Source organism: Rhodanobacter ginsengiterrae (genome assembly GCF_050026815.1).
GTDB classification, from domain to species: domain Bacteria; phylum Pseudomonadota; class Gammaproteobacteria; order Xanthomonadales; family Rhodanobacteraceae; genus Rhodanobacter; species Rhodanobacter ginsengiterrae.
The window spans coordinates 114661-338395 of the sequence record NZ_JALBWO010000057.1 but is presented as its reverse complement, the minus strand read 5'-3'; the positions used below and the strand labels follow the sequence as shown (position 1 = coordinate 338395).

At 65.7% G+C, this 223735-nt stretch carries 207 protein-coding genes, 1 tRNA gene, 1 other RNA gene and 2 pseudogenes (2 of these 211 running past the window's edge); 126 read left to right on the top strand and 85 right to left on the bottom strand.

Annotation, left to right across the window (positions count from 1 at the left end; genetic code table 11):
• Positions 1–590: the 5' end (the start) of an ATP-dependent DNA helicase DinG gene (gene dinG / locus ACQGNJ_RS16555; protein WP_426690347.1), read on the bottom strand. 1528 nt of this gene lie to the left of the window's left edge; only the first 590 of its 2118 coding nucleotides appear in the window; the start codon lies at positions 588–590; the stop codon falls past the left edge of the window.
• Positions 591–806: 216 nt separating this feature from the next.
• On the opposite strand from dinG, the gene ACQGNJ_RS16550 reads away from it, so the two are divergent.
• Positions 807–3758 carry a bifunctional diguanylate cyclase/phosphodiesterase gene (locus ACQGNJ_RS16550; protein ID WP_426690346.1) on the top strand — a complete coding sequence of 984 codons (2952 nt, stop codon included), beginning with the start codon at positions 807–809 and terminating at the stop codon, positions 3756–3758.
• A 2-nt stretch (positions 3759–3760) separates the two neighbouring features.
• Here ACQGNJ_RS16550 and ACQGNJ_RS16545 read toward each other — a convergent pair whose 3' ends face one another.
• The 4 genes from ACQGNJ_RS16545 to ACQGNJ_RS16530 all read right to left on the bottom strand — a co-directional run bounded on the left by ACQGNJ_RS16545 (position 3761) and on the right by ACQGNJ_RS16530 (position 8135).
• Positions 3761–4420 (bottom strand): DsbA family oxidoreductase, encoded by a 660-nt coding sequence (locus tag ACQGNJ_RS16545; protein ID WP_426690345.1) that lies wholly within the window; start codon positions 4418–4420, stop codon positions 3761–3763.
• Between the two features lie 92 nt (positions 4421–4512).
• Positions 4513–6159, bottom strand: a complete 1647-nt coding sequence (locus ACQGNJ_RS16540; RefSeq protein ID WP_426690344.1) for an NAD(P)/FAD-dependent oxidoreductase — start codon at positions 6157–6159, stop codon at positions 4513–4515.
• Between the two features lie 102 nt (positions 6160–6261).
• On the bottom strand, positions 6262–6768 hold the full coding sequence (locus tag ACQGNJ_RS16535) for a DUF1993 domain-containing protein (RefSeq protein WP_426690343.1): 507 nt from the start codon (positions 6766–6768) through the stop codon (positions 6262–6264).
• On the bottom strand, positions 6765–8135 hold the full coding sequence (locus ACQGNJ_RS16530; protein ID WP_426690342.1) for a TCR/Tet family MFS transporter: 1371 nt from the start codon (positions 8133–8135) through the stop codon (positions 6765–6767). Before ACQGNJ_RS16530 ends, ACQGNJ_RS16535 begins: the two co-directional genes overlap by 4 nt.
• A gap of 128 nt (positions 8136–8263) precedes the next feature.
• On the opposite strand from ACQGNJ_RS16530, the gene ACQGNJ_RS16525 reads away from it, so the two are divergent.
• Positions 8264–9976, top strand: a complete 1713-nt coding sequence (locus ACQGNJ_RS16525; protein WP_426690341.1) for a dipeptidyl-peptidase 3 family protein — start codon at positions 8264–8266, stop codon at positions 9974–9976.
• 5 nt (positions 9977–9981) lie between these two features.
• Here the strand turns inward: ACQGNJ_RS16525 and ACQGNJ_RS16520 are convergent, their stop codons facing one another.
• Together ACQGNJ_RS16520 and hemH are read right to left on the bottom strand one after the other, a co-directional pair.
• Positions 9982–10833 (bottom strand): alpha/beta fold hydrolase, encoded by an 852-nt coding sequence (locus ACQGNJ_RS16520; protein ID WP_426690340.1) that lies wholly within the window; start codon positions 10831–10833, stop codon positions 9982–9984.
• Positions 10817–11953 (bottom strand): ferrochelatase, encoded by a 1137-nt coding sequence (gene hemH, locus ACQGNJ_RS16515; RefSeq protein ID WP_426690339.1) that lies wholly within the window; start codon positions 11951–11953, stop codon positions 10817–10819. The genes ACQGNJ_RS16520 and hemH overlap by 17 nt, the downstream gene beginning before the upstream one ends.
• 128 nt (positions 11954–12081) lie before the next feature.
• Here hemH and ACQGNJ_RS16510 point away from each other — a divergent pair, with 128 nt between their 5' ends.
• The 4 genes from ACQGNJ_RS16510 to tatC all read left to right on the top strand — a co-directional run bounded on the left by ACQGNJ_RS16510 (position 12082) and on the right by tatC (position 14280).
• Positions 12082–12771 (top strand): lipid-binding SYLF domain-containing protein, encoded by a 690-nt coding sequence (locus ACQGNJ_RS16510; RefSeq protein WP_426690338.1) that lies wholly within the window; start codon positions 12082–12084, stop codon positions 12769–12771.
• A 63-nt stretch (positions 12772–12834) separates the two neighbouring features.
• Entirely contained in the window at positions 12835–13074 is a 240-nt protein-coding gene (gene tatA / locus ACQGNJ_RS16505) for a twin-arginine translocase TatA/TatE family subunit (RefSeq protein ID WP_426690337.1), read from the top strand.
• A 17-nt stretch (positions 13075–13091) separates the two neighbouring features.
• On the top strand, positions 13092–13535 hold the full coding sequence (gene tatB, locus ACQGNJ_RS16500; protein WP_426690336.1) for a Sec-independent protein translocase protein TatB: 444 nt from the start codon (positions 13092–13094) through the stop codon (positions 13533–13535).
• The gene (gene tatC, locus ACQGNJ_RS16495) at positions 13522–14280 is read left to right on the top strand and encodes a twin-arginine translocase subunit TatC (protein ID WP_426690335.1); all 759 of its coding nucleotides are present in this window, start codon (positions 13522–13524) and stop codon (positions 14278–14280) included. The genes tatB and tatC overlap by 14 nt, the downstream gene beginning before the upstream one ends.
• A 30-nt stretch (positions 14281–14310) precedes the next feature.
• Here tatC and ACQGNJ_RS16490 read toward each other — a convergent pair whose 3' ends face one another.
• Together ACQGNJ_RS16490 and ACQGNJ_RS16485 are read right to left on the bottom strand one after the other, a co-directional pair.
• Positions 14311–16485: a primosomal protein N' gene (locus tag ACQGNJ_RS16490; protein ID WP_426690334.1), complete on the bottom strand. Its 2175-nt coding sequence runs from the start codon at positions 16483–16485 to the stop codon at positions 14311–14313.
• Between the two features lie 401 nt (positions 16486–16886).
• The gene (locus ACQGNJ_RS16485) at positions 16887–18095 is read right to left on the bottom strand and encodes a DUF3667 domain-containing protein (protein ID WP_426690333.1); all 1209 of its coding nucleotides are present in this window, start codon (positions 18093–18095) and stop codon (positions 16887–16889) included.
• A gap of 106 nt (positions 18096–18201) precedes the next feature.
• Between ACQGNJ_RS16485 and ACQGNJ_RS16480 the strand changes: the two genes are divergently transcribed.
• Complete coding sequence (locus ACQGNJ_RS16480; protein ID WP_426690332.1) at positions 18202–19587, top strand: MATE family efflux transporter; 1386 nt, start codon at positions 18202–18204, stop codon at positions 19585–19587.
• A gap of 51 nt (positions 19588–19638) precedes the next feature.
• A complete protein-coding gene (gene sppA, locus ACQGNJ_RS16475) occupies positions 19639–21501 on the top strand; it encodes a signal peptide peptidase SppA (protein WP_426690331.1) in 1863 nt (620 codons plus the stop codon).
• A gap of 16 nt (positions 21502–21517) precedes the next feature.
• Here the strand turns inward: sppA and ACQGNJ_RS16470 are convergent, their stop codons facing one another.
• The gene (locus ACQGNJ_RS16470; protein WP_426690330.1) at positions 21518–21721 is read right to left on the bottom strand and encodes a hypothetical protein; all 204 of its coding nucleotides are present in this window, start codon (positions 21719–21721) and stop codon (positions 21518–21520) included.
• Positions 21722–21830: 109 nt separating this feature from the next.
• On the opposite strand from ACQGNJ_RS16470, the gene ACQGNJ_RS16465 reads away from it, so the two are divergent.
• A complete protein-coding gene (locus ACQGNJ_RS16465) occupies positions 21831–22613 on the top strand; it encodes an SDR family oxidoreductase (protein WP_426690329.1) in 783 nt (260 codons plus the stop codon).
• Between the two features lie 9 nt (positions 22614–22622).
• Here the strand turns inward: ACQGNJ_RS16465 and ACQGNJ_RS16460 are convergent.
• A pseudogene (locus tag ACQGNJ_RS16460) lies at positions 22623–23552 on the bottom strand (DegV family protein); the annotation flags it as partial.
• Between the two features lie 193 nt (positions 23553–23745).
• Between ACQGNJ_RS16460 and ACQGNJ_RS16455 the strand changes: the two are divergent.
• A complete protein-coding gene (locus ACQGNJ_RS16455) occupies positions 23746–24537 on the top strand; it encodes an AMP nucleosidase (protein WP_426690328.1) in 792 nt (263 codons plus the stop codon).
• 79 nt (positions 24538–24616) lie between these two features.
• Here the strand turns inward: ACQGNJ_RS16455 and grxD are convergent.
• Positions 24617–25219: pseudogene (grxD, locus tag ACQGNJ_RS16450) on the bottom strand (Grx4 family monothiol glutaredoxin); the annotation flags it as partial.
• Between the two features lie 115 nt (positions 25220–25334).
• Here grxD and ACQGNJ_RS16445 point away from each other — a divergent pair.
• Together ACQGNJ_RS16445 and ACQGNJ_RS16440 are read left to right on the top strand one after the other, a co-directional pair.
• Positions 25335–26018: a TetR/AcrR family transcriptional regulator gene (locus ACQGNJ_RS16445; RefSeq protein ID WP_426690327.1), complete on the top strand. Its 684-nt coding sequence runs from the start codon at positions 25335–25337 to the stop codon at positions 26016–26018.
• Positions 26015–26800 (top strand): SDR family NAD(P)-dependent oxidoreductase, encoded by a 786-nt coding sequence (locus tag ACQGNJ_RS16440; protein WP_426690326.1) that lies wholly within the window; start codon positions 26015–26017, stop codon positions 26798–26800. The genes ACQGNJ_RS16445 and ACQGNJ_RS16440 overlap by 4 nt, the downstream gene beginning before the upstream one ends.
• 15 nt (positions 26801–26815) lie before the next feature.
• Here the strand turns inward: ACQGNJ_RS16440 and ACQGNJ_RS16435 are convergent, their stop codons facing one another.
• Both ACQGNJ_RS16435 and ACQGNJ_RS16430 read right to left on the bottom strand, forming a co-directional pair.
• The gene (locus tag ACQGNJ_RS16435; protein WP_426690325.1) at positions 26816–27406 is read right to left on the bottom strand and encodes an SGNH/GDSL hydrolase family protein; all 591 of its coding nucleotides are present in this window, start codon (positions 27404–27406) and stop codon (positions 26816–26818) included.
• Between the two features lie 8 nt (positions 27407–27414).
• The gene (locus ACQGNJ_RS16430) at positions 27415–28656 is read right to left on the bottom strand and encodes an aminotransferase class I/II-fold pyridoxal phosphate-dependent enzyme (RefSeq protein WP_426690324.1); all 1242 of its coding nucleotides are present in this window, start codon (positions 28654–28656) and stop codon (positions 27415–27417) included.
• 171 nt (positions 28657–28827) lie between these two features.
• Between ACQGNJ_RS16430 and rsgA the strand changes: the two genes are divergently transcribed.
• The 5 genes from rsgA (at position 28828) to aceE (ending at position 37008) form a co-directional block, all read left to right on the top strand.
• A complete protein-coding gene (gene rsgA / locus ACQGNJ_RS16425) occupies positions 28828–29883 on the top strand; it encodes a ribosome small subunit-dependent GTPase A (RefSeq protein ID WP_426690323.1) in 1056 nt (351 codons plus the stop codon).
• Positions 29884–29955: 72 nt separating this feature from the next.
• On the top strand, positions 29956–30444 hold the full coding sequence (locus ACQGNJ_RS16420) for a hypothetical protein (protein WP_426690322.1): 489 nt from the start codon (positions 29956–29958) through the stop codon (positions 30442–30444).
• Positions 30441–31730 carry a peptidase MATCAP family protein gene (locus tag ACQGNJ_RS16415; protein WP_426690321.1) on the top strand — a complete coding sequence of 430 codons (1290 nt, stop codon included), beginning with the start codon at positions 30441–30443 and terminating at the stop codon, positions 31728–31730. Before ACQGNJ_RS16420 ends, ACQGNJ_RS16415 begins: the two co-directional genes overlap by 4 nt.
• Before the next feature lie 103 nt (positions 31731–31833).
• Positions 31834–34125 (top strand): NADP-dependent malic enzyme, encoded by a 2292-nt coding sequence (locus tag ACQGNJ_RS16410; RefSeq protein ID WP_426690320.1) that lies wholly within the window; start codon positions 31834–31836, stop codon positions 34123–34125.
• A gap of 183 nt (positions 34126–34308) precedes the next feature.
• Entirely contained in the window at positions 34309–37008 is a 2700-nt protein-coding gene (gene aceE, locus ACQGNJ_RS16405) for a pyruvate dehydrogenase (acetyl-transferring), homodimeric type (RefSeq protein ID WP_426690319.1), read from the top strand.
• A gap of 70 nt (positions 37009–37078) precedes the next feature.
• On the opposite strand, the gene ACQGNJ_RS16400 is transcribed toward aceE, so the two are convergent.
• The 4 genes from ACQGNJ_RS16400 to ACQGNJ_RS16385 form a co-directional block, all read right to left on the bottom strand.
• Positions 37079–37411, bottom strand: coding sequence for a hypothetical protein (locus ACQGNJ_RS16400; protein ID WP_426690318.1), 333 nt, complete (start codon positions 37409–37411; stop codon positions 37079–37081).
• 88 nt (positions 37412–37499) lie between these two features.
• On the bottom strand, positions 37500–38168 hold the full coding sequence (locus tag ACQGNJ_RS16395) for a glutathione S-transferase family protein (RefSeq protein ID WP_426690317.1): 669 nt from the start codon (positions 38166–38168) through the stop codon (positions 37500–37502).
• A gap of 69 nt (positions 38169–38237) precedes the next feature.
• Complete coding sequence (locus ACQGNJ_RS16390) at positions 38238–39155, bottom strand: arginine deiminase-related protein (protein ID WP_426690316.1); 918 nt, start codon at positions 39153–39155, stop codon at positions 38238–38240.
• A gap of 18 nt (positions 39156–39173) precedes the next feature.
• Positions 39174–40439 (bottom strand): MFS transporter, encoded by a 1266-nt coding sequence (locus tag ACQGNJ_RS16385; protein WP_426690315.1) that lies wholly within the window; start codon positions 40437–40439, stop codon positions 39174–39176.
• 156 nt (positions 40440–40595) lie between these two features.
• Here ACQGNJ_RS16385 and ACQGNJ_RS16380 point away from each other — a divergent pair, with 156 nt between their 5' ends.
• Positions 40596–40880: a DUF3247 family protein gene (locus tag ACQGNJ_RS16380; RefSeq protein ID WP_426690314.1), complete on the top strand. Its 285-nt coding sequence runs from the start codon at positions 40596–40598 to the stop codon at positions 40878–40880.
• A 44-nt stretch (positions 40881–40924) separates the two neighbouring features.
• On the opposite strand, the gene ACQGNJ_RS16375 is transcribed toward ACQGNJ_RS16380, so the two are convergent.
• Positions 40925–42760 carry an FAD-binding oxidoreductase gene (locus ACQGNJ_RS16375; RefSeq protein ID WP_426690313.1) on the bottom strand — a complete coding sequence of 612 codons (1836 nt, stop codon included), beginning with the start codon at positions 42758–42760 and terminating at the stop codon, positions 40925–40927.
• 180 nt (positions 42761–42940) lie between these two features.
• On the opposite strand from ACQGNJ_RS16375, the gene ACQGNJ_RS16370 reads away from it, so the two are divergent.
• The 3 genes from ACQGNJ_RS16370 (at position 42941) to ACQGNJ_RS16360 (ending at position 45158) form a co-directional block, all read left to right on the top strand.
• On the top strand, positions 42941–43849 hold the full coding sequence (locus ACQGNJ_RS16370; protein WP_426690312.1) for a LytTR family DNA-binding domain-containing protein: 909 nt from the start codon (positions 42941–42943) through the stop codon (positions 43847–43849).
• A 28-nt stretch (positions 43850–43877) separates the two neighbouring features.
• Positions 43878–44621, top strand: coding sequence for a hypothetical protein (locus tag ACQGNJ_RS16365; protein ID WP_426690311.1), 744 nt, complete (start codon positions 43878–43880; stop codon positions 44619–44621).
• An 81-nt stretch (positions 44622–44702) separates the two neighbouring features.
• Entirely contained in the window at positions 44703–45158 is a 456-nt protein-coding gene (locus ACQGNJ_RS16360) for a DUF6491 family protein (RefSeq protein WP_426690310.1), read from the top strand.
• A 57-nt stretch (positions 45159–45215) separates the two neighbouring features.
• Here the strand turns inward: ACQGNJ_RS16360 and ACQGNJ_RS16355 are convergent, their stop codons facing one another.
• Positions 45216–45632, bottom strand: coding sequence for a universal stress protein (locus ACQGNJ_RS16355; protein ID WP_426690309.1), 417 nt, complete (start codon positions 45630–45632; stop codon positions 45216–45218).
• A gap of 250 nt (positions 45633–45882) precedes the next feature.
• On the opposite strand from ACQGNJ_RS16355, the gene ACQGNJ_RS16350 reads away from it, so the two are divergent.
• The 8 genes from ACQGNJ_RS16350 (at position 45883) to ACQGNJ_RS16315 (ending at position 51106) form a co-directional block, all read left to right on the top strand.
• Positions 45883–46341 carry a hypothetical protein gene (locus tag ACQGNJ_RS16350; RefSeq protein WP_426690308.1) on the top strand — a complete coding sequence of 153 codons (459 nt, stop codon included), beginning with the start codon at positions 45883–45885 and terminating at the stop codon, positions 46339–46341.
• Positions 46342–46543: 202 nt separating this feature from the next.
• The gene (locus tag ACQGNJ_RS16345; RefSeq protein WP_426690307.1) at positions 46544–47017 is read left to right on the top strand and encodes a hypothetical protein; all 474 of its coding nucleotides are present in this window, start codon (positions 46544–46546) and stop codon (positions 47015–47017) included.
• A 52-nt stretch (positions 47018–47069) separates the two neighbouring features.
• Positions 47070–47924, top strand: coding sequence for an energy transducer TonB (locus tag ACQGNJ_RS16340; RefSeq protein WP_426690306.1), 855 nt, complete (start codon positions 47070–47072; stop codon positions 47922–47924).
• 126 nt (positions 47925–48050) lie between these two features.
• Positions 48051–48803 carry a DUF2884 family protein gene (locus ACQGNJ_RS16335; RefSeq protein ID WP_426690305.1) on the top strand — a complete coding sequence of 251 codons (753 nt, stop codon included), beginning with the start codon at positions 48051–48053 and terminating at the stop codon, positions 48801–48803.
• 92 nt (positions 48804–48895) lie between these two features.
• Positions 48896–49471 (top strand): DUF924 family protein, encoded by a 576-nt coding sequence (locus ACQGNJ_RS16330; RefSeq protein ID WP_426690304.1) that lies wholly within the window; start codon positions 48896–48898, stop codon positions 49469–49471.
• A gap of 28 nt (positions 49472–49499) precedes the next feature.
• Complete coding sequence (locus ACQGNJ_RS16325) at positions 49500–49772, top strand: DUF2845 domain-containing protein (RefSeq protein WP_426690303.1); 273 nt, start codon at positions 49500–49502, stop codon at positions 49770–49772.
• Positions 49773–49832: 60 nt separating this feature from the next.
• Complete coding sequence (locus ACQGNJ_RS16320) at positions 49833–50141, top strand: DUF2845 domain-containing protein (RefSeq protein ID WP_426690302.1); 309 nt, start codon at positions 49833–49835, stop codon at positions 50139–50141.
• A 113-nt stretch (positions 50142–50254) separates the two neighbouring features.
• Positions 50255–51106, top strand: a complete 852-nt coding sequence (locus tag ACQGNJ_RS16315) for a mechanosensitive ion channel family protein (RefSeq protein ID WP_426690301.1) — start codon at positions 50255–50257, stop codon at positions 51104–51106.
• Between the two features lie 32 nt (positions 51107–51138).
• On the opposite strand, the gene ACQGNJ_RS16310 is transcribed toward ACQGNJ_RS16315, so the two are convergent.
• A complete protein-coding gene (locus ACQGNJ_RS16310; RefSeq protein WP_426690300.1) occupies positions 51139–54726 on the bottom strand; it encodes an ABC transporter permease/M1 family aminopeptidase in 3588 nt (1195 codons plus the stop codon).
• Between the two features lie 33 nt (positions 54727–54759).
• Entirely contained in the window at positions 54760–55644 is an 885-nt protein-coding gene (locus ACQGNJ_RS16305) for an ABC transporter ATP-binding protein (RefSeq protein ID WP_426690299.1), read from the bottom strand.
• Between the two features lie 178 nt (positions 55645–55822).
• Here ACQGNJ_RS16305 and aceF point away from each other — a divergent pair, with 178 nt between their 5' ends.
• From aceF to ACQGNJ_RS16280, 5 genes are all read left to right on the top strand, one after another.
• Positions 55823–57232, top strand: a complete 1410-nt coding sequence (gene aceF / locus ACQGNJ_RS16300) for a dihydrolipoyllysine-residue acetyltransferase (protein WP_426690298.1) — start codon at positions 55823–55825, stop codon at positions 57230–57232.
• A gap of 44 nt (positions 57233–57276) precedes the next feature.
• Entirely contained in the window at positions 57277–58323 is a 1047-nt protein-coding gene (locus ACQGNJ_RS16295; protein WP_426690297.1) for a mechanosensitive ion channel family protein, read from the top strand.
• 28 nt (positions 58324–58351) lie between these two features.
• On the top strand, positions 58352–60163 hold the full coding sequence (gene lpdA, locus ACQGNJ_RS16290; protein WP_426690296.1) for a dihydrolipoyl dehydrogenase: 1812 nt from the start codon (positions 58352–58354) through the stop codon (positions 60161–60163).
• A gap of 27 nt (positions 60164–60190) precedes the next feature.
• The gene (locus tag ACQGNJ_RS16285; protein WP_426690295.1) at positions 60191–60907 is read left to right on the top strand and encodes a DUF6624 domain-containing protein; all 717 of its coding nucleotides are present in this window, start codon (positions 60191–60193) and stop codon (positions 60905–60907) included.
• A gap of 243 nt (positions 60908–61150) precedes the next feature.
• Complete coding sequence (locus ACQGNJ_RS16280; protein WP_426690294.1) at positions 61151–61498, top strand: glycine zipper 2TM domain-containing protein; 348 nt, start codon at positions 61151–61153, stop codon at positions 61496–61498.
• Between the two features lie 34 nt (positions 61499–61532).
• Here ACQGNJ_RS16280 and ACQGNJ_RS16275 read toward each other — a convergent pair whose 3' ends face one another.
• Positions 61533–62126 carry an NADPH-dependent FMN reductase gene (locus tag ACQGNJ_RS16275; protein WP_426690293.1) on the bottom strand — a complete coding sequence of 198 codons (594 nt, stop codon included), beginning with the start codon at positions 62124–62126 and terminating at the stop codon, positions 61533–61535.
• A gap of 84 nt (positions 62127–62210) precedes the next feature.
• Here ACQGNJ_RS16275 and dapB point away from each other — a divergent pair, with 84 nt between their 5' ends.
• Positions 62211–63011 carry a 4-hydroxy-tetrahydrodipicolinate reductase gene (dapB, locus tag ACQGNJ_RS16270; RefSeq protein ID WP_426690292.1) on the top strand — a complete coding sequence of 267 codons (801 nt, stop codon included), beginning with the start codon at positions 62211–62213 and terminating at the stop codon, positions 63009–63011.
• 13 nt (positions 63012–63024) lie between these two features.
• Here the strand turns inward: dapB and ACQGNJ_RS16265 are convergent, their stop codons facing one another.
• Both ACQGNJ_RS16265 and ACQGNJ_RS16260 read right to left on the bottom strand, forming a co-directional pair.
• The gene (locus ACQGNJ_RS16265) at positions 63025–63483 is read right to left on the bottom strand and encodes a hypothetical protein (protein WP_426690291.1); all 459 of its coding nucleotides are present in this window, start codon (positions 63481–63483) and stop codon (positions 63025–63027) included.
• Complete coding sequence (locus tag ACQGNJ_RS16260; protein WP_426690290.1) at positions 63480–64061, bottom strand: RNA polymerase sigma factor; 582 nt, start codon at positions 64059–64061, stop codon at positions 63480–63482. The genes ACQGNJ_RS16265 and ACQGNJ_RS16260 overlap by 4 nt, the downstream gene beginning before the upstream one ends.
• Positions 64062–64178: 117 nt before the next feature.
• On the opposite strand from ACQGNJ_RS16260, the gene ACQGNJ_RS16255 reads away from it, so the two are divergent.
• The 4 genes from ACQGNJ_RS16255 to ACQGNJ_RS16240 all read left to right on the top strand — a co-directional run bounded on the left by ACQGNJ_RS16255 (position 64179) and on the right by ACQGNJ_RS16240 (position 67561).
• Positions 64179–64505 carry a DUF6249 domain-containing protein gene (locus ACQGNJ_RS16255; protein ID WP_426690289.1) on the top strand — a complete coding sequence of 109 codons (327 nt, stop codon included), beginning with the start codon at positions 64179–64181 and terminating at the stop codon, positions 64503–64505.
• A gap of 60 nt (positions 64506–64565) precedes the next feature.
• Positions 64566–65192 (top strand): trimeric intracellular cation channel family protein, encoded by a 627-nt coding sequence (locus ACQGNJ_RS16250; RefSeq protein WP_426690288.1) that lies wholly within the window; start codon positions 64566–64568, stop codon positions 65190–65192.
• A 105-nt stretch (positions 65193–65297) separates the two neighbouring features.
• Entirely contained in the window at positions 65298–66248 is a 951-nt protein-coding gene (locus ACQGNJ_RS16245; protein WP_426690287.1) for an ABC transporter ATP-binding protein, read from the top strand.
• The gene (locus tag ACQGNJ_RS16240; protein ID WP_426690286.1) at positions 66245–67561 is read left to right on the top strand and encodes an ABC transporter permease; all 1317 of its coding nucleotides are present in this window, start codon (positions 66245–66247) and stop codon (positions 67559–67561) included. The genes ACQGNJ_RS16245 and ACQGNJ_RS16240 overlap by 4 nt, the downstream gene beginning before the upstream one ends.
• A gap of 91 nt (positions 67562–67652) precedes the next feature.
• On the opposite strand, the gene dinB is transcribed toward ACQGNJ_RS16240, so the two are convergent.
• The 6 genes from dinB to ACQGNJ_RS16210 form a co-directional block, all read right to left on the bottom strand.
• Positions 67653–68738 carry a DNA polymerase IV gene (gene dinB / locus ACQGNJ_RS16235; RefSeq protein WP_426690285.1) on the bottom strand — a complete coding sequence of 362 codons (1086 nt, stop codon included), beginning with the start codon at positions 68736–68738 and terminating at the stop codon, positions 67653–67655.
• A gap of 81 nt (positions 68739–68819) precedes the next feature.
• The gene (locus ACQGNJ_RS16230; protein ID WP_426690284.1) at positions 68820–69746 is read right to left on the bottom strand and encodes an ATP-grasp domain-containing protein; all 927 of its coding nucleotides are present in this window, start codon (positions 69744–69746) and stop codon (positions 68820–68822) included.
• Positions 69747–69917: 171 nt separating this feature from the next.
• Positions 69918–70265 (bottom strand): hypothetical protein, encoded by a 348-nt coding sequence (locus tag ACQGNJ_RS16225; RefSeq protein WP_426690283.1) that lies wholly within the window; start codon positions 70263–70265, stop codon positions 69918–69920.
• A complete protein-coding gene (locus ACQGNJ_RS16220) occupies positions 70258–70755 on the bottom strand; it encodes an RNA polymerase sigma factor (RefSeq protein WP_426690282.1) in 498 nt (165 codons plus the stop codon). Before ACQGNJ_RS16220 ends, ACQGNJ_RS16225 begins: the two co-directional genes overlap by 8 nt.
• Before the next feature lie 9 nt (positions 70756–70764).
• Positions 70765–71529 carry a hypothetical protein gene (locus tag ACQGNJ_RS16215; RefSeq protein ID WP_426690281.1) on the bottom strand — a complete coding sequence of 255 codons (765 nt, stop codon included), beginning with the start codon at positions 71527–71529 and terminating at the stop codon, positions 70765–70767.
• Between the two features lie 121 nt (positions 71530–71650).
• Positions 71651–71974 carry a hypothetical protein gene (locus ACQGNJ_RS16210; protein ID WP_426690280.1) on the bottom strand — a complete coding sequence of 108 codons (324 nt, stop codon included), beginning with the start codon at positions 71972–71974 and terminating at the stop codon, positions 71651–71653.
• 109 nt (positions 71975–72083) lie between these two features.
• Between ACQGNJ_RS16210 and ACQGNJ_RS16205 the strand changes: the two genes are divergently transcribed.
• The 7 genes from ACQGNJ_RS16205 to ACQGNJ_RS16175 all read left to right on the top strand — a co-directional run bounded on the left by ACQGNJ_RS16205 (position 72084) and on the right by ACQGNJ_RS16175 (position 82174).
• Positions 72084–73421: an APC family permease gene (locus ACQGNJ_RS16205; protein ID WP_426690279.1), complete on the top strand. Its 1338-nt coding sequence runs from the start codon at positions 72084–72086 to the stop codon at positions 73419–73421.
• 34 nt (positions 73422–73455) lie between these two features.
• Positions 73456–75582, top strand: coding sequence for a beta-agarase (locus ACQGNJ_RS16200; protein ID WP_426690278.1), 2127 nt, complete (start codon positions 73456–73458; stop codon positions 75580–75582).
• Between the two features lie 312 nt (positions 75583–75894).
• Complete coding sequence (lexA, locus tag ACQGNJ_RS16195; protein WP_426690672.1) at positions 75895–76515, top strand: transcriptional repressor LexA; 621 nt, start codon at positions 75895–75897, stop codon at positions 76513–76515.
• Positions 76515–77138, top strand: coding sequence for a translesion DNA synthesis-associated protein ImuA (imuA, locus tag ACQGNJ_RS16190; protein WP_426690277.1), 624 nt, complete (start codon positions 76515–76517; stop codon positions 77136–77138). Before lexA ends, imuA begins: the two co-directional genes overlap by 1 nt.
• Positions 77139–77150: 12 nt before the next feature.
• Positions 77151–78551: a Y-family DNA polymerase gene (locus ACQGNJ_RS16185; protein ID WP_426690276.1), complete on the top strand. Its 1401-nt coding sequence runs from the start codon at positions 77151–77153 to the stop codon at positions 78549–78551.
• A complete protein-coding gene (locus tag ACQGNJ_RS16180) occupies positions 78548–81625 on the top strand; it encodes an error-prone DNA polymerase (protein ID WP_426690275.1) in 3078 nt (1025 codons plus the stop codon). The genes ACQGNJ_RS16185 and ACQGNJ_RS16180 overlap by 4 nt, the downstream gene beginning before the upstream one ends.
• Before the next feature lie 120 nt (positions 81626–81745).
• Positions 81746–82174 carry a hypothetical protein gene (locus ACQGNJ_RS16175; RefSeq protein ID WP_426690274.1) on the top strand — a complete coding sequence of 143 codons (429 nt, stop codon included), beginning with the start codon at positions 81746–81748 and terminating at the stop codon, positions 82172–82174.
• A gap of 44 nt (positions 82175–82218) precedes the next feature.
• On the opposite strand, the gene ACQGNJ_RS16170 is transcribed toward ACQGNJ_RS16175, so the two are convergent.
• From ACQGNJ_RS16170 to ACQGNJ_RS16160, 3 genes are read right to left on the bottom strand one after another with little or no spacing between them, the layout of a single operon-like run.
• Positions 82219–82626, bottom strand: coding sequence for a hypothetical protein (locus ACQGNJ_RS16170; RefSeq protein ID WP_426690273.1), 408 nt, complete (start codon positions 82624–82626; stop codon positions 82219–82221).
• The gene (locus ACQGNJ_RS16165) at positions 82623–83093 is read right to left on the bottom strand and encodes an Mpo1 family 2-hydroxy fatty acid dioxygenase (RefSeq protein ID WP_426690272.1); all 471 of its coding nucleotides are present in this window, start codon (positions 83091–83093) and stop codon (positions 82623–82625) included. Before ACQGNJ_RS16165 ends, ACQGNJ_RS16170 begins: the two co-directional genes overlap by 4 nt.
• Before the next feature lie 21 nt (positions 83094–83114).
• Positions 83115–84011, bottom strand: coding sequence for a phosphoribosylaminoimidazolesuccinocarboxamide synthase (locus ACQGNJ_RS16160; protein ID WP_426690271.1), 897 nt, complete (start codon positions 84009–84011; stop codon positions 83115–83117).
• A 125-nt stretch (positions 84012–84136) separates the two neighbouring features.
• Here ACQGNJ_RS16160 and ACQGNJ_RS16155 point away from each other — a divergent pair, with 125 nt between their 5' ends.
• The 3 genes from ACQGNJ_RS16155 to rpe all read left to right on the top strand — a co-directional run bounded on the left by ACQGNJ_RS16155 (position 84137) and on the right by rpe (position 86124).
• Entirely contained in the window at positions 84137–84445 is a 309-nt protein-coding gene (locus ACQGNJ_RS16155) for a c-type cytochrome (protein ID WP_426690270.1), read from the top strand.
• Positions 84442–85245: a co-chaperone DjlA gene (gene djlA, locus ACQGNJ_RS16150; RefSeq protein WP_426690269.1), complete on the top strand. Its 804-nt coding sequence runs from the start codon at positions 84442–84444 to the stop codon at positions 85243–85245. The genes ACQGNJ_RS16155 and djlA overlap by 4 nt, the downstream gene beginning before the upstream one ends.
• A gap of 198 nt (positions 85246–85443) precedes the next feature.
• Positions 85444–86124, top strand: a complete 681-nt coding sequence (gene rpe / locus ACQGNJ_RS16145; protein WP_426690268.1) for a ribulose-phosphate 3-epimerase — start codon at positions 85444–85446, stop codon at positions 86122–86124.
• 146 nt (positions 86125–86270) lie between these two features.
• On the opposite strand, the gene ACQGNJ_RS16140 is transcribed toward rpe, so the two are convergent.
• Both ACQGNJ_RS16140 and ACQGNJ_RS16135 read right to left on the bottom strand, forming a co-directional pair.
• Positions 86271–86942, bottom strand: coding sequence for a class GN sortase (locus ACQGNJ_RS16140; RefSeq protein ID WP_426690267.1), 672 nt, complete (start codon positions 86940–86942; stop codon positions 86271–86273).
• A complete protein-coding gene (locus ACQGNJ_RS16135; protein ID WP_426690266.1) occupies positions 86909–88864 on the bottom strand; it encodes a marine proteobacterial sortase target protein in 1956 nt (651 codons plus the stop codon). The genes ACQGNJ_RS16140 and ACQGNJ_RS16135 overlap by 34 nt, the downstream gene beginning before the upstream one ends.
• 685 nt (positions 88865–89549) lie before the next feature.
• Here ACQGNJ_RS16135 and pdsR point away from each other — a divergent pair.
• From pdsR to ACQGNJ_RS16100, 7 genes are all read left to right on the top strand, one after another.
• Positions 89550–90239 (top strand): proteobacterial dedicated sortase system response regulator, encoded by a 690-nt coding sequence (gene pdsR, locus ACQGNJ_RS16130; protein ID WP_426690265.1) that lies wholly within the window; start codon positions 89550–89552, stop codon positions 90237–90239.
• The gene (locus ACQGNJ_RS16125; RefSeq protein ID WP_426690264.1) at positions 90236–90814 is read left to right on the top strand and encodes a hypothetical protein; all 579 of its coding nucleotides are present in this window, start codon (positions 90236–90238) and stop codon (positions 90812–90814) included. Before pdsR ends, ACQGNJ_RS16125 begins: the two co-directional genes overlap by 4 nt.
• 12 nt (positions 90815–90826) lie before the next feature.
• Entirely contained in the window at positions 90827–92851 is a 2025-nt protein-coding gene (locus ACQGNJ_RS16120) for an ATP-binding protein (protein WP_426690263.1), read from the top strand.
• A gap of 75 nt (positions 92852–92926) precedes the next feature.
• The gene (gene trpE, locus ACQGNJ_RS16115) at positions 92927–94402 is read left to right on the top strand and encodes an anthranilate synthase component I (protein WP_426690262.1); all 1476 of its coding nucleotides are present in this window, start codon (positions 92927–92929) and stop codon (positions 94400–94402) included.
• Between the two features lie 163 nt (positions 94403–94565).
• On the top strand, positions 94566–96182 hold the full coding sequence (locus ACQGNJ_RS16110) for an efflux transporter outer membrane subunit (protein WP_426690261.1): 1617 nt from the start codon (positions 94566–94568) through the stop codon (positions 96180–96182).
• A 25-nt stretch (positions 96183–96207) separates the two neighbouring features.
• Positions 96208–97347 carry an efflux RND transporter periplasmic adaptor subunit gene (locus ACQGNJ_RS16105; protein ID WP_426690260.1) on the top strand — a complete coding sequence of 380 codons (1140 nt, stop codon included), beginning with the start codon at positions 96208–96210 and terminating at the stop codon, positions 97345–97347.
• On the top strand, positions 97344–100463 hold the full coding sequence (locus ACQGNJ_RS16100; protein WP_426690259.1) for an efflux RND transporter permease subunit: 3120 nt from the start codon (positions 97344–97346) through the stop codon (positions 100461–100463). The genes ACQGNJ_RS16105 and ACQGNJ_RS16100 overlap by 4 nt, the downstream gene beginning before the upstream one ends.
• 31 nt (positions 100464–100494) lie before the next feature.
• Here ACQGNJ_RS16100 and ACQGNJ_RS16095 read toward each other — a convergent pair whose 3' ends face one another.
• The 9 genes from ACQGNJ_RS16095 to ACQGNJ_RS16055 form a co-directional block, all read right to left on the bottom strand.
• The gene (locus tag ACQGNJ_RS16095) at positions 100495–100803 is read right to left on the bottom strand and encodes a hypothetical protein (RefSeq protein ID WP_426690258.1); all 309 of its coding nucleotides are present in this window, start codon (positions 100801–100803) and stop codon (positions 100495–100497) included.
• Positions 100804–100924: 121 nt separating this feature from the next.
• Positions 100925–101701: an N-acetylmuramoyl-L-alanine amidase gene (locus tag ACQGNJ_RS16090; protein WP_426690257.1), complete on the bottom strand. Its 777-nt coding sequence runs from the start codon at positions 101699–101701 to the stop codon at positions 100925–100927.
• 21 nt (positions 101702–101722) lie between these two features.
• Complete coding sequence (locus ACQGNJ_RS16085; RefSeq protein ID WP_426690256.1) at positions 101723–102775, bottom strand: serine hydrolase domain-containing protein; 1053 nt, start codon at positions 102773–102775, stop codon at positions 101723–101725.
• A gap of 100 nt (positions 102776–102875) precedes the next feature.
• Entirely contained in the window at positions 102876–103619 is a 744-nt protein-coding gene (locus tag ACQGNJ_RS16080; protein WP_426690255.1) for a M15 family metallopeptidase, read from the bottom strand.
• Positions 103616–105130 carry a serine hydrolase gene (locus tag ACQGNJ_RS16075; protein ID WP_426690254.1) on the bottom strand — a complete coding sequence of 505 codons (1515 nt, stop codon included), beginning with the start codon at positions 105128–105130 and terminating at the stop codon, positions 103616–103618. The genes ACQGNJ_RS16080 and ACQGNJ_RS16075 overlap by 4 nt, the downstream gene beginning before the upstream one ends.
• Positions 105131–105329: 199 nt before the next feature.
• Complete coding sequence (locus ACQGNJ_RS16070) at positions 105330–106556, bottom strand: dipeptidase (protein WP_426690253.1); 1227 nt, start codon at positions 106554–106556, stop codon at positions 105330–105332.
• Positions 106553–107854, bottom strand: a complete 1302-nt coding sequence (gene lysA, locus ACQGNJ_RS16065) for a diaminopimelate decarboxylase (RefSeq protein WP_426690252.1) — start codon at positions 107852–107854, stop codon at positions 106553–106555. The genes ACQGNJ_RS16070 and lysA overlap by 4 nt, the downstream gene beginning before the upstream one ends.
• A gap of 79 nt (positions 107855–107933) precedes the next feature.
• Entirely contained in the window at positions 107934–110933 is a 3000-nt protein-coding gene (locus ACQGNJ_RS16060; protein WP_426690251.1) for a TonB-dependent receptor, read from the bottom strand.
• Between the two features lie 53 nt (positions 110934–110986).
• Positions 110987–112513 (bottom strand): transglutaminase-like domain-containing protein, encoded by a 1527-nt coding sequence (locus tag ACQGNJ_RS16055; protein ID WP_426690250.1) that lies wholly within the window; start codon positions 112511–112513, stop codon positions 110987–110989.
• Between the two features lie 161 nt (positions 112514–112674).
• Here ACQGNJ_RS16055 and ACQGNJ_RS16050 point away from each other — a divergent pair, with 161 nt between their 5' ends.
• Genes ACQGNJ_RS16050 through ACQGNJ_RS16020 form a run of 7 tightly spaced genes read left to right on the top strand, consistent with a single transcriptional unit; the run spans position 112675 to position 120460 of the window.
• Entirely contained in the window at positions 112675–113832 is a 1158-nt protein-coding gene (locus ACQGNJ_RS16050) for a DUF819 family protein (protein WP_426690249.1), read from the top strand.
• Between the two features lie 26 nt (positions 113833–113858).
• The gene (locus tag ACQGNJ_RS16045) at positions 113859–115262 is read left to right on the top strand and encodes a C40 family peptidase (RefSeq protein ID WP_426690248.1); all 1404 of its coding nucleotides are present in this window, start codon (positions 113859–113861) and stop codon (positions 115260–115262) included.
• A gap of 51 nt (positions 115263–115313) precedes the next feature.
• Complete coding sequence (locus tag ACQGNJ_RS16040) at positions 115314–116411, top strand: dipeptide epimerase (RefSeq protein WP_426690247.1); 1098 nt, start codon at positions 115314–115316, stop codon at positions 116409–116411.
• Positions 116411–117265, top strand: a complete 855-nt coding sequence (locus tag ACQGNJ_RS16035; protein WP_426690246.1) for a MurR/RpiR family transcriptional regulator — start codon at positions 116411–116413, stop codon at positions 117263–117265. Before ACQGNJ_RS16040 ends, ACQGNJ_RS16035 begins: the two co-directional genes overlap by 1 nt.
• A 47-nt stretch (positions 117266–117312) precedes the next feature.
• Positions 117313–118092, top strand: a complete 780-nt coding sequence (locus ACQGNJ_RS16030) for a L,D-transpeptidase family protein (protein WP_426690245.1) — start codon at positions 117313–117315, stop codon at positions 118090–118092.
• Positions 118089–119339, top strand: coding sequence for a dicarboxylate/amino acid:cation symporter (locus ACQGNJ_RS16025; RefSeq protein ID WP_426690244.1), 1251 nt, complete (start codon positions 118089–118091; stop codon positions 119337–119339). The genes ACQGNJ_RS16030 and ACQGNJ_RS16025 overlap by 4 nt, the downstream gene beginning before the upstream one ends.
• Positions 119336–120460: an NAD(P)/FAD-dependent oxidoreductase gene (locus ACQGNJ_RS16020; RefSeq protein ID WP_426690243.1), complete on the top strand. Its 1125-nt coding sequence runs from the start codon at positions 119336–119338 to the stop codon at positions 120458–120460. Before ACQGNJ_RS16025 ends, ACQGNJ_RS16020 begins: the two co-directional genes overlap by 4 nt.
• A gap of 96 nt (positions 120461–120556) precedes the next feature.
• On the opposite strand, the gene arsH is transcribed toward ACQGNJ_RS16020, so the two are convergent.
• Positions 120557–121303: an arsenical resistance protein ArsH gene (gene arsH, locus ACQGNJ_RS16015; protein WP_426690242.1), complete on the bottom strand. Its 747-nt coding sequence runs from the start codon at positions 121301–121303 to the stop codon at positions 120557–120559.
• 73 nt (positions 121304–121376) lie between these two features.
• On the opposite strand from arsH, the gene ACQGNJ_RS16010 reads away from it, so the two are divergent.
• From ACQGNJ_RS16010 to ACQGNJ_RS15980, 7 genes are all read left to right on the top strand, one after another.
• A complete protein-coding gene (locus ACQGNJ_RS16010) occupies positions 121377–121886 on the top strand; it encodes an arsenate reductase ArsC (protein ID WP_426690671.1) in 510 nt (169 codons plus the stop codon).
• Positions 121883–122962: an ACR3 family arsenite efflux transporter gene (gene arsB / locus ACQGNJ_RS16005; RefSeq protein ID WP_426690241.1), complete on the top strand. Its 1080-nt coding sequence runs from the start codon at positions 121883–121885 to the stop codon at positions 122960–122962. The genes ACQGNJ_RS16010 and arsB overlap by 4 nt, the downstream gene beginning before the upstream one ends.
• Before the next feature lie 189 nt (positions 122963–123151).
• The gene (locus tag ACQGNJ_RS16000) at positions 123152–123520 is read left to right on the top strand and encodes an ArsR/SmtB family transcription factor (RefSeq protein ID WP_426690670.1); all 369 of its coding nucleotides are present in this window, start codon (positions 123152–123154) and stop codon (positions 123518–123520) included.
• 257 nt (positions 123521–123777) lie between these two features.
• On the top strand, positions 123778–124374 hold the full coding sequence (locus tag ACQGNJ_RS15995) for an anthranilate synthase component II (protein WP_426690240.1): 597 nt from the start codon (positions 123778–123780) through the stop codon (positions 124372–124374).
• Entirely contained in the window at positions 124371–125441 is a 1071-nt protein-coding gene (trpD, locus tag ACQGNJ_RS15990; protein ID WP_426690239.1) for an anthranilate phosphoribosyltransferase, read from the top strand. Before ACQGNJ_RS15995 ends, trpD begins: the two co-directional genes overlap by 4 nt.
• Positions 125442–125507: 66 nt before the next feature.
• On the top strand, positions 125508–126302 hold the full coding sequence (gene trpC, locus ACQGNJ_RS15985) for an indole-3-glycerol phosphate synthase TrpC (RefSeq protein ID WP_426690238.1): 795 nt from the start codon (positions 125508–125510) through the stop codon (positions 126300–126302).
• A 5-nt stretch (positions 126303–126307) separates the two neighbouring features.
• Positions 126308–127000: an HAD family hydrolase gene (locus ACQGNJ_RS15980; RefSeq protein ID WP_426690237.1), complete on the top strand. Its 693-nt coding sequence runs from the start codon at positions 126308–126310 to the stop codon at positions 126998–127000.
• A 234-nt stretch (positions 127001–127234) separates the two neighbouring features.
• Here the strand turns inward: ACQGNJ_RS15980 and crp are convergent, their stop codons facing one another.
• On the bottom strand, positions 127235–127936 hold the full coding sequence (gene crp, locus ACQGNJ_RS15975) for a cAMP-activated global transcriptional regulator CRP (RefSeq protein WP_007807303.1): 702 nt from the start codon (positions 127934–127936) through the stop codon (positions 127235–127237).
• A 286-nt stretch (positions 127937–128222) separates the two neighbouring features.
• Between crp and speD the strand changes: the two genes are divergently transcribed.
• Positions 128223–129008: an adenosylmethionine decarboxylase gene (gene speD / locus ACQGNJ_RS15970; protein WP_426690236.1), complete on the top strand. Its 786-nt coding sequence runs from the start codon at positions 128223–128225 to the stop codon at positions 129006–129008.
• Positions 129009–129085: 77 nt separating this feature from the next.
• On the opposite strand, the gene coq7 is transcribed toward speD, so the two are convergent.
• On the bottom strand, positions 129086–129727 hold the full coding sequence (coq7, locus tag ACQGNJ_RS15965; protein ID WP_426690235.1) for a 2-polyprenyl-3-methyl-6-methoxy-1,4-benzoquinone monooxygenase: 642 nt from the start codon (positions 129725–129727) through the stop codon (positions 129086–129088).
• 292 nt (positions 129728–130019) lie between these two features.
• Between coq7 and rplM the strand changes: the two genes are divergently transcribed.
• The 4 genes from rplM (at position 130020) to ACQGNJ_RS15945 (ending at position 133019) form a co-directional block, all read left to right on the top strand.
• Entirely contained in the window at positions 130020–130448 is a 429-nt protein-coding gene (gene rplM, locus ACQGNJ_RS15960; RefSeq protein WP_426690234.1) for a 50S ribosomal protein L13, read from the top strand.
• 10 nt (positions 130449–130458) lie between these two features.
• Positions 130459–130851 (top strand): 30S ribosomal protein S9, encoded by a 393-nt coding sequence (gene rpsI / locus ACQGNJ_RS15955; RefSeq protein WP_426690233.1) that lies wholly within the window; start codon positions 130459–130461, stop codon positions 130849–130851.
• A 12-nt stretch (positions 130852–130863) separates the two neighbouring features.
• Positions 130864–130937: transfer RNA gene (locus ACQGNJ_RS15950), tRNA-Gln, on the top strand.
• A 183-nt stretch (positions 130938–131120) separates the two neighbouring features.
• Positions 131121–133019 (top strand): chloride channel protein, encoded by a 1899-nt coding sequence (locus ACQGNJ_RS15945; protein ID WP_426690232.1) that lies wholly within the window; start codon positions 131121–131123, stop codon positions 133017–133019.
• Positions 133020–133087: 68 nt separating this feature from the next.
• On the opposite strand, the gene rpiA is transcribed toward ACQGNJ_RS15945, so the two are convergent.
• The 6 genes from rpiA to ACQGNJ_RS15915 form a co-directional block, all read right to left on the bottom strand.
• Positions 133088–133729, bottom strand: coding sequence for a ribose-5-phosphate isomerase RpiA (gene rpiA / locus ACQGNJ_RS15940; protein WP_426690231.1), 642 nt, complete (start codon positions 133727–133729; stop codon positions 133088–133090).
• Positions 133730–133757: 28 nt separating this feature from the next.
• Positions 133758–134195 carry an EVE domain-containing protein gene (locus ACQGNJ_RS15935; protein WP_426690669.1) on the bottom strand — a complete coding sequence of 146 codons (438 nt, stop codon included), beginning with the start codon at positions 134193–134195 and terminating at the stop codon, positions 133758–133760.
• Positions 134196–134206: 11 nt separating this feature from the next.
• Positions 134207–134815: a 5-formyltetrahydrofolate cyclo-ligase gene (locus ACQGNJ_RS15930; protein WP_426690230.1), complete on the bottom strand. Its 609-nt coding sequence runs from the start codon at positions 134813–134815 to the stop codon at positions 134207–134209.
• A 65-nt stretch (positions 134816–134880) separates the two neighbouring features.
• Positions 134881–135067, bottom strand: a non-coding RNA gene (ssrS, locus tag ACQGNJ_RS15925) — 6S RNA.
• 67 nt (positions 135068–135134) lie between these two features.
• Positions 135135–135449 (bottom strand): cell division protein ZapA, encoded by a 315-nt coding sequence (locus tag ACQGNJ_RS15920; protein WP_426690229.1) that lies wholly within the window; start codon positions 135447–135449, stop codon positions 135135–135137.
• Positions 135449–135688, bottom strand: a complete 240-nt coding sequence (locus tag ACQGNJ_RS15915; RefSeq protein ID WP_426690228.1) for a TIGR02449 family protein — start codon at positions 135686–135688, stop codon at positions 135449–135451. The genes ACQGNJ_RS15920 and ACQGNJ_RS15915 overlap by 1 nt, the downstream gene beginning before the upstream one ends.
• A gap of 110 nt (positions 135689–135798) precedes the next feature.
• Between ACQGNJ_RS15915 and ACQGNJ_RS15910 the strand changes: the two genes are divergently transcribed.
• The gene (locus ACQGNJ_RS15910) at positions 135799–136362 is read left to right on the top strand and encodes a UPF0149 family protein (RefSeq protein WP_426690227.1); all 564 of its coding nucleotides are present in this window, start codon (positions 135799–135801) and stop codon (positions 136360–136362) included.
• Positions 136320–137699 carry an aminopeptidase P N-terminal domain-containing protein gene (locus ACQGNJ_RS15905; RefSeq protein WP_426690226.1) on the top strand — a complete coding sequence of 460 codons (1380 nt, stop codon included), beginning with the start codon at positions 136320–136322 and terminating at the stop codon, positions 137697–137699. The genes ACQGNJ_RS15910 and ACQGNJ_RS15905 overlap by 43 nt, the downstream gene beginning before the upstream one ends.
• Here the strand turns inward: ACQGNJ_RS15905 and cydX are convergent.
• The 10 genes from cydX to rph all read right to left on the bottom strand — a co-directional run bounded on the left by cydX (position 137696) and on the right by rph (position 147803).
• Entirely contained in the window at positions 137696–137836 is a 141-nt protein-coding gene (gene cydX / locus ACQGNJ_RS15900) for a cytochrome bd-I oxidase subunit CydX (RefSeq protein WP_426690225.1), read from the bottom strand. The two genes, ACQGNJ_RS15905 and cydX, sit on opposite strands and share 4 nt — an antisense overlap.
• 15 nt (positions 137837–137851) lie before the next feature.
• Positions 137852–138982, bottom strand: coding sequence for a cytochrome d ubiquinol oxidase subunit II (gene cydB / locus ACQGNJ_RS15895; protein ID WP_426690224.1), 1131 nt, complete (start codon positions 138980–138982; stop codon positions 137852–137854).
• The gene (locus ACQGNJ_RS15890; RefSeq protein WP_426690223.1) at positions 138975–140531 is read right to left on the bottom strand and encodes a cytochrome ubiquinol oxidase subunit I; all 1557 of its coding nucleotides are present in this window, start codon (positions 140529–140531) and stop codon (positions 138975–138977) included. Before ACQGNJ_RS15890 ends, cydB begins: the two co-directional genes overlap by 8 nt.
• Entirely contained in the window at positions 140528–140758 is a 231-nt protein-coding gene (gene cydP, locus ACQGNJ_RS15885) for a cytochrome oxidase putative small subunit CydP (protein ID WP_426690222.1), read from the bottom strand. The genes ACQGNJ_RS15890 and cydP overlap by 4 nt, the downstream gene beginning before the upstream one ends.
• Positions 140759–141019: 261 nt before the next feature.
• On the bottom strand, positions 141020–142333 hold the full coding sequence (gene pepQ / locus ACQGNJ_RS15880; protein WP_426690221.1) for a Xaa-Pro dipeptidase: 1314 nt from the start codon (positions 142331–142333) through the stop codon (positions 141020–141022).
• A 151-nt stretch (positions 142334–142484) separates the two neighbouring features.
• Positions 142485–142832 carry a PilZ domain-containing protein gene (locus tag ACQGNJ_RS15875; protein ID WP_426690220.1) on the bottom strand — a complete coding sequence of 116 codons (348 nt, stop codon included), beginning with the start codon at positions 142830–142832 and terminating at the stop codon, positions 142485–142487.
• Positions 142829–145225, bottom strand: coding sequence for a DUF1631 family protein (locus ACQGNJ_RS15870; protein WP_426690219.1), 2397 nt, complete (start codon positions 145223–145225; stop codon positions 142829–142831). The genes ACQGNJ_RS15875 and ACQGNJ_RS15870 overlap by 4 nt, the downstream gene beginning before the upstream one ends.
• A 78-nt stretch (positions 145226–145303) precedes the next feature.
• Positions 145304–146470: a radical SAM family heme chaperone HemW gene (gene hemW / locus ACQGNJ_RS15865; RefSeq protein ID WP_426690218.1), complete on the bottom strand. Its 1167-nt coding sequence runs from the start codon at positions 146468–146470 to the stop codon at positions 145304–145306.
• Positions 146467–147066, bottom strand: a complete 600-nt coding sequence (gene rdgB / locus ACQGNJ_RS15860; RefSeq protein ID WP_426690217.1) for an RdgB/HAM1 family non-canonical purine NTP pyrophosphatase — start codon at positions 147064–147066, stop codon at positions 146467–146469. The genes hemW and rdgB overlap by 4 nt, the downstream gene beginning before the upstream one ends.
• Positions 147067–147071: 5 nt before the next feature.
• Positions 147072–147803 carry a ribonuclease PH gene (gene rph, locus ACQGNJ_RS15855; protein WP_426690216.1) on the bottom strand — a complete coding sequence of 244 codons (732 nt, stop codon included), beginning with the start codon at positions 147801–147803 and terminating at the stop codon, positions 147072–147074.
• A gap of 92 nt (positions 147804–147895) precedes the next feature.
• Between rph and ACQGNJ_RS15850 the strand changes: the two genes are divergently transcribed.
• From ACQGNJ_RS15850 to ACQGNJ_RS15820, 7 genes are all read left to right on the top strand, one after another.
• The gene (locus tag ACQGNJ_RS15850; RefSeq protein ID WP_426690215.1) at positions 147896–148759 is read left to right on the top strand and encodes a YicC/YloC family endoribonuclease; all 864 of its coding nucleotides are present in this window, start codon (positions 147896–147898) and stop codon (positions 148757–148759) included.
• Complete coding sequence (gmk, locus tag ACQGNJ_RS15845; protein ID WP_426690214.1) at positions 148756–149385, top strand: guanylate kinase; 630 nt, start codon at positions 148756–148758, stop codon at positions 149383–149385. The genes ACQGNJ_RS15850 and gmk overlap by 4 nt, the downstream gene beginning before the upstream one ends.
• A 72-nt stretch (positions 149386–149457) precedes the next feature.
• Positions 149458–150294: an ABC transporter ATP-binding protein gene (locus tag ACQGNJ_RS15840; RefSeq protein WP_426690213.1), complete on the top strand. Its 837-nt coding sequence runs from the start codon at positions 149458–149460 to the stop codon at positions 150292–150294.
• Positions 150291–151067: a lipid asymmetry maintenance ABC transporter permease subunit MlaE gene (gene mlaE / locus ACQGNJ_RS15835; protein WP_426690212.1), complete on the top strand. Its 777-nt coding sequence runs from the start codon at positions 150291–150293 to the stop codon at positions 151065–151067. Before ACQGNJ_RS15840 ends, mlaE begins: the two co-directional genes overlap by 4 nt.
• 67 nt (positions 151068–151134) lie before the next feature.
• A complete protein-coding gene (gene mlaD / locus ACQGNJ_RS15830) occupies positions 151135–151986 on the top strand; it encodes an outer membrane lipid asymmetry maintenance protein MlaD (RefSeq protein ID WP_426690211.1) in 852 nt (283 codons plus the stop codon).
• Positions 151987–152036: 50 nt separating this feature from the next.
• Complete coding sequence (locus tag ACQGNJ_RS15825) at positions 152037–152714, top strand: MlaC/ttg2D family ABC transporter substrate-binding protein (protein WP_426690210.1); 678 nt, start codon at positions 152037–152039, stop codon at positions 152712–152714.
• Positions 152711–153019, top strand: a complete 309-nt coding sequence (locus tag ACQGNJ_RS15820; RefSeq protein ID WP_426690209.1) for an STAS domain-containing protein — start codon at positions 152711–152713, stop codon at positions 153017–153019. Before ACQGNJ_RS15825 ends, ACQGNJ_RS15820 begins: the two co-directional genes overlap by 4 nt.
• A 109-nt stretch (positions 153020–153128) precedes the next feature.
• On the opposite strand, the gene ACQGNJ_RS15815 is transcribed toward ACQGNJ_RS15820, so the two are convergent.
• A complete protein-coding gene (locus ACQGNJ_RS15815; protein WP_426690208.1) occupies positions 153129–153959 on the bottom strand; it encodes an MlaA family lipoprotein in 831 nt (276 codons plus the stop codon).
• 199 nt (positions 153960–154158) lie between these two features.
• Between ACQGNJ_RS15815 and rpoZ the strand changes: the two genes are divergently transcribed.
• The 7 genes from rpoZ (at position 154159) to ACQGNJ_RS15780 (ending at position 162395) form a co-directional block, all read left to right on the top strand.
• Positions 154159–154449, top strand: a complete 291-nt coding sequence (rpoZ, locus tag ACQGNJ_RS15810; RefSeq protein WP_007509529.1) for a DNA-directed RNA polymerase subunit omega — start codon at positions 154159–154161, stop codon at positions 154447–154449.
• Positions 154450–154590: 141 nt separating this feature from the next.
• Positions 154591–156756: a RelA/SpoT family protein gene (locus ACQGNJ_RS15805; RefSeq protein WP_426690207.1), complete on the top strand. Its 2166-nt coding sequence runs from the start codon at positions 154591–154593 to the stop codon at positions 156754–156756.
• Between the two features lie 83 nt (positions 156757–156839).
• On the top strand, positions 156840–157223 hold the full coding sequence (locus tag ACQGNJ_RS15800; protein ID WP_426690206.1) for a Rid family detoxifying hydrolase: 384 nt from the start codon (positions 156840–156842) through the stop codon (positions 157221–157223).
• 101 nt (positions 157224–157324) lie between these two features.
• Positions 157325–159433 (top strand): ATP-dependent DNA helicase RecG, encoded by a 2109-nt coding sequence (gene recG, locus ACQGNJ_RS15795; protein ID WP_426690668.1) that lies wholly within the window; start codon positions 157325–157327, stop codon positions 159431–159433.
• A gap of 108 nt (positions 159434–159541) precedes the next feature.
• On the top strand, positions 159542–160477 hold the full coding sequence (locus ACQGNJ_RS15790; RefSeq protein WP_426690205.1) for a nucleoside hydrolase: 936 nt from the start codon (positions 159542–159544) through the stop codon (positions 160475–160477).
• Between the two features lie 82 nt (positions 160478–160559).
• The gene (locus ACQGNJ_RS15785; RefSeq protein WP_426690204.1) at positions 160560–160814 is read left to right on the top strand and encodes a type B 50S ribosomal protein L31; all 255 of its coding nucleotides are present in this window, start codon (positions 160560–160562) and stop codon (positions 160812–160814) included.
• A 285-nt stretch (positions 160815–161099) separates the two neighbouring features.
• Positions 161100–162395 (top strand): citrate synthase, encoded by a 1296-nt coding sequence (locus ACQGNJ_RS15780; protein WP_426690203.1) that lies wholly within the window; start codon positions 161100–161102, stop codon positions 162393–162395.
• Between the two features lie 65 nt (positions 162396–162460).
• Here the strand turns inward: ACQGNJ_RS15780 and ACQGNJ_RS15775 are convergent, their stop codons facing one another.
• Together ACQGNJ_RS15775 and ACQGNJ_RS15770 are read right to left on the bottom strand one after the other, a co-directional pair.
• Positions 162461–163129 (bottom strand): hypothetical protein, encoded by a 669-nt coding sequence (locus tag ACQGNJ_RS15775; RefSeq protein WP_426690202.1) that lies wholly within the window; start codon positions 163127–163129, stop codon positions 162461–162463.
• A gap of 61 nt (positions 163130–163190) precedes the next feature.
• Positions 163191–165725: a penicillin-binding protein 1A gene (locus ACQGNJ_RS15770; RefSeq protein ID WP_426690201.1), complete on the bottom strand. Its 2535-nt coding sequence runs from the start codon at positions 165723–165725 to the stop codon at positions 163191–163193.
• A 272-nt stretch (positions 165726–165997) separates the two neighbouring features.
• On the opposite strand from ACQGNJ_RS15770, the gene ACQGNJ_RS15765 reads away from it, so the two are divergent.
• The 11 genes from ACQGNJ_RS15765 (at position 165998) to ACQGNJ_RS15715 (ending at position 178351) form a co-directional block, all read left to right on the top strand.
• The gene (locus tag ACQGNJ_RS15765) at positions 165998–167056 is read left to right on the top strand and encodes a pilus assembly protein PilM (RefSeq protein ID WP_350016646.1); all 1059 of its coding nucleotides are present in this window, start codon (positions 165998–166000) and stop codon (positions 167054–167056) included.
• Positions 167056–167778: a PilN domain-containing protein gene (locus ACQGNJ_RS15760; protein WP_426690200.1), complete on the top strand. Its 723-nt coding sequence runs from the start codon at positions 167056–167058 to the stop codon at positions 167776–167778. Before ACQGNJ_RS15765 ends, ACQGNJ_RS15760 begins: the two co-directional genes overlap by 1 nt.
• Positions 167779–167780: 2 nt before the next feature.
• A complete protein-coding gene (locus ACQGNJ_RS15755) occupies positions 167781–168446 on the top strand; it encodes a type IV pilus inner membrane component PilO (RefSeq protein WP_426690199.1) in 666 nt (221 codons plus the stop codon).
• On the top strand, positions 168443–168985 hold the full coding sequence (locus ACQGNJ_RS15750) for a pilus assembly protein PilP (RefSeq protein WP_426690198.1): 543 nt from the start codon (positions 168443–168445) through the stop codon (positions 168983–168985). The genes ACQGNJ_RS15755 and ACQGNJ_RS15750 overlap by 4 nt, the downstream gene beginning before the upstream one ends.
• Positions 168986–169040: 55 nt before the next feature.
• Entirely contained in the window at positions 169041–171197 is a 2157-nt protein-coding gene (locus tag ACQGNJ_RS15745; protein ID WP_426690197.1) for a type IV pilus secretin PilQ, read from the top strand.
• Positions 171198–171376: 179 nt separating this feature from the next.
• The gene (locus tag ACQGNJ_RS15740) at positions 171377–172372 is read left to right on the top strand and encodes an AAA family ATPase (RefSeq protein WP_426690196.1); all 996 of its coding nucleotides are present in this window, start codon (positions 171377–171379) and stop codon (positions 172370–172372) included.
• A complete protein-coding gene (locus ACQGNJ_RS15735; RefSeq protein WP_426690195.1) occupies positions 172369–173304 on the top strand; it encodes a DUF58 domain-containing protein in 936 nt (311 codons plus the stop codon). The genes ACQGNJ_RS15740 and ACQGNJ_RS15735 overlap by 4 nt, the downstream gene beginning before the upstream one ends.
• Complete coding sequence (locus ACQGNJ_RS15730) at positions 173301–173807, top strand: DUF4381 domain-containing protein (RefSeq protein WP_426690194.1); 507 nt, start codon at positions 173301–173303, stop codon at positions 173805–173807. The genes ACQGNJ_RS15735 and ACQGNJ_RS15730 overlap by 4 nt, the downstream gene beginning before the upstream one ends.
• On the top strand, positions 173800–174786 hold the full coding sequence (locus tag ACQGNJ_RS15725) for a VWA domain-containing protein (protein WP_426690193.1): 987 nt from the start codon (positions 173800–173802) through the stop codon (positions 174784–174786). The genes ACQGNJ_RS15730 and ACQGNJ_RS15725 overlap by 8 nt, the downstream gene beginning before the upstream one ends.
• Positions 174783–176669: a VWA domain-containing protein gene (locus tag ACQGNJ_RS15720; protein ID WP_426690192.1), complete on the top strand. Its 1887-nt coding sequence runs from the start codon at positions 174783–174785 to the stop codon at positions 176667–176669. The genes ACQGNJ_RS15725 and ACQGNJ_RS15720 overlap by 4 nt, the downstream gene beginning before the upstream one ends.
• Positions 176666–178351, top strand: a complete 1686-nt coding sequence (locus tag ACQGNJ_RS15715; protein WP_426690191.1) for a BatD family protein — start codon at positions 176666–176668, stop codon at positions 178349–178351. The genes ACQGNJ_RS15720 and ACQGNJ_RS15715 overlap by 4 nt, the downstream gene beginning before the upstream one ends.
• An 87-nt stretch (positions 178352–178438) precedes the next feature.
• Here ACQGNJ_RS15715 and ACQGNJ_RS15710 read toward each other — a convergent pair whose 3' ends face one another.
• Positions 178439–178954 (bottom strand): O-acetyl-ADP-ribose deacetylase, encoded by a 516-nt coding sequence (locus ACQGNJ_RS15710; protein ID WP_426690190.1) that lies wholly within the window; start codon positions 178952–178954, stop codon positions 178439–178441.
• A 71-nt stretch (positions 178955–179025) separates the two neighbouring features.
• Here ACQGNJ_RS15710 and ACQGNJ_RS15705 point away from each other — a divergent pair, with 71 nt between their 5' ends.
• From ACQGNJ_RS15705 to ACQGNJ_RS15690, 4 genes are all read left to right on the top strand, one after another.
• Positions 179026–179481, top strand: coding sequence for a MarR family winged helix-turn-helix transcriptional regulator (locus ACQGNJ_RS15705; protein ID WP_426690189.1), 456 nt, complete (start codon positions 179026–179028; stop codon positions 179479–179481).
• 222 nt (positions 179482–179703) lie between these two features.
• Positions 179704–180813, top strand: coding sequence for an efflux RND transporter periplasmic adaptor subunit (locus tag ACQGNJ_RS15700; RefSeq protein WP_426690188.1), 1110 nt, complete (start codon positions 179704–179706; stop codon positions 180811–180813).
• 4 nt (positions 180814–180817) lie between these two features.
• The gene (locus ACQGNJ_RS15695) at positions 180818–183910 is read left to right on the top strand and encodes an efflux RND transporter permease subunit (protein ID WP_426690187.1); all 3093 of its coding nucleotides are present in this window, start codon (positions 180818–180820) and stop codon (positions 183908–183910) included.
• Positions 183911–183969: 59 nt separating this feature from the next.
• Positions 183970–184362 (top strand): hypothetical protein, encoded by a 393-nt coding sequence (locus ACQGNJ_RS15690; RefSeq protein ID WP_426690186.1) that lies wholly within the window; start codon positions 183970–183972, stop codon positions 184360–184362.
• A 294-nt stretch (positions 184363–184656) separates the two neighbouring features.
• Here ACQGNJ_RS15690 and ACQGNJ_RS15685 read toward each other — a convergent pair whose 3' ends face one another.
• From ACQGNJ_RS15685 to ACQGNJ_RS15675, 3 genes are all read right to left on the bottom strand, one after another.
• A complete protein-coding gene (locus ACQGNJ_RS15685) occupies positions 184657–186090 on the bottom strand; it encodes a M20/M25/M40 family metallo-hydrolase (RefSeq protein ID WP_426690185.1) in 1434 nt (477 codons plus the stop codon).
• 170 nt (positions 186091–186260) lie between these two features.
• Positions 186261–186671: a large-conductance mechanosensitive channel protein MscL gene (mscL, locus tag ACQGNJ_RS15680; protein ID WP_426690184.1), complete on the bottom strand. Its 411-nt coding sequence runs from the start codon at positions 186669–186671 to the stop codon at positions 186261–186263.
• A 75-nt stretch (positions 186672–186746) separates the two neighbouring features.
• Positions 186747–187433 (bottom strand): fumarylacetoacetate hydrolase family protein, encoded by a 687-nt coding sequence (locus tag ACQGNJ_RS15675; RefSeq protein WP_426690183.1) that lies wholly within the window; start codon positions 187431–187433, stop codon positions 186747–186749.
• A 388-nt stretch (positions 187434–187821) separates the two neighbouring features.
• Here ACQGNJ_RS15675 and ACQGNJ_RS15670 point away from each other — a divergent pair, with 388 nt between their 5' ends.
• From ACQGNJ_RS15670 to ACQGNJ_RS15655, 4 genes are read left to right on the top strand one after another with little or no spacing between them, the layout of a single operon-like run.
• Entirely contained in the window at positions 187822–189054 is a 1233-nt protein-coding gene (locus tag ACQGNJ_RS15670; protein WP_426690182.1) for an efflux RND transporter periplasmic adaptor subunit, read from the top strand.
• A 45-nt stretch (positions 189055–189099) separates the two neighbouring features.
• A complete protein-coding gene (locus ACQGNJ_RS15665; RefSeq protein WP_426690181.1) occupies positions 189100–189786 on the top strand; it encodes an ABC transporter ATP-binding protein in 687 nt (228 codons plus the stop codon).
• Between the two features lie 10 nt (positions 189787–189796).
• Positions 189797–190963, top strand: coding sequence for an ABC transporter permease (locus ACQGNJ_RS15660; protein WP_426690180.1), 1167 nt, complete (start codon positions 189797–189799; stop codon positions 190961–190963).
• Between the two features lie 11 nt (positions 190964–190974).
• Complete coding sequence (locus tag ACQGNJ_RS15655; RefSeq protein WP_426690179.1) at positions 190975–192249, top strand: ABC transporter permease; 1275 nt, start codon at positions 190975–190977, stop codon at positions 192247–192249.
• 336 nt (positions 192250–192585) lie between these two features.
• On the opposite strand, the gene yedA is transcribed toward ACQGNJ_RS15655, so the two are convergent.
• Positions 192586–193551 (bottom strand): drug/metabolite exporter YedA, encoded by a 966-nt coding sequence (gene yedA, locus ACQGNJ_RS15650; RefSeq protein WP_426690178.1) that lies wholly within the window; start codon positions 193549–193551, stop codon positions 192586–192588.
• 123 nt (positions 193552–193674) lie between these two features.
• Positions 193675–193950: a hypothetical protein gene (locus tag ACQGNJ_RS15645; protein ID WP_426690177.1), complete on the bottom strand. Its 276-nt coding sequence runs from the start codon at positions 193948–193950 to the stop codon at positions 193675–193677.
• Positions 193951–194027: 77 nt separating this feature from the next.
• On the opposite strand from ACQGNJ_RS15645, the gene ACQGNJ_RS15640 reads away from it, so the two are divergent.
• On the top strand, positions 194028–194384 hold the full coding sequence (locus ACQGNJ_RS15640; protein WP_426690176.1) for a Rieske (2Fe-2S) protein: 357 nt from the start codon (positions 194028–194030) through the stop codon (positions 194382–194384).
• Positions 194385–194593: 209 nt separating this feature from the next.
• On the opposite strand, the gene ACQGNJ_RS15635 is transcribed toward ACQGNJ_RS15640, so the two are convergent.
• The 6 genes from ACQGNJ_RS15635 to ACQGNJ_RS15610 form a co-directional block, all read right to left on the bottom strand.
• Positions 194594–196714, bottom strand: a complete 2121-nt coding sequence (locus tag ACQGNJ_RS15635) for a YjbH domain-containing protein (RefSeq protein ID WP_426690175.1) — start codon at positions 196712–196714, stop codon at positions 194594–194596.
• 334 nt (positions 196715–197048) lie between these two features.
• Complete coding sequence (locus tag ACQGNJ_RS15630; protein ID WP_426690174.1) at positions 197049–197822, bottom strand: capsule biosynthesis GfcC family protein; 774 nt, start codon at positions 197820–197822, stop codon at positions 197049–197051.
• Entirely contained in the window at positions 197819–198550 is a 732-nt protein-coding gene (locus tag ACQGNJ_RS15625) for a YjbF family lipoprotein (protein WP_426690173.1), read from the bottom strand. Before ACQGNJ_RS15625 ends, ACQGNJ_RS15630 begins: the two co-directional genes overlap by 4 nt.
• Positions 198551–198686: 136 nt before the next feature.
• Positions 198687–199706 carry a polysaccharide biosynthesis/export family protein gene (locus ACQGNJ_RS15620; RefSeq protein WP_426690172.1) on the bottom strand — a complete coding sequence of 340 codons (1020 nt, stop codon included), beginning with the start codon at positions 199704–199706 and terminating at the stop codon, positions 198687–198689.
• A 172-nt stretch (positions 199707–199878) separates the two neighbouring features.
• The gene (locus ACQGNJ_RS15615) at positions 199879–200151 is read right to left on the bottom strand and encodes a hypothetical protein (protein ID WP_426690171.1); all 273 of its coding nucleotides are present in this window, start codon (positions 200149–200151) and stop codon (positions 199879–199881) included.
• A gap of 569 nt (positions 200152–200720) precedes the next feature.
• A complete protein-coding gene (locus tag ACQGNJ_RS15610; RefSeq protein WP_426690170.1) occupies positions 200721–201005 on the bottom strand; it encodes a hypothetical protein in 285 nt (94 codons plus the stop codon).
• Between the two features lie 271 nt (positions 201006–201276).
• Between ACQGNJ_RS15610 and ACQGNJ_RS15605 the strand changes: the two genes are divergently transcribed.
• From ACQGNJ_RS15605 to ACQGNJ_RS15535, 15 genes are all read left to right on the top strand, one after another.
• Positions 201277–201711: a low molecular weight protein-tyrosine-phosphatase gene (locus tag ACQGNJ_RS15605; protein ID WP_426690667.1), complete on the top strand. Its 435-nt coding sequence runs from the start codon at positions 201277–201279 to the stop codon at positions 201709–201711.
• Positions 201712–201744: 33 nt separating this feature from the next.
• The gene (locus tag ACQGNJ_RS15600) at positions 201745–203946 is read left to right on the top strand and encodes a polysaccharide biosynthesis tyrosine autokinase (protein ID WP_426690169.1); all 2202 of its coding nucleotides are present in this window, start codon (positions 201745–201747) and stop codon (positions 203944–203946) included.
• Between the two features lie 200 nt (positions 203947–204146).
• On the top strand, positions 204147–205424 hold the full coding sequence (gene tviB / locus ACQGNJ_RS15595) for a Vi polysaccharide biosynthesis UDP-N-acetylglucosamine C-6 dehydrogenase TviB (RefSeq protein WP_426690168.1): 1278 nt from the start codon (positions 204147–204149) through the stop codon (positions 205422–205424).
• Positions 205425–205441: 17 nt separating this feature from the next.
• Positions 205442–206473 carry an NAD-dependent epimerase gene (locus ACQGNJ_RS15590; protein WP_426690167.1) on the top strand — a complete coding sequence of 344 codons (1032 nt, stop codon included), beginning with the start codon at positions 205442–205444 and terminating at the stop codon, positions 206471–206473.
• On the top strand, positions 206473–207417 hold the full coding sequence (locus ACQGNJ_RS15585) for a polysaccharide deacetylase family protein (protein WP_426690166.1): 945 nt from the start codon (positions 206473–206475) through the stop codon (positions 207415–207417). The genes ACQGNJ_RS15590 and ACQGNJ_RS15585 overlap by 1 nt, the downstream gene beginning before the upstream one ends.
• Positions 207395–208477: a GNAT family N-acetyltransferase gene (locus tag ACQGNJ_RS15580; RefSeq protein ID WP_426690165.1), complete on the top strand. Its 1083-nt coding sequence runs from the start codon at positions 207395–207397 to the stop codon at positions 208475–208477. Before ACQGNJ_RS15585 ends, ACQGNJ_RS15580 begins: the two co-directional genes overlap by 23 nt.
• A 1-nt stretch (position 208478) precedes the next feature.
• Positions 208479–209030: an acyltransferase gene (locus tag ACQGNJ_RS15575; RefSeq protein ID WP_426690164.1), complete on the top strand. Its 552-nt coding sequence runs from the start codon at positions 208479–208481 to the stop codon at positions 209028–209030.
• Entirely contained in the window at positions 209023–210222 is a 1200-nt protein-coding gene (locus ACQGNJ_RS15570) for a hypothetical protein (RefSeq protein ID WP_426690163.1), read from the top strand. The genes ACQGNJ_RS15575 and ACQGNJ_RS15570 overlap by 8 nt, the downstream gene beginning before the upstream one ends.
• 55 nt (positions 210223–210277) lie before the next feature.
• The gene (locus ACQGNJ_RS15565; protein ID WP_426690162.1) at positions 210278–211450 is read left to right on the top strand and encodes a hypothetical protein; all 1173 of its coding nucleotides are present in this window, start codon (positions 210278–210280) and stop codon (positions 211448–211450) included.
• A 215-nt stretch (positions 211451–211665) separates the two neighbouring features.
• Positions 211666–212694: a right-handed parallel beta-helix repeat-containing protein gene (locus ACQGNJ_RS15560; RefSeq protein WP_426690161.1), complete on the top strand. Its 1029-nt coding sequence runs from the start codon at positions 211666–211668 to the stop codon at positions 212692–212694.
• 210 nt (positions 212695–212904) lie between these two features.
• Positions 212905–214041: a glycosyltransferase family 4 protein gene (locus ACQGNJ_RS15555; protein WP_426690160.1), complete on the top strand. Its 1137-nt coding sequence runs from the start codon at positions 212905–212907 to the stop codon at positions 214039–214041.
• Positions 214042–214106: 65 nt separating this feature from the next.
• Positions 214107–215210 carry a LegC family aminotransferase gene (locus tag ACQGNJ_RS15550; RefSeq protein ID WP_426690159.1) on the top strand — a complete coding sequence of 368 codons (1104 nt, stop codon included), beginning with the start codon at positions 214107–214109 and terminating at the stop codon, positions 215208–215210.
• Between the two features lie 21 nt (positions 215211–215231).
• A complete protein-coding gene (locus ACQGNJ_RS15545) occupies positions 215232–216419 on the top strand; it encodes a UDP-N-acetylglucosamine 4,6-dehydratase (RefSeq protein ID WP_426690158.1) in 1188 nt (395 codons plus the stop codon).
• Between the two features lie 3 nt (positions 216420–216422).
• Complete coding sequence (locus ACQGNJ_RS15540; protein WP_426690157.1) at positions 216423–217088, top strand: sugar transferase; 666 nt, start codon at positions 216423–216425, stop codon at positions 217086–217088.
• A gap of 6 nt (positions 217089–217094) precedes the next feature.
• Entirely contained in the window at positions 217095–217697 is a 603-nt protein-coding gene (locus ACQGNJ_RS15535) for a GNAT family N-acetyltransferase (protein ID WP_426690156.1), read from the top strand.
• Here ACQGNJ_RS15535 and ACQGNJ_RS15530 read toward each other — a convergent pair.
• The 6 genes from ACQGNJ_RS15530 to ACQGNJ_RS15505 all read right to left on the bottom strand — a co-directional run.
• Positions 217673–218428, bottom strand: a complete 756-nt coding sequence (locus ACQGNJ_RS15530) for a YdcF family protein (RefSeq protein ID WP_426690155.1) — start codon at positions 218426–218428, stop codon at positions 217673–217675. The genes ACQGNJ_RS15535 and ACQGNJ_RS15530 overlap by 25 nt on opposite strands.
• Complete coding sequence (locus ACQGNJ_RS15525) at positions 218425–219546, bottom strand: undecaprenyl/decaprenyl-phosphate alpha-N-acetylglucosaminyl 1-phosphate transferase (protein WP_426690154.1); 1122 nt, start codon at positions 219544–219546, stop codon at positions 218425–218427. The genes ACQGNJ_RS15530 and ACQGNJ_RS15525 overlap by 4 nt, the downstream gene beginning before the upstream one ends.
• Before the next feature lie 1028 nt (positions 219547–220574).
• Positions 220575–221033, bottom strand: coding sequence for a DUF2442 domain-containing protein (locus ACQGNJ_RS15520; RefSeq protein WP_426690153.1), 459 nt, complete (start codon positions 221031–221033; stop codon positions 220575–220577).
• Between the two features lie 31 nt (positions 221034–221064).
• On the bottom strand, positions 221065–221457 hold the full coding sequence (locus ACQGNJ_RS15515; protein WP_426690152.1) for a hypothetical protein: 393 nt from the start codon (positions 221455–221457) through the stop codon (positions 221065–221067).
• Positions 221458–221902: 445 nt separating this feature from the next.
• On the bottom strand, positions 221903–223252 hold the full coding sequence (locus tag ACQGNJ_RS15510; protein WP_426690151.1) for a phosphohexomutase domain-containing protein: 1350 nt from the start codon (positions 223250–223252) through the stop codon (positions 221903–221905).
• Positions 223253–223459: 207 nt separating this feature from the next.
• Positions 223460–223735 carry the 3' portion of an SLC13 family permease gene (locus tag ACQGNJ_RS15505; protein ID WP_426690150.1) on the bottom strand. The gene runs 1566 nt beyond the window's last position, so 276 of the gene's 1842 nt are visible here — the last part of the coding sequence; its start codon lies off the right edge, out of view; its stop codon occupies positions 223460–223462.

Sequence of the window (223735 nt, the reverse complement as noted above, 5' to 3'; positions counted from 1 at the left end):
CAGCCGCCGGCGCTGGTGGTGATCATCGGCCGTAGCAGGTCGCTGACCGGTTCCGGCGCGGTGTCCATGTCGCCGTTCCATTCGTGGTGGTCGAACGCCACGCGCAGTTTCGCCAGCGCTTGCTTGTCGCGCGGTTGTGGCGGCTTGGCCCACAGCATGAGGTCCGACTCGAAGCCGGCCAGGCCCATCTGCGCATCCTGGATGCTGTTGGCCGCCATCAGCAGGTTGCGCGGGCACAGGTAGCGGCCGCGGCCCTTGGCCAGCGCCACCTTCGCCTCGATCCCGTTGAGTTGCAGGTAGAGCGGGATATCGCGTTGTACCAGCTGTTCCTGCAGCGCCACCGTGGCGGTGGCGATCAGCAGCTTCTTCTTCTGGAAACGCGCCACCTCGACGCCGGCGATCAGGTAGGCCATCGACTTGCCGGTGCCGGTTGGCGCCTCGATCACCGCCACGCCGCCGGTCTGACCGAATGCCTTGGCCACCTCGGCGATCATGCGCCCCTGCGAGGCGCGCGCACGGAAGCCCGGCAGGCCGTCCTTCAGTCGCGCATAGGCGGCGCGGATGGCGTCTTTGGTGGTGTCGGCGAGCATGGGCGAATCAGCAACCTGTGGCGCGGCCGCGGCCGGCCGCGAAGAGGATCGTCGGCAGGCACGGGTGACCGAATGCAAAGCCGCAGTCTATCGGTATTGCGTGTTCTGCCCCATGCAGGCAGGCTCGACCGGGCCGGACGAGGCCTTGCCGAGCCGGCATGAAGGGGTATCCTGACCAACCGGCGTTGGCAGGCTCGGAGCAGGGAGTCTTCATCGATGAAGCAGGCGGGTGCCGTGGGCTCGACGCCGTACGAGGGATCGCAGCAGGTGGGCTGGCTGGCCCGGCTGGTGATGGCGCACACCCCGGAAGAAGTCCTCACGACCCTGGCCGGGCTGCTCGGCAGTGATTCGCGTTGCGCTGCGGCCGAAATCCTCTGCGGAACGCATGATGAGCAGACCGCGCAGCGGCTGACCCAGGGGCTGGTGATGCCGGCCGACGCCGCCTGGCTGGCATCCGCGCGCGCGAAGTCCGGGCCGGTCTGGCATGCGGACGGACAACGAGTGGCCTGGCGCCTGTGCGAAGCCCCCGAGCCGGCCGTGCTGGTGATGCAGGTGGATCGCGCCAGCGCGCCGGACCTGTTCGCCGAGTGGGAGGTGCCGCTGCAGCTGGCCGGCCAGCTGTTGCAACGCTCACTGGAGTGGGTCGAGCTGCGTGACTCGCATCAACAGCTGGAGCGTTCGGAGAATCTCCAGCGCGCGCTGTTTGCGATTTCCGATCTGGCCGGCTCCGAGCGCGACATGCCGGACATGCTGCGCGGCATTCACGCCATCGTCAGCACGCTGATGTACGCGGAAAACCTGTTCATCGTGACGCGGTCCTCCGACGAGGACACGATCCGCTTTCTCTACTACGTCGATGTCGAGGACTCGACGGTTCCCGGCAACGGCGAAGACATGCCGCTCAGTGCGATCGAGCACACCCTGACCTGGTACGTGATGAGCGACGGCAACGCACGCATGGGCAACGCCGAGGAACTGCGCAGCCAGGCGCCGGGGCCGGTCACCTTGATCGGGCCGGACAGTCACGACTGGCTGGGTGTTCCGATGTTGCGCGAGGGTCATGTCGGCGGCGTGCTGGTGGTGCAGAGCTACCAGCAGAACATCGGTTTCAGCGATGAGGATCTGGCCCTGCTGCAGTTTGTCGGCAGCCACATCCTCACCGCGCTCGAGCGCAAGCAGGGCAAGGATGAGCTGGAGCGCCAGGTGCAGCTGCGCACCATGCAGCTGGCCGAGGCCAATCGTGGCCTGCAGCTGGAAGTCGTCGAGCGTCAGCGCGCCGAGCAGCTGCAGGCGGCGTTGTTCCGGATTGCCGAGATGGCCACCGCCGATATCGACCAGGACGCCTTCTACCGGCGTGTCCACGGCGTGGTCGGCGAACTGTTGAACGCCGAGAACTTCTTCATCGCCCTGCTTTCCGACGATCGCCGCAAGCTGACCTTTCCCTATTCCGTCGACGCCGTGCTGGCACCGCCGGCGGAGCGTCCGCTGGGCCGCGGCCTGAGTGAGTACGTGCTGCGTCACGGCACCGAGCTGCGCCTGGACAATGCGCAGATCGAGGAGCTCGAGCGGCGCGGCGAGATCGCGCCCGGTCGCATGGGCTCGCCGGCGATGTGCTGGCTGGGCGTGCCGCTGATCGTCGGCGATGAAGTGATCGGCCTGGTCACCGTGCAGAGCTACCGGCCCGAGGTGGTGTACGGCCCGGCCGACCAGGAGTTGCTCAGCTTTGCCGCGTCGCAGATCGCCAACAGCCTGACCCGGCGCCGCTCGGCCGAGACGCTGCGGCGTGCCTACGGTGAACTCGAGCAGCGGGTGGAAGAACGCACGCTGGCGCTGCGCAAGGAAATCATCGAGCGCGAGCGCATGCAGGATCAGCTACGCCATCAGGTCATGCACGATTCGCTGACGGGGTTGCCGAACCGCAGCTACCTGCGCGACCGCATCGACCGCGTGCTGGCCACGATGCGGCACAACGCGGACCAGCGCTGTGCGCTGCTGTACCTGGATGTGGATCGCTTCAAGATCATCAACGACAGCCTCGGCCACCTGGCCGGCGACGAGGTACTGAAGGAAGTGGCCAATCGCCTGGCCGCCTGCGTGCGTCATCCCGATCTGGTGGCGCGCCTGGCCGGCGACGAATTCGCGATCCTGCTGGAACAGGAAGAACTGCCGCCGGCAGCCGCCACTGTGGCGCAGCGAATCCTGGATGCACTGGGTCCGCCGATGCTGATCGCCGGCAAGGAGTTGCAAGTGACCGCCAGCGTCGGCATCGCGATGGGCGACGACCACTATGCGGCCGCCGACGAGATGCTGCGCGATGCCGACATCGCGCTTTATCGGGCCAAGGAACTCGGCCGCAAGCGCTACGCGATGTTCGACGAGACGCTGGCAAAGAATGTGGTCGACGTGCTGGCGCTGGAAGGCGAGCTGCGCCAGGCGCTGCAGCGCGATCAATTCGAGCCCTATTTCCAGCCGATCTGCGCCCTCGACGGCAGCGACCGCGTGCTCGGTTACGAGGCGCTGATCCGCTGGAACCACCCGCGACGCGGCGTGCTGGTCCCCGGCGATTTCCTGAAGATCGCCGAGGACAGCGGACTGGTCGAGGCGATCGACTGGCGCATGTTCGAGCTGAGCTGCCAGCGACTGCTTCGCCACGGCAGCGACGACACATTCATGACCATCAACGTCTCGGCGCTGCATCTGCGCCATGCGGATTTCGACCACCGCCTGGTGCAGCTGCTGGAGAAGACCGGGCTGTCCCCGTCGCGGCTGGTGGTGGAGGTCACCGAAGGTGCCTTGCTGGACAATCCCGATCATGTGCGCGGCATGCTGGACCGACTGCGCCTGATCGGCGTCGGCGCGGCGCTGGATGATTTCGGCACGGGGTATTCGTCACTGAGCTACCTGCACTCGCTGCCGCTGCGCATCCTGAAGATCGATCGCGCCTTCGTGAGCGAGCTGGACAAGGGGGCGAACACGTCGGGTACCACCGTGGTCGCGGCGATCCTGGCGCTGGCGCGCGCGCTGAACATCCAGATGATCGCCGAGGGCATCGAGACGCCGATCCAGCGCGGTGCGCTGATCGCGATGGGTTGCGAGATGGGCCAGGGCTATTTGCTCGGACGTCCCGCGCCGATGGTGACACCGCCATTGCGCGGCGTCACCGGCTGAAGTCAGGCCGCGTCGCCCGCCGCAATCTGGCGCAAGGCCTGCTCAAAAGCTTCCGGCGGCTGGCCACCCGAAATCAGGTGCTGGCCGTTGATGATGGTGGCCGGCACCGAATGGATGCCACGGCTCTGGAAGAACGCCTCCTGCACGCGTACCTCGTCGGCGAATTCGTCGCCAGCCAGAATCGCGCGGGCGCGATCCACATCCAGCCCGACTTCGCCGGCCAGCCGCAGCAAGGTGTCGTGCGCACTGACGTCCTCGCCATCAGTGAAGTAGGCGCGCAGAAGCATCTGCTTCAGTGCCAGCTGACGACCTTCGAGTTCAGCCCAATGCAGCAATCGGTGCGCGTCGAAGGTGTTGTAGACGCGGCTGCGCCGATCCATGTTGAAGGTGAAACCCAGTGCCGCGCCGCGTTCGCGGATCGCCGCACGATTGGCGTCGATCTGTTCGGCGCTGCTGCCGTACTTGCGCACCAGGTGTTCGGTGGAATCCTCGCCCGCGGGCGGCATCTGCGGATTCAGCTCGAATGGCTGGAAATGGATTTCGGCGCTGACCTCGCCCTCCAGCTTCGCCAGCGCCTGCTGCAGCGAGGCCAGGCCGATCGCGCACCACGGACAGGAGACGTCGGAGACGAAATCGATGCGCAGCGGGACAGGCGTGGTCATGGCAATACCTCGATCGGAAGCGTGGCAGGCGGAAAGCCCGATGCCTCCGAGATGAGGTCGCAGCGGCAGGCAATCAATCGCCGCCCAACAGCTCAGGGCCCGGCGATATCCCGCGCCACCGCCTCGGCCACCTTGATGCCGTCCACCGCCGCCGAAAGGATGCCGCCGGCGTAGCCGGCGCCTTCCCCGGCGGGGTACAGGCCGCGGGTGTTGAGGCTTTGCAGGCTGTCGTCGCGCTTGATCCGCACCGGCGAAGAGGTGCGGGTTTCGACGCCGGTGAGGATGGCGTCGTGCATCGCGTAGCCGCGGATCTGCCGCTCGAATGCGGGCAGCGCTTCGCGGATCGCGGCGATGGCGTACTCGGGCAGCGCGCTGTCGAGGCTGCCCAGGCTGACGCCGGGTTGGTAGGACGGCTGCACGTCGCCGAACTGGCGTGAGGCACGGCCGGCGAGGAAGTCGCCGACCAGTTGCGCCGGAGCGCTGTAGTTCTCGCCGCCCAATGCATAGGCATGGCTTTCCAGCGTGCGTTGCAGGGCGATGCCGGCAAGCGGGCTGCCGCTGGCGTCAAACGCGGCAAAGTCAGACGGTTCGATGCCGACCACCACCGCCGCGTTCGCATTGCGTTCGTTGCGCGAGTACTGGCTCATGCCGTTGGTGACCACGCGGCCCGGTTCACTGGCGGCAGCCACCACGGTTCCGCCGGGACACATGCAGAAGCTGTACACCGAGCGGCCGCTGCCGGCGTGACTGCCCTTGCAGTGATGCACCAGCTTGTAGTCGGCTGCGCCGAGGATCGGGTGGCCAGCCTGAGGGCCGAAGCGGGCCAGGTCGATCACCGACTGCGGATGCTCGATGCGGAAGCCGATCGAGAAGGGTTTCGCTTCCAGGTAGACGCCGCGCGCGTGCAGCATCTCGAACGTGTCGCGCGCACTGTGGCCCAGGGCCAGCACCACGTGATCGGCGCGCAGCTGCTCGCCGCTGGCCAGGGTGACGCCGCGCACGTGCCGCACGCCGGCTGCGTCGGTGTCGATCAGCAGGTCGTCGACGCGCTGGCTGAAACGGATCTCGCCGCCCAGCGACTCGATCGTCTCGCGCATTTTCTCCACCATCGTCACCAGCCGGAAGGTGCCGATGTGCGGCTTGCTGACGTAGAGGATTTCCTCCGGCGCGCCGGCCTTGACGAACTCGGTCAGCACCTTGCGGCCATGGTGCTGCGGGTCGCGGATCTGGCTGTACAGCTTGCCGTCGGAAAAGGTGCCGGCGCCGCCCTCGCCGAACTGCACGTTCGACTCCGGATGCAGGTTGCGCTTGCGCCACAGGTCCCAGGTGTCACGGGTGCGCTCGCGCACGGCCTTGCCGCGATCGAGGATGATCGGGCGGAAACCCATCTGCGCCAGGATCAGTCCCGCGAACAAGCCGCAGGGGCCGAAGCCGATCACCAGCGGGCGGTGCTCGAGCTGCGGCGGCGCCTTGGCCACGAAGTGGTAATCGGTGTCCGGTGTTGGTTGCACGTGCGGGTCGTCGGCGAAACGCTGCAGCAGCTCGGCTTCGCGCGGCGTGTCGATGTCCAGCGCATAGACCAGCAGGATCGCGCCCCGCTTGCGCGCGTCGTGGCCGCGCCGCGCCACGGTAAAGCCGTGGACGTCGCTTGCTTCGACGTGCAGCCGCTGGCGGATGGCCGCGCCCAGTGCGGCCTCGTCGTGATCGAGGGGCAGCTTGAGGTCGGTCAGTCGCAGCATGGTCCAGCTATCCGGAGGGGCGTGAGATGCATGCGGCGATTTTCGCAGATATCGCGCCGTCGCGAGGGTCGCGACGGCGCATGCCACTCAGGCCTGCCCGATTCAGGCCTGGCCGATGAAATCCATCTTGCCGATGTCGGTGCCCGCCTCGCGCAGGATGTTGTAGGCGGTGGTGCAGTGGAAGAACAGGTTGGGAATCAGGAAGCCCAGCAGGTAGGCCTGGCCTTCGAAATTCATTTCGCCGTTGCGCATCTTCAGCTGGATCGCGCGGGTCTCGCTGCCGTCGATCTGCGCGGCCGTGAAGCTCTTGATGTAATCGGTGGCGCGGGCGATGCGGTCGTAGGCCTGCTCCAGCGTGGTCTCATTGTCCTCGAAGCTCTGCGGCTCCATGCCGGCCAGGCGGGCGGTACCGCGGGTGGCCATGTCGCAGGCGATCTGGATCTGCTTGATCAGCGGCAGCATGTCGGGAATCAGCCGCGTCTGCAGCAGCACTTCGTCGCTGACGTTCTTCGCTTTGGCGTGCGCCGCGCCCTTCTCCAGCACGTGGGTGAGGTTGCCCAGTGCACGGACGAAAACGGGAACAGAGGCCTGGTACATGGAAAGTGTCATGGGTGATCTTCCTGGTCGTGGATGGCTTGGGGAGGGTGGGACGGTGCAGAGGGATGGATCGCGACGAACGGCGGCATCTCAACCGGCGGCATCGCGGGCAGCGGTTCTTCGATCTGCGCGCTGGCGCCGGGCGGTGACAGCCGCCGTGTCGCACGCGCGGCCATCACCAGGCCGATCAGCATCAGCGTGGCCGAAAGCAGGAAGGCTACACCCGGCAAGTGGATCGCCGAACCCGGCGCGATCGACAGCGCGAAAATCTGCGCGAACAGGTATGGCCCGAAAATGCCGGCGAAACTGCCCAGGCTGCCGATCGCACCCTGCAGGCGGCCCTGCTCGGACGGATCGACCTGTTGCGTCATCAGCGACTGGATCGGCGGCATCGCCAGTCCCCACAAGGCCAGCAGCGGAACGCCAAACAGGAAGGCCCAGCCGACATCGGCCAGCCCCATCACCAGGAATGCACCCACGCCGAACAGCATGCCGGCCAGCAGTACGCGTCGCTCGCCGAAGCGCGGCGCCAGCTTGCCGGTGAGCACCGCCTGCACGAAGCCGTCGCACGCGCCCACCAGCATCAGCACGTAGCCGACCGCCTGCGGCCCCCAGCTGTAGCGATAGTCCGCATAGAGCACGAACACTGTCTGCAATACGTAATGCGCCAGGTAGACCAGGAACAGCACCAGCGCCAACTGGAACACCTGGGGCTGGCGACGCAGCAGTTTCAGCGAGCCGAACGGGTGCGCGCTGTGCAACTCGATGCGCGCGGTGCGACGTTCCTTCGGCAGCGATTCGGGCAGGATGAAGCAGCCATACAGGAAGTTGCACAGCGCCAGCGCGGCGGCCACCCAGAATGGCAGCCGCAACGCGATCCCGCCGAGGAAACCGCCCAGCCCGGGGCCGATGATGAAGCCCAGCCCGAACGCGCTGCCGAGAACGCCGAACGCGGCGGCGCGTTTCTCCGCGGGGATGATGTCGGCGACATAGGCATTGGCGGTGCTGAAGCTGGCTGCGGTCATGCCCAGCAGCACCCGCGCCACGAACAGCAGCCACAGCGTGGGTGCCAGCGCCAGGATCACGAAATCCACCGCCAGCCCGAGGTTGGAAATCAGGATCACCGGTCGCCTTCCATAGCGATCGGAGAGCGCGCCCTGCACCGGCGCGAACACGAACTGCACGATCGCGAAAACGGTGCTGAAGATGCCCACCCACCAGGCCGCCTTCGCGATGCCGCCACCGGCCAGTTGCTCGATCAGATGCGGCAGCACCGGAATGATGATGCCGAACGCCAGCATGTCCAGCAGCACGGTGACGTAGATGAAGGCCAGCGCGGCACGATGGCGCGGAGCGGCGGGAATCGGCGGCTGGTCCATGGGCGTGGCGAAGCAGAGGGACTGCGACGATAACCGAAGCACGGGCCGTGCGGCATGTGCAGCTGGTCAGGTATCACCGCGCTGCCGCCGCGATACCATGGCACCTCTCCTTCGCCCAGGACACGATCATGCTTCGACGTCTGCTTCCCGTCTGTCTGATGCTGGCGCTCGCCGCCTGTTCTTCCCGGCAGGACGCCGCAGCGCCCGCGCCGGTGTCCAAGGAAGAACTGGCGCCGGCGCCGGCGGCCAGCGCCGCCATGCCGGGCGCCGGCGAAACGGCCGCTGCGGTGCAAAAGCATCTGGCCGACTACGCCACGGTGAAACTCACCGCCGACCTGTCGAAGTTCGATGCGAAGCAGCAGCAGATGATTGCGCTGCTGGTCGAGGCGGCCGACAGCATGAACGCGCTGTACTGGCAGCAGGGCTGGGGCGACAAGGATGCATTGCTGCAGAAGATCAGCGACCCGGCCACGCGCGAATTTGCCGAGATCAACTACGGTCCGTGGGACCGGCTGGACAACGATCGGCCGTTTGTCGCCGGTATCGGTGCGCGCCCGGCCGGTGCGCAGTTCTATCCGGCCGACATGAGCAAGGCCGAGTTCGAGCAATCCCCGCTGAAGGACAAGTCCGGGCTGTACACCTTGGTGCGCCGCGATGCGCAAGGCCAGCTGATCACCGTGCCGTATCACCAGGCGTACAAGCCCGAACTGGAAAAGACCGCCGGCCTGCTGCGCGAGGCGGCGAAACTGGCCAGCGATGCCGGCTTCCGCAACTACCTCACGATGCGTGCCGAAGCGCTGCTCAGCGACGACTACCAGCCCAGTGACTTCGCCTGGATGGCGATGAAGACCAATCCGGTCGACATCGTGATCGGGCCGATCGAGACCTATGAAGACCAGCTGTTCGGCTACAAGGCCAGCTATGAATCCTATGTGCTGATCAAGGACCAGGCATGGAGCGCGAAGCTGGCGCGTTTCGCCCAATACCTGCCCGAACTGCAACGCGGCCTGCCGGTGGCGGACAAGTACAAGACCGAGAAGCCCGGTTCCGACGCCGACCTCAATGCCTACTTCGCGATCTACTACGGTGGCGACGCCAACGTGGGCGCCAAGACCATCGCCATCAACCTGCCCAACGACGAGCAGGTGCAGCTGAAGAAAGGCACCCGCCGGTTGCAGCTGGAAAACGTGATGCAGGCGAAGTTCGACAAGATCATGCTGCCGATCGCCCATGAGCTGATCGCCGACGACCAGCAGAAGAACCTCACCTTCGACGCGTTCTTCCAGAACACCATGTTCCACGAAGTGGCGCACGGGCTGGGCATCAAGGAAACCCTCGACGGCAAGGGCACCGTGCGCAAGGCGCTGAAGGACCAGGCCTCCAGCTTCGAGGAAGGCAAGGCCGACATCCTCGGCCTGTACATGGTGACCAAGCTGGCCGACAAGGGCGAGCTGGACAAGTCGAAGCTGATGGACAACTACGTCACCTTCCTTGCCGGCATCCTGCGCTCGGTGCGCTTCGGCGCCAGCGACGCGCATGCCAAGGCGAACATGGTGCGCTTCAACTTCTTCAAGCAGCAGGGCGCGTTCAATCGCGATGAAACCACCGGTCGCTACCGCGTCGATTTCGACAAGATGACCGCGGCGATGAACGCGCTGTCGGCGAAACTGCTGACCATCCAGGGCGATGGCGACTACGCCGCGGCGAAGCAGCTTACGGACCAGATGGGCACCGTCGATGCCGAACTGGCCGGCGACCTCAAGCGGCTGGACCAGGCGCACATCCCGGTCGACATCCGCTTCGAACAGGGGCTGGACGTGTTGGGCCTGAAGAAGCCCTGATTGGCCTACGCTGACGGGGCGCGACTGATCCAGTCGGCGACCGCTTGCGGATGCTCCAGATGCAGGTGGTGGCCGCCGTCCATGTGCTCGACGCTGATCTGCGCCACGCAGTCGGCGCGCGCCTGCATCGGGCCGCCGGGCAGATAGGACGTCGCCGGTTGCGCCAGCAGCAGTGAGGTGGGCGCGCTGATGCCGCGCAGCAGCGCGTGCACCTGCGACTCGGCCAGCCGCGTCGGGCTCGGCCGAGTCAGCGTCGGATCACTGCGCCAGCTCCAGCCGTGCTCGACTTCGACCAGGCCGCGCTCGACGATCGGGCGCGCCAGTTCGGCGGCCAGGCCGCTGACCATGCTGCGCGCCTGGATCGCCTGTTCGATGCTGGAGAACACGCGCAGGCGCTTGCTGTTGCCGTTGCGCGGCGCCACCGCTTCGCGGAAGCGTTGCAGCGTGTGGCTGCCGTCATCGCCCAGCGGTCCCAGCCCCTCGATCAGCAGCAGTTGCCCGATGCGCCCGGGATCCGCGGCCGCGACCAGTGATGCAATGCCGGCGCCCAGCGAATGTCCCAGCAGGGTGTACCGCGCAAGAGCGAGCATGTCGGCCGCGACGATCACATCGCGCACATAGTCAAGGTAGTGATAGCTGTTGCCTGGTGCCAGATGGTCGGAGTGGCCATGACCGGGCAGCTCCAGCGCGATGACGTGATGACGGCTGGCCAGCAGCGGCGCAAGACGGGCGAAGCTGCCGGCATTGTCCAGCCAGCCATGCAGGGCCAGCAGCGGTGGCAGCGAGGCAGCGCCCCAGCGCTGGGCGCGCAGCGAACGCTGCGGCAGCGTGATGGTGAATTCAGTCGGCGTCGGCACGCAGGTTCCTGGCGCGCTGTCCGGCCTGGATGCGTCGCCGGCGGGCGGCTTCGGCATCGTAGTCGGCGGCGAACTCCGGCCAGCCCTGGGTGTGCTGCAGCACCAGCGAGGCGAGGCTGCGCACCTGGCCGGGGCTGTCGTTGAGCGCGGGGATGTAACGCAGGTTTTCGCCACCGGCGCCAATGAAGAAATCACGATTCTGCATGGCGATCTCTTCCAGTGTTTCCAGGCAATCCACCGCGAAGCCGGGGCAGACCACGTCGAGCTGGCGCACGCCTTCGGCGGCAAGCTTGCGCACGGTGGCATCGGTATACGGATGCAGCCAGCGTTCACGCCCCACCCGCGACTGGAAGCTGAGCACCAGTTGCTGCTCGTCCAGCTGCAGGCGTTCGCGCAACAGCCGCGCGGTGGCGTGGCACTGGCAGAAATACGGATCGCCTTCGTGCAGGTAGCGCTCGGGAATGCCGTGGAACGACAGCAGCAGCTTGTCGCCGCGACCGTTCGTTGCCCACCAGCTTTCGATGCCTTGTGCCAGCGCCTCGATGTGCGCCGGGTGGTCGTGGTAGTCGTTGACGATGCGCAGCTCCGGCGGCCAGCGCAGCTGCTTGAGGGTGTCGGCGACGGCGTCCAGCACCGAACCGGTCGAGGTGGCCGAATACTGCGGATACAACGGCAGCACCAGCAACCGGCGTACGCCTTCGCGCTGCAGTTGTTCGATCGTCGGCTTCACCGAGGGTTCGCCGTAGCGCATCGCCAGCGCCACCTTGACCGGCGCCTGCGGCCGTTGCCGCGCGAGCTCCGCCTGCAGGCCGGCGGCCAGTGCCTCACTGCCGAAGCGCAGCGGTGAGCCGCGCTCTTCCCAGATCTTGCCGTAGGCGTGCGCCGAACGCTTCGGCCGCACGCGCAGGATCACCCCATGCAGGATCAGCCACCACAGCCAGCGCGGGTACTCGATCACCCGCGGGTCGGCGAGAAACTCGGCCAGGTACGGGCGCACCGCCTGTGCCGTCGGCGCCGTCGGCGTGCCCAGGTTGACCAGCAGTACGCCAGCCTGAACGGCGGCCATGCCGGGGTCGTGGGAATAGCCGGCAAGGCCGGTATAGTTGTTGCTGAATGGCATGGCGGTGGTCGTGCGAAGTCGATCAGTGAGTCTGCCACAAGCCTGGCGCATCGCGTTGCACCAGGCCCGGATCCCAACTTTCCCCCGTGTCCGGTCCGGACGCACCCCAGCATCGAGTGGAGCTGCCCATGTTGAAGACCCCCTTGCAACGAATGCTGCTGATCGGCCTGGCGCTCCTGCTGCCGGCCATGACCGTGCACGCCGAGGACCCGCCGCTGGTGCGCGCCAGCAATGCCGTGCGGGTACTGAACGACATCATGCAGGCGCCGGACAAGGCGATTCCGCAGGATTTGCTGCGCGACGCCCGCGCCATCGCGGTGATCCCCGACATGATCAAGGCCGGTTTCATCTTCGGCGGCCGCCGCGGCGAAGGACTGATTTCGGTGAAGGGCGCCGATGGCACCTGGTCCAATCCCAGCTTCATCACCATGACCGGCGGCAGCATCGGTTTCCAGGCCGGCGTGTCCTCCACCGACGTGATCCTGGTGTTCCGCACCCAGCGCGGCGTGGATTCGATCGTCAACGGCAAGTTCACCCTCGGCGCCGATGCTTCGGCCGCCGCCGGTCCGGTCGGGCGCACCGCCACCGCGGCCACCGACGCGCAACTGAAAGCGGAGATTTACTCGTACTCGCGCACGCGCGGACTGTTCGCCGGTGTCGCGCTGGACGGTTCGGCGCTGCGCATCGACTATGATGCGAATGCGGCGGTGTACGGCGCAGGCATCACCCCGCGTCGCATCTTCGAAGGCGGCGTCAGCAACGTGCCGACGCCGGTGGTGGACTTCCGCGACCGCCTCGAAGAGTACACTTCACGCTGATGCGGAAGTGCCGGCAGCGCGAGGCTGCCGGTACTCCGGTTCGATCCGTTCCTGAGGTAACACATGAGCATCTGGCATCTGATCATCCTGCTGGTCGTGGTTGTAGTGATCTTTGGCACCGGCAAACTGCGCAACATCGGCTCGGACCTGGGCAGTGCCATGCGTGATTTCAAGAAAGGCCTCAGTGGCGACGACGACGAAGCCAGGCGCAAGGAAGACGCCGAGCGCCTGCGCGCCGATCCACCCGCACCGCCCGCTGACCACGCCACGCAGAGTCAGCGCGACTCCAGCGATCCGAAGTAAGCAGGCAGGTCGCGGCGATGATCGAGATCAGCTTCGGCAAGCTGGTGCTGCTCGCGCTCATCGCGCTGATCGTGCTCGGCCCGGAAAAGCTGCCGGGCGCCGCGCGCACCGCCGGCGCCCTGGTCCGCCGCATGCGCAGCGGCTGGGACAACGTGCGCGCCGAAGTGGAGCGCGAGTTGCAGATCGAGGAAATCAAGCGCACTGCCCGTGAAGCGGCGGCCCGTGCCGAGGCGGCGCAGGCGGAACTGGACGTGGCGGTGCACAAGGTGCGCAACTTCGGCAGCGAGCTGCCGCATGGCGAGGCAACGCGGGTGGATGCGGAAGATCCCGCCGTGATGCGGCCCCTCGCCGATGCCCGTACCAGCGACCGCGAGGTTCCTGCAGCGGCCGAAGACAGTCGCACCGGCGATCTGTTTGCTCCGGCGAAGACCCCTGCGGAGCCGCCGCATGGCAACGCCTGAACCCGAGATCGATCTGCAGCAGGGCCTGTTTTCGCACTTGCTGGAGCTGCGCGCGCGCCTGCTCAAGGCCTGCGCCACGGTGCTGCTGGTGCTGCTGGCGCTGGTGCCGTTCGCCAACCGGCTGTACACCGAGCTGGCGGCCCCGCTGGTGGCGCGCCTGCCACAGGGCGCGCACCTGATCGCCACCGAGGTGGCCAGTCCGTTCGTGACGCCGCTGAAGCTGGCGTTTTACGCGGCACTGTTCATCAGCATGCCGATGATCCTGTACCAGCTGTGGGCCTTCGTCAGCCCCGGCCTGTACAAGCACGAGAAGCGGCTGGCCCGTCCCTTGCTCGCGGCGGCGCTGGTGCTGTTCTACGTCGGCTGCGCGTTCGCCTACTTCCTGGTGCTGCCGGCGGCGTTCCGCTTCCTCACCGCGGTGACCCCGCAGGGCGTGGAGATGATGACCGACATCACCCACTACCTCGATTTCGTGATGCTGATGTTCTTCGCGTTCGGGCTGTGCTTCGAGGTGCCGGTGGCGGTGGTGGTGCTTGCCGCGGTGGGCATCGTCGACGTGGCCAAGCTGCGCAGCGGCCGTCGTTACGCGATCGTGGGTGCGTTCGCGGTCGCCGCCTTCATCACCCCGCCGGACATCACCTCGATGATCATGCTGGCGGTGCCGATGTGCCTGCTCTACGAGCTGGGCGTGCTGGCGGTGCGCTGGCTGGTGAAGCCGGTGCCGCCAAGGTCGGCCGAAGGCTGAGTGGCGCGCCGGCCGGTCGATGGAGACCGGTCAATACAGATCGATCGGGTCCACGTCCAGCGACCAGCGTACCTTGCGCCCGGCCGGCAGCGCGGTCAGCGCCAGCTGCCATGAGCGCAGCATGCCGTGCAGCAGGCGTCGGCTGCCCGCTTCCAGCAGCAGCTGGGCGCGATGGCGGCCGGCGCGCAGCGGCATCGGCGCGGGCATCGGACCGGCGATCTGCAGCGCGTCATCGTCGGGCAGCGCCGCGCGCGCGGCGGCGAGAAATGCATCCACGTGCTCGCGCTGAACCGCTTCGGCGCGCAGCAAGACCTGGTGGCTGTACGGCGGCAACTGGATCAGCCGGCGTTCGGCCAGCAGATCGTGCGCCGCTGCCGCGTAGCCCTTGGCCAGCAGGTTGCGCAGCAGCGGGTGTTCCGGCTGGTGCGTCTGCAGCACCACGCGGCCGGGCTTGCGCGCGCGACCGGCGCGGCCGGCCACCTGCACCACCAGTTGCGCCAGCCGTTCGCCGGCACGGAAGTCGATGCTGTGCAGGCCTTCGTCGACACCGACGATGGCGACCAGGGTGAGGTTGGGCAGGTCATGCCCCTTGGCCAGCATCTGGGTGCCGACCAGGATCGCCGGCTGGTCGTCCTGCAGCGTGGCCAGCAATTGTTCGAAGGCGTCGCGCCGCCGGGTAGTCTCGCGGTCCACGCGCAATACCGGGACCTGCGGAAACAGCGTGACCAGTGCTTCCTCCAGCCGCTCGGTGCCCTGGCCTTGCGGTTTCAGCTCGCTGGCAGCGCAGGTGGGACAGGTTTGCGGCGGGCGCTGGCGATAGTCGCAGTGATGGCAGATCAGCTGGCGTCGCCCGGCATGCAGGGTCAGCGGCCGGTCGCAGCGGGGACAATCGGCGTGCCAGCCGCAGGCGTGGCACAGCAGTACCGGCGCATAGCCACGGCGGTTGCGGAACACCAGCGCCTGTTCGCCGCGCGCCACCGTATCGGCCACCGCGGACAGCAGCGCAGGCGACATGCCGTGTTCCAGCCGTTGCGCGCGCATGTCGATGATCTGGATCTGCGGAGCGCGCACGGCGCCCGGCCGTGCACGCAGGTGCAGGGTGCGGTAACGACCGGCTTCGGCATTGGCCAGCGATTCCAGCGACGGCGTGCCCGAACCCAGCAGCACCGGCACACCGAGCGCGCGGGCGCGCACCACCGCGAGGTCGCGGGCGTGGTAGCGGAAGCCATCCTGCTGCTTGTAGGCGCTGTCATGCTCTTCGTCGACGATGATCAGGCCGGCCTGCGGCAGCGGGGTGAAGATCGCCGAACGGGTGCCCAGGATCACCCGCGCCGTGCCTGCGCGCGCGCGCAGCCAGGCGCGTGCGCGGTCGCCTTCGGACAGGTTCGAGTGCAGCACCTCGACGATCACGCCCAGTCGTTCGCGAAGCCGTCGCACGGTCTGCGGTGCCAGTCCGATCTCCGGCACCAGCAGCAGCGCCTGCCGGCCCTGCGCCAGCACCTGCTCGATCAGGGCGAGGTAGACCTCGGTCTTGCCGCTGCCGGTGACGCCGTCGAGCAGGTAGGGCTGGTAGCTGCCCAGGCTGGCACCGACGGTGGTTACCGCCTGCCGCTGTTCATCGTTCAGTTGCGGTGCCAACGACGGCGGCAGGCGATGATCGAGCGGCGGCCGTTCGCTGCGCTCGATCAACTCGGCAGCGGCCAGTCGGCGCGCCGCCTCGCGCCAGCCGGGCAGGCGCTCGGTCAGTTCCTGCGCGCTCAATGCGCCGCCCGCCAGCAGCGCCAGCAAGGCCTTGCTGCCGCCGCGCCGGCTGCCGGCATCGTGGGCGCTGTGTCCGGCCACGGTGAGCGACCAGTACTCGTCGCCGATCGCCGGCAGCGGCCTGGCCTCGCGCAGGGCCAAAGGCAGCGCGTTCGCATAGGCCTCGCCCGGCGCGCCGAGCCAGTAGTCGGCGGCCCAGGCCAGGGTCTGCATCAGCTCGGCGTCGAGCAGCGCCTCATCGTCCAGCAGGCGCGTGACCTGCTTCAGCCGGCTGCCATCGACGGCTGCCGTCGCCTCGATCGCCACCACCACGCCAACCCGCTTGCCGCGACCGAACGGCACCAGCACCCGACTGCCCACGCATGCTTCGCCGCCAGCGGGCGGCAGATAGTCAAACAGGGTGGGCAAGGGCACCGGCAGGGCGATGCGCAGGACGGCGGGCATGGGCGATCTCATGGGCGGGCCAGTGTAACCGCCGGGGTCGGTTCAACTCGTCGTGTGCCGCTTGCAATTGCGCGAGGGCCGCAGGCGCCGAGTTGGGCGAACTTGCTCCCCGACTATCGAGGAGTCTGGGGTAAGTGACTGCCCCCGGGAGGGTTTTGAGCTTATCCACAGCGTCTGTGGATAAGTCTGTGGATGCAACGGGGAAGGGGCGCCTCAAAGGGCGTGGTGGCGCCTTTCATGACGGCTTGACGACGTTTTGGCCACGCAAAAAACATTTTGAAAATCAATCATGTGGAAATGCAGTTCGGGCAGGGTTCACATAATTGGCAGAGTTGGCCGGCGCGCCTTGACAGGCCCGTGACGCTGTGCAAAACCCCCGGCGGAGCGGCCGGAAAACGGCCTCAGTGGGCCATCCCGAGCATGGCGGCGATCATCAGCGCCAGCAGCAGCAGCCAGAAGTAGCACCAGCCGATAAACCAGAATTTCAGCAGGGTCATCGGCCAGCCCTGGTGGTAGATCCGCTTCTGCATGATCAACAGGTAGACCGGTATCCACAGTGCCAGCGCCCATTCCAGCCAGTGCAGCGGATGAGTGATCCAGGCGGCGTGTGGCGCCAGCCAGCTGGACAGGGCGCCAAGCGACACCCCCAGCAACAGGCTGAGGAACATGCAGGCGTGGCTGTGCAGCGCCACGATCAGGTGTTCCATGTACAGCCGCCGGCGGAAGACATAGAACAGCTTGAGCAGCAGGGCGAACAGCGGAATCATCACGAACATGGTCGGCGGCAGCACGCCGAAGAAGTTCGCCAGCATCCGGTCGGTCGCTTCCTGGCGGCTTGCGCCGGGGGACTTCAGCGCGCGGATGTTGGCCTTGAGATGGTCGACGCCAACGGAAAGCCGATGATTGACGAATCCAGGCAGCCACGCGATGTCGATGTGCGAGGGCCGGGTCAGCCAGCTGTCCTTGATCTTCGTGTGAAGGTGCGGCGTCTGATCGTCCAGCGCGGGCGGCGTCACAGACGGCGTGCTCACTGCCGGCTTGGGAGGCACCTGGGTTGCCGACGTCTTTTCCAGGGTCTGCAGCCGTTGCGTGGCTTGTTGTCGCAAGGCGCTTTCGGCCTTGTCCAGGTTGGGTGCGGCAAGGCTGCTCATGGCTCCCATCGCCACGCGCGCCCGCCGCAGCTCGGTCAACTGCTGTTGCAGGGCCAGTTCCACCTCGGCCGGGGTGGTCGCTGCATCGAACGCATTGTCCGTCGTGTTGACCTCGGTGTTCGGACCGAGCTCGATGTGGCTGCTCTCGATGCGCAGGTGGCAGACGAAGAACACCAGCAGGCACAGCACGAACATCAGCCGGAACGGGGCGATGTAGCGCACCCGCCGGCCGCTGAAATATTCCAGCGTGAGGAAGCCGGGCTTGAGCAGCAGCGGCGGCAGCGTGTGCACGATGCGGCCGTCGATGTGCAGCACGGTTTCGACGGTCTCCTCGAACATGTGGTGCATCGGCTGCAGCACGCTGTGGATCGACTGGCCGCATTCGTGGCAGAACTCGCCCTGCATCGCGGCGCCGCAATTGGCGCAATGCAATCCCTCGTGGCTGGTCAGCTGCTTCATCGCGGTTCCCGTCCGGTGCAGCGGGCGATCTTCGCACAGCGCCGCCTGCGGCGGGGCGTGACGAATGGCTCAGGTAGAATGTGCCGCCCTGGAGTCTGCTGTGTCGATGAAGTCCTTCCGTCCCGAGCGCACCCGCCTGCTGCACGAGGTGAGCGCCACCGTGCGCCTCGCGCTGCCGCTGATTGCCGCCCAGCTGGCGGCGATCGGCAGCAACGTGATCGACACGGTGCTGGCCGGCCACGTCGGTGAACACGTGCTGGGCGCGGTGGCGGTGGGCGCGAACATCTGGTCGCTGGCGATCGTCAGCGGCATCGGCATGATGATGGCGGTGCCACCTTCGGTGGCCCAGCTCGATGGCGCCGGGCGCCGGCCCGAGGTCGGCGCGGTGTTCCACCAGGCCTTGTGGATGGCGCTGGGCATGGGCGTGCTGCTGTGGTTCGCGGTGCGCCACGCGGCGCCGCTGATCGACTTCATCGGGGTGGCGCCGAGCCTGCGCCACGACGTGCAACGCTTTCTGCTGGCGATCAGCTGGGGCGCGCCGGCGTTGACCTGCTACTTCGCGCTGCGCGGCCTGTCCGAAGGCCTGTCGCTGACCCGGCCGTCGATGTACTTCAGCCTGGGCGGGTTGGTGCTGCTGATCCCGCTGGGTTACGTGCTGATGTTCGGCAAGCTGGGTATTCCGCCGCAGGGCGCGCACGGTTGCGGCGTGGCCACCGCGATCGTGCTGTGGCTGGAGATGCTGGCGTTCGGCATCTATGTGATCTTCCGGCGCAATTACCGCGGGCTGGGACTGTTCGACCGTTTCGAATGGCCGGACCTGCGCCGGATCGGCCACCTCCTGCACATCGGCCTGCCGATGACGGTGACCCTGCTGGCCGAGGCCGGACTGTTCGTGGCCACCGCGCTGATCATCGCCACGCTGGGCGAGTCGGTGATTGCCAGCCACCAGATCGCGATCAACATCGCCTCGTTCTTCTTCATGATCCCGCTGGGGCTGGCGATGGCCATCACCGTACGCGTTGGCAACGCGGTGGGCCGTCGCGACGAGCAGGGCGTGCGTTATGCGGGTTTCTGCGGGATCGGCCTCACCCTGGCGACGCAGCTGCTTTCGGCCGGACTGATGCTGGGCCTGCCGCATTTCATCGCCACGCTGTACACGCACGATCCGAAGGTGATCGCGCTGGCCGCGCAGCTGATCGTGCTGGCCGGGCTGTTCCAGTTTTCCGACGGCATCCAGGTGGCGGCCAACGGCGCGCTGCGCGGCCTCAAGGACACCCGCGTGCCGATGGCGATCACCCTGTTCGCCTACTGGGTGGTCGGCATGCCGGTCGGCTGGTGGCTGGCATTCCACCACGGCATGGGCGCGCGCGGCATGTGGATCGGCCTCATCGCCGGCCTGTCGGTGGCCGCGGTGATGCTGTTCACCCGCTTCTGGCGCAGTGCCTGGAAGCAGCGCTGGCGTCGCTCGCTGCCGGCCACGGCGACCGCCTGACGATATCCGCCCCACCCGCCACGCTTGCCTTCAACACCGGATACCCATCGCATGACCTCACCGCCACCGCCACCGCTCCGCCGCAATGGCTTCTGGGCCTTTCTCTGCACCGTGGGGCGCGTCATCAACGGCTTCCGGCTGGTGATCATCAACCTGGTGTTCTTCGGCCTGCTGTTCATCCTGCTGCTGGTGCTGGGCGCGGACGTGGACCGCACGGTGCAAGCCGACAGCGTGCTGGTGATCAAGCCGCAAGGTCAGCTGGTCGAGCAATCCAGCATCGATCCGCTGCAGCGCGCACTGGCCGGGCTGTCCGGCGAAGAGCCGAAACAGGTGCAATTGCGTGACCTGGTCGGTGCGATCGATGCGGCGGCGAAGGACAAGCGGATCAGCCGCATCCTGCTGCTGCCGGACCAGCTGCAGGGTGGTTTCGCTGCCTTGCACGAGGTGGGCGCGGCACTGGACCGCTTCCGTGCGGCGGGCAAGCCGGTGATCGCCTGGGGCGTGAACCTCGATCAGGGGCAGTTCTACCTGGCCGCGCACGCCGACCGCCTGCTGATCGATCCGCAGGGCGGGGTGATGATCACCGGGCTGGCCAACTACCGGCTGTTCTACAAGGACCTGCTGGACAAGCTCGGTGTGGACGTCCATCTGTTCCGCGTCGGCGAGTTCAAGAGCGCGGCCGAGCCATACATCCTCAACCACGCCTCGGCCGAGGCGAAGCAGGCCGACAGCTACTGGATGAGCGGCCTGTGGGATGGCTATCTGGCCGAGGTGGCGCAGCTGCGCAAGCTGGACCCGGCAACGCTGCGCGACGACATCGACAACCTGCCCGAACATATCGCCAGCACCGCTGGCAACCTCGCCGAGCTGGCGCTGAACCAGCATCTGGTCGACGGGCTGGCCACCCGCGCCCAGCTGATCGCGATGATGCGCAAGGAAGGCGTACCGGCCGACCGCAAGGGCGACAGTTTCCGCCAGGTCGCATTCGGTCGCTATGCGACGGCCGTGTCGGCCACCGGCGATCTGCTGGCGCCGGGCGTGGCGATCGTGGTGGCCGAGGGCGAGATCGCCGGCGGCAAGCGCGGGCCCGGCTCGATTGGTGGCGATTCGACGGCAGCCCTGGTGCGCAGCGCGCGCGAGGATCGCAAGACCAAGGCGTTGGTGCTGCGGGTCAACTCGCCCGGCGGCGAAGTGTATGCCGCCGAACAGATCCGCCGCGAGATCGAGCTGACCCGCGCGGCCGGCATTCCGGTGGTGGTTTCCATGGGCGACGTGGCGGCCAGTGGCGGCTACTGGATCTCGATGAATGCCAACCGCATCTTCGCCGAGCCGAACACGATTACCGGCTCGATCGGCATCTTCGGCCTGTACTACACCGTGCCTGGCACGCTGGCGAAGCTGGGTGTGCAGAGCGATGGCGTCGGCACTGGGCCGATGGCCGGCGCGTTCGACATTACCCGTCCGCTCGATCCGAAGGTCGGCACGGTGATCCAGGCGATCATCGACAAGGGTTATCGCGATTTCGTCGGCAACGTGGCCAAGGCGCGCGGCAAGAGTTACCAGGCGATCGACGCGATCGCGCAAGGAAGGGTGTGGACCGGCGAGCAGGCGCTGCAGCGCGGGCTGGTCGACCAGCTCGGCGGGCTCGATGCGGCGGTCGCCGATGCAGCCAGTCTGGCCCACCTGGGCAAGGGCTATCCGGTACGCTACGTGGAACCGCCGCAGGGTGGCTTCGAGCGCTTCCTGATCGGCCTCAACCAGAGCGCCGGCGTGCACGTGCTGCAATCGTTCGGCGTGCGCCTGCCGAGCTGGGTCGCGCAACTGCCGGCGAAGGCCCCCGAGCTGCAGTTGTTGCGCAACGCCCGCGCCGGAACCCCGAACATCTACGCGGACTGCCTGTGCCGTCCGCGGTGAGGTGAGGTGCCGGGCGCTATTGCCCGGCGGCCTCGATCTGCCTGTCCTGGTCGGCCGATTTCTTCTCGACCGACTTGCTCACGTCCTTGGCGCGCTGCTCGTCGGCGCGCATCGCGTCGAACGGCGTGCTGACGGCGGCCGGTTTCGCCTGCGGTTCCGGTGGTTTTCGCGAACACGCGCCGAGGGCGGCAAGACAGAGCAGGAGCGGCAGCAGCTTCATGGTGATTCCCGTGCGGGTATGCAATGGATGCGCTGCAGTGTCCCGCCAGCCATGGCCTGCAGGCAAGGAACGCGTTGGCAGCGTGCCAGTGACGCTTTAAGCTGGCTGCATGAACAGCCGTCTCGATGCCTGGCATCTGCAAGGCCACAACGCCCTGATCACTGGTGCCAGCAAGGGCATCGGCCACGCCACCGCGCGCGAGCTGGCCGGCCTGGGCGCCAACCTGCTGCTGGTGGCGCGCGACGCGGATCATCTGGAGCAGGTCAGGGTCGAACTGGCCGATGACTTCCCCGCCAGCGAGGTGATGGCGTTCGCCGCGGACGTCAGCGAGGCGGAAGATCGACTGGCCGTGTTCGACTGGATCGCCGACCTGGGCACGCCGCTGTCGCTGCTGGTCAACAACGCCGGCGGCAACCAGCCGGGTGCCACGCTGGACTATCGCGAGGACGACTACCGCGCAATCTTCGAGCAGAACCTGTTCAGCGCGTTCGAGATGTGCCGGCTGGCGCATCCGCAGCTGGTCCAGCATGCCCATGCGGCGATCGTCAACGTCGGTTCGGTGTCCGGGGTGACCCATGTGCGCACCGGGTCGCCGTATGGCATGAGCAAGGCCGCGCTGCACCAGCTCACCCGCAATCTGGCCGCGGAATGGGCGGTGGATGGCATCCGGGTCAACGCGGTGGCGCCTTGGTACATCCGCACCCAGCGCTCCGAGCCGGCGCTGGCCGATGCCGACTATCTCGATGAAGTGCTCGATCGCACGCCGCTGGACCGCATCGGGGAGCCCGAGGAAGTGGCCGCGGCGATCGCCTTCCTGTGCCTGCCCGCGGCCAGCTACATCACCGGCCAGGTGCTGGCGGTGGATGGCGGCTTTCTCAACTACGGTTTCTGAATCGGCGACGTGATCCTCGGCAGCGAAGCCGACGGTCACCGCGCCTTCGCCCACGTTGACCATGCCGGTGATGCTCATCGGCGCTTCCATCAGCTCCACGCCGCATTCCTCGCACGCCTGTTGCAACTCCCGGTAGCCGGGCAGGTGTTCCAGCACGGCGAGGTCGCCGCCATAACTGGCGCACACCAGGGGAACCAGCAGGCCGGCGCGGACGCGTTTGGCCGCATAGTCGAACAGCGCTTCGGCGCCCTGCTCGAAGCCGCGCACCTTGCCGACCGGGCCGGTTTCGCCCTGGAAGCAGCGCAGGATCGGCTTGATGTCCAGCGCCGAGCCGAGCATCGCGCTGACCAGGCCGACGCTGCGGTCATTCTTCTTCTTGGCACGTGCGCGCAGGTAATACAGGTCGCGCGGCAGCATGTAGCCGTAGCTGTGGTTGGCGATGTAGGTGAGCCGTTCGCGAATGGCTGCCGGTGTTTCATCCGCCGCAATCAGGCGGCTGGCCTCGTAGATCGCCGGCGCGGCGCCGGCGAAGATGTTGCGGGTATCGACCACGCGCATCATGAACGGGCCGGGCACGCCGGCCTGCTCACGCACCTGGCGATAATTCTTGAGGATGCCGAAGCTGGCCTTGTTGACGTGCTCGTTGATCGGGCTGCGGGTGGCGGTGATGGTCAGGCAGAACACGCAGTCCTGCTCCAGCACCAGCTTCTCCAGGAACAGCTTCTGGACCTCTTCCACCGGGCACGGCTCGGTTTCGGCCGAGTGACTGCGGTTGCCCAGCCGACGGTCAATGAACCGCTGGATCTCCTCGGGCCGGCGATCGTCCATGAAGACTTCGCGATCGACCTTGATCGTGATCGGCATCACCGCGACGTTGTGCTTCTGAAGGAACTCCTGCGAAAGATCGCAGGCCGCATCGATTGCCAAACCCATCCGCATCAGGTCATCCCCCTGCTCGTTGAGGCAGCCGAAACATAACATGGTCGCCGTGTTTGTGGCGTCGGTCGCGACTTCGGGCAAACGGCACGGCAAATTGGCTGGTCCGCTGCTGATCCCACCCCTAAGATGACGCCACCTATCTGGCATCTCGCCGGCGTGGCGTCGCCGGTAACCTGATTCGGGCAAGACCTAGATGAAAAGCAAACAGGAAATCGTCTCCAACTGGCTGCCGCGGTATACCGGCACCCCGCTTGAGCAATTCGGCGAACATATCCTGCTGACCAACTTCGGCCATTACGTGGAGCTGTTCGCCCAGTGGCACGGGGTGTCGGTGCAGGGGCGTGACCGGCCGATGCCCAACGCCACCGCCGACGGCATCACCCTGATCAACTTCGGCATGGGCAGCCCCAACGCGGCCACCGTGATGGACCTGCTCAGCGCGATCGCGCCGCAGGCAGCGCTGTTCCTGGGCAAGTGCGGCGGGGTCAAGAAGAAGAACCAGCTGGGCGACCTGGTGCTGCCGATCGCGGCGATCCGCGGCGAAGGCACCAGCAACGACTACCTGCCGCCGGAAGTGCCGGCGCTGCCGGCGTTCCAGTTGCAGCGCGCGGTGTCCACCATGATCCGCGACCTCGGCCACGATTACTGGACCGGCACGGTCTACACCACCAACCGGCGCGTATGGGAACACGACGACACGTTCAAGGAGTACCTGCGGCGCACCCGCTGCATGGCAGTGGACATGGAGACCGCGACGATTTTCGCCGCCGGCTTCGCCAACCGCATTCCCTGCGGCGCCCTGCTGCTGGTGTCCGATCAGCCGATGATTCCCGAAGGCGTGAAAACCGAGGCAAGCGACCGCAGCATCACGGCGAAGTTCGTCGAGGCGCACATCAAGGTCGGCATCGAGGCGCTCAAGCTGGTGCGTCGCAATGGCCGCAGCGTGAAGCACCTGCGTTTCGAGGAAGAGATCGAGACCGACTGATCGGCAGCTCGGCAAAGGCCTGGTGGCGAGGCCTTTGCCGATACGGGCCGGTCGGCGCGCGCCGCGCTCAGGTCGCCGGCGCGTCGGGGAATTTCAGGCTGAGGCCTTCGCCCTGCACGGTGGACACCCAGTCGATCACGATGCCCCTGGCGCGTTGGGCGCTGGCCGGATCGAAATGCACTTCCAGCCCGTTGGCGACCGCCACGATGTCATGCTCGCTGGCCGGTGCCAGCTGGAAGCCGGCGCTGTGGTCGGGGCCGATCTCCAGGTGCAGCGACACGCCCTGCGCGTTCGCGGTGCCCTGGCGAATCGCCTCGGCGGCAGCGTCGGTGATGGTGATTTCCGGCGGCGTACGATCCGGCGCGGTGGCGCCGAACAGCTGGTGCAGTTCGCCGCTGCCGTACATCTGGCGAATGATGTCGGCGCCGCCGACCAGTTCGCCTTCCACGTACAACTGCGGAATCGTCGGCCAGTCGCCGTAGGCCTTGATGCCCTCGCGGATCTCGGCATCTTCCAGCACGTTCACCGTGTGATATTCCGGCAGCAGCTCGTTCAGCGTGTTGGTGGCGGCGGCAGAAAAGCCGCACATCGGCTGCTGCCGATTGCCCTTCATGAACAACACCACGCGGTGGTCCTTGAGCAGGGTTTCGATACGTTCGCGGGTGCCGGGATCGAGCGACATGGCGTGATTCCTGAAGATCGGGTGGGAGACCATGCATGATACCGCGCCTGCGTCGCAGGCTGACTTGACCCGGATCAGGCTTGTGTAATGACCTTCGGTCATTTATAACTGACCCATGGTCATCAAAATTCCCCCGAGCATCGGCCCGCGCCGTCGAGCGGTCAGTGCCGACCTGAAAGACCGGCGCCGCTGCGACATCCTTGCTGCGGCGCTGCGGCTGCTGTCGGAGCGGCCATACGCGACCATCACGATGAGCGACGTGGCCAGCGCCGCCGGCGTGGCCAAGGGCACCAGCTATCTGTATTTCCCCACCAGGGAAGCGCTGTTCCTGCAGCTGCTGGTCGAGCACTACCTGAGCTGGTTCGACGCCTTCGATGCGCAGCTGCAGACGCCGGCCGCCAGCCTGGATCAGTGGATCGACTGGTTGTTGCGCGATCTGGCCGGGCGTCCGTTGCTGCTGCAATTGATGGGGGTGCTGCACGCGGTGCTGGAGCACAATGTGCCGGTGGCCGAGGTGCTGGCCTTCAAGCGCCAGCTGGCGCAGCGGATGAGCCGCAGCGGCGTCGCCCTGGAGCAGGCATGGCAACTGCCGTCCGGCTCCGGCCAGCGCTTGCTGCTGTGGTGCCAGGCCATCATTCCCGGTCTGGCGCAAATGGCCGCGCCCCCGGCGCCGCTGCGAGCCGCCTTGCAGGCGGCGCCGGAGCTGTCCGGTTTCGTGATCGACTTTTCCACCGAATTGCGGCGGCTGCTGCAGGCCCTGATCCGTGGCCTGCATACCCGCCCGGAGCAATCTGCATGACGACGACAGCTGTCCGCCGCACCGCCCTGGTGACCGGCGCTTCCAGTGGGCTGGGCGTGGCCTTCGCACACGAACTGGCCCGGCGCGGCTGGAACCTGGTGCTGGTCGCGCGCAGCGAAGCACCGATGCAACTGCTCGCGCGCGAGCTGCGCGCCGGCGGTGCCGAGGTCCGCGTATGCCCGGTGGATCTGGCCACCGCCGACGCACGCATCGCGCTTGCGGCGATGCTGGCCAGCGACGGCGTGGCGATCGATGCGCTGGTCAACAACGCCGGCTTCGGCGTGTTCGGTGCGTTTGCCGATGCCGACTGGGCACGCCTGGAAAACATGTTGATGGTGGACGTGGTGGCGCTGACCCATCTCACCCGCCTGTTCCTGCCCGGCATGCGCGAGCGTGCTTTTGGACGCGTACTGCAGGTGGCCTCCACCGCTGCGTTCCAGCCCACGCCCGGCTACGCCGCCTACGCGGCGGCGAAGAGCTACGTGCTGGAGTTCTCCCATGCGCTGGACGTGGAACTGCACGGCAGTGGCGTGCATTGCACCGTGGTCTCGCCGGGCGTCACCGCAACCCGTTTTCTGGAAGTCTCTGGCCAGCGCGCCACCTGGTATCAGCGGCTGACCCGAATGCAGGCACCGGCGGTAGCCAGGCGCGGCATCGATGCCATGCTGGCCGGCCGCGCCGGGGTGATCGCCGGCGGGGTCAACGCCTTGATGGCGCACTCGATCCGCCTGATCCCGCGCAGCCTTGCGTCACGCGTGGCCGGCTGGCTGATGCGCAACTGAGCCGTTGCGCGCGAATCAGTCCGGTTCGCGCAAGGCCTGCGCGGCCGCCGGAGCAATCGCCTCCAGCCACAGGCGATGCTGCGCGGCGGCGGGATGCAGTCCGTCGGCGGCGAGCAGTTGCGGATGCGCGCGCGAGATGCCGGTGATGTCGACAAAACGGGCGCCTGCATGTTCGCTCGCATTGCGGGCGATCGCGTTGTAGGCATCCAGCTCCTGCGCAATCGTCGAACCATCGCGACCCTGTTCGCCAGCGAAGCGGGTGACGCCCCAATCGGGAATCGAGACCACGATGACGCGCCCGGCATGCTTCCCGGCCAGGGCGATCGCGCGCGCCAGCAGGCCGGTGAATTGCACCCGGTACTCCGCCGCCGCGCGCCCGCGATACTGGTTGTTCACGCCGATCTGCAGGCTGACCAGGGCATAGGGCGGGCTCAGCGTCGCCGCGTCCATGCCCAGTGACAGCTCATCGGTGGTCCAGCCGGTGACGGCGATGATCTGTGGTTCTTCGATATCCAGCTGCCTCGCCAGCAATGCCGGCCAGCGCTCGTCCGCGGCCACGGCCTCGCCGATCGTGTAGGAGTCGCCCAGCGCGAGATAGCCTGGCATCGTGGTCTCTAGGCCACCGCGACCGCGGGCGATTGCTCGCGCGCCATGCCTGCCAGCACCCGTTCAATGCGCACGAACACCTCGTGCAGTTGGGCCGGCGGTGGCAGCAGGGTCAGTCGGAAATGGCGGCTGCGCGGCACGTTGAAGCTGCTGCCGGGAACCACCAGCACGGATTCCTCTTCCAGCAGGCGCAGCGCGAACGCCTCGTCGTCAAAGCCCGGAATGCGGTCGGCGCGCACCTGCGGGAACGCATAGAGCGCACCGTCGGGCGTGACCAGTTCCAGGAATTCGCTGGCGGCAACGCCGTCGAGCACGGCGCGTCGAGCTTCATGCAGCCGCCCGCCGGGCGCGGTCAGGGCGCCGATCGTGGGTGCATCCTGCAGGGCCGGCAACACCGCCCACTGCGCCGTGACGTTGGCGCACAGGCGCAACGCGGCCAGCAACTGCAGCGCGTCGCGGTAGGCGGCACTGTGCGCCGGATCGCCGGAAAGGCTCATCCAGCCGACCCGGTAGCCGCAGGCGCGATGCACCTTGGACAGGCCGCCGAAACTGAGGCAGGACAGCTCGCCGGCCACCTCGGCCAGCGGCTGGAAACGGGCGCCGTCGTAGAGGATCTCGTCGTAGATCTCGTCCGCCAGCAGCAGCAGCCGATGCCGCGCCGCGATCGTCACCAGCCGCTCCAGCATCGCGCGCGGGTAGGTCACGCCGGTGGGGTTGTTCGGGTTGATCAGCACCAGCGCGCGGGTGCGCGGGGTGATCAGCGCCTCGATCTCGTCCGGGTCGGGCAGGTGGCCGTTGCGGGCCAGACAGCGGTAATAGCGGGGCTGGCCGCCATTGAGAATGGTGGCGGCGCTCCACAGCGGATAGTCCGGACTGGGCAGCAGCACCTCGTCGCCATCCTGCAGCAGCGCGCGCAGGGACAGGTCGATCAGCTCGCTGACACCATTGCCGATGAAGATGCGCTCGGCGTCCACGCCGCGCGCGCCACGAGCACGTTGCTGCGCGGCGATCGCCTCGCGGGCCAGCTCCAGTCCCTGCTCGTGGCCATAGGCCTGGCTGTCGTGCAGGTGACTGGCGATCGCCTCGCGCAGATGCGCCGGCGCCTCGAAACCGTAGCGACCGGGATTGCCGATATTGAGCTTGATGATGTCCAGCCCGGCCGCTTCCAGCTCGCGTGCGCGCCGGGTCAGCGCGCCGCGGATTTCGTAGCGCACGTCCGCCAGGTGCGCACTGGGTGTGATCGAGACCAACGCCGGTATCCTTAAGTCGCAGGGTGATGACAGGCGGTCGCGCCGCCGATGCCTCGATGCTAGCAGTGTGATGCAGTGCAGCGCGAGCCTCGCACGGGGCGGATTTCTGTTCATCGTCGGCTGGTCCCCGGGCAAGGCATAATCCCCCCGTACCCGCCGACCGAAAATTCCATGAGCGATGCCGAAACGATCGAATGCCTGCGCCGTATCGGCTGGCGTGGTGATGCGCTGCCGTCCAGTGGCTTGCGCCTGGCCCGGGTGGTTGCCCAGCATCGGGCTGGCTACGAGCTGCACGACGGCGGGACCCTGTTCGGCGCGCAGCCCGACGGGCACTACCTGAAGCGCGGCATCGACGCGACCGAGCGTCCGGTGGTCGGTGATTTCGTCGAGGTCGCCGACGGCAAACCGCCGCACATCGTCAAGGTGTTGCCGCGACGTACCACCTTGTCGCGTGCCGCCGCCGGCGAGCGCTACGAGCGCCAGTTGATCGCCACCAACATCGACTACGTGCTGGTGCTGACCGGCCTGGACGGCGACTTCAACCCGGCGCGGATCGAACGCTACCTGTCGCTGACCGAGGATTCCGGCGCCCAGCCGGTGGTGCTGCTCAGCAAGCTGGACACCCGCGACGATGCGGCGGCGCAGATCGCGGCACTGCGTGAACGACTGCCGGCCAGCGTCCCGATCCATCCGTTGAACGGCAAGGATCCGGCCAGCGTGGCGTTGCTGGCGCAGTACCTGCAACCGGGCGACAGCGCGGTACTGGTTGGTTCCTCCGGGGCCGGCAAGTCCACCCTGACCAACACCCTGCTCGGTACCGCCACGATGGCCACCGCCGAGGTGCGCAGCCACGACAGCCGCGGTCGCCACACCACCACCCATCGCGCCCTGCTGCAGTTGCCCAGCGGCGGCTGCATGATCGACACCCCGGGCATGCGCGAACTCAAGCTCACCGGCGAGGAAAACCTCGACCTGTTCGCCGACATCGAGGTGCTGGCCGAGCAATGCCGCTTCGCCGACTGCAGCCACGGCAGCGAGCCGGGCTGCGCGGTGCAGGTGGCGCTGGACAACGGCGAGCTGGCGCCAGGGCGCTGGCGCAACTACCTCAAGCTGCACGATGAGCGCGAGGAGCAGGCGGCCACGCTGGAAGCGCGCCTGCGCCGACAGCGCGGCGGGCGGCCGATCGAGCGGCCGCACGGTCATCGCGGGCAGCGCGAGCGCGACTGAAGAAGCGCCGGCCAGGGCCGCTGGCGGCACCGAAGAACACTTACTATCGCCTTCATTGACGCAGGGGGGCGCATGCAACGACTGTCATCCGGCAGCACCTGGTTCCACAGGCGGGTATTCCCGCTGGTGTGGTTCGGATTCATCGCGGTGTTTTTCGCGCTTTCACTATGGGCGCGAATCCATCCCGGGCGTATCGATGGCCTGCCGCCGGACCTGGTGTTCCTGGTGATGCCGGCGCTGATGGTCGTGATCGGATACTTCGTTTTTCGGCGACTCGTCTTCAACCTGATGGACGAGGCATGGCTGGACGGCGACTGCCTGGTGGTGGCGAATCGGGCCCAGAAGCGGCGGGTACCGCTGACTGGCGTGATGAACGTCAACGCCACCACCACGACCAATCCGCGGCGAATCACCGTGATGCTGCGCACCGCGAGCCCGCTCGGAACCGAGTTCAGCTTCATGCCCGCCAGTCCGCGCGGCTTGTTCAGCCTGTTCAAGCCCGATCCCGTCGCCACCGAATTGATCAAGCGTGTGGATGCGCTCAGGCAGGTGGCCCGATGAGCACGTCGGCTGCCACCGTGATGCCCGGGCTGGAGCGCTACGCGGCACTCGACCAGCGCCTGCTGGCGGCGGTGCGCGGGATCCGCATCCTGCCCACGGTGGCGTGGTCGGCATCGCTGGAAAGCCGGATGATCGACGCCTACAGCAAGGGCAACTTCATCCTGCCGGAGGTGACCTACGCGCGGCCGGACCTGGCCGCGGTGCGCGCCGAGCTGGCGACGATCGAAGCGGCGGCGGGCGGCACCGATCCGCACGACATCGATCCACTGGGCGACTACCTGCGGCGCACCGCGGAGTCCTGGCGGATCGCCGCCGAGATGCTGGAGTCGGTCGGCAGCGCCGGCGTCACCGCGCCGTCGATCGCCTTGTATGGACGTCCGGACGATCTGATCCCGGGTTGCCAGCGCAGCAACCTGGATGCCGCGCGCTACTTCGTCGCGCTGTCCGACGAACTGGGTGCGGACCTGCTGGCCGACGAGAGCAGCGTGAACATGCCGGCGGACACGCTGCGCGCCGACCTCACCAGCACCCTCGATGCGTTCTTCGGCGTCGGCACGATCAGTGTGGAGGTGGATCCCGAACTGACCGCCAAGGCGGCTGCCGGCGCGACCCGCATCCGCCTGCGCGGCGGCGACTGCTTCAGTGAGTACGACCGCCACCAGTTGCTGGCGCACGAGGCCTTCGTGCATTCGCTGACGGCGTTGAATGGTCGCCGGCAGCCGCTGCTGGCCTCGCTGGCACGCACCTCGCCGCGGGTCACGGCGACCCAGGAAGGTCTGGCGGTATTTGCCGAGCTGATGTCCGGCGCCATCGACATCACCCGGCTGAAGCGGATCAGCCTGCGCATCCTGGCGATCGACATGGCGCTCAATGGTGCCGACTTCGTCGAGGTCTACAAGTATTTCAGCCTGTGCGGGCAGAACACCGCCGACAGCTTCCATTCGGCGCAGCGGGTGTTTCGCGGCGTGCCGCCCGGCGGTGGCGCGGCCTTCGCCAAGGACAACGTCTACCTGTCCGGCCTGCTCACCGTGCACACCTTCTTTCGCTGGGCACTGCGGCAACGACGGATGGATCTGCTGCGCCACCTGTTTGCGGGCAAGCTGACCCTGCACGACGTGATCGCGCTGCAACCGCATTTCGAATCCGGCGCGATCCTGCCGCCGCGCTGGTTGCCGCCGTGGATGCAGCATGTGCACGGACTGGCCGGCAAGCTGGCGTTCTCGGTCTTCATCAACGGCATCCAGTTGAGCCAGGTGCAGGGCGACGACTGGCTGGCCGGCGTCTGAACCCGCGCCTCGCTCCGGGCGGGGCCAGGCCGCGCCAGTGCTAAGATCACGGGACGTTGACTGCTGACGCGGCCCGCGCTCCTCCCATGACAAAACGCATCCCATGAGCCTCCCTGAAGAACTGCGCCTTGCTGCACTCGAATATCACCGGTTGCCGCGTCCCGGCAAGATCAAGGTCACGCCGACCACCCCGCTGCTGACCCAGCGCGACCTGTCGCTGGCGTATTCGCCCGGCGTGGCGGCGGCCTGCGATGCGATCGTGGAAGACCCGACTTCGGCGGCCGAATACACCGCGCGCTCGAACCTGGTGGCGGTGATCACCAACGGCACCGCGGTGCTCGGTCTGGGCAACATCGGGCCGCTGGCGAGCAAGCCGGTGATGGAAGGCAAGGGCGTGCTGTTCCAGAAGTTCGCCGGCATCGACGTGTTCGACATCGAGATCGACGAGAACGACCCGGACAAGCTGGTCGACATCATCGCCAGCCTGGAGCCCACCTTCGGCGGCATCAACCTGGAGGACATCAAGGCGCCGGAGTGTTTCATCGTCGAGCGCAAGCTGCGCGAGCGGATGAAGATCCCGGTGTTCCATGACGATCAGCACGGCACCTCGATCATTGTCGGCGCGGCGTTGATCAATGCGCTGGTGGTGGTCGGCAAGAAGATCGAGGACATCCGCGTGGCGACCACCGGCGCCGGTGCCGCGGGCATTTCCTGCCTCGACATGCTGGTGGCGCTGGGCGTGAAGCCGGAGCACATCCTCGCGTTCGACCGCAACGGCGTGATCCACAACGAACGCGACGATCTGGATCCGGACAAGCAGCGCTACGCGCGCGACACCAGGGCGCGCACGCTGGCCGAGATCGTCGAGGGCGCGGACGTGTTCCTCGGCCTGTCCGCCGGCGGCATCCTGAAACCCGAAATGGTCGCCACCATGGCCGCGCGGCCGATCATCTTCGCGCTGGCCAACCCCAATCCGGAGATCACCCCGGAAGAGGCCAAGGCGGTGCGGCCGGACTGCATCATGGCCACCGGCCGCTCGGACTATCCGAACCAGGTCAACAACGCGCTGTGCTTCCCGTACCTGTTCCGCGGCGCGCTGGACGTGGGCGCCACGGTGATCAACGAGCCGATGAAGATCGCCTGCGTCAAGGCGATCGCCGCACTGGCGCGGCGCGAGTCGTCCGACGTCAGCGCGCGCGCCTATGGCGGCAAGCCGCCCAGCTTCGGTGCGGACTACCTGATTCCGCAGCCGTTCGATCCGCGCCTGCTGTTGCAGTTGCCGCCGGCGGTGGCGCGGGCGGCGATGGAGTCCGGGGTGGCGACGCGGCCGATGGCCGACTTCGCCGAGTACAACGATCGCCTGACCAGTTTCGTGTTCCGCACCGGCCTGCTGATGAAGCCGGTGTTCGAACGGGCCAAGTCCGCGCCGTGTCGGCTGGTCTACGCCGAGGGCGAGGAAGAGACCGTGCTGCGCGCGGTGCAGGCGGTGGTCGACGAGGGCCTGGGCAAGCCGATCCTGATCGGCCGTCCGGAGGTGATCGAGAAGCGCATCAAACGCGCCGGCCTGCGCATCAAGCCGGGCGTCGACATCGAGATCTGCAACATCAACAGCGACCCGCGTTTCGATGCCTACTGGCAGCACTATCACCGCTTGATGGAGCGCCGCGGGGTGACCCCGTCGATGGCCAAGGCGGTAATCCGCTCGCGGCCCACCGCCATCGCCGCGCTGATGGTCGAGCGCGGCGAAGCCGACGCGATGATCTGCGGCCTGGTCGGCCAGTACCAGAGCAAGCTGCGCTACATCCGCGACATCATCGGCCTGGACGAAGGCGTGGTCGAGCCGTCGGCGATGGCCGCGGTGTCCACCGACAAGGGCACGTTCTTCTACCTCGACACCCATGTGCAGGACGATCCCTGCCCGGAACAGGTCGCCGAGGCGACGCTGCAGGCGGCGATCCGCCTGAAGCTGTTCGGCATCCAGCCGAAGATCGCGCTGCTCTCCGGCGGCAACTTCGGCAGCCGCGACACCTGTGGCTCGAAGAAGATGCGCAAGGCGCTGGAACTGATCCGCGCACGCGCACCGCGACTGGAAGTGGAGGGCGAGATGCAGGCCGACGTGGCGCTGACGCCGGCGTTGCGCGAGAAGCTGTTCCCGAACTCGCGGCTGGAAGGCAAGGCCAATGTGTTCGTGTTCCCGAACCTGGACGCCGCCAACATCGCCTACAACATGACCCGCATGCTCAGCGACGGCGTGGTGATCGGGCCGATCCTGATGGGCGTGGCCAAGCCGGCGCACATCCTGATGCCGCAATCCACCGTGCGCCGCGTGGTCAACATGAGCGCGGTGGCCTGCGTCGAGGCGCAGATCCGCGCGGCCAGCCGCCAGCAGGGTTGAACGCCGGCGCCGCCGGATGGGCGGCGCCGGCAGCGGCTTTTGCCGTGCGCCCGCGCATGGCATCCGGATTGGCCAGCCCCCGGCCCAGCGGCTAGACTTGGACGTTGATTCCCGCCGCAGTCCCCCGGCGGCGGGCATTCCCCCTCAAGCATGAGCGCTGCAACGGCGCCGCGGAGAATCTTCATGGATCAGCTCGACGATATCCTCAACCAGGACATCGACCCCACCGAAACCCGCGAGTGGATCGATTCGCTCGACGCGGTGATCCATCACGACGGTACCGAGCGCGCACACTTCCTGCTGGAGAAGATGGTCGACACCACCCGTCGCTCGGGTGGCTACCTGCCGTTCAATCCCACCACCGAATACGTCAACACGATTCCACCCAGCCAGGAAGCGAAGAGCCCGGGCGACGCCGCGATGGAGTGGCGGATCCGCTCGCTGATCCGCTGGAACGCGATGGCGATGGTCGTTCGTGCCAACCGCAAGCCGGGCGAACTGGGTGGCCACATCGCCAGCTTTGCCTCCAGCGCCACGCTTTACGACGTGGGCTTCAACCATTTCTGGCGCGCGCCTAGCGCCGACCATCCGGGCGACCTGGTGTTCCACCAGGGTCACTCCAGCCCGGGCATCTATGCCCGTTCGTTCCTCGAAGGCCGCCTGGGCGAGGATCAGCTCGACCTGTTCCGCATGGAGGTGGCAGGCAAGGGCCGCGCGTTGTCCTCGTATCCGCATCCGTGGCTGATGCCGGACTACTGGCAGGTGCCCACGGTGTCGATGGGCCTGGGTCCGATCCAGGCGATCTACCAGGCACAGTTCTTCAAATACCTCGAGAACCGCGGGCTGGTTCCGAAGAGCGACCGCAAGATCTGGTGCTTCCTGGGCGACGGCGAAACGGACGAGCCGGAATCGCTGGGTGCGATCTCGCTGGCCGGCCGCGAGGGGCTGGACAACCTGATCTTCGTGATCAACTGCAACCTGCAACGGCTGGACGGCCCGGTGCGCGGCAACGGCAAGATCATCCAGGAGCTGGAAGGCGTGTTCCGCGGCGGCGGCTGGAATGCGATCAAGCTGGTCTGGGGCAGCTACTGGGATCCGCTGCTGGCCCGCGACGACAAGGGTGTGCTGCGCAAGCTGATGATGGAAACCGTCGACGGCGAATACCAGGCCTGCAAGGCGTTCGGCGGCGCGTATACGCGCGAGCATTTCTTCGGCAAGTATCCGGAGACGCGCGAGATGGTCGCCAACCTCAGCGACGACGACATCTGGCGACTGAACCGCGGCGGCCACGATCCGCACAAGGTCTATGCCGCCTATCATGCGGCGTCGCACACCAAGGGCATGCCCACGGTGATCCTGGCCAAGACGGTCAAGGGTTACGGCATGGGCCTGGGCACCGGCGAATCGCAGAACCCCACCCACCAGCAGAAGAAGCTGGACGACGAGTCGGTGCGCCATTTCCGCGACCGTTTCCAGATTCCGATCGCCGACGACAAGCTGCATGACGACGTGCCGTACTACCACCCGGGCAAGGACTCACCGGAAGTGCAGTACATGCTGGAACGCCGCAAGGCACTTGGCGGCTTCCTGCCGCAGCGCCGACGCAAGGCCGAGGCCAAGCTGAAGGCGCCGGAACTGTCGGCGTTCGAGCAGATCACCAAGGGCACCGGCGAGCGCGAAATTTCCACCACCATGGCGCTGGTGCGCGGCATCAACCTGCTGTTGCGCGACAAGCAGCTCGGTGAGCGGGTGGTGCCGATCGTGGCCGACGAGGCCCGCACCTTCGGCATGGAAGGCATGTTCCGGCAGATCGGCATCTACGCGCCGTTCGGCCAGAAGTACAAGCCGCAGGACTCCGACCAGCTGCTGTACTACCGCGAAGACCAGAAGGGCCAGGTGCTGCAGCAAGGCATCAGCGAGGCCGGCGGCATGGCCTCGTGGATGGCCGCGGCGACCAGCTACAGCATCAGCAACCAGGCGATGCTGCCGTTCTTCATCTACTACTCGATGTTCGGTTTCCAGCGCATCGGCGACCTGTGCTGGGCGGCCGGCGACATGCGCGCGCGCGGCTTCCTGGTCGGCGGCACCGCCGGCCGCACCACGTTGAACGGCGAGGGCCTGCAGCACGAGGACGGCCATTCGCACCTGCTGGCCGGCGCGATTCCGAACGTCAAGGCGTACGACCCGACGTTCTCCTACGAGGTGGCGGTGATCCTGCAGGACGGCGTGCGCAGCATGCTGCAGGAGCAGGAAGACCACTACTACTACATCACCGTGATGAACGAGAACTACAGCCATCCCGACCTGCCCAAGGGCAGCGAGGAAGGCATCATCAAGGGTATGTATCTGTTCAAGGATGGCGGCAAGCCGAAGAAGGGCGAGCCGCGCGTGCAGCTGCTGGGTTCGGGCACGATCCTGCGCGAAGTGATCGCCGCGGCCGAACTGCTGGAGAAGGACTTCGGCGTGAAGTCCGACATCTGGTCCTGCCCCAGCTTCGTCGAACTGCGCCGCGATGGTTTCGACGCCGAGCGCTGGAACCGCCTGCATCCCGAAGCCGAGCAGCGCGTGCCGTATGTCACCAGCCTGCTCGACGGACGTGCCGGTCCGGCGATCGCCGCCACCGACTACGTGCGCGAATATGCCGACCAGATCCGTGCCTTCATGCCCGACGGCATGCGCTACACCGTGCTGGGCACCGATGGCTTCGGTCGCTCCGACACGCGTGCGCACCTGCGTGACTTCTTCGAGGTCGATCGCTACTGGATCGCGCATGCGGCGCTGGCCGCGCTGGCGAAGGACGGCAAGATGAACGCGAAGGATGTCAGTCGCGCGATCAAGGAATACAGGCTCGACCCGGACAGGCCGAATCCGCTCACGGTCTGAGCGTTCTGCACGTTCCCATGAAAAACCCGCCGATCGGCGGGTTTTTCATGGGCAGCGATGCGGCGACCGCTCAATCTTCGTCGTCGCTGCGGAATGCGCGGCGCAACAACAGGAAGGCGCCGATGGTGCCGGCCACGATCGCGACCGCCGCCACCGGGTGGCGATTCACGTTGCGACGCAGACGTCGATACTGGTAATTCGCCTCGTCGGCAAAATCTTCCGCGGCGTTGGTCAGCTGGCGACTGTAGTCGCGGCGCTTGTCGAAGCGCTCACGCAGCGTCCGGCGCCCGCGTTCAAGCAAGTCTTGCGCGCTGCTGGTGGCGCCGTCGGCGTAAGAGCGTGCCCGCTCGCCGGCCCGCTCGGCGGTGTCGTGGAGCTGGCGGCCGATATCGTGTTTGCGCATGGTCATCTCCTTGGGACGTCTGAGCGCTCAGGCTGGCAGCGATGCCGTGAGTGAGGCGTAAACGGAGTGGCCTGCCACCGGTTTGCGTTCAGCCAAGCCGGTATTCGCCGCCCTTTGCCAGCGCCTGCTGGTAAGCGGGGCGGGCGTGGATGCGCTGCAGGAAGTCGCTCAGATTCGGGTGGCCGGCATCGAGGCCGCCGCGCGCCGCAAAAGCTTCCAGCGGAAAGCTCAACTGGATGTCGGCGGCACCGAAGGTGTCATCGACGAACCACTCGCTGCCGGCCAGCTCCCCTTCCAGATAGTCCAGGTGCAGGCGCAGCTGCGGGTCGACGAACGTGCGCAGCACCTTGTGCGCGATGCTCCTGGCAACCGGTTTGACGAAGAACGGCGCCGGGGCGGTCTCCACCCGGCGGAACACCAGCTTCATCAGCAGCGGGGGCATCGCCGAGCCCTCGGCGTAATGCAGCCAGTAACTGCAGCGCAGTCGTGCCGGCGTGCCAGGCGGTGGAATCAGCCTGCCCGCGCCGTAGCGATCGGCGAGGTATTCGATGATGGCGCCCGACTCGGCCAGCACCAGCTCGCCATCGCTGATCACCGGCGACTTGCCCAGCGGATGCACGGCCTTCAACTCCGGCGGCGCCAGCATGGTCTTCGGATCGCGCTGGTAGCGCTTGATCTGGTACGGCACGCCGAGCTCTTCGAGCAGCCACAGGATGCGTTGCGAGCGCGAGTTGTTGAGGTGATGGACGGTGATCATGGGGCGCTCCGCGGTGCAGGATGGAACGGCAACATCGGTCACCGCAGGATTGTTTACGCAAATCGGGCTTCAGTAGATCTCGCCGACGCAGCAGCGCAGGCTGCCGCCGGCCTTCTCGATCTCGCTGAGGTCGACCGAGCCCAGGGCGAAGCCGTAGCCACGCAGCGCGTCGATCTGTCCGCCCAGCAGCGAGTTCGCCGCGCACTCACTCATCCATACACGTTCGTCGGACAAGCTGATCGCGTTGCCGGCGAAGGCCTGCTTCTGCGCCGGGCTGATCCGGATCGCGCGACCGCCGTAGGCCCGGGCGATCGCCTGTGCAGCGGCCGGGTCGCGGAAGCCGTCGGCGGCGATGATCACCGCGCGGCTGGCCAGCAGGGTCAGCACCACGTTGGTGTGGTATTCGCCCTCGGCCAGTTCGAAGCAGAACATCAGGCGCAGGTCGAAGGCCTGCAACATCGCTTCGGCGCCCGCCATGTCGCAGCGTTCGCCGAGGCCGCAATAACCGACCCCGTGCACACGGTCGATGATCAGCGAGCCGGTCAGCTCGGCGACCAGGTCGTCGCGGCCGGACAGATCGATCTCGTCGTAGCCCAGCACCTGGCCGAAAAACCTGCGAATGTCGGTGCGCGCCGCCTCGCGCTGGCGCACCGGATGGCGCATCCGCCCCACGATCAGCCGGCCCGGCGCGGTGGCGAACACATTGTTGGGAAATACCGCGTCGGGCGTGGCCGGATCGCCGGGGAAGGTGATTACCGGCACATCCGCCCGCAGCGCCTGCGCCAATGCGCTGTGCTGGGCCAGCGCCCGCAGCGGATCGACGGCCAGGTTCAGATCCATGTAGCGGTTGTCGCGCGCCGATTCGGCAGCCAGGCTGAACTCGGCCGGTGCCACCAGGTACGCGGCGCGTGCGGTGGCCGCGGCGTCCGGCAGCGGCGCCAGGGTAGCGAAGGCTGCGAGGAATTCGGCGGGCGAGGTGGTGATCACGAAATGGCTCCTGCAGTCCTAAAGCATATCCGCCGCCGGTTGATCTGGCGCCGCGGTTTCCATCTGCAGCTGCTGGCGTCGTCGCAGGCTCGGGAACATGCCCATCCACAAGCCGACTACCACCAGCGTGCCGATGCCGCCGATCAGCGTCGCGCCGACCGCGCCCAGCCACGCGGCCAGCATGCCCGACTCGAACTCGCCGAGCTGGTTGGAGGTATTGATGAAGATCGCGTTGACTGCGCTGACCCGGCCGCGCATGTCGTCGGGCGTATCCAGTTGCACCAGTGAGCCGCGGATCACCATGCTGACCATGTCGAACGCACCCAGGGCGAACAGCGCGGCCAGCGACAGCCACAAGGCGGTCGACAGCGCGAACACCAGGGTCGCCACACCGAAACCGGCCACCGCGGCAAACATGATCATGCCGACGCGCCGCTGCATCGCGTGCCGCGCCAGCCACACCGACATCAGCAACGCGCCCACCGCCGGCGCCGCACGCAGCAGGCCCAGGCCCCATGGGCCGGTGTGCAGGATGTCCTTGGCGAAGATCGGCAGCAAGGCGGTGGCGCCGCCCAGCAGCACCGCGAACAGGTCCAGCGAGATCACGCCCAGCACGTCGGGGCGGCGCCGGATGAAATGCACGCCGGCGAACACCGTTTGCAGGGTGGCCGGCTCGCGCTTCGGCGGCGCCTGGGCGTAGCGCAGCCGTGCCATCAGCGTGATCGAGATCAGGTACAGCACCGCGCAGGTGGCATACACCACGCCCGGGCCGGCGACATACAGCAAGCCGCCCACGGCCGGACCCATGATCATCGCCGCCTGGCCGGCCGAACCGTTCACTGCCATGGCGCGCGGCAACACTTCGGCGGGCACCAGGGCCGGCAACATCGACTGCAACGCGGGAAATTCAAACGCCTTGGCGATGCCGATCACGAACACCAGCAACAGGATGCCCACCTCGTGGATGTCATGGGCGAGACTCAGCCCGGCCAGCACGGCAATCGCGATCCACTCCACCAGCTGGCCGAGCAACACGATGCGGCGGCGCTCGAACTGGTCGGCCACGTGTCCGGCGGGCAGGGCCAGCAGCACCGACGGCACGAACTGCACCAGGCCGATCAGGCCAAGATCGAACGCTCTGCCGGTGAGCGCATAAATCTGCCAGCCGACCGCCACCGACAGCATCTGGAAGCCGAAGCCGGAGGCGATCCGGGCGAACCAGAACGCGACAAATGCATGGTGTTGCCGCAGCGAGCCCGCTGTCGGCGAAGTGGCAGATGACATCGGCTGTCCTTGCGGGCCGCCATTATCCGGCTGTTGCGAGCGCTGGCAAAGTGCCGCGCTGGCGCCGGTCATTCAGCTGCCAGACGGGCAAATTGACGCGATCTTACCGGTACCCGACTAGGTTCGTGATTCACCCAATCATGCGGGGCGAGTCCCATGAGCAGACTGGCGCATCATGTCTATACCGATCAGGCCAGCATTCGGAAGCTTGCGTCGTTGATCGACCAGTTGCCGACCCATGGCCACGTGGTGCTGGTCATGCATGACGGCTGCAGTTGCGACGGCGTGGTCAGCGCCCGGCCGAACATGCAGATGTTTCATGACGCCGACGAGCACCAGGGGATCAACGCCCGGGTGCGGCTGCAACGCCCGGACGTGCCAGAGTGGAGCCTGCGCGTGTGGCTGGACCAGGTTGCGCGGGTCGAGAGCATCTTTGGCTGAGCATGACGAGCGAGAGGTCAGCTCCCTTGTCGAGCCGGGCGGCGTCATGCGTCATGTAGTCGGGTGAAACCGTCGGCGCTCCAGGCTTCGCTGCCGACGCCATGGTGCACGAAGAACAGGCCGTCCGGATCGTACTTGCGCTTCACCGCCGCGAGTTTCGCGTAGTGCGAACCCCAGAACCCCTGCTGCCAGTCGTGCAGGAAATAGTCGCTTTCCGAAACGTACGAGCCGGCGCCGGGTGCCGCCACGCGCAGCGCCTCCATCGCCTTGTCGATGGTTGCCGCCTCGCGCCGTGCCCGGGCCAGTTCGGGCTGGGCGTTCGGCATGCCTGGAAAAGCCGGCTCGCCGCTGCTGGCGCAGATGGCCAGCGCGAAGGCGTCGAGTACCTGTGGATGGGTCGCGGTGTCACGGGCACGCTCGATCGCGTCGGCGGCACCGCCGGCCAGCCCCTTGTTGAAATGCAGCGAAAACCCCCACTGCCGCGACGCGGCGAACAGCGCATCCACCAGCCGTGACTGCTGCCCCGGTTGCAGCAACGCGGCCGGCAGCCAGGCCGATTGATAGCTGTGGATGAACCAGCCGACCTGCTCCTGGTCGCCGGCCCAGAGCACATGGTGGGCCGGCGCACCGGGCCGATCGTCCGCCACCACCAGATGGGGCGCATGCTCGCGAAAGAATTCCGCATCCCAGAAATGCCGCGCCGGCAGCGCCAGCACTTGCACGGGTTTGGCGAACCGGTAGTCGCTGCTGGCGCGGACCCAGTCGAGAAACGGCGCCCAGACCTGCTCCGCCTGCGACTGGGTCAAACCCTGGAACACCATCGATATATTCAGCGTGTTGCTGCCACGGAACGACATCTGTTCGCCCCAGTGCGGGTTGAACAGCGCGCTGCGATAGAACGCCATCGCCTTGGCGATCAAGCGGCGAAACGCATCGTCGGATGCCGCCTTGATGCTGCCGAACACCGCGCCGAATACCTCCGGCAATTCGAACGTGCGCAAGGTGAGCCGGATGATCGTGCCCAGGCTGCCGCCACCGCCGCCCTTGATGCCCCAGAACAGGTCGGGATGGGTGCAGGCGTTGGCGATGCGCACCTTGCCGTCGGCGGTGACGACTTCCGCCTGCAGCAGGTTGGCCGCCGCCGTGCCCCAGTTCTTCGAGAAGCTGCCGAAGCCGCCGCTCTGCACCAGGCCGGGCACGCCCACCGTGGTGCAGCCGCCACCCTGCACGTAGCGGCCTCCTTTCGTGGTGACCGCGTCGTAGGCGTCGCTCCACATCGCGCCGGCCTCGATGGTCACCGCGTGCTGCGGCGCCTCCCGGCCGGCGCAGCCCTGCGCGACGAAGGCGTCGTGCAGGGTCACCTTGTTCATGTGGCGTGGCCAGATCAGCAGCGAATCGGGCGCGTCCGAGGTGCCCTGGTAACTGTGGCCACCGCCTTTGACCACCAGCCGCAAGCGGTGTTTGCGGGCGAAGTTGACCGCCGCTACCACGTCGGCGGTGTTCTCCGCGGCCACCGCGTAGGCGCTGGGCTGCGAGGTCCACGCATCGGCCCAGCCGCTGGTCTGGGTCAACGCGGGGTTGTCGCCCAGCGCGAACGGGTTGTCCAGATGTTTCAGCGCCTGGGCGCACACACTGTCGGCAGGCGACATGGCGCAGCGGGCGAAGGGCGATTCGAGCTGCAGCAGCCGGCCGCCGACGTCGCGTTTGAGCTGCTCCCACTGGCCCGCCAGCGGCCAGCCCGGGTCGCCCGGCCGCACCCGCGAACGCCCCTTCGCCGCGATGGCGGTGACTGCCTCCCGGGCGGACGTCGCCCCGCTGCGCATCAGCAGCGGCAACAGCGGCAGCGCCGCCATGGCTTTCAACAATTCACGTCTCTTCATCACGCTGCTCCAGATCGGCTTGTGAAGGATCACCACGACGGAGCGCGGCGGCCGGTCCATGATGCGCGGCGGTAATCGGTTGTCGATTCGCCAGTGATGGATCGTGCCGTGGCAGGGACCAGCGGCGGCTCCGCGGGACGAATCGTGTGGGCGCCCACGCCGCCACGTAGAATGGCCGGCATGACCGCACCGACGGCTTTCGAATATCGCGATTTCCAGCGCTGGCGACACCCGGCCGAAGTCGCCTTCTGGGTCGTGCTGACGATTTTCAACACCGTGTTCAACAGCCTGGTCGCGCAGATCGACCATGCGCGGACGGCGGCGTGGGAGCCGTGGGTATGGGAGTGGAGCAGTGCGATCCTGATCCTCGCGCTGATTCCGGCGGTGCTCGCGGTCGAGCGACGCTGGCCGTTCCGCTTCGACACCTGGCGGCGCAGCCTGCCATGGCACCTGCTGGCCACCGTGCCATTCAGCCTGCTGCACGTCGGCGGCATGGTCGGGCTGCGCAAGCTCGCTTATGACCTTGCCGGCTGGCATTACCGCTTCGGCGCCTGGTGGCCGAATTTCGGCTACGAATACCTCAAGGACATCCGCACCTATTTCGTCATCATCGCGCTGACCTGCCTGTCGCGACTGTGGCTGATGCGCTGGCAGGGCGAGGCGCGCTTGCTGGTCGCGCCGGAAGAGGGGCCGCCAGTGGAGCCGGTGGAGCGGCCCGAACGTTTCCTGGTGCGCAAGCTGGGCCGGGAGTTCCTGGTCAATGCCAGCGACATCGAGTGGCTGCAGGCCTCGGGCAATTACGTCAACCTGCATGTGCGCGGTCGTGACTATCCGTTGCGCGCGACCATGGCCGGGATCGAGGAGCGGCTGGACCCGGCGCGCTTCGTGCGGGTGCACCGCAGCCATTGCATCAATCTGGACCACCTCGCCGAGATCGAGCCGCTGGACACCGGCGATGCCCGCCTGCAGATGCGCGACGGCGCCAGGATCCCCTGCAGCCGGCGCTACCGGGCCGCGCTGCGCGAACGCTTCGGCCAGGCCGATCGAGCCACGACGGTTGCGCGGCGGGGGCCGATCGTTCCAAGCTGACTGCCCGTTCCCGCCTGATGTGCCGCCCATGATGAGCTCTTCGCTGCGTATTCCCGTTGCCGGCCTCGTGCTGGCGGTTGCCGTGCTGTGTGCCGGCTGTTCACAACAGGCAGGGACGCCCGCACCTGGCGCGGCGCAGCAGACGTCGGCCGTCGACGCCGACGCGGCGCGCGGCCTTGACACGTATCGCCAGCTGTTGCGCATCCACAACGACGAGATGGCGGTGACGATGGGCAAGGACATCGTCAAGCGTTTCCCCGGCAGCGACGCGGCGAAGGAAGTACAGCAGACCCTGCCGGAGATCGAGAAGCGCTACACCGAGGCCAGCGAGAAGAGCCGTCTTGAGCGGCTGTGGCTGTACCAGGTGGCACCGATGGCTGGCGGCACGCAATCCACCGCGACCATCGACAACAGCCAGCCGGCGAGCGGCGACCGCGTGCGCCTGGTATTGCGCCGGCACACCAGCTGGGGCCAGAGCGTGTTCCTGTATGGCAGCAAGCCGGGCTTCGTCTGTCGCGGCAATTGCACCATCGCCGCCCATTTTGATGGGCGCGCGGTTGCGGTCAAGGCATTTGCGCCCAGCACCGGCGAGCCGGCGTTGATGATCCGCGACGACAAGGCATTCATCGCCATGCTCGGCAAGGCGAAGAGAATCAGCATGGACATCACCCTGGTCGATGGCGAGAAGAAGCAGACCCTGGTCTATGAAGTGGCCCGCTTCGATCCGGCCAAGTGGGCGGTCGTGGGCAAGGGCAAGCCGGGCAGGAAGTAGCTGACCAGACGGCCCATGCCGTGTCATCCGCAGGGGCGCTGGCGCGTTTTCACCATGGAGTTCCCCATGGAGGATTGCAGCATGGACAAGTCATTCCTGATCCCCGCCGGTGCCCTGATGCTGGCGCTGGTGACGGCCGGATGCTCGAGCGTGCCGTATGCGCAGCGCATGTCGCAGCGGCAGGCCGCTTATGCCGCGGCGGCCGGCGCGCCGGTGCGCAGTTTCCATTATTTCAGCCTGTATTCGTGGGAGCCGCTGAGCGATACCGAGCTGGCGGTGTATACCCGTCCGAACCAGGCCTGGTTGCTTGAGCTGGGCGGATGCCAGGACCTGATGTTCACCAACACCATCGGCCTCACCTCGAACATCAACCAGGTGATGGTGGGCTTCGACAAGGTGCTGACCGGGCGCCGGAACTTCCCCTGCACGATCACCGGCATTCGTCCGGTTGACGTCAAGAGCCTGAAGATCGCCCAGGAAAAGCAGCGCAAGATCGAGGCAGCCGCGCGCAGCGCCGAGCAGCCGGCAGCGAAATAGCCCGCCGCTGCATGGAAATGGCGGCAGGGCCTGCACTGATCAGGCCTTGCCCGTCTTTCAGCGCACCACGGTGACCGGCACGTGGGCACGTGCCAGCACGTTGCCGGAAACCGAACCCAGCAGCCAGCGGGCGAGTGCGCCACGTTCGGTATGGCCGATCACGATGTGGTCGATGCCGTGTGGTTCGACCTGGCTGAGCAGCACGTCGCCCGGGCTGCCATAGGCCAGCTCCACGTCGACCATGTGGTCTGCGTCGGGCACGATGGCGCGCAATTCCTGCAGCAATTCCTGCGCGCGCTGGGTGCCGGAGTCGGCCATCATCAGTGCCGACACGTCGGCGCCGCCCTCGGTGACCTGCAATACCGATACCACGCGAACGCGGCCGCCCGAGCAGCGGGCCAGATCGATCGCGAACTGGAACGCGCGTTGCGAGACTTCCGAGCCGTCGTAACCCACCAGCGAGTGCCTGACCATCGTTTCCCTTCGCGACTGCACGGCGATCAAGCCGTGGTTCGAGTCTAGGCACGTGGCGGCCCCGGCCACAAGGCCGAGTCGGGACCGTCCTGCGCGCGATCGGCAAACCTGAACGGGCGGCGCGCATCTGCACATCTCTGTCACGTCGTCCTGCACAGCATTGCCTCCACCGCACCGATCGCGACCGGGCCATCCGGCAACGGCGGATCGCGTGCCAACCCTTGTTCCGCCTACTTCGAGGAGATGAATCATGATCAAGCGTACTTTTGGAATGGCTGCCCTGGTAATGGCCTGCGCAGGTGCGATGACCGTGCTGCCGACGAGCAATGCCCAGGCGGCGGAAGCCACGGTGAAATGCGACCTGGTCTACAACCTGTCCGGCTGGTCGCTGATCTACAAGCATGCCGAGGGTACCGGCATGGTCACCTGCAGCAACGGCCAGAGCTCCAAGGTCAAGATCGTGGTGGTTGGTGGCGGCCTGACTGCCGGCAAGTACCACATCGACCATGGCAAGGGCGAGATCAGCAAGGTGCACGGCATTGCCGACGTCTTCGGTGATTACGCGCAGGCCGGCGCCGAGGCTGGCGTGGTCAAGAGCTCGTCGGCGCAGGTGCTGACCAAGGGCACCACCTCGCTGGCGCTGGCCGGCACCGGTGAGGGCGTCAACCTGGGCGTTTCGGTGGGCAAGTTCACCATCACCCAGTTGTAATCGCGCAGTTGTAATCCTGCAGGCCTGACCGCAGCCAGGTCGGAATGAAGAAGGGCGCCATCGGCGCCCTTCTTTTTGCGTGCGCGTAAACTGCACTGATTGCGCCAACCCGATCGGAGATCCTGTCCATGCGTCGTCTTGCTGTCCTGCTTGCCTTGCCCTCGTTGTCGGCCGATCCGGCCCGCCTGAAGGTGGCGCACTGATGCAGCTGCCATCACGCACTGACGCCGCCTCGATACGGCGTTTCGCCGCCTGGGCGATCGGTCCCTGGGTGTTGCTGCTATTGGCTGCGCTCGGCTGCGTGCAATACCTGCGGCAGGCCGAGTTTCCCTATCTGGTGGCGGCGTTGCTGGTCATCGTGGTCTGCGCCGGGTGCATCCTGCGTCAGGCCTGGTCGCGGCCCGCCATGCAGGTGCTGGCCGTATTGCTGGCCGTCTGGTCGCTGGTCACCGCGGTGCTGATGCTGCAGCAGTGGGGCGACTTCGAGCTCGCCCGCCAGCATGCACGCGCCCAGCCGCAACTCGGTGAGCTGGCGCTGTGGATGATTGCGCGCGCCCAGCGCACCTGGCGGGTCGCACTGGGGCTGAAGCTCGTCGCGATACCGGCGCTGCTGTGGCTGGCCTGGCAGCTCGGGCGACCGGTCGTCCGCACGCAATTTCGCTCGCGTCGACGCTGAAGGTCGTCAATACTCTGCCGGGTGTCTTGTCGAACGTGCATCGGGGGACGGGATGAAAAACTGGCTGCTGGGATTGTGCTGTCTGGTGCTCTCGGGTGCGGCGCTCGCGTCCGGTCCCGGCGGCGTGCGCAAGCGGGTGCAGGCGAGCATGCTGCTCACCGGGACGATCGTGGTGGCACCGGACGGCGGCGTGCGCAGCTACGCCATCGATCATGCCGACAAGGTCGAGCCGGCGGTGATTGCGCTGATCAGCCGCAAGGTTCCCGCTTGGAAGTTCGAGCCGGTGCTGCTCGCCGGCAAGCCGGTCGCCGCAGAGGCCAGGATGAGCCTGCGCGTGGTTGCCCGGCCGATCGGGGAAGGGAATTACGCGTTGAGCATCAACGGTACGCATTTTGGTCAGGACGTTCCCGGGGAACAGATTACCTTCCAGGACCGGGTGCCACCGAGGTATCCGCCGCAGGCCGTCAAGGGGCGTGTCTCGGGTACGGTCTATCTGCTTTTGCGCGTGGGCCGCAACGGGCAGGTCGAGGATGCCGCGGCAGAACAGGTCAACCTGGCCCTGGTCGACAGTGACCAGGAGCTCGCTCAATGGCGCAAGATTTTTGCCAGCTCGGCGCTTGCGGCCGCCAGGAAGTGGACGTTCCACGTGCCCACCTCAGGCGTCCATGTCAATGCGCCGCACTGGATTGCGCGGGTGCCGATCAACTACCGGTTGAGGGAACGTGGGCAGCCCGAGGTCGACCAGTACGGCAAATGGCAGGCCTATGTGCCTGGACCGAAGGCGCTGGTGCCGTGGATTGATGATCAGCGGCAATTGTCCGGCAGCGCGGATGCGCTTCCGGGCGAGGGTATCTACCAGCTCCATCGCGATGGGCTGCGCCTGCTTACCCCACTGAGTGGTGCCTGATTTCCCGCTGGCGTCCTCGATGTCGGGTTTCGCGTCTGGTCAGGAAATCCCCGGACAACCCGATGTTCAGCATGGGTTGGCCCACAGCCGGTTATCGCTGGGCGCATCCCCTTCAGGAATGCATCCATGCCCATTCGTCGACTGTCCGTCCTGCTGTTGTCCCTGCTGTCCGTCTGCGCCGTGCAGGCACAGGATCTGGCGTCGACCTGTCATGCCAGCAGCAGCTACGACGTCACTCTGAAACCCGGCAGCCTGCTGTTCGACCGACCGGCGCCGGCGCCCTTCCATGTGGAATTGCAGCAGGGCGTGCTGCGCAGCGATGGCGCGCTGGTGAAGTTGAATGCCGAGGACCAGGATCGGCTGACCCTGTTCGAACGCGAGTTGCGTGCGCTGGTGCCGCGCGTGCGCACCGTCGCGCGCAACGGCGTCGACATCGCGGCGCAGGCCTTGAGCCAGGAGGTCGCCGGCATGGGCCTGGGCGCCGATACCCGCGCCGAGTTCCAGCGTCGGCTGGACGCGCACGCGGCGGAGCTCAAGCGCCGCATCTCGGTCAGCCAGAGCACGCATGACTGGCAGGGCGATGCCGCCAACCAGGCGATGAACCAGATCGCCGGTGACCTGATGCCGTTGCTGGCGGCCGACCTGGGCCAGCAGGCGATCAATGCAGCGCTGTCCGGCGACCTGCAGACCGCGGCCAGCCTGCGCGACCGCGCCGCCGACCTGGCCACCGATCTGCAGCCGCGACTGCAGGCGCGGATGCAGGCGTTGCGGCCGCAGATCGAGGCCTTGTGTCCGTCGATCGAGCATCTTGCCTCCCTGCAACAGGGCGTGCGTGGCAGCGATGGCCAGCCACTGAACCTGCTGCAAGTCGGTCGCTGAAGCCTGCACAACGATCGCCCCGGCAGCGTATTTGCATTGCCCGCAGGCCGGCAGGCATAGTCGGAAGGTCTTCAGCTGCCGATGGGCAAACCATGCAGACCACCGCTCGGGATGTCCTCGATTTCTGGTTCGCCGAGGCGAACGCCGCGCACTGGTTTGCCGCCAGTGCCGCCTTCGATGCGCAGATCCGCCAGCATTTCGATACGGCAGTGCACGCGGCCGCCGACGGACGGCTGGATGGCTGGACGACCACGCCGGATGGTTGGCTGGCGCTGCTGATCCTGCTCGACCAGTTTCCACGCAACCTCTATCGCCACGATCCGCGCGCCTGGGCAGCCGATGTGGACGCGCAACGCATCGCCTTGTCGGGTCTGGCCCGTGGTGATGACCGCCAACTGCCCGCCATCCAGCGCGTGTTCGCCTACCTGCCGCTGGAGCACGCGGAGAATCCCGCGCTGCAGCGGCGTTCGGTCGAATTGTTCGAGGCACTGCGGCTCGACGCACCCGCTGGACAGGGCGCCCAGTTCGACAATTTTCTGGACTATGCTCGACGCCACCGCGAGGTGATTGAGCGCTTTGGCCGCTTTCCCCATCGAAATGCTGTGCTCGGTCGCGCCGATACACCCGAAGAGACGCTTTACCTGGCACAGCCGGGCGCGGGATTTTGAAGTTCGCTGATGCCATGGAGGAATCCACATGCGCAATCTGATGCTGGTCTTTTTTCTGATGTTCAGTGCGATCGTCCATGCCGGACAGACGCTGCGGGTCGGGCAGCAGGTGCTCACCACCGGCGACACCGCAACGCATGCGATCGCCCTGTTGGGTGATCCCGGCTACAAGGAGCCGCTGGAGAACAAGTTCGGTGCGCATGTCGGCGAACGCTGGCAATACGCGCGCGGCGACGGCCATGTCGTGGTGCTGACGATCATTGATGGCAAGGTCAGCGACATCGACGATCGCCGCCGTTGAGTGCAAGTCGCCACACGGCGACCGACAGTTCAGAATTTCCATCAGACCAGGGAGCAGGTCATGCACATGCGTCTTGTCATTGCGTTGTTCGCGTTCAGTGCTGCGGTGCAGGCAAACAGTACCTTGCGTGTCGGCAACCAGGTGCTGGTCGCCGGCGACAGCCGCGAAAGGGTGGTGGACTTGCTGGGCAAGCCCAGTTCGAAATCGCATGCGCACAAGTCGCGCAGCCACGGCAGTCGCCGCGGCGGCGTGCGGGTGGTGGATCGCAACCAGGGCGGCGAGCAGTGGCGCTACCGGCGCGATGGTCATGTCACCGTGGTGACGATCGTCGATGGCAGGGTCACCGACATCGAGGATGATCGGCTTTGAGACCAGCCGATTGCCGTGTCGACGGAAGGTTTTCGATCGCTTCACGCACCGACATCGCGCAGCTTTTCGGGTGGTTTGCTAGGCTGGTGAAATTCTCCGCCTGAGTTGAAGCGATGCACGATTTCCTCGACAGATTGCTCGGTACCGCGCTGTCCACCAGCGTGACCCATGCCGGATTGAACCTGCTGTTTGCCTTGCTGATCCTGCTGGTTGGCATCTGGGTGGCTGCCCGCATGGCCAACTTCAGTCGGCGCGCGCTGCAGCGCGCGAGCGTGGACGACACCCTGAGTGGTTTCCTGCGCAACCTGATCTACGGCGTGATGGTGGCCATGCTGATCGTGATGGCGCTGACCCGTGCCGGCGTGCCGTCGGCGCCGCTGGTCGCCGCGCTCGGCGCCGGTGGCCTGGCGATCGGACTGGCCTTGCAGGGCTCGCTCGGCAACCTGGCCTGGGGCGTGCTGCTGGTGATCTTCCGCCCATTCCGGGTCGGCGACTTCGTTACCGCCGGCGGTATCGATGGCACGGTCCAGAGCATCAACCTGATGCACACCCTGCTGCTGCTGCCGGATGGTCGCGAGGCGGTGGTGCCGAACGGCAAGGTGGGTGGCGATGCCATCCTCAACTACAACCGTCGCGGCACGCGGCGCTTCGAACTGAAACTGGGCATCGGCTACAAGGACGACATCGGCGCGGCGATGGCCGAGATCCGTCGCCTGTTCGATGCCGATTCGCGCATCCTGAAAGATCCCGAGCCGGGCGTGTGGACGGTTGGCCTCGGCGAGAGTTCGGTCGACCTGGTGGTTCGCGCATGGACCGCCACCGACGATTTCTGGGCGGCGCAGACCGACCTGCTGCGATCGATCAAGGAGCATCTCGATGCGGCAGGCATCAGCCTTCCGTTCCCGCAACGCGAGTTGACCATCGTGCGCGGCGACCTGACCGGGACCGCGCCGAGGCAGGCGTGACGCGCGGCCGCTGAACTTCCCGGCGCGAACGGCTATTCCACGGTCACCGTGCGGCGGTTGTCGCTGGACACCTTGTCGATCAGTTCGTTGTACGGATCGACGCCGGCCAGGGCAGGCTTGCCGTCCACGGTGACGGTGATCGTGCTGTCGCCGTCAGCCAGCAGGCGCTTTTCCAGGTACAGCGGCTTGCCGTCCTTGCCGCCGCCAGGCGAGGCGGCGAACACGCCGATCTCGATCGGGATGTCCGGCCTGGCCCCGGTCTCCTTGCCCTTGCCGTCCACGTAGACCTTGCCGGCGTGCACTTTCAGGGTGACTTGATACTTGCCACCCGGCAGCTTCTTCGCGTTCGCGTCGGTCAGCCGGTTGTCGAACAGGGTGATCTTCCAGAAGAAATCATCCAGCAGCGATTTCCACTGCGGCCCGGCCGCCTTGTCCAGCGCGTCCATGAATTCGGCCGAGGTGGTGTAGGGCGGTTGCTGGAAGCCCTTGTCGAGCAGGAACTGTTTCAGCATCGCGTTGAGTTTTGCTTCACCCAGGTAATCCTGCAGTGCGTAGAAGATCAGCGAGCCCTTGCGATAGTGGATGTATGGCTGGTTTTCCACTTTCGCCAGTGGCTCCTCGGCCAGCGTCTCGGTGGCGCGACCGATCAGGTAGGCATCCAGTTCGTATTTCAGGAACTTGTGCATCTGGTCGGCGCCGTATTTGTGCTTCATCACCATCAGCGACGAATACTGCGCCAGCGATTCGCTGAGCATGGTCGAACCCTGCATGTTTGCCCCGATCACCCGGTGCGCCCACCACTGATGCGCCACTTCATGCGCGGTGACGTCGTAGACATAGTCGATCTTGGACTTGTCGCGCAGGTCGGCGATGAAGCCGATCGATTCGGAGAACGGGATCGTATTGGCGAACGACTGTGCGATCGCGATGTAGCCGGGAAATTCAAGGATGCGCAGTTGCTTGAACTGGTACGGCGTGTAGTTGGCGTTGTAATAATCCAGTGAATCCTCCGCACTCTCGATCATCCGGTCCACGTTCCAGGCATGCGCCGGGTTGTAGTAGACCGAGATCGCCACGCCGTTGTGTTCCACGCGCTTCACCGCGTAGCGCGCCGACAGATACGCAAAGAAATTCAGCATCGGCTGCTGCATGGTGTAGTGGAAATAGCGCCGGCCGTTGGCCGTCCATTCCTTTTGCAGGGTACCCGGCGCCAGCGCAATCTGATCGGCGGCGGTGGAGACAGTGGTGTCGAAGTCGATCCAGTCCGCGTCGTTGCTGATATAGGTATTCGCTCGTGCCTTTTCGTCATCCAGCTTCGGCATCCGCGGCACCGCGGCCGACAGGCCATACTTGCGCCGGTCGTTGCGGTCGGTCAGCTGGTATTGGGTCTGGTAGCCGAACTGCGGCAGCATGCCATTGTTGAAGAAGGTGCCGTCGTGGACCAGGAAGGTTTCGCCGGTGTCGTTGGTGAAGCCCTTCGGCGCGTATTCCAGGCTGAAATCGAAATCCATCGAGGCGCCCGGCGCCAGCGGTGTCTTCAGCCGGTAGACGGTGAAGCCGAGATCCTTGTCCGCGCTGACCGTGTCATGCGGCGCGAATTGCAGCGACTTCACGGTGAACTCGTCGGCGAAGTTCACATACAGCTCGCTGATCGGCGCGTCGTGCTTGTTGACCAGGGTGTAGTGGGCGCGGATGTCCAGGCGACGCCGGTAGGGATGAATGTCCACCGCGGCCCTGACCGCGGTGATGCGCGGCTGCGGCGCGTCCTTGTACTTCGCGTACTTCTTCTCGTAGTCCGCGCGCTGCACCGTCTTCGCGGTGCTGTTGCGGTAGGTGTTGAGCACATTGGTGTTGTAGTAGATCCACGCGCCACTGCCGATGAAGCCGAGCGCGGCCACCACCAGCACGACCAAGGCGGGTGCCCGCAGCCTGGCCCGTGCTTCGCGCAGGCGGTCGCGCCAGGCATCGTCGGTGCCGCGCGCCCAGAACAGCGCGGCCAGCACCAGCATGGCCACCGCAAGGCAACCCCAGTAGCCATCGAACCACAGCGCGCCGGCGAGGAAATGGCCGAAGCCGTTCATGTCCGAATACGGCACGCTGGGAGCGCTGCCGTAGTTGTAGAGGTTGTGGTCCCAGTGCAGCAGGCCGAAGCCGATCGAGCTGGCCGCCACCCACAGGATGGTCAGCAGGTAGCCGAGGAACTTGTTGTTGGACATCACCTGCAGGAACAGCGCCAGCACCGCGATCAGCACGAACGGGATCGCGTTCAGCGCCAGCATGCCCGCGTAGAGCCCAGGCTCCAGGTGGGTGTAGCCGTGCGCCAGCTGCCAGCCGATGCCGACCACCGCGCCGACCAGCAGCATCAGCACGATGATCGCCAGCAGCGCGCCGAACTTCGCCAGCAGCGGCACCCAGTCGGGTACCGGGAACGCATCGGTGACTTCCGCGGAGTGCTGGCTGCGCTCGCGCCAGACCAGTTCACCGGCATAGAAGATCACGATGATGATCAGTGGCAGGCTGAAACTGCCGTTGATCGCGGTGAGCACCTGGTGTGTCACCGGCCACACCGGCGTGCCATAGACCAGGCCGGACGACATCAGCGAGACCAGCATCAGCACCAGCGCCAGCGCCAGCAACACCAGCAGTGCCACACCACGCACGATGCCCAGCGTGTCGAAGGCGAATTGCGCGCGCAGCTGCTGCAGATGGGCGCGCCAGCCATGGCCGGTGCTCACCTGTGGCAGGGTCAGGGCGGCCGTGGCATTTGACGGGCGCAGCATCGGCGGTTCGGCGCGCTTCTTGCGACGCGGCAACTGCAAACCCTCGCGAGTGGGTCGGAACAACAGGTACGCGGCCGCGAACAGCAGCAGTGAAACGCCAAGCCACAGCAGGCGATTGAATAGCAGCACGCCATGCAGGGCCGGCAGCACGTGGTTGGTTTGTTCGGACGACCAGTAGCGGGTGACCAGTGCCAGCGTGCGACCGCCGAACGGGTCGAGCATCGCGGCGATCGTGTGGTTGTCGATATCGCGGCTGAGATAGCCCGCCACGCCTTGCAGCACGAAATAGGCGATCACCCCGATATAGGTGGCCAGCAGCGAACGGGTGGTGGTGGCCAGCAGGAACAGCAGCGCGGCGATGAACAGCATGTTCGGCAGCACCATCACGCCGAACGACCAGGCATAGCCATGCCAGCTGGCCGGGCCCAGGCGTGCGGCATCGACCCATGGCATCGCCCCGCCCAGCGCCACGCCCAGCGCGCAGACCAGCATGATCGCCAGCGCCGCCAGGTAGCCGGCGGCAAAGCGTCCGCCCAGATAGGCGCCACGACTCATCGGCGTGCTGAAGAACAGCTCCGACGTGCGGTGGTCGAAGTCGCGCAGGGCAGCGCCGGCGACGAAGATGGTTATCAGGAAGATGCTGAGCACGGTCAGCGCGGCCAGCAGGCGCACGATCACCAGTGGCGCGTTGCGCAGCACGTTGCCGCTGGCGCCGCCGACGATCACCATGTCGGTGCTGGCAAATGCGAAAGCCAGCGCACCGAAGGCCGCCGCGACGATCCAGAACAACGGCGCCTTCAACTGCTGGCGCAACTCGAAGCGAAGTATCTCGAAGAACATCGGTAGTCCCGTCCGCAGTGTCGGAAGTTGGCGTCAGGCGGCTTTGCTGGTGGCCTGCGCGCGCAGGTGGCCGAAGTAGACGTCTTCCAGGTCCGGGGTGACCGCTTCAAAGCCTTCCTCCGGCAGCGCATCGGCCAGCACGTGCAGCAGGGTGCGGCCGCCGGCGAGGCGGGTCGACAGGATGTTCATGCGGGCGCGATAGCCGTCCAGCTGGTTCTTGTCGATGCTGCGGCGCCAGACGCGACCCTCGAGCGAGCGGATCGCCTCGGTCGGCTCGCCGGTGAGCAGCACCTGGCCCTGACCGATGATCGCCATGCGCGAGCACAGGTCGGTCACGTCCTCGACGATGTGGGTGGACAGGATCACCACCATCCGCTCGCCCAGTTCGGCCAGCAGGTTGAGGAAGCGGTTGCGCTCCTCCGGGTCGAGTCCGGCGGTGGGCTCGTCGACGATGATCAGGCGCGGCGCGCCGATCAGCGCCTGGGCGATGCCGAAGCGCTGGCGCATGCCGCCGGAGTAGGTGCCCAGCTTGCGCTTGCGCACGTCCCACAGGTTGACCTGGCGCAGCAGCGCCTCGACCAGTTCGCGTCGCTCGGCTTTCACGGTGACGCCCTTGAGCACCGCGAAGTGGTCCAGCATCGCCTCGGCCGATACCTTGGGATACACGCCGAACTCCTGCGGCAGGTAGCCGAGCAGCCGGCGCGTGGCCTGCTTGTCGGCGAGCAGGTCCATCTGGTCCAGCATGATCGTGCCGCTGTCCGGATCCTGCAGCGTGGCGATCGTGCGCATCAGCGAGGACTTGCCCGCGCCATTGGGGCCGAGCAGACCGAACATGCCGTTGGGGATGTCGAGCGATACCCCACGCAAGGCTCTGACGCCGTTGGCGTAGGTTTTGGACAGGTCACGTATCGTCAGCATGGGTTCCTTCCGGTGCCGCCCGGTGCGGCGTGGACATGGGATCAGACTAGGTTAGAAGGCCGCGCAATGCGTCCGCTCAAGGTCATGGATACGCTGGCGCATGGTGGGCCCCGAAGCCCCGAAGTTACACGATCCGGCATACGCAAGGCGCGCCCCTTCGCTATGATTGGCCTCTTGCATGCAGCCGCCATCCCCGAGCGGCGCGCCATCGACAGCAGGAGTCATCATGGCCGATCTCAAAGAAGCCCGCGTTCCGGACATTGGCCACGCCGACGTCCCCGTCATCGAAGTGCTGGTGAAGACCGGTGACCGGGTCCAGAAGGAACAGAGCCTGATCACGCTGGAATCGGACAAGGCGACGATGGAAGTGCCGTCGCCGTTCGCCGGCATCGTCAAGGAAATGAAGCTGAAGGTCGGCGATGAGGTTTCCGAGGGCGCGGTGATTGCGATCATCGAAGCCGAGGGCGCTGCCGCCGAGCCCGCTGCCGCCAAGCCGGCAGCGCCCGCTCCGGCTCCCGCGGCTGCCGCGCCAGCTCCACCCGCTCCGCCCGCGCCCGCCGAGCCGGCTCCTGTGCCGATGGCCGGCCAGGGCGTGCAGCCGGGTATCGCACCCGAGGGCGACGTGCCGTCGCAGCTGCGTCCGCCCGTCGATGCACGCATCGTGATGCCCGGCGACGCTCCGTATGCCAGCCCGGCAATCCGCGCATTCGCGCGCGAGCTGGGCGTGGACATCCAGCAGGTGAAGGGCAGCGGCCGCGGCGGCCGCATCCAGCGCGAGGACGTCAGCACCTATGTCAAGCATGCGCTGGCCTCCGGCGCGCGTCCGTCGACCGGTGCCGCCGCCTCGCTGGGCGGCCTGAATCTGCTGCCGTGGCCGAAGGTCGACTTCGCCAAGTTCGGCCAGATCGAGGAAAAGCCGCTGTCGCGCATCCAGAAGATTTCCGGCGCGAACCTGGCGCGCAACTGGGCGATGATCCCGCATGTCACCCAGCACGAGGACGCCGACATCACCGAGATGGAGGCGTTCCGCAAGAAGCTCGGCGAAGAGAACAAGGATCTGAAGATCAGCCCGCTGGTGTTCCAGATCAAGGCGGTGGTGGCGGCGCTGAAAGCGTTCCCGCAGTTCAACGCCTCGCTCGACGAATCCGGTGAAAAGCTGATCCTGAAGAAGTACTTCCACATCGGCATCGCGGTGGACACGCCCGACGGACTGGTGGTGCCGGTGATCCGTGACTGCGACAAGAAGGGCCTGCTCGACCTGGCCCGCGACCTCGGCGAGATCTCGAAGAAGGCGCGCGAGAAGAAGCTCGGCCCGGCCGAGATGTCCGGCGGCTGCTTCTCGATCAGTTCGCTGGGTGGCATCGGCGGTACCTACTTCACGCCGATCGTGAATGCGCCGGAGGTGGCCATCCTCGGCGTCTCCAAGGCGGTGGTGAAGCCGGTCTGGAACGGCAAGGAATTCGCGCCGCGCACGATGCTGCCGCTGTCGCTGTCGTACGACCACCGGGTGATCGACGGTGCGCTCGCCGCGCGCTTCGCCAGCTTCCTCGCCAACCAGCTCGGCGACATCCGCCGGCTGCTGCTGTAACCGGCGAGCTGGTGCGGCCGATCACGGCATCGCCTGGTCTTGGCTTGGCGCTGGTACCTGCAGCGCCAACGGCGATCCATGAGGGAATCACCCAGGTCGATGACTGGCTCGGCCTATACGCCACCATCGGTGGCATGAAGATCTACCTCGGCTCGATCCTTGGCGCCATCCTGCTGTTCGCCGGTTTCCTGATTGGCACCGCGATTCTCAAGCGCATGTTGCGCCGTTATGCCCAGCGCAATCCGCAGGTCGATCAGTCCACGTTCTACACCGTGGAGCGCCTGCTGCATTACCTGTTGCTGGTCATCGGCCTGCTCTGGGCGCTGGACGTGGCCGGCATCCCGATGGCGAAGATGACGGTATTCGCCGGTGCCCTCGGTGTCGGCCTGGGCTTCGGCCTGCAGGCAATCTTCAACAACTTCGTTTCCGGCCTGATCCTGCTGTTCGATCGCAGCCTCAAGGTCGGTGACTTCGTCGAGCTGGCCTCGGGTGTGCACGGGCATGTGCGCGAGATCCGCATTCGCGCCACCCTGATCAGCACCAACGACGACATCGACATCCTCGTGCCGAACTCCGAGTTCGTGACCGGGCGGGTGGTCAACTGGACCCTGCGCGAAGTGGCGCGACGTCAGAAGATTCCGTTCGGCGTGGCCTACGGCACCGACAAGGAATTGGTGAAGAAAGCCGCGCTGGAGGCTGCCGCCGCCGTGCCATTCACGCTCACCCTGGATGGCCCGCGCGCGCCGCAGGTATGGCTGGTCGGCTTCGGCGATTCCTCGCTCGACTTCCAGCTGGTGGTCTGGCTCAACGCCGAGGCCACGCGCCGCGTGGGCGCCATCACGGCCGCCTATTACTGGGCGCTGCACAGCGCTTTCGAAAAGTACGCCATCGAACTGCCGTTTCCCCAACGCGATCTGCATGTGCGCAGCTGGGTTGCCCCGCCATCGCGCGCAGGGCGCGGCACCGCCGATTCGGCTGCCGCCGACGGCACGCAGGACAATGACGCAGCGCGCAGCGTCGAACGCGGCATCGCCGAAGCGTCAGCGGCCCGCGCAGATTCCCCCACTCCCCAAGATCCGGACGCCCGCTGACGTCCCGCAACACGAAGGAAACCACAGCATGGCCAATACCATCGAAATCAAGATTCCGGACATCGGCGGCCACGGCAGCGTGCCGGTGATCGAAGTGCTGGTGAAGGCTGGCGACACGGTGGCCAAGGACCAGAGCCTGATCACCCTGGAGTCCGACAAGGCAACCATGGAAATTCCCTCCACTGCCGCCGGCGTGATCAAGGAGCTGAAGCTCAAGGTCGGCGACGAGGTTGCCGAAGGTGCGGTGATCGCCGTGTTGGAGCTTGCTGGTGACGTCGCGCAGCCAAAGGCTGACGCGCCCACGCAGACTTCCCCGGTGGCACCGACGCCTGCCGCCGTTCCGGCGGCTACCCCTCCCCAACCCTCCCCTGCCAGCAGGGGAGGGAGTGAGCCGGCACCACGAGCTGCGGATGCCTCGGGTCGCAAGCCCGACATCGAATGCAAGCTCGTCGTGCTCGGCTCCGGCCCCGGCGGTTACACCGCGGCGTTCCGTGCCGCCGACCTCGGCGTCGACACCGTGCTGGTGGAGCGCTATGCGACGCTGGGCGGCGTCTGCCTCAATGTGGGCTGCATCCCGTCCAAGGCGTTGTTGCATGCGGCCGCCGTGATCGACGAGGCCGCGGCGATGGAGGCGCACGGCGTCAGCTTCGGCAAGCCGAAGATCGACCTCGACAAGCTGCGCAGCTTCAAGAACAAGGTGGTCGGCCAGCTCACCGGCGGGCTCGCTTCGATGTCCAAGCAGCGCAAGGTGCGCACGGTCGAGGGCAACGGCACGTTTGTCTCGCCGAACGAACTGGAAGTGCAGACGAAGGACGGCGTGAAGCTGATCCGTTTCGAGTACGCCATCATCGCCGCCGGTTCGCAGTCGGTGAAGCTGGGCATGTTCCCGTGGGACGACGAGCGCATCCTCGACTCGACCCGCGCGCTGGAAATGAAGGACGTCCCGAACAAGCTGCTGGTGGTCGGCGGCGGCATCATCGGGCTGGAGATGGCCACGGTATATGCCGCGCTGGGCAGCGAAGTGACTGTGGTCGAATTCATGGACCAGCTCATCCCCGGCGCCGACGCCGACCTGATCAAGCCACTGGCCAGGCGCCTCGGCAGCCGGCTCAAGGGCGTGCACCTGAAGACCAGGGTGGTCGAGGCGAAAGCCACGAAAAAAGGCATCGAGGTCGGCTACGAGGGCGACAGCATTCCGGCGACCACGCTGTTCGATCGCGTGCTGGTATCGGTGGGCCGTTCGCCGAATGGCGGCAAGATCGGTGCGGACAAGGCCGGTGTGGCGGTGACCGAGCGCGGCTTCATCAACGTCGATACGCAGATGCGCACCAACGTGCCGCACATCTTCGCCATCGGCGACCTGGTCGGCCAGCCGATGCTGGCGCACAAGGCCACGCATGAAGCGAAGGTCGCCGCGGAAGTGGTTGCCGGGCACAAGAGCCACTTCGACGCGCGGGTGATTCCGTCGGTGGCCTATACCGATCCGGAAATCGCCTGGGTCGGCGTGACCGAGCGCGAGGCGAAGGAAAAGGGCCTCAAGATCGGCGTGGGCAAGTTCCCGTGGGCGGCTTCGGGCCGTGCGATCGGCATCGACCGCACCGAAGGCTTCACCAAGCTGATCTTCGACGAGCAAACCCATCGCGTGGTCGGCGGCGGCATCGTCGGTGTGCACGCCGGCGACCTGATTTCCGAAGTGGCGCTGGCCATCGAGATGGGTTCGGAGGCGGCCGACATCGGCCTGACCATCCACCCGCATCCGACGCTCAGCGAGTCGGTCGGGATGGCAGCGGAGATCTACGAAGGCACGATTACCGATCTGTACATGCCGAAGAAGAAATAAGGACGGGTTATGCAAAGGATGGCGTCCGTGTTCGTTCTGTTGCTGCTTGGTTCGATGGCGCTTGCACAAGCAAGGGCTGGCGACATGGATGCTGCGAAGCTGGCGCAGCATTGCCCCGGTTTTGCCGCATGGCAAAGCGCGCATCCCGAACTTTCCGAAAAGAATCGGGCCAAGCCGGTTGATTCGACCAGGCCGACTGATCCGCATCTGCGTCAGCAGCTGCTGGCCATGTCGAAGGCCGATGAGGCGGTGCGCGATGCCTGGAACAAGGCCGGCATGAAAACCGGGCAAGGCAAGGATCCGACGTTCATGAGGGTCATGGCGGTGGACGCCGACAATCTGAGACAGCTCAAGCCGATCGTGGAGCGCAATGGTTTTCCGACGCCGAGTCGTGTCGGCGCGGATGGAGTCGATGCAGCCTTCATGCTCGTCCAGCATGCCGACGCGGATCCGGCATTTCAGTCGCGTGTGCTGCCTCAGCTTGAGGCGCTCGCCAAACAGAGGGTGGTGAGCGGACAGCAAGTTGCCATGCTGACGGACCGCGTTTTGCGAAATGAAGACAGTCCGCAGCGTTATGGAACCCAGTTCGTGAGCGATGACAAGAGTGCCGCCATGAAGCTGCAGCCGATCGAGGATGTCGAGCACGTCGATGCGCGCCGCCGCGACATGGGGTTGCCGCCACTTGCCGATTACGCATGCATTCTGTCGGCGGTATACGGCAAACCGTTCACTCTGAAGCCTTGAAGGTGCACGCCGTGGTGATGATGCGTCGTGGCCTGTTCACGCCAGGGAAGCGGTGAAGCTTCACTTGTCCGAGCCGGTATCGCGCAAGCTCGGGTTCGGTACTTCGAAATGCATGGAATCGGTCCGTGGATCGGCGCGGGCGGAACTTGGCCGATCCCGATTCACGCGGGATCGCCCACGGCTTGACCGGCTCGTCACGTCCATCCGGCTATTGGTGCTCATCACCAAGACGGAGAAAACCGCATGAACAAATCATTGATTCTGATCGCCTCGCTGGCCCTGGCCGTGCCCGCGCTGAGCACGTTGCCGACACCGGCGCAGGCGCAGCAACGTCATCATCGTGTGGTCTGCGAAAACGTGCTGGTCAAGCACAACGGATCGAAGGATGATCACCGCATCATCGGCACCGGCCTTGGCGCGGTCGCGGGTGGGCTGCTGGGTCATCAGGTGGGTGGCGGCAAGGGCAAGACCCTCGCCACCGTAGGCGGTGCGGTGGCCGGCGGTTATGTCGGCAATCGCGTGCAGAAGAACGCGCAGGACAAGAAGACCTACTACACCACTGAACGCCGCTGCCACAACGTCTACGACTGATCGACGCTGCGGATCACCGGTGCGCCGCGCCAGTTCAATACGGCGTGCCCTCGCGGCGCTGTCGCTGCAGGGCGCGGGCGTACCATTCGAATTCGTCGAGGAAGCGGTTGAGGGTACGGGGGACGTGTTCGTTCTGCGGCTTGCCGTCTTCGTCGAGCGCCGCGGCGATGCGCGGGATCGGGCATTCGCTGGGGATGCCGGGCATGCCCAGTTCGGCCAGGGTGGTGCGCAGGGCGACGGCGGCGCGCACGCCGCCGAACATGCCCGCGGAGTAACAGACGATGCCGGACGGGCGCCAGAAGTACTCTTCGAGAAAGTGATCGAGCAGGTTCTTCAGTGCCGGCGGAATGCCGTGGTTGTATTCGCCGCTGATGATCAGGAAGCCGTCGACGCGACGGTACAGCGTGGCCAGTTGCTGCAGGTTTTCAGGAGCCGCGCCGGGTTCGTATTCCTTGTACATGCGGTCGAGCAGAGGCAGTTGCAGCTCCATCGGGTCGACCAGCTGTGCCGCGTGGCCACGCGCTTTCAGCGCCTGCATCACCAGCCGGGCGGCGCGGATGCCCATGCGATCGCGGCGCACGGAGCCCAGCAGTACGGCGAACGACATCGGTGGAGGGGCGCTGGACATGGCTGCTTCCTGGATCAGGTGTGGCGGGAATGACGCGTCGATCCAGATTACTCTGGGTCACTCATCCGATGAAACGAGGTCACCATGTCACTCAAGGTCTGTGTTGCCGGTGCCACCGGCTGGGCCGGCTCCGAACTCGCGCGCGGCATCGCGGCCACCGACGATCTCGCGCTGGTCGCCGCAGTGGCGCGACGCCACGCCGGTCGGCGTCTGGCCGAGGTGCTGGGCGAGCCGCGTTTGAATGCCTCGATCTTTGCCAGCGTGGACGAGGCGCTGGCACAGCCGTGCGATGTGCTGGTCGAATACACCCGCCCCGACAGCGCGAAGGCGAACGTGCTGGCCGCGCTGGAACAGGGCGTGCACGTGGTGGTGGGCAGCTCGGGCCTGGGCGACGACGACTACGCGCAGATCGACGCGGTGGCGCGCGAACGTGGATTGGGCGTGCTGGCCTGCGGCAACTTCGCGCTGACCGCGGTGCTGCTGATCAAGTTCGCCGAGATGGCGGCGAAGCTGATTCCGCAGTGGGAGATCATCGACTACGCGTCGGCCGGCAAGCCGGATGCGCCCAGCGGTACGGTACGCGAACTGGCCGGACGGCTGGGCAAGGTGCGCCAGCCGCACTTGCAGGTGCCGATCGAAGCGACCGTCGGCATGCCCGAAACACGCGGTGGCACGCTGGCCGGCAGCCAGGTGCATGCGGTGCGCCTGCCGGGGTTCGTGCTTGGCGTGGAGGCGATCTTCGGCATGCAGGATCAGACGCTCAGCCTGCGCCACAACGCCGGCGGCAGCGCCAAGCCTTATGTGGATGGTGCGCTGCTGGCGATCCGCAAGGTGTCGAGCCTGGTCGGCCTGCACCGGGGGCTGGATGCGGTGATCGACTGGTAGTGCGCTGCTCGTGTTACGTATGCCGCGGCCAACGTCCCAGCAACCACGAGGCGCCCAGGCAGCCGGCCAGCGCCAGCAGCCAGCGGCTGGCCGGCGGTTTCGGCAGCAGCTCGACGAATGAGGGCAGCCATGCCTGGCCGTAGATCACGACCACCGCACCGGCGGCGATGGCAAGGGTGGCGGCCAATACCAGCATCAGCCTGAATTCGAAGGAGGTGCCGGCCGCGGCTGGCGCCGCCGGCGCGGCGCCGGCCCGCGCGGCCAGCTGCTGCGCGAAATCCGCCGGCAACGAATCCGGCAGCGGCTGGCGCAGGCTGCGCGCGATCAGGCGATAGCGCCGGCTGCGCGGGTCGTCGCCGGCGCAGTCCAGCTGCAGCCGCTCGCGTCGACTGGCGGCTTCCTGCGCCAGCCACTCGCGCTCCTGCGCGGCGTCATCGAAGGCGGGGATATGGTCTTCGTCGTGCGGAATCATGCGGCAACTCCTGTCCGTGTCTCGAGCGTATCGCGCAGGCGCAGGCGCGAGCGAAACAGATGGCTCTTGATCGTGCCGGTGGCCAGCCCGGTGATCCGCGCGATCTCCGGGATCGGTGTTTCTTCAAGGTAGTACAAGGTCAGCAAGGTGCGCTGCAAGGGCGGCAGCGCCTCGATCGCCTGATGCAGGTGTCGCGCGGTTTCCTCATCCACGCAGGCCGCTTCGAGGTCGAAGCCGTCGCCGATGTTTTCGACCAGGTCGAAGCCGTCGCGGTCGCTGCCGGGCTCCAGCAATGGGATGCGCTTGTGCTGCAGGTGGCGCAGCGCGATGGTGAAGGCGATCCGGCCGATCCAGGATTTCAGCGCGCTTTCGTAACGGTATTGATGCAGGCACTGGTGCACGCGCAGGAAGGTGTCCTGGCACAGCTCGCGCGCGTCCTCGGGATTGCGCACCATGCGCTGGATGATGTGCCAGCACAGACCCTGATATTCGCGCACCAGGCGTTCGAACGCGCCCGGCCGGTTGGCCAGCACGGCGTCGACCAGGTGGCGATCGGGGCTGCTGCGGATGTCATCCATGGGGCAAGAGATACGCGCGGGGGAGGAACGGTTGCAACCAGCTTGCTGCAACCGTTCGTCGAATGCCTGTATCCATGGTCACGAAGGTCCACCATCCCGCCACCCGAGGAGCACGCCGTGAATTTCGAAATACTGATCCCGATCACCCTGTTCGTCTGCATCGCCTATGCGATCAAGGTCGTGGTCGACGCGCGGGTCCGCCGCCGCATGGTCGATGCCGGCGGCTCGGAGGAGCTGGTGGGTGCGGTGCTGCGCGACGAGGAACTGCGCCGTCGACATTCCTCCTTGCGCTGGGGCATCGTGCTGCTGTCGGTGGGCGTCGGCTTCGGCCTGATCCAGTGGTTCGGCTGGCAGGAAGTCACGCCGGGCATGATCGCCGTGCTGGCGCTGGCGACCGGCGCGGGCAACCTGGCGTTCTTCACGATCTCGCGCAAGCTCTCCTGAAGCTGGTTCAATGGCGGGTATTCGCCGCATCGCCGGCATGCCCGCAGACAAGGCACCAGCGTGAATGAGCAACTGTTGTTCAACCTGGTGGATCTGGCCGGCACGTTCGCGTTCGCGATCAGCGGCGCGACTGCGGCCAGGCGCTGCAACCTTGACCTGTTCGGCATCCTGGCGATTGCCTTCATCACCGCCTGCGGTGGCGGCATCGCACGCGACCTGTGCATCGGCGCGATCCCGCCGGCCGGCTTGTCCGACTGGCGCTACCTGGCCACCGCGCTGATTGCCGCCTTGCTCACCATCCTGGCGTATCCGTGGGTGGAACGGCTGACCTACCCGGTACGCCTGTTCGATGCGATGGGGCTGGGTCTGTTCGCGGTGTATGGCGCGCACAAGGCGCTGGCGTTCGGCCACAACGCCGAGGTGGCGATCCTGCTCGGCATCGTCACCGCGATCGGCGGCGGCATGGCGCGCGATGTGCTGCTGGCGCGCGTGTCGATCGTGCTGGAGAAGGAGATCTACGCCTCGGCAGCCCTGGTCGGTGCCGCGCTGGCGGTGACCGGCGAGTACTTCCGCTGGCCCGCGGTGTGGGCGACCTGGCTGCCGATCCTGGCCTGCTTCGGGCTGCGCTTCCTGTCGCTGCGTCTGCACTGGAACCTGCCGCGCTTCGGCCGCGACCAACGGCCCTGACGCTTTGTCCGCGCTGCGCAAGGCCGGTAGGTCGGCTTTGCCCGCCATGCCGGGCATGCTAGCTTGCCGGATTCGGGCGGGGAGCCCGGTCTTCGAGGGAAGTGCATGAGCGCAGCTAGTGTTCGCGTCGAGTCCGTGACCAAGCGTTTTTCCGGACATACCGCGGTGAATCATCTGAGCATGGAAGTTCCGGCCGGCGGCATCTTCGGCCTGCTCGGCCCCAACGGCGCCGGCAAGTCGACCACCATCCGGCTGGTCATGGGGATCCTGGAACCGGACGAGGGCAAGGTGGTGCTGTTCGATTCGCCGCACAACAGCCGTGCGCTGTCGCAGCGGATCGGTTACCTGCCGGAGGAGCGCGGCCTGTACAAGAAGATGAAGGTGCTCGACCACCTGATTTTTCTGGGCGAGACCAAGGGCATCGGCCGCGCCGATGCGCGCAAGCGGGCGCAGGCGTGGCTGGAGCGGCTGGGCATCAGCGACTGGGCGCTGAAGAAGGTCGAGGACCTGTCCAAGGGCATGCAGCAGAAGGTGCAGTTCGCCGGTGCGCTGCTGCACGAGCCCGAGCTGGTGATCCTCGACGAACCGTTCTCCGGGCTGGACCCGGTCAATGCGCAGGTGATGAGGGACATCGTGGTGGCGATCGCCGCCGAGGGCCGCACCGTGCTGTTCTCCACCCACGTGATGGAGCAGGCCGAACGCATGTGCGACCGCATCGCGATCATCGCCCGTGGCGAGATGGTGGTGAACGGCACGGTGGCCCAGGTCAAGGCTGATTTCGGCGGGCGTCACGTGGCGCTGGGTTTCACCCATGACAAGCAGCGGGCGGCGAACATCCTCGCCGACCGCACGCTGATCAGCCGTGTCGACGATTACGGTGCCAGCGCCGAGTTGCAGATGGCCGACGGTGCCGATCCGGAACAACTGCTGGCCGCACTGGTGCGCGAGGGCGTGGGCCTGCGCCGCTTCGAGGTGGTCGAGCCATCGCTGCATGCCATTTTCATCGCCAAGGTCGGCGCCGATGCCGCCACCGCCCACGCCGGAGTTGCCGCATGAAGAAGATCATTGCCGTGATCCGGCGCGAGTTCGTCGAGCGCGTTCGCACCAAGGCGTTCGTGATTTCCACCGTGCTGTTGCCGGTGTTCATGGTGGCGATGGTGGTGCTGCCCGGGCTGATGATGAGTGGCAGCGACCGCACCACGCGCGTGGCGCTGGTGGATGCGTCCGGCAGCGGGCTGGGCCAGCCCGTCAGCCAGGCGCTGCAGTCGGAGAAAATCGGCGAGGGATCCAACGCGAAGGCGCGCTACGCCGTCCAGGTTTTCCCCGCCACCGGCAGCGACGTGGTCAAAGTGCGTGACGACCTGATCACCAGCACCGGCTTTTCCAGCAAAACGCGAAAAGACGGCTTTGATGGTGTGCTGGTGCTAACCGACGCCACGCTTACCAGTGGCAAGGCGTCCTATTACGGTGCCAACGTCGGTTCGACGGAGTCGATGGTGAAGTTGCAGCGCGGCGTGTCCAGTGCGCTGGCCGGAGTGCGGCTGGGCAAGTCGGGCGTGGATGCGACCCTGGTCAAGCAGGCGATGAAGCCGGCTGACCTGGACACCACCAAGGTGTCCGACGGCAAGCTCACCGGGCAGAGCGGCCAGGAGTCGTTTCTGATCGCGTACTTCATGGGCTTCATCCTGTACATCGCGATCCTGATCTACGGCCAGCAGACAATGACCTCGGTGATCGAGGAGAAGACCTCGCGCATCATGGAAGTGCTGACCTCGTCGCTGACGCCGTTCCAGATGCTGCTGGGCAAGGTGCTCGGCGTGGGCATGGCCGGGCTGACGCAAATGGCGATCTGGGGTGGCTCGATCTTCCTGGTCAGCAGCCAGCGCGTGCATCTGGCCGGACTGTTCGGGATGAGCGCCGACGCCATGCAGAACTTCCCGATCCCGAGCATGCCGGCCGGCCTGCTGGTGGTGTTCCTGCTGTATTTCGCGCTGGGCTTCCTGCTCTATGGCGCGCTGTACGCGGCGATCGGGGCGATGTGCAACACCATCCAGGAGACCCAGCAGTACGCGATCTTCGTCACCATGTTCATCATCGTGGGCTTCTTCGCGGTGTTCGCGCTGATCAAGGATCCCTCCAGCCAGCTCGGCGTGACGCTGTCGTTCATCCCCTTCTTCGCACCATTCACCATGCCGGTGCGCTGGTCGCTGAGCTCGGTGCCGCCGCTGGAACTGGCGCTGTCGCTGGGCTTGATGCTGGTGACCTTGCTGGCCTGCGTGTGGCTGGCGGCGCGGATCTATCGCACCGGCATCCTGATGTACGGCAAGAAGCCGTCATGGCGCGAGTTGTGGCGCTGGATCCGGGCGTAAACGACCATCCGCGGGAGCGCACCGAAGTGCGCGATGGCTCTTCGTCAGATCATGGAGAGCATCGCGCACATGGTGCGCTCTTGCGCAGGAATCAGTCCTGCGGCGCATCGAACAGGTTGGTCTGCGCCTGGTAGCTGTCGCGATCGACGAAGCCGGCCAGGCCCACTCCGACCAGGCGGTAGCGGCTGTCGGCCGGGCGGTCGACGCGCTCGCGCAAGGCGCAGGCGATCTCGCCCAGTTCGCCGGCCGACATCGGTCGCGTCGATGGGGTGAGGCTGCGCGTCAGCGACTGGAAGTCGGCGGTCTTCAGCTTCAGCACCACGGTGCGCGCCACGCGGCCGAGCTCGCGCTGATGACCGGCCCAGGCCTTCTCGGCCAGCTGGCGGATATGCGGTTCGAGTTCGTCCAGCCGCAGATCATGTTCGAAGGTGTCTTCGGCCGAGACCTGCAGGGTGAGCCGCTCGGACTGCACCGGATGCTCGTCGATGCCATGCGCCAGTTCGTGCAGGCGCCGACCCCAGCGGCCGAAGCGCATTTCCAGCTGCGCCTGTTCCAGCGCGCGCAGCTCGCCCACGGTGTGGATGCCGAGCGCCGCCAGCTTCGCTTCCATCACCTTGCCCACGCCGGGCAGGCGGCCGACCTTCAACGGCGTGAGAAAGGCTTCGACCTGGTGCGGGCGCACCACGAACAGGCCATCGGGTTTGCGGAAGTCCGAGGCGATCTTGGCCAGGAACTTGTTCGGCGCCACGCCGGCCGAGGCGGTCAGCTGCGTCTCGTCGCGAATCGCCGCACGGATCGCCTCCGCCGTGGCGGTGGCCGAAGGCAGGCCGGTCTTGGTGCTGGTGACATCGAGATAAGCCTCGTCCAGCGACAGCGGTTCGATCAGGTCGGTGTGCCGTGCGAAGATCTCGCGGATCTGCCGCGACACCGCCTTGTAGCGCACGAAGTCCGGCGGCACGAACACCAGTTGCGGGCACAGTCGTTCCGCGCTGACCGCCGGCATCGCCGAACGCACGCCGAACACGCGCGCCTCGTAGCTGGCCGCACATACCACCGACCGCGCGCCGCGCCACGCCACCGCTACCGGCTTGCCGCGCAGCGACGGATCGTCGCGCTGTTCCACCGACGCGTAGAACGCGTCCATGTCGACATGCAGGATCTTGCGTGGTGGGGACATCAGCGTTTTGCGGACACGGCGCGATCGGGCGATGGCGACATTGTACGCAGCGATCCGCGCACCTTCAGCGCCAGCACGCAATCACTTGCCGGATGATCCGGCGTCGTGCGACCCGCGCAAAGACAAACTGTCGAGCCGCCGCGCCAGGTCCCGTGCGAAGTATTCCGCCGCGCGTGGCTGCTCTTCCAGAAACAGGAAAGGCTCGATCAGTTCCAGCTCCATCACCAGAAACGCGTCATCGCAGATCACGCCGTCGACACGCGCATAGGCGAGCTCGCCATAGCCCCTTGCGGCAACCGCCGCCAGCGCCGTTTCGGCGGCGGCCAGGCTGGCGGCAGGTGGCTGGCCCGCTTCGACCGTGCCGCCGTGCTCGCTTTGCACGCGATAGTCGCCCGTGGCCGGGCGCTTGACCACCGCGTGGCTGAAGGCGCCGCCGAAATACAGCAGCGACCATTCACCGGCGCTGACGATCTCCGGCACGAACGGCTGCACCAGATAGTCGAGTTCGCGTGGCAAGCGGGTCACGGCTTCGGCAAACTCGGTATCGCCGACACGACCACGCAAGGTATGCCAGGCACCGCCACTGACGGTCGGCTTGATCACCACCTGTTGCGCCGGCATCGTTGCCAGCACGTCAGCCAGTTCGCCGCCAGCGGCCAGTCGGGTGGGGATCGTGGTGACACTCACCGTGGCCAGTTCGAGCAGATAGCGCTTGTCGCTGTTCCAGCGCAGCACGCGGCTGTCGTTGATGGTGGGAATGCCGATCCGGTCGAGCCGGTCCAGCCAGGCGATGAAGTCGGGGTGGTGCTTGTAGTAATCCCAGATCGTGCGGATCAGCACCGCATCGAACATCGACCAGTCCACCGCCGGATCATTCCAGATGCAGGAAATCGGCGTGATGCCGAGCTGTTCCAGCACGCTGGCGAGCTGGGCGTCATCCGCCTGGATCGAGGGAAGCTCGGCCGAGGTGGCGAAGGCCAGACGACGGGGGATGGCAGCGATGGACAAGACGATACCTCTTGCAGCGGAAAGCACGCGCTTGCCGGGAGGCCGCCCACCCGGCGGATCACGATCCGTCGCAGCACCGTGGCGGAGCCGCCAGTGTTTCGACGTGGCCGGGGATTGTCAATTTGCGGCACACGCCAGCCATGACCTCGCCAATGGAAGGCCGGGCTTCGCTCAGTGGCGGGAAGCCTGCGCGGCTGACTGCATCAGGTAAAGGCGTACATCGGGGTTCGCGCTGGGCAGTTCGAGCGCGGCGCCGTCGACGACCCGGATGCCGGTAGCCGAAGGTGCGATGGATGCCTGCATTGCCGAGATCAACTGGCGGGTCTGCAGCTGTCGAGTGATGACGCCGGGCAGCAGTGATGCCAGCGTCAGCAAGGAGGCAGCCAGGGCCGCACCGAGCGGAATCCACCGTTGCCATCGGTGAGTGGTACGGTGGCTGTCGGCGAGGCTGCGTTGCAGGCGCAGCAAGCCACCGGTGGGGGGCGTCAGTTCGACGAATAGTCGACTGGAATCATGCATCGGCAGAGGCTCCCATCAAGACTTTCAAACGCTCCAGCGCCAGGTACTTGCGCGAAGCCACCGTGCCGGCCGGAATACCCAGCACGATGGCAATTTCGGTACCGCGCAGGCCGCTGAATTCGGACAGAAGAAGCACCTGTTGCCAGGCACGAGGCAGCTTGCGCAAGGCCCGGTGCAATTTCCGCGCAGCGAGGAAATCCTGCGGCGGGGCATCGACGGGCAACGGCAGCGATGCTTCGTCCAGCAGCTCATGTCGGCGCAACAGGTGCCAGCGCAGGCGGTTCTTCGCCAGGTTCAGTGCGGTGGTCCAGACCAGGGCATCAAGTGTGGTTTCATCCACCTTGGCGCGGCGCTCCCACACCCGCACGTAGGCGTCGTGGATCACGTCCTGGCAATCTTCCGCCTGCCACAGCTGGCGGTATAGCACGTTGTAGAGCGGCCGTTCCAGCCGCCGGTAGCTGGCGTACAGCGCATCCTGGCGCAGTGGCATCGGAGCCGCTCAGGCCTGCGGCGGCAAGATGTCCGCACGCACGATCAGCAATCGCAGCGCGGGTCTGGCGTGGCATGGCGGCGCGTTCTTCCCGGGCAGTGCCGGCGCGCAGGCGCCGGGGCCTTGGGCAAGCACCACATACTGGCCGGATCGAAGGCTGACCTCGGCCTTGAATTTGGCCAGCCCACGCTGGCCGTGATCGTCATAGGCAAGCCAGACATCCAGCATCTCGCCGTTGATGCTCTTGACCGCAAAGTCGAAGCCACGCGAATAGCCGCCATCGGTTGCAGCCACCATCGACGTGTCATCGCTTGTCGATGCCCTGCCGGAGACCACCTGATCGAGACTGAAGTGCAGCGGCCCCATGCTTCGGCGTACCCCATCGAGCGCGGATGCCAACGGCTTCAGTGCCGTGTCATCGTCGCCGGCGCCGTATGCCCCGTCGACGACCCAGAACTGCAGATTCACCTGCGTGACCGGTGTTGGGGTTGCCGGGGATGGTCCGAGCGATGCGATCGCTTTGCCGATCGATGCCTGCGCATCCGGTGGTGCGTAAACCAGCAGCTTGCCGGGCGCGGGTGAGGTGACACTGGCCTTGCTGCCGAGCACATCGCGCAGCGCCCCTGCCAGCTGGCCGGTTTGCGCCGACGGCACCCTATGGACCTTCAACTCCATCAACCCCGTCGCCTGCTTCGACGAGGCATCGCCCGGAGCGTGGCAAGCCGCCACGGCCAGCAGCAGCGTGCTGGCGATCAGTCGGAGTATCTGTTTCATGCCATTCCTTGCACGACGACCAATGAGCCGCCTTCCTGACTATATACACGCCAGCGCGGATTTCCTTCACCGCCGAAAGGGTGGCGCCTGCAAGTGTCGGGCGACAGCAAGAAGGTTGAAACTAGCCCTCGTTTTCCCATCGTACGTCGATGGCATCGCCATCCAGCGAACCCACCCAGTAGGTGCCCAGCCGTACCCACGCCGAGCGGTTGCGTTTGCGCGAGGTGTCGTACACCGCCACGTGAAAGACCACCTGGGATCGCGAGGTGGTGAAGTACATGCCCAGCGGCATGAACAGGCTGCGCCTCGCGTGGAGGATCGTGTAGCCGTTCGCCCTGGCCCAGGCCTTCAGCAGTTCACGCGAACCCACGTAGTGACGGTAGCCGAGCCAGCAGGCCAGGCCGATCACGACCGCAGTCAACAGGAATCCGCCAAGGGAGTTCATCGTGCACGGTCCTTGCGCCATGGGCTGGAGCGCTGTCGAGCGGTCAGCACCGTAGCAGATGGATGATGGGACTGGTAGAAACGGCACCGACAATGGCAAGGTAGCCGCCATGCTGACCGAACCTGCCAATGCCTATGCCCGTCGCCTGAACACCTGGGACGCCGCGATGATCGTCATCGGCGGCGTGATCGGGGCGGGCATTTTCCTCACGCCGGCCACCGTGGCACGCAGTACTGCTTCGGGTGCGGAGCTGCTGGTGTTGTGGGTGATCGGTGGCCTGCTGACCCTGGCCGGCGTGCTGTGCTACGCCGAACTGGGCTCGCGCCGACCGCAGGCCGGCGGCATCTATGTCTACCTGCGCGAAGCGTTCGGTCTGTTGCCCGGCTTCCTGTTCGGCTGGACGATGGCGCTGATCAACTACCCCGGCAGCGTAGCCGCGGTGGCAACCATGTTCGCCGATTACCTGTGCACGGCGCTTGGCCTGGCGCCGCTGGTCTACGTGAAGCCGGTGGCGGTGGGTGCGATCGTGTTCATCGTCGGCATCAACCTGTTCGGCATCCGCGCCGGGGCGTGGATGCAGAACATCTTCACCGTGCTGAAGCTCGCGGCGGTCGTGCTGCTGGTGATCAGCGGGCTGGTTCTGGCACAGGGCCAGCTGGGCCCGGCACTGGCAGCGGACACCACCTATCCGGTGTCGCCTTGGGCGTTTGCCGGCGCCTTGCTGCCGGTGCTGTTCACCTATGGCGGCTTCCACTACCTCAACGACCTGGCCGGTGAAGTGCGCAACCCGCAACGCACCCTGCCGCGCGCGCTGGCCATGGGCATGGTCGGCGTGGTGGTCTGCTATGTGCTGGTCAACTACGCCTACCTGGCCGGATTGGGTCATGCCGGGCTTGCCGCCAGCGAGGCGCCGGCGGCGGACCTGATGCGGCGGCTGTTCGGCAAGGCCGGCGCCACCGTGATCGCGATCGGCATCGCCTGTTCCACCTTCGGCTATTGCAGCATCGCGATCGCCGGCGGTGCGCGCGTGCTGCAGACGATGGGTGCCGACGGCGTGTTCTTCCGTGCCGCCGGTCGCGTCGATGCGCGCACGCGTGCACCGCAGATCGCGCTGGCCTTGCTGGGCGCATGGGCCGCCGTGCTCACCTATTCGGGCAGCTTCAACCAGTTGCTCAACTACACCACGGTCGGCGAATGGCTCGGCCACGTGTTCGGCATCGGCACGCTGTTCTGGTATCGCAAGCATTTCATCGACCAGCCCGCGCCGTACCAGGTACCGTTCTATCCGCTGCTGCCGCTGATTTTCGTGATCACCGTGTTCGGCGTGATCGTGGCCAGCGCCATCCATGCCCCGGGCGATGCCGGCATGAGCCTGTTGATCATTGCCCTGGGCGTGCCGGTGTATTACGGCTGGCAGTGGTGGGTGCGCCGGCACCCGGTCGCGTAGCTGTTCTGCGCGCGCCCGCGCGAGGATTCCCTCGATGAAATGCCACGCTTGGTCCTGGCTATGGTGTCTGGGCTGCCTCGCGGCTTGCCATGCGGCCGCACCGGATGGGCTGGATCTGGCGAATCCGGATTCGGCTGGCCGGGTGCAGCTGGAACAGGTGCAGCGTGTCGGCAGCGTCGAGCGCGCGCGTGATGGCGTGCTCCAGCAAGCTTATGCGTTCCAGCCGGCGGCACATCCGTGGATCGTGATGGCGCCAGCGGGCGCGGCGTGGGATTGGTCGGGCCAGTGCGAATTGCACGTGCGTGTGCAGAACGCGATGCCGTGGCCGGTGACGCTGGATGTGCAGATCGACAGCGCCGGGCAGCCACTGCAGGCCAGCGTGGGGCTGCCGGCCGGGCCGCCACAGACACTGGTGATTCCGCTGCATGCGACCTCTCCGCGCGACCAGGGCATGCAGGTCGGGCCGCCCATGCCGTTTGCCGATCACGGCCAGCCGACCTTGCTGGCGACTGCCGTGCGCGGCACGCCGGATCTGCGCCATGTCCGTGCGATTCGTCTCGGTATCCCGGCGCCACAAGCGGTGCAGACACTGCTGTTCGGCCGCGTGGAAACGGCAGCCGCGGCGACCACGCTGCACGATGCGTATGCAGGCATCGTTGACCGTTACGGGCAATACACGCGCAGGCGATGGCCGGAGAAGATCGACTCCGATAACGCGCTGCGCGTGGCGGATGTCGCCGGGCCGCTGGCGACGAAGCCAGCCGGCCTGGATCGTTACGGTGGACGTCTGGACGGCCAGAACATGCGGCGGACCGGTTGGTTTCACACGCAGAAGCAGGGCGCTCGCTGGCAACTGGTGACGCCCGAGGGGTACGCATTCTTTTCGCTGGGCGTGAATGCGGTGACCATCACCGGCGGCCGCAGCTACGTCGAGGGTCGCCAGTTCATGTTCAGCGAGCTGCCGCCGGACCGCGGTGAATGGGCAGCGTTTTACGGTCGTGGCGATAACCGCAACCCGGAGCAGGGCGCCAGCCAGGGCATCGGCTACAACCACGGCCGCTGGTTCGATTTCTACGCAGCGAATCTGTATCGCCGGGACGGCGAAGGCTGGCGGGACGCGTGGCGCACGCGCACGCTGGAGCGGCTGCAGGCATGGGGCTTCAATACCATCGGCAACTGGAGCGACGATGCGCTGGGCCGCATGCATCGACTGCCGTATACGCGTTCGATCAATATCGCCGGCGACTACGCCAACGTGGCCAGCGGCCACGACTACTGGGGCCGCATGCCCGATCCGTTCGATCCGCGCTTCGTGCAGGCGACGGAAGTGGCGGTGGTGAAAGCCAGCGCCGACGTGCGCGACGATCCCTGGCTGCTCGGCTATTTCGCCGACAACGAACTGGCCTGGGCCGGCAGCGGTCCCCAGGGCCGCTGGGGGCTTGCCATCGGCACGCTTGCCGGCGACGCGAAGAGTCCGGCCAGGCAGGCCTTCATCGCGATGTTGCGCAAGAAGTACGTGGCGCCGGAAACGCTGTCCGCGGCGTGGGGTATCGCACTGGGGTCATGGGAGGCATTGAATGTCACCGGCTTCGCTGCGCCGGTGCCGAATGAAGCGCATCCGGCCATCGACGCCGACTACAGCGCGTGGCTGCGCGATTACGCCGACGCCTACTTTCGCACCGTGGCTGCGGCGATCCACCGCCACGACCCGCATCACCTGTTCCTCGGCGGTCGCTTCGCGGCGAATACGCCCGAGGCCGTCGCCGCCTGCGCGCAGTATTGCGACGTGGTCAGCTTCAATGTCTATGCCGACCTGCCGCAGCACGGTTTCGATGCGTCGGCGATGCACCAGCTCGACAAGCCGGTGCTGCTCAGCGAATTCCACTTCGGCTCCGATGACCGCGGCCCCTTCGGCAAGGGTGTGGTGTCGGCATGGAACGAGCAGCAGCGTGGCCAGGCATATGCGAGTTTCATCGCCACGGCGGCAAGCGCCCCGGATATCGTCGGCGCACACTGGTTCCAGTACACCGACCAACCGGTGAGCGGTCGCCTGCTTGACGGCGAGAACAGCCATATCGGACTGGTCGGCATCACCGATATTCCGTTTGGCGGGTTTGTCGAAGCGGTGCGTGCGGCCAATCTGAAAGCGACCCGGCCGTAGCGGCTGGCACCCGGCCGGGAATTGCACGTGGTGTGCTGTGGTTTCCCATAAAAAAACCCGCAGAGGGGGATCTGCGGGTTTTGGGGGTATCCATCTTGATCGCGTGGAGGAGGAGGGGAGGCCTCGCCACGCAGTGGGAGTGGTGTCTCACGACACGGCGTTAATGTACCGCAGGGTTTGTTAATGTCGTGTAACTGAGATGTGGCCTGATCGAAGCCATGCGTTGACGGCGAACGAGTCGCATGGTGGGTTTGCCAAGGCCGGGCATCACGGGGCTGTATTTTCACCACAAAAGGTGAAAACATGGCGTCCATGAGCCTGCACCTGACCAGTCGCCAATCCAACATCCTCGAGTTCATCCGTGCGCGGGTGGCGCAAGGGGGGCAGGCACCCACCCTGGAGGAGATCGGCCAGGCGATGGGCTTGCCCAACGTCAGCGCGGTGCTCAAGCACGTGCGTTCGCTGGAGGCCAAGGGGCGGCTGGCGATCGAGCCGAACCGGTCGCGGGGCATCCGGCTGGTGGATTCGGCCGATGCGCTGGATGCGGACACCATGGAACTGCCGCTGGTGGGTCGCATCGCCGCCGGCGAGCCGCTGTTTTCCGAAGCGCGGATCGAGCGCACGCTGCGCGTGTCGCGCTGGCTGTTCCGGCTGCGACCGGACTATCTGGTGCGGGTGGTCGGCGACTCGATGCGCGATGAAGGCATCCTCGATCAGGACCTGGTCGGCGTGCACGCCACGCCGGTGGCGCGGCATGGCCAGGTGGTGGCGGCGCGGGTCGGCGGTGACCGCTTCACCATCAAGCGGCTGCACTGGCAGGGCGAGGTGATCCGCCTGTTGCCGAACAGCCCGGGCTATCAGCCCATCGATCCGGATCCCACCGAGGACTTCGCCATCGAAGGTCTGTTCGCCGGATTGCTGAGGGGCAGCTGATGAGTGCGGTGGTGTCCTTGTCGTCGTTGCTCGATGCGCGCGAGGTCTGGCGCGGTCGCGCCGCGCCGGCATCCGCTGGCGAGCAACCCACCGGCTGGGCGGCACTGGATGCGGTATTGCCGACGGGCGGCTGGCCCGCGGCCTCGCTGTCGGAAATCCTGCTGCCGCTGGATGCTGTGGGCGAGTTGCAACTGGTGCTGCCGACGCTGGCGCGACTCAGCCGTGGCCAGCGGCCGGTGGTGCTGGTGACGCCGCCGTATGCACCTTGCGTGGCCGGCTGGCGCCAGCAGGGCGTGGACATGCGCCGGGTCGAGATCGTCACCGCGGCCGAGGCCGATGTGCTGTGGGCGATGGAGCAGTGCCTGCGCTCGGGCAGTTGCGCTGCGGTGCTGGCGTGGCCGCGACAGGCGGATGACCGCGCGCTGCGGCGCTTGCAGGTGGCCGCCGATGGCGGACGTGCGCTGGCGTTTGCCTTCCGCGATCGACGGCATCTGGGCAATGCCTCACCCGCCGCACTCCGGCTGGAACTGGAGGCACGGCCACGCCCTCAGGTGTGGGTGCGCAAATGCCGTGGTGGCGCCGTGCCCGAGCAGCCGGTGGCGCTGCCGCGCGCCCTGCATTGATGGTTGGCGCTGATGTTGTGGGCCTGCATTTTGTTGCCGCGTCTGGCACTGGACGGTGTCCTCCGTCGCCGCCCGGGCGAGGGCCCGCTGGTGCTGGTGGCCGGTGCCGCGAATGCGCGCACCATCGTGGCGGCGAACGCGGCCGCGCGCGCGGCCGGTCTGCGCGTGGGGCAGCGACTGAACGCGGCGCAGGCACTGCTGGCGCAGTTCGAGGCCTTGCCGTACGAGCCTGAGCTGGTCGATCGCTGGCATCGGTTTCTGGCCGCGGTCGCGTATCGCTACAGCTCCGAGGTGAGCCTGCTGCCGCATGCGATCGTGCTGGAGGTCAGTCGCAGCCTGAGCCTGTTCGGCTCATGGCCGCGGCTGGAAAGCCTGCTGCGCGACGAGCTCGATGCGCTGGGCTTTCGCCATCGGATCAGCGCCGCGCCGACGGCGCATGCGGCGTACGTGCTGGCCGGTGTCAGTGATGGCCAGGCGGTGTTGGGCGACGAGCATCTGCGCCACGCGCTGCAACGCATCCCGTTGCAGCAAAGCCGCCTGCCCGCGGCTGCCGTCGAGGCCTTGCCCGGCATGGGCATCCGCACCCTGGGCCAGTTGCTGAACCTGCCGCGCGATGGCCTGCGGCGGCGCTTCGGCGCCGACCTGCTGCTGGCGCTGGATCGGCTGACGGGCGATGCGCCCGCTGGCCTGGATGCCTATCGGCCACCGGACAACTTCGACCTGCGCATCGAGCTGTCGCACGAGGTGGAGAACATCGGCGCGCTGATCTTTCCACTGCGTCGCATGACCGGCGATCTGGCCGCCTACCTGGCCGGTCGCGACGGCGGCGTGCAGCGCTTCCTGCTGCGGCTGGAACATCGCGAGGAAACCACCGAGGTGATGGTGGGCCTGCTCGCGCCCGAACGCGAGGCGAGCATGTTGTTCGAGCTGGCACGCGGGCGGCTGGAGCAGGTGCAGTTGCCCGCGCCGGTGCTGGCCATGCGCCTGATCGCGCGCGATCTGCCGGCGTTCGTGCCGGCCGGCCGCGACCTGTTCGACGAACGTCCGGCGCATGCGCTGCCGATCGAGCAACTGCGCGAACGCCTGCGTGCACGGCTGGGTGATCGCGCCGTGCATCAGCTGGGCAGCACCACCGACCCGCGTCCCGAGCTGGCGCAGAAAGTGACGGCCTCCGACAATGGCTGGCAGGAATCGTCGCCGCGGCCGACCTGGCTGCTCGATCGACCCCTGCCCCTGCGCGGCCCCGCTCCGCACATCCTGGCCGGACCCGAGCGACTGGAAACCGGCTGGTGGGATGGTGGTGAAGTGTGCCGCGACTACTACGTGGTGGAGACCGCGCAAGGCCAGCGCGCGTGGGCATTCTGCGCGCCGGGCGAGCAGGCCGGCTGGATGCTGCAGGGCTGGTTTGCATGAACGCCTATGCCGAGCTGCATTGCCTGTCGAACTTCTCGTTCGGCCGCGGTGCCTCCAGTGCCCACGAGCTGTTCGAGCGCGCCAAGGCCTGCGGCTACAGCGCGCTGGCGATCACCGACGAATGCTCGCTGGCCGGCATCGTGCGTGCGCTGGAGGCATCGCGCGCCACCGGCGTGAAGCTGATCACGGGCGCCGAGTTCCAGCTCGATGACGGGCCGAAGCTGGTGCTGCTGTGCGAAACGAAAGCCGGCTATACCGCCTTGTGCGGGCTGATCAGCCGCGGCCGGCGCGCCTCGGCCAAGGGCAGCTATCGCCTGCATCGCAGCGATCTTGCCGACGGCCTGCCGGGCACGTTCGCCTTGTGGCTGCCCGAGCGCACGCCCGATCTCGCGCATGGCCGCTGGATGCGCGATACCTTCGGCGAGCGGGCGTGGCTGGCGGTGGAGCTGCATCACGGGCCGGACGATGCGCAACGCCTGCACGAGCTGGAACGGCTCGGACGCAGCCTGCCGCTGCCGCTGGTGGCTGCAGGCGACGTGCACATGCACGTGCGTCGACGGCTGGCGCTGCAGAACACGCTGACCGCGATCCGCCATCGTCTGCCGATCGCGGAGGCCGGTGCGCTGATCTTCCGCAATGGCGAACGCCACCTGCGCCGCCGCGATGCACTGGGTGCGATCTATTCCGCAACGCTGATGCAGGAAAGCGCCGCCATCGCCGCTCGCTGCCGCTTCAGTCTGGACGAGCTGCATTACCGCTATCCGGCCGAGCTGGTGCCCGCTGGCCATAGTGCGAGCAGCTGGTTGCGACAACTCACCGAGGAAGGCATGCGCTGGCGCTGGCCAGACGGTGTGCCGGAGAAAGTCGAGGCGCAGATCGAGCACGAGCTGGGCCTTATCGAGCATCTGCAATACGAGTCGTACTTCCTCACCGTGCATGACATCGTGCGCTTCGCGCGCGGCCGGAAAATCCTCTGCCAGGGTCGCGGTTCGGCCGCGAATTCCGCGGTGTGTTTCGCGCTTGGCGTGACCGAAGTCGATCCGGCGCGGATGAACCTGCTGGTCGAGCGCTTCATCAGCAGGGAACGCAACGAGCCACCCGACATCGACGTGGATTTCGAGCACGAGCGACGCGAGGAAGTGATCCAGTACATCTACGCCAAGTACGGCCGCGAGCGCGCCGCGCTGGCGGCCACGGTGATCTGCTATCGCGGCAAGAGCGCGGTGCGCGACGTGGCCAAGGCGCTGGGTCTGCCGCCGGATCAGGTCGATCAGTTGAGCGGCATCTTCGGCTGGCGGGGTGGCGAGGCATCACTGGACGAACGTCTGCGCGAACACGGTTTCGATCCGCACAGCGCGGTGCTGCGGCGGGTACTGAAACTCACTGCCGAACTGCTCGACATGCCGCGACACCTGTCCCAGCACGTGGGCGGTTTCGTGATCAGCGACGCGCCGCTGAGCGAGCTGGTGCCGGTGGAGAACGCGGCGATGCCCGAGCGCACCATCATCCAGTGGGACAAGGACGACCTGGATACCATGAGGCTGCTCAAGGTCGATTGCCTGGCGCTGGGCATGTTGAGTTGCGTGCGCAAGTGCCTGGACCTGCTGCGCGCGCATCGCGGCCAGGATTACAGCCTGGCGACCCTGCCGCCCGAGGATCCGGACACCTACCGGATGATCCAGCGCGCCGACACCGTCGGCGTGTTCCAGATCGAGAGCCGGGCGCAGATGGCGATGCTGCCGCGGCATCGGCCGGCGAATTTCTACGACCTGGTGATCCAGGTGGCGATCGTGCGACCCGGCCCGATCCAGGGCGACATGGTGCATCCCTACCTGCGTCGCCGGCGCGGCGAGGAGCCAGTGGACTATCCGTCGGAGGATCTGAAAGCGGTGTTCGAACGCACGCTGGGCGTGCCGCTGTTCCAGGAGCAGGTGATGAAGCTGGCGATCGTGGCGGCTGGCTACACGGCGGGCGAAGCTGACCAGCTGCGTCGCGCGATGGCCGCGTGGAAGCGCCACGGCGGCATGGAACACCATCGCGAGCGGATCATGACGGGCATGCTCGAACGCGGCTATACCGCCGAATTCGCCGCGCGGCTGTTCGAGCAGATCAAGGGCTTCGGCAGCTACGGTTTTCCGGAGAGCCACGCCGCCAGTTTCGCCGGCATCGTCTACGCCAGCTGCTGGCTGAAATGCCACGAGCCGGCGGCGTTCGCCTGCGCCTTGCTGAACGCGCAGCCGATGGGTTTCTACGGCCCCAGCCAGATCGTGCAGGATGCGCAGCGCCACGGCATCGAGGTGCGGTCGGTGGATGTGTGCCACAGCGATTGGGATTGCACGCTGGAGGATGACGCACACGGCCGGGCGCAGCCGGCGCTGCGGCTCGGCCTGCGGCAGGTGCGCGGCATGCGCCAGGACGTCGCCGAGCGACTTTCGCTGGCGCGCGCCGCGCGCGCCTTCGTCGATGTGGTGGATCTGTGCGCGCGCACCGGCATCGACCGGCGCCAGCAACAGTTGCTGGCCGAGGCGGGCGCCTTGCGCGGACTGGCCGGTCATCGCCATCAGGCGAAGTGGGCGGTGGCCGGTATCGAACCGCAGCTGCCATTGTTCGGCCAGGCCAGCCCGGCGGAGCAAGCCATCGCGTTGCCGGCGCCATCGGTCGCGGAAAACCTGCACGCGGATTACGCGCGCACCGGCCTCAGCCTGGGTCCGCATCCGCTGAAGCTGATCCGCGCGCGACTGCGCGCGGCGCGCTTCACCGATTCCCGCAGCCTGCGCGGCCAGCCGCATCAGAGCCCGGTGCGCGCCGCCGGCCTGGTGACCCAGCGCCAGCGCCCGCAGACGGCCAGCGGAGTGACCTTCATCACCATGGAAGACGAGCACGGTTCCATCAACGTGGTGGTCTGGAGCCATGTCGCGGAAAAGCAGCGCCGCGCCTACCTGGAGGCCAGCCTGCTTGGCGTGGAGGGGCAGTGGGAAAGCGTCGACGGGGTGAGTCACCTGATCGCCCGGCGGCTGGTCGACATGAGCGCCTGGCTGGGTTCGCTGGACAGTCGTTCGCGCGACTTCCATTGAGCAGGCCATCGCCAGAACCGAGGCACTGCCGCCAGGCAGGGAATCGGGTAGGCTGAAGTCGCCGCCGGGGCCAGCATGGGGATGCTGGGGGCGGTTTCTTTTCATTGCCTTGGGGGATTTATGGGTACTTCTTCGTTGGCTGCATTGGCCGGCATGGGGCTGTTCGCCATGCTGGTGATGATCGTCGTCGGCATCCTGGTGGCGGCGCTGGTATTGAGTGTCGCGTTCCGGCTGGTGGTGGGCTACATGCCGTCCTACCTGCGTGCGCTCGGCGCCGTGGTGCTGACCTGGATCGCGGGCGTCGTGGCGATGATCATCATCGGCATGGTCAGCTCCGGTGGCGCCGGGGGCGTGCTGTCGCTGATCGTGCAATTCCTGGTCGGTGCGTTCGTGGTGAACTACCTGCTGCTGTCGCAGGACGGCAGCCAGATCGGCTTTGGCAAGGCCTGCGTGGTGCAGGTGATCTACCTGGTGATCTTCATCATTCTGGCGATGATTTTCGCTGCCGCGATGGCGATGTTCTTCGGCGGCATGATGCTGCACGGATGATGCGCCGAAGGGGCGGAGCGATCCGCCCCTTCGTGCGGCGTGCTTCAGGCCAGGCTGGTGGCGATGCCGAAACTGATCGCCATGATCGCAGCGACCGCCATGCACGCGCTGCCGGGACGGATCCGGCGGGCATCCACGCGCGGTACCAGCCGCCACAGCAGGGCGGTGCCGATCAGCATGTCCAGCACCAGCGTCCAGCGCAGCAGGCCGGAACTGAGCAGCGCCGCATAGGGCGGATGCAGGTGACCTTCCCAGGCGGCCACGCCGACGACCAGCAGCAGGCCGACCATCGTCCACAGCAGGCAGGCCAGGTAGATGCGGTTGAATACCACCGCGCAGCGCTCGGTCCAGCGCATCACCGACCAGCCGATCAGGGCGAACACCAGCGCAGCCATGCTGCTGTACAGCACCCACCACAGCAGGGTGCTGATCACGGTAAGCAGGGTAGTCATGTGACTTGCTTGAACCCCAGTTTGCGCAGCAGCTTGGCCATCAGCCAGGCCGGGCCGATCAGCAGATAGGAAAGGTCGGTGAGGAAGCTGGGCCTGCGTCCCTCGAACTTGTGCCCGATGAACTGGCCGATCCAGGCGACCACGAACACGCCGATCGCGAGGTAGCACAGCTGCGCCACGCCCAGCCGGTAATACAGGAAGTTGGTGAGCAGGCCGAACAGGGCGAACACGAGCAGCAGGCCGAGCGCCAGCCGGTGCGAGCGTCGCCAGTACCAGTAGAACGCCAGCACCATCACCAGCACTGCCCACGAACCGGGCCGCAGCAAACTGACCGGCACCGGAATCGCCCACAGCAGCGCGATCACCGACCACAGGATCGGCGGCACGCAAAGCCAGTGGAACATCTGGTTGGTCGGGTTGCGATGGTCGCCGCTGTAGCTGTCGAGCCATTCCTGCATGGTGCGCATGGCATTCCCCCGTTGAACGTTTCAGTCGAGCCGGATGCCCGCCAGTCGCTGCAGGGCCTCGGCATATTTGGCTGCGGTGCGGGCGATCACCTCGTCCGGAATCACCGGGCCAGGCGCGGTCTTGTTCCAGTCCTGCGTCTCCAGCCAGTCGCGCACGAACTGCTTGTCGTAGCTGGGCGGGCTGATGCCCACGCGGTATTCGTCGGCCGGCCAGAAGCGCGAGGAATCCGGGGTCAGCATTTCGTCCATCACGTACAGCTTGCCGCTGGCATCGGTGCCGAACTCGAACTTGGTATCGGCGATGATGATGCCACGTTCGGCCGCATAGGCGGCTGCCCAACGATAGATCGCCAGGGTGGCGTCACGCACCTGGTTGGCCAGCTCGCTGCCGACCGCATCGATGACGACATCGAAGCTGACGTTTTCGTCGTGGTCGCCGACGGCGGCCTTGGTCGACGGGGTGAAGATCGGCGCCGGCAGCTGTTGCGCCTGTTGCAGGCCGGCGGGCAGGGCGATGCCGCACAGCGAACCGGTAGCCAGGTAATCCTTCCAGCCCGAACCGATCAGGTAGCCGCGGGCGATCGCTTCCACCGGCACCGGTTTCAGCCGCCGCGCCACCACCGCGCGTTTCTCGTACAACTTGATGTCGGTGCCCGGCGGCAGCACCTCGGACAGCGGTACGTCGAGCAGATGATTCGGCAGCAGGTGCGCGGTCTTGGCGAACCAGAAGTTCGACATCTGGGTCAGCATCTCGCCCTTGCCGGGGATCGGGTTGGGCAGCACCACGTCGAACGCCGACAACCGGTCCGTGGCGACCATCAGCAGCCGATCGTCGGACAACGCGTAGACATCGCGTACCTTGCCGCGGTGGACCAGTTCGAGTCCGGGCAGGTTCGATTGCGGCAAGGTGGTGGGCACGGCGGCGGGTTCCACAGGGCGGGGAAGCGCCCATTCTAGCCGCTGCAGCCGGGGTGCCGGAAACGCCGCGTCGGGGTTTTCGGGGCACTGCTAGAATTGGCGTCCTTTGGCCCCATGTGTTGCCGATGCGCATTCCATTGATCGCGGTGCTGAGCCTGCTCGCCGCCCTCCCGCTTCACGCACAGACGCCGGTGCCGCCCGCCCGGCTGGGTCTTTGCGCCGCCTGTCACGGTGCCGACGGCCACGCCAGCATGCCCGGCGTGCCGAACCTGGCGGGCCAGCGGCTGGACTATCTGCGCGACGCGCTGAAGCAATACCGCGACGGCCGCCGCAACATCCCGGTGATGCGTGCTGCGATCGGTCCGGTCAACGACATCGAGCTCGACGCGCTGGCGCGCTGGTACAGCGCACAACCGCCGCAGGCAAAGCCATGAGTTTCACCTATACCCTGTGGTTCGCCTTCTTCGGCCTGCTGATCGGCCACCTGCCCGGCGCCGTCACCGGTGCGGTGCTCGGCTTCATTTTCGACAACATGCGCTACAGCCAGCGCAAGAACGCCACGCCGGAGGCCGGTGGTTTCGTCGGCCCGCTGTTCACCTTGCTCGGCGCAGTGGCCAAATCCGATGGCCGCGTGTCGGAACAGGAGATCGCGATCGCCGAACGGCTGATGACGCGGATGAGCCTGGACGCCGAACTGCGCAAGCAGGCGGTGACCAGCTTCAATGTGGGCAAGCAGCCGGAGTTCGACGTCACCCGCACCATCGCCGAACTGCGCAACTGGGTCGGCCTGCGCCGCGATCATGCGTTTCCGGTGCTCGACGTGGTGATCGAGACGGTATTGGCCGAAGGCAATCCGCCGCCGGAGAAGATGTCGATCCTGCGCCAGCTCGCCTTCGCCCTGCGCATCAGCGACATGGAGTTGATGGCGCTGATGGCGATGAAGGGCTACGCCTGGAACAGCGGCGGCCCGCGTGGCTACAGCCATGGCCCGGCCGGCGGCGGCTACGTGCCGCCGCAGCGCACGCCGCAAGGCCCCGACCCGTACGCCGTGCTCGGCATCGACCGCAGCGTCGACGATCGCGCGGTCAAGCGCGCCTATCGCAAGCTCATTTCCGAACACCACCCCGACCGTCTCGGCGACCTGCCCGAAGACATGCGCAAGCAGGCCGAATCGCGCGCCAGCGAAATCAACGCCGCGTACGACCGGATCAAGGAGGCGCGGGGATTCAAGTAACGCGAAATGTTCTCCCTCCCCTGCTTGCAGGGGAGGGCCGGGGTGGGGTCGCTCTTCGCCTCAACGTCAAAAGCATCCCCTCACCTGAAGGACTCCCTTCGGTCGCCAACCTCCGCCTGCTGCGCAGGGTGAGGAGCCAGACGGCCATGGCGTGGCAGACTTTGCACTCCGCACTTACCCCTCATTCCGGCAACTACCATGCCCAAGCAAACCCCGATCATCGCCCCCTCCATCCTCGCCGCCGATTTCGCGCGGCTGGGCGAAGACACCGCAGCGGCGCTGGCCGCCGGTGCCGACTGGGTGCACTTCGACGTGATGGACAACCATTACGTGCCGAACCTGACCATCGGCCCGATGGTGCTGCAGTCGTTGCGCAAGTTCGGCATCAGCGCGCCGATCGACGTGCACCTGATGGTCAAGCCGGTCGACCGCATCGTGCCGGACTTCGCCAAGGCCGGCGCCAGCCTGATCAGCTTCCACCCCGAAGCCAGCGAACACATCGACCGCACGCTGGGACTGATCAAGGAATCCGGCTGCCAGGCCGGGCTGGTGTTCAACCCGGCCACTCCGCTGGATCACTTGGATTACGTGATGGACAAGCTGGACATGATCCTGATCATGTCGGTGAACCCGGGTTTCGGCGGCCAGAAATTCATTCCCGGCACGCTGGAGAAGCTGCGCCAGGTGCGCCAGCGCATAGACGCCAGCGGTCGCGCGATCCGGCTCGAAGTGGATGGCGGCGTCACCGCGCAGAACATCGGCGCCATCGCTGCGGCCGGCGCCGACACCTTTGTCGCCGGCTCGGCGATCTTCCACGCGGCGGACTATCGTGCCGAGATCGCGGCCATGCACCGCGCCATCGCCGAAGCGCAGGCATAAAAATCCCGACGCAGTGAACGGCTGCGCCGGGATAAACGTCGTCGGAGACGTGAGAGGAAACACCATGATTGGTGTGCCGGCGCGGCCACTATGGGGAGAGCTTGCTGCCGCACCGGCACGTTCCACGGCAAGAGGAACCGCACCAATCACAAGTTCTGACCGGGCCGTTCCGGTTTGGTTCCCGCGCCGGCTGACGAATCGACCACGCTCGCGTTCAGCTCCAGCCGACGGGCCTGCACCGCATAGCGCAACGGCCCGCCCGGCACGATCGCGTCGAACGGATAGCAGGTGACCAGCCACAGGCCGTCCATGCTGTCGGCGGGCGGCACGCGCACCAGCCGGCTGTCGATCACGCGACTGCCGGTCACCACGTAATCGCTGTGTCCGCGCGGCCCGTCCAGCGCCAGCTGGTCGCCGGGGCGCAACTGCGGCAGAAAGCGGAACTGGGTGTCGCGATGCGCGCTGATCACGCCGAGCCCGGCTGCGCCTGGCCTGGCGCCGCCGGCATTCCAGCCCGGACCGAACGCCAACGCCTGGCCGCTGTCGCCATCCAGCACGATCAGATCCTGTTGCAGGCGCGGCACGCGGAGTCGCGCCAGCGGGGTGATGTCCGCCCAGGGCCATGGATGCTGCGGCAAACGCCCGTGGTCGGAGTGACTCCACGCGCGCTCGAGCAGCCATTGCGCCAGCACCGCCTTGGCGTGAATCCAGCTTCCATGCGCACCCAGTCCGGCAGCCAGCAGCAGTGCACCGCACATCACCCAACGCCAGCTGCGTCGGCGGATCACCGACACGATCGTTGCCGCCACCACGCCCATGCCGCCAGCACCAGCGCCAGCAGCGCCAGCCACAGCTCCAGCGTCGCCGACGTCGCGGTTTGCGCGAAATGCGTGCCGGCGGGCATCACGTTGGGAATCTGCTGGCGCTGCAGCGTCGCCTCGGCGCTGCGCGCCGGGGTCCGATCGACCGCCACCAGGCTGGTATAGGCACTGACCAGGTGGGCGTCGAGCGCGGTGCGGGTGATCGCTTCGACCAGCGGCTCGGCTGCGCCGCCACGGGCCAGCTGGTCGGAGAGATCGGCGATGCGCGATTGCGCCCACAAGCGATCCAGCCCGTCGGCCGCCTTCGCCGCGGACAAGTCGGCCGGCACCGTCCAGCCGCGATCGGCGAGCTGGCCGCGCACCTGCACCTGGCTGACCGGTTGGGCCAGTTTCGCGGTGACCAGCAGCGGCTCGCCCAGGTACAGGTCGGGCAGCTGGCGCGGGTACGCCTCGCTGCCGGCCGGCCAGTCCACCTGGATGTCGCGCAGGGCGGGGTGGTCGAGGCGGGCCAGCAGGCCGATCATCGCTTCGCCCAGGTTGCCGGTGTCGGTGATCAGGGTTTCGCTGCCGCGACCATGGCGCGCCGCCGCCTGCAGGAAGTCCGCGTTCGGCGCACTGCCGATGCCGATCGGGAACAGCCGCGAATCGCCCAGCTTCTCGTCGATCAACTGCATCAGGCCGTTCGGATCGTCGACCGCGCCATCGGTGGCGAACAGCACCTGCCGCACATAGCCTGCGGGCGCGTGCCCGGCCAGCGCGAAGCTCAGCGCCGGCGCCATCTCGGTGCCGCCGCCCGCCTGCAACTGATCGACCCAGGCGCGCGCCTTCTGCAAGGCCTCGGGCGTGGCCGCCACCGCCTCGCTGGCCCAGGGATTCAGCGTCGAGTTGAATTCGGCCACGTTGAAGCGGTCGCCCGGCTGCAGCTGGCTCAGCGCCAGATCCAGCGCCGCGCGCGCCTGCCGGATCGACTCGCCGCCCATCGAGCCGGAAGTGTCGATGATCAGGATCAGTTCGCGCGGGAGGCGCTGCGCCTGCTGCTGTGGCGGCAACAGCATCAGCATCGCGTAGTGCTGGCCGTCGATGTCCTGCTGGAAGCTGGCCACGTTCGGCTGGGTTTGTGCTTGCGGCTGCCAGCTCAGCATGAAATCACGGTCCGGCAGCACGCTGGCATCGCGCAAACGGATGGCCCAGCGCCGGTCGTGATGCATGCTGGTGATCGCATGGCTGGAGCTGTCGACGCTGGCCAGTGGCACGCCGGCATCCAGTTGTACCGCGATGTGCGTACGCAGCGGCGCCTGCGCATCGTCGGCGGCAAACACCTGTGGCGTGGCCACCCCCGCGTCGCCGGGCTGGGCGCCATCGCGCATGTGGTAGCGCGGGGTGTAGGTAAGCGGAAAACGCAGCCAGAACCGGCCTGCGCGGTAGTCGATGCGCTGCCAGTAGTGCAGCACGATGGTCACCGTCTCGCCGGGTGCCACGTTGGTCACCGCGGTGCGGAACAGATTGCCGTTGTCTGCCTCGACGAGCGCGGCGCGCTTGCCGCTGTTGCGGGCCTGTTCGAAGACTTTTTGCGCGGCCTGCTTGCGCTGGATGCTGGCCACGATGCGGCGCTCGCCGATCTCCAGCGACATCGAGTACACCGCCGCGCCGCTGGGCAGCGGCAACAGGTATTGCCCTTCCAGCCAGTCCTTGCCGGTGTTGCGGAACTGCTGGCGCACCTGTACCTCGGCGACCAGTCCGCTGACTTTGTATTCGACATCGGTATCGAGGCTGGCGAGGGTCTGCATGTGGCCGCTGGCGTCGCGCCAGCGCAACTCGCCGCTGCCCGGCGTGGTGGCCTGCGCGGCCAGCCCGGACAACAGGCCGACGAGCAGCAGCAGGAGTCGCAAATGGAAGAGAAATCCGGGTGATGCGCGCATGGCCGTCCCTTGGTTGTTGGCAAGTGCTACGGCTGCATTGGCGCATCCGCGGCGGCCCGGCTGGCGTCGCGGATGCGACGTTCTGCAGTGCAATCGGGGCAGAACGCTGACCGGTGCGTTCGCTGCGTCGCGGCGAGGTGGGCGCGAAACGGCGGGCAAAAAAAATCCCCTCGCGAGGAGGGGACAAGGAACCACCATGTCGGATGGATCGGGGAGGTCGGAACGGAAAGGCCGCTTTCGGCAAGCGGCTAAAGCGGTTGCCAGTCCGTATCGGGCTGATCCTGGCCCACGCCCGCTGCGCTTCCCTGCGCAGCGGGCGTGCCAGTGCCTTCCACGGCAAGCGGAAGCAGACGAAGTGCGATGCATCGGGCTTTTGTCATGACCATCTCCTTCAGTGGATGCCGAGCAGCAGGCCCAGCAACAGGGCGCCCAGCGCCAGGGTGATGCGCAGCGGTTCGAAGCCGTGCAGCTCGGCGTTCGTGTTGCGCGGGTCGGGGTCGACTTTCATGATCTTTCTCACCGTGCGGTTGACGGTTCCATCAAAACGCCGGCGGCGGCGCGTGCAGCGGCGGCGAACGGCCGGTTTGCGGTCCGCTCATGGCAAAACGCGGGCAGTCGTCATGGATGGCTTGCGCACGGGCGATTCGCATAGCACGCTGCGCCCATCATTCGAAGGGGACGCACCATGGGTCGCAGCATTGCCATCGTCGAAGACGAACCGTTGATCCGCGCCAACTACGTCGAGGCGCTGAACCGCTTCGGCTACGACGCCCGCGGCTACGGTTCGCGCCGCGAGGCGTCGAGCGCGTTCGCGATGAAGTTGCCCGAGCTGGTGATCATCGACATCGGCCTGGGCGACGAACCGGAAGGCGGCTTCGACCTGTGCCGCGAACTGCGCGCGAAGTCGGCCACCTTGCCGCTGATCTTCCTCACCGCGCGCGATTCGGATTTCGACGTGATCTCCGGCCTGCGCCTGGGCGCCGACGACTACCTCAGCAAGGACACCAGCCTGCACCAGCTGGCCGCGCGCATCGCTGCGCTGTTCCGCCGGATCGAGTCGCTGAAGGCGCCGGCGTCGAGCGAGACGGTGATCGAGCATGGCCCGCTGAAGCTGGAATCCGAGCGCATGCGGATCAGCTGGAACGGCGAGGAGGTCCCGCTCACCGTCACCGAATTCTGGATGGTGCACACGCTGATCCGCTTCCCCGGCCACGTGAAGAATCGCGACCAGCTGATGCGCGAAGCCGAGCTGGTGGTCGACGACGCCACCATCACCTCGCACATCAAGCGCATCCGCAAGAAGTTCGTCGCGGTCGCGCCGGAGTTCGATGCGATCGAGACCGTGCATGGCGTCGGCTACCGGTGGAAGCCGTGAGCCTGCGCCTCGGTGCACTCCTGGCGCTGTGGCTGGTTGTCGGGTTGGCGCAGGCCGCCGGCACCGACGACGTGCTGGCCCGCGGCGCCCGCGATGGCAAGGCGCCGGCCTGGGCGGTCGCCGTGGCCACGCCCGCCGGCTGGACGCGCGACTGTTGCACTTACGCCCGCGCGATCGGTGTCAACGCCGTGCTGTACCAGGGCGAGTGGAGCGGCAAGCCGCAGCGGGTGATGGTGCTCAACGTGTGGCCGCGCCAGCTGCCTGCGCTGGCCGACGAAGTGCAGGCCGACCGCAAGCGCTACCTGCAGCACGACCCGGCCGGCAAGACCACCTCCTTCGCCGTGCGGCACCCGGCGATGCCGTGCCAGGCCTCGGTCTACGAGGGCAGCGATCATGTCGACGACGTGCTGGTGTTCTGCGATCCCGGCGCCGCCAGTGGCGTGCGACTGAGCTGGTCGATGGCGTTCGACGATGCCGATCCGTCACGCCAGGCATTGCTCGACGATTTCATGCGGGTGGTGGTGGCCAGTCGCTGGATGCGAGATTCAGGGGTGCCTGCCACGCATGTGCCTTGATCGTCTGCTCCGATGAGCCTGCGCCGCAAACTGCTGCTGGTTGCCCTGTGCACGCTGGCGTTGCCGATCGCCGGCTGGCTGTATGTGCGGCAGATGGAGACGCTGCTGCGCGAAGGCCAGGCGCAGGCCTTGCTGGCCTCGGCCAATGCGGTGGCACGCAGCCTGGTGGTGACCGATGCGCTGCCGCCGGTGACCGGCCATGCCTGGTATGTGGAGCCGCTCAGCCAGCCGATCACCGTCGACGGCTATGGCGATGACTGGGCACCGCTGACGCCGTGGAGCCAGTCGCTGGGCACGCAGGGCAAGTTGCTGCTGGCGGCCGACGACAGCTGGCTGTACCTGTATGCGGACGTGCGCGACACGCGGCGCAGCCGCGCCGATGCGGACGACGCCAACGCGCTGGCCGCCGATCACCTGACCCTCGCGCTGGGCAATGCCGGCGGCCAGCGGCGCTACCTGCTGACCAGCGCGGCGCCCGGTGCCTTGTCGGCACGGCCGCTCGATCCACCGGTGGATGGCTTGCCCGAGATGATTCCTGCGCAATGGCAGGAAGACGGCAGCGGCTACCGGGTCGAGTTGCGGCTGCCGCGCAGCCTCGCGCTGCGCAGCCTTGGCGTCGGCATCTATGACGCCGCGACCGGCGGCGACCGGATGGCGGCGGACACGCGCCCGCTGCTGGCCTACGCGGACAAGCTCTCCCGCGAGCTGACCCAGCTGGTGCCCGATCGCGTGCAGGCGCGGGTACTGACGCCACAGGGCTGGCTGCTGGCGCGCAGCGGCCGGCTGAACACGCTGCCGGGCAGCGACGGCCAGCCCGGCTGGTTCGCCGCGCTGGTCTATCGCTCGCTGCTCGCCAACCGGCTGGAGGATGCCAACCTGTGGGCGCAGGACGTGCCGCGACTGGATACCGGTGAAGTGCGCGAGGCGGCGGCCGGACAGCCGACAACGGTATGGCGTGCCGGCGAGGAGCGCGGCAGCGTGGTGCTGGCCGCCGCGGTGCCGATCGAGCGCGCGGGCAAGGTCGACGGCGTGCTGCTGCTGGAACAATCCAGTCGCACCGTGCCCTTGCTGGCCAATCGTGCGCTGTTCGGCCTGTTGCTGACCAGCTTCGGCGTGCTGCTGGTGGCTGGTGGCATCCTGTTGTGGTTCGCCACGCGCTTGAGCCTGCGCCTCGGCCGGCTGCGCAATGCGGCCGAGCGGGCGCAGTTCAACGATGGCCGTCTGGACGGCTTGTTCGAGAGTGGCAAGTTCCCGATGACCGATGCGCCGGACGAGATCGGCGACCTCGCGCGCAGCTTCGAAAAGCTGTTCGAGGTGGTCGACAGCTATACCGACTACCTGCGCACGCTGGCCTCGAAGCTCTCGCACGAATTGAACACGCCGCTGGCCATCGTCAAATCCTCGCTGGACAACCTCGAGCATGCCTTGCAGGCCGAGGGTCACCTGCCGTCGGCGGCGCAGCCGTATCTGTCGCGCGCCCGCGACGGCGTGGCCAGGCTGGGCGCGCTGGTCCGCGCGATGAGCGAGTCGAGCCGGATGGAGCGTTCGATCACCGCCGCGGAACCCGAGGATGTCGACCTGCGCGACGTGGTGCGCGGCTGCGCCGAGGCCTACCGTCCGCTGATCGGTACGCGGCGACTCGATTGCGAGCTGCCGGCCAGCGCGGTCAATCTGCACTGTGCACCCGAGCTGATTGCGCAGGCGCTGGACAAGCTGCTCGACAACGCCATGTCGTTCACGCCACCCGATGGCTGGTTGCGGTTGAGCCTGCGCCAAGCGGACGACGGCGCCGAGATCGAACTGGCCAATCAGGGCCCGCCCTTGCCGGCGGCGATGCAGGGTCGGCTGTTCGATTCGCTGGTCAGCCTGCGCGACAAGTCGACGCCCGGCGATGCGCCGCACCTCGGACTCGGGCTGTACGTGGTGCGGCTGGTGGCCGAACGCCACGGCGGCGTTGCCAGCGCGCGCAACCTCGACGACGGCAGCGGCGTGGCGTTCTCGCTGCGTTTGCATGGGATGCCCCGGCCGCGGCTCTGAGCCGGTCGGGTCGTTCACGTTGCCGCCGGCTCTGCCCTACAATCGGCGATTCAGCCTCAGCCACGGATTGAGCACGTGATCTCCCGAGACGAATTCGACGCGCTGGTGGCCAAGGGCCACACGCGCATACCGCTGGTGCGCGAGGTGTTTTCCGACCTCGACACGCCGCTGTCGGTGTATTTGAAACTGGCCGATGGCCCGTACACCTTCCTGTTCGAGTCGGTCGAGGGCGGCGCCACCTGGGGGCGCTATTCGATCATTGGCTTGCCGGCGAAGCGGGTCTATCGCCTGCGCGGGCACGAGCTGGAAGTCGAGGATTCCGGCGAGATCACCGAGCGCCGGCATCTTGACGATCCGCTGGCGGAAATCGAAAAGCTGCGCCTGCAGTACGACGTGCCGCGCTTGCCGCAGCTGCCAGCGTTCAGCGGCGGACTGGTCGGCTATTTCGGTTTCGAGACGATCGGCTACATCGAGCCGCGGCTGGCGCAGTGGGATCGCGCCGACGAGTTGGGCACGCCCGACGTGCTGCTGATGCTGGCCGAGGAAGTGGCCGTCTTCGACAACCTCAAGGGCCGGCTGTACCTGATCGTGCACGCCGACCCGGAGCAGCCGCAGGCGTACGCCGAGGCGCAGCGCCGGCTCGACGCGCTGGTCTACCGGCTGCGCCAGGGCGGTGCCTCGTACCCGCAGCTCACCCAGTCGATCGCGCTGGACGAGGGTGACTTCAAGTCCTCGTTCACCAGGGAAGAGTTCGAGGCGATGGTCGAGAAGGCGAAGGAATACATCCGCGCCGGCGACGTCTTCCAGGTGGTGCCGTCGCAGCGACTCAGCGTGGGTTTCAATGCACGCCCGGTCGACGTCTATCGCGCGCTGCGTGCGTTGAATCCGTCGCCGTACATGTATTTTGTCGACCTGGGCGACACCCAGATCGTGGGCTCCTCGCCGGAAATCCTCGCCCGGCTGAAGGACGGCAAGGTGGTGGTGCGGCCGCTCGCCGGCACGCGCAAGCGCGGCGCCACGGAAGAAGAAGACCAGGCGCTGGAAGCCGAGCTGCTGGCCGATCCGAAGGAGCGCGCCGAGCACGTGATGCTGATCGACCTGGGTCGCAACGACATCGGCAGGATCAGCGAGACCGGCAGCGTGGAAGTCACCGATTCGTTCGTGATCGAGCGCTACTCGCACGTGATGCACATCGTCTCGCAGGTGCAGGGCACGGCGAAGCCCAACCTCAGTTACATGGACGTGCTCAAGGCCACCTTCCCGGCCGGCACGCTCAGCGGCGCGCCGAAGATCCGCGCGCTGGAGATCATCCAGGAGCTGGAACCGACCAAGCGCAACATCTACGCCGGCGCGATCGGCTGGATCGGCTGGTGGGGCGATGCCGACACCGCCATCGCGATCCGCACCGCGGTGATCCAGAACGGCCGCCTGCACGTGCAGGCCGGCGCCGGCATCGTCTACGACTCCGACCCCGCCACCGAGTGGGAAGAGACGATGAGCAAGGGTCGCGCGTTGTTCCGCGCGGTGGCGCAGGCGGCCAAGGGACTGTAGACGCGAGGCCATCGTTGAGTCTGGCGGAGCGCCTTTCCGCCGGCAGCCGGGGTTCCCACGCAAGTCAGTGAGCGCAAGTTCTTGCAGACTTTCGCGACGGATTGGTACGTTATATCGTTGCGTCCTCGTCCTTCCCGTCAAGACGCGTTCGCATGATCAATCCGTGGTTCGAGTGCTTGCCGGCGCCGTGGCAATGACGGCCGCGATGATCGGGCGGGTGCGCTTGCTGCCGCGTGCGACGCGGTTGTCGTCGTTGCGCCATCTGCTCGTCGCGGTTGCCGTGCTGGGCGTCGCCGGTTGTGCGGTGGGTCCGGATTTCCATCGGCCCGCAGCGCCCGAGGTCGGCAGGTTCACTGCCGCACCACTGCCGGCAACCACCGCCGGTGCGTCAGTCGCGGGCGGGCAGCCGCAGCACTTCGTCGCCGGCGCGGATATTCCGGCGCAGTGGTGGACGCTGTTTCATTCGCCGGCGCTGAATGCGCTGATCGAGCAGGCGCTGGTGCACAACCCGGACCTCAAGGCGGCGCAGGCGGCGCTGGCGGTGGCGCGCGAAAACACCCGGGCCGGGCGCGGTGCCTACTATCCGTCGGTCAGCGCCGGTCTGTCGGCCAGCCGCGAGCAGGATCCGCCCGGCGCGCTGGCGCCGGTGCCCAGCAACAACGCGTTTCTGTACAACCTGTTCACGCCGCAGGTCAGCGTGTCGTACGTGCCCGATGTGTTCGGCTTGAATCGACGCACGGTGGAATCGCTGAAGGCGCAGGAGCAGTCGGCGCGATTCGAGGCGATTGCCGCACGCATCACGTTGAGCTCCAACGTGGTGGCCGCAGCGGTGCAGCAGGCTTCATTGCGCGCGCAGATCGCGGCGACCCGCGAGCTGGTCGGGATCAACGGCCACATGGTCGAGATCCTCACCTACCAGCACGACAAGGGCTATGCCGGCGGGCTCGACCTCGCCGCGCAGCAAGCGCAGCTGGCCCAGGTCAAGGCCAGCTTGCCGCCGCTGCTGACCCAGCTGGATCAGCAGGATGATTTGCTGGCGGTGCTGGCGGGGCGCTTTCCGGGCGAGGCGGGCGCACCGTCATTCGACCTGGCCGAGCTGCAATTGCCGCAGCAACTGCCGCTGAGCCTGCCGTCGGCATTGGTGGCGCAACGTCCGGACGTGCGCCAGGCCGAGGCGAACATGCATGCGGCCAGCGCGCAGGTCGGGGTGGCGATCGCCAACCGGCTGCCGAATATTTCATTGACCGCGAACGCGGGCAGTACCGCGCTGGCAATCAATCAGCTGTTCAAATCCGGCACCGGCTTCTGGAGCCTGGGCGCGGATCTGGCTGCGCCGATCTTCCAGGGCGGCAGCCTGCTGCACCAGGAGCGCGCCGCCAAGGCCGCCTATGTGCAGTCGGCCGAGGCATATCGCAGCACGGTGCTGACGGCGTTCCGGAATGTGGCCGACACTCTGTCTGCGCTGCAGCACGACGCCGAAGGCCTGCAGGCCGCGGCCAGCGCTGCGGATGCGGCGAAGCGCACGCTGGATCTGTCGCAGCACCAGTACCAGGACGGCTATGCCGGCTACCTTTCGCTGCTCAGTGCCGAGCAGGGCTTTCAGCAAGCTCGCATCGCGCTGGTCCAGGCTCAGGCAAGTCGTTATGCCGATACCGCCGCGCTGTTCCAGGCGCTGGGTGGCGGCTGGTGGCATGCCGCCGAAAGCGATAGCGCAACCGGGCAACCGGACACCTCCGATGCGGACCCTGCCAAGGCAAACCGGGACAGCGATGAAAAGTAGATTCTCTTCGTCGGCAACGCGCTTCATGCCGCGACGTCGTGCGACATCGGTGTTCGCCATGGGCGCGCTGCTGTGTGTCGCTGGCTGCTCCTCGAAATCCGGGCCGCCGCCAGCCGCCGCCGACACGCCGCAGAACGTGACGATGACCGCGGCGCAGCGCCAGCACATTCACCTGCTCACCATCGCGCCGGCCAGTTTTCATCGTGCGATCGAGACCACCGGCGTGGTGGATTTCGACAACGACCAGGCGACCAGCGTGCTGGCGCCGTTCTCCGGACCGGTAGCGCGACTGCTGGTGGCGCCGGGCGACAAGGTGCATCAGGGACAGCCGCTGGCGCTGGTGGATTCGCCGGACTTCTCCGCCGCGATCGGCGCCTATCGCAAGGCGTTGATCGGTGCGCAGAACGCGCGCCGCCTGGCCGACGCGGACAAGGACCTGGTGCAGCACGAAGGTGTTTCGCGACGCGAGGCCGAGCAGGCGCAGACCGACGCGGCCAGTGCCGAGGCCGATCGCGATGCCGCGCTGCAGGCGCTGGTGGCGCTGGATGTCGATGCGGGGACGCTCAAGGCGCTTCAGGCCGGCCACACCGTTGCGCGCGTTCAGGGCATCATCCGTGCACCGGTCAGCGGCACTGTGGTCGACAAGCTGATTACCCCCGGACAACTGCTGCAGGCGGGCACGTCGCCCTGTTTCACCGTTGCCGATCTGTCGAAGGTGTGGGTGATGGCGCAGCTCTCGATGGCCGAGCTGGCCGACATCAGGGTGGGCGATCCGGCGCAGATCGATAGCGGCACGACGGGACATGCGCTGGCGGGCGCGGTGGACAACATCGCCGCGGTGGTGAATCCGGATACTCGCGCGGTCGCCGCGCGCATCGTGGTCGACAACCCTGAGGGCGTGCTGCGCAAGCAGATGTACGTGCGCGTGCGGATCCAGTCGCGCCAGGCCGGCCAGGGCTTGCTGGTGCCGGCGTCGGCGCTGCTGCGCGATGACGACAACCTGCCGTTCGTCTACCTCGTCCAGCCTGACGGCAGCTTCGCGCGCCGACACGTCACCCTGGGTTCGCGCACGGGCGACGACTACCTGGTCGGCGACGGCTTGAAGGCGGGCGACCGGATCGTGGTCGACGGCGCGATCTTCGTGCAGTTCATGCAAAACCAATGAGCGACCATCTGCCGCCCATGCCGCCGCGCGCGGCGTCGCTGATGAATCGGATCGTCGGTGCCTCGCTGGCGCAACGTTTTCTGGTCGCGCTGCTGGTGCTGGTGCTGGTCGGCGCCGGCGTGCATGCGCTGCATCGCCTGCCGGTGGACGCCTATCCGGACCTGTCGCCGCCCAGCGTCGAGATCGTCACGCAGTGGCCCGGCCATACCGCCGAGGAAGTGGAGCGGCTGATCACGGTGCCGGCCGAGCAGGGCATGACCGGCATTCCGAAAACCGACAACACCCGCTCGATCTCGCTGTACGGCCTGTCGGTGGTGACGCTCACCTTCGACAACGGCACCGACAACAACTTCGCACGTCAGGAAGTGTTCAACCGGCTGGGCGATCTCGATCTTCCCGACGGGGTGAAGCCGTCGGTATCGCCGCTGTCGTCGCCGTCGGGGCTGATCTACCGCTACGTGCTGCAAAGCTCCGATCGCTCGCCGATGGAGTTGAAGACGTTCGAGGACTGGGTGGTCGAGCCGCAGTACCGCACCGTGGCCGGCGTGGCCGACGACTCGGGTTTCGGCGGCGGCAGCATGCAGTACCAGGTGCTGCTCGATCCGGCGAAGATCGCCGGGGTCGGGCTCACCGCGCAGCGGGTGCAGGCCGCGCTGGCCGCCAACAACGGCAATGCCGGAGGTGGCTTCTATTCGCAGGGCGGGCAGTTCTACTACGTGCGCGGCGTCGGTCGGCTGCAGACGCTGGAGGACATCGGCAACGTGGTGCTGGCGGTGCACGACGGCAACCCGGTGCTGGTCAAGGATGTCGGTCGCGTGGTGATCGGCATCGCGCCACGGCTGGGCCAGTTCGGCTTCGAGAAGCAGGACGACGCGGTGGAGGGCGTGATCTCGCTGCGCACCGGCGAGAAGACCCAGGACGTGCTGCAGCGGGTCGAGGCGAAGACCAAGGAACTCAACGAGCAGATCCTGCCGAAGGACATCAAGGTCCATCCGTTCTACGACCGCAGCGACCTCGTCGCGGTGACCACCCAGGTGGTCAAGGACAACCTGATGCGCGGCATGTTGCTGGTGGTGGTGGTGCTGATCTTCTTCCTGTACGACGTGCGCGCCGGGCTGATCGTCGCGGTCACCATCCCGCTGTCGCTGCTGGTCGCCTTCATCGGCCTGGATCTGCAGGGCGCCTCGGCCAACCTGTTGTCGATCGGCGCGATCGACTTCGGCATCCTGGTCGATGCGGCGGTGGTGATGGTGGAGAACATTTACCGCCAGCTTGCCGATCGCGAGGGAACCAGGTTCAACCTCATCGAGGTGATCCGCGATGCGGCGGCCGAGGTCGACCGTCCGCTGTTCTATGCGGTGGCGGTGATCGTGGTCAGCTTCCTGCCGATCTATGTGCTGTCCGGACCATCAGGCACGCTGTTCAAGCCGATGGCGGACACCATGGTGTTCGCGCTGATCGGTTCGCTGGTGATCACCCTGACCCTGTTGCCGGTGCTGTGTTCGTGGTTCATGCGCAAGGGCGTGCGCGAACGGCGCAACCGCGCGTTCGAGGCGATCAAGTCGGTCTACATCAAGGGGCTGGATTTCTGCCTGGCCCGCGTGTGGCCGACCACGATCGCTTCGGCGCTGCTGCTGGGCCTGTCGCTGCTGCTGATTCCGCGCATCGGCGCGGAGTTCATGCCGCACCTGGACGAAGGCGCGCTGTGGGTGCGTGCGACCATGCCGTACACCATCTCGTTCGACGAGTCGGCGAAGATCACCCCGCAGATCCGCGACATCCTGCGCTCGTTCCCCCAGGTCACCACGGTCGCCTCGGAACTGGGCCGGCCCGACGACGGCACCGACTCGACCGGCTTCTTCAATGTCGAGTTCTACGTCGGCCTGAAACCGTATTCGCAATGGACCGGTGCCTACCGCACCAAGGCAGCGCTGACCGCGGCGATCAACAAGAAGCTGCAGAGCTTTCCCGGCATCACCTTCAACTACACCCAGCCGGCCGAAGACGCGGTGGACGAGGCGGAAACCGGCCTGAAGAGCGCGCTGGCGGTGAAGGTGTTCGGTGCGGACCTGAACACGCTGCAGCAGAAGGGCAAGGCGATCAAGCATGTGCTGGAGCAGGTGCGCGGCATCCATGACGTGACCCTGGTGCAGGAGCTCGGCCAGCCCAGCCTCAGCATCACCATCAAGCGCGCGGCGATCGCCCGTTACGGCCTGAACGTGGACGACATCAACGGCCTGATCCAGACCGCGATCGGCGGCGACGTGGCGACCCAGGTGATCCAGGGCGAAAAGCAGTTCGACCTGGTCGTGCGGCTGGATCACCAGTACCGCGACAACGCCGAGGAAATCGGCAACATCCTGGTGGCGACGCCGGGCGGCCAGCAACTGCCGCTGAAGGAATTCGCCGATATCGCCGTGACCAACGGCGCCTCCTTCATCTACCGGCAGGACAACTCGCGCTACATCGGCGTGCAGTTCTCGGTGCAAGGACGCGACCTCGCCGGCGCGGTGGAGGATGCGATCAGCCAGGTCAACGCGAAAGTGAAGCTGGCCCGCGGCTACCGGCTGGACTGGGGCGGCGAATACAAGGAATACACCGCCTCGCGCGCGCAGCTGAACCTGATCGTGCCGCTCACGGTGGGGCTGATCTTCCTGCTGCTGTTCACCCTGTACAGCAACTTCAAGTTTCCCTTCATCACCGTGCTCGGCGTGGTGCTGTCGGCGCCGGCCGGCGGCATCATCGCGCTGTGGCTGACCGGCACGCCGTTCTCGGTGTCGTCCGGCATCGGTTTCCTCGCCCTGTTCGGTGTCTCGGTGCAGACCGCGGTGGTGTACATCTCCTACGTCAACGAGCTGCGTCGCAACGGGGTGGAAGTGGCGCAGGCGATCCGCGAAGCGGCGATCCTGCGCCTGCGCCCGATCATGATGACGGCACTGGTGGCGGCGCTCGGCCTGCTGCCGGCGGCGCTGGCCACCGGCGTCGGCACCGATACCCAGCGACCGTTCGCGCTGGTCATCGTCAGCGGCCTGTTCACCCGCCTGCTGATCAGCATCTTCCTGATGCCGGCGCTGTACGCGATCGTGGCGCGACCGGACGACCGGCTGGAAGTGTGATCCTGGCGAAGCCGTGCCAGGACAGGCTTCGCTAACGCCAGAATCGCGACGACCACAGCCCGATGGCGGTCAGTGCCAGCACGACCGCCCATGCCTTCTCGCGGCGATGGGCGGCAGTCGCCAACAGCGCCAGCTGACTGGCGACGATGGCAGCCAGCAACAACAGCGCAAAGATCGCGCGGTCGCCGGAGGCGTCGTCGGGCGGCAGCACCATCGACGGATCCATCTGCCGCATCCAGGCGTACTTGTTGTCCGGCAGCGCGATGAAAACGAACACGCCCCAGGCAAACAACACCCAGGCGGCCAGCTTCGCGAAGAAGCGGATCTTGCCTGTCTTCATGGCAACAAGGTGCTGAAGTGCGGCCAGAACGTCACGATGGAGTTGTCATGGTTCATAGCTGTCCGATCTGTTCCATCGACCGAGCAATCGCGCAATCGTAGCTGCGATCAAACCACCAGTTTCAGTCTGTCGGCGTCGTGCCTGACTCGATGGCCTGCGCGAGGTTGTAAAGGATGCGCGCATCTTGCGCGTCCAGCGCATCGCCGCCCGTGCCGCGGAAATGGTGGTGGAAGCTGCGCACGGTGGCGGCGCGGTCGTCCAGCGGATAGCCGATCAGCGCCAGCGCCATCCATGGATCGAAGCCGGCTGGCGGATCGGTCAGCGCGCCTTGCGGCCAGCGGCCGAAGCCGGCGGCGGCGAGTTGCTGCCATGGGAACAGCGGGCCGGGATCGTCCTTGCGGCCGGGCGCGAAATCCTCGTGGCCGACGATCTGCGTACGCGGGATGTGCAGGCGTTCGGTGAGATCGGCGAGCAGGTGCAGCAGGCTGTCGATCTGCGGCTGCGCGAATGGCGTGGCGCCGTCGTTGTCCAGTTCGATGCCGATCGAGGCGGAGTTGATGTCGGTGATCGTGCCCCAGCGTCCGGAGCCGCCATGCCACGCGCGTAACTGGTCGGATACCAGCTGGTAGATATGGCCGTCGGCGCCGACCAGGTAATGCGAGCTCACCGGGCCGCCACTGTTTTTCGTGCGCAGGGTGTCCAGGCTCTCCTGCACCGAGTGCTGGTTGGTGAAGTGCAGCACGATCAGCACCGGTCGGCGGATGTCGTGGTTCGGCGAGGGCACCCAGGTCGCCAGCGGGTTGCGCGGCGGCGCGTGGACGCATGCCGTGAGCAGTGCGATCAGCGCCAGCAGCACGAGTCGACGCGGGAATGCGGATGATGAAAACAGCTTACGCATGTCGAGTGGTTCTCCGCTGCATCACTGCTGCAGGTACCGCGCGGCGATCGCCAGCGCGGTGCGGTACGGTTCCGGCTCGTTGCGGTTGCTGAGCAGGATCACCGTGAGGTGTTGCTGCGGCCAGCGCACGATCACGTTGCGGAAGCCGATGCTCTCGCCGGAGTGCCACAGGGTGTCGCCGGTGATGCGCCAGCCGTAGCCGTAGCTGGCCTCGTACGGCTCGCCGGTGACCTTCACGTGCGGGCTGAAGGCGAGCTTGCGCGAGGCGGCGCTGAGCAGGCGGTCGTCGTACAGCGCGGCGTCCCACCTGGCCAGGTCGTCGATCGAGGCATAGATGCCGCCGTCGCCGCGGGTGGCGCTGGTGACGCTCTGGTCGGTGCGCGTCCAGCCGCCGTTTTCTTCGCTGTAGCCGTAGGCGCGATTTTCCACCTCGGGGCCGCCGCGCTCATACAGCAAGGTGTGGTCCATGTGCAGCGGCTGGAAGATGTGCTGCCTGAGATACAGCGGCAGGCTGATGCCCGACGCACGCTCAACCACCAGGCCGAGCAGCACGTAGCCGGAGTTGCTGTAGCGGTAGGCCGCGCCGGGCGCGAAATAGGTCTTCGGCGTGGCGGACAGCAGGCGCAGCACGTCGTTGTCGCTGACCTGTCCGGTGGTGCCGGGCGGAATCAGGTCTTCGTAGTCGACCAGGCCGCCGGTGTGCGTCAGCAACTGGCGCAGGGTGACCGCGGCCGTCGTCTCCGGCAGCGAAGGCAACCAGCGGCGCACCGGATCGTCGAGCTTGAGCCGGCCGCTTTCGGCCAGCAGCAGGATCGCCGTGGCGGTGAACTGCTTGCTCACCGAGGCGAGCCGGTAGTTGGTGGCCGGCGTGGCTTTGTCTTCGTCCTCGAGATTGGCCAGGCCGTAGCTGCGGCGCACTATCGGCTTGCCGTCCTTGAGCACCAGCAGCGAGGCGCCAGGGACGTCGCCGGCGTAGCGTTGCATCAGCGCGTCGATCGGGTCGATCGGCTTGACGCCGGCGGAGCAGCCGCCGAGCAGGAGGATCATGGCGAAGCTTGCGAAAGGTTTGTACATGGAAGGTCGTCTCTCGGTAGGACGTGTAGGAGCGCACCCTGTGCGCGATGCTCTTCGTTACGTAACGGAAAGCATCGCGCACAGGGTGCGCTCCTACGGGTTATTGCACGGGTACGTCGTAGAGGGTGTGCGGGGTGGGTTCGGGCATGAGCGTGTAGTGCCACCACTCCATCGGGTAGTTGCGAAAACTTTCGCGCTGCATTGCGTCGCGCAGCAACTGGCGGTTGGCGTGTTGCTGCGCGGTGACATCGGGCGTGTCGGTGTGCGCGCGCACGTCGAAGAAATCGAAATCCGTGCCCATGTCCAGCGGCTGGCAGTGGCTGCCGTCGGCGGCGCATTGCTGCAGGGTGAGGTCGATGGTGGCACCGCGGCTATGGCCGGAAACCGCGGCGATGTAGCCATTCAACAAGGTCGACTTGTCCAGCCTGGGGTAGTGCCGTGGCTTGGTGCGCTGGTCGCCCAGGTCGTGCGCCCAGCGCACGAAGTGCGCCACCGCGCGGGCGGGACGGTAGCAGTCCCAGATCTTCAGGCGCCGGTGCTGCGCGCGCAGCTCGTGCTCGACCTTCGCCAGCGCCTCGGCGACCGGACGCAGCAGCAGACAGGCCGGGGCGAGATAGCCGTCCGCCGGCACGCCCATGAAATTGTCACTGCCGGCGTACTTGATGTCCTCGGCGATGTCCGGCACCAGGCTGCGGATGTCGACCAGGTTGGCAGCGGCGGCAGTCGTCGCCGGCGACAGGGTGGGCGGTTGCTCCTCGGCATGGGCGCGGCCGATGGCGCCGATGGCGCCGAGGGCGACGAGCAAGCCGAGCAGGAGCAGGGGACGGCGGGTCGAGGTAATCATCGGTGGCAATCCCCACGACGCTGGAAAGCCAAGTCTTCGTAGTCGGAGCTGAAATCGCCCTGCGGGTCGAGCTTGGCCATGCGCAAGGTGATCGGCTGGCTGGTGGTGGCCGCGTGGAAATCCAGCCACGCGTCCAGCTCGCCGCTGTCCCAGTGCACCAGGTAGCGGTCGCCCAGGCGCATCACCGTGCCGGTCAGCGTGGGCGACTTCGCGGCGGCGAAACGCAGCTTGCCGTCGCGCGGGCACAACGAGACATCGCCGAACCACGGGTCGCGGTATGCGCCGGTCCAGGAGGCCAGCTCCGCCGTGGTGGCCGGGCGCCGGGTCGAGGTGTCCGGCGCCGACGCCGATGGCGATCGCTGCTTGGACTGCCGCTCCAGCGCGTCGGCATACCAGCTCACGTCGCGCGGTTCGTCGGCTGCGGTGAAGTGCTTGACCAGCATTTCGCCGAGCACGGTGCGCGCATCGTCCGCCTCGCCGTTGATCATGAACACGAAGCCGCTCTTGCGGTCCGGCAGCAGCGCCAGCATCGAATACATGCCGTTCAAGGTGCCGGTGTGCCAGACCAGCCACTGGCCGTCGACGTCGGCCATGCGCCAGCCGTAGCCGTAGGCCATCACGTGGGTGTTGTCCCATGCACGGCGTTGTTCGGAAACGGGGATCAGCATGTGCGGCGCCTGCAGCACGCCGCGTTGCACCGGCGACAGCCACTCCAGCTGCGCCGTGCTGGGCACCAGCCAGTTGCGCGCCCAGGCCAGCATGTCGGTGAGGTCGCAGCGGATGCCGCCCGCGGCGGCCGAGGTGATCGCGGGAATCGCCGCGTCTTCGGGCATCGCCACGTTGCGGCCGTCCTCGCGGCGATGCGGCGTGGCCACGTCGCCCACGGTGTCGCGGTTCCACGCGCCGACCTGGCAGCGGTCCAGGCCCAGCGGCTCGAACACTTCGCGGCGCATCAGCGTTTCGTATGGCGCGCCGCCCGCGGCGGCGGCGACTTCGCCGGCCACCACGTAGAGCAGGTTGTCGTACTGGTATTGCGAGCGGAAGCTGTAGCCGGGCTTGATGAAGCGCAGGCCGTGGATGATGTCGGCGCGGGTGAACGCGTTCGGCTCGGGCCACAGCATCAGGTCGCCGCCGCCTTCGGGCAGGCCGCTGGAATGGGTGAGCAGGTCGGCCACGCGCATGTTCGCGGTGACCCACGGATCGTGCATGCGGAACTGCGGCAGGTACTTCGTCACCGGATCGTTCCAGCGCAGCTTGCCGGCATCGACGAGACGGCCAAGTAGCGCGGTGGTCATCGCCTTGCTGTTGGAGGCGATCTTGAACAATGTCTGCGGCGTGATCTTCTGACCCGAGCCGGCGATGGTTTCGCCGGCGGTTCGCACGTAAACGACCTTGCCGTTTTCGATCACGCCGACGGCGATGCCGGGCAGGTGATAGCGCGCGATGGTGGCGTCGACGATCCTGTCGTAAACGGGGTTGGCGGTTTGCGCCCTGACTGCTGCTGGCGCCAACAGCAGCGCAAGAGCAAGAGCACCACACCCCAACCCTCCCCTGCTTGGCAGGGGAGGGGGCAGGGCGCGGGATTCTTGTTGCAAGGCGCTTTGCTTCTGGCTCCTCCCCCTGCTGGCAGGGGGAAGTCGGGAGGGGGTAGCCGCGGCGTGCGAAAGAGCACCCTGCTGCGGCACTTCCCCGCCTGGTCTCAGTGGGGCCTCAGTGCTGCGCATGGCGTTCGACCTCGCCCCACACGCGCAGCAGGTTGCCGCCCCACAGCTTGGCGATGTCGGCGTCGCTGAAGCCGGCCTGGCGCAGCGCCGCGGTGACGTTGCGGGTTTCGCCGGCGTCTTTCCAGCCGGTGATGCCGCCGCCGCCATCGAAGTCGGAGGCGATGCCGACGTGGTCGATGCCGGCCACTTTCACCATGTGCCGGATCTGCTTCACGTAGTCGTCCAGGGTGGCCAGCGGGTATGTCTTCTGGATCTGCGCCATGCCGGCTTCCATCTCCGGCCGGTAGTCGTCGCTGTCGCTGTCGTATTCCTTCTCGCCGGCCTGCTTGGCGATCGCGTCCTGCAGTTTCTTCTCGGCCGCTTCGCGGCCCGGGTCCTTCTTCAGGAATTCCTTGTAGGCGACGGCGTCGATCACGCCGCCCTTGGCGGCGATCGCGCGCAGCAGGTCATCGGGCAGGTTGCGCGGATGATCGAGCACGGCGCGGGCGCCGGAATGCGAGGCGATGAGCGGGGTGCTGGATGCCTTGAGCGCGTCGCGCACACAGTTGTCCGAGGCGTGCGAGATGTCGACCAGCATGCCGAGCTGGTTCGCCCGCTTCACCACGGCGTGGCCGAATTCGCTCATGCCCTGGTCGCCGGGGCTGTTCATCGCCGGCTCGCCGTGTTTGGTGTCGGGCAGCGAGCTGGTGCACAGGTCGTTGTTGCCGACGTGGACCAGGCCGACCGAGCGCGCGCCGCGATCGAAGGCGGCGTCGAGGCGGCGGATGTCGTGGCCGAGCGAGTAGGCGTTCTCGATCTCGATCGTCGCCGAGAGCAGGCCGGCCTTGTGGTTGGCCATCAGCTGTCCGGGCGTGGTGGCCAGGCGGATGCGGTCGGGATACTGCATCAGCATGCGGCCGATGCCGTCGTATTTCTGGCTGGCCTGCTGCACTGCCTTGGCGTAGCCGGCGGCGTCCAGCTTGTGCTGCGGCACCCAGATCACGAAGAACGCCGCGTTGAGGCCGCCGCGTTCCATCTTGCCCAGGTCGACCAGCAGGCGGGTGTCGTGGCCGACGTCGAAGCGCGGCTCGCCCATGTAGTTGAAGGGAATGTCGACATGGCTGTCGATGGTGATGGGCGGGTCCTGCACGGCCGGACCCGGTGCAGCCTGGGCCGATACGGCGCTGCTGCCGGCCAGTGCGGCGAGCAGGGCGAAGCGGAATGTGCTCTTCATGCGGTCTCCCAGTGTCGGGCCGGCTGTTCGCCGGCGATCATTTCCTCGAAGTGCTGGCGACGCCGCACCACCGCGTAGCGGCCGTTCTGCAGCATGACTTCGGCCGCCAACGGCCGCGAGTTGTAAGTGGACGCCATCGACGCACCGTACGCGCCGGTGGCCCTGATCAGCAACAGGTCGCCGGCCTCGCACTCGGGCAGTTCGCGCCCGCGCGCGAAGGTGTCGCCGGTTTCGCAGACCGGGCCGACGATGTCGTAGGTGGTCAGCGGTCGGCCCTGGTCGATGACCGGCACGATGTCGTGCCAGGCGTCGTAAAGGCTGGGCCGCTGCAGGTCGTTCATCGCCGCGTCCAGCACCAGGAACTGGCGCTGCAAGCCCGACTTGATGCGTATCACGCGGGTCAGCAGCACGCCGGCCTCGGCGACCAGGTAGCGGCCGGGTTCCAGCAGCAGGCGGCCGTGGTAGCCGGCCAATGCTTCGCGGACCACGCCGATGTAGTCGGCGGCGGCCACCGGCTGGTCGACGCCGTCGCGGTAGCACACGCCCAGCCCGCCACCGACATCAATGCTGCGGATCGGATGGCCGGCCTGCTCCAGTTCGTGCCAGAACGCGGCGACGCGCTGCAGGGCGAGACGGAACGGATCGAGGCTGAGGATCTGCGAGCCGATATGCACGTGCAGGCCATCGAGCTGCACATGGTCGAGCCGGTCGGATCCGGTGAACCAGAGTCGTGCCTCGTCGATGCTGACGCCGAACTTGTTCTCCGACTTGCCGGTGGAAATCTTCGCGTGGGTCTGCGCATCCACGTCGGGATTGATGCGTACCGCGGCGCGCGCCACGACTTCCTGCGCATGGGCCACGCGCTGCAAGGTGAGCAGTTCGTCGTGCGATTCCACATTGAAGCGCTGGATGCCGACATTCAGTGCGCCGGCGATTTCATCCGCATTCTTGCCGACGCCGGAGAACACGATGCGGTCGGCGGGAATGCCGGCATGCAGCGCGCGGCGCAGTTCGCCGACCGAGACGATGTCGGCGCCGACGCCGGCGTTGGCCATCAGCTGCAGAATGGCGAGGTTGGAATTGGCCTTCACCGCATAGCAGATCAGTGCGTCCTGGCCGACCAGGGCCGCGTGCAGTTCGTCGATGCGCTGGCGGATGGCGCTGGCCGAATAGGCGTGCAACGGCGTGCCCAGGCGCTCGGCCAAATGCGCCAGGTCGACGCCATCAAACAGGCGCAAGCCGCCCTCCGCGGGTCGGTCCGGCTGCGGCGTCGCCGTGCGACTGGTCTGCGTGGACATGGCTTGAGGTTCTTTCGACTGAAAAGGGGCTAAAAAAAGAGCGGCCCGCCAGTGGGCGGGCCGCGATCGGGGAGGTCGATCAGAAGTTGATGGACATGGTCAGCTGGGTGAAGCGCGGCGACTGGAAGCCAAGCGGCTGGCGGAACGTGCTGCTGGTCTCGTTGGAGATGTCGGTCTGCAGGTCCTGATCCACCTGGGTGGTGCGCTTCTCGTTGAGCAGGTTGTAGACCGCCAGCTTCACGCGGAATTCGCCGCCGTCGAACGGCCTCACGTAGCTGAGGCCGGCGTTGAGGTTGTAGGTCCACGGCAGGCGGCCGTACTTGCCGCGCGGCGAGCGTTCGTAGACGCGGTCCTCGGACGTCGGCGAATCGCAGTTCTGCACACAGATGAAATAGCTGTGATAGTTGGTGCCGTCATAGGGATTGCCCACGCCGAAGCCGGTGATCGGGCCGCCGGAGGCCACGTTGAGGTCGGCGCCGAGCTGCCAATGCGGGGTGAGTGCATAGGTACCGCGCAGCTTGAACTGGTGACGGCGGTCGTTAGGCAGATAACCGTCACCGCCAAGGTTCACCCACGGATCGTCGAAGTTCTCGGTGCGCCCGGTGTCGTCGAAGTTGGTGTCGGAGTTGACCGGGCCCTCCGCATTGCCGCGATTCCACGACATCGTGTACGACGCGTTCATCGACCACTTCTCGTCCCACGCGCGATTCAACTGCAGCTCGACGGCGGCATAGGTGCGCTTGGGCTTCACCCAGCCACGCTGGCCCAGGTAGTTGCCGTCGGCGTCGTACATCGCCCAGCCTTCGTTCGAGGTATCCACCGTGAGATAGCCGTCCGCAGTGCCGTCGCAGTTGGTGTCGCCCCATACGGTGACTTTCTGGCCGGGGTTGGCCATCACCCAGCCGATGTAGCCGTTCTCGCCGCATTGGGCGGTGGCGCTGATCTCCATGTCGTCGATCGCGTTGTGCAGGCGTCGATAGGTGGCGCTGACACCCCATGACCAGCTGTTGCTGATCAGCTGCTGGAAGCCAAGGATCGCCTCGTCCTGGTAGACCGGGTCCATGTTCTTGTCGACTTCCGAACGCAGGTCACCGACGGTGCCGTCACCCTGCGAATTGTCGACCGCCCCGACCTGCGGACCGAGTTTCGGCGTCGCATATTGCACCCCGTTGAGAGTCTGGATGTCCCAGCCATCGAACGCGTAGTAGGTACGCTCGTCAAGCAGGCCGCCGGCCTGCTTGATGTTGATCACGTTGGCCACCGGCAGGTAGTAGCGGCCGAGGTTGCCGAACACCTTGGTGCTGCCGTCACCGTTCATGTCCCAGGAAAAGCCCAGTCGCGGGGCGATCTGCCGGCTCATCTTGATATAGCTTCTGCCCGCGGCGTCCTGGTTGTCGAAGCTGTCGTTGCGCACACCGGCATTCAGCACCAGGTTGGGCGTGAGCTGCCAGTTGTCCTCGATGTAGTAGGCGGCATTCTTGGTGGTGAAGGTGCCCGAGATTTCGTAGCGGCGCGCACGCACGTAGGCGTCGTAGCCGGCCGGCAGCACGCCGCCGTTGGGGATGGTGGAGCCGGCGCTGGCCGCGTAGAGGTTGTAGTAGTACGCGCCCGGTCCGGCGTAGTAGCGGCTGTAGTCGGAGGTGTCGTTCTCGTGGTCGTAGCCGAAGCGCAGCAGGTGGTCGCCCAGCGTCCATTCGAAGTCGGCGCGCGCCTGCTTGCGGACGTCGTTGCGGTCATAGACGGTGGAGTTGCTGGTGCAGCCCAATGGCACCCCGGGGTCATGGATCTGCTTGAACGCGTTGTTGGCCGAGACGTAGTTGCAACCGAGGTCCAGCTGCGAGCGCGTGAAGGCCTGGCGCTCGTTGCGACCGTACATCAGCTTCATCGACAGGTCGTTGGTGAGGTAGCTGGTCCAGGTCAGCGCCCAGTCCTTGCCGCCGGTATCGCTGAATACCTTGTTGGTGAGCTGTCCCGTGGTGTTGTTGTCGTAGTTGTAGCTGTAGACGTCACCGGTGTTCTTGTTCTTGTCGGAGAACGCCATCAGCTGCAGCACGTTGCTGTCGGTGATGTTCCAGTCGATCGTGGTGCCCCAGAAACCGGTATCGGCGCTGTTGGAGGTCAGCGTGTCGCCGGCGTTGTTGGTGTTGCGTGGGGTGCTGCCGCGCGCCTCGTACATCGCGAAGATGAACAGCTTGTCCTTGATGATCGGGCCCGAGGCCCAGACGTTGGTTTTCACCAGCGAGTCCTGATCGCGGCTGGCGGTGAGGTAGCGATGGCCGCCTGCGTCATAGTGGTCATCCGCGCGCGAGTGCCAGTTGCCCGGCTCCAACGTGATCTCGACGCCGCCCTTCAACTCGTTGGTGCCCGAACGCGCCACGGCATTGACCACGCCGCCGGTGGTGCGGCCGAACTCCACCGAGTAGCCGCCGGTCTTGACCTGGAACTGGTCGTAGAAGGCGAACGGTGCCTCGGAGAAACCGTTGCGGTTGTAGAAGTCGGTGACGTTGAGGCCGTTGACGTAGAACGCGTTCTCGGCGATCGACGAGCCACCGAAGGAAATGCCGCCGAAGCTCGCCGTGCCCTTCACCACGCCCGGCGCCAGCAGCGCGACCGAGGTGACGTTCTGGTCGACCGGCAGCCGCACCAGTTCCGCGCGGGACACATTGGTGGCCGATTCGGTGGAGGTCACGTCGATCACCGGCAGGCCGTTGCCGACGACCTGGATGGCTGACAGATCGGTGGCGTTCGGGCTGGCGCCCAGATCTAGCGTGGTGGCGTTGCCGAGGCTGACGGTGACGGTGCGCGACTGGCCCAGCGGCTGGCCATTCACGCTGGCGCTGATGGTGTAATCACCGACCGGCAGGAACGGAAAGCGGTAATTGCCCCGCTGATCGGCGGTGATCGTGCGGGTCAGGCCGGTCGCCGGGTTCACGGCGGTGATCACCGCGCCCGCCTGGGCGTGACCGACCACCGAGCCGTCGTTGTTGCCGGCAAATGCCGCCGGTACCGCCAACGACCCCAGGCCAAGGCCCAGCGCCATGCAAAGTACGGTTCTGCGCAAAGTGCGACTGCTGCTCATTTCCCCATCTCCCCATCGACGCCGTCGATGCCATGTTTATTGAAGGCTTTGTGTTATTTGCCGCTGCGTCCCTGCGCCGCCGGCAGGAGCTGCCAGTCGAAGTCGTAATCCAGTTGGTCGAAATAGAGGTTGCCGCCCTTCCACTCCGCTTCGCCGCGCTGCGAGTCCACGTCGTCCGAGCGGAACTGCTGTTTGGCCGGCTGGAACGGACGATCGAAGTCGCTGTTGAAGGCGAGGCGGTATTCGTCGAGTCCGCCCAGGTAGAACCACTCCAGCGCGGGGGCATCCGTCGCCGCCGGATGCAGGCGGCCGGTGGTGACATCCATCGGCACCCAGCCGTAGGGCGCCAGGTACAGAAAGCCCCAGTCATGGATGTTGCTGTAGCCGCTGCCGTCATCGGAGAACACCATGCCCGACTGCCAGCGCGCGGGAATCCCGTTGAGCCGCAGCAGGGTCATCAACAGCAGCGTCTGCTGGCCACAGTCGGCGTGGCCGGTGTGCAGCGCGTAGTCGCTGATGTTGGAGATCGTCGAATACTCGCGAGCACCCGCCCATGGAATCTTGTCGACCGCGGCGAACAGCTTCTGCGCGATGCGGTAGGGGTTCTTCTCGTCGCCGACCGCGTCGTGCGAGAACTTGCGCATGGCGTCGGTGAACACGATGTGCGGTGCGCGCTCGGCCACGAACGGTGCGAGCTCGGGGGTGATCGTGGCGGGTACCACGCGCGCCGGATCGATCGCGTGGTATTGCGCGTACTGGGTCAGCTCATAGGTGACCGAGAACACTGTCTTCTGGCCGGCTTTCGCGGGCTTCTCCAGATAGACCGTGCGCTGCGGCGCGGATTCGGCTGCGATCCGGTGTTGTGCCGGCACGCTGGCGACGTAACGGATGTCTTCCTGCTGACCAGGCACCGCCTGCGGATAGGGAATCCACGCGCGCACCGTTTCACCGGCCGGCACCGCATCGGCGGCGACCGTCAGGGTCTGCGTCATGCGCAGCCGGCGCGGCAGCACGCTGCTGCGATGCTCGGACAACGCCGCCTGGTAGATCGCGCGCTGGTGATCGTTCAGCGCTTCCATCGGGCCTTCGCCGAGCGGCTTCTGCACCGCGCGTCGTGCACGTGCTTCGGCACTGAGCTGGAACAGGTTGCCCGGCGCGCGCTTGAAAAAGAGCGTCTCGCCGTCGATCAGCTGATGCTCGAACAGGCCGGCCGCGTTCCAGTTTTCGAACTCGGCGTCGGTCAGGTCGGGAATCTGCTTGCGCAGGCGCGCCTTGACGTCGTCGGCACTCAGCGTGAAGTCGAGCAGGATCCGGCGCATGCGTTCGCGCTGGAACGAAAGCGCGCGCTGCGTGTCGGGCGTCAGCGCGGACTTCGCCTGGGCAGCGGTGATCGCCGCGTCGGCAGCCTTGAAGTGACCGGCGTCGATCTGGGCGATGATGGGGGCGGTGGTCGCGTCGACGAGGTTCTGGCCGGCGCAGGCGGCCTGGCCGAAGCAGAGCAGCACAAACAGGCACGCGATCAGGCATCCGCTCCGCGTGCGATGGCGTATTCCCGGTGCGACAGGTAGCAACGTATCCATCGACAAATCGTCCCCGCAACAAGTCCCCTGAAACCGTTGTGTAACACGCTTGCAAATGCTGGTCAATAATTTATGCTTCGATTGAAGTCGACAAGAATCACCTATTCCTTGCGGGCCGAAAACCGCCTGCCCGCGAATAGCCGCGAACGATCCACGAGGGGATGCATGTGATCCACACGGTCTGGCCTTATCTGGCGCTGATGTTGCTGATCGCCGGCCTGTTTCCGGCGATCGAGCGCCGCTTCGGCTGGAAGATCTTCTCGGTGCTGCCGCCGATCGTGCTGACCTATCTGCTGGTCACTGCACTGGCGGTGTCAGGGCTGTGGCAGGTCAACGCGGAGATCAAGGCGGCGCAGTCGATGCTGGTGTCGCACATGGTGCCGGCACTGCTGTTCCTGCTGATGATCAATTGCGACCTGCGTGCGATCTGGCGGCTGGGGCCACGCGTGCTGGGCGTGTTCGCCTGTACCTCGATCAGCCTGTTCGCGGCCTTCATCGTCACCTTTCTGCTTTACCGCCACTGGTTGCCCGGCGACCAGTGGCAGCCGCTGGCGGCGCTCTCGGGCAGTTGGGTCGGCGGCACCGCCAACATGATCGCGGTGAAGCAGGCGATCGGCATGCGCGATCAGCTGCTGGCGATGTCGCTGCTGACCGACGCGGTGTGCTATTCGATGTGGGTGGTGGTGCTGTTTTCGGTGGCGCGGCTGGCGCCGGCATTCAACCGCTGGACCCGGGCGACCTCCAGCGGCGACATCCCGCTGGCGCAGGCGAAGACCAGCGCGCCGACCACCTACGACAGCGTGCTGCTGTGGCTGGGCATGGCGCTGGCGGTGGCGGCACTGGCGGGCTGGCTGGCCGGCTGGCTACCGGTGTCCGGCATGGTCAGCGCCACCACCTGGACCATCCTGCTGGCTACCGGTTGCGGCCTGGTGGTGGCGCACACGCCACTGGCGAGGTTTCCCGGCGCCGGCACGATCTCCAGCGCAATGCTGATTGGCGTGGTGGCGGTGCTGGCTTCGCAGAGCAATTTCCAGGGCATCGCCGCGGCGCCGCTGTACCTGCTGTGCGGGGTCACCGTCATCGCGATCCACGCAATGCTGCTGGTCGGTTTTGCCAAACTGTTCCGCTTCGATCTGTATCTGTGCGGAATCTCCTCGCTGGCGCATATTGGTGGCGTGGCGGCCACGCCGATCCTGGCGGCCAGCTATTCGGCCGCCCTGGTGCCGGTGGGTATCCTGCTGGCGCTGCTCGGTTACATCCTGGGCACCGGCTTCGGCCTGTTGGTGGCGTCGATCATGTCGTCGCTGGCGATTCCATGATGCGACCTCGACAAAGGACAACAGCCATGCGACTTCCCCTGCTTGCCGTCAGCGTGCTTGCGCTGGCCCTGACCGGCGCCCCGCTGCAGGCGCGTGACGCCGACGCTGCGCTGGCCATTCCGCCCTCGGGCGTGCTCGGCGTGGGCGATGCGCAACTGACCCCGGCCTTCTGGATCGGCCTGCAGCCGCAGCCGGATCTGGTGATCCTCGATGGTGCGGCGATCGCGGCGCAGAACGCGAAATTGCTGCATGTCGATCCCTCGATGCACGACCTGCATGCGCTGCCGGCCACGCTGGAACGCGCCCGCGTCGCCGGCTGGATCACCGATCTGTCCGCGCGACCGGATCGGCCGCTGTTCGATGTCGATGGCCAGCCGGTGACCAAGGCCACGCTGGATGCGATCGTCGCCAATCGCGCGCTGGAAAGCATTCCCGCGCAGCAGCAGACCCGCTACGGCCTGATCGTGCAGCGCGCCGCGCTGCGTACGTTCCCCACCACGCTGCGCGTGTTCAGCGAGAAGGGCGATACCGACATCGACCGCTTCCAGGAGACTGCCGAATTCCCCGGCACGCCGGTGGTGATCGCCCATGCCAGCGCCGATGGCAAGTGGCTGTTCGTGGTCAGCCCGCGCTATGCGGCCTGGACCGAAAAGGACAACGTGGCCGAGGGCAGCGCCGCCGAAGTGTTCGCCTATGCCGAGCGGACGCCGTACCGGATCGTCACCGGCGACAGCGTGCACACCGTGTTCACCCGCGAGGTGCCGGCCGTTTCGCAGTTGCAGCTGGACATGGGCACCCGCCTGCCGCTGGTCACCGACCTGCCGCCCGATCAGCCGGTCAACGGGCAGACGCCGTACGCCACCCACGTGCTCGAGCTTCCCGTGCGCAACGGCGATGGCTCGCTCGCGTTCCGTCCCGCCCTGCTGCAGAGGAACACCGACACCGCGGCCGACTACCTGCCGCTGACCCCCGCCAACCTCATTCGCCAGGCGTTCAAGTTCCTCGGCGAGCGCTACGGCTGGGGCCACGCCTACGACGGGCGCGATTGCAGTGGCTTCGTCTCCGACGTGTATCGCAGCATGGGCGTGCAGATGCCGCGCAATACCAGCAAGCAGGCGATCAGTCCCGCGCTGGAGCATCGCGCCTTCACCAGCAAGGACAGCCGCGAAGAGCGGATCAAGGCGGCGCACGCGCTGCAGGTGGGCGACCTGGTCTATATCCCGGGCCACGTGATGATGGTGATCGGCCAGTACCGGGGCCAGCCCTGGGTGATCCACGACGTTGGCGGCATGAGCTATCGCAAGGCCGACGGCAGCAAGGCGCACGTCAAGCTCAACGCGGTGTCGGTGACACCGCTGCTGCCGATGCTGTTCAACGACCGGCAGACCTTCGTCGACCGCATGACCAGCATCGTGCGCATGCGCCATTGAGCTGGTCTGAAATCAGAAGAACAGGAATATCGATTCCATGAAGGCTTGTCCATGAAGATCACCGACATCCAGTTCGGCATGTTGCGGGTACCACTGAAGACCCCGTTCAAGACCGCGCTGCGCACGGTCAACACGGTGGAGGACATCGTGGTGATGGTGCACACCGACTCGGGCCACATCGGTTACGGCGAGGCGCCGGCCACCGCGGTGATCACCGGCGACACGCATGGCTCGATCATCGACGCGATCCGCCATTACATCTCGCCGCGACTGATCGGCCAGGACATCGCCGACCTCAACCAGGTCACCCAGCTGATCCAGGCGTCGATGGAGAAGAACACCAGCGCCAAGGCGGCGGTGGAGATCGCGGTCTACGACCTGTGGGGCCAGCTCTACAACGCGCCGCTGTACAAGTTGCTGGGTGGCGGCGATCCGGTGATCACCACCGACATCACCATCAGCGTCGACTACATCGACAAGATGGTGGCCGACTCGGTGTCGGCGGTGGAGCGCGGTTTCGAGTCGCTGAAGATCAAGGTCGGCAAGGACATCGGCGTCGACATCGAGCGGGTCAAGGCGATCTACGCGGCGGTGGAGGGTCGCGCGCTGCTGCGGCTGGACGCCAACCAGGGCTGGACCGCGAAACAGGCGGTGTATGCGCTGCAGACGCTGGAAGACGCCGGCATCAAGCTGGAACTGATCGAGCAGCCGGTGAAGGCGCGCGACCTGGCCGGCATGCGTTACGTCACCGAGCGCGTGCACACGCCGGTGATGGCCGACGAGAGCGTGTTCGGCCCGATGGAAGTGATCGAGCTGATCCGCATGCGCGCCGCCGACATCATCAACATCAAGCTGATGAAGACCGGCGGCATCTCCAACGCGATCAAGATCGCCGACATCGCCGGCATGCACGGCATCGAGTGCATGATCGGCTGCATGCTGGAAACCAGCATCAGCGTGGCCGCGGCGGTGCACGTGGCGGTGGCCAAGTCGAACGTGATCACCAAGATCGATCTGGACGGCCCCTCGCTGTGCCAGTTCAACCCGGTCGACGGTGGGGTAATCTTCAACGAATCGGAAATCTCGGTGACGGATGCGCCCGGCCTCGGCATCCGCGAGATCCGCGGTCTGGAGAGGATCGAAGGCTGATGTCACCACTGGTCAAAATCCGTTCGGAGCGCGACCAGATGTCGGCGGTGGAGCGGCGCATCGCCGACTTCGTGCTGGAGAACGCGCAGTTGCTGCGCGACTACTCCTCGCAACAGCTGGCCAATGCGCTGGGCATCAGCCAGTCCAGCGTGGTGAAGTTCACCCAGAAGCTGGGTTTCAAGGGCTATCCGGATCTCAAGTATTCGGTAGGCGAGGCGATCGCCCGCGCCGACCATGGCGAGACACCCGAGCTGAGCACGGCGGCGGACGGCGAGAGCACCTCGTCGGCGGGTCACCTGTGGCGGCGCAAGTCGGAAGCCGAGGAGGCGACCCGGCTGATCAATGCACCGGAAACCCTGCAGGCGGTGGCCGATGCGATCTCCCAGGCCGGCCGCGCCGGCAAGGTGTTCATCATCGGCCTGGGCGAGGACGACATCTACGCCCGCGGCTTCGCCCTGAAGCTGTCGCTGCTGGGCATCCTCACCGTGCACAATTTCGACACCGCGCGGATGACCGCGAATGTCTCCGCTGCCAGCGCCGGCGACGTGTTGCTGGTGTTCTCCGAGCACGGCAACCACCCCGCGCTGTGCAAGATCAGCCGCTACTTCCGCGAGCGCCGCGGCCAGGTGATCACGGTGACGCGGCATACCGCGAACCCGCTGCGCACGCTGGCGGATCTGGCGCTGGTGGTGTCGGCGCACGACGAGCTGCCGTACATCCAGCCGCTGCTGTACCAGTCGTCGCTGCAGCACTTGCTCGATGGCGTGTTCGTGCAATTGTGCGAAGGTCACGACGACCGCCACGCGCAGCTGCTGGCCAACCTCGACCGGATCCAGCTGATGCTGGAACCCTGACCCGTGACGCTTGACTGCGCACCCTTCACCCGCCGGATGAAAAGCCGATGACTGCCCGTCGCCGAATCCTTGCCGTCATGATGTTTGCCACCGCATGCACCGGGCTCGCCCATGCCGGCGCGATGGACACGCCGTGGCACGATGCGCGCCAACTCGTGCTCGTGACCACCGCCAGCTGGAACGCCGACCACGGCATGCTGCGCACGTTCGAGCGCAACGGCGACGGCTGGCGCGAAGTCCGCGCCGCGGCGCCGGTGACCATCGGCAAGAACGGCGCGGGCTGGGGGCTGGGCCTGAATCCGCCGCAGCATGGCGGGCCGTTCAAGCGCGAAGGCGACAATCGCAGTCCCGCCGGCGTGTTCCGCATCGGCGAGGCATTTGGCTACGCCGCGCATGCCGCCACCGCCTTGCCGTATCGCGCGCTGAGCGCCACCGATTACTGCATGGATGTCAGCGGCTCGGCGCAGTACAACCGCATCGTCGATGCGAAGGTGGTCGGTGCCGACGCGGTGAAGGGTTCCACCGAGCCGATGCGCCGCGACCTGCACGCCAACGGCGACCAGCGCTACCGGCTCGGCTTCGTGATCGAGAACAACCCGCAAGCGGCGCCCAACGGCGGCAGCTGCATCTTCGCCCATCTGTGGAAGTCGCCCGCCGACGCCACCGCCGGTTGCACCGCGATGACGCCGCCGGTGATGCAATCCTTGCTGGCGTGGTTGAAGCCGCAGGATCATCCGGTGTTCGTGTTGCTGCCGCAGGCCGAGTACGAACGGCTGCGCATGCCATGGCAATTGCCGGCCATCGCCGCAACGGACGGCGCACGATGAGTGCAACCTCGCGGGTGTTGAGCGGACTGGCGGCCGGCGCGCTGATCGGTCTGTTGCTGGCCGGCTGGAATGAAAACCTTGCGTTGCAGGTGGCGAACGTGGTGCAGCCGGTCGGCAAGTTGTGGCTGAACGCGCTGCAGATGACCGTGGTGCCGCTGGTGCTGGCGCTGGTGGTGGTGGGCGTCAACACCGCCACCGACGCCGCCGCCTCCGGCCGCATCGCGCGGCGCGCGATCGTGGTGTTCATGCTGATCCTCACCGGTGGCGCGCTGTTTGCCGCGCTGGCCGCGCCGCTGGTGTTCGCGCTGTTCCCGCACAATCCGGCGCTGGTCGCCGCGCTCGACCATGCCAGCGTGCCGGCGCTGGCGCAGGCCAGTGCGGTGAACTGGCTGGATACCCTGGTCGCCATCGTGCCCAGCAATGCGATCAACGCGGCGGCGCAGAGCGCCATGCTGCCGCTGGTGGTGTTCGCGTTGTTCCTCGGTTTCGCGCTGACCCGGATCGTGCCGCCACGTCGCGCGATGCTGGTGGAGTTCTTCCAGGCCATCGCCGACGCGATGATCGTGATCGTGCGCTGGGTGCTGTGGGTGGCACCGCTGGGCGTGTTCGCGCTGATTCTTTCGGTGTGCGCGCGGTCGGGGCTGGGCATGCTCAGTGCGCTCGGCGTCTACGTACTGGTGGAGTGCCTGCTGTACCTGTCGGTCACCGTGATGATGCTGCCGCTGGCGCTGTTCTTCGGTGGCGAACGGTTGCGCCGCTTCGTGCCGGCGCTGGTGCCGGCACAGGTGGTGGCGATCAGCACGCAGTCGTCGCTGGCCTCGCTGCCGGCGATGCTGGAAAGCGCCGATCGCCGATTGGGCTATCCGAAACAGGTTGCCGCGCTGGTGCTGCCGATGGCGGTGAGCCTGTTCCGCTTGACCAGTCCGGTGCAATACGTCACCTCGGCGGCGTTCATCGCCTGGGCTTACGGCATCGACCTGTCCACCGCCCAGTTGCTGGCCGGTGCGCTGCTGGCGGTGGTGGTCAGCCTGGGTTCGGTGGGCCTGCCCGGCCAGGTCACCTTCGTCGCCACCAACCTGCCCGTGGCGCAGGCGATGGGCCTGCCGCTGAGCCCGCTCGGCCTGATGCTGGCGGTGGACACCATCCCCGATGCCCTGGCCACGCTGGGCAACGTCACCGCCGATCTCACCGCCACCAGCGTGGTGAACCGGCAATCGCAGCGAGACACCGTCGAGCCGGCCGCATGAATGAATACGATGCCATCGTGATCGGTGCCGGCATGGCCGGCGCATCGGTTGCCTATTTCCTCGCGCCACATGCGCGGGTGCTGGTGCTGGAGCGCGAGTCCCATGCCGGCGTGCATTCGACCGGGCGGTCGGCGGCGCTGTTCAGTGAAACCTATGGTTCGCCGCAGGTGCGTGCGCTGACCCGTGCGACGCGTTCGTTCCTGGCGGCGCCGCCGGCAGGTTTCGCAGCGCAGCCGATCCTCGCGCCACGCGGTGCCACACTGATCGGCAGCGCGGCGCAGGCCGACGAGGTGCGCGCGCTGTACGAGGCGATCCTGCCATTCAGCCGCGACATCGAACTGCACGATGCCGCGCGCCTGCAGGCAACCGTGCCGGTGCTGAAACCCGAGTTCGCACAGATCGGCCTGCACGAGCCCGGTGCCGCGGATATCGATGTCAACGAATTGCACCAGGGCTTCCTGCGCGGATTGCGCGCACGCGGCGGCCAGCTGCGTCTCAATGTCACCATCCGCGCGATCAGTCATGGTGCCGCCGGCTGGCAGGTGGACGACGGCGAGCTGATGTTCCGTGCGCCGTTGCTGCTCAATGCCGCTGGCGCATGGGTCGACCAGGTGGCTGCGCTGGCTGGCGTGGCACCGATCGGCATCACGCCGAAGCGGCGCTCCGCCTTCGTGTTCGATCCGCCGGAACAGCTCGACACCGCGCATTGGCCCTTCATCAATGCCTTCGACGAGAGCTTCTACTTCAAGCCCGACGCCGGCTTGCTGCTCGGCTCCTGCGCCAACGCCGATCCGGTGGAGCCACACGACGTGCAGCCGGAGGAATACGACATCGCGCTGGGCATCCATCGCATCGAGGAGGCCACCACGATGACCATCCGCCGGCCTCGCCGCACGTGGGCCGGCCTGCGCTCGTTCGTCGCCGACGGCGACCTGGTCGGCGGCTTCGCCGCCGCTGCGCCGGGTTTCTTCTGGGTCGCCGCGCAGGGCGGCTACGGCATTCAGACCAGCGCCGCGATGGGCGAGGTGTGCGCGAATCTCGCGCTGGGCCGGCCGCTGCCGGCGCCGCTGGTGGATGCAGGCTTGTCGGCGGCGCTGCTGGCTCCGCGGCCGGCTGCGTGACCGTCTCCGGCGCACCGGGTACCAGCGGCAACTCGATCCGCCGCTGCCGGCGTGCGCCAAAGGCTTGCCATCAGCGCAAGCCATGCATGATGGCAGTCAACGCCCGACCGGGGCCGGCGCAGCTTTATCGGCCACGCCGGCGGCGATCGACAAGGCGTGCGCCTGGGCTGCGCCCTTGCGCTCACTGTAGCGATCGACCAGGTAATCGCTGCGATCGCGCACCATCAGGGTGAACTTGAACAGCTCTTCCATCACGTCCACGACGCGGTCGTAGAACGGCGACGGCTTCATCCGGCCGGCGTCGTCGAATTCCTGCCACGCCTTGGCGACCGATGACTGGTTCGGGATCACCACCATGCGCATCCAGCGGCCCAGCACGCGCAGCGCGTTGACGACGTTGAAGGATTGCGATCCGCCACTGACCTGCATCACGGCGAGGGTGCGTCCCTGCGTCGGGCGCACGCTGCCGTCTTCCAGCGGCAGCCAGTCGATCTGGTTCTTGAACACGCCGGTTACCGCACCGTGCCGCTCGGGGCTGACCCAGACCTGGCCTTCGGACCACAGCGACAGCGCGCGCAGTTCCTGCACCTTGGGGTGGGAGGCCGGCACGCTGTCCAGCATCGGCAATTCGTGCGGATCGAACACCCGCGTCTCGGCACCGAAGTGCCGCAGGATGCGCCCGGCTTCCAGCGCCAGCTTGCGGCTGAACGACTGCGGGCGCAGCGACCCATACAGGATCAGGATGCGCGGCGGGTGGCCGGCGCCCGTCGGCAACGCCAGTCTGGCCAGGCTCGGCGTTTCCAGCACATCGGCGGCAATGTGCGGCAGATCCTGCATCGTCATGGAAGACGTTTCCCGTTGCGTTGACGAAATAATTCTATCATTATGGAAATATGGAATCCAATCCGGGACTGTCATGCATCCGTGCCGCGTTCTGTTCATCTGCACAGGCAATTCCGCCCGCAGCATCCTGTCCGAAGCGACCCTCAACCATCTGGGCGAGGGCCGCTTCGAGGCGTTCAGTGCCGGCAGCCAGCCGACCGGTCGCGTCAATCCCCATGCGCTCGAACAACTCCAGTCCGCCGGCATTTCCGTCGACGGTCTGGCCAGCAAGTCGTGGGATCGCTTCACCGAAGCAGGTGCGCCGCCGCTGGATATCGTGATCACGGTGTGTGACAACGCGGCAAACGAAGCCTGCCCGGTGCTGTTCGGCGACTTCGTGAAGAGCCACTGGGGGCAGCCCGATCCGGCCGCGGCCCGGGACGCCGCGGCCGCGGTCGCGGCGTTCCGGCGGGCCCATGCCCTGGTGCTGCGCCGGGTCACCGCGCTGGTGCAGCTGCCGGTGGAAACGATGAGCCGGGACGACCTGAAGCAGGCGCTGGATCACATCGGCAGCAGCACCGGTGCTGGGGAGCAACGCGCATGAGCCAGCTGCCTGCCGCCGCCGATGCGGATCTTGCCGATGGCAAGCGCATCGGCTTCTTCGAGCGTTACCTCACGTTCTGGGTGGTGCTGTGCATCGTGGCGGGCACGATCCTGGGGCACGGGCTGCCGGGCAGCTTCGAAGCCCTGGGCGGCATGCAGGTCGCCCAGGTCAACCTGCCGGTGGCGGTGCTGATCTGGCTGATGATCATCCCGATGCTGCTGAAGATAGATTTCGGCGCACTGGGTGGCGTGCGTCGGCAATGGAAGGGAATCGGCGTCACGTTGTTCATCAACTGGGCGGTGAAGCCGTTCTCGATGGCACTGCTGGGCTGGATCTTCATCCGCCATGTCTTCGCCGGCTACCTTCCGGCCGAGCAGCTCGACTCCTACATCGCCGGCCTGATCCTGCTGGCTGCCGCACCGTGCACGGCGATGGTCTTCGTATGGAGCAACCTGTGCAACGGCGAGCCGAATTTCACGCTGAGCCAGGTCGCCTTGAACGACGCCATCATGGTGGTCGCGTTCGCGCCCATCGTGGCGCTGCTGCTGGGCATTTCCTCGATCACGGTGCCGTGGAACACGCTGCTGTTGTCGGTGCTGCTCTACATCGTGGTGCCGGTGGCGATCAGCGTGGCGCTTCGGCGCTGGGTACTTTCCCGGGGTGGAGAAGCGCGGTTGCAGAAACTGCTGCAAGGCCTGGGCCCGGCCTCCCTGTTCGCGCTGCTGGCCACCCTCGTGTTGCTGTTCGGTTTCCAGGGCCGGCAGATCCTCGCCCAGCCGGCGGTGATTGCGCTGCTGGCCGTGCCGATCCTGATCCAGGTGTATTTCAATGCCGGCCTGGCCTACCTGCTCAACCGTCGGTTCGGTGTAGCCCATTGCATAGCCGGCCCCTCGGCGCTGATCGGTGCAAGCAACTTCTTCGAGCTGGCCGTCGCCACCGCGGTCGGCCTGTTCGGGGTGCACTCCGGCGCGGCGCTGGCCACCGTGGTCGGCGTGTTGATCGAAGTACCGGTGATGCTGTCGGTGGTCCGGATCGTCAACGGCAGCAAGCGCTGGTACGAATCGCCGCAGACTTGATCGGAGCCTTGTCATGCAAGGTTGTTGCAAGGTGTTGTCCGGATGCACCGGCAACCCGGCGCGGCATGCTGGCCAAGGCGATCGGAAAGGCACCCAGTCACGGCCCGGCGGGTTCATCGGGCAATGAGCGCAAGCATTACACTGACCACGAAGATCACCACACACCGTTCCGAGCCGGCCATCCGCATCATGCAGACCAGACAAGCCCTCACGATCCTTTCGGCACTCGCCCAGGAGTCGCGGTTGGCGGTTTATCGACTGCTGATCGAGCACGCCCCGGGCGGACTTGCCGCCAGTGCGATCGCCGAAAAACTGGGCTTGCCCAATGCCACGCTTTCGTTTCACCTGAAGGAGCTGTCGCACGCGGGTCTGGTGACCAGCGAGCAGAGTGGGCGCTTCATCTACTACGCCCCGGTGATCGAGGCGATGAACGACCTGATCGGTTATCTCACGGACCATTGCTGCAGTCAGACCGATGGCAGCTGCAAGGTCGAGAACACTTCGTGCAAGCCGTCGGCGGCCACGGCCAAATCGCGCAGCAAGGTCCGAACAGCCTGACGGGCGGGATTGGGCCACGTCATCAAGCCAGTGCGGCAGCAAGCGTCGCCACTGCGTGCCGGCCGGGCACATGCACGCCGGCCCGGTTGACCGGGTCATCCCGTCCAGGGTCATCCAATCACAGGCCCGGAGAGTCCTCAATGCGCTTGCGATCGTCGCCCGACCGAACCACCTGCCGGCATCGATCCGTGGCCGAGCAGGTAACATAGCTGTGCGTCACCGCCAGGTGACCTACACGTCCATTGAGTGGGTTCCATATGCTGCTGATGATCGACAACTACGACAGCTTCACCTACAACCTCGTGCAGTACCTCGGTGAGTTGGGGCAGACGGTCAAGGTGGTGCGCAACGACGCGCTGGATGTCGCCGGCATTCGCGCGCTCAGGCCATCGCACATCATGATTTCGCCAGGACCGGGCACGCCGGACGATTCGGGCGTGTCGCTGGACGTGCTGCGCGAGCTGGCGGGCGAGATCCCGGTATTCGGCGTGTGCCTGGGGCACCAGGCGATCGGCCAGGTGTTTGGCGGCAAGGTGGTGCGCGCGCGGCAGATCATGCACGGCAAGACCTCGCCGGTGATCCATCGCGGCCAGGGCGTGTTTGCCGGCCTGCCCAATCCCTTCGAGGCCACGCGCTACCACTCGCTGGTGGTGGAGCAGGCGTCGCTGCCGGATTGCCTGGAAGTCACCGCATGGACGCAGAACGCCGACGGCAGCATCGACGAGATCATGGGCCTGCGCCACAAGACCCTGGCGGTCGAAGGCGTGCAGTTCCACCCCGAGTCGATCCTGACCCAGCACGGTCATGATCTGCTGCGCAATTTCCTCGGACAGCCGCTGCGGGCAGCGGCATGAACGCTCACGCCCGCGCGACCACCATCACGCCGCAGGAAGCCTTGCAGCGCACCATCGAGCATCGCGAAATCTTCCACGACGAGATGATCGCGCTGATGCGCCAGATCATGCATGGCGAAGTGAGCCCGTTGATGACCGCCGCGATCATCACCGGCCTGCGCGTGAAAAAGGAAACCGTGGGCGAGATCACTGGCGCGGCGCGGGTCATGCGCGAGCTGTCGGCCAAGGTCGACGCACCGGCGCACGATCACTTCATCGACATCGTCGGCACCGGCGGCGACGGCGCCTCGAGCTTCAACATCTCCACCGCCTCGATGTTCGTGGCGGCGGCCGCCGGCGCGCGCGTGGCCAAGCACGGCGGGCGCAGCGTATCGTCGAAATCCGGCAGCGCCGACGTGCTGGAAGCATTGGGTGCGTCGATCGAGCTGGCGCCGGCGCAGGTTGCCGCGTGCATGGCCGAGACCGACATCGGCTTCATGTTCGCGCCGAACCATCATCCGGCGATGAAGGTGGTGGCACCGGTGCGCAAGGAGATGGGCGTGCGCACGCTGTTCAACATTCTGGGCCCGCTGACCAATCCGGCCGGCGCGCCGAACATCCTGATGGGCGTGTTCCATCCCGACCTGGTCGGCATCCAGGTGCGCGTGCTGCAGCAGCTCGGAGCGCGGCATGCGCTGGTGGTCTGGGGCCGCGACGGCATGGACGAAATTTCCCTGGGTGCGGCGACCCTGGTCGGTGAATTGCGCGATGGCGTGGTGCGCGAGTACGAGGTGGAGCCGGAGGATTTCGGCCTGGCCATGGCGTCCAGTCGCAATCTGCGGGTGGACAACGCGGCGGAATCGAAGGCGATGTTGCTGGGCGCGCTGCAGGGCGAGCCCGGTGTGCCGCACGACATCGTCTGCCTGAATGCGGGCGCGGCGCTGTACGCGGCCGACGTGGTGGCATCCATTGCCGACGGCATCGAGCTGGCGCGTGCGACGATTGCCAGCGGCGCTGCGCATGCGAAAATGCAGGCCTTCGTGGCGGCCACCCGGCGACTTGCCGGTCTGGCGCCTGCGGATAGTTGAGCTTCGATGGCGTCATCATCGCTTTCCTGGCGCAGCTTTTGCGCTTTCATTCAACAGTGAGATGCCATGACTGACATCCTCAATCGCATTCTGGTCCGCAAGGCGGAAGAAGTGGCCGAGCGCCGGGCGCGCGTGTCGGAGGCCGAACTGGTCGAACGCATTGCCGAGCTTCCGCCCACGCGCGGGTTCAGCGCGGCGATCGAGGCGAAGATCGCCGCGGGTCAGCCCGCGGTGATTGCCGAGGTGAAGAAGGCCAGCCCGAGCAAGGGCCTGATCCGCAGTGACTTCGACCCGGCCGCGATCGCGGCGAGTTACGCGGCCGCCGGTGCCGCCTGTCTGTCGGTGCTGACCGACAGCGACTTCTTCCAGGGCAGCGAGGCGTTCCTGCAGCAGGCGCGCGAGGCCTGTTCACTGCCGGTGCTGCGCAAGGATTTCATCATCGACCCGTACCAGGTGTACGAGGCGCGGGCGATCGGTGCGGACTGCGTCCTGCTGATCGTCTCGGCACTGGACGATGATGCGTTGCTGCAGCTGTCGTTGCTGGCGGCCGAGCTGGACATGGACGTGCTGTGCGAAGTGCACGATGAGGAAGAACTGGAGCGCGCGCTGGCCTTGCCGGTGCCGCTGATCGGCGTCAACAACCGCAACCTGCGCAGTTTCGAGACCTCGCTGGAAACCTCGCTGGCGCTGCAGGAATTGATGGAATACGACCGCATCCTGGTGGCCGAGTCCGGCATCCACACACCGGAAGATGTGGCGCGGCTGCGCGAGGGCGGCATTCAGGCGTTCCTGGTCGGCGAGGCCTTCATGCGCGCCGAGGATCCAGGCAGCGAGCTGCGGCGATTGTTCGCCATACCGTGACTGCCATGCCGGAACCGGAAAGCCTGTTGCCTGCCGTTGAGCAGGCGACTGCCTTGCGCGTGGTGCTGTTCGATTTCGACGGCGTGCTGATCCACGGCGACGCGTTCCATCTGTTCATGCGCCACCGCTATGCCGCTTCGTGGTGGCGCAAGGGTCTTGCCGTGCTGGCGTTGCCGCTGCTGCTGTTGCAACTGCCTTTCTCGCGTCGCTGGCCGGTGCGCACGCTGGTGCGCATTGCCTTGCTCGGCCTGCGCGAACAGCGCTATCAGACCATCGCCAACAGCTTCGCCGCCCATCTGGTGCGTCGACCGAAGCTGTTCTGTCGCGACGGTCTGCAGGCGTTGCGCCGGCATCAGGCACAGGGCGATCGGGTGATCGTGGTGACCGGCTGCGAGCATGCGCTGGTGAGCGGCATTCTCGAGCAGTTGGGTCTGACCAGGCTTGAAGTGGTGGCCTCGCAGCTGCGCCCCGGCTGGCTCGGCATGCGTCCGCTGCGGCACAACGTCGGCCGGCGCAAGGTGACGGCGCTGGCCGAGCACGGGGTCGCCGAGTGGCAGCTGGCGTACGGCGATTCGATGCATGACGTGGCGATGCTGAAACAGGCCGTCGAGGCAGTGCTGGTCAACGGCACGCCGACGTTGTGCAAGAAAGTCGAGAAGGCCCTGGGGCGCACGGTCACCCGCGTGGAGTGGTTCTAGACGAACAGTGCCGCCGGCCTTTTGACAGGCCCGAAGGTTGGACAAGAGCGCCGGTGGACCGTGCCCGCGCCACGGCAGCCGCGACTGCGTCAGCTGGCCCCGGCTGATTACACGAGCGGGGCGCCGACCGCGACCATAGCCAAGGGCTGTCTCGCCACCGACGGCGGAACGCCATCTGCGACCAGTCTTCATGAAAGCCGGTTCAGGTGGCGCCCCGTCGAACTTCGCGAACGCTCAGCGTGTGCCGCGCACCACGATGGTCTTGCCCGACACGTCGATCATGCGCTGCTCTTCCAGCTGCTTCAGCACGCGGCCGACCATCTCGCGCGAACAGCCGACGATGCGGCTGACTTCCTGACGCGAGATGCGGATCTGGGTGCCGTCCGGATGAGTCATCGAATCCGGCTCCTGGCACAGGTCGAGCAGGGTGCGCGAAATACGATTGGTGACGTCCATGAAGGCCATCCGGCTGACCTGGCGCGAGGTGCGCAGCAGACGGTTGGTGAGCTGGGCGCCGATGGCGAACAGGATCTTCGGGCATTCCTCGCGCAGCGGGCCTTCCATCAGCTGGAACAGTCGCTCGTAGCTGATCTCGGCCATCTCGCAGGCGGTGCGCGTGCGCACCATCGACTCGCGCTGGGCCTGCTCGACGAACAGTCCCATTTCGCCGATGAACTGGCCGCGGCTGATGTAGGCAAGAATCAGTTCGCGCCCCTGCTCGTCCTCGGTGCATACCGCCAGCGAACCATCCACCACGTAGTACAAGGTGTTGGCTGGGTCGCCCGGACGGATGATCGCGGTCTTGCCCGGATAGCGCCGGCGGTGGCACAGGCCGAGGAAGCGCTCCATCGCGGCGGGATCGGGTGCAAAGCCCAGGGGGGCCTGCGAGCGTTCAAAGGCTTGTTGCAGCTGGTACTTGAGTTGCGCCACGGGGATCCCCTACTGCTGATTCTTGTTACGGCGGCATCATGGACACATGTCATGCACTTCCGTGAAGACATCATCGCAGACCCGGCCATTATGGCAAACCCGCTTGTCGAGTGCCGGTTCAAATTTTCCGGCTTTTGCCCCATACTTCGCGGTCTTTCGGCAACGACCAGCCCGTTGCTGCCGTTCCCAAGGGTCGTGCAGGGACGTTGCCTGCACTCCAAACCATACCGCGGGGACCCTTGTCGCTAACCCGCCTCTGATGTTGGCCGATACCGGTCATGGAGCGCCGCCCGTGGTCAAACCACTCCCCCGTCTTCGCCTGCAGGGCTTCAACAACCTGACCAAGGCGCTGAGTTTCAACATCTACGACATCTGCTATGCAGTGTCGGAAGACCAGCGTCGCCGCTACATCGAATACATCGATGAGCAGTACGACGCCGACCGGCTGACCCAGATCCTCACTGACGTGGCCGAGATCATCGGCGCCAACATCCTCAACGTGGCCCGCCAGGACTACGACCCGCAGGGTGCCTCGGTGACGATCCTGATCTCCGAGGAGCCGGTGGTCGAGAAACTGGGTCGCGACACCATTTCCGGTGCCGTGGTCGCCCACATGGACAAGAGCCACATCACCGTCCATACCTATCCGGAAACGCATCCGCACAACGGCATCGCCACCTTCCGCGCCGATATCGACGTCGCCACCTGCGGCGTGATCTCGCCGCTGAAGGCGTTGAACTACCTGATCGACAGCTTCGAGTCGGACATCGTGATCGCCGACTACCGCGTGCGCGGTTTCACCCGCGACATCAAGGGCAAGAAGCACTTCATCGACCACAAGATCAACTCGGTGCAGGACTACCTGGCGCGGCACATCCGTCAGAAGTACGAGATGTTCGACGTCAACGTGTACCAGGAAAACATGTTCCACACGAAGATGCACATCAAGGACTTCGACCTCGACACCTATCTGTTCGAGGCGCATGCCGATGATCTGTCGTTCAAGGAGCGTCAGCGCATCGAATCGCTGCTGCGGCGCGAGATCGAGGAACTGTTTCACGGCCGCAACCTGATGTGACGAAAAACCCGCCGAAAGGCGGGTTTTTTGCAGGAGCGCAGCTTGTGCGCAAGAGCATCGCAGCACAGGCTGCGCTCCTACACGCGGTAGGCCACCGTTTTCATCACCTTCGAGCTGAGGTGCATCAGCTGCGGCAGCGGGAACGGCAGCTCGATGCCGCCGCGTTGCTGCGCCGCCTGTGCATGACGGATTTCGTCGGCCTGCATCTGGCTCAGCACTGCACGCGAGCGCTCATCCTGCGCTGGCAGTTGCTGCAGGTGATCGGCCAGGTGAGCTTCGACCTGGCGTTCGGTCTCGACCACGAAACCCAGGCTGAGCGGATCGCCGGCCAGCGCGGCCGCCGCGCCGATGACGTAGCTGCCGGCATACCACAACGGGTTGAGCAGGCTGGGGCGGCTGTCCAGTTGCTGCAGGCGTTCGGCGCACCAGGCCAGGTGATCGGTTTCCTCGGCGGCGGCGTGCAGCAGGTGCTGGCGGTTGTCCGCGTCGCGCGCCAGCGCCGCCTGGCCGAGGTAGAGCGCCTGGGCGCAGACTTCCCCGGTGTGATTGATCCGCATCAGTCCGGCCGCGTGGCGGCGCTCGGCATCATCGAATGCAGCTTCGGTGACGCCGCTGGAAGGAGAGCGGCGTTGCGCCAGCGGCGCACCGCCGACCGCTTCCAGTGCACGCTCACAGCCGGCCAGCAGGCGGTCGAGGCGGCTCAGGGTGCGTACGCTCATGCGTTGTTCTCCAGCTAAAGGATCGGCCAGCAGGCCAGTGGGTGCTGCTTTGGCCAGGGCAACTCCGGGGATCAACGCCTGCCGCAAGGCGCCAGCGACCCCAGCGGCCATGCGGGTTGCGCCCGGAAACCCTGGGGGTCTTTTCAAGCGGACCGGTGGTCATGCTATCATTGCCAGCTCACAGCCCGCCGGTCGATGGGCTTGCGCCACGGATGAAGGCTCCGCTATCATCTCGCGCCTTTGGTCCACCGATTACGCGTACCGCCTCACGGCGGCAAACAGGTATTCTGAAATGAAAACGTTTAGCGCCAATGCAGACAACGTCAAGCGCGACTGGTTCGTGGTTGATGCCACGAACAAGACGCTCGGTCGCCTGTCGACTGAAATCGCCCGTCGTCTGCGCGGCAAGCACAAGCCGGAATACACCCCGCATTGCGACACCGGCGATTATATCGTGGTGATCAATGCGCAGAAGGTGCATGTCACCGGTGCCAAGCTGGACGACAAGAAGTACCACCGCTTCACCGGTTACATCGGCAACCTGAAGACCACCAGTCTGAAGGACTTGCTGGCGACCTACCCGGAGCGCGTGATCGAGATCGCCGTCAAGGGCATGTTGCCGAAGAACCCGCTGGGCCGCGAGATGTATCGCAAGCTCAAGGTCTACGGCGGTGCCGAGCATCCGCATACCGCACAGCAGCCGCAGGCGCTGGAGATTTAAGGAAATGACCATGACCATCCAGCAGAATTACGGCACCGGCCGCCGCAAGACCTCCGCCGCTCGCGTGTTCCTGCGCAAGGGCAAGGGCGAGATCGTGGTCAATGGCAAGTCGCTCGAGGCCTTTTTCGGCCGCGAGACCTCCTGCATGATCGTGCGCCAGCCGCTTGAGCTGACCGATAACACCGACAAGTTCGACATCATGGTGACGGTTGCCGGTGGCGGCATCACCGGTCAGGCCGGCGCGATCCGCCTGGGCATCGCCCGCGCGCTGGTCGAATACGACGAAAGCCTGAAGTCGCCGCTGCGCAAGGCCGGTTTCGTGACGCGTGATGCCCGCGAGGTCGAGCGCAAGAAGGTCGGTCTGCACAAGGCACGTCGCGCTACCCAGTTCTCCAAGCGCTAAGCCCAGTTCCACAGCCCCGTCGCCAAGCGGTAAGGCACCTGACTCTGACTCAGGCATCGGAGGTTCGAATCCTTCCGGGGCTGCCAATACAAAAGCCGACGCGCGCAGCGATGCGTGGCGGTTCGGAGGAAAAAGCCCGCGCTGGCGGGCTTTTTCGTGGCTGCGGCGGCGTTGGCGCGGAATCTCTCGCGGCCATGGATGCCCGTGCACCCTTCGGCTTTTGGTGATGGCAGCGTAAAATTTCCGCCTTTGGCCTCGCGGACAGTTTGATGAGCATGGCAAGCGAAAACGACCCGGGCCGACCGGCCGTGCGTACCGAAGGCAGTACCGATGCCTTGCCACTGGCGCCGACCATGGGCATGAGCCTGGATGCGGCGCGGATGCCGCGTCGCTCCACCCTGGTCGACCGGCGGGTGTTGCGCATCACCGCAGTCTCGATCGTGCTGGGTGCGCTGGCGGCGCTGATCGCCAAGTTGCTGACCGCCCTGATCGGCCTGGTGACGAACCTGGCGTTCTACGGGCGCTGGTCGACGGCGTTTTCTTCGCCGGCCGACGCGGTGCCTCATCTGGGCTGGTGGGTGGTGCTGGTGCCGGTAATCGGTGGCCTGATCGTGGGCGTGATGGCGCGTTGGGGTTCGCGCGCGATCCGTGGCCATGGCATTCCCGAGGCGATGGAACAGGTGCTGCTCAACGAGTCGAAGATTCCACCGCGAATCACCTTCCTGAAGCCGATTTCCTCGGCGATCGCGATCGGCACCGGCGGCCCGTTCGGCGCCGAAGGGCCGATCATCGCCACCGGCGGTGCGCTGGGTTCGTTCGTCGGCCAGGTGCTGAAGGTCACCGGCAGCGAGCGCAAGGTGCTGTTGGCGGCCGGCGCGGCGGCCGGCATGGCGGCGGTGTTCTCCGCGCCGATCGCCGCGGTGGTGCTGGCGGTGGAGCTGTTGTTGTTCGAACTGCGTCCGCGTTCGCTGATCCCGGTGGCGCTGGCCTGCGTGGCCGCGACCGGAGTGCGCTACCTGCTGCAGGGCTCGACCCCGGTGTTCGCGATGGCGGCGCTGGCTGCGCCCGGCGCGATGGCGTTGCTGGTCTACGTGCTGCTGGGTGCGCTGATCGGCGTGGTCAGCGTCTGGACCACCCGCATCGTCTACGGCATCGAAGACCTGTTCGAGAAACTGCCCATCCACTGGATGTGGTGGCCGGCCATCGGCGGTGTGGTGGTCGGCGTGGTCGGCTATTTCGCGCCGCTGACGCTGGGCGTGGGCTATACCAACATCGAGGACATTCTCAACGGCAAGCTGACTCTGGCCGCGCTGGCCTTCCTGTGCGTGATGAAGTTCATCTCGTGGTCGATCGCGCTGGGCAGCGGCACCTCGGGCGGCACGCTGGCACCGCTGTTCACCATCGGTGGTGCGTTGGGCGCGCTGGTCGGCATTGGCATCGTGGCGGTGGCGCCGCAGTTCGGGGTGGATCCGCGCATTGCGGCGCTGGTCGGCATGGCGGCGATCTTTGCCGGTGCCTCGCGCGCACTGCTTACCGCCGTCGTGTTCGCCTTCGAGACCACCGGCCAACCCGCCGGACTGCTGCCGTTGCTGGGCGGCTGCACCGCGGCCTACCTGATTTCGGCGTTGATGATGCGCAACACCATCATGACCGAGAAGATTGTCCGTCGCGGCGTGCGGGTGCCGTCCGAATACGTGGCCGACTATCTCGACCAGGTGGGCGTGGGCGAGGCTTGCACGCGCGATGTGGTTACCCTGGACAGCAACCAGACGCTTGCCGAAGTGCGCCGCTGGCTGGCCGAGGAATCCACCCGGACCCAGCACCAGGGCTATCCGGTGGTGGACGCGAACGGTCACGTGCGGGGCGTGCTGACCCGGCGCAGCCTGCTCGATCCGCAGTGGCATTACACCCTGAGCCTCGGCGAACTGCTGACGCGGCCGCCGATCGCGGTCAGCGAAAGCCATTCGCTGCGCGAGGCGGCTGACCACATGGTGGCCGAGAGTGTCGGCCGATTGGTGGTGGTGAGCAAGGATGAGCCGCACAAGCTGGTCGGCATCATCACCCGCGGCGACATCCTCGCGGCGCACGGGAGGCGTTTGCGCGAGGCGCGGCACTCGTCACGGCACCTGCGTTTCCGTGACGGGCTCAAACCGCGACCGACGCCGTAGGTCCGGCAACCGCACAAAAAGGAACGGCCCGAATGGGCCGTTCCTTTTTGCTCACAAGCCAACGCCGGCTACATTTCGCGGTCGCCGATCAGCACCACGTCGGCCGGGCGCCGGGCGAACAGGCCCACGGTGACGATTCCGGGCAGCTGGTTCAGCTCGCTTTCCAGCGCCACCGGATCGACGATCTGCCAGCCATGTACATCGATGATCCAGTTGCCGTTGTCGGTGACCACGCCATCGCGCCACACCGGGTTGCCGCCGCGCTTGACGATCTCCCGGCCGATCAGGCTGCGCGCCATCGGGATGACTTCGATCGGCACCGGGAACTTGCCGAGCAGATCGACCCGCTTGCTGGAATCGATGATGCAGACGAACTTTTCGCTGGCGGCCGCGACGATCTTCTCGCGGGTCAATGCCGCACCGCCGCCCTTGATCAGCCGCTTGTACGGGTCGCATTCGTCCGCGCCATCGACGTAGAGGGTCAGCGGGCCGGCGGCATTGAGGTCAAGCAGCGGGATGCCGAGCTTCTTCAGCTGCGCGGTCGACTGCTCGGAACTGGAGATCGCGCCCTGGATACGATCCTTGAGATCGGCCAGCGCGTCGATGAAGAACGCCACGGTGGAACCGGTGCCCACGCCGACGATGGCGCCGTCCTCGACATAGCGGATCGCGGCTTCGCCGGCCTGGCGCTTCTCGTTTGCATTGCTCATGCGGAATTCCCGTGCAGGATGGAGGCGCTCATTCCAGCGCCAGAATGTATTTCCAGTGGGCAGCGTCGACCGGCATCACCGACAGCCGATTGCCCTTGCGCAGCAGCGGCATCTCGGCCAGCGCGTCGTGGCCCTTGAGCTCATCCAGGCTGATCGTGCGCTTGAGCTTCTTGACGAACTTCACGTCGACCAGCATCCAGCGCGGGTTGTCCCGCGAACTGCCCGGATCGAAATATTTGCTCTTCGGATCGAACTGGCTGGGGTCCGGGTAGGCATCCGTGACGACCTCGGCAATGCCGACGATACCGGGCACGGTGCAGTTGGAGTGATAGAAAAACACCTTGTCGCCGGGGCGCATGCCGTCGCGCATGAAGTTGCGCGCCTGGTAGTTGCGCACGCCGTCCCAGGCTTCCTGCTTCTTGCGCTTGAGTGCGTCGATCGAAAACGCATCGGGCTCGGATTTCATCAACCAGTGGTTCACGCGGCGGGCTCCTGCGGGTGGCAATCGATCAGTTCGCGCTCGGTGGCGATGAAGTCGAGCGGCACGTCCCAGTCCTCTTCCTCGACCTCGGGCAATTCCTGGAATGCATAGGCGATGCCGACCAGCAGCGGCTCGGTTGGGCGCACCTGCTCGTTGAGGAAGGCGAAGCTGCGGTCGTAGTAGCCGCCGCCGTGGCCAAGCCGGTTGCCGCGGCGGTCGAAGCCGAGCAGCGGTACCAGCACCAGATCGATCTGGAACGGTTCCAGCAGTTCGCCGGGATTGATCGGTTCGGGGATGCCGTAGCGGTTCGGCTGCACTTCGTCGCCCACATGCCATGGCGCGAAGCGCAGTTGCCGGTCCGCGCCGATGACCGGCAACAGAAATTGCTGGCCGCGCGTGGCCAGTGGCGGAATCGCCAGGTTCAACGGCAGTTCGCCGTGACTGGCCCAATAGCCAGCCACGCGGGCATCGGTGAAATATTCGGGCAGTTGCTCCAGGCTGCGGCGCAGTCCCTGCGCGGCGGCGATGCGCTCGGCCGGCGCCAGGGCGCGGCGGCGTTCGGCCAGTTGCTTGCGCAGATCGCGGCGTTGGGCGTTGACGTCCACGTGGCGCGCGGCTCCGGCGGGTTCGCCCCGTTCGTGTTCGACGAACGGGGCGGGGAAAGAAAGTGGCGTCAACCGCGATGCCGCTGCCCACCGAACGACCTTGATCCAAGATGGATCAGGTGGGAGAGCTACATGGTCTAAAGGCTTTCCGCACGCGGCGGACATGCACAACAACCGATGTGAAGCCGACCCGGGGCCGTATGTAGGAACAAGGCAAATGTAAGAGTGTGCTGGCGCACATCGCAGAAAACGCCGGCTATCATTTTAGGCGCTCGGGGCGGAATGCGCCACTGGCATGGTCGTTGTCACGAGGGTGCGTTCAGCGTTTCGGTGCTTCGTGCTCGAAAGCGTCGGCGAGCTTGCGCTGCAGGGTGGCGAGACCGTCGCTGAGGCGTTGTTCCTGGCTTTCGTGCTGCTTGCGCAGGATCAGGAATTCGTGTGCCACGCTGATGGCGGTGAGTACGGTCAGCCGCTCGAAGCTGGGCGCCTTGGCGTTGGCACGCAGTTCGCGCATCTTGCGGTCGAGGAAACCGGCGGCCTCAAGCAGGCCGTCGCGTTCCTCCGGCGAGCAGGCGATCAGGAATTCGCGGTCGATCAGTCGCAGCGCGACCGGTTCACTGGCGGGCGTATTCATCAGCTGTTGCTCTCAAGCGATTTCAGACGCTGGATCATCGCCTCGACGCGGCTGCGGGCCTGCTCGTTGCGCGCCATCAGGCCGGCACGTTCGCCGGACAGCTGTTCCTGACTCTGGCGCAGGCTGCGGTTCTCCTCGTTCAGCCGACGCACGGTTTCAAGCAATCGATCGAGCTGCTGGGCCAGGCTGGCCAGCTGCTGGTGAACCGGGTCGGACTGTGCGGGATCAGGCGTGCTCATGACCGAAACTATAGCAGGACGCCGCGGCAAATCTGCGAGCCCGTCGACGGGCTCGGAGGCTGCCCTCCGGTGCACTAAACTGGGCGTCATTCTTGCGAAGGAGCACCGCCATGACGGCTACCGGGGCGATCGGCCACGACGACATCGATGCGCTGATCATGCGCCTGCGACTGGGCACAGATGCCAGCGAACTGCACGGCTCGCTGTGCGGCTATCTGGCTGGCGGAGCCTCGCTGCATGGCGGCAGCGTGCTCGCCGCACTGCAGCTCGACGGCGAGGCGACCGAGCCTTCGGCCGACGACCTTGCGCTGCTGCAGCGGCTGGCCCGTCAATGCGAAAGCGAGCTGGCCGACGCCGAACTCAGCTTCGAGCCGCTGCTGCCGGAGGACGATCGTCCGCTCACCGAGCGCACCGATGCCCTGGTCGAATGGTGTCGGGGTTTCCTTGGCGGCTTTGGTCTGGCCGGTACCGCCGCGCATGCCTCGTTGTCGGAGGAGGCGCAGGAGATCCTGCGCGATCTGGGCACGATCGCGGCATCGTCGTTTGACTTCGACAACGAAGACGAAGACGAGGATGCGCTGATCGAGGTGCAGGAGTTCGTGCGGGTCGGCGCCCTGCTGTTGTACACCGAATGCAATCGGCACGATCCGGCAACCAGCGGCAGCGTGCATTGATTCCCGTCGAGTCCGGTTCGGCGGTGCCCGACATCGCGCCGGACGAGTTCGCCCGTCGGCGTGGCCAGTTGATGAAGATGGCTGGCGAGGATGCGGTGCTGCTGGTCGCCGCGGCGCCCGAGCGCATGCGCAATGCGGATGCCGCATGGCCATACCGGCAGGACTCGGATTTCCACTACCTGGCCGGCTTTCCCGAGAGCGATGCCGTGCTCGCCCTGCTGCCTGGCCGGCGGCATGGCGAGGTGGTGCTGTTCTGCCGTGAACGCGACCCCGAGCGCGAGCGCTGGCACGGCCACGCCATCGGCACCGAACAGGCAGTTGCCGCCTACGGCATGGACGACGCGTTTCCGATCGAGGACATCGACGACATCCTGCCGGGCATGATCGAGGGCAGGGCACGCGTCTATTGCCACTTCGGGCGCGAGCCGCAGTTCGACGCGCAACTGCTGGGCTGGATGCGCCGCTTGCGGCAGTTGCGCGGCGGTGGCGTGGTGCCGAAGGAATTCGTGGCACTCGGTCACCTGCTGCACGATTTGCGGCTGTACAAGTCGCGGGCCGAGCTGCGCCTGATGCGCGCCTCGGCCGGGATTGCCGTGGAAGCGCACCTGGCGGCGTTGCGGATGGCCACCGCAGGTCGCCACGAGTACGAAGTGGAAGCCGAGCTGCTGCGCACCGTGCGCAGTCGCGGCGCGGTGCCGGCCTTCGTGCCGATCGTCGCCGGTGGCGCGAATGCCTGCGTGATGCATTACCAGAGCAATCGCGCCCGCTTGCGTGATGGCGACCTGCTGCTGATCGATGCCGGCGCCGAATGGGACTGCTACGCCTCCGACATCAGTCGCACGTTTCCGGTCAGCGGCCGCTACAGCCTCGAGCAGCGGGCGCTTTACGAAGTGGTGCTGACCGCGCAACTGGCGGCGATCGACGAGGTGCGGCCGGGGCGCCCGTTCAATGCGGCGCATGTCGCGGCGGTGCGCGTGCTGACCGAAGGACTGTGCGAACTGGGTCTGCTCAAGGCCAGCGCGGACACCGCGATTGCCGATGAAAGCTACAAGCGATTCTTTCCGGCCAAGACCGGTCACTGGCTGGGACTGGACGTGCACGACGTCGGCGATTATCGCGTCGACGGCGAATCGCGCCTGCTCGAACCCGGCATGGTGCTGACCGTCGAGCCCGGCCTGTACGTGCCGCCGGGCGACCGTTCGGTGGCCGAGCGTTGGCGCGGCATCGGCATCCGCATCGAGGACGATGTGGCGGTCACCCGCGACGGCAACGAAGTGCTTACCGCGGCGATGCCCCGCCAGGCCGAGGAGATCGAGGCGCTGCTGGCCCTGCGCTAGGTCAGCTCGTCCGGCAGTTCGGCGTCGGTGCGCTGGCGATGCGCCTCGTCAGTGGCATGCACTTCGTACCACATGGCGTTGAGGATGGCGAAGGCACAGGCCAGGCCGAGACCGAGAATCCAAGAGAAGTACCACATGAGGTCGCGCTCCTTTCAATAGCCGCCGTGCGCCTTGCGCACCTGTTCCAGGGTCACCCGGCCGCGCATCACCCGATAGACCCAGCTGGTATAGAGAATCACGATGGGCAGCAGCAACGCGGTGGCCAGCAGCATCAACTGCAAGGTGCCGCGGCTGGACGAGGCATCCCACACGGTGAGGCTGGAACGCGGGTCCAGGCTGGAGGGCAGCAGGAACGGAAACAAGGCAAAGCCGGCCGAGGCGATCGTGCTGCCGACCATCAGGCTGCTGGCGATGAAGCCGGCCACGCTGCGCCGGCCGATCAGCGCCTGCACACCCACCGCCGAGGCCAGCGCCAGCAGCGGCGCGCCCCAGAACCACGGATATTGCATGTAGCCCGCAAACCAGCTGCCACCCACGGCGACCTGCTTGAACAGCGGATTGGCCGGTCCATCCGTGACCACCGGGCCGGCGATGGCATAACCGGGAACGCCCCAGGCCAGCCAGACCCCCGCCAGTACATAGAACACGGCGAACAGCAGCGTCGTCCAGCGCGCCACCGTCACCGCGCGCTCGGCAATCGCTTGATCGGCCTTCAGTGCGGCGAAGCAGGCGCCGTGGGCGAGCAGCATGCCCAGCGAGACCAGTCCGCACAGCAGTGCAAACGGGTGCAGCAGGTCGAAGAAGCCGCCTTGCCAGCTCATCCGCAGGTCGCCGTCGAAACGGAACGGCAGGCCCAGGAACAGGTTGCCGAAGGCCACCCCGGCCACCAGCATCACCACCAGGCCGGAACCGCTGAGGACCCAGTCCCACAGCGAAGCCCAGCGTGGATCATGGATCTTGCCGCGGAAGTTGAAGCCGACCGGGCGCAGGATCAGCGCCAGCAGCACCAGCGCGATGGCGAAATACATGCCGGAGAACGACGCCGCATAGAGCATCGGCCAGGCCGCGAAGGTCGCGCCGCCGGCCAGGATGAACCACACCTGGTTGCCCTCCCAGGTCGGCTCGATGCCCTCCAGCAGGACCTGCCGTTCCTCGTTGTCCCTGCCCAGCACCTTCAGCAACCCGGCCACGCCGAAATCGAAGCCGTCCATGATCGCGAAGCCGATCAGCAACGTGCCCAGCAGGGCCCACCAGATCACCCGCAGCGTGGCGTAATCAAACATGCGGCTCTTCCTGCGGCCAGATGCCCAGGCCGTCCGGCCCCTTGCGGGTGAACTTCAGCATCAGGAACACGTCGACCACGGCCAGCGCGGTGTAGAAAAAGATGAAGCCGCCGAGCGAGGTCAACACCTGGCCGCTGCTGACCGATGACACGCCCAGCGCGGTCGGCAGCACGCCCTCGATCGCCCATGGCTGGCGCCCGTATTCGGCCACGATCCAGCCCAGTTCGATGGCGACCCATGGCAGCGGCAGGCTCCACAGGGCCAGCCGCAGATACCAGCGCTGGCTGTCCAGCTGGCGCTTGCTGGCCTTCCAGAACGAGAAGGCGAACAGCGCGATGAAGTAGAAGCCGCAACCGACCATGATGCGGAATGCCCAGAACAGCACCGGCACGTCCGGTATCGTGGAGTCGGCCGCCTTCTGGATGTCCGCCGGGGTGGCCTGGCGCGGATCGTCGACGTATTTCTTCAGCAGCAGCGCATAACCGAGATCCTTGTCGTGGGCAGCCAGCGTGGCCTTCGCCTGCGCATTGTTCTTGTCCTGGCGCAGCATCAGCATCGCGTCGTAGGCGTGGATGCCGTTGCCGATGCGGCCCTTGGCCGCGTCCACCAGTTCGGCGATGCCCGGCATGGTTTCATCGATCGAATGGGTGCCGATCAAGCCCATCACCCAGGGAATCTTCACCGCGTAGTGGGTGGTGCGCTGCTGCACGTCGGGAATGCCGATCAGGGTGAACGGGGCGGGTGCCGGCTCGGTGTGCCACATGGCCTCGATCGCCGCCATCTTCATCTTCTGGTTAAGCGACACGGTGTAGCCCGAGGCATCGCCCAGCACCACCACCGACAGCGACGCGGCCAGCCCGAAACTCGCCGCCACCGTCATCGAGCGCCTGGCGAAATCCACGTTGCGCCCGCGCAGCAGGTACCAGGCGCTGATCGACAGCACGAACATCGCGCCCAGCACATAGCCGGCGCTCACCGTGTGCACGAACTTGTCCTGCGCCACCGGATTGAAGAACACCTCGGAAAACGAAGTGACCTCCATGCGCATGGTTTCCGGATTGAATTCGGAACCCACCGGATGCTGCATCCAGGCGTTCGCCACCAGGATCCACAGCGCCGACAGGCTGGTGCCCAGCGCCAGGAACCAGGTCACCAGCAGGTGCTTGATCCGCGAGATGCGATCCCAGCCCATGAAGAACACGCCGACCAGGGTGGCTTCGAGGAAAAACGCCATCAGCCCCTCGATCGCCAGCGGCGCGCCGAAGATGTCGCCCACATAGTGCGAGTAATACGCCCAGTTCATGCCGAACTGGAACTCCATGGTCACGCCGGTGGCCACGCCCATCGCGAAGTTGATGCCGAACAGCACGCCCCAGAATTGCACCATGCGCTTCCATACCTCGCGCCCGGTCATCACGTAGACGCTTTCCATGATCGCCAGCATCCAGACCAGGCCCAGCGTCAGCGGTACGAACAGGAAGTGGTACAGCGCGGTCAGCGCGAACTGCAGGCGCGACAGCGTGACGACATCGGCGTCGATGAGGATCATGGATGGGCTTCCGTTGGCGCGGGGACAGCGGGGGCCAGCCGCTGCGCGATGGCCCCCGGGCTGACATCGGGTTTTGGCTGCGGCACAAACACCACCCACCAGATCAGCGTGAGCGCCGCGATCTTCAGCGCGACGACACCGAACAGCTCAAGCGTCAGTCGTCGCAGCGGGCGTGGCTGCGTCTTCAGGCGTTCGGGTGGAGCGCTGGAAACGGCGGAACGGGACATGCCACCAACCCCTGCATTACCTGTCCACCAGCATACGCCGGGTGGGCGTTGACACGGTGTGGACGAATGTCGCAGCAGCGCCTTGCCGGCTCCGCTCCATTCTGCAGGCTGAAGAGCGCAGCGTTCGATCCTCTGCGCAGGGAGCGCTTTCTCTTGAAGCGAAAGCTCAAGTGCAGCGCGGTCGATCGCCCCCCGAAGGCACACGACAGCCTCTCGGCCCTGGAACCATGCAGAACCGAACAGTCAGTGTGGCGGCTCAGCTCAGCTCAGTGCGAAGGCGTCGCGCGTGAGGTTTTCCGGCGCATCGTCGGTGCACACCACGTCGTCCTCGATGCGGATGCCGCCGTACTGGCGGAAGTGGTCGACCTTCGTCCAGTCGATGTCGCCAGCGAACGGCTTGTCGCGCAGTTCAGCCAGCAGCATGTCGATGAAATACAGGCCCGGTTCGATCGTCACCACCATGCCGGGCTCCAGTACGCGGGTCATGCGCAGATACGGATGGCCGTCCGGACGAGCGATCACGCCGCCGCGTTCGCTCTGCTGGAAACCGGCTACGTCGTGCACCTGCAGGCCGATCGGGTGGCCCAGGCCGTGCGGGAAAAACGCGCTGCTGACGCCGGACTCCACCGCACTTTCCGCGCTCATGCGGATGAAGCCGTGCTCGCGCAGCACGCCGGCCAGCACCTGATGGGCGTGCAGGTGCAGTTCGGCGTAACTCTGGCCGGCACGCACCTGCGTAACGAATCCCTGCTGCGCGAGGTCGACGCTGTCGATCAGCGCCTGGAACTCCGCTGCCTGCGGCGCGGCATGGGTGCGGGTGATGTCGCTGGCGTAGCCGGCGGCGCTGGCGCCGGCGTCGATCAGGAACGAACGGCTCTGCACTGGCGGTGCGCGATCGAAATGCGTGTAGTGCAACACCGCGCCGTGCTCGTTGAGCGCCACGATGCTGGCATACGGCAGCTCGGCGTCGATCTGCCGTGCGGCGGCGAGATACGCCAGGTGGATGCCGAACTCGCTTTCCCCGGCGCGGAACGCAGCCTCGGCCGCGCGGTGCGCACGCGTGCCGATGCGACTGGCCTCGCGCATCAGCGCCAGTTCGTACGGCGTCTTGCAGGAGCGATGCCAGTGCAGGTAGTCGAGCACCGGTGGCGGGTTGTTCACCGCGATGCCATCGGTCAGCGGCTCGGCTGCCAGTACCGCGCAATGGCCGCCGGGCAGTTGCGCGATGGCTTCCACGGCGCTGCTCACGATGCTGATGTCGAAGTGCTCGACCCAGTAGCCGTGCGGAGCCTCGGGCACGACATGCCAGTAGTCATGCGGTTGCACGAAGATCAGCCTGGGTCTGCTGCCCGGGGTGCAGACGATCCAGCTGCCGGGTGCGTCAGCCAGCGGCAGCCAGTGCCGGAACTGCGGATTGGCGATGAACGGGTAATCCTGATCGTCGAGGAACTTGCGCAGCGGCGTGCCGGCGGCCACCAGCAGGTGATCGAAGCCGGCGAGTGCCAGTGCACGGTCGGCACGTTCGCGCACGCTGGCAAGGTGCTGCGGATACAGTGAGGCAAGTTGATCAAGCATGCGAACTCCTGCGACGGCGGGCCGTGCTTCCGCCGCCGGCGCGCGGACGGCAACGGCCTGCGCGCAGCTTCGGAACAGCCCGTGATGAACTGGGGGTGGGTGGGGCAGGGCACCATGATGACGCTGGAGCGTCACGACTTCCAGTTCGCGCTCAGGCCTGCGCCAGCCAAGACTCCAGTCGCGCGGCGTCGCTGTCGGTGATCGCCACGATGCGATAGCCGGCCCAGATCTGCCCGGAACTTGCCGCCGGTTCGTGCCACTGTTCCTGGATACCGACTTCGATCGGCTGCGACTGCGTCAGCATCCGGCCCGAACCGGGCAGGGTCATGCTGACCTGGTACAGCGCTTCGCTGCGCGGTGCCTGCGCGATGATCAGCAACATGCCGGTGCTGGACAGGTTGCCGAGGTGGCCGAGCGGCAGGCCGCTGATCACGTCGGTGACCATCGCGTTGACGGATGCGCGTTTGCGCTCGGCGCGACGCTGGTTGCTGGTGCTCATCGACGGGCGATCTCCGGCGTTGACGGACGACGTGGATCGGCCGGTTGGCGCAGGCTGCCGGTGAGGCTGCGCCAGGCGCGATCAAGCAGGGTCTCGGGTTGGGCCGGCACCTCGCAGACGCGACCGCTGGCCACTTCGTGCGCCAGTTGCGCCAGGCTCATTTCCTCGCCGCGCTGGCCGCGGCGGCTGACCAGCAGGCAGCGGCCGGACATCGGCGAATACCAGGCCAGCTTGCGCCGGGAGATCTGCCCGCTGGCCGGATCGATGAACTCGAACCAGCTGCCAAACGGCAGTTCCTTCAGATGTTGTTCGATCCGGCGTTCGCGCGGATCGACCGCGGCTGCCTTGGGGGCAGCCACGGCCGCAGGGGACGCCGCGGCTGTGGCTGCAGCCGGCACGGGGCGATCCTGTGCTGCTGCGCTCTTGCGCGGCGTCGCGGCGGCAGCGGGTACCGGTGGAGTTGCAAGTGGACTCGCCGCCCGCTCATGGCCGGACTGCTGTTCGCCCAGGCGCTGGTGCTGCTTCAGGCGCAGCGCCAGATCGGTGGCGCTGGGAAGCTCCACTGACGGATCGGGCGTGCCGGCGCCGAGCAGGCGCTGGGCCACCTGCACCGCTTCCTCGGCGTGCATGCCGATCTGCTGCAGGCCATTCTCGACTTCTGTCTGCAACGCCAGCCGGTCGTTCACCGGCAGCCGGCCGAGCAACTGGTCGGTGATTTTCAGCTGGGCGTTGAATGCGCTGCTTTCCTCGCCATGCCGCAGCAGGGTCAAGGCCAGCACGTCCGACCAGGCGCGGTCGAGCAGGGCGCGCAACAGGCCACGCGGTGGTGACTGCGCGAAGCGTTCGGCCATCAGTTCGCCGGCACGGCGGCGGGCCTGGTCCAGTCGCTCGCGGCCTTGCGCGGCTTCGACGTGACGTCGTTCGGCGGCTTGCGCCTTGCGGGTCAGCAAGGCCAGGTGATGTTCGATGTCGGCCAGCAAGGTGGTGTAGAGACCGGCGCTGGGCGGTTCCTGGTTGGCGCGGCTGACCAGCTGCTCGAGCTTGTTGGCCAGTGGCCGGTTGCTCTCGTCGTCGCTGCCGTCGAGCCAGTCGTTCGCCGCGGCGGTGACCGTGTCGAGCAGCCGGCGCGCCGGATGCTCGCGCTTTTCGAAGAAGCCGTGGTCGGCCACGGCCATGCGCAGCACCGGCAATTGCAGGTCGGTCAGCAGGTTGCTGGCGTTGCCGCCCTGCTGCAACTGGTGGCCGAGCTGTTCGAACAGCCGCGCGACCAGTTCCACCGTGTCGCCTTGTTCATCGCTGAGTTGCGTGCGCGGTGCGCCGCTGGGTTTGCCGAAATTGAGCTGGGCAACCAGCTCCTCGCGCAGGCGCGCGGCACTGCGCAGCTCGCGGCTGGCCTGGTCGGTGACCTGGGCGAGGTGCTGCTGCAGCGCGCCGAGCGCGGATTGCAGCTCATCCTCGCTGGCCGCGCGCGCGCTGGAACTGCCGGCCAGGCCACTCTGGCCCGCGCGCTGCTGGGCCAACAGATCACGCAGGGACTCCAGCACCTCGATCGGCGCGCCGGAGGCATGCGCGCCGCCGGCATTCCCCGCGGGTGTCGCGGCTGTCGCCGGTTCGTTGCCGGCTTCGGCGGCTTCACTGGTGCTGGCGGCCGGTCGCGACCGTTTGCCGATATGGCGCGGAATCTGGATGCTGCGCAGCTGCGGCAGAATCCCGTCGGCCTTGAACTGGGCATTGATGTTGTCGTACAGCGGGCCCAGCGGCTGGATCACCCACTGGTCGAAATGCTGCAACAGCAGCAGCTGGTGCTTCAGCGGCAGCTCGAGTTCGGCACTGGCGGCATGGCAGATCTGCGCCAGCGCATAGGGCCCGATCGGCAGCGCCGGGCCCTCCAGCGGCGGCGCAGCGATCAGTACGGCCAGCCGGTAACCGAGCTCGTGCAGCGCACTGCTGTGGCGTACCTCGCCACGGGCACCGAGCTGATCGAGGGTCATCGACACTTCCTGCTCGCCGGGGTCGACCAGTTCCAGCGACTGCCAGGGTTTGAGCTCGCGGGCGGGCTCGGCTTGCGGCGCGTCGGACTGGCCGACCTGGTCGAAACTGGCGCCCAGGCGTTCCATGAAACGCTGGCTGAAGGCCGCGCGATCCTGCAGCACGCGCTGCCGGCTGGCAAAGCAGTCTTGCTGCACGGCGGCATTGTGGGCGCGCTCGGCCAGTGCGAACAGCTGTTTCTCGAACTCGCCGAGGCAGCGGCGCAGAGGTTCCTGCAGGCCTTCGACGCACAGCGTGTAGCTGGTCTCGAGCAGGCGCTGCGTGCGCGCCGGCCAGCGCGCACCGCCTATCCTGCCGCCCTGATGCGACGCAAATGGGTGACGTCGATCGTGTCCGACATCCATGCAAGTGCCTGTGTATTCCCCCGGAGTGGCAAGTCTATGCTGGTTGCCGTGGCTATGCCATCCGGCGCCGATGGCGTCTCAGTCGAGGAAGCTGCTGATAACGTCATTCAGGAAGCGCTGGCCGAGCGCGGTGGTGTGCAGCCGGGTCGGCTCGTCGTGCAGCCAGCCGCGCTGACGCGCCGAGGCGATCGCCGCGGCGATCCGCTCCGGCGGCAGCCCGGTGCGCTCGGTGAAGGCCGCCATTGGCACGCCGTCGATCAGGCGCAGCGCGTTGAGCATGTATTCGAACGGCAGCTCGCCGGCGCCGACCACGCTGTCGCCGCCGACCCGACCCGCGCCGCCGGCGGCCTCCATGTACGCGCGCGGGCCGCGGGTTTTCCAGCGCCGGTGCACCTGGCCGCTGGCTGCGTTGCTGAGCTTGCCGTGGGCGCCGGCGCCGATGCCCAGGTAGTCGCCGAACTGCCAATAATTGAGGTTGTGCACGCAGCGTCGCTCCGGCCGGGCATACGCCGAGATCTCGAACTGGCCGTAGCCGGCCGCGGCGAGACGGGCCTCGCAGGCTTCCTGCATCGCCCAGGCGTGGTCGTCGTCGGGCAGCGGCGGCGGGTTGGCGGCGAATGCGGTGTTCGGTTCCAGGGTGAGCTGGTAATGCGAGATGTGGCTGGGCGCCAGTGCGATCGCGCGCTCGACATCGGCCAGCGCACCGTCCAGCTGCTGTTGCGGCAGCGCGTACATCAGGTCGAGATTGATGTTGGCGTAACCGGCGTCCTGCGCGGACTTCACCGCCGCTGCCGCCTCGCCGGCGGAATGGATGCGACCGAGACGGCGCAGTTTGTCGTCGTCGAAACTCTGCACGCCGAACGAGATGCGGTTGACCCCGGCGGCGAGGTAGCCATCGAAACGGCCGTGCTCGACCGTGCCGGGGTTGGTCTCGAGGGTGATCTCGACGTCATTGGCCAGCGGCAGGCGTTCGCGCACGCCATCGAGCAGGCGCGCGATCAGCTCGGGCGAGAACAGGCTCGGCGTGCCGCCGCCGAAGAAGATGCTGATCACCGGCCGATCGCCGAGAGCCTCGGCGAAGTCGCGGCGATCGGCATCCAGATCGGCCAGCAGCTGATCGATGTAGTCGGCATACGGCGGTGGCTCGCTGCGCAGGCCGTGCGAATTGAAGTCGCAGTACGGGCACTTCTTCACGCACCACGGCATGTGCACGTACAGCGACAGCGGCGGTGCGACTAGGCTCACGGGCGAAATTCGCGCAGCCGGTCGTGCAGTTTCGCCAGTGCCTGGCCACGATGACTGAGGCGGTTCTTCAATGCATCGTCCATTTCAGCCACGCTTTGCTCGTAGCCTTCGGGCAGAAATACCGGGTTGTAGCCGAAGCCGCCGCTGCCGCGGCCTTCGGTGAGGATGCGCCCGTGCCAGCGGCCTTCGGCGATCAGCGGGGCCGGGTCATCGGCATGCTGCAGCAGCACCAGTACGCAGATGAAGAACGCGCCGCGCCGTGGTGTGGGCACAGCGTCGAGTGCGCGCAGCAGCTTGGCGTTGTTCGCCGCGGCGTCGCCGTGGCCGCCGCTGTAGCGCGCCGAATACAAGCCCGGCGCGCCATCGAGATGATCCACGCACAGACCCGAGTCGTCGGCCAGCGCGGGCAGGCCACTGGCCTGCGCCGCGTGGCGCGCCTTGAGCAGGGCGTTCTCGACGAAGGTGAGGCCGGTTTCCTCGGCGTCGGTGATGCCGAGGCTGGCCTGGGGCACGACTTCGAGGCCGCTGTCGGCCAGCAGCGCGCCGAATTCCTTCAGCTTGCCCGGGTTGCTGCTGGCCAGCACGATGCGCGACATCGTGCTCAGCCCTGCGCCAACGCCGCGCGCTGTGCGGCCACCAGTTCGCCGATGCCTTTCTCGGCCAGCGCCAGCATGGCGTCCATCTCGTCGCGACGGAAGGCGTGGCCTTCGGCGGTGCCCTGCACCTCGATGAAGCCACCACCGTCGTTCATCACCACATTCATGTCGGTGTCGCAGTCCGAATCCTCGGCGTAATCGAGGTCGAGCACGGGCACGCCCTGGTAGATGCCGACCGAGACCGCGGCGATCGCGCCGACCACCGGGTTGCGCTTGAGGTTCTCGCGCTTCATCAGCAGGTTCACCGCATCGACCAGGGCCACATAGGCACCGGTGATCGCCGCGGTGCGCGTGCCGCCATCGGCCTGCAGCACGTCGCAGTCCAGCGTGATCACGCGCTCGCCCAGCGCCTGCCGATTGATGCAGGCTCGCAGGCTGCGGCCGATCAGCCGCTGGATTTCCATGGTGCGACCGCCCTGGCCGCCGCGCGCGGCTTCGCGCTGCATGCGGGTGTGGGTGGCGCGCGGCAGCATGCCGTATTCGGCGGTGATCCAGCCCTCGCCCTTGCCGCGCAGCCAGGCCGGCGCGCGGTCCTCGATGCTGGCGGTGCACAGCACGCGGGTGTCGCCGAAGCTCACCAGCACCGACCCTTCGGCGTGGCGGGTGTAGTGGCGTTCGATGCTGACGGTACGCAGCTGGTCGCTGGTGCGGCCACTGGGGCGGGTGACGGGGTTCATGGGGTGATTCCTGACGTCGCTTGGCCGGATTGGGCAAGCAGGGATCGGAGAGTTTACCATTGCGTCCTTTCCCCCACGCCCGGAAGGCGCCGATGATCCGCAGCATGACGGCTTATGCCAGCGCCGAAACCACTGGCCCCGCCGGTACGCTCGGCTGCGAGCTGCGCACGGTCAACCACCGTTACCTGGAGCTGAGCCCGCGGCTGCCGGACGACCTGCGCGCGTTCGAATCGCAGTTGCGCGAACGGGTGGCGGCGAAACTGTCGCGCGGCAAGCTGGACCTCACCGTGCGCCGGACCGGCAGCGATTCGCGCAGCGAATCGCTGCAAATCAACACCGCGCTGTTGACTCGTCTGTCCGAGTTGAGCCTGGACATGATCGCGCGATTTCCGGGGATGCAGGTGCAATTCACCGAGCTGCTGCGTTTTCCCGGCGTGATGCAGCAGGCCGAAACCGATCCGGAAGCGCAACAGGCGGCCTTGTTCGATGTTCTGGACCGCGCGCTCGACGCGCTCACCGCCACGCGTGAACGCGAGGGCGAGAAGCTCGGCCAGATCCTGCGCGACAAGCTCGATGCGATCGAGCGGGTGGTCGACGAGGTGCGCGGCTGGATGCCGGAGATCCGCGCCGCGCTGCGCACCCGGCTGGAGACTCGTCTGGCCGACTTGAAGCAGCCGGTCGAGCCGGGCCGGCTGGAACAGGAACTGGTGCTGCAGATCACCCGCACCGACGTCGACGAGGAACTGGACCGGCTCAGCACCCATATCGACGAGACCCGCCGCGTGCTCGGCCTGACGGAGCCGGTCGGTCGCCGGCTGGATTTCCTGATGCAGGAGTTCAACCGCGAGGCGAATACGCTGGGCTCCAAATCGGTCGACGCGCGCAGCACCAATGCCGCGGTGGAGTTGAAGGTGCTGATCGAGCAGATGCGCGAACAGGTGCAGAACATCGAATGAGCATCGAAGCAGGCACCTTGTTTGTGGTCGCTGCGCCGTCGGGTGCGGGCAAGTCCACCCTGGTCAATGCGTTGCTGGAGCGTGAGCCGGCGATCTCGCTGTCGGTGTCGCACACCACGCGCCCGCCACGGGTCGGCGAGACCTACGGACGGCACTACTACTTCGTCGAGCGTGCCGAGTTCGAGCGCGAGATCGCCGAGGGCATTTTTCTCGAACACGCCGAGGTGCACGGCAATCTCTACGGCACTTCGCGTACCACCGTGCAGGAACTGCTGGCGCAGGGGCGCGATGTCCTGCTGGAAATCGACTGGCAGGGTGCCGAGCAGATCCGCCGCAGCAAGCCCGATTGCGTCAGCGTGTTCATTCTGCCGCCGTCGCGGACCGAGCTTGAACGGCGCCTGCGTGGGCGGGGCTCGGACAGCGCCGAAGTGATCGAACGCCGTTTGCGCAATTCGCGCGGCGAGATCGCGCACGCCCACGATTTCGACTACATCCTGGTCAACGACGTGTTCGACGATGCGCTGGCCGACCTGCAGGCGATCGTGCGGGCGGTGCGCCTGCGCAGCGCGCTGCAGTGGCAGCGGCACGAGGCGCTGATTGCCGAGTTGCTCGCCCCTGGCGGCTGATCCGCGCGTTCGCATGGCCTTCGCGGCGCGCTTGGGCTACCTTTGTCCGTCCTTTTCCGCCATTTGCTGCCCATGACCGATCCCGTCAGCGCCACATCCGATGACTCCACCCTGGTGCGGATCCGTGGCCTGACCACGGTACTCAACGGCAAGGTCATCTTCGACGCGCTGGACATGGACATCCCGCGCGGCAAGATCACCTCGATCATGGGCCCCAGCGGCACCGGCAAGACGACCCTGCTCAAGCACATCACCGGCCAGATGCACGCCGACGCCGGCAGCATCCTGGTCAACGGCGAAAACGTGGCCGGCATGTCGCGCGAACAGCTGTACAAGATGCGCGAAGGGGTGGGTTACCTGTTCCAGAATTCGGCCCTGCTGACCGATTTCGACGTGTTCGAGAACGTGGCGTTTCCACTGCGCCAGCACACCCGCCTGCCGGAGGTTCTGGTCCGCAATCTGGTGCTGATGAAATTGCAGGCGGTGGGCCTGCGCGGCGCCGCCCGCCTGATGCCGAACGAGCTGTCCGGCGGCATGGCGCGGCGGGTCGCGCTGGCGCGCGCGATCGTGTTCGACCCCATGCTGATCCTCTACGACGAACCTTTCGTGGGGCTCGATCCGGTGGCGCTGAACCAGGTGCTGAAGCTGATCCTCACCCTCAATCGCACGCTCGGCATCACCAGCGTGCTGGTCTCGCACGAGCTGGCTGCAGTGGAGCAGATTGCCGATCACGTGATGCTGTTGTCCGGCGGCAAGGTGGTGGCGCAGGGTGATCCGAAGACCATCGCCAGCGATGGTTCGCCGTGGACCCGCCAGTTCTTCGGCGGCGAGGCGGACGGCCCGATACCGTTCCGCTATCCGGCGGGTGACTACGCCACCGAACTGGGCTTTGCCGGGGGCAAGCAATGAACCAGCACGCGCCGCACGGCAACAACGTGGTGACCCAGTCGCTGACCCAGATCGGCAACTGCGGCCTGTTCCTGCTGACCTTGCTGGCGGCGATTCCGCGCAGCTTCCGCTACGTGCGCGAGACGATCCGCCAGTTGTGGTTCGTCGGCGCGATGAGCCTGACCATCATCATGGTCTGCGGCCTGTTCGTCGGCATGGTGCTGATGCTGCAGCTGTACCACGTGCTGTCGATCTTCGGCGGCACCTCGGCCAGTGGCATGGTGGTGGCGCTGTCGGTGTATCGCGAACTGGGGCCGGTGGTGACCGCGTTGCTGTTCGCCGGCCGCGCCGGTACCGCGATCACCGCCGAGATCGGCCTGATGCGCGCCACCGACCAGATCTCCGCGATGGAGATGATGGCGGTGGACCCGATCGCCTACGTCGCCACCCCGCGCTTCCTGGCCGGGCTGATCGCGATGCCGTTGCTGTGCTGCGTGTTCTGCGCGATGGCGGTGTTCGGCGGGCATCTGGTCGGTGTCACCTGGCTGGGCATCGACAACGGCACGTTCTGGTCGAACATGACCGCGCAGGTCGACGTGCACACCGATATCGTCAATGGCGTGCTGCTGAAGAGCCTGGCGTTCGGAGCGGTGGTGTCGCTGATCGCGGTGTTCCAGGGCTTCACCACCGAGCCGACCAGCGAGGGCGTGGCCTACGCCACCACGCGTACCGTGGTGGCCTCCTCCATCGCGATCCTCGCGCTGGACTTCGTGCTCACCGCCTTCCTGATGTGACTGCCGCCATGACCAATAACGCAATTTCCCATCGTTCAACGAGTCATCTTTCATTGAGGATCGTGCCGTGAGCCAACCCAGAAGTTCCTACGCCGTCGGCACCGGTCTGTTCATCGTGCTGGGCTTTGCCGCGCTGGCCTACCTGGCCACCCAGACCAGTTCGGTGGCCAACGTCCATCAGGGCGACAGCTATGCGGTCCAGGCGCAGTTCACCAACATCGGCCAGCTGAAGGAACGGGCACCGGTGAAGATCGCCGGCGTGCGGGTGGGCCAGGTGCAGTCGATCACGCTGAAGGCCGATCACGACGTGGCCGACGTGACGCTGTCGATCGACAAGAGCTACAACCACATTCCGCAGGATTCGGTGGCGACGATCTTCACCAGCGGCCTGCTGGGCGACCAGTACGTGGGGATCGAATACGGCAGCGCGAAGCAGGCCGTGGCGGCCGGTGGCACGCTGGCGCGGACCAAGTCGACCGAGCCGCTGGAGGCGATGCTCGGCAAGTTCTTCGGCGCCGGCAACGTGGTCGACAACGTCGGTGGCAGCTATGCGGTGAAGGCGGACTTCACCAATGTCGGTTCCCTCTCGGTCGGCGCGCCGGTGAAGATGGCCGGTGTGGTGATCGGCAGCGTGCAGTCGGTGCATGCCGATCCGGTCAAGCTGAATGCACAGGTCGTGCTGGCGATCGACAAGCGCTACAACGCCATTCCCGACGATTCAGCCGCTGCGGTGTTCACCAGCGGTTTGATCGGCACCCAGTATGTTGCGATCCAGCCGGGCGGTTCCCCCGATGCGCTCAAGGACGGTGACGAGATGATCCTCACCCAGTCTGCGATGCAGTTGGAGGACCTTATCGGCAAGTTCCTGGTCAATGGTTCGCCCGGTGACAAGAAAGATGCCGGCAACGGCAGCAAATAGACCGCCATTCCCCTCGGCTCGACGAGCCGGTACCGCCTGAGGAGTTACCCATGTTGCGCAGACTGGCTGTTGCCACCGCGATCGCTTTCGGAGCCGTTGTCGCCGCCCCCGTGTTCGGCCAGGCGCCGGCGCCCGCCGCCGCGGACACCGTTCAGCCGGCCCCGGCGCAAGTCGTGCAAACCATCGCCGACCAGCTCGCTTCGGCGATCGACGGCCATCGCGACGAGCTGAAGAAGAACCAGGAAAAGCTGATCAGCGTCATCGATGAGGTTTTCCTGCCGCACTTCGACCTGGACTACGCCTCGATCCTGGTGCTCGGCCAGCACGCCCGCGAAGCCACTCCAAGCCAGCGTGAACGCTTCGCCAAGGCCTTCTACAACTCGATTACCCATCGCTATGCCGAAGGCCTGCTCAACTACACTCGTGGCCGGGTCAAGGTGCTGCCGTTCAAGGGCGACCTCAACGACAAGCGCACCGTGGTACGCACCCAGGTGGTGCTGGACGACGGCAAGCTGGTGTCGATCGACTACGCCTTCCGCAAGGGGCGCAATGGCGACTGGAAGGCCTACGACGTGATCATCGAAGGCATCTCCTATGTCACCAACTATCGCAACCAGGTGGATGCGGAAATCCGCAAGGTCGGCATCGACCAGTTGATCACCAACCTGGAGACCCAGGGCGAGAAGGCATTGGAGACGATGGCCAAGGACAACAAGGACAAGTCGTGACCGACGCCGGCACTTCACGATTTCAGCTGGACACCGCCGTGCCGGCGACCCTGGTGGTCGCTGGCGAGCTGAGTTTCGACACGGCGTCGGCGGCCCTGGAGGCAATCCAGTCGGCCCTCGGCGACACCCGCATCCAGCGCCTCGACCTGGCGCGGGTCAGCCGCGCCGACAGCGCCGGCCTGGCCTGCGTGCTGGCGGTGCTGGCGGGCGCTGGCAGGCGCGGACAGGTGCTGGAAGTCGTGCACATACCCTCGGGCATGCAGACACTCGCGCAGGTCTGCGAGGTCGATCAGTTGATCGCCTGAGAGTTTCGGAAGCGACAAAACCGACACCACAAAAAAAGGGCCCTTGCGGCCCTTTTTTTGTGGCCTGATCGGCGCGGGCCCGGACCCGTTCAGCCGATCATCCGTCGGCTCACTGCTTCTGGTTGGTATCGCCCGGATGCTTGTTTTCCCACTGATGCTGCTGGTCGAGCAATTCCTCGGGATCGAAATTCTTTTCGTCCAGGCCCTGCATCTGTTGAATGATCTCCAGTGGCGGATTGCCGTCATAGATCTTGTACAGCCGCTGCTGTCGATAGGCGTCGCGGATGAACACATAGGGATCGTAAGCGGACTGCAGGAAACCCTCCGCGTCGATCGCGCGCGAACGGATCGTCACCAGATACATCATCTGCGGCATGTATTGCAGGCCGTTGTAGTGATGGTTGTTCGCGAACAGGGTAAGCGGGTCGAAGAAATATCCGTCCACCGGGCGCTGCCAGATGTCGCGCACGGTGCTCGGGCCCAGGAACGGCAGCATCAGGTAATCGCCTTCCGGCGCGCCCCAGCGGGCCAGGGTGACGCCGAAGTCGTTGTCTTCCAGCGGCAGGCCGAGCTGGCTGGCAGGGTCGAAGAAGCCGCCGATGCCCAGGGTCAGGTTGACCAGGAACCGCCCGGTGCTCTGCAGTGCCTGCTTCGGGCGTGCCTGCAGCAGATCGTTGGCAACGGTGACCGGCATCCGGATGTTGGTGAAGAAGTCGCTGAAGGAGCGACGCACCGGCGGGTTGGTGACCTTGCGATAACCCAGTGCGACCGGACGGATCACCGCCTTGTCGAGCGCATCGTTGAATTTGTAGGCGCCGCGGTTGTACTTCTCCAGCGGATCGTCCGTGCGTGGCTTGGCGATCGTGCAGCCAGCCAGCAGGGCGATCGCCAGCACGGGCAACCAGCGGCCAAGCAGGGAAGAGCGAAGCGAGGAAGGCATCGGTGCAGGGGTTCGCGTCGGGGGACAGTTAAGTGTACTGTCTGGTTTTGTATCTTGCACGGCTTTCGGCATGCTTTCGTCCAGCGCGCACCGATCCGTGGCCAGCCCGCCATGATACGCGTCGTGTGCATTGCCAGCAAAGCACCTGCTCAACTACACTGATGAACCATATAAGTCACTATTTCCCTAAGGAATTCGCATGGCCCGTATTACCGTGGAAGACTGCCTCGAGGTAGTCGACAACCGTTTCGAGCTGGTATTGATGGCGACCAAGCGTGCACGCCAGCTGGAAAAGGGTGCCGAGCCAGCCGTCAATCCTGATCACGACAAGCCGACCGTGCTGGCGCTGCGCGAGATTGCCGCCCGCCGCATCGACCAGGCCACGATCGACCAGATCGACAAGGCCGAGCGCGAGCGCGCCGAGCGCGAAGCGCTGGAATGGGCTGCTGCAGAAGTCGACGACGACCTCTCCAAGGGTGGCGACGACTGATGGATGGCGGCTGCTGTAGCACATGCGCAGTTGGTGCCGGCGTTTTCGCCGCCGTCAACCGTGCACGTCCGGTAGCCGCAAGCCTCGCCTTGATCGTGCTCGCCCTGATCGAGACAGGCGCCTGAGCAGGCGCCGGCAATCATGACTGCGGCCACCCATACCGCCACGGTCGATCTGTCCGCGCTGCCTCCGTATGCGCTGGCCCTGAAGGAACGCATCAACTACCTGCCTGAAGCGCAGGTGGAGCGCGTGCTGCGTGCCTTCCAGATTGGCGCGCAGGCGCATGCCGGACAGGAGCGCAAGAGCGGCGAACCCTACATCACCCATCCGGTGGCGGTGGCGGGCATTCTGGCCGAACTGGGGCTGGATGCCGAGACGATCATCGCGGCGATCCTGCACGACACGCTGGAGGACACCGCGCTGAGCCGCGAGGACATCGCCGGCGAGTTCGGCGAGGTGGTGGCCGAGCTGGTCGACGGCGTCACCAAGCTGGACAAGATGCGTTTCGGCACCCGCCAGGAAGCCGATGCGGAAAGTTTCCGCAAGATGCTGCTGGCGATGGCGCGCGACATCCGCGTCATCCTGATCAAGCTTTCCGACCGCCTGCACAACATGCGCACGCTGGGTGCCAAGGACGGCTCCTCGCGTCGGCGCATTGCGCGCGAAACGCTGGAGATCTACGCGCCGATCGCGCAACGCCTCGGCATGAACAAGTTCAAGGCCGAGCTGCAGGACCTGGGCTTTCATGCGCTGTATCCGGATCGCTACCGGGTGATCAGCGAGCGCATCCGCGCGGCGCTGGGCAACCGGCGCGAGGCGATGGGCAAGATCGAGGCGGCGCTCACCGCGCGGCTGCAGGTCGACCACCTGCCGGCGCTGGTAGTGGGACGGATCAAGTCGCCGTGGAGCATCTATTCGAAGATGCATGACGAGCACAAGAGTTTCGCCCAGCTGATGGACGTCTATGGCTTTCGCGTGGTGGTCGACAGCGCGATGAGCTGCTACATGGCGCTCGGCATGGTGCATGCGCTGTACAAGCCGGTCGACAAGCGTTTCAAGGACTTCATCGCGATTCCCAAGGCGAATGGCTACCAGTCCCTGCATACGGTGCTGCTGGGTCCGTTCGGCGCGCCGATCGAGGTGCAGATCCGCACCGCCGAGATGGATTCGGTGGCCGAAAGCGGCGTTGCGGCGCATTGGGCCTACAAGACCGAGAGTGGTCCGGCCAACAGCGCGCAGGCGCGTGCGCGCGAATGGTTGTCCTCGCTGGCCGACAGCTCGGCCCATACCGTGTCGTCATCGGAGTTCATCGAGAACGTCAAGATCGACCTGTTCCCCGACGAGGTCTATTTGTTCACTCCGCGCGGTGACATCCTGTCGTTGCCGCGCAACGCCACCGCGCTTGATTTCGCCTACGCCGTGCATACCGACGTGGGCGACCACGCCGTGGCCGCGCGGGTCGACAAGCGGCTGTTGCCGCTGCGTACGCGACTGGAGTCGGGCCAACTGGTGGAGATCATCACCGCGCCGTCGGCGGTGCCCAATCCGGCCTGGCTGGAAGTGGTGGTGACCGGCAAGGCACGCGCGGCGATTCGCCAGTATCTGAAGCATCTGCAGCACGAAGACGCGGTCGACTTCGGTCACCGCATGCTCGATCGCGCGCTGGATGCGCAGGGCAGCAGCCTGGACGGCATTCCGCCGGCGGTGCTCGACCGCTTCCTGGAGACCTCCAAGCTGAAGCGGCTGGAAGAGTTGCTGTCCGATATCGCGCTGGGCAACCGGATGCCGGACCTGGTGGCCAGCCAGTTGCTTGCGTCGCGCGGGAAGAAGGCCGGCAAGCCGCAGCTGCCGGTGCACACGCAGGAAAAGATCCGCATCACCGGTGCCGAGCGCGGCGTGCTCAGCTTCGCCAATTGCTGCCATCCGTTGCCGGGCGACGACATCATCGGTTACCTGTCCTCGGGCAAGGGTATCGTGGTGCATCGCGAGGAATGCCCCAACGTGTTCGAATTGAGCAAGTCGCCCGAACGCCGCGTGGCGATCGAATGGGACCGCGACGTGCAGGGCGACTACCGGGCCGAGCTGCGCATCGAGGTGATCAATCGTCCCGGCGTGCTGGCGACGGTGGCCGCCGCGATCGCTGCGGCCGATTCGAATATCGAGAACGTGGAATACGTCGAACGTGACGCCGCGGCAGCCACGTTGCTGTTCGCCATGGAAGTGAAGAGTCGCAAGCATCTCGCCGACGTGATCCGTCGCGTGCGTCGCACCGGCGTGGTCAGCGGGGCGTATCGGTATCCCTTGTGATTCGGGATTGGGGATGGGGATTCGTTCGGGGCGTGGACGCGGTAATCTTCCCGAATCCCGAATCCCGAATCCCGAGGCCATCCATGTCCCGCAGCATCATTTCCACCGAGCAGGCGCCCGCCGCAATCGGCCCCTATTCGCAGGCCGTGCGTGCCGGCAATACCGTGTATTTCTCCGGCCAGATTCCGCTCGATCCGGCCACCGGTGCGCTGGTCGATGGTGACGTCACCGCGCAGACCCGCCGGGTATTCGACAATCTCGCCGCGGTGGCCGCCGCGGCAGGTGGCTCGCTGGCGCAGGTTGTCCGCGTCGGCATTTACGTCACCGACCTGGCGAACTTTGCCGCGGTGAACGCGGTAATGGCCGAATATTTCCAGCAGCCGTATCCGGCACGTTCCACCATCGAGGTGTCCGCCCTGCCGAAGGCGGCCCAGGTCGAAGTCGACGCGGTGATGGTGCTGCCGTGATCGGGATGGACTGACCGCACGCAGGGCCCGCGCCGACATCACCTATCGCCAACCGGCTTACGGTGGATGAGGATGCTCGGTTAGGCTTGCAGTTCATGGCCATGCGTCCCGCCCGTCCCGTTCCCGTTGCCGACACCGACCCCGGCCTTATGCCGGTCGGCAAGCTGGCGGGAGTCGGTCCGGCGCTGGCGGCATCGCTGGCCCGGCTGGGACTGGAGCGGGTGCAGGATCTGTGGTTCCACCTGCCGCTGCGTTACGAGGACAAGACCCGGGTGTCCCTGATTGGCGACCTGCGCCCCGGCGAGCGGGCCCAGGTCGAGGGTGTGGTCGAGGCGGTCGAGCGTGGCTTCCGTTACCGCCCGCAGTTGAAGGTGGCGATCGGCGACGACAGCCGGCAGACCCTGCTGCTGCGCTTTTTCCATTTCAATCGGGCCCAGGCCGAACAACTGCTGCCCGGCACGCGGCTGCTCTGCTATGGCGAAGTGCGCCACGGCGCGCAGGGGCTGGAGATGGTGCATCCGACCTACCAGCGCCTGAGCGGGGATGCGGTCGCTGCCGTCGACGACCTGCTCAGCCCGGTCTATCCGACCACCGAAGGGCTGGGAGCAAAGCGGCTGGCCGGTGTGATCGGCAAGGCGCTGGCGCTGCTGCCGCCCACGGCGCAACTGGAGCTGATCCCGCCTGCGCTGTGCGCGCAACATGGACTGACCTCGCTGCGCGATGCGCTGCTCTACGTGCACCGTCCACCACCGGACGCCCGACTGGACCAGCTCATGCTGGGCCGGCATCCGGCGCAACAGCGACTGGCGTTCGAGGAATTGCTGACCCAGCATCTGAGTCTGCGGCGCATGCGCGAGGCAGTGCGCCGACGGCGCGCGCCCAGGCTGGGTGGCGATGGCGAGTTGCGTCGGCGGTTGCTGGCCGGCCTGGCGTTCCGGCTGACCGCGGCGCAGCAGCGGGTCAGCGGCGAAGTGGCCAATGATCTGGCGCAGATCAGGCCGATGTTGCGCCTGGTGCAGGGCGACGTCGGCAGCGGCAAGACCGTGGTGGCGGCGCTGGCTGCACTGGCCGCGGTCGAGGCCGGTTATCAGGTGGCGCTGATGGCGCCGACCGAATTGCTGGCCGAGCAGCATCTGCACAATTTCCGGCACTGGTTGCAGCCACTCGATATCGAGGTCGAGTGGCTGGCCGGCAAGGTCACCGGCAAGGCACGCCAGCAGGCGCTGGCGCGCGTCGCTGGCGGGGCGCACGTGGTGATCGGCACGCACGCGTTGATGCAGGAGGGCGTGACATTCGCCAAGCTCGGTCTGGTGATCGTGGACGAACAGCATCGCTTCGGCGTGCAGCAGCGGTTGTCGCTGCGCGACAAGGGCAAGGATGGGCTGCTGGTTCCGCATCAACTGGTGCTGACCGCAACACCGATTCCGCGCACGCTGGCGATGAGTGCGTATGCCGACCTGGATGTCTCGTCCATCGATGAACTGCCGCCCGGTCGCACGCCGGTGCAGACCATCGCGATCTCCAACGCGCGCCGGCTCGAGGTCATCGAGCGCATCCGTGCCGCGTGCGGCGAAGGACGCCAGGTCTACTGGGTCTGCACGTTGATCGAAGAATCCGAGCAATTGCGTGCGCAGGCCGCGGAAGTGGCGCACGCGGAACTGACCGCGGCGCTGGGCGGTTTCCGTGTCGGCCTGATCCACGGCCGCATGAAGCCGAAGGAAAAGCAGCTGGTGATGGACGCGTTCAAGGCTGGCGAGCTGGCCGTGCTGGTGGCGACCACGGTGATCGAAGTGGGCGTGGACGTGCCGAACGCGAGCCTGATGGTGATCGAGAACAGCGAGCGGCTCGGACTGGCCCAGTTGCATCAATTGCGTGGCCGGGTTGGTCGCGGTGCGGTCGCCTCCAATTGCGTATTGCTCTATCAGCCGCCACTGGGCCAGTTGGCGCGCGAGCGGCTGCAGGTGATGCGCGACACCAGCGACGGCTTCCGCATCGCCGAGAAGGACCTGGAGCTGCGCGGCCCAGGCGAAGTGCTGGGCACCCGCCAGACCGGCCAGCTGAGCTTCCGCATCGCCGATCTCACCCGCGATGCGCACCTGCTGCCGGCCGTGCAGCAGGTGGGCGAACGGATGCTTGCGGAACACCCGCAGCAGACCGGCCAGCTGATCGAGCGCTGGATCGGCGGTGCGGCACGCTATGCGCATGCGTGAAGCGTGAAGCGGGGAACGGGAGCGCGATGGCGGGCGATTTTGCTTTTGTTCCCTGTTCCCCGTTCCCCATTCCCTTTAAGCTGACCCGTTTTCCCAGTCGACCAGCCCATGACCCGACCGCAACTCCTGATCGATACCGATCCTGGTGTCGATGATGCCCTCGCCATCCTGATGGCCTACGCCCACGCCGACATCGCCGGCCTCAGCATCGCCGCGGGCAACGTGGGCCTGGCTCACACCGTGCGCAATGCGCGCACCCTGGTCGACCTGGTCGGCGTGGCCACGCCGGTGTTCGCCGGCTGCGCCACGGCGCTGGTGCGCTCGCCGGAGGAAGATGCGGCGTTCGTGCATGGCGAGGACGGTTTCGGCGATGTCGGGTTTGCCGAGCCGGCGGCCGCGCTGTCCGCCGAATCAGCGGCCCTTGCCTTGCTGCGGCTGACCCGCGAGCGTCCCGGTGAGTTGACCCTGGTGGCGCTCGGCCCGCTGACCAACCTGGCGCTGGCGCTGCGGCTGGACCCGGGCTTGCCGCAGCGGGTGGCGCGGCTGGTGGTGATGGGCGGCGCGGTTACCGGGCATGGCAATACCGGCAAGGTGCCGGCGGAGTTCAATATCGGTTTCGATCCGGAAGCGGCGCATGTCGTGTTCGAGGCGTTTCCGGCGTTCGATCTGGTCGACTGGGAGGCGACCTTGCGGCACACCTTCGACAATGCCGAGTTCGACCAGTGGCTGGCGGCGGGCGACTCACGGGCGGATTTCTTCGGCAAGATCGTGGCCACCGCGCGGCGCTACAACGCCAAGCACGAACGCAACGGGCTGGTGGCAGCCGATGCGCTGGCGATGGCTGTCGCGCTCGACCCCTCGATCGTCACCCGTAGCGAAAGGCGGGCTGTGGCGGTGGAGCTGGATGGTCGCCTGACCCGCGGCGCCACTGTGGTCGACTGGGCGGCGCGGCTGGGTCGGCCGGCCAAGGCGAACATCGTGCTCGAGGTCGACCAGGCGCGCTTTGCCTCGATGGTGCGGCGCTCGCTCGGTGCGGCGGACTGAGCTTCCGGGATGGGGCGACTTGCATGGCCAAGCGCATCCCCGTTACAATGCCGCTCTTTTCACCACCGCTTTAGAGCCTGCCATGAAGCCTGATATCCATCCAAATTACATCCCGGTGGTGTTCCAGGACCTGTCGTCCGACTTCGCGTTCCTGACCAAGTCGACCATGTCCAGCAAGGAAACCGTCAAGTGGGAAGACGGCAACGAATACCCGCTGATCAAGGTGGATATCTCCAGCCATTCGCACCCGTTCTACACCGGCAAGCAGAAGACGCTTGACGTGGGCGGTCGCGTTGACAAGTTCCGTCGCCGCTACGCGGGCTCCGTCAAGGAGTAATCGACGGTTGCGGCGGGCGCCTGGCGCCAGTCCGCAGTTCGATCGACACACGCATTGATGACACGGGGCAGGCGCAGGCCTGCCCCGTGTCTTTTCGTGCCCGGCATTCGACCATTCGCCATCGAATGTCCCTGCGGCCTTGTGCGATAATGGCCGGTGAGCTGACGCCAAGGCGTTCGTTGCCTCGCGTGCTGTCCCCGGCATCCGAGGCCAGGCATTCCCTCACCGAGCGCGATCGCATCTGGCGATCGCCGTCGGTGGTGACCCACATGCAAGGAGGTTTCCGTGTCCGATCCAAAGATCGTCAAGTTGGTGGATGAGTCGAGCAATCGCAGCAGCGAACTGCCCCTGGTCAGCGGCACGCTGGGGCCGGCGTGCATCGACATCGCCACGCTGTACAAGGATACCGGCCACTTCACCTACGACCCGGGCTACGGCAGCACGGCCAGCACCAAGAGCGCGATCACCTATATCGATGGCGACAACGGCGTGCTGCTGTATCGCGGCTACCCGATCGAGCAGCTGGCCGAGCAGTCGAGCTTTCTGGAAGTTGCCTATCTGCTGCTGAATGGCGAACTGCCGAAGGCCGACGAATTCGCCAGGTTCGAGCACGACGTCTCGCATCACACGATGCTGCATGAGTCGCTGAAGAACTTCTTCCAGGGTTTCCACCACGACGCGCATCCGATGGCGATGCTGGCCGCCGCCGTCGCCTCGTTGTCGGCCTTCTATCACGACGATCTCAACGTCGACGATCCGGCCGACCGCAAGATGGCCGCGATCCGCCTGATCGCCAAGATGCCGACGATCGCGGCCGCCTGCTATCGCTACTCGATCGGCTGGCCGTTGCGCTATCCGCGCAACAACCTCGAGTACGTCGACCGCTTCCTGCACATGATGTTCGAGGTGCCGAGCGAGCCGCTGACGATGAACCCGGTGGCGGCCAAGGCGCTGGACCTGCTGTTCATCCTGCACGCCGACCATGAGCAGAATGCCTCCACGTCCACGGTGCGGTTGGTCGGTTCCACCGGTGCCAACCCGTATGCGTCGATCGCTGCGGGCATCACCGCGCTGTGGGGTCCGGCGCATGGCGGGGCCAACGAGGCGGTGCTCAAGCAGCTCGAGGAAATCGGCAGCCCGGACAACGTCGAGTCGGCGATCCTGCGCGCGAAGGACAAGAACGACAGTTTCCGCCTGATGGGCTTCGGTCATCGTGTCTACAAGAACTTCGATCCGCGCGCCAAGATCATTCGCGAGATGTGCCACAAGGTGCTGGCGGAACTGGGCGTCAAGGATCCACTGCTGGACGTGGCGATGAAGCTGGAAGAGGCGGCACTGAAGGACGAGTACTTCATCGAGCGCAAGCTGTACCCGAACGTCGATTTCTACTCTGGCATCATCTACAAGGCGCTGGGCATCCCGACCGAGATGTTCACCGTGATGTTCGCCATCGCGCGGACCGCGGGCTGGATCGCGCACTGGATCGAACAGCACGAAACCCCGGGATCGCGCATCGGCCGTCCGCGTCAGGTCTATACCGGCGCCGACGTGCGCGACTACGAGCCGACCACCAGGCGCTGATCGCCAGCCGCCGCTGACGCAAAAAAGCCCCGGCCATGGCCGGGGCTTTTTTGTCAGCGCCCATCTCAGCGCAGGGCAGCGCTCAGCTGCTGTTCGAATCTGTCGCCCGGATCTTCCAGCAGCGACTCCAGCTGGGCCAGCGAGGCGCGCCGCATCGGCCGGTCGTCGGCGCGGTCCAGCGGCGCCTGGCGCAGCGCATCGCGCGGCAGCACGGTGAGGTCGAACGGCAGCTCGTCGGCGGCAAACAGCAGGACCGGATATTCCGGCTGGTCGTCGCGGCTGTAGCGCAGTCGGCGCACCTGGGTGTCGAACGGCACGCCGTGCTCGCGCAGGTAGAGAGCCACGGCCTCCGGATCGTCGCTGTAGACGTGCAGGCAGACGGCCGAATGCGCATCCGCGGTGCCCTCCAGCACGGCGCCGACCAGACGTGGCTCGAAGGCGCCCAGGAAGCGCATCGCTTCGATCGCCGCCTCGCGTCGCTGCTGCAGCAACTGCGGCTGGCTGTCGGCGAGGAACAGTCGCTGGTGCTCGCGCAGCGCCTGTTCGATCTCTTGGTTGCGCGGCAGCGCCTGGGTATCGAGGATGCCGAGTCGCTCGGCCGCCTTCAGCTTGGCATGGTGGAAATCGCGGATGCCATGCTCGCTCATCAGTCGCGCCGCCTCCTGGGCGATGCGGACGCGATTCCGCTGCAGCCGGTCATGCGTATGGATGCGGTGGTGCTCGCCTCGGGACATGGTGCTCCCCATCGATCGGTAACCGGCCGCTTCCGTCAGCGCGGAAGCGGCGGTCGAGGTTTCAGAAGATGTCGTAGGCGTGTTGCTGGTCCTGTTCCTTCTGCTGGGCGGCCTGGCTGCGCAACCGGTCGACGTCTTCCACCTTGAACATCTCGCTCATGGCATCGGGATCGTCCGCGCCGGAGGGCAGGCCGCTGTGGCGGTTGATCACCACCGTACTGATTCCCGGCGGCATCGGCAACGTGGTGGATGGCAGGTCCTTCAGGGCGCTGCCCATGTAGGACATCCAGATCGGCAGGGCCGCCTTGGCGCCGAATTCGCCGCGACCGAGCGAGCTGTAGTCATCGAAACCCACCCAGACCGCGGTCGACAGCTCGCCATTGAAGCCGACAAACCAGGCGTCGCGATGGTCGTTGGTGGAACCGGTCTTGCCAGCCAGGTCATCGCGACCCATTGCGCGTGCGGCCGAACCGGTGCCGCGCAAAATCACGTCCTTCATCAACGAAACGATCAGGTAGTCGTTGCGCACCTCGATCACATGCGGTGCCAGCACCGGTGCATGCGCGCCCGCGCCGTGCGCGTCGGCCGGCAGCACTGCCTCGCCGACGCCGTCGACGCTGCTCGATTCCGCGGGACCGCCCGATGAGGCGCCGCTGCTGACCAGGTTGTTGGCTGGCGTGGGGTTCATGTTGGCCGGTGGCGCGCCCGGCGGGTTGGTGTCAAGCAGGCGTTCCTGGCAGTTGCGGCAGGCGCGGGCCGGGTTGGCCACGTAGACCGGCGTGCCATTCCGATCGTCGATCTCGTGGATGAAATAGGGCGTGACCAGATAGCCGCCGTTGGCGAACACGGCATAGCCGCGCGCCATGCTCATCGGCGAGACCGATGCGGTGCCCAGTGCCATCGACAGGTTGGCCGGGATGGCGTCCTGCGAAAAACCGAAGCGGGTGGCGTACTCGCGCATGAAGCGCACGCCGATCGCGTCGAGCAGGCGCACCGATACCAGATTCTTCGATTGCACCAGCGCTTCGCGCAGGCGCATCGGGCCGGCGAACTTGCCGTCGTCGTTGGACGGGGTCCAGATGCCATTCGGTCGCGACGGATCGGGCAGCGCCAACGGTGCGTCATTGATGATCGAGGCTGGGGTGAAGCCGCGCTCGAAGGATGCCGAATACAGGTAAGGCTTGAAACTCGAACCCGGCTGGCGTGCGGCCATGACGGCACGATTGAACTTGCTGCGCACGAAACTGAAGCCGCCGACCAGGGCCTGGATCGAGCCATCCTCCGGGTTAACCGAGGTCAGTGCCGCCTGTGCCGCGGGGATTTGCGTCAGCTGCCATTCGCCCTTGTCGTCTCGTGCCAGGCGGACGATGTCGCCGCGCTTGAGCACGGTGTCGACACGCGTTGGCGCCGCTCCGACGCGATCGTCGTTGATGTGCGGACGGGCCCAGGCCAAGGCGGCAAGGTCGAGGATCGCGCTTTCGTGGCTGGACAGGTAGACCGTCGCCTGCTTCGCGTCACTGGCGGTGACGATGCCTGGCTGCATGCCGGAGATGCTGCTGTAGCTGGCCAGCAGGTTGTCGAAATCCGTCTCGCCGGCAGTGGCGGGCAGGTCCTGGTGGGCTTCGGGGCCGCGCCAGCCGTGTCGGCGATCGTAGGCAATCAGCCCCTCGCGTACCGATTCCACCGCCGCCTGCTGGCGTGAGCTTTGCAGCGTGGTCTTCACCACATAGCCTTCAGTCAGCGCATCGTTGCCAAAGCGATCGAGCACCTGCCGGCGCACCATTTCCGCCAGATACGGCGCGTCCACCTCGATCGGCTGCTCGTGCGGGTAAGCATGATTCGGCTCGGCGATCGCCTGCTCGTACACCGGTTTGGTGATGTAGCCGTGGCGCAGCATCTCGCCCAGCACCCAGTTGCGTCGGGCAATGGCGCGTGGCTGTCCGTTGATCGGATTGACCACCGAGGGCAACTGGAAGGTCGAGGCGATCTGCGCGCACTCGGCCACGGTCAGCTGGTCCAGGGTCTTGCCGTAGTAGTACTCCGCCGCCGCCGCCACGCCGTAGGAGCGGTGGCCCAGGAACATCTTGTTGAGGTACAGCTCGAGGATCTGGTCCTTGCTCAGCTCATGCTCGATGCGCAGCGCGATGAAGATCTCGGTGAGCTTGCGCGAATAGAGCTTTTCGGGGCTCAGGAAGAAGTTGCGCGCGACCTGCTGGGTGATGGTCGAGCCGCCCGGGCCCTTGTCGCCACCGGTCACCACGACATGCCAGCCGGCGCGAGCGATACCGTGCCAGTCCACGCCAGGATGATGGTAGAAGTCCGCATCCTCGGCCGAGAGCACGGCATGCTTGAGCCGCTCCGGAACCTTCTCGATGTCGACCGGGATGCGTCGCGTCTCGCCGAAGCTCGCGATCAGCTTGCCATCGGCGCTGACCACCCGCAGTGGCACCTGCATGGGGTAGTTCTTCAACTCGGCCACCGAGGGCAGCCGGGGAGAGATCAGCCAATACGCCACACCAACTGCGATAACTGTCAGGAGCAAACCGGAAAAGGCCAGGAGCAAGGCCCAGCGCAACAAGCGTTTGAAAATTTGCATGGTGTGGAGATAGCGAGACCTGAGTCAAAACATGGCAGAGTATAGATGTAGCAGTATTCATCGCATGAGGCGTGGTTTGCCAAAGCTCGAAGCCATTCGCCAAAGCAAGGGTCGGGCCAAGAAGGGGTTTGGCTTAAATGTGGTGCGGATCACGCCAATTACATGAGAAAGTTTCCGTAGACCGTTGCCATTGCGTTAATTTTTCGATTTAATGCCACTGCGCACCCCGCCAGGTTTCTGGCTACGGGCGTCAGCGGCAAGGGGGAAACACCGTGGGGCTCTTTACACCGAAGAAGCCGGCGCTGATTGGTGTCGACATCAGTTCGACTGCCGTCAAGCTGCTGCAGCTAAGTCAGGCGGGTGGCCGCTATCGCGTGGAGCATTACGCGGTCGAGCCGTTGCCGCCGAACGCCGTGGTCGAGAAGAACATCGTCGAAGTCGAGGCGGTGGGTGACGCGATTCGTCGCGCGCTGGCACGCTCGGGCTCCAAGCTCAAGCACGCCGCCGCCGCGGTGGCCGGATCGGCCGTGATCACCCGCATCATCCCGATGACCAGCGAATTGTCCGACGACGATCTGGAAGGTCAGATCCAGGTCGAGGCAAACCAGTACATCCCGTATCCGATCGACGAAGTCAGTCTCGATTACGAGGTGCTCGGACCGGTTCGCGACAATCCCGACATGAACAACGTGCTGCTGGCGGCCTCGCGCACCGAGAACGTCGACATGCGCGTCGCCGCGCTGGACCTGGGCGGGCTGACCGCGGCGGTGATCGATGTGGAGGCCTTCGCGATGGAGAACGCCTTCGCGATGATCGCCGACCAGCTCAACGTCAGCCGCGAGGCGCTGGTTGCTGTCGTCGACATCGGCGCCACCATGACCACGCTGTCCGTGCTGCGCAACCAGCGCACCATCTACTCGCGCGAACAGGTCTTCGGCGGCAAGCAGCTGACCGACGAGATCATGCGGCGCTTCGGCCTTTCCTACGAGGAGGCCGGGCGCGCCAAGCGCAAGGGCGGCTTGCCCGAATCCTACGAGACCGAGGCGCTGGAGCCGTTCAAGGAATCGCTGATCCAGCAGATCAGCCGCCTGCTGCAGTTCTTCTTTGCCGGCAGCGAATACAGCAAGGTCGACCAGGTCGTGCTGGCCGGTGGTTGCGCTTCGATCGAAGGGCTGGGTCCGATGCTCGAAGAGCAGTTGGGCGTGCCCTGCGTCGTGGCCAATCCGCTGGCTCGCATGTCGCTGTCGCCTCGGGTCCAGGCGCAGTCGCTGGCGCAGGACGCTCCCGCGTTGATGATTGCGGTGGGCCTCGCCTTGAGGAGCTTCGACTGATGGCACACGTCAATCTACTTCCGTGGCGCGCGGAGCGGCGCAAGCAACGCGAACGCGAGTTCTACATGCAGCTGGTCGCCGCCTTCGTGGTCGGCCTTGGCGTGTTGCTGGTGTGGATGTTCTGGATGGATCAACGCATCGACAACCAGAACGATCGCAACGCCTACCTGCAGACCGAGATCAAGCAGCTCGACGTACGCATCGCCAAGATCAAGGAGCTGGAAACGGTGCGCGAGCACCTGCTGGCGCGCAAGCAGATCATCGAGCAGTTGCAGGCCGACCGCTCGCAGATGGTGCACCTGTTCGACGAGCTGGTGAAGACGATCCCGACCAGCGCACGCCTGACCGGTCTCAAGCAGAGCGGGCAGTCGATGTCGCTCGACGGCGTGGCGCAGTCCAACGCGAGCGTGGCCGAATACATGCGCAACATCGAGGTGTCGCCGTGGATGGGTCACGCCGATCTGCGCAAGACCGAGAACACGCATGATGCTTCCCGCATGCCCTACTCGTTTGGTCTGGACGTGAAGCTGAGCAAGCCGAAGACCGACGAAGTCGACGCCAGCAAGATGCCGGTGTTGCCGGCAGGCAGCGCATCCAGCGCCGCTCCGGCCGTACCGGCCCCGCTGGGTGCGGCAGTGAAGGCGGTAACCGCGCCCGCAGCGACCAAGGCCACGACGCCGGCCGCCCCGGTCACTGCGCCAGCTGCCAAGGGAGGTGTCTGATCATGAGTTTCTTCAGTGATATCCAGAACCTCGATCGCAACAACGTGGGTGGCTGGCCGCAGTCGGTGAAGATCTTCTTCACCGCGCTTCTGTTCGGCCTGGTGATGCTGGCGGGCTGGTATTTCGTCATCAGCGACCAGCAGGACAGCCTGAATTCGCTGGTCGGCAAGGAAGGTCAGCTCAAGCAGGAGTTCGCCACCAAGCAGGCCAAGTCGGTCAATCTCGAGGCGCTGCAGCAGCAGCTCGACGAAATGCAGGACATGCTGCGCCAGCTGCTGCGCCAGCTGCCCAGCAAGACCGAAATGCCCGAGCTGCTCACCGACATCTCGCAAACCGCCCAGTCCGCCGGCCTGGAGACCGACCTGTTCCAGCCTGGCCCGGAGACGCCGAAGGACTTCTACGCCGAGCGGCCGATCGCCTTGAAGTTCACCGGCACCTACCATCAGTTCGGCACCTTCATCAGTGGTGTGGCTTCGCTGCCGCGGGTGGTGATCCTGACCCTGCACGACGTGTCGCTGACACCGAAGGCAACGGGTGGCAAGAACGGCGCCTCGGATGGACAACTGGTCCTGCAGGGCACGGTCAAGACCTATCGCTACCTCGATGACGACGAGAGCGCGGCATCAAGCAAACCCGCGGGCAAAGCCAGGGCGGGGGGCCGGAAATGAACAAGCAAGCATTCATCAAGCCGGCACACGCCGCACGCTTCGCGCTGATGCTCGGCGCCATGCTGATCCTCGGCGGTTGCACCCGCGGCATGTCCGACCTGCGCAGCTGGGTAGCCCAGGAAAAGGCCAGGAAGGGCGCGCCGATCCAGCCGCTGCCGGTCATCAAGACCTTCGAGACATTCAAGTACGACGACCAGGATCGCCGTGACCCGTTCAGCCCGAGCACGGCCGAGCTGGACAACAACACGGCCACCACCGGTCCGCGTCCGGATGCCAATCGATCCAAGCAACCGCTCGAGCTGTTCGCGCTGGACAGCCTGAAGATGGTTGGCACGGTCGGCGCCGGCGGCAGCATGGAAGTGCTGGTCAAGGATCCGGGCGGGGTGATCCATCGCGTCCATGTCAACGAGTACATGGGCCAGAACTACGGGCATATCACGGCGATCAGCGAAGACCATATCGACCTGGTCGAACTGATCTCCAACGGTAATGGTGGCTGGATGGAACGTCCTGCCAGCATCGCGCTCGACGCGAAATAGGTAGACAGGGGCTGATGCAATGACCAACCAAATCCAATCCGTGCGGGGCCGTGTCATGCGCCATGCAAGCCGTTACATGTTGATGGGCCTGCTGATCGCCGGCGCCACCTGGACCAGCGCTGCGATGGCAGCCACCACCACGCTGAAGAACATCAGCTACGACGCACTGCCCGGTGGCAGCGTGGAGTTGCGCATGGACTTCGGCAATGGCCCGGTGCCGGATCCGAAGATCTTCACGACCGGCAACCCGCCACGCATCGCGGTGGACTTCGCCGACACGGACAACGCCGCGCCGCGCCATCTGGACATCGGCAAGGGTTCGACTTCGGGCGTCTCGGCGGTCTCCGCTGGCGGTCGCACCCGCGTCGTCGTCGAGTTGATGCGTGAGTCTAGCTATCGCTCGCGCGTCGACGGCCACAGCCTGGTGCTGACCGTCAACAACGGCAGCGCCGATCAGGCGCTGACCACCGCCGCCACGATCGACCCGACCAAGGCGCTGCCGTCCTCGTCGAACGGTCCGGCCATCTCCAACGTCGACTTCCGCCGCGGTCCCAATGGCGAAGGGCGCGTGCTGATCAACTTCAGCGGCAGCGGCGCGAACGCCGAAATGACCCACAGCGGCGACAAGGTGCTGGTCACCATCGATCACGCCAACCTGCCGGCCAATCTGGCCCAGCGCCTGGATACGCTCGACTTCGCCACGCCGGTGCAGTCGATCGTCACCCGCGCCGGCAATGGCGGCGGTGCGCGCATCGAAATCGCGGTCAAGGGCAACGTGGAAACCTCGGCCTACCAGACCGCCGACCAGTACGTGGTCGAAGTGGCACCGAAGAAGGCCGACGCCAGGGAAACCCAGCTGGCCAGGCTGGGCCAGGAGCCGAGCTACAACGGCAAGCGCGTCACCTTCAACTTCCAGGACATTCCGGTGCGTTCGGCGCTGCAGCTGATCGCGGATATCTCGGGCCTCAACCTGGTCGCCTCCGACAGCGTCGGTGGCAGCGTCACCCTGCGTCTGGTCAATGTGCCGTGGGACCAGGCGCTGGACGTGATCCTGCGTGCCAAGAGCCTCGACAAGCGTCGCAACGGCAACGTCGTCTGGGTCGCCCCGCAGGCCGAGCTGGCCAAGTACGAACAGGATCTGGCCGATGCCAAGCTGAAGGCGCAGGACACCGCTGAGCTGGTCACCGACTACGTGCCGATCAGCTATGGCAAGGCTTCGGATATCGCCACCCTGCTCACCACCGGCAGCAAGCAGGGCCAGGGCGGCGGCAGCAGCGGCGGCAGCAACACCCAGCGTGGCTTCCTCTCGCCGCGGGGCAGCGTCTCCTTCGACGTGCGCACCAACACCTTGCTGCTCAATGACACGCCGGAGAAGATCCGCCAGTTGCGCGAGCTGATCGCGGTGCTGGACAAGCCGGTGCAGCAGGTGCTGATCGAATCGCGCATCGTGGTCGCCACCGACGACTTCACCCGCGAACTGGGTGCGAAGTTCGGCATCAGCGGCAAGCAGACCAATCCCAGCGGTCAGGTGCTGCAGCTTGGCGGTGCGCTCGGCAACACCATCGGCAGCAACGCCGCGCCGGGTACGGTCGGTTCCGGTGGCCTCAACGTCAACCTGCCCACCAGCCTGAAGGGCGGCAGCTTCGGCCTGGCCATCCTCGGCGCCAACTACGCGCTCGACCTGGAACTCTCCGCCGCGCAGACCGAAGGTCGTGGCGAAGTGATCTCCAGCCCGCGCGTGATCACCGCCAACCAGCAGGAAGCGGTCATCCGCCAGGGCCAGGAAATCGGCTACGTGACCTTCCAGAACAGTGCCGGCGGCGGCGCCGGCAGTGGTACCGCCACGGTCCAGTTCAAGGACGCCGTGCTGGAACTGAAGGTCACCCCGACGATCACCGCCGACAATCGTGTCTACCTGATGATCAACGTCAAGAAGGATGCGCTGGCCGGTTACGTCGATGCCCCGGGTAGCGGCAAGATCCCGACCATCGACACCCGCGAGGTGAACACTTCGGCGCTGGTGGACAATGGCCAGACCGTCGTCCTCGGTGGCATCTACGAGGTCAACAAGTCCAACACCATCACCAAGGTGCCCGGCCTTGGCGACATCCCCGGCATCGGCGCGCTGTTCCGCAGCAACTCGCGGGTCAACACCAAGGCCGAGCTGCTGATCTTCGTGACGCCGCGGATTCTCAGCGACACCTTGCAGTAAGGTCCGGTGACAAGATGAAAGAGGCGGCTTCGGCCGCCTCTTTTTTTATGCGTGACGGCTGGCATGCGCCGGACGATGGAATTTTCGGCATGGTTCATGGTCTGTAGCACGCCATACGAACTTGCGACCTGCCGGAACCCCCGCGGAGCTGCGGTCGCGTCAAATACGGAATCCGCACCATGGACACGCCTGAAATCCAGTCACCCAGCCGCCTGCAACGATCCTTCGCGCAACTGCGCGATGACCTGCAAAGTTGCATCATCGGCCAGCCGCATCTGGTCGACTGTCTGCTGGTGGCCTTGCTCGCCGACGGTCATCTGCTGGTCGAAGGCGCGCCCGGCCTGGCCAAGACCACCGCGGTGAAGGCGCTGGCCGCGCGGATCGAGGCTGACTTTCACCGCGTCCAGTTCACCCCGGACCTGCTGCCGGCCGACCTCACCGGTACCGACGTGTTTCGTCCGCAGACCGGCAGTTTCGAGTTCGAGCGCGGCCCGCTGTTCCACAACATCATTCTTGCCGACGAGATCAACCGCGCGCCGGCCAAGGTGCAGTCCGCCCTGCTTGAGGCGATGGGCGAGCAGCAGATCACCGTCGGCCGTCATACCCGGCAACTGCCCGAGCTGTTCATGGTGATGGCGACGCAGAATCCGATCGAGCAGGAAGGCACGTTCACGCTGCCAGAAGCCCAGCTCGATCGCTTCCTGATGCACGTGACCATCGGCTATCCGGATGCGGCGGCCGAGCTGGCCATCCTCAAGCTCGCGCGCGAGCAGGCGCGCCGGCGCGCCCATCCGGTCGCTGCCGCGCCAGCCCTGCTTTGCCAGGCCGACGTGTTTGCCGCACGCGACGCCGCGATGGCCGTGCACATGGCGCCGGCGCTGGAGGAATATCTGACCCAGCTGGTGCTGGCCACGCGCGATGCCGGGCACTACGGATCGGAGTTGAAGCGCTGGATCGCCTGGGGCGGCAGCCCGCGCGCCACCATTGCGCTGGATCGTTGTTCGCGCGCGCAAGCGTGGTTGCGTGGGCGCGATTACGTGTTGCCCGAGGACGTCCACACGATTGCGCACGAAGTGCTGCGCCATCGCGTGCTGCTGAGCTACGAGGCCGAGGCGGAGGGCGTGCGGCCTGACCAGGTGATCAGTCGCCTGCTGGATCTCGTGCCGCTGCCGTGAATGCCGTCGCTTCCCGATCCGCCGACGGCGACGGCCGCAGCCAGGTGTCGCTGGCCGAGCTGATCGCCTTGCGTGCACGAGTTGGCCGGGTGCGCATGGCGCCGATGCTCAGTCGCGCCGCACGCAATGGCCAGCAGTCCAGCCGTCTATACGGCCGCGGCATGGACTACGCCGAGTCGCGCGTCTACCAGGCCGGCGACGACGTGCGCCGCCTCGACTGGCGCCTCACCGCGCGCAGCGGCAAGCTGCACACCAAGCTGTTCCAGGAAGACCGCGAAGGCTGCCTGCTGATCCTGCTCGATACCCATGCCAGCATGCGCTTCGGTACCCGCACGCGTTTCAAGTCGGTGCAGGCAGCGCGCGCGGCCGCCGCGGCAGCCTGGTATGCGGTGCGCGCCGGTGAGCGCGTCGGCGTGATGGCGTTCGGCCACGCCGATCAACTGATCCGGCCGCAGGCCGGTCCGCGCGGTGCCCTCGCGGTTTGCGGCGCGCTGGCCGAGTGGGATGCGGCGTCTGCGCCGGACCGGGTTGATCCGTTGTCCGACGCGCTGGCGCGCGCGAGCCGGTTGCTCCACGGCGCCAGCCGCGTCCTGTTGATCAGCGACGGCTTCAGCAGCGACGAAACCGCGCGGAAGCGCCTGCTCGACCTGGGCCGCCACGCCCAGGTCAGCGTGCTGGTGGTGGCCGACGTGCTGGAGCTGGCGCCGGTTGAACCCGGTCGCTATCCGCTGGAACACGCCGGCGAACGTTGCGACGTGGTGCTGCAATCCGAGCGGCAACGTGCCGACTTCCAGCGCGTGCTGGGTGCAGGTCCGGCGCGGCTGGGCGAGCTGGCCCAGTCGCTCGGCCTGCGTCGGGCCAGCATGGATACCCGCGCCGATGCCTTCGATACCGTAAGCGGCCTGCTTGGTACGCGGAAGGCGGCGCGATGATTCAGCCGTCCGCTCCGTCATTGCGCGATATCCACCTGCCGCCCGAGCCGGCATGGTGGCCACCGGCGCCAGGCTGGTGGGCGCTGGTCGTCCTGTCGTTGCTGCTGACCGGTGTCGCCACCTGGTTCGTGCGCCGGCAGCGACGCATGTCGCGACAGCGGCGCCGGGTGCTGGACGAGCTGGACCGGATCGCCGTGCAATACGAACACGACGGAGATACCGCGCAGCTGGTCACGGGGCTGCATCAGCTGTTGCGCCGGGTGGCGCGTCGACACGATGCGCAGGCCACCCGGCAGCGCGGCGAGGCCTGGCGGCGCACGCTCGCGCGCGTGCCGCTGGATGCGCCCGCGCTGGAGCAGTTGCTGGCGCTGGACCAATGGCTTTATCGACCGCCGACAGATTTCGATCACGCCGGCGCGATCGCCGCCGTGCGCAGCTGGCTGCGCGTGGCGCTGAAGCCGAAGCGCTGGAAGCCGCTGGCCGCGGAGCCCGTCGATGCTTGAGTTCGCCTGGCCCTGGCTGGTCGTGCTGTTGCCGCTGCCGTGGCTGCTGCGGCGCTGGCTGCGTCCGGCGGCGCCGGGGCAGGCCCTGCATCTGCCGCAACCGGGCGTGCGGCTGGCCAGCGTGGCCGGCACGCGCGCGCGAAGTGGTGCTGCATGGCTGCTGGCGCTGGCCTGGCTGTGCCTGCTGGCCGCGGCGGCGCGACCGCAATGGATCGGCCCGCCGCAGCCGCAGCAGCGCAGCGGACGCGCGCTGATGCTGGCGGTGGATCTGTCCGGCAGCATGCGCACCGACGACATGCAACTGGCCGGGCAGCAGGTCAGTCGCTTCGCTGCGGTCGAGGCCATCGCCGGCGACTTCATCAGTCGCCGCAACGGCGACGAAATGGGCCTGATCCTGTTCGGCAGCCAGGCCTTCCTGGTCACGCCGCTGACTTACGATCTGTCCGCGGTGCGGGCGCAACTGCAAGGCGCCGCGGTGGGGCTCGCCGGCACCGAAACCGCCATCGGCGACGCCATCGCGGTGGCGGTGAAGCGGCTTTCCGCGCTGCCCGAGCAGGCGCGGGTACTGGTGCTGCTGACCGATGGTGTCAACAACGCCGGCAGCATCGCGCCGCGCGATGCGGCCCGCGCCGCGAAAGCGGCCGGGGTGCGCGTCTACACCATCGGCATTGGCGCCACCCGGCTGCGCATCCCCGGCTTCTTCGGCAGCCAGCTGGTGAATCCTTCGGCTGATCTGGATGCCGACATGCTGACCGACATCGCCACGCAAACCGGTGGGCGCTTCTTCCGTGCCACCGACAGCAGCGAGCTGGCCGATGCGTATCGCGCGATCGATGCGCTGGAGCCGATGCCGCAGCATGGTCCGGCGCTGCGCCCGCGCCACGAACTGTTCCGCTGGCCGCTGCTGGCTGCGATCGCGCTGCTGTTGCTGGTGGTGCTGCCGCGTCGCTTCGCCCGCACGCGGGAGGCCCGCGCATGAGCGAGTTGCTGCACCAGTTCCACTTCCTGCGGCCCGGGTGGCTGCTCGCGTTGCTGGCCTTGCCGCTGATCGGCTGGTTCGGCACGCGTCGCGACAGCGGGCAGGTGGCGCTGTCGCATCTGGTCGATCCCGCGCTGCTTCCGCATCTTCTGCGCGGTCGCGCCGGCAACAGTCATCTGCCGACGTGGCTGTTCGCGCTGGGCTGGACGTTGTCTGCGCTGGCGCTGGCCGGGCCCACCTGGAACCGCGTCGAACAACCGCTGTATGCCAGTCGCGCGGCGCAGGTGGTGGCGATTTCGTTATCGCAGCAGATGCTGGCACGCGATGTGGCGCCAAGTCGGCTGGATCGCGCGCGCTACAAGGCGCGCGACCTGCTGCATGCCAACCAGGATGGCCTCAACGCGCTGATCGGCTACGCCGGCGAGGCGTTCGTGGTGGCACCGCTGACCGCCGATGCGCACAGCCTCGACGACCTGCTCGATGCGTTGTCGCCCGACACCATGCCGGTGGATGGCGACAACGCGGCGGCGGCGATCGAGCGTGGCGTGGCGCTGATCCACGACGGCAAGGCCGGCGGCGGTTCGCTGGTGCTGATCACCGATCAAGCCGACGCCGCAGCGCAGGCAGCAGCACGCAAGGCGCTGGCCGCTGGCGTGCAGGTTTCGGTGCTTGGCGTCGGTACGCCAACCGGTGGCCCGGTACCGCTGCCGGAGGGCGGTTTCCTGCGCGACCCGGCTGGCAAGCTGGTGCTGTCGCGCCGGGACGACGCGGCGCTCGCTGCACTGGCGGCGGCCGGTGGTGGGCGCTACGAAGTGATGCGAGCCGATCAGGCGGACATCGACGCCCTGCATGCCGAGCTGCGCGGCGGCAAGGCAACCCGGGCCGATGGCCAGGTCGGCGATGAATGGCAGGATCGCGGTGCATGGTTGCTGCTGCCGCTGTTGTTGATGGCGGCGCTGGCTTTTCGTCGCGGCTGGCTGCTGGTGTTGCCGCTGCTGGTGCTGCCGCTGTTTCCCGGTCAGGCATCCGCGACCAGCTGGCAGGATCTGTGGCAGCGGCCCGACCAGCAAGCCGCGCAAGCGCTGCACCAGGGCAATCCGAAACGGGCGATGCAACTCGCGCGCGATCCGGCCTGGCGTGGTGCGGCGGCCTATCGCGCCGGCGACTACAAGGCGGCGGCGCAAGCGCTGCAGCAGGTGGCTGGCAGCGATGGCGCGTACAACCTGGGCAATGCGCTGGCGAAGCAGGGCGAATATAAGCAGGCAATCGCCGCCTATGACGATGCCTTGAAGCGCGACCCGGCCAATGCGGATGCCAAGGCGAATCGCCAGGCGGTGGAGGACTGGTTGCGCCAGCAACAGCAGCAGTCGCCGCAGGATCAGAAGGAACACGAAGGACACGACGGCAAGCAGAACCAATCGTCAGCGGGTGAGCAGGGCAAGGCTGGCCAGCAGGGTTCGAAGAGCCCGCCGCAGGACGGCAAGAACCAGGACCAGTCGTCGGGACAGAACGGCAAGGACGGCAAGCCGCAGGACCATGCCGGCAAGCCGGCGTCGGCGCAGGACCAGGCCGGCAAGGACGGCGCCGATCAAGGCAAGCCGCAGACCGCGCAGGAGCAGGCCGAGCAGAAGGCCCGGGCTGAGCAGGCCCGGCAGGCGCTGAAGCAGCAGATGGACGCCGCGCTGGCGAAGCCGGCCGAGCACCAGAACACCCATCAGCTCGGCGCGCTGGCCAAGGACGATCCGCAGTCAAAGCTGCCGGCCGACCTGCGTCATGCACTGCAGCGCGTGCCGGATGACCCCGGCGCGCTGTTGCGGCGCAAGTTCCAGCTTGAATACCAGCAGCGCCATGGCGGTGCGACCAGCGAGGATGGAGAACCGTGACAGTTCGACAGTTCATCAGCGGATCCCTGCTGGCGTTGCTCCTGTTGCCGGCGCTGGCCGCGGCGGGCACGGTTTCCGCCACGCTGGATCGCAACAGCGTGCAGCTCGGCGAGACGGTGACGCTCAACGTGCAGGTCAGCGATGAAAGCATGGGGGTCGCCGCGCCCGACCTCAGTGCGCTGAGACAGGACTTCCAGATCCTCGGCAGTTCGCAGAACAGCAGCCTCAGCGTGGTCAACGGCAAGGCGAGCTCGCAGCTGACCTTCGGTATTGCGCTGCGTCCGCTGCATGTCGGCGTGTTGCAGATTCCCGCGCTGAGCGTGGCCGGTAGCCAGACCGCGCCACTGCAGCTCAGCGTGACCGCGCCCGATCCCGCGGCCGCGGCGGCATCGTCGAAAGACGTCTTCATGGAAGCGCAGGTCAATCCTGCCCAGGGCTACGTCGGCCAGCAATTCACTTACGTGACGCGGCTGTATTACATCGGTCGGATCGGCGGCGATGCGCCGCAGCCGCAGTCCATTCCCGGGGTGGAGATCACCCAACTGGGCAAGGGCCTGAACTACGACGCCGAGCGCGGCGGGCGCACCTATCACGTGCTGGAGCAGCGCTATGCGCTGACCCCGCAACATGCCGGGCAACTGACCATTCCGCCGGTGAATTTCGACGGCGAGGCGGCCGATCCGCACGATCCCGACAGCTTCTTCGGCGCGACTGTGCCGGTCAGCGCCAGCGCGCCGGCGCAGACGCTCCAGGTGAAGCCGGCGCCAGCCGATTTCGGCGGCAGCAGCTGGCTGCCCGCGCGCCAGCTGAGCCTGAGCCTGGACGGCTGGCCGACCGCGCAGGACGCCGCGCCGCGAGTGGGGCAACCGCTCAACCTCACGATGAACCTGCAGGCCACCGGCCTTTCCTATGAGGCCCTGCCGGCGCTGAGCCTGCCGCCGCTGGATGGCGCCACCATCTATCCGGACAAGCCGGTGACCGGCAATCGTCAGGATGGCGAATGGATCACCGGGCGTCGCCAGCAGTCCTTCGCGATCGTGCCCGAACGCGCCGGCACCCTGACCATTCCCGCCACCACGTTGAAGTGGTGGAACGTGGTGAGCGACCGGATGGAAGTGGCGCAGATTCCCGTGCACACGTTGACGGTACTGCCGGCCGTCGGTACCGCTGCCGTCACGCCACCGGCGTCGGCGGCGGCAGACGGTGCGACCGTGGCCAACGCGGTGGGTGCGGTGACGCACACGCCGTGGCGCTGGATCGCACTGCTCAGCTTCGGCTTGTGGTTGCTGAGCCTGCTCGGCTGGTGGTTGTGGCGGCGACGCCGCGCGCACGCCGAAGTCGCGCCGCCGACGCCGGTGCGCAGCTCGACACGCAGCAGTCAGCTGGCCTTCCTTGCCGCCGCCCGCGGCAGCGATACCGCGGCGCAGGTGCGCAGCCTGCTGGCGTGGGCGCGTGCGGAGCGACCGGCGATCCAGCACCTGGGCGAGCTGGCGGCGGCGCTGGACGATCCCGCGCAACGCAGGGCGATCGACGCCCTGCAGCACCGCCACTACGCCGTCACCGCGTCGCCCGATGTCGGCGCAAGCCTGGTCGAGGCGTTCAAGCGCGGCTTCGCCTGGCGCACCACCGCTGCCGATGAGACGTCGGGACTGGCGCCGCTCTACCCGTTCAAGCTGCACTGAAGCCTTGCGCGGCCGGTCGGCGCCCGGCGGGCGTCGCGCCGTGTGTTCGGCGCGCAGGACGGACAAGCCGCGGCGGGCCTTGCCGGCTTACATCAATGCCTGCTGCAACACCGCCTGCATGGCCTCGCTGAAACCGCACAACGTGACTTCGATGTCGTCCGCGCCAGCCAGTTCGTCGCGCAGCGTCGCCACCGCCACGGCGGCGGCTGGCGCAGCGGGATAGCCGTACACGCCGCAACTGATGGCCGGGAACGCGATCGTGCGCAGTCGATGCTCGCGCAACAATCGCAGCGCGTTGCGATAGCAACGTTCCAGCAGCACGGCCTCTCCCCTGCCGCCGCCGTGCCAGACCGGCCCCACGGTATGGATCACATGGCGCGCAGGCAGGGCGAAGCCGGGGGTGATGCGTGCCTCGCCCGCCGGGCAGCGCACGCCGCGCGATGATTCGGGCAGGCCGCGACAGGCCATCAGCAGCTCCGCTCCGGCGGCCCGATGGATCGCGCCGTCCACGCCGCCACCGCCGAGCAGGTCGGGGTTGGCCGCGTTGACGATCGCGTCCACGGCGAGGCGAGTGATATCGGCATGAATGGTGGCAATTGGCATGGCTTCGCGCCGTGGGTGGCTTGCCCTATGCTGCAGACAGACATTCTGGCGCGCTGAGGTCACTACGCATCATGGCGAAAACGGAAGACATTTCCTTCGGATACCTGCTCAGCGACGTGACCTTGCTGTTCCGCAAGCACTTCGACCGTCGCGCGGTGAAATTCGGCTTGACCCGCGCGCAGTGGCGTGCAACCAAGATGTTGTACCACCGCGAGGGCCTGCGGCAAAACGAGCTGGCCGAATTCCTGGAAATGGAACCGATCGCGGTGGGGCGGGTGATCGATCGCCTGCAGGCCGCCGGCTTCGTCGAGCGCCGGCCCGACCCGAAGGATCGGCGCGCGTGGCGGCTGTATGTCACCGAGCAGGCCCGGGTGATCGTGGGCGACATGGAGATCATCGCGCGCGAGCTGCGCCGCGACGCCACGCGCGGCATCGACCACGACGAGTTGAAGCATGCCCTGGCGGTGATCAACCAGATCAAGGACAACCTGCAGGCACTGGAGCAGGGCGAAGGCGCCGGCAGCTGAGTCAGGCCGGGTTTGACCAGTGTCATCAGTCGCGGTCTTCCGCTGCGCTGCGCGGAGCATGATCGACGGCTCCCTCATGGCACGGTCAACCGGATGCCGCCAGCCGCGTTGACATGCAATTGCTGCATGGTCCGTCTGGCAAGCCGGGCGCGCCGTCGCCTGAAGCCGTCCGCCGTCCGCCGTCCGTCGCGGTCGGGCAAGAAGATCGAGAATCCACCGCGCATGTCCTGGAAAAAAATCGTCCTCGTGCTGGCCCTCCTGCTGGCAGTCGCTGTCGCCGTCCACGTCGGGCGCGGCGCTGATTCCGGCACCACGGCCCGCGCGCCGATGCCGGTGCCGGTGGAAGTGGCGAAGGCCACTCGCGGCGACATCGAACTGTCATTGAAACTGGTCGGCCGCGTCGAAGCGTGGTCGACCGTGACCATGCGCGCGCGCGTGTCCGGCCAGTTGCAGTCGCTGTCGTTCACGCCCGGTGGGCTGGTGCGCAAGAACAGCGTGCTGGCGCAGATCGATCCGAGCCTGCTCGCGGCGCAGCTGGATCAGGCGCGCGGCAACGTGGCGCGGGACCAGGCGCTGCTGCAGAAGGCCCGGGCCGACCAGCGGCGCTACGCCGACATGCTGGGCAAGGGCTTCGTCTCCAGGGCCGATTACGACCTGTACCAGGCCAACCTCGCCGTGGCGAAGGCGAACCTGCAATCCGATCGCGCCGCGCAGGAGCTGGCGCAGACCCAGCTCGCCTACGCGCGGATCGTCGCGCCGTTCGACGGCATCGTCGGCGCGCCGCTGGCGTATCCCGGCGCGCAGATCAGCGCCGACACGACCGACATCGTGTTGCTCAACCAGGTCGAGCCGGTGCGCGTGGCGTTCAATATTCCCGAAGACAGCCTGCCAGCAGTGCGTGCCGCGCGACAGCAGGGACCGCTTGCGGTGCAGGCGGGCATTTCCGGCGACCGCGCCGCGCCGCTGTCCGGCACGCTGGACTTCATCGACAACGCGGTCGACGCCAGCACCGGCACGATCGTGCTGAAGGCGCGCTTCGACAACGCCGACCACCGGCTCACGCCGGGCCAGTTCGTGCAGGTGAGCCTGCCCACCACGCGCCTGGCCGATGTGGTCAGCGTGCCGGTGCATGCGCTGCAGAGTTCCACCAACGGCAGCTTCGTGTTCGTGCTGGGTGCGGACAACAAGGTGCAGCAGCGCTACGTCAGCACCGGGCCGACCAGCGCCGGGCGCACGGTGATCGACAAGGGACTGAAGGGCGGCGAGCAGGTGGTGACCGAAGGCCAGATGCTGCTGGTCGATGGCAGCGCCGTCACCGTCAAGCGGAACTGAGGCGATGAACATCCCCGAGCTGTGCATCCGCCGACCGGTGATGATCACGCTGCTGATGACGGCGTTGCTGGTGTTTGGCCTGGTGGCGTATCCGCGGCTGCCGGTGAACGAACTGCCGAACGTCGATTTTCCCACCATCAGCATCAGTGCCAGCCTGCCCGGCGCCTCGCCGGAAACGATGGCCTCGGCGGTGGCCACGCCGCTGGAAGGCAAGCTGTCGACCATCGCCGGGATCAGCTCGATGAGCTCGACCAGCGCGCTCGGCTCGACCTCGATCACGCTGAGCTTCGAGCTGGACCGCAACATCGACGCCGCGGCGCAGGACGTGCAGTCGGCCATCTCGTCCGCATTGCGTCAGCTGCCGAAGGAAATGACCACGCCGCCCACCTTTCGCAAGGTGAATCCCGCCGACGCGGCGATCCTGTACCTGGCGATGAGTTCGTCCACGCTGCCGCTGACCCAGGTCGACGAATACGCCGAGACGGAACTGGCGCAGCAGTTGTCGATGGTCGATGGCGTGGCCCAGGTCAACGTGTACGGTTCGCAGAAATACGCGGTGCGCATCAGCGTCGACCCGGATCGGCTGGCCGCCGCCGGCATCGGCATCGACCAGGTGCAGAACGCGATCGCCGACGCCAACGTCAACCAGTCCACCGGTTCGCTGTACGGCACCCGCCAGCAGCTGCCGATCCGCAGCGACGGCCAGTTGCAACGCGCGGCGGCCTACAACGACGTGGTGGTGGCGTGGCGCAACGGCGCGCCGGTGCACGTGGGCGACATCGGCCAGGCGCGCGACAGCGTGCAGGACGACCAGCGCGCCAGCTACTACAACGGCGCGCGCGCGATCGTGCTGGCGATCCAGCGCCAGCCCGGCGCCAACACGGTGGCCACGGTGGACCGGATCAAGGCAGTGCTGCCGAGCTTCCGCACCAGCCTGCCGCGCTCGGTGAAGCTGGAAACCCTGTACGACCGCTCGCAATCGATCCGCGCCTCGGTCGACGACGTGCAGTTCACCCTGCTGCTGGCCGGTGCGCTGGTGGTGTTCGTGATCTACCTGTTCCTCGGCAACCTGTCCGCCACGCTGATCCCGGCGGTGGCGTTGCCGATCTCGGTGCTGGGCACCTTCGGCGTGATGTACGCGCTGGGCTACAGCCTGGACAATCTGTCGCTGCTGGCGCTGACCCTGGCGGTCGGCTTCGTGGTGGACGATGCGATCGTGATGCTGGAAAACATCGTGCGCCACATGGAAGCCGGCATGCCGCCGTACCAGGCGGCGCTGCTGGGCGCGCGCGAGGTCGGCTTCACCATCTTCTCGATGACGCTGTCGCTGATTGCGGTGTTCATCCCGGTGATGTTCATGGGCGGCATCGTGGGCCGGCTGTTCCATGAATTCGCGGTGGTGATCAGCGTGGCGATCCTGATCTCCGGCATCGTGGCGATCACGCTGACGCCGATGCTGTGCAGCCGCTTCGTCAAGTCACACGAGCATGCGAAGAAGAACTGGCTGATCGGCGGCTTCGATCGTGGCTTCGGCGCGGTGCAGCGTGGCTACGCGAGCAGCCTGCGCTGGTGCATGGATCGCCCGCGGCTGGTGCTGGCCAGCTTCGCACTGAGCCTGCTGGCCACCGCACTGCTGTTCTACGTGACACCGAAGGATTTCATCCCGGCCGGCGACAGCGGCCAGTTGCGGATCACTACCGAAGGCCCGCAGGACGTCTCCTTCGACGGCATGCTGCGGCGCCAGCAGGCGCTGGTCGACATCGTGGCCAAGGATCCGAACATCGGCGGCTACATGTCCACCGTGGGCGCCGGCGGCCCGCGCGCCACCATCAACAACGGCTCGATCCTGCTGCTGCTCAAGCCGGCCAGCGAACGCAAGCTCGATCCGGAGGGGATCATCCGCGAATTGCGGCCGCAGCTGGCCACCGTGCCCGGCATCCGCAGCTATATCCAGAACCAGCCGGCAATCCAGATCGGCGGGCGCCAGTCCAAGGCGCAGTACCAGTACACGCTGCAGTCGGTGAACCTCGATCAGTTGTACGAGTGGAGCGGCAAGGTGACCCACGCGTTCGCCGCGCTGCCGGGTTTCGAGGATGTCACCAACGACCTGGACCTCAACAGCCCATCGATCGTGGTCAAGGTCGATCGCGCCAAGCTGGCGCCGCTCGGCCTCAGCATGGCGCAGGTGCAGACCGCGCTGGGCATCGGCTTCGGCGAGAACCAGATCTCCACCATCTACGGCTCGGCGACGCAGTATTGGGTGATCCTGCAGATCGAGCGCCGCTTGCAGGACGACCCCTCGGTGTTGTCGCAGCTTTACGTAACCTCGGGCAATGGCAGCGTGGTGCCGCTCAGCGCGGTGGCCAGCTTCGAGCGCGAGCCACAGGCGCTCACCGTCAATCACCAGGGCCAGCTGCCGGCGGTGACAGTGTCGTTCAACCTCGCCGCCGGCGTCTCGCTCAGCGACGCGGTGGCCAGCATCAACACGGCGATGAATTCGATGGGCCTGCCGGCCACCATCAGCGGCAGCGTGCAGGGTACCGCGCAGGCATTCCAGCAGTCGCTGCAGGGCATGGGCATGCTGTTGCTGCTGGCGGTATTCGTGATCTACCTGGTGCTGGGCATCCTGTACGAAAGCTTCATCCACCCGCTGACGATTCTTTCCGGCCTGCCGGCGGCGGCCGTGGGTGCGCTGCTGACCCTGGTGATCTTCCACGCCGCGCTGGACCTGTTCGCCTTCGTCGGCATCGTGATGCTGATCGGCATCGTGAAGAAGAACGCGATCATGCTGATCGACTTCGCGCTGGAACGGCAGCGCGATGAAGGCATGGCGCCGGCGCAGGCGATTGCCGATGCCTGTCGGGTGCGTTTCCGCCCGATCATGATGACCAGCATGGCGGCGATGGCCGGTACCTTGCCGATCGCGCTGGGCATCGGTGCCGGCGCCGAAGTGCGCCGCTCGCTGGGACTGGCGGTGGTGGGCGGACTGATCTTCTCGCAGATCCTCACCCTGTATCTGACGCCGGTGATCTACATCCATATGGACCAGCTGCAGCGGCGCTTCCAGCGCTCCGGCAAGGCCTTGCCGGAAAGCTGACTTGCGGCGTTCAGCTGGCGCCGGCTAGGCTGGTTGCTCCTTCATCGGGAGCAGCCCGCATGCGCAGTCCGAGATTGATTCTCCGTGCCATCGTCGCGACCGCGGCCATCCTGATGGGTGCCATCGCCTGCGCCGGCACGCCCGCGCAAAGGGACGCCGCGGCGCTGCAGGCCCGGGCCGCCCAGCCATGGGACAAGGCCAGCCTGATGCACACCACGGTGCCCTTGGGCAGCTATCACGGCGTGCCCGTGGTCGCCGACCATCCCTGCTCGGATGTCTGTCCGCAGTACACCGTGCGCATCATCCACTACCAGCTGCCGGCGAATACCTCATGCGCCAGCGTGGGTGGCGTGGAGAAACAGGTGCTGGTGCCGGTCGCGATCACCGTGCTGCCGAAGACCTTCTGCATTCCCGAGCCGCTGGTGGCCTCGGGCGCCTACTACGCGAAGTAGCGACGCCATGCTCCCTCCCCCTGCAGAGCAGGGGGAGGGTTGGGGAGGGGGTTCGCTTTTAATCTTGTGCTCTTGAAGCGAAGAGCGACCCCACCCCAGCCCTCCCCTGCGAGCAGGGGAGGGAGCAGAAGCGGCATCCGTGGTTTTCTTCCGAGCGGAAGCTGCACCTTTGATTCCTCCCCCTGCTTGCAGGGGGAGGGCAGGAGGGGGTTCGCTTTTGATCTTCGATCCTGCGCCAAGAGCGACCCCCAGCTAAAGCCCTCCCCTGCGAGCAGGGGAGGGAGCAAGCGCGGGTTACTCGCCGGCGCCGTCCTTCGCGAACGCACCGGGCGCGGAACCGAAGTCGCCATCGGCCTGTGCGGCCATATAGGAGAACGCGGCGTACACCGCCACGTTCTGCGCCAGCTCGGCCGGATCGATCTTGTCCAGCGTGTCGTTGGCGGTGTGGTGCCAGTCGAAATATTTGGTGCCGTCCTGGGTCAGCGACAGCGCGGCCATGCCCTTGCCGTGCATCTGCGACAGGTCCGAACCACCACCGCCCGGGCGGGTGATGTCATACGCCACGCCCACCGGCTGCAGCACCTTGGCGATCTGCGCGATCGCGCCGCGCGCCGCGGGCTTCACGCTGGCACTCATGCGCCAGATCTTGCCGGCGCCAAAATCGGACTCGGTGCCGAGCTGGAAGTTCTTCACCTCGCCGGCGTGTTTCTCGGCGTACGCGCGGCCGCCCCACAAGCCCATTTCCTCGTTGGCAAACGCGATCACCCGGATCGTGCGGTCCGGCCGTTGCGGCAGGTCATGGATCAGCTTGCCTGCGGCCATGGCGATCGCCACGCCGGCGCCGTCGTCGATCGCGCCGGTGCCGGGGTCCCACGAATCCAGATGTCCGCCGATCGCCACCACCTGGTCGGGGTGCTTGCGGCCGGTGATTTCGCCGATCACGTTGGCGCCGGTGTACTCGCCGACCACGCCGCAATCCAGCTCGAGTTTGAGCATGACCGGCTTGCCATAGGCCAGCACGCGTTCCAGCTGGTCGGCGTCGGGATTGGACAGCGCCGCGGCGGGGATCGCCTTGGCCGGGTCCTGGAAGCCGGTGACGCCGGTATGCGCGATGCGCTGGTCGGCATCGGTGCCGGCCGAACGCAGCAGATAGGCGGCAGCACCCTTGTCCCGGGCGATGACCGCACCGGCCGTGCGCACCGCCGAGCCCATGCCGTAGCCGTGGCCGTCCTTTGCGCGCTCCATGCGGTAGCCGACGAAGACGATCTTGCCCTTGATGCTGGCCGGGTCGGCGGCCTTCAGCGCGTCCAGGGTGTCGAACTTCACCACTTCGGCGGTAAGTCCGCCTTTCGGCGTGCCGGCCGAGTAGCCCAGCGCGGTCAGCACCAGCGACTGCGGAAACGGCGCCACGATCGCGCCATGCTCGCTGCGGCGCACCCACAACGGGTAGCTCACCGCTTCGGTATAGACCTTGTCGTAGCCCAGCTCCCTGAACTTCGCCACCGCCCAGTCGCGGGCGCGCTGGTCGGCTGCGCTGCCGGCCAGCCGCGGGCCCACTTCGGTGGTCAGCGACGCGGTGATGCGGTAGGCGGTGTCGTCGTGCAGCGCCTTGTCGCGCAGCTGTTCGGCCGTCTTTACGGCTGTGGCGGGAATCGTGGTGTCGGCGGCACAGGCGATGCCGCTGGCGAGCAGGCCGGCGGCAAGCAGGGTAAGGGAAAGACGACGCATCGGGCAGCTCCGCGGAGGAAACCCCGATTATGGCGGCGTGGCTGTCGGCCGCTTAGGCCAGAAGTCATGGTTGGCCGAATGCATTTGTAGGGGCGCACCCTGTGCGCGATGCTCTTCGCCACGTCACGACTCAAGAGCATCGCGCACAGGGTGCGCTCCCACAACACGAGCTACGGCTTGTTCTTCAACAGGTCACGGATCTCGGTCAGCAGGACCACGTCCGCTGGTGGCGCCGCTGGCGCCTCTTCCTGCTTGCGGCTGAGGCGGTTGATCGCCTTGATCACCATGAAGATCGCGAACGCGATGATGATGAACTGGATCAGCGTGTTGATGAAGGCGCCGTACTGGATCGCCACCTCGGCAATCTTGTGCGCCGGATTGGTGTTGTCGGCCGGCTTCAGCACCCATTTCAACTCGCTGAAGTCGATGCCGCCGGTCAGCCAGCCGATCGGCGGCATGATGATCTGGTCGACCAGGGAGCTGACGATCTTGCCGAACGCGCCGCCGATGACCACGCCGACCGCCAGGTCGATGACGTTGCCACGCATCGCGAAAGCCTTGAATTCGCTGATCATGCTCATGCTGTTGATACTCCTTGCTGGGTCGGTTGGCAGGCCGAATGTAACGCAACAGGCGGACGCCGGAAGATCCGGCGATCAGACGATCCGACTCTGCAGTTCGGCCACCCCCACCAGTTCGGCGTGAAAGCGGTCGCCACGTTGCAGTGCGGCAACGCCGGCGGGCGTGCCGGTGAAGATCAGGTCGCCGGCCTTCAGCTCGAACAGCACCGACAGCGCCGCGATGATGTGCGGCACGTCGTGGATCATCTCGCCCAGCGCGGTCTGCTGACGCGGCTGGCCGTTCACGCTCAGGCGCAACACGCTGTGGTCATCCAGCGTCACCTCGCGCGCGGGGCGCAGCGCCGACACCGGTGCTGAATGGTCGAACGCCTTGGCCACGTCCCACGGGTGGCCCTTGGCCTTGGCCGCGGCTTGCAGGTCGCGGCGGGTCAGGTCCAGCCCCACGCCGTAGCCGAAGATCAGCGCACTGGCGTCCGCCGGCGCGATGTTGCTGCCGCCGGCGGCCAGCGCCACCACCATTTCCACTTCGTGGTGCAGGTCGGTGGTGACTGACGGGTAGGGCACGTCTGCGCCATCACTGACCACCGCGTCGGCCGGCTTGCAGAAGAACATCGGGGCCGACTTGTCCACGCTGGCGCCCATTTCGCGGGCATGCTCGGCGTAATTGCGGCCGATGCAGAACACCCGGCGGATCGGGAAGCGCTGGTCGGAGCCGATGATCGGCAGGCTGGCAACGGCGGGTGCGGCGATGGCGTAAGTCATGTCGGCAAGCGTAGCAAAGCGCTTGAACGTCGTCGCGTCCACGGCCCAGTTGGCGCGAGGTGGCAGCTGCGGTGCGTGAAGGCTACTCTCTGCACAGCCTTGCAGGCATTCGGCAAAGGCGTGAACGGCGACGCGAACCCGCCGGCAGGGGTTGCGGGCCGTTTCCAGGTTGATGTCGATCCGGTTCGATCGCGTTCGTCGCCATGGGGAGGACCAAACGATCTGCCGGGGCGGTCCACGATGGGCGTCAAGCTCCGGGCCTGGCCCGGGAGCCCACCCGGGTGACAGCTGTCATCGACGATGGCTGATGCTGCACCCTGATCGTGGCGTAGCTGATCGGCCAATCTTGCATCTATCGAGCACCCGGCATACCGGGCGGGGAACACGAGTGGATAACGCCGAACTGTTGAAGGAACTGCGCATCGAGCGCCACCAGCGCGAGGACCACAGCCGTGGTCCGGCGCGTTGGCCATGGATCGTCGCCGCGGTGATCGTGCTGCTGGCTCTGCTTGGCGGCGCCGGCTGGATGCTGCTGGGCCAGCGTGCGGTGGCCGTGCAGACGGCCACGGCGATCGCACCCAGTTCCGACAGCGAGGCCGGCGCGGTGCTGCAGGCGACCGGGTATGTCACGGCGCGGCGGCAGGCCACGGTGTCGGCACAGATCACCGGCACGCTGACCGCGGTGCTGATCGAGGAAGGCGATCGCGTCAAGCAGGGCCAGGTGCTGGCACGGCTGGACGACAGCGGCTACAAGGCCTATCTCGATGCGGCCAGGGCCCAGGCCGACGCCGCCCATGCCCAGGTGGCGCAGGTCCGGGCGCAGCTGACCCAGGGCATCCACGACGCGGCGCGACTGCAGGCGCTGGTCGGTCGCGGGCTGGTTTCGAAGCAGAGTGCCGAACAGGCGCGCAGCCAGGTCGACGGCCTGCGCGCCCAGCTCAATGCGCAACAGCAGCAGGCCAGGGCAGCCGATGCGCAGGCCGCGGTGGCGCAGGTGAACTTCGACTATTGCGTGGTGCGCGCTCCGTTCAGCGGCGTGGTTACCACCAAGGACGCGCAGGTCGGCGAGATCATCTCGCCGCTGTCCGCCGGCGGCGGTTTCACCCGCACCGGCGTGGGCACCATCGTCGACATGGATTCGCTGGAAGTGGATGTCGACGTCAACGAGGCATACATCGGCCGGGTCAAGCCGGGCATGCCGGCCGAGGCGGTGCTCGATGCCTACCCGGACTGGAAGATTCCTGCCCACGTGGTCGCCATCGTGCCCACCGCCGACCGCGGCAAGGCCACCGTGAAGGTGCGCGTGGCGCTGGAGAACAAGGATGCCCGCGTGGTGCCGGACATGGGTGCGCGCGTGTCATTCCTGGAACAGAAGCCGAAGTCCGCCAGCCTGCCGCAAGGCGTACTGGTTCCCGCCACGGCGATCGTGCAGCGCGAGGGTCGCAGCGTGGTGTTCGTGCTCGACGGCCAGCAGGTGCGCCAGCGCACCGTGATGCCGGCCGCGCAAGGCTATGGCGACCTGCGCCTGCTGCCGGCGATGGTGAAGGCCGGCGACAGCGTGGTGGTGTCGCCACCCGCAGCATTGAAGGACGGTTCGGACGTCCAGATGAAAAAGCCGTAGCGCGTTTCCTTCCCGACAAAATTTCATGTGCATCGGAGATCCACCATGGGCACCTTGATCGACATCCAGAATCTCGCCAAGACGTACGAGCGCGGCAAGCAGAAAGTGGAAGTGCTGCGCCACGTGAACCTGGCGATTGCCGAAGGCGATTTCCTGGCCTTGATGGGCCCCTCCGGTTCCGGCAAGACCACCTTGCTCAACCTGATCGGCGGGCTGGACACACCCAGCGCCGGCAGCATCAGCGTGGGCGGCCAGCGCATCGACCAGCTCGGCGGCGGCGCGCTGGCGAAGTGGCGGGCCTCGAATGTCGGCTTCATCTTCCAGTTCTACAACCTGATGCCGATGCTGTCGGCCCAGCGCAACGTGGAACTGCCGCTGCTGCTGACCAAGCTGTCCGCGTCACAGCGCAAGAAGAACGCTGCCATCGCCTTGCAACTGGTCGGCCTGTCCGATCGCGCCGGCCACAAGCCGAGCGAGTTGTCCGGCGGCCAGCAGCAGCGCGTGGCGATCGCCCGCGCGATCGTTTCCGATCCGGCCTTGCTGGTCTGCGACGAGCCGACCGGCGACCTCGATCGCCAGTCGGCCGAGGAGGTGCTGGGCCTGCTGCAGCAGCTCAATCGCGATCACGGCAAGACCATCGTGATGGTCACCCACGATCCGAAGGCGGCCGAATACGCCAGCCATACGCTGCATCTGGACAAGGGCACCCTGGTCGAACAGGCAACGGCGTGAGGACACAACGATGAAATACCTTCATCTGATCTGGGCGGCGCTGTTCCGGCGCAAGACCCGCACGATACTCACGCTGGTGTCGATCATTGCCGCGTTCCTGCTGTTCGGCATGCTCGATGCGGTGCGCACGGGTTTCGACCAGGCCGGCAACAGCGCGAATGGTGCCGAGCGGCTGCAGACCGGTTCCCGGCTTTCCTTCATCCAGACCCTGCCGCAATCGCTGGAAGCAAGGATCGCGCAGGTGCCCGGCGTGAAGATGGTCACCTACGCCAACTGGTTCGGCGGCGCCTACCAGGATCCGCACAACCAGGTCTTCAGCTTCGCCGTGGAGCCGAACTACCTCGACCTCTATCCGGAGATGGAAGTGAGCGCGGCCGAGCGCAAGGCGTTCGACACCACCCGCACCGGCGCGCTGGTCGGCGAGAAGCTGGCCCAGCGGTTCCACTGGAAGGTGGGCGACAAGATTCCGATGCAGTCGACGATCTTCCCCAACCATGAAGGCAGCAAGAACTGGACCTTCGACATCGTCGGCATCCTGCATTCGAAGGACAAGAAGTCCGGCGGTTTCTACGACCAGATGTTCCTGCTGAACTGGAAGTACTTCGACGAAACCACGCCGTACAACCGTGGCCAGGTGGGCTGGTATGTCACCCGCGTCACCGACGTCAACCAGGCCGACCGGGTGGCCAGGGCGATCGATGCCATCTCGGCCAATTCGGACCATGAGACTCGCACGCAGACCGAGGCCGCGGCCACCGCCAGCTGGATGAAGCAGCTGGCCGATATCGGCCTGATCGTCACCTCGATCATGGGCGCGGTGTTCTTCACCCTGCTGCTGCTGTCGGGCAACACGATGATGCAGGCCGTGCGCGAACGCACTTCCGAACTGGCGGTGCTGAAGACGATCGGCTTCTCCAGCCACAGCGTGCTGGCGATGGTGCTGGCCGAGTCGGTGCTGCTGTTGCTGCTCGGCGGCGTGCTGGGTCTGGCGCTGGCGATGCTGGTGGTCGGCGGCGTGCATGCGGCAATGGGCGGCGCGATTCCGATGGCGCCGGTGGATGGCGGCATCTGGTTGCGTGGTTTGCTGTTGATGATCGCCGCCGGCCTGCTGGTCGGTGCTTTGCCTGCCATGCGCGCGATGCGTCTGAACATCGTCGACGCACTGGCCGGGCGCTGAGGAGAACAACCATGTTCCTGCATTCCCTGATGTTGTTTTTCTCCGCAGTCACCGTGCTGTCGGTGCTGCTGCTCGCCGTGTGGATGCTGCTCGCCCGCCAGGGGCGCCAGGCCATCTCGGTCACCGCAGTCGGCATCAGCACGCTGCGGCAACGGCTGGGCATGTCGTCGGTGATCGTGATCGGCATCGCCGGCGTGGTGGCGGTGCTGGTGGCGCTGCTGGCGATGAGCGACGGCTACCGCGAGACGCTGAGCAAGACCGGCAGCACCGATACCGCCATCGTGATGCGCGGCGCTTCCGCTTCGGAGGTGATGTCGGTACTCGACCACGACAGCGTGACGCTGATCCCGCAGACCGCCGGCATTGCCAAGGACGCGAAGGGCCAGCCGATCGCCTCGCCCGAGCTGGTGGTGGCCGCGAACTTGCCGATCAAGGGTGGCCAGCCCGACGAAGAGGGCAGCGTGCAATTGCGTGGCGTCAGCGACCAGGCCTGGGCGGTGCGACCGAACCTGAAGATCGTCGAGGGCCGCAAGTTCACTCCCGGCCTGCGCGAACTCATCGTCGGCAAGGGCGCGGCCAGGCAGTTCGCCGGGCTGGAACCGGGCCACGAGATCCGTCTCGGCAGCCAGCTGTGGACGGTGGTGGGCGTGTTCGCCTCCGGTGACTCGATGGACTCCGAAGTGTGGGGCGACGCCGGCGTGGTGGCCGACACTTATCGCCGCGGCAGCAGCCGCGCATCGGTCACCGTGAAGCTGGCCGACCCGGCCGCGTTCGATGCGTTCAAGGCCACCCTGGAAGCCAATCCGCAGCTGAAGGTGGACGTCAGCACCACGCTCGACTACTTCAGCAAGCAGTCCGAAGGCATGAGCAGCTTCCTCACGGTGATCGGCATCGTGGTCGGTTCGATCATGGCGATCGGTGCGATCTTCGGCGCGCTCAACTGCATGTTCGCCGCGGTCGCGGCACGAGCGCGCGAGATCGCCACCTTGCGCGCGATCGGTTTCCGCGGATTGCCGGTGGTGGTGGCGGTGATGCTGGAAACCATGCTGCTGGCCCTGCTCGGCGGCCTGATCGGTGGCCTGCTGGCGTGGCTGGTGTTCAACGGCTACAGCGCATCCACGCTGGCCGCCGGTTCGGTCGGCAAGCTCAGTTTCGAGCTGCGGGTTTCCGCCCAGCTGCTGTGGGTCGGCCTGCTGTGGGCGCTCACCATCGGCTTCATCGGCGGCTTGTTCCCGGCCGTGCGAGCCGCGCGGCTGCCGGTGACCACGGCGCTGCGCGAACTGTAATACCGAGCTGCGGGAGCGAGTCCTGCGCGCTCCTGCACATGTTCCAGTGCATCGCCGGCGGCAGAGGGTTCAGCGTCAGGCGAAGAGCGACCCCCAGCTAAAGCACTCCCTGCGGTCGCCCAACCCTCCCCTGCGACCGAAGGAAGTCCCTTGAGGGGCCAGCAGGTGAGGGAGCAGAGCGCGCCGCCTCACGAAGGGAGCGGGGGAGGGAGCAGAGCACGTCGCCTCACGATGGATTCCCTCCCCCTGCTTGCAGGGGGAGGGCAGGAGGGGGTGCGCTTTTGATCCTGGCCCAGGCGAAGAGCGACCCCGCCACGCAACCCTCCCGGAAGCAGCTCAGCGCCGAGGCACATCCGTCGAAGCCACGTCGCCGGCAACCCTGCCCCCAACCTGCCGCTTCAGCTTCGCCAGCGTGATCACCACCAGGCCGCCCAGGATGATCGCCATGCCCAGCAGGTCATACGGTCCCAGATGCTCGCCGGCCAGCAAGATGCCCAGCAGCACGGCAACCGGCGGATTCACGTACGCATAGCTGGTGGCCAGCGCCGGCCGCGCGTGCTTGAGCACATACAGGTAGGCGCTGAACGCGATGATCGAGCCGAACACCGCCAGGTAGAGCAGCGCCAGCGTGGCGTGCAGGGTGGGCTGCGACGGCAGGCGTTCCCCGCTGAGGAAGCCGAACGCCAGCAGCGCGACGCTGGCGGTCAGCATCTGCGCGGCGGTGTTCATCGGCCCGCGCGGCATGTCGCGCCCGCGGCTCCAGGCCGAGCCGAAGGCCCAGCACATCGCCGCCACCAGCAAGGCCAGCGCGCCGAGGCGCGAGCCGGACAAACTGCTGCCCAGGTTCAGCACGATCACGCCGGCGAAACCGATTACCAGCCCGACGGTTTCGCGCCGGTTCGGCCATTGGCCATACATGCCGGTGAACAATGCGGCGAACAGCGGCATGCTGGCCACGGCAACCGCGGCAATGCCCGAGCTGACCCGTTCTTCGGCAAAACACACCAGGCCATTGCCCATGCCCAGCAGCAGCAAACCGGTGAACGCGGCATTGCGCCACTGCAGCGCCGTCGGCGCCGCCATGCCGCGCCAGCGCAGGAATCCGTACAGCGCGATGCCGGCACCGAGGAAGCGGATACCGGCCAGCAGGAACGGTGGGTAGCTCTCCAGCGCGAAGCGAATACCCAGATAGGTCGAGCCCCAGATCACGTACAGCGCCAACAGCGACAGCGGGATCAGGATGCGGGGATCAGTCAGGCTGCGCGGCGTAATGACCGCGTCGGAAGCAGGGGTATCGGACATGGGGGCGCGTCGTGTGGGGACGGCGCATTATCCGCGTGTTGAGCGTAGGAGCGCACCCTGTGCGCGATGCTTTCCGTCACGTGACGAAGAGCATCGCGCACAGGGTGCGCTCCTACAGATGGCTCAATGGGCGACCGGACGCCCCTGGCGGACCACCACGAACTCGCCTTCCAGCACGGCCGGCTGCGCGTGGGCGGACGCTGCGGCGGACTTCGCCGGCGCGCGCCCCAGCTTCCACTGGCGCACGGCCAGCAGCACGATGCCGCCGACCAGCAACACGCCAGCCACCACCAGCCCGAACACCAGCAACACAGCCAGCACCGCCACGCCCAACAGCAGCGAAAGCGCGCGGGCCAGCGGGTGGCGGGGACGACGAATGAGAGGCAGGGCGAAGTGCATGTGTTAAAAATCCGTGTGGTAAAATCAACGACTTACACCACCACCTTGGGGCCTTCCGTCCCGCGAGACAAGTGCCGATGGATATATCCCCTCCCGCCGAATTGTCGCAGCCAACGGCCCTGTGCCGGCTCGACGACATCCCCGATGGCGGCGCCACCGCGGTCGATGCCGTCATGGCCGACGGCGAGGAAAGCCTGATCCTGCTGCGTCGTGGCGATCAGGTCCACGGCTACCTCAATGTCTGTCCGCATGCCGGCCGCCGCCTCGACTACGCCCCCGGCAAATTCCTGCTGAAAAGCGACACCCTGATCTGCGCCGTGCACGGCGCCACGTTCAATCAGGGTGATGGCCTGTGCATCGCCGGACCATGCCGCGGCGAACATCTGCGCACGGTCACGCTGCAGGTGGACGACGGCGAAGTAAGGCTCGCCTGAACTTCCTGCTCGACGCTTGTGCCGCTGCCTGTGTGGCGGGGGAGGTTGGGGGAGCAATGCCGCCTTGTTCCTCCCCCTGCTTGGCAGGGGGAGGTCAGGAGGGGGTAGCCCCGGGTGGCGAGATGCGCAAGATCAAGAGCGACCCCCAGCTAAAGCACTCCCTGCGGTCGCCCAGCCCTCCCCTGCGAGCAGGGGAGGGAGCGCAGCCGCTATTCGGTGACCATCTGCAGGTTGTCCTGCAGCGCGCTGCTGTCGCGCTCGCTGGTCATGTCATAGAGGTTGTAGCGTTTGGACAGGCGGGCGCCGCCGTCGCGCAGCAGGGGTTGCCACAGGATGTTGGCGCTGCTGGTGTGCGAGCTGGGCAGCATCAGGTCGAACGGGATCGACAGATAGATGCCCTTGTCGAAACTGCCCTCGCCGAACTGCTTGGCCGAGACATTGGTGAAGGTGGCATACGCACCCATGCGCACGCCGTTGTGGAACGTCCGCGAGAGGTCGATGGTGGCGCCGCGGTCGCCGGCCAGGTAACGGCCGTAGCTGAGCGCCAGGGTCACGCCCTGGTAGCCGAGGTCGAAGTAGCCGGTCACGTGGCCGGTGGCGACGTGGTATTTGCGGAACGAGAAGTCCTGGTCGAAGCCGCGCTGCTTCACCCAGTTCGCGTCGACGCCGATCGCCCAGCGCTCGCCCATCGGCCGGTACAGCATTTCGCCGCCCACGCCGCCGTACATGCTTTCCAGCATGCCGCCGTATAGAAGGCCATACAGGTCGGTGCCAAGACGGCGGCTGGCGGTCAGCTGGAACACCGGCATGGTCAGCCGCGAACTGGTCAGGTACTCGCGCACATAGGTGCGCACGCGCGGCAGGTTGCTGGGCGCGTCGTACTTGAACTGGTTGTAATTGTTCAGCAGGTTGGCACTGAAGTTGCCGCTCCACCACAGGTTCGGGGTGAAGTGGAAATTGGCGTCGTAGTTGGCATAGACCTGGTACAGGATGAACGCGTCGGGACCGCCCAGCGACTGCGCGTAACCCAGCGCCAGGCTGCCGCTGAATTTCTTCGGCGTGGCGCGGTACAGCACTTCCTCATGCTGCGGCAGCGGCGGGTTCTGTTCCACGCTGCGGCGAAATGCGGGCAGGTCGATGTCGTAGGTGAGCAGTTCGTCGAAGCGCTGCCGATGCACGCTGGTGGCCACGATCGGCAGGCCTTCGCGGGTGGACACCACGGTGTACCAGTCGGTGCCCGGTGCCAGCTGGTTGTCCAGCACGCGCGCGGTGCGACCCAGCGCCTTGGCCGGATAGAAGTAGCGCTGCTGCTCGCCGGTCACCACCACTTCGCGGCCACGGCGGGCGATCTTCGACACCTGGATGCCGGCGTTGTCGTGCAATTGCTTGCTCACCGCCACCCAGTCGACCTGTTGCGGTGTCTGCGTGGGCGGGGTGCTGGCGCGTTCCGGCACGGGCGGGTCGAGCAGCTTGGTCGGCCCGGTGCTGCGCGCCAGATTGGTGTGCAGGGTGAAGCCGAACGTCGCCACGCGCCCGCGTTCCAGCGCCAGGCTGAAGTCGACATTGCGATTCAGCCGGTACACCGCGCCGATGTTGATCGGCGTGCGCTGCGGCTGGTTGTTGCCCTGTGGCTCGTGCTTGTAGTCGTTGCCTTCGTATTCCAGCTTCAGGATCAGCGGTTGCCACGGCGTCTGGTAGCTGATGCCGCCGAACAGCGCGGTGCGTCCGCGGAAATAGTTGCGGCTGTTGAACTGGCCACCGGGATTGTTGCCGCGTCCGGGACGCGTATCGAATCGGCTGCTGAGGATCGAAAGCGGGTTGCCGACATCACCCCGACTGCCCATGTAGCCCCAGGCCATGCCCAGGCTGGCATCGATCGGGCCGAAGCGCTTGCTGGCCACCACGTATTCACTGGAGAACAACCCGGTACCGCCCAGGTCGCGGATGCCGACGGACACGGTCGGCAGGTAATGGCTTTCGCGCCACACTCGCACCTTGGCGTCGATCGACTTGTCCTTGAGTGTCTGGTTGCCACTCAGGTTGGACGGTCCATACAAACGGTTGCTGATGCTGATGTAGCGGAAGCTGCCTTCCAGCCACGGCAGCGGCTGCAAGGTGAAGTTGTAGCGCGTATACGGCGAGGTACGACTGGCGGTGAAGCCCACTTCGCCATCGTCGGCCATGCGTGCGGTGGGCGTCTGCAGCAGGCCGGCGCCGCCGAAATCGCTCTGCGTCGGTGCGTTCTGCGCATGCACCGAGCAGGTCAGCAACCAGCCGGCCAGCGGCAGCAGGCAGGTGCATTGGCGTCGGATGTGCTGGAGGGTGTTCAAGCCTGGAGGTTCCGTGGCGTGGTGCGATGGTGCGGAGTGGGGTTGGCCGGGTGCGTGCTGAGGCGAAGATCAAGAGCGACCACCCCACCCCAACCCTCCCCTGCGAGCAGGGGAGGGGGCACGAGCGGAAGAGCGACCCCACCCCAGTCCTCCCCTGCGAGCAGGGGAGGGGGCGCGAGCGGAAGAGCGGCCCCGCCCTGGCCCTTTCTGCGACCGAAGGAAGTCCCTTGCGGAACAAGCATGGGAGGGAGCAAGAGCACCAACGCGTCGCCGCACTTCTCCCTCCCCTGCTTGCAGGGGAGGGTTGGGGTGGGGTGCTCTTCGCGAACCATCATCATCGAAGTGTCTCCGGCCCTGGCAATACCTGCGTGGCGAGAAAGGCCGCAATGTCGCTGTTCATCGTCGCATCCACCTTGCGCGCCGCGCTTTCGCGCAGCGGCACATAGATCACCGCGCCCGGCGCCAGTGACTGCGGTTCGCCGCGATTCCACAGCGCCACCGCCTGCACGAATACCCGGCCATCCGGCTCGATCACGTAGATGCTGTCGCGGTCGGCCGCCTGGCTGGGCGGGCACGATGCCAGATACAGCCGGGCATCCTGCAGCGCTACCAGCGGCAAGCTGCAGGGCTGCTGCACGGCGCCCACTACGCGGATGCCGGCCGGGCGCAGCGGGTAGTACAGCTCGTCGCCGGCGGCCAGCAGGTGATTTTCCGGCGCGTTCACTTCCACCGCGCGCGGATCCAGCAGGGCTGGCGACTGGCGCCCGGTCACCGGCAGCGCGCCGATCCACTGCAACAGCGCGCCGCTGCTCGCGGCCAGTGCCTGCTTGCCATCGGCGCGCGCCTGTTGCTGCAGGCGGCCCAGGTCGAACAGCACGCCGGCCTTCAGCCGCTGCTGCTCAGCCAGCAGGCTCGGGCGCAACCAGGCGGCGCCTTTCATGTAGGCCTGTGGCAACGGTTGCGCGGCGAGTGCGGCGTCGCTGATGCGCGCCGGGCCCTTCAATTCCACCTGGCCGGCATGGGTCACCGCACCGCTTGCCTGTACCTGAGCGGCAACGCCGGCGCCGGACCAGGCGATCATCAGCCAAACGCAAAGTGCGCGGTTCATCGCTGCGGCTCCCGATAGGGACGCAGTTGCACCAGCTGCAGGCTCAACCCGGGTGCCACCTGTTGCTCGCTTTTCCAGATGAAGCCGTCGCGCGGATCCACCCAGTAATGATTGCTGGCGCGGTAATGCAGCGACGGCACGCGGAGCTGCTCGTCCACGCGCAGCACGTCGTGGGTCTGCCCGAGAATGCTGAGCTGTTCATGCCCCGCCGGGGTCAGCGTGGCCTCGACCGGCACGCCGTAGCGGTAGCCCGGCGACCAGTCCTGCAGCATGCGGTAGGTCACCGGCGCGGCAAGCGTCTGCAGTCCGCCCGCCAACGGATCGTCGGCGGGCAGTTGCACGCCATCGAGGTTCTGGCCGAGCCCGGTGGTCTGCACTACCCGGCCGTGCGCGATGAACACCACCACGCCGTGGCTGCCGTACCACGCCTGGCGCTGGCCATCGACATTGCCCAGGATCAGCACCGCGCTGCCCTCGGGGCTGCTGGCCTGCAACTGGAAGTACGGCTTGGCGGCGACCTCGGCGGCCGTCGGTTGCACCTTCGGCTTGCCCTTGACCGCAAGCTTCATCGCGTTGACCGACGAGCGCGACAGTTCGCTGCAGCCGTGCAAGCCGAACAACAGCGGGCAGGCCAGCAGCAGCAACCAGGCTGGCAACGTGCGGGCGGCGGCTCGGCGTGACTGCGGTGGCGCGGTGCGCCTGGGGTTCGTCAGCGGGTCCGGTGGCAAGCCTGGTTCCTCATCCTGATTCGGTAGGGCGCGGGTTGTGACGATCCGCAGGAGCGCACCTTGTGCGCGATGCTCTTCGTCACCTAACGAAAAGCCATCGCGCACAAGGTGCGCTCCTACGCGATGGCCGCTGCGATCAGAGGTTCTTGTTCGCGCTGGCCGCGTTGCTGATCAGGCCGGAGAACGGCAGCAACTGGCTGACGAAGCGGCTCCAGCGGGTGACGCCGGCCGGTCCCACAAACACCACGTCGCCCGGCCTCACCTTGAACTGGTCGGCCAGAGCAAACGCCGCCGGCGACTGCGCGTCCAGGCTGAACACCTTGGACGGCGCCTGCTCCAGGTCCTTCACGCCGCGGATCACGTACACCGCCTTGCCCTTCGCGGTGAGCGGGTTGAGCCCGCCTGCGCGTCCAAGGGCCTGGGTCAGGCTGAGGTCGGAGGTCTTGAAGTTGATCGCCATCGGCTTCACCACTTCGCCCACCACATACACTTCCTGGCGATCGTTGTACGGCAGGTACAGGCGGTCGCCCGGCTTCAGGTAGATGTCCTGCGCCAGGTTGCCGCTGCTGTTCAGTGCGTCCAGATCCAGGTGGTAATCCTGCCCGTCGCGGGTCAGCACCAGGCCGGACAGGTTGGCCTGCTCGGTATTGATGGTGGCTGTGCCCAGCACCTGCGCCAGGGTCAGCGGCACCGCGGTGATCGGCTGCGGATCGGTCTTGACGAAGGCGCCCTGCAGCAGCACGCGCTGGCTGCCATAGCCCACCACGCTCACGTCGACCTGCGGCTTTTCGACGTACGCGGCCAGCTTCTTGCTGATCGCCACGCGCAGTTCCTCGATCGTCATGCCGGCCACCTTCAGCGTGCCGACATACGGGTAGAACAAGGTGCCATCCGAACGCACCAGGCGACCGTTGGCCACCGTGGCCTGTTGCGGGCCGGCTGGCGAGGTCAGCTCCGGGTGTTCCCACACCGTGATGAACAGGCTGTCGCCCGCACCGATCTGATACGACTGCGGCTGGTAGGCCAGCAACGCCGGGGGCACCGCCACCGCCTGCGCGCTGGCGCGATCCATCGCGATCAGTTTCGGGGTGATCGGGATCAGCTCGACCTGGCTGTTGTCCACCGTGTCGCCGCGGGCAAGCGCGCTGGTGGACATATGCTGGCCGGGCGCGAAGGCACAGCCATGCAACAGGACGGCGCAGGCCACGAGGGTGAGGGCAGGGAATGTTTTCACGATCGAAGAAGACTCAAAGCGGCAGGGGGAACGACAGACACGAAAAACGTGCCGAGCGAAGTCGGCACGTTGGCTTCGAATCAATCACAGGATATCAGTGAGTGCCGGTGGTACCGGGGGTGACCGGATGCGAGTCGTTGCGAGCCACACCGGCAAGCACGCCGACCGTCGCCACCACCAGGATCGTCACTGCCACCACCTTGCCGGCGGTAATGCCGCCGGTGGACGCCGTGCTGGCGGCGCTGGCACCAGCCACCATCGGCGGGGCCAGCGCGTTCGGCGCGTCATTGGGCTGCGGCTGCGCGGCCATCGCCAAACCGGACACCATCATGCCTGCGGTCAAAAGTGCGGGAAGAATCATTTTCATGTGCAGCTCCTTGTGACCCGGGTTCAGGAAAGTTCAACCCGGACAGTATAAGGGCTGAGCGTGAAGGAACGATGTACGCCACGACGGGTGTAGTGAGGGTGAAAGCTGAGGTGGCTAACTGCACGCTGAAAGCCAGATCAAAAGCGCACCCCCTCCCGGCCTCCCCCTGCCGAGCAGGGGGAGGAGCCAGAAGCTTTGCTCCCTCCCCTGCTCGCAGGGGAGGGTTAGGGTGGGGTCGCTCTTCGCTCAGGCAAGATCAAAAGCGCACCCCCTCACCTGTGAAGGACTCCCTGCGGTCGCCAACCTCCCCCTGCGACCGAAGGAAGTCCCTTGAGGGGCTGCGCAGGAGGAGGAGTCAAACGCTCTTGCTCCCTCCCCTGCTTGCAGGGGAGGGCTGGGGTGGGGTCGCTCTTCGCTCAGGCCAGATCAAAAGCGCACCCCCTCACCTGAAGGACTCCCTGCGGTCGCCGGCCTCCCCCTGCCGAGCAGGGGGAGGAGCCAAGGAATCTTGCCCACAAAAAAGCCGCGCCAGGCAAGGCCTGGCGCGGCTTTCAAACCAGCTCAACCGCTCAGTGCGTACCGGTGGTGCCGGTCGGGGGCGGGGTGCTGGTCTTGTGGTTGTTGCCGCCGCTGGAGGCGGCGATGATGGCGCCGAGTACCACTACGCCACCGATCACGTAGAACGGGGTCATTTCGCCCAGCGACTGCGCGGTGGCGCCCTTGGCACCGGGAACGACAGACTGGGTCTGCGGCGGCGGCGGAGTTACCTGCTGCTGATTGGTGGGCTGATTGGACTGGGCAAGCGCCGAACCCATCAGGCCCGTCGCCAGCAGCGCAACGATCATCTTCTTCATGAAATTTTCCCCGGCAGGCAAGTAGTCAAGCGGGCGTGAAATCCCGCACCGGCCGAGTATAACCACAAATTTTGGCGACACGTACATTTCCCAGTCAGGCGGGGGCCGCCAAGCTGCAGCGCTTCAGTTATCATGTCGGGCTGTTCGGGGAACGTGCACCGGTCGCGGTTTGTGAAGATGGCTTCACGGAGGGGCGCTGGGTCAAACGGAATCGTCATTACCCGCCGACTGTCGCAGGCGTTCCCGTTTGGTCATCGAGGAGTCATTGAGTGTGTTCAAACGGATCTTGACTGTCTGCATCGGCAATATCTGCCGCAGCCCGACCGCCGAATACCTGCTGCGCGAGCGGCTGGCATCGCGCGACATCCAGGTGAGCAGCGCCGGCCTGCATGCCATGGCGGGCTACCCGATGGATGCCACGGCGGTGCAGGTGATGGCGGAACACGGCATCGACGGCGCGGCCCATCGCGCACGCCAGCTGACAACGGCGATGCTCCGCGAAGCCGATCTGGTGCTGGGCATGGAGAAGAGCCATGTCGATGCGATGGTGCGGCTGGCTCCCGAGGCCAGCGGCAAGATTTTTGTGCTGGACAAATGGGTGCAGGCACGGGACATCCCCGACCCGTACCGCCAGCAGCGTCCTGCGTTCGATCATGTTTACGGTTTGATCACGCAAGGTGTTGATAGCTGGCTGCGCTACCTGTAACCCGACCTTATATATAGATAGGAAAGCCCCTGCATGGCTGCTACGCAAACCCCGTCGTCCAGCGACGACGAAATCGATCTGGGCGCACTGCTCGGCACCCTGATCGACCACAAGTGGCTGATCATCATCGTCACCGGCGTGTTCTTCGTGGTCAGCGTGGCCTATGCGCTGCTGGCCACGCCGATCTACCAGGCCAACGCGATCGTGCAGGTGGAGCAGAAGGTGCCCAGCCTGCCGGGGCTGAGCGATATCGCCAGCACGCTGGGTTCGTCCACCTCGCAGGCCACCACCGAAATCGCGCTGATCACCTCGCGCACGGTGATCGGCGCTGCCGCCGACAACCTGCATCTGGCCACCAGCATCACCCCGCGCCACTTTCCGCTGATCGGCAACTTCATCGCCCGCCGCTATGCACCGGCCAAGCCGGGCGACGTGGCCGCGCCCAGGTTCGGGATGAACAGCTACGACTGGGGCGGCGCCACGCTGAATATCTTTCAGCTCGACGTTCCCGCCAGCCTGGAAGGCAAGACGCTGGCCCTCGTGGCCGGCAAGAACGGCGCCTTTACCTTGCGCGACGACGACAATAACCTGCTGCTCACCGGCCAGGTCGGCCAAGCGGCCAGCGGCCACGGCGCCAGCATCCAGGTGCAGGCGCTGGCAGCCAATCCCGGCACCCGTTTCGAGGTGGTGAAGCAGCGCGACCTGGCGGTGATCTCCAAGTTGCAGCAGGACGTCAACGCCAGCGAGCAGGGCAAGGACTCCGGCATCATCGCGCTGACCTACAACAACGCCGACCCGCTGCTGGCAGCCAACCTGCTCGACCAGGTCAGCGAGATCTACGTCAAGCAGAACGTGGACCGCAACTCCGCCGAAGCCGCCAACAGCCTGAAGTTCGTCAAGGAACAGCTCCCCAACGTGCGCCGCGACCTGGAAAAGGCCACCGCCGCGCTGAACGCGTTCCAGACCCAGGCCCACTCGGTCGACATCACCATGCAGACCAAGGGCCTGCTGGACCAGACCGTTGCCATCGAAACCAGCATCCAGCAACTGCGCATGCAGCAGGCCGACATCGAGCGCCGCTTCACCCCCGAGCACCCGGCCTACAAGGCGCTGATGCAGCAGATCGGTCAGCTGCAGGCGCAGAAGGACGCGATGGAGAAGCAGGTCGGCCAGTTGCCCGACACCCAGCAGGAACTGCTGCGGCTGACCCGCGACGTGCAGGTCAGCAACGAAACCTATACCAGCCTGCTCAACCAGGCGCAGCAGCTGGACATTGCCCGTGCCGGCACCGTCGGCAACGTGCGCATCATCGACAAGGCCGCGGTGGACACCAGTCACCCGGTGAAGCCGAAGAAAGCCGTCATCGTGCTGGGCGGCACCTTCCTCGGCGGCTTCCTGGCGGTGGCCTTCATCTTCCTGCGCCAGATGCTGAACCGCGGCGTGGAAGATCCGGCCGACATCGAGCAGCTCGGCCTGCCGGTCTATGCGTCGATTCCCCTGAGCGAGCAGGAGCGCAACATCTCGCTGCGCACCCCGCATCACCATGGCGATGGCCGGCAGCACCTGCTGGCGGTGACCGCGCCGGCCGACCTGGCCACCGAAGCGCTGCGCAGCCTGCGCACCAGCCTGCACTTCGCGCGGCTGGAAGCGAAGAACAACCTGCTGATGATCTCCGGCTCCAGCCCCAACGCCGGCAAGACCTTCGTCTCGGCCAACCTCGGTGCGGTGATCGCCCAAGCCGGGCAGAAAGTGCTGCTGATCGACGCCGACATGCGCAAGGGCAGCCAGCACAAGGTGCTGGGCGGCAAGCCGGAAAACGGCCTGTCCGAGTTGATCGCCGGCCAGATCGACACCACCGCCGCGCTGCGCAGGGTGGAAGGCGTGGACGGCATGCACTTCATCGCCCGCGGCAAGGTGCCGCCGAACCCGTCGGAGCTGCTGATGCACGCGAACTTCACCGCGCTGCTCCACAAGCTGATGCCGCTGTACGACCTGATCATCATCGACACCCCGCCGATCCTGGCCGTTACCGACGCCGCGGTGATCGGCCACCACGCCGGCACCAGCCTGCTGGTGGTGCGCTTCGCCCTGAACCAGGCACGCGAAATCGCCCTGGCCAAGCAGCGCTTCCAGCAGAACGGCGTGGAAATCAAGGGCGCCATCTTCAACGCCGTCGAACGCCGCGCCACCGGCTACTACTCCTACGGCTACTACGACTACAAATCCGCCAAGTAGCGCTTTGCTCTTCCTCCTCCCCTGCTCCGCAGGGGAGGACCGAGGTGGGGTAGCTCTTGCCCTGAGCTCCTGCTCCAAACGCGCATCACCCCTGCAACACGAAACCCCCACAATCAGCGGTCGAGCCAGCCCCACCCGCTCCCCCTCAGTTCGTCCCGCAACACCAGACAAACCCATTCAAATCGCCCCACGGAAGCCCCATGCACTCACTGGACAACACGAAGATCGCCATCATCGGCCTTGGCTACGTCGGCCTGCCGCTGGCCGTGGAATTTGGCAAGCACTACGACACCGTCGGTTTCGATATCAATACCGCGCGCATCGACGAACTTCGTTCCGGTCATGACCACACTCTGGAAGTCGACGCCGCCGAGCTGGCCGCTGCTCCGCGTCTGAGCTTCAGTGCGAACCTCGCGGACATCGAGTCGTGCAACCTCTACATCGTCACTGTGCCCACGCCGATCGACACGGCCAAACGGCCCGATCTCACGCCGCTGGTAAAAGCCAGTGAAGCCTTGGGCAAGGTCATCCGGCAGGGCGACATCGTCGTGTACGAATCCACCGTCTATCCCGGCTGCACCGAAGAAGTCTGCGTGCCGATTCTGGAGCGGGTTTCCGGTCTGACCTATAACCGCGATTTCTTCGCCGGCTACAGCCCCGAGCGCATCAATCCGGGCGACAAGCTGCATCGGGTCACCACCATCCTCAAAGTGACCTCCGGCTCCACGCCGGAAGTGGCCGACTTCGTCGATAGCCTCTATGGCTCGATCATCACCGCAGGCACGCACAAGGCCAGCTGTATCAAGGTGGCCGAGGCCGCCAAGGTGATCGAGAACACCCAGCGCGACCTAAACATCGCCCTGGTCAACGACCTCGCCATCCTGTTCAACAAGCTCGGTATTGACACACTGGAAGTGCTGGAAGCCGCCGGCACCAAGTGGAACTTCCTGCCGTTCCGTCCGGGCCTGGTTGGGGGCCACTGCATCAGCGTGGATCCGTACTACCTCACCCATAAGGCGCAGGAGGTGGGTCACCACCCGGACGTGATCCTGGCGGGGCGTCGCACCAACGACAGCATGGGACCCTATATCGCGAGCGAAGTGATTCGGCTGATGGTGCGCAAGGGCATCAACCCCGTGAGGGCGCGCGTGCTGATTCTGGGCTTGGCGTTCAAGGAAAACTGCCCGGACCTGCGCAATACCCGGGTGGTCGACATCGTGCAGGCACTGCATGGTTACAACGCTACGGTCGATGTCTACGATCCTTGGGTAAATGCCGCCGAAGCCGAGCATGAATACGCGATTACGCCGATTGCGCAGCCGCAGGCAGGCAGCTACGACGCGATGATTGTTGCCGTCGGCCACCAGGAGTTTGCGGCCTTGGGCGCGGAAGGTATCCGCGCCTTTGGTAACCCGAACTCGGTGGTCTACGATGTGAAATATGTGCTGCCACGCAACGCAGTCGATGGCCGTCTCTGAATCAGGGTTACATTTAAATGAAAGTATTGGTTACTGGCACTGCCGGGTTTATCGGTTCGCACGTCGCGCTCAAGTTGCTTGCGCGTGGGGACGAGGTCATTGGCTTTGACAGCCTAAATGACTACTACGACGTGAACCTGAAAAAGGCGCGTCTCGCGCGCTTCATGGATCACCCGAACTACACACACATCCACGCGGATCTGGCAGATCGCGCGGCAGTGGAAGGCGCATTTGCCACGCACAAACCGCAGCGCGTGGTGAACCTCGCCGCCCAGGCAGGCGTACGATACGCCGCCGAGAATCCACACATCTACGCGGCCAGCAACGTCACTGGCTTCCTGCACATCCTGGAGGGTTGCCGCCATCACGGCGTGGAGCATCTGGTGTTTGCATCGACCAGCTCGGTGTACGGCGCCAATACCGCTATGCCGTTCTCCGAGCACCAGAGCACCGAGCATCCGCTGACGCTGTACGCGGCCACCAAGAAAGCCAACGAGCAGATGGCGCACAGCTACGCGCACCTGTACGGCATTCCCGCCACCGGCCTGCGCTTCTTCACCGTATACGGCCCGTGGGGCCGGCCGGACATGGCGCTGTTCCTGTTCACCAAGGCGATCCTGGCCGGTGAGCCAATCAACGTATTTAACCACGGCCACCACAAGCGCAGCTTCACCTACATCGACGACATCGTCGAAGGCGTGATCCGCACGCTGGACAAGGTGCCGGCTGCCAACCCGGCGTGGAACAGCGATGCTCCGGACCCGGCCAGCAGCAACGTGCCCTACCGCATCTACAACATCGGAAACGAAAATCCCATCGAATTGATGAAATATATTGGGGTGCTTGAAGAATGTTTGGGCGTCAAAGCAGTACTTAACATGCTTCCACTGCAGCCGGGAGACGTTCCAGACACGGAAGCGGACTGCAGTGAGTTACGCAATAAGCTAAATTACTCCCCGTCTGTTGACGTAGAAGCCGGAGTGGGCAATTTTGTGCGGTGGTATAGAGACTACTACAACTCCGGTGTTTCCACTTCGGCGATACAATAATGGCAGGGAAGCTAGTAATCTCATTCGATTGCGAAGGTAAGTGGGGAATTGCCGATCGCGGTAACGAACGGCATAAAAAAATAACTAGCCTCGCACTGTACGATGCTTACAAGAGTATTCTAGAGGTGCTGGAAAAGCACAATGCAAAAGCAACTTTTGCTTTCGTTGCTGCACTCTGCTTACCCGCGGATGAATTAAGGAAGGTGGTAAGTAATCTGCTAGATATCGTAATTTACAAAAATGGCAGGTGGCTTGAGCCAGCGGAAAATGCTCTTAGGAGAGGTGATAATGAGGGATGGTCAGAACCAGGCCTTATTGATCTTGTTAGGGCGCAAGCCTCTCATCACCTGTGTAGTCACGGCGGCTTTCATGTCCCATATGATGAAGATGCGGTGGCGCTGGAAGCTATAATTGCGGATATCCAAGTCATTCGCAGCGTGGATAAGATAGCGCGCGTCAAACAGGATTTAATTGTATTTCCAAGAAACCAAGTAGGATTTAATAGGGTCTTGGCCGACGCTGGTTTTCTTGCATACCGACCGATGGATTTGCAAGAGCGCCGGCAGGGGCCCTCTGCCAAAGCAATAAGAGTCGTGTGCGAGTTCATCGCGTTAGATAGATCTGACCTCCTCAAGCAGAAATCAAATGAAATTGGTGGCTTAGTCGCTCTTTCGGCGGGCAAATTCTTAAATGCGCGCATAGGTATACGCAATATTGTGCCAACGCGCATGACTAAGCTTCGAATTGACAGCCTCTTAAACTACGCAGTTGACACGGATTCAACGCTTCACTTCTATTCGCATCCGCATAACTTTATTGACGATGCTGACATGGTAAAGAAGCTAGACTACCTTTTGGAAAGGGCGGCATGGCATCGCACCCGCGGCTGTCTTGACATACTTACGATGAAGGATGAGCTCGATGCAAAAGCTACCGTCCAGTGACTATACCGTCGTCGACGTCGAAGAGGCCGACATTGTCGCTCGTGTTGCCGGCATTTTCACCAAGAACGGGAATGCTAAGGCAGAAAGCCATTTAAGGTGGCAGTATCTTGAGCCGCCGGCCGGAAGCGCGTATACCGCGATCGCGGTGGCACATAACAACGACGATGCCGCGATTTATAGCGTATTTAAGGTCAAGGGCATTGAGCACGGAACTGAAGCGGTTTTTTGCCAGTCGCTGGATACCCTTACGGACAAGGAACATCGAGGGCAGGGGTTGTTTCCAAAGATTGCTAAGGCCGTATTTGAGCGATGTGATAAGGACTCCGTGAGATTTATATATGGGTTTCCAAACTCAAGTTCAGCTCCCGGCTTTTTCGGAAAGCTCGGTTGGAAAGACCTCGGCCATCCACCCTTTAAGGCCCACTTATCCAATTTGCTTTTCCCGTTCAACTATGCGTTGGCGCTTAAAGGCTGGTGCCTAAAAAACTACCCGGCGCGGAAGCTGCTGAAGCTATCCATTGCTCGGAATTCAGAAGCTCTCGGTGCGACCGTGGTTGATACTTGTGGATTCGAATTAGACGAGTATGAAAGCATATGGCGGGCATTCGCACAGGACCTGAAAGTTTGCGTTGCGCGCGACCGCGAATATATGCTGTGGAGGTACAAACAGAAAGCATCCGCAGACTATAAATATGTATCGGTTTTCGGGGGCTCCGGAAACCTCTTAGGTGCGGCCGTCTACACACTTCAAGCGAAGCATCGCGGGAAAATTGGCTACGTCATGGATATTGTCTGCGATCCAAAGGACGTTAGAGTATCTCGCTTGTTAATCGCGAGCGTGGTCTCAAGACTTTATGACTTAGGAGCGGACATGATCCTAGCTTGGAGCGCAGACTCTTCTCCACTTGACACAGCGTATCGGCGCGGACTCTTTTTCAAGCTACCACGGTTTCTTCAGCCCATTAAGCTGCACTTTGGATACCGGCCAAATAAAGACGCTCCCAAATTGATAGAAGCGGAGGACTTCTTCATCAGTTACGCCGACTCGGATACTGTTTGAAATGAGCTTCTGGCGAATATGCAAAATTGCTTCATCATCCTTAAGATGGCTACCTTCACCACTATTTCGTTTGTTATGGCGAATGCTTGATGTGTTTGATGGCCGCATGGGAGCCATGCTTCGCTACATTCTAATTGCCTCAAGATTCAACGCGTGCGGAAGAAACGTCTACCTCGGGCCCTTCATCACAATTGACTCGCCACCGAATGTTTCTGTAGGCAACAACGTGAGTATTCACCAAAACGTCACCATACTCTCAGCGGGTGGTGTTGTGATCGGTAACGACGTCGCTATCGCGCATGGTTCGAGCATTGTCAGTGGCGATCATACGTGGGACTCGCTCTCTTTACCAATTAAATATAATCAAGTTCGGCTTTCTAGAGTCGAAATTGAGGATGACGTTTGGATAGGCTGCGGTGTTAGGATTCTGTCCGGAGTAAATATCGGCCGCAGAACGGTAATCGCTGCGGGTGCCGTCGTCGTAACCGATTGTCAAGGGGGCGCGGTGTACGGAGGTGTACCTGCTAAACGAATCAAGAAGATTAATGAATAACATTGTCTACAAACATGCCATTGAGGTCACTAAGCTGATCTTGATTCGAGCATCTTCGTTGGGCTTAATGGCATTTGTCCTCCTATTTTTAACCGTAAGCGGCGGCTTAAGTGATGTAGGGACATTTTCCGCAGCTACAGCTGTTACCGCTCCGATCGCAATGTTCTTGGTTTTTCGCTATGTAGAATGGATATCGCTGGCTACGGATCCTGTAAAGGCATTTTCCGAGTCAACAAGCGTCGCGATAACAGGATTTATCTTGGCTTGCCCCTTCATATATTGGGGACTGGCTGGTTGGATTAGAGACCATCTATTTATAAAATTGCTCTTAATATATAAGCCTTTTGAAATAATCTCTGATCTTATCGTAACGCTGCATGCTGCGCGTAACAAAAGATTAATTGCATTGATTTCAGCATATGTGCGGCTTTTCGGCGTAATTGCGTTATCCATTTTGTTTGTTTATGGCCTAAAAATTAAACCCCTTCACGGCGTGGTCGTGGCTCTTCTGACCTCTTACGTAACAACATTTCTGCTATACGACATGCCGATACTGCGGCGCTTCGGGCTTTTTATACTTCCCAACGCTAGCGAGTCGGTCAATTACATTCGTTTCAACTTTAGCTACGGCCTTCTAAATCTAGCGGTGACGCTTAACAGCTCTATGCCACGCTATTTCTTGGCGTTTCAGCAAGACTTGAAGAGTCTCGGTCTGTATTCGCTTCTTTACCAAGTGGCTGCGACAGGAGTTAATATAATTCAGTATCCGTTGAGCATCAAGGTAAAAGCCGTCTATCGGTTGATTAGGGAGAATATTTACAAAATCAGGGTTTCCTTAGTACTTGGCGCCATGCTCACGCTATCGGCATGTGTCGGATCGGCATTGGGGTGGATCCCGTCGCTACAGCCAAATGTCGGAGGATGGGGCCGTATTCTATACATCGTCTTAATTGGGTTTATGTTTCTTCCCCTTCTGCTTCGCGGGGCTTTGATTACATCGGCAATCGGCGCCGCTCGGGGAGAGAAGCTCTATTCGATTTTAGCCACTTCAATGGTTATCTCAATTTTCATTGTCGGAGCTTCGTATAGGTTTGGAACAGCGGAAGGTGGGCTTGTCCTTGCTTGCGCTTACGTCTCGGCGTCGTCGATCGTGACTTCCTGGTATCTGCTACCACGCTTGGCGGGAGCGTAATTTGCTATACGCATTGGTCACCTTTTTGGTAGCGCTTTCGACGTTCGCTGTAAGCGTGGCCAGCATACGCCCACAAAAGCGTGAGGTCTCTTTCTTATTCCTTTTGGTTGTTGTGCACTTTATTGCAGGCGTAGCCTTTTATGCTTATACGTCCAATGGAGTTACGGATAGCCAAAACTATTTTGAGTGGTCGAGCGATTCATCGCGGTTCAGCGTAACTGGCTCCGGCTTAATAGTGGCAATAGTTGCGGGGCTAAGAGGCGTAGGCGTCGATGATTACTACGCCGTTCTGATGATATTTACTGGATTATCCGCTTGGGGTATCTGTGCCGCGTATGCCTCAATTGTCCGCGAGGTGCAGGATCAGCCAAGGGGTAAGCGGGGTAGGTTAATTTTGCGTCTTTGTGTACTGCTTCCTGGGTTGCACTTCTGGACTGCGGCGGTTGGGAAGGACGCAATTGTAGAGTTCACGTATGGTTTGCTTTTCATTGGTCTGATTCGCTCAGGTAAGTCACGAATCCTGTTGATCGGTCTATGTATATTAATACTATTTTTGGTTCGTCCCTATTTGGGTTTTTGCATGGGGATGACGTTCTTTGGTTTTGCCTTAGTGACGCAAACCAAGTCGTTTAGCGTAAATGCTAGAGTTCTAAGTAGGATTTTTATCCTGTTGGTTGGTGCCGTCGCTGCGATCTCATTCTACGTATTCTTTTTGAGCTACATTCAAAAATATTCGTCCGATGGATTTCAAAGCCTTGCGGATTTTGAGCAATCGAGGGAAGGAATTTACGCAGGCGTTGGTTCCGGTTTCGATGCTTCGCAATATCCATTTCCTGTGCGATTCGGAATCTTCCTCCTGGGAGGTATTCCGTGGAGGCTCAGCAAGGTCGGGGAGGTCTTCGCAATGGGCGAAGGTTTTGTGACATGCCTCTTGTTGATTGCCGGAAGCCGTTACCTGTGGCTTGTGCGCAGAATAGGATCCAGTCGGGAATACCAAATTCCGTTGACGCTGTCGCGATACGCGCTCATATATTCCATGGTGTTGGCCGCTGTCCTCACGCTAGGCGCGACCAATCTGGGTATCATCGCCAGGCAGCGAATTATGGTCTACCTACCGTTGGTGGCCTGTTTCTATATGAGCCGAAGAGCTTACTTCAGCGCTGTTCAAGCAGTGCGGTACGAGGGGCTTCTAGTTGACGTTGCGGAAGGTAGATTTAGAGTGAAGTAGAGAGCCTAACGTTTACGCCTTAGCTGGCATCACTGGATTTCCTTCTGCATTGATACTGAGCTCTATGGCACGGAAGTTTAGATGGCCTATCCTGGTGCGTTATCTGCCTCGACCCATTATGGCTCGTCTGCTGCGCGGGAGTATTCGTGGGTCGCCTCTCTGGGAAAGACTGAGTACACTCGATTTAGCTTGGTGGTCTTTCTTGGGGTATAAGCATGATAAATTTCAGACGAAGAGAGGCAATTCTAAAATGTATCGGCGTGTGTGGTGGAATCGTTCCCGCTGTCATGCGTTCGAGTGTTCTTTCGTCAGATTCCTTCGGATCTGTTCATTCCGAACGGGAGCTGGGATTAACTGCGCTGGGCGACGGTCGCCGCGATGCAACTAGTGCAATTCAATCGCTAATTGACAGTTTTCGTGATGGCGGAGGGGAAATAAGTATCCCCTCAGGAACATACTCAATCAATGCAGACATTGGCGTAAGTCTCCATTCGGGCGTTCATCTTAAACTCGCAAGTGATGCAATTCTCGTAGCACAAGCTTCTAAGAGTGCCAGTTATGCCGTGATTAGGATTGTCGGTGTGAAGGACGCTTCAGTGATTGGGGGAAGGATCAGGGGAGACCGTGACATTCATATAGGAGCGGGCGGTGAATGGGGAATGGGCGTGCTCATTCTAGGAAGCGAAAACATCACTATTTCAAATGTATCTGCTTCAGGATGTTGGGGGGACGGGTTTTATATTGGATCACTCACCCGCGGAAGATTGAGATCACTATGTAGGGGGGTTAATTTGATCGAGGTGATCTCGACTAACAATAGACGGCAGGGGCTGAGTATAACGGGTTGCCAAACCGCTAAAGTGATAGGTTCGAGCTTTTCGTCTACAGGTGGTACGCCGCCCTCAACAGGCATTGATCTTGAACCCAATGCCTCAGATTTAGTGGATGACGTTCTAATTGAGAATTGCATCGTTAGCAATAACACTGGCTTCGGCATAGTGGCAAGTAAGGGAAGCTCCAATATTGAAATAGCCAATTGTACTATTTCTGAAAACGGCAAATATGGCATTTATTTAGCCGGGGCCAGACAGGTTCATGTCTTTCGAAACAATGTCGCTGGGAATCGTCATTACGATATAGTTGTCGATGCTAAGTCGAAGGACTTTACGCTTAGCGAGAATTCGGTAACTAAGTTGGAAGCTAGTGGTTCTCTTGCAAAGAGAGTGTTGGTACAGAAGAAGTGATCGCATTCTTGGTAATTGGGACATGCTGATGGTTGCTTCTATAAGAAGCAGACTCCGTGTATAATGGGAGGTTAAGGTTTTGCGGCGGGGCTTCACTAATGTGTGTGGTCGCGTCTGAATTTATGGTTGATTTTATCTGGGGTCCAATAGGATGGCAAAAGGAAGCTGCATTTTCGAAGGCGGTTGGGCGATCGCCCGGGACTCCGCTTTGTGAGATTTCTTCTCGTCGCCAGCTTTCCTGACTCCATTGTGCAGTTTCGTGGCGCTCTTATTTCGGCCTTGAGGATTGCGGGGGTGGAGGTTCACGTGGCAGCCCCAGGCTTGCTAGGTCGGGATTCTGTCAGGACCGAATTGGAACGATTAGGTGCGACGGTGCATTCAATATCGCTTGATCGTGTTGGAACCAACCCGATCGGCGACGCGCTTTCCTTCCTTAGTCTATTTAATCTTATGCGTTCAGTAAGGCCCAATACTGTTTTGTGCTATACCGTTAAGCCCGTGATTTATGGCTCGCTCGCGGCATGGTTGGCACGGGTTCCGCGACGGTTTGCGTTGATAACTGGATTGGGGTATGCGTTTACGGCGGAGCGTAAGGGTATTCTGTCGAAGATTGTTCGTTATCTCTATGCTTTTGTGCTGCGCCGGGTCGAGAAAGTTTTTTTCCAGAACCCAGATGATGAGGCTCTTTTTAGGCGAAGTCGCATTTTGCTTTCAAGCGTGCCTTCTGTGGTTGTCAATGGCTCAGGAGTAGAGGTCGTAGATTTCGCTGTCCGAGCAATGCCCGCTGGGCGGACGGTTTTTCTAATGATAGGCCGTTTGTTGGGAGACAAAGGCGTGCGGGAGTATGCGGCTGCCGCGAAACTCGTTCGGAAGACGTACCCGGATGTGCGATGTTTACTCGTTGGCTGGATTGATGATAATCCTGATTCTATCGTAGAGTCGGAGCTGGATTCTTGGGTCGCCGAGGGTGATATCGAGTTTCTCGGGCGCTTAGAGGACGTTCGACCCGCAATTGCGTCTTGTAACGTTTATGTATTGCCATCTTACCGAGAGGGAACTCCCCGAACAGTTCTCGAGGCGATGGCCATGGGACGACCCGTGATCACTACTGATGCTCCAGGGTGCCGGGAGACGGTCGTTGATGGCGAAAACGGCTTTTTAATTCCGACGAAATCGGTAGATGCATTAGTGGTTGCGATGAAGCACTTTGTAGATGACCCATTTCTAGCCCAGAAGATGGGCGCGCGATCTAGGTTGATTGCGGTCAATAAATACGATGTGCATAAAGTAAACGCGTTGATGCTGCGCGAAATGGGTATTTTGAATGATGGAGGGGCCCCAAGGTGACTGAGCGAGCTTTGAAATTTCAGTTGATCGTAGATTTCGCCCGGTCTCTTTACGGAGCCGGTTTTTTGCCGTTGCACCGCCCTGTATTTCAGGGCAACGAGAAGCAGTACCTGATCGACTGCATCGACTCCAACTTCGTGTCGTCGGTGGGCGCGCGCGTCACCGAGTTCGAGCAGCAGATCGCCGCGTTCACGGGGGCGAAGTACGCGATCGCCACCGTCAACGGCACGGCGGCGTTGCATGCGGCGCTGCAGCTGGCCGGCGTGTCGCCCGGTGACGAGGTGATCTCCCAGGCGCTCACCTTCATCGCCACCTGCAATGCGCTGAGCTACACCGGCGCACATGCGGTGTTCGTGGATGTGGATCGCGACACCATGGGCATGAGTGCGGATGCGCTGCAGCGCTTTCTCACCGACAAGGTGGAGCGGCGTGGCGGACAGGCCTTCAACAAGGCGACGGGTCGGCGCATTGCCGCGTGTGCGCCGATGCACACGTTTGGCTTGCCCTGCCGCATCGAGGAGATCGTGGCGCTGTGCGACGCGTACGGCATTCCGGTGATCGAGGATGCCGCCGAGTCGCTGGGCAGCTATGTGGGCGGTCGGCATACCGGTACCTTCGGCAAGCTGGCCACTTTGAGCTTCAACGGCAACAAGGTGATCACCACCGGTGGCGGCGGCATGATCATCACCGATGACGAGCAGCTGGCGATCAGGGCCAAGCACCTCACCACCACGGCGAAGATTCCACACCCGTATGAGTTCGTGCACGACATGACCGGTTACAACTACCGGATGCCGAACCTCAACGCGGCGCTGGGCTGCGCGCAGATGGAGGAGCTGCCGAAGTTCCTCGCGATCAAGGCGGACGTGGCCCGTCGCTATGCGGAGTTCTGCGCTGCGCAGGGGATTGCCCTGGCCCAGGCGCGCGAGGGCACGGTGGCGAACTACTGGCTCAACGCGATCGTGCTGGATTCGCTGGAGCAGCGCGATGCCTTCCTTGAATACACCAACAGCCGCGGCGTGATGACCCGCCCGGTGTGGCGTTTGATGACGCGACTGGAAATGTACAAGGACTGCCAGCACGACGGGCTGGAAAATTCGCGCTGGCTGGAAGATCGCGTGGTCAATCTGCCGTCCAGCGTACCTGACGGTGCCATGGTCAAGTCTTGAACCTCTTTGCAGTTGGATCCCATGAACATTCTTGAACTCGTCGGCCGCAAGCGGCCATTGTTTGATACCGACGTGCAGGCGCACGAAGCGGAGCTTTCCGCGAAGGTGGCTTCCAGCCGTTTCCTGGTGATTGGCGGCGCCGGTTCGATCGGCCAGGCGGTCACGCGCGAGATCTTCAAGCGGCAGCCGAAGGTGCTGCACGTGGTGGATATCAGCGAAAACAACATGGTCGAGCTGGTGCGTGATATCCGCAGCACGCTGGGCTATATCGACGGCGATTTCCGTACCTTCGCGATCGACTGCGGCAGCCGCGAGTTCGAGGCGTTGATGAGCGCCGGTGAGGGTTACGACTACGTGTTGAACCTGTCGGCACTGAAGCACGTGCGCAGCGAGAAGGACCCGTTCACCCTGATGCGGCTGATCGAGGTGAATGTGCTCAATACGATCAAGACGATCGAGTTGGCGAAGGCCGGTGGGGCGAAGAAGTATTTCTGCGTGTCCACCGACAAGGCCGCCAACCCGGTCAACATGATGGGCGCCAGCAAGCGGATCATGGAGATGTTCCTGATGCGTGCCAGCGAGCAGTTGCCGATTTCCACGGCGCGCTTCGCCAACGTGGCATTCTCCGATGGCTCGCTGCTGCATGGCTTCAACCAGCGTTTTGCCAAGCGCCAGCCGATCTCCGCGCCGAACGACGTGCGCCGTTATTTCGTCACCCCGCAGGAATCGGGCGAGCTGTGCCTGATGTCCTGCCTGCTGGGCGACAACCGCGACATCTTCTTCCCCAAGTTGAGCGAGGCGCTGGACCTCACCCGCTTCTCGGACATCGCGGTGCGTTACCTGGCGGCACTGGGCTTCGAAGCCCACGAGTGCGCCAGCGAAGACGAGGCGCGTGATCGCGCCGCCGAATTGATCGCCCAGAAGAAATGGCCGTGCTATTTCTTCCCCAGCGACACCACCGGCGAGAAGGATTTCGAGGAGTTCTTCACCGACCGCGAAGTGCTCGACATGCAGCGCTTCGAGAACCTGGGCGTGATCAAGAATGCGGCGAACTACGATCAGGCGCGGCTGGAGCATTTCCTCGCCACGCTTGGCGCGATCCGCCAGCAGCCGAGCTGGGACAAGGCGCCGATTGTCGACCTGTTCAACCACATGATTCCGGACTTTGCCCACAAGGAAACCGGCAAGTATCTCGACGGCAGGATGTAAGCCATGCAGCGACTGTTCGATATCCTGTTGTCGGGGCTGGCCTTGCTGCTGCTGTCGCCCTTGCTGGTGCCAATCGCCATCGCCCTGCGCTTCAGCGGCGAAGGCGAGATCTTCTACGTGCAGCAGCGGATCGGTCGTGGCGGCAAGCCGTTCGGCCTGTACAAGTTCGCCACCATGCTGAAAAACAGCCCGAACCTGGGCACCGGCACCGTCACGGTGAAGAACGACCCGCGGGTGCTGCCGCTGGGCGGTTTCCTGCGCAAGACCAAGATCAACGAACTGCCGCAGCTGCTCAACATCCTGCTCGGCGACATGAGCCTGGTCGGCCCGCGGCCGCAGACCCAGCGGTGCTTCGACGCCTTTCCGGCCACCTCGCAGAAGCAGATCGTCAAGGTGCGTCCGGGCTTGTCCGGCATCGGCTCGATCGTGTTCCGCGACGAAGAGGAATTGATGCACGCCAGCGCCGAGCCGGAGAAGTTCTACGACGACGTGATCATGCCGTACAAGGGTGCCCTGGAAGAGTGGTACGTGGCGAACCAGGGTTTGCGTACCTACGTGATGTGCATCGTGATCACCGCGTGGGTAGTGCTGTTCCCGAAGTCGTCCATCGTGAAGAAGGTTTTCCCGGGTTTGCCGGTTGAGCCGGCTGCCCTTTCGGGTGTGCTGTGAGGCTCGATGGAACGCCGTGATCTCTACCAGCAAGTTGCCCGGTTGCATGTGGACAACATCAACAAAGGTTTCCTGGCGACGCTGGGTACGGGCTTTGTCGCGCTGATGTATCAAGCCATCGACGAGGCGCCGGCCAGCGTGTTGTTGGTTGAAGAGCGCGACGGTCGCGTCGTCGGTTTCGTGGCGGGTGGTTGCGGCATGGGCTCGATCTACAAGCGCATGCTGCGTTCGCCATTCCGCCTTGGTGTGGCCCTGTTGCCCTCACTGGTGCGGCCGGGACGCATCCTGCGGATTCTCGAAATCCTGCGCTACAGCCGCGGCCACAGCCTGCCGCCGAACTTGCCCGAAGCGGAATTGCTGAGCATCGCGGTGGATCCATCCTGCCGCGGGCAGCAGGTTGCCGAGCGGTTGTATCGTCGACTGGAAGAGCACTTCCGGAAGACTGGCATCCTGACCTTCAGGATCATTGTGGGAGAGGCACTGGCGCCCGCGCACAAGTTCTATCGGCGGATGGGGGCTGTGCCGACCGATCAGGTGGCGGTTCACGAGGGAGAACTGTCTACCGTGTACGTGCAAACGTTCGCTCAGGTCAAGCCACGCAGTCCATAGGCGAACAAGCCCAGGTATTCGTGCAGATAGATGTGACTGCGCGACAGCGCAGAACGGTGAGGCAGCCAGGCATTGCCCTCGATGGTGGGCTTCACTTGCGGCATGGTCGGCGCAGGGATGGCATCGATACCCTGCTCGCGAAGTACCGCAAGCGCGCGAGGCATATGGTAGGGCGAGGTCACCAGGAGGACGCGGCCAAGCTTTTCCTGTTTGAGGATGCGCGAGGAGTACAGCGCGTTTTGATAGGTGCTGTCGGCCTGGCTCTCGACCCTCAGCGCCGCCTTCGGCAGCCCCTTTGTCTCGAGTATCCGGGCCATCTTGATCGCGCCACCCTTGTTGGCCGACAACACCATGATCGGTGCGCGTCCCTCCCGGTAGAGCTGATAGGCGAAGCCCAGGCGGTTGCCGTTGATCCTGTCCGGAATCTGCTCCCAGTTCGCACGCGGGTCGGGCATGCCGTCGCCGCCGAAAACCACGATGGCATCAGCTTGGGGATAGGTGCCGGCTGGCACATAGGGGTAGGGCGATTCGAGCCCGTCGCGCATCAGTCCCACGAACGCGGGAGTGGCGCACAGGTAAAGCCAGGCACCGGCCAGCAGGAGGATCAGGCTACCGATCCGGTAGTGCCGGAAAAGCAGCAGGAGCAAGCCGAGCCCCGCGATGAGGGCAGATTGGGGAGTGGGCGAGTTCAGCTGGTCCAGCAGGTGGTCCAGCGATGCGAAGGCCGTCACTCTGCCCGTGCAGCGGAGTCGTTTCGGATGCGCTGGACCATGGTCGTCCGGACCACATTATCGTCATTGGCCGCCACCGGCTTGAACGTGTGCAGACCCCGGCGAGCTTGCTGGCGCACCCAGATCCGCGTGACCGTGACCGTATAGACCATGGAGAAGACGCAGAACGCCGCAAGATTGGTGCCCGCGCCCAACCCCAGCGACGTGGTCACGCTGCCGAGGAAGGCCATCGAGGCGGCCAGCGCGACCAGCGCGACCAGGCTGGCGCGCGGGCCCAGGCCCATGCCCAGCAGGATATGGTGGATGTGGCCGCGGTCGGGCTTGAACGGCGACTTGCCCTGGCGCAGGCGGCGGTACATCACCGCCAGGGTGTCGAGCACGGGCAGGGCCACGCACCACAGCACGTCCACCGGCGACAGCTGCGAGCCGGGCTGCTGGCTGAGGCGGATCAGGGTCCACGCGAGCAGGTAGCCGAGCACCATGCTGCCGGCGTCGCCCATGAAGATCTTGCGGCCCATGAAACCGAGGTTGGCGGCGAGGTAGGGGATGGCGGCGACGGCCAGCAAGGCCATCAGCGCCAGCGAACCCTGCAGCGCCGTGCGTCCGGCGAACAGCACGATCGCGGCGATGCTGACCAGCGCCAGGCTGCCGGCGAGGCCGTCGATGCCGTCCATCATGTTGAACGCGTTGAGCAGGCCGATCACGGCCACCACGGTGACCGGAATGCCGACCCAGCCCAGCACCAGTTCGTAACCGAACAGGTGTCCCAGCGTATGGATGTACACGCCGGTGCTGCCGATCACGGTGAGGATCACGGCGGTCTGCACCAGCAGGCGGGTGCGCACGCTGAGGTCGCAGCGGTCATCCAGCGCGCCAAGCAGCACCAGCACGCACGAGGTACCCAGCAGCACTACGCCAAAGGTCTGGAATTGTCCCCAGATCACCGCGCCCACCAGCACGCCGATGAAGATGGCCAGGCCGCCGACCAGCGGCACGCTGCCGACGTGGTGCTTGCGTTCGTTGGGGTGGTCGACCAGGCCGAGCGCACCGGCAAAGCGGCGCAACACCAGAATCGCCATGGTCGAGGTGATGGTCGCTGCCAGGCAAGCAAGAAGCATCCGTGTGTCCTGCATGATCAAGAGCCTCGAGTATCCCTGTGGACTATTTCAAAAGATCGCGATCCGTGTGAACGGAGGTGGTCTGTGCGGATTGAACCCACTACCTGTATTGGCAGTTCGAGCTCGTGAAGCGTGCCAGCCTGCACTGCATGGTCGGACGGCGGCGTGAAGGGCGCTGGCGTGAAGCAATGAAGCTGCGCCAGTAGCGATATTCAGGACGGTGGCGACCATGCCCCCACGTGCAAGGAGGCGCAATGTTCCGTGACCCAGGTCAAGGAATCGGAATTCTATCATGGACGGATGGCTGAACTCGGGCGTTGTCGGTTGGTATTCAGGCGGGAGTGGCGTAGGTGAACGGGCGGCGGGCCGAGGGTGGCCCGAGTCGGGTTGAGCTGATTCTGAGCCGGTCGTGGGTGGGATGTGCGACGTTTTGTTGCCGTTGTTGTGAAAGGTGTGTGCAGGGTCGGGAGGGGGCATTTGCTTCTGCCCTGCGAGGCAGGGAAGGGTGGGGCGATTCAAGGGAGTGCTTCAGATGAGGGGGCGTGATTCGGCGGGGCAAGATCAAAAGCGCACCCCCTCCTGACCTCCCCCTGCGCGCAGGGGAGGGACCAATCGTGGAGCTGCGCGCTCTGCCCCCTCCGCTGCGACCGAAGGGAGTCTGTTGAGGGGCGCAGTAGGGGAGGGCTGGGCGACCACAGGGAAGTGCTTTAGCTGAGGGGTTGCTCCTCGTTCGAGCAAGCTCAAAAGCGCCCCCCTCCTGACCTCCCCCTGCGACTGAAGGAAGTCCCTTGAGGGGCAGCGCAGGGGGAGGAACCAATCGTGGAGCTGCGCGCTTAGCTCCCTCCCCTGCGACCGAAGGGAGTCCCTTGAGGGGCGCAGTAGGGGAGGGTTGGGCGACCGCAGGGAGTCCTTCAGGTGAGGGGTTGCTCTAGTACGACGCACGTCCGGCGACTTTGCTTCTGCGGTGCGTTCCGCGGGGGCGCTGGCCGTCGTTCTTCATCCCCTCTGACCTGCTCATTGATACGGGTTCAGACCGAAGCGCCTGCCGGATGCTTGCGTGGTCGGCCGCCCTTCTGCCCGTTTTCGCGTGAGGATGCCGCCTTGGCATCGCTGCTCCGGCTGCCGTGACGCGTGGCCACTACAGTCGTCGCCATGTCCATCAGGGATTTGCTGGCCGCCACCATGCCGGCGATCGAGATGTGCAGATCGTGCTTGTCCAGGCATAGCGCACTGCCGCCGAAGCCTATTTTCAGATTTTTGAGCTCGGCCGCCCCCAGGTCCGCGAGCTCCGGATAATTCCGCACCGGCAGCGCCACGGCACTGTGGTCGGCAAATCCTACCAGCAGGACTTTGAGCGTCGGAACGTAGTTCACCGAGGTCGCATGCACGCCCGCATGCTTGCGCTGCTTCCCACGCGCTATCGCGCGATCCAGCACCTCGGCCGTCACCGGCTCGTCGAAGCGTGTGGTTGCCTTGATCCTGCTCATAACACTATCTCCACGGGCTCGGCTGTCCCCATCAACTGCAGAATGGTCTGGTGGTTCTTCGCATCGAAGCGTGCCGATCGGATCTCCAGTGCACCGGGACGTTTTGTCTTAGGCCCACCACTTCACTGGCTTTCGGGTCCCATTGCTGATTCTCCAGGCATATCGTTTGTCGCGTTTTCCACCACAACTCACGCGCTTTGCGCAGATGCACGGGTTGCTTGAGCATTTTGCGCAGGGCCTCCAGCGTGGCTTCGGCGGGCCGGTTCCGTGCTGGCGACACATCCCACAAACGCACGCCGTTGTGCCAGAAGCTGAATTCGAAGCGGGCGTCCCAGTCGTTGGAGCCAACATGCACATGCGGTGGGCAGTGTTCGTTCCGAGTCAGCACGGCAAGCACCAGCCCCTTGTATTGACATACCTGCATAGTAACCTATCCGTTAGGTTATTTGAGGATGGCCGCCTGTAGCGATCAGCCAGCGTCGCAGGGTGCCACGGGCCAGCTCGCAGGTCGGTCGGCGGATCCCGGCTGCTCTGGCGTCGAATGAGCGTCATTCATGACGGGGGAAGTCGAGCGGCGTCGTAAGCCACGTACGACCCACCTGCGTCACTTCCTCCCGCGAGCTTGCCCTGTCCGACAAGGTGGGGAGGGCCGGGCGACCGCGGGGAGTTCTTCAGGCGAGGGCCGTTCTTTGTGAGGGCAAGATCAAGAGCGCCCCCCTCCTGACCTCCCCCTGCGACCGAAGGGAGTCCCTTGAGGGACAGAGCAGGGGGAGGGACCGGTCGTGAGCTTCTGCTCCCTCCCCTGCGAAGTAGGGGAGGGTTGGGCGACCGAAGGGAGTCCTTCAGGTGAGGGGCTGCTCCTGCTTGCCTCAGCCACCAATCAGCGCGGTGATTTCCGCGGTGCGTTCGCGCATCAGCACTTCGTCGCCGCGCGATTCCACGTTCAGTCGCAGCAGTGGTTCGGTGTTGGAGCTGCGCAGGTTGAAGCGCCATGGGCCGAAGTCGGCGCTGATGCCGTCGGTGTGGTCCAGCGCGGGTGACTGGTTGGCGAAGTGCGTCATCACTCGCGCGGTGGCGGCGCGTGCGTCAGCCACCTTGAAGTTGATCTCGCCGCTGCACGGGAAAGCGCGCATGCGGTCTTCGACCAGTGCGGCCAGCGACAGGCCGCGGGTGCTGACCAGCTCGGCGATCAGCAGCCACGGGATCATGCCGGAGTCGCAGTAGGCGAAGTCGCGGAAGTAGTGGTGCGCGCTCATTTCGCCGCCGTAAATGGCGTTTTCGGCGCGCATGCGTTCCTTGATGAAGGCGTGGCCGGTCTTGCTCAGCACCGGGATGCCGCCGGCTTGCTGCACCATCTCGATGGTGTTCCAGGTCAGTCGCGGGTCGTGGATGATCTTGCCGCCGGGGTGGCGCGCCAGCAGTGCAGTGGCCAGCAGGCCGACCAGGTAGTAGCCCTCGATGAAGCGGCCGTCGGCGTCGAAGAAGAAGCAGCGGTCGAAGTCGCCGTCCCAGGCCACGCCGAAGTCGGCGCCGTGGGCGCGCACCGCGTCGGCGGTGGCGGCGCGGCATTCGGGCAGCAGCGGATTGGGGATGCCGTGGGGGAAATGGCCGTCCGGTTCGTGCTGGATGCGGATGAAGTCGAACGGCAGCTGCGGCGCAAGCCGGTCGACGATCAGCCCGGCGCCACCGTTGCCCGCATTGACCACGATCTTCAGCGGCTTCAGCTGGTCGCGCTGGATGTAGCCGAGCAGGTGGTCGATGTAGGCGGATTTGTCGGTCATCGCGCGCGGCGTGGCGGTGCCGGCGAGGATCGATGTTTGATGGCTGGCGGCGAAGTCGCGGATCGCGAACAGGCCGCTGTCGCCGCTGATCGGCCGCGCGCCTTCGCGCACCAGCTTCATGCCGTTGTAGTCCATCGGGTTGTGGCTGGCGGTGACCATCACGCCGCCGGCCGCGCGCAGGTGATCGGTCTGGAAGTAGACCTCTTCGGTGCCGCCCACGCCGATGTCGATCACCTCGCGGCCGGCCGCATGGAAACCATCGGCCAGCGCCGCCTGCAGCGCGGGGCTGCTCAGTCGCACATCGCGGCCCAGCACCACCGGACCCGCACCCAGTTGGGCGGCCATCGCCAGGCCGATCTTGCGCGCCAGCTCCTCGTCGAGTTCATCAGGCACGCGGCCGCGGATGTCGTAGGCCTTGAAGCAGGGCAGTCGGGGCATCGGTGTTCCTGGGGTGTGCGGTCAGCCGGGAATGATAGCGGGCGACACACCTTGCTCCCTCCCCTACGAAGTAGGGGAGGGTTGGGGTGGGGTCGCTCTTCGTGACGCAAAGTCAAAAGCTCACCCCCTCCTGACCTCCCCCTGCGACCGAAGGAAGTCCCTTTAGGGGCGAAGTAGGGGAGGGCTTGGGTGGGGTTGCTCTTCGCTTCAGCGGAACAGCAGGTTGATCGCGACCAGGGTGACGACGAGTACCAGCAAGGTCAGCGGCAGGCCGACTCGGAGGAAATCCTTGCCTTTGTAGCCACCGGGGCCGGACACCATCATCAGCGCGGGGTGGCCGGAGCTGAGCAGGAAGGTGTTGGACGACGACACCGCGACGATCAGCGCGTAGGCGGACGGATTGCCGCCGGTGGCGACGGCGACGCTGATGGCGATGGGCACCATCATCACGGTGGCGCCGACGTTGGACATCACCTGCGAGAA

Excerpts from the sequence above, each read along its gene's own strand:
- ACQGNJ_RS16370 (WP_426690312.1), top strand. The coding sequence starts at position 42,941 with ATGACCGCACCGACGGCTTTCGAATATCGCGATTTCCAGCGCTGGCGA.
- ACQGNJ_RS16315 (WP_426690301.1), top strand. The coding sequence starts at position 50,255 with ATGCACGATTTCCTCGACAGATTGCTCGGTACCGCGCTGTCCACCAGC.
- cydX (WP_426690225.1), bottom strand. The coding sequence starts at position 137,836 with ATGTGGTACTTCTCTTGGATTCTCGGTCTCGGCCTGGCCTGTGCCTTC.
- ACQGNJ_RS15690 (WP_426690186.1), top strand. The coding sequence starts at position 183,970 with ATGCGCAGTCCGAGATTGATTCTCCGTGCCATCGTCGCGACCGCGGCC.
- tviB (WP_426690168.1), top strand. The coding sequence starts at position 204,147 with ATGCACTCACTGGACAACACGAAGATCGCCATCATCGGCCTTGGCTAC.
- arsH (WP_426690242.1), bottom strand. The coding sequence starts at position 121,303 with ATGACGATGCAGGATCTGCCGCACATTGCCGCCGATGTGCTGGAAACG.
- ACQGNJ_RS15775 (WP_426690202.1), bottom strand. The coding sequence starts at position 163,129 with ATGTCCCGAGGCGAGCACCACCGCATCCATACGCATGACCGGCTGCAG.
- ACQGNJ_RS16395 (WP_426690317.1), bottom strand. The coding sequence starts at position 38,168 with ATGATCACCGTCCATCACCTCAACAACTCGCGCTCGCAACGCATCCTG.
- ACQGNJ_RS15785 (WP_426690204.1), top strand. The coding sequence starts at position 160,560 with ATGAAGCCTGATATCCATCCAAATTACATCCCGGTGGTGTTCCAGGAC.
- imuA (WP_426690277.1), top strand. The coding sequence starts at position 76,515 with ATGAGTGCGGTGGTGTCCTTGTCGTCGTTGCTCGATGCGCGCGAGGTC.
- hemH (WP_426690339.1), bottom strand. The coding sequence starts at position 11,953 with ATGCCATTCAGCAACAACTATACCGGCCTTGCCGGCTATTCCCACGAC.
- ACQGNJ_RS15875 (WP_426690220.1), bottom strand. The coding sequence starts at position 142,832 with ATGAGCACCAGCAACCAGCGTCGCGCCGAGCGCAAACGCGCATCCGTC.
- ACQGNJ_RS15585 (WP_426690166.1), top strand. The coding sequence starts at position 206,473 with ATGGCAGGGAAGCTAGTAATCTCATTCGATTGCGAAGGTAAGTGGGGA.
- ACQGNJ_RS15850 (WP_426690215.1), top strand. The coding sequence starts at position 147,896 with ATGATCCGCAGCATGACGGCTTATGCCAGCGCCGAAACCACTGGCCCC.
- ACQGNJ_RS16365 (WP_426690311.1), top strand. The coding sequence starts at position 43,878 with ATGATGAGCTCTTCGCTGCGTATTCCCGTTGCCGGCCTCGTGCTGGCG.
- trpC (WP_426690238.1), top strand. The coding sequence starts at position 125,508 with ATGACTGACATCCTCAATCGCATTCTGGTCCGCAAGGCGGAAGAAGTG.
- ACQGNJ_RS16325 (WP_426690303.1), top strand. The coding sequence starts at position 49,500 with ATGCGCAATCTGATGCTGGTCTTTTTTCTGATGTTCAGTGCGATCGTC.
- ACQGNJ_RS16035 (WP_426690246.1), top strand. The coding sequence starts at position 116,411 with ATGTCACCACTGGTCAAAATCCGTTCGGAGCGCGACCAGATGTCGGCG.
- ACQGNJ_RS15770 (WP_426690201.1), bottom strand. The coding sequence starts at position 165,725 with ATGCAAATTTTCAAACGCTTGTTGCGCTGGGCCTTGCTCCTGGCCTTT.
- ACQGNJ_RS16490 (WP_426690334.1), bottom strand. The coding sequence starts at position 16,485 with ATGCCCGCCGTCCTGCGCATCGCCCTGCCGGTGCCCTTGCCCACCCTG.
- ACQGNJ_RS16170 (WP_426690273.1), bottom strand. The coding sequence starts at position 82,626 with ATGACTACCCTGCTTACCGTGATCAGCACCCTGCTGTGGTGGGTGCTG.
- ACQGNJ_RS15620 (WP_426690172.1), bottom strand. The coding sequence starts at position 199,706 with ATGTCCACCAGCGCGCTTGCCCGCGGCGACACGGTGGACAACAGCCAG.
- yedA (WP_426690178.1), bottom strand. The coding sequence starts at position 193,551 with ATGTCCGATACCCCTGCTTCCGACGCGGTCATTACGCCGCGCAGCCTG.
- ACQGNJ_RS16400 (WP_426690318.1), bottom strand. The coding sequence starts at position 37,411 with ATGCGCAAACACGATATCGGCCGCCAGCTCCACGACACCGCCGAGCGG.
- ACQGNJ_RS15870 (WP_426690219.1), bottom strand. The coding sequence starts at position 145,225 with ATGGATGTCGGACACGATCGACGTCACCCATTTGCGTCGCATCAGGGC.
- ACQGNJ_RS16530 (WP_426690342.1), bottom strand. The coding sequence starts at position 8,135 with ATGGACCAGCCGCCGATTCCCGCCGCTCCGCGCCATCGTGCCGCGCTG.
- ACQGNJ_RS16340 (WP_426690306.1), top strand. The coding sequence starts at position 47,070 with ATGAAAAACTGGCTGCTGGGATTGTGCTGTCTGGTGCTCTCGGGTGCG.
- ACQGNJ_RS16540 (WP_426690344.1), bottom strand. The coding sequence starts at position 6,159 with ATGCTGCGACTGACCGACCTCAAGCTGCCCCTCGATCACGACGAGGCC.
- rpsI (WP_426690233.1), top strand. The coding sequence starts at position 130,459 with ATGACCATCCAGCAGAATTACGGCACCGGCCGCCGCAAGACCTCCGCC.
- ACQGNJ_RS16420 (WP_426690322.1), top strand. The coding sequence starts at position 29,956 with ATGCAACGACTGTCATCCGGCAGCACCTGGTTCCACAGGCGGGTATTC.
- ACQGNJ_RS15660 (WP_426690180.1), top strand. The coding sequence starts at position 189,797 with ATGAAATACCTTCATCTGATCTGGGCGGCGCTGTTCCGGCGCAAGACC.
- ACQGNJ_RS16045 (WP_426690248.1), top strand. The coding sequence starts at position 113,859 with ATGCGACTTCCCCTGCTTGCCGTCAGCGTGCTTGCGCTGGCCCTGACC.
- ACQGNJ_RS16020 (WP_426690243.1), top strand. The coding sequence starts at position 119,336 with ATGAATGAATACGATGCCATCGTGATCGGTGCCGGCATGGCCGGCGCA.
- ACQGNJ_RS15740 (WP_426690196.1), top strand. The coding sequence starts at position 171,377 with ATGGACACGCCTGAAATCCAGTCACCCAGCCGCCTGCAACGATCCTTC.
- gmk (WP_426690214.1), top strand. The coding sequence starts at position 148,756 with ATGAGCATCGAAGCAGGCACCTTGTTTGTGGTCGCTGCGCCGTCGGGT.
- ACQGNJ_RS16000 (WP_426690670.1), top strand. The coding sequence starts at position 123,152 with ATGCAGACCAGACAAGCCCTCACGATCCTTTCGGCACTCGCCCAGGAG.
- ACQGNJ_RS16465 (WP_426690329.1), top strand. The coding sequence starts at position 21,831 with ATGAACAGCCGTCTCGATGCCTGGCATCTGCAAGGCCACAACGCCCTG.
- ACQGNJ_RS16095 (WP_426690258.1), bottom strand. The coding sequence starts at position 100,803 with ATGAAGACAGGCAAGATCCGCTTCTTCGCGAAGCTGGCCGCCTGGGTG.
- ACQGNJ_RS16140 (WP_426690267.1), bottom strand. The coding sequence starts at position 86,942 with ATGGGCGTGGTGGCGGCAACGATCGTGTCGGTGATCCGCCGACGCAGC.
- ACQGNJ_RS16100 (WP_426690259.1), top strand. The coding sequence starts at position 97,344 with ATGAGCGACCATCTGCCGCCCATGCCGCCGCGCGCGGCGTCGCTGATG.
- ACQGNJ_RS15520 (WP_426690153.1), bottom strand. The coding sequence starts at position 221,033 with ATGAGCAGGATCAAGGCAACCACACGCTTCGACGAGCCGGTGACGGCC.
- ACQGNJ_RS15575 (WP_426690164.1), top strand. The coding sequence starts at position 208,479 with ATGAGCTTCTGGCGAATATGCAAAATTGCTTCATCATCCTTAAGATGG.
- pdsR (WP_426690265.1), top strand. The coding sequence starts at position 89,550 with ATGGGTCGCAGCATTGCCATCGTCGAAGACGAACCGTTGATCCGCGCC.
- cydP (WP_426690222.1), bottom strand. The coding sequence starts at position 140,758 with ATGTCCCGTTCCGCCGTTTCCAGCGCTCCACCCGAACGCCTGAAGACG.
- rdgB (WP_426690217.1), bottom strand. The coding sequence starts at position 147,066 with ATGTCGCGCATCGTGCTGGCCAGCAGCAACCCGGGCAAGCTGAAGGAA.
- ACQGNJ_RS15645 (WP_426690177.1), bottom strand. The coding sequence starts at position 193,950 with ATGCACTTCGCCCTGCCTCTCATTCGTCGTCCCCGCCACCCGCTGGCC.
- ACQGNJ_RS15545 (WP_426690158.1), top strand. The coding sequence starts at position 215,232 with ATGAACATTCTTGAACTCGTCGGCCGCAAGCGGCCATTGTTTGATACC.
- rpoZ (WP_007509529.1), top strand. The coding sequence starts at position 154,159 with ATGGCCCGTATTACCGTGGAAGACTGCCTCGAGGTAGTCGACAACCGT.
- ACQGNJ_RS15560 (WP_426690161.1), top strand. The coding sequence starts at position 211,666 with ATGATAAATTTCAGACGAAGAGAGGCAATTCTAAAATGTATCGGCGTG.
- ACQGNJ_RS16225 (WP_426690283.1), bottom strand. The coding sequence starts at position 70,265 with ATGCATGATTCCAGTCGACTATTCGTCGAACTGACGCCCCCCACCGGT.
- ACQGNJ_RS16135 (WP_426690266.1), bottom strand. The coding sequence starts at position 88,864 with ATGCGCGCATCACCCGGATTTCTCTTCCATTTGCGACTCCTGCTGCTG.
- ACQGNJ_RS16470 (WP_426690330.1), bottom strand. The coding sequence starts at position 21,721 with ATGAAGCTGCTGCCGCTCCTGCTCTGTCTTGCCGCCCTCGGCGCGTGT.
- trpD (WP_426690239.1), top strand. The coding sequence starts at position 124,371 with ATGAACGCTCACGCCCGCGCGACCACCATCACGCCGCAGGAAGCCTTG.
- ACQGNJ_RS15700 (WP_426690188.1), top strand. The coding sequence starts at position 179,704 with ATGTCCTGGAAAAAAATCGTCCTCGTGCTGGCCCTCCTGCTGGCAGTC.
- ACQGNJ_RS15675 (WP_426690183.1), bottom strand. The coding sequence starts at position 187,433 with ATGACTTACGCCATCGCCGCACCCGCCGTTGCCAGCCTGCCGATCATC.
- ACQGNJ_RS16435 (WP_426690325.1), bottom strand. The coding sequence starts at position 27,406 with ATGCCAGGCTATCTCGCGCTGGGCGACTCCTACACGATCGGCGAGGCC.
- ACQGNJ_RS16480 (WP_426690332.1), top strand. The coding sequence starts at position 18,202 with ATGAAGTCCTTCCGTCCCGAGCGCACCCGCCTGCTGCACGAGGTGAGC.
- ACQGNJ_RS16320 (WP_426690302.1), top strand. The coding sequence starts at position 49,833 with ATGCACATGCGTCTTGTCATTGCGTTGTTCGCGTTCAGTGCTGCGGTG.
- tatA (WP_426690337.1), top strand. The coding sequence starts at position 12,835 with ATGAGCATCTGGCATCTGATCATCCTGCTGGTCGTGGTTGTAGTGATC.
- ACQGNJ_RS16240 (WP_426690286.1), top strand. The coding sequence starts at position 66,245 with ATGAAGAAGATCATTGCCGTGATCCGGCGCGAGTTCGTCGAGCGCGTT.
- djlA (WP_426690269.1), top strand. The coding sequence starts at position 84,442 with ATGAGTTTCACCTATACCCTGTGGTTCGCCTTCTTCGGCCTGCTGATC.
- ACQGNJ_RS16025 (WP_426690244.1), top strand. The coding sequence starts at position 118,089 with ATGAGTGCAACCTCGCGGGTGTTGAGCGGACTGGCGGCCGGCGCGCTG.
- ACQGNJ_RS15805 (WP_426690207.1), top strand. The coding sequence starts at position 154,591 with ATGACTGCGGCCACCCATACCGCCACGGTCGATCTGTCCGCGCTGCCT.
- ACQGNJ_RS16155 (WP_426690270.1), top strand. The coding sequence starts at position 84,137 with ATGCGCATTCCATTGATCGCGGTGCTGAGCCTGCTCGCCGCCCTCCCG.
- ACQGNJ_RS15630 (WP_426690174.1), bottom strand. The coding sequence starts at position 197,822 with ATGAACCGCGCACTTTGCGTTTGGCTGATGATCGCCTGGTCCGGCGCC.
- ACQGNJ_RS15915 (WP_426690228.1), bottom strand. The coding sequence starts at position 135,688 with ATGAGCACGCCTGATCCCGCACAGTCCGACCCGGTTCACCAGCAGCTG.
- mscL (WP_426690184.1), bottom strand. The coding sequence starts at position 186,671 with ATGAGCATGATCAGCGAATTCAAGGCTTTCGCGATGCGTGGCAACGTC.
- ACQGNJ_RS16280 (WP_426690294.1), top strand. The coding sequence starts at position 61,151 with ATGAACAAATCATTGATTCTGATCGCCTCGCTGGCCCTGGCCGTGCCC.
- ACQGNJ_RS16305 (WP_426690299.1), bottom strand. The coding sequence starts at position 55,644 with ATGCTGACGATACGTGACCTGTCCAAAACCTACGCCAACGGCGTCAGA.
- ACQGNJ_RS16265 (WP_426690291.1), bottom strand. The coding sequence starts at position 63,483 with ATGATTCCGCACGACGAAGACCATATCCCCGCCTTCGATGACGCCGCG.
- ACQGNJ_RS16210 (WP_426690280.1), bottom strand. The coding sequence starts at position 71,974 with ATGAACTCCCTTGGCGGATTCCTGTTGACTGCGGTCGTGATCGGCCTG.
- ACQGNJ_RS15760 (WP_426690200.1), top strand. The coding sequence starts at position 167,056 with ATGGCACACGTCAATCTACTTCCGTGGCGCGCGGAGCGGCGCAAGCAA.
- ACQGNJ_RS16440 (WP_426690326.1), top strand. The coding sequence starts at position 26,015 with ATGACGACGACAGCTGTCCGCCGCACCGCCCTGGTGACCGGCGCTTCC.
- ACQGNJ_RS16105 (WP_426690260.1), top strand. The coding sequence starts at position 96,208 with ATGCCGCGACGTCGTGCGACATCGGTGTTCGCCATGGGCGCGCTGCTG.
- ACQGNJ_RS16345 (WP_426690307.1), top strand. The coding sequence starts at position 46,544 with ATGCAGCTGCCATCACGCACTGACGCCGCCTCGATACGGCGTTTCGCC.
- ACQGNJ_RS15590 (WP_426690167.1), top strand. The coding sequence starts at position 205,442 with ATGAAAGTATTGGTTACTGGCACTGCCGGGTTTATCGGTTCGCACGTC.
- rph (WP_426690216.1), bottom strand. The coding sequence starts at position 147,803 with ATGAACCCCGTCACCCGCCCCAGTGGCCGCACCAGCGACCAGCTGCGT.
- rpiA (WP_426690231.1), bottom strand. The coding sequence starts at position 133,729 with ATGAGCAATGCAAACGAGAAGCGCCAGGCCGGCGAAGCCGCGATCCGC.
- ACQGNJ_RS15935 (WP_426690669.1), bottom strand. The coding sequence starts at position 134,195 with ATGAAATCCGAGCCCGATGCGTTTTCGATCGACGCACTCAAGCGCAAG.
- ACQGNJ_RS16535 (WP_426690343.1), bottom strand. The coding sequence starts at position 6,768 with ATGACACTTTCCATGTACCAGGCCTCTGTTCCCGTTTTCGTCCGTGCA.
- ACQGNJ_RS16165 (WP_426690272.1), bottom strand. The coding sequence starts at position 83,093 with ATGCGCACCATGCAGGAATGGCTCGACAGCTACAGCGGCGACCATCGC.
- ACQGNJ_RS16030 (WP_426690245.1), top strand. The coding sequence starts at position 117,313 with ATGACTGCCCGTCGCCGAATCCTTGCCGTCATGATGTTTGCCACCGCA.
- ACQGNJ_RS16410 (WP_426690320.1), top strand. The coding sequence starts at position 31,834 with ATGAGCCTCCCTGAAGAACTGCGCCTTGCTGCACTCGAATATCACCGG.
- ACQGNJ_RS16375 (WP_426690313.1), bottom strand. The coding sequence starts at position 42,760 with ATGAAGAGACGTGAATTGTTGAAAGCCATGGCGGCGCTGCCGCTGTTG.
- ACQGNJ_RS15825 (WP_426690210.1), top strand. The coding sequence starts at position 152,037 with ATGTTGCGCAGACTGGCTGTTGCCACCGCGATCGCTTTCGGAGCCGTT.
- pepQ (WP_426690221.1), bottom strand. The coding sequence starts at position 142,333 with ATGCTTGATCAACTTGCCTCACTGTATCCGCAGCACCTTGCCAGCGTG.
- ACQGNJ_RS15685 (WP_426690185.1), bottom strand. The coding sequence starts at position 186,090 with ATGCGTCGTCTTTCCCTTACCCTGCTTGCCGCCGGCCTGCTCGCCAGC.
- ACQGNJ_RS16055 (WP_426690250.1), bottom strand. The coding sequence starts at position 112,513 with ATGGATACGTTGCTACCTGTCGCACCGGGAATACGCCATCGCACGCGG.
- mlaE (WP_426690212.1), top strand. The coding sequence starts at position 150,291 with ATGAACCAGCACGCGCCGCACGGCAACAACGTGGTGACCCAGTCGCTG.
- ACQGNJ_RS15600 (WP_426690169.1), top strand. The coding sequence starts at position 201,745 with ATGGCTGCTACGCAAACCCCGTCGTCCAGCGACGACGAAATCGATCTG.
- ACQGNJ_RS15640 (WP_426690176.1), top strand. The coding sequence starts at position 194,028 with ATGGATATATCCCCTCCCGCCGAATTGTCGCAGCCAACGGCCCTGTGC.
- ACQGNJ_RS15840 (WP_426690213.1), top strand. The coding sequence starts at position 149,458 with ATGACCGATCCCGTCAGCGCCACATCCGATGACTCCACCCTGGTGCGG.
- ACQGNJ_RS16040 (WP_426690247.1), top strand. The coding sequence starts at position 115,314 with ATGAAGATCACCGACATCCAGTTCGGCATGTTGCGGGTACCACTGAAG.
- aceF (WP_426690298.1), top strand. The coding sequence starts at position 55,823 with ATGCAGCCGCCATCCCCGAGCGGCGCGCCATCGACAGCAGGAGTCATC.
- dapB (WP_426690292.1), top strand. The coding sequence starts at position 62,211 with ATGTCACTCAAGGTCTGTGTTGCCGGTGCCACCGGCTGGGCCGGCTCC.
- ACQGNJ_RS16120 (WP_426690263.1), top strand. The coding sequence starts at position 90,827 with ATGAGCCTGCGCCGCAAACTGCTGCTGGTTGCCCTGTGCACGCTGGCG.
- ACQGNJ_RS16080 (WP_426690255.1), bottom strand. The coding sequence starts at position 103,619 with ATGATTACCTCGACCCGCCGTCCCCTGCTCCTGCTCGGCTTGCTCGTC.
- ACQGNJ_RS16485 (WP_426690333.1), bottom strand. The coding sequence starts at position 18,095 with ATGAAGCAGCTGACCAGCCACGAGGGATTGCATTGCGCCAATTGCGGC.
- ACQGNJ_RS15755 (WP_426690199.1), top strand. The coding sequence starts at position 167,781 with ATGAGTTTCTTCAGTGATATCCAGAACCTCGATCGCAACAACGTGGGT.
- ACQGNJ_RS15800 (WP_426690206.1), top strand. The coding sequence starts at position 156,840 with ATGTCCCGCAGCATCATTTCCACCGAGCAGGCGCCCGCCGCAATCGGC.
- ACQGNJ_RS15725 (WP_426690193.1), top strand. The coding sequence starts at position 173,800 with ATGCTTGAGTTCGCCTGGCCCTGGCTGGTCGTGCTGTTGCCGCTGCCG.
- lexA (WP_426690672.1), top strand. The coding sequence starts at position 75,895 with ATGAGCCTGCACCTGACCAGTCGCCAATCCAACATCCTCGAGTTCATC.
- aceE (WP_426690319.1), top strand. The coding sequence starts at position 34,309 with ATGGATCAGCTCGACGATATCCTCAACCAGGACATCGACCCCACCGAA.
- ACQGNJ_RS16330 (WP_426690304.1), top strand. The coding sequence starts at position 48,896 with ATGCAGACCACCGCTCGGGATGTCCTCGATTTCTGGTTCGCCGAGGCG.
- ACQGNJ_RS16335 (WP_426690305.1), top strand. The coding sequence starts at position 48,051 with ATGCCCATTCGTCGACTGTCCGTCCTGCTGTTGTCCCTGCTGTCCGTC.
- ACQGNJ_RS16090 (WP_426690257.1), bottom strand. The coding sequence starts at position 101,701 with ATGCGTAAGCTGTTTTCATCATCCGCATTCCCGCGTCGACTCGTGCTG.
- ACQGNJ_RS15750 (WP_426690198.1), top strand. The coding sequence starts at position 168,443 with ATGAACAAGCAAGCATTCATCAAGCCGGCACACGCCGCACGCTTCGCG.
- ACQGNJ_RS16360 (WP_426690310.1), top strand. The coding sequence starts at position 44,703 with ATGGACAAGTCATTCCTGATCCCCGCCGGTGCCCTGATGCTGGCGCTG.
- ACQGNJ_RS15540 (WP_426690157.1), top strand. The coding sequence starts at position 216,423 with ATGCAGCGACTGTTCGATATCCTGTTGTCGGGGCTGGCCTTGCTGCTG.
- ACQGNJ_RS16185 (WP_426690276.1), top strand. The coding sequence starts at position 77,151 with ATGTTGTGGGCCTGCATTTTGTTGCCGCGTCTGGCACTGGACGGTGTC.
- ACQGNJ_RS16010 (WP_426690671.1), top strand. The coding sequence starts at position 121,377 with ATGCATCCGTGCCGCGTTCTGTTCATCTGCACAGGCAATTCCGCCCGC.
- ACQGNJ_RS15920 (WP_426690229.1), bottom strand. The coding sequence starts at position 135,449 with ATGAATACGCCCGCCAGTGAACCGGTCGCGCTGCGACTGATCGACCGC.
- ACQGNJ_RS16200 (WP_426690278.1), top strand. The coding sequence starts at position 73,456 with ATGAAATGCCACGCTTGGTCCTGGCTATGGTGTCTGGGCTGCCTCGCG.
- ACQGNJ_RS15980 (WP_426690237.1), top strand. The coding sequence starts at position 126,308 with ATGCCGGAACCGGAAAGCCTGTTGCCTGCCGTTGAGCAGGCGACTGCC.
- ACQGNJ_RS15910 (WP_426690227.1), top strand. The coding sequence starts at position 135,799 with ATGACGGCTACCGGGGCGATCGGCCACGACGACATCGATGCGCTGATC.
- ACQGNJ_RS16180 (WP_426690275.1), top strand. The coding sequence starts at position 78,548 with ATGAACGCCTATGCCGAGCTGCATTGCCTGTCGAACTTCTCGTTCGGC.
- ACQGNJ_RS16175 (WP_426690274.1), top strand. The coding sequence starts at position 81,746 with ATGGGTACTTCTTCGTTGGCTGCATTGGCCGGCATGGGGCTGTTCGCC.
- ACQGNJ_RS15665 (WP_426690181.1), top strand. The coding sequence starts at position 189,100 with ATGGGCACCTTGATCGACATCCAGAATCTCGCCAAGACGTACGAGCGC.
- ACQGNJ_RS16445 (WP_426690327.1), top strand. The coding sequence starts at position 25,335 with ATGGTCATCAAAATTCCCCCGAGCATCGGCCCGCGCCGTCGAGCGGTC.
- ACQGNJ_RS15710 (WP_426690190.1), bottom strand. The coding sequence starts at position 178,954 with ATGCCAATTGCCACCATTCATGCCGATATCACTCGCCTCGCCGTGGAC.
- ACQGNJ_RS16550 (WP_426690346.1), top strand. The coding sequence starts at position 807 with ATGAAGCAGGCGGGTGCCGTGGGCTCGACGCCGTACGAGGGATCGCAG.
- ACQGNJ_RS15730 (WP_426690194.1), top strand. The coding sequence starts at position 173,301 with ATGATTCAGCCGTCCGCTCCGTCATTGCGCGATATCCACCTGCCGCCC.
- sppA (WP_426690331.1), top strand. The coding sequence starts at position 19,639 with ATGACCTCACCGCCACCGCCACCGCTCCGCCGCAATGGCTTCTGGGCC.
- ACQGNJ_RS15525 (WP_426690154.1), bottom strand. The coding sequence starts at position 219,546 with ATGCTTCTTGCTTGCCTGGCAGCGACCATCACCTCGACCATGGCGATT.
- arsB (WP_426690241.1), top strand. The coding sequence starts at position 121,883 with ATGAGCCAGCTGCCTGCCGCCGCCGATGCGGATCTTGCCGATGGCAAG.
- ACQGNJ_RS16350 (WP_426690308.1), top strand. The coding sequence starts at position 45,883 with ATGATCAAGCGTACTTTTGGAATGGCTGCCCTGGTAATGGCCTGCGCA.
- ACQGNJ_RS16215 (WP_426690281.1), bottom strand. The coding sequence starts at position 71,529 with ATGAAACAGATACTCCGACTGATCGCCAGCACGCTGCTGCTGGCCGTG.
- ACQGNJ_RS16220 (WP_426690282.1), bottom strand. The coding sequence starts at position 70,755 with ATGCCACTGCGCCAGGATGCGCTGTACGCCAGCTACCGGCGGCTGGAA.
- ACQGNJ_RS15815 (WP_426690208.1), bottom strand. The coding sequence starts at position 153,959 with ATGCCTTCCTCGCTTCGCTCTTCCCTGCTTGGCCGCTGGTTGCCCGTG.
- rsgA (WP_426690323.1), top strand. The coding sequence starts at position 28,828 with ATGAGCGATGCCGAAACGATCGAATGCCTGCGCCGTATCGGCTGGCGT.
- ACQGNJ_RS16525 (WP_426690341.1), top strand. The coding sequence starts at position 8,264 with ATGCTTCGACGTCTGCTTCCCGTCTGTCTGATGCTGGCGCTCGCCGCC.
- ACQGNJ_RS16310 (WP_426690300.1), bottom strand. The coding sequence starts at position 54,726 with ATGTTCTTCGAGATACTTCGCTTCGAGTTGCGCCAGCAGTTGAAGGCG.
- recG (WP_426690668.1), top strand. The coding sequence starts at position 157,325 with ATGCGTCCCGCCCGTCCCGTTCCCGTTGCCGACACCGACCCCGGCCTT.
- ACQGNJ_RS15580 (WP_426690165.1), top strand. The coding sequence starts at position 207,395 with ATGCAAAAGCTACCGTCCAGTGACTATACCGTCGTCGACGTCGAAGAG.
- ACQGNJ_RS15535 (WP_426690156.1), top strand. The coding sequence starts at position 217,095 with ATGGAACGCCGTGATCTCTACCAGCAAGTTGCCCGGTTGCATGTGGAC.
- tatB (WP_426690336.1), top strand. The coding sequence starts at position 13,092 with ATGATCGAGATCAGCTTCGGCAAGCTGGTGCTGCTCGCGCTCATCGCG.
- dinB (WP_426690285.1), bottom strand. The coding sequence starts at position 68,738 with ATGTCCCCACCACGCAAGATCCTGCATGTCGACATGGACGCGTTCTAC.
- ACQGNJ_RS16050 (WP_426690249.1), top strand. The coding sequence starts at position 112,675 with ATGCATGTGATCCACACGGTCTGGCCTTATCTGGCGCTGATGTTGCTG.
- ACQGNJ_RS15570 (WP_426690163.1), top strand. The coding sequence starts at position 209,023 with ATGAATAACATTGTCTACAAACATGCCATTGAGGTCACTAAGCTGATC.
- ACQGNJ_RS16415 (WP_426690321.1), top strand. The coding sequence starts at position 30,441 with ATGAGCACGTCGGCTGCCACCGTGATGCCCGGGCTGGAGCGCTACGCG.
- ACQGNJ_RS15745 (WP_426690197.1), top strand. The coding sequence starts at position 169,041 with ATGCGCCATGCAAGCCGTTACATGTTGATGGGCCTGCTGATCGCCGGC.
- ACQGNJ_RS15890 (WP_426690223.1), bottom strand. The coding sequence starts at position 140,531 with ATGATCCTCATCGACGCCGATGTCGTCACGCTGTCGCGCCTGCAGTTC.
- tatC (WP_426690335.1), top strand. The coding sequence starts at position 13,522 with ATGGCAACGCCTGAACCCGAGATCGATCTGCAGCAGGGCCTGTTTTCG.
- ACQGNJ_RS16060 (WP_426690251.1), bottom strand. The coding sequence starts at position 110,933 with ATGAGCAGCAGTCGCACTTTGCGCAGAACCGTACTTTGCATGGCGCTG.
- ACQGNJ_RS16455 (WP_426690328.1), top strand. The coding sequence starts at position 23,746 with ATGAAAAGCAAACAGGAAATCGTCTCCAACTGGCTGCCGCGGTATACC.
- ACQGNJ_RS15790 (WP_426690205.1), top strand. The coding sequence starts at position 159,542 with ATGACCCGACCGCAACTCCTGATCGATACCGATCCTGGTGTCGATGAT.
- lysA (WP_426690252.1), bottom strand. The coding sequence starts at position 107,854 with ATGTCCACGCAGACCAGTCGCACGGCGACGCCGCAGCCGGACCGACCC.
- ACQGNJ_RS16545 (WP_426690345.1), bottom strand. The coding sequence starts at position 4,420 with ATGACCACGCCTGTCCCGCTGCGCATCGATTTCGTCTCCGACGTCTCC.
- ACQGNJ_RS15720 (WP_426690192.1), top strand. The coding sequence starts at position 174,783 with ATGAGCGAGTTGCTGCACCAGTTCCACTTCCTGCGGCCCGGGTGGCTG.
- ACQGNJ_RS16380 (WP_426690314.1), top strand. The coding sequence starts at position 40,596 with ATGAGCAGACTGGCGCATCATGTCTATACCGATCAGGCCAGCATTCGG.
- ACQGNJ_RS16510 (WP_426690338.1), top strand. The coding sequence starts at position 12,082 with ATGTTGAAGACCCCCTTGCAACGAATGCTGCTGATCGGCCTGGCGCTC.
- ACQGNJ_RS16205 (WP_426690279.1), top strand. The coding sequence starts at position 72,084 with ATGCTGACCGAACCTGCCAATGCCTATGCCCGTCGCCTGAACACCTGG.
- ACQGNJ_RS16070 (WP_426690253.1), bottom strand. The coding sequence starts at position 106,556 with ATGAAGAGCACATTCCGCTTCGCCCTGCTCGCCGCACTGGCCGGCAGC.
- ACQGNJ_RS15945 (WP_426690232.1), top strand. The coding sequence starts at position 131,121 with ATGAGCATGGCAAGCGAAAACGACCCGGGCCGACCGGCCGTGCGTACC.
- ACQGNJ_RS16355 (WP_426690309.1), bottom strand. The coding sequence starts at position 45,632 with ATGGTCAGGCACTCGCTGGTGGGTTACGACGGCTCGGAAGTCTCGCAA.
- ACQGNJ_RS15515 (WP_426690152.1), bottom strand. The coding sequence starts at position 221,457 with ATGCAGGTATGTCAATACAAGGGGCTGGTGCTTGCCGTGCTGACTCGG.
- lpdA (WP_426690296.1), top strand. The coding sequence starts at position 58,352 with ATGGCCAATACCATCGAAATCAAGATTCCGGACATCGGCGGCCACGGC.
- ACQGNJ_RS15695 (WP_426690187.1), top strand. The coding sequence starts at position 180,818 with ATGAACATCCCCGAGCTGTGCATCCGCCGACCGGTGATGATCACGCTG.
- ACQGNJ_RS15510 (WP_426690151.1), bottom strand. The coding sequence starts at position 223,252 with ATGCCCCGACTGCCCTGCTTCAAGGCCTACGACATCCGCGGCCGCGTG.
- ACQGNJ_RS16385 (WP_426690315.1), bottom strand. The coding sequence starts at position 40,439 with ATGTCATCTGCCACTTCGCCGACAGCGGGCTCGCTGCGGCAACACCAT.
- ACQGNJ_RS15615 (WP_426690171.1), bottom strand. The coding sequence starts at position 200,151 with ATGAAAATGATTCTTCCCGCACTTTTGACCGCAGGCATGATGGTGTCC.
- rplM (WP_426690234.1), top strand. The coding sequence starts at position 130,020 with ATGAAAACGTTTAGCGCCAATGCAGACAACGTCAAGCGCGACTGGTTC.
- cydB (WP_426690224.1), bottom strand. The coding sequence starts at position 138,982 with ATGTTTGATTACGCCACGCTGCGGGTGATCTGGTGGGCCCTGCTGGGC.
- coq7 (WP_426690235.1), bottom strand. The coding sequence starts at position 129,727 with ATGAGCGTACGCACCCTGAGCCGCCTCGACCGCCTGCTGGCCGGCTGT.
- ACQGNJ_RS15705 (WP_426690189.1), top strand. The coding sequence starts at position 179,026 with ATGGCGAAAACGGAAGACATTTCCTTCGGATACCTGCTCAGCGACGTG.
- ACQGNJ_RS15995 (WP_426690240.1), top strand. The coding sequence starts at position 123,778 with ATGCTGCTGATGATCGACAACTACGACAGCTTCACCTACAACCTCGTG.
- ACQGNJ_RS15610 (WP_426690170.1), bottom strand. The coding sequence starts at position 201,005 with ATGAAGAAGATGATCGTTGCGCTGCTGGCGACGGGCCTGATGGGTTCG.
- rpe (WP_426690268.1), top strand. The coding sequence starts at position 85,444 with ATGCCCAAGCAAACCCCGATCATCGCCCCCTCCATCCTCGCCGCCGAT.
- ACQGNJ_RS16245 (WP_426690287.1), top strand. The coding sequence starts at position 65,298 with ATGAGCGCAGCTAGTGTTCGCGTCGAGTCCGTGACCAAGCGTTTTTCC.
- ACQGNJ_RS16275 (WP_426690293.1), bottom strand. The coding sequence starts at position 62,126 with ATGTCCAGCGCCCCTCCACCGATGTCGTTCGCCGTACTGCTGGGCTCC.
- ACQGNJ_RS15905 (WP_426690226.1), top strand. The coding sequence starts at position 136,320 with ATGCAATCGGCACGATCCGGCAACCAGCGGCAGCGTGCATTGATTCCC.
- ACQGNJ_RS15655 (WP_426690179.1), top strand. The coding sequence starts at position 190,975 with ATGTTCCTGCATTCCCTGATGTTGTTTTTCTCCGCAGTCACCGTGCTG.
- ACQGNJ_RS16085 (WP_426690256.1), bottom strand. The coding sequence starts at position 102,775 with ATGTACAAACCTTTCGCAAGCTTCGCCATGATCCTCCTGCTCGGCGGC.
- ACQGNJ_RS16260 (WP_426690290.1), bottom strand. The coding sequence starts at position 64,061 with ATGGATGACATCCGCAGCAGCCCCGATCGCCACCTGGTCGACGCCGTG.